We start from the raw sequence: 230,686 nt of genomic DNA on the forward strand, positions 1-230,686 counted from the left end.
AGTGGAGGAATGCAAACAAGCCTTTTCCAAAGGATTTGAAGCGTCTCTCGATATTTCATTGGAACCGCTAGAATTAACACCTGAACAGCTTGCTTTAGTTCATCAGATCGAGAAAGAGAAATATGCGAATAATGACTGGAATTTTAAAAAATAAAATTGGTCCTTTGGTTTTATTTTTTTTGTCGAAATGTCGTTATATCAATGATTGTATGTTTTTGAAGAACAACTGTCGATTGATATAGTATTCAATATGTAGTAGATTATTTAATAAGATAAACACTATATATAGTGTTTATAGCGTTATGAGGAGGATGTTATATGGTTACGATGTCGAAGCAAGGCGAACCGATGCTCGATAAACAACAGCTGAATGAGGATATTGAGCAGTTCCCTCAAGTTCACCCAGTCACAGAAGATATGAAGCTAACGCATAGTGGAGTATCTCGTCTAGTGATGATCGATCGGTATTCATTTAAAGATATGGAAAAGAAGACATTGAAAGAGGGCGACTTTGTCGTTCTAACAGTGAGAGAAGATCCGAAATTTCCTGCTCGTGGGTTAGGGTATATTACGAAACTTGATCTAGCGAATGGAAAAGCGGATATTTGGATCGAACCAGAATATCGTTCATCAATCGATGATATGGACGAGCAGCAAAAAGGAATTATTACACGTCCCCTTGATGTGTTGGAGAAGCCGCTAGAGGTGTTCTACGAGCAGATTGCGAAACGTAATGCGACAGGGCTTGCTTCTGTTGAACAGACGGAAGATAGAAAAACACAGTCGTATAACATGTTCTATGAGCAGTTGAAGGCATTGAACTTCATTCCAGCTGGTCGTGTGCTGTATGGCGCAGGATCAGACACAGATGTCACGTTCTTTAACTGTTATGTAATGCCGTTTGTACCTGATTCCCGTGAAGGGATTTCCGATCACCGCAAGCAAGTGATGGAGATCATGAGTCGTGGTGGCGGTGTCGGAACGAATGGTTCGACATTACGTCCACGCAACACATTGGCTCGCGGGGTTAACGGTAAGTCATCTGGGTCAGTTTCATGGTTAGATGATATTGCGAAGTTGACTCATTTGGTTGAGCAGGGCGGTTCAAGACGTGGGGCACAGATGATTATGTTATCTAACTGGCACCCGGATATTTATGAATTCATCATCTCCAAAATGCAGAATCCGCGAATTTTGCGTTATTTGATCGAAAACACGGAAGATGAATTGATTAAGAAGCTAGCAGATGAGAAATTGAATTTCAAACCTTTGACAGCGCAAGAAGAAGCGATGTATCAAAGCATCACAAACTATAAACAAATTCCAGGCCAAGGTGGCTTTAACGCAGCGATTATCCGTGACGCTGAGCTGAAGCTTCAGGATGGTGGAACATACACTGTTCATAATCCGGAATTCCTGACAGGAGCGAATATTTCCGTAACGTTAACGGACGATTTCATGAAAGCGGTGGAAGAAGACGCGGATTACGACTTACGTTTCCCAGCTGTCGAAAATTATTCACCTGAACAAATGAAGCATTATAACGAACAGTGGCATGAAGTTGGCGACGTACGCGAATGGGAACGTCAAGGTCACGAAGTTCGTGTGTATCGTACGATCAAAGCTCGTGCACTATGGGATTTGATTAATATCTGTGCTACGTATTCGGCGGAACCGGGCATTTTCTTTATTGATAATGCGAATGACGACACGAATGCGAAAGCGTACGGACAGCAAGTTGTAGCAACGAATCCGTGTGGTGAACAACCACTTGCACCATATTCTGTCTGTAATTTAGCTGCTGTCAATCTTGCTGAGATGGCAGACAAAAATACGAAGACGGTTAACTTTGAAAAATTGAGAGAGACGGTACGGACTGGTGTACGTATGCAAGATAACGTCATCGATGCTACACCGTACTTCCTTGAAGAAAATAAAGTACAAGCCCTTGGCGAACGCCGTGTAGGTCTTGGTGTTATGGGACTTGCAGATCTTCACATCTATTGTGAAAAAGAATACGGCTCGCCTGAAGGAAATCAATTAGTGGATGAAGTATTTGAAGCAATTGCGACAACTGCTTACCGCGAATCGATTGAATTAGCGAAAGAAAAAGGAAGTTTCCCGTTCCTAATTGGTAAAACGGATGAAGAAACGAAAGCATTACGTCATGCTTTCATTAATTCTGGCTTTATGAAGCGCATGCCGGAAGATATCCGCGAATCGATTGTGGAATATGGAATACGTAACTCACATCTCCTAACTGTTGCTCCAACGGGTAAATGAATTGCCCCCGATGCAAGTAATTGCTTCGTGAACATCTGGCTATATGCGGGAAACTCTGAGAATCCTTTTGTACCTGTAACTTGCCATTACGCTTAAGGTAAAAATCAAAAGGTGCAGACAATCCGCAGGGAAGTCATGGCTGACCCCTCAACGACTACACGCCGGACAACCGATTTATCCATTACAATCTCTTTGAAAGAAGTGAATTGCTTTGGAGAAAAAATGTTTAAATTGCTCAGTCATTATTAAAGTTAAACCAAGCCATTATGAAATAGCAAACGAATTAAGTAATTTACTAAGTGTTTGTGAACCTTGCCACCGAATAATTCATTCTGGTAATAATCATCCTAGCAAGTTTAAACAAAAATTAAAATCGGTTGATGATATAGTCTGACCCATGTGGCGACATATGGAGCGGGTACTGATAACCCCGCCCTCCTTGAGTAAGGAGAGTAACAAAAGTGAGTACTGGAACAATGGTAGGAGTTTCAACTGGATTAGAACCTTATTTCTCATTCACATACTACCGCAGCGGACGTCTAGGTAAATTCATTGAAGTAAAAGCAGAGATTGTAGAAGAGTATTTGCAGGCTAATCCTGATGCAGATCCGGACAACTTGCCTGAGTGGTTTATATCTTCAATGGAACTAGCGCCAGAAGCACATGCGGATGTACAATGTATCATTCAGCGCTGGATCGACAGCTCTATCTCTAAAACAGTTAACGCACCGCGTGGCTATACAGTGAAGCAAGTTGAAAGTGTCTATGAAAGATTGTATAAAGGCGGAGCAAAAGGCGGTACAGTGTACGTCGACGGTAGCCGTGATGCACAAGTGCTGACTCTGAAAGCGGAAGATAATATTCCCGACACAGAAGAGGTAGTCGACGTGACAGAACAGCCAAAAGTCGTGCTCGTCAATACGATTCAAGCATTGCGTTCTACCAACGTCACGATCGGTTCAGAAGTGGGCGACACGTGCCCGGTTTGCCGACAAGGTACAGTAGAAGAAATTGGTGGATGTAATACGTGTACGAATTGCCAAGCGCAATTGAAGTGTGGACTATAATTAAATAGTAGAAAAACCCCGAATGCTCTTATATGCATTCGGGGTTTTTATGTGCAAAAAATGTAATGTTTGCCAACTCTTTCGCTTAACATATCAAGTAGCATCAATAAGTTGAATTATTTTAAAAATCTATGTTGATATAATTTTCAAATTATTATATACTAATAAAAAATTGTTTGATTTATTAATAATCAATCAGACAAATATATTAAAAGACGAGAAAGAAGGGTTTTTATGCTGACATTTTTATCATCTATCGTCTTGCTAATTATTGGTTACCTAACGTATTCGAAAGTGGTTGAAAAGGTATTCGTAATTGATGATGCAAGGAAAACACCCGCTTACACACAGGCTGATGGGATGGATTATGTGCCGATGAGCTGGTGGAAAGGCTGGTTGATTCAATTACTGAACATTGCAGGTTTAGGTCCGATATTCGGCGCGATTGCAGGTGCGTTATATGGACCTGTTGCATTCATTTGGATTGTGTTCGGCAGTATTTTTGCAGGTGCCGTACATGATTATTTTTCTGGAATGTTATCATTAAAACACGGTGGCGCTCAATTTCCTAAAATTGTAGGGGAGTATTTGGGTGATATCGCAAGACGTTTCATCAATGTGATTTCCGTTGTACTAATGGTTCTGGTGGCGGCTGCCTTTACTGCAGGGCCAGCTCAACTCATTTCATCCATTACACCGCTATCATTTATAGTATCTCTTATCATTATATTTGGATACTTCGTGTTGGCAGCCATCTTGCCGATCAATAAAATTATAGGACATTTGTATCCGTTGTTCGGAGTGGTTTTGATTGTTATGGCTGTTGGAATCGGTGGCGCATTACTATTTGGACCCGAGAAAATTCCGAATTTAACTTTGCAGAACTTACATCCTGGAGAATTACCTATTTGGCCATTGCTGATGGTGACGATCTCTTGTGGAGCAATTTCTGGTTTCCACTGTACGCAAAGTCCAATTGTTTCTAGAACGATGAAAAAAGAATCGGAAGGCCGTAAAGTATTTTACGGTGCAATGATTGCAGAAGGCGTCATTGCAATGGTCTGGGCTGCGGCTGGGATGACATTCTTTGGCGGTACGGCAGGACTACAAAGTGCTCTCGCTGCGGGTGGTCCAGCAGGTGCTGTAAATGAAATCTCGAGCACATTGCTTGGATCGTTTGGCGGGATGTTAGCTATTTTAGGGGTCATTATTTTGCCAATTACGACGGGCGATACGGCTCTTCGTTCAGCGCGTATGATTTTCACTGAAGCGACTTCCAAATGGTTAAACCCGGGTAAAAAATGGGTGATTCTTGCTACGACATTGCTGTTAGGTGTACCTATGTTCTATCTATCAACTATCGATTATTCGTTCTTATGGCGTTATGTTGGCGGAACGAATCAATTAGTAGCTGCCGTCATGCTCTGGACAGCAACGTCTTACTTAATTAGAGAAAAACGAGCGCATTGGATCGCAGGAATTCCTGCAATGTTCATGACCGCAGTTGTCGTGACGTACTGGATGTATGCGCCTGAAGGTCTGCATCTTGACTACGCTGTATCGGTAGGCACAGGAATTGTAGTATCAGGTGCAATTGGGGTATTTTACTTGCTGAAAGTGATTCAAGCGAAACAAGTCCCGGTGATTGTTAGCGAGCAATAAAAAGAAAGGGCCTTTAGCGAATGCGCTAAGGGCCCTTTCTTTGCTCTCGTATAATTTTTGTAGAAAAGTAAAAGCCTCGAACTAAAAATACATTCGAGGCTCTTTGTTTAACTTTATGATAGAAGTGGTTTTGGCTCTTTCGCTTCATCTGTTTCTACCGCAATTTGTGGATTCAACACACCTACTCCGTGTTCTTCCACTTCCAATAATTTTTCGAAAGAAGCAATGGCAACTTCTACTTGCTTGTCGTCTGGCTCTTTTGTTGTCAGTAATTGTAACCAAAGTCCAGGGTAGCCTAGATAACGAAGTACCGGTACGTTGCGCACTGCGTTCGTTAACTGTAATACTTCAAATGACACACCGAGTACTACAGGAATCAATAAAATTCGATTAAGGACGCGCAACCACAGTGGATCAGTTGGCACTAAGAAGTAAATGAACATTCCGACGATCACCGTAAACAAAATGAAACTACTACCGCAACGATAATGTAATCGAGATTGTGACTGTACGTTTTCTACTGTCATTTCCATATTACTTTCGTAGTTATTGATGACTTTATGCTCTGCACCGTGATATTGGAAAACCCGTTTGATTAGCGGTGTCATGGAAATTAATCCAATATACGTTAGCAACAAGAATAGTTTAAAGAAGCTCTCGATCATAATTTGCGCTGTTTTACCGGGTGCAACGGATTGGAACAACTCTGCTAAGAAAACAGGAACGAGTGTAAAGACGAACTTACCGAAAATAAACGATAACACTCCGACAGCCGCCACGCCAAGAATCATCGCGAGTTTCGACGTCTCTTCTTCTTTCGCATGTTCTTCTTCTTCACCAGGCATCACGTCGTAGCGATCACTCGCAAACGTCAGATGCTTCGAACCATTACCAGCCGATTCAATTAACGCGACGATTCCGCGGATTAAAGGAATCTTTTTTAATTTAGTACGTACAGGATGTGATTCTCTCGGTACGTGGTAGTACTCGATCGAATCATCTTTGCGACGAATTGCTGTCACCGTATCTTTCTTTCCGCCAAACATTACACCTTCTATAAGTGCTTGACCTCCGTAAGCTGGAGGAGTTTTCTGTTGACTCATAACATACCCACGCTTTCTGTCGTAAGAAACGATATTCCCATTGTACTAAAAAAAGTGAAATTGCACCATTGAGATGTTTAAAAATGTGTAAATAACCCGACACTGGAATGGGAGGTATTGTTATGAAAATCACTACTACGCATGTCTGGACCGCTATTATGGCTGCGGTACTCTCTATAATTTCACTGAAATTCCTACAGGTTTTTAAATTTATAAAATGGTCGCCAATTGGCTGGACAAAAAAACTTCATATGTTTACGACGTTTCCTGGTTGGCTTAAATGGGTCGTATTAGGAGTGATCTGCTTCTTGCTGTTCTTTATCCTATACTTTATGGCGCGATTGACGTGTAAAGTTCCACCAACTGTTTCTTCACTGATCGTCACAATTATCGCCATTCTCTTCATTGAATGGATGATCCATGTCAAAGGGGATTTGACGATGACACAATTCATTAAAAAAATATCGATACCATTTGCTTGTCTGTTTGCCATGATCTTTCGTTTTGTCATTGGGACGTCTGTCTATATGAAAAAAACGTTCGGCTAAAACAGTTTTAGTATGTCCTGCTCACTCATTGTGCTAAAATAGGAAGGAAAAATGAGTGGGAGGGGATTAAATGGAACTGTTACTCTTAAATGGTCCAAACCTGAACCGGCTAGGCAAAAGAGAGCCGGATATTTACGGGGCGGAGACACTTGCGGATATAGAAGGCCGGATTCAGCGTCTGGCCAATGAATCGGACATTACGCTTTCATGCTTTCAATCCAATATAGAAGGCGAGCTCATCAACCGTATTCACGATGCAGGGGATCAGGAAATCGATGGGATTATCTTTAATCCAGGCGCATTTACACACTACAGCATTGCCCTTCGTGATGCGATCGCTTCTATTTCCGTTCCGGTAATTGAAGTTCATATCTCCAACATACATACTCGCGAAGAGTTCCGGCACACGTCTGTCATTGCGCCTGTAGCGGCAGGACAGCTTTGCGGTTTTGGAACAGCGGGCTACGATCTTGCCTTCCAAGCGTTTTTGTTAAAACGAGAGGAGAGACAATCTTGAAAATAGAGAAATTGAGAAAATTATTGAAAGAACAGCAACTCGATGCATTAGTTATCACAAATCCTTACAACCGTCGCTATATGACGAACTTCACAGGATCTGCAGGGACTGCGATTGTTTCGCAAGATGATGCAGTGTTCATTACTGATTTCCGTTACATGGGGCAAGCCAATGACCAACTGTCTGGCTATCGTATTGTCCAGCATACAGGCACGATGATACAGGAAATTGCGAACCAAGTGAAAGAAATGAAGATCGATACACTAGGCTTTGAAAAAGAAGATCTAAGCTACAGCCAGTTTGAAGTGTATAATGAACATATAAAAGCAAAACTAGTGCCAGTCGCTGGTTTAATAGAGAAGCTGCGTTTAATCAAGACACCAGAAGAAATCACAGTATTAAAGCAAGCGGCGGCAATCGCAGACGCGGCATTCGTCTATATTTGTTCGGTCATCCAAGCAGGTAAAACGGAGCTGGAAATTGCCAATGAATTGGAATTCTTCATGCGGAAACAAGGCGCGACTTCCTCTTCATTTGACATAATTGTTGCTTCTGGCGAAAGAGGGGCTTTACCGCATGGGGTAGCATCTGATAAAGTGATTGAGACTGGTGATTTAGTTACAATGGATTACGGAGCCCTCTATAATGGGTATATCTCTGATATTACGAGAACAGTTGCGATCGGTGAGCCTTCTGCTAAACTTCGTGAAATCTATGAAGTCACGTTACGCGCCCAAGAACTGGGTGTAGAACAGATCAAGCCTGGCATGACAGGTATCGAAGCCGATGCGATTACACGCGACTATATCAAGTCTAAAGGCTATGGTGAAGCATTCGGTCATTCGACGGGTCATGGGATCGGCATGGAAGTTCACGAAGCTCCAGCCTTATCGTTCCGCTCCAAAACAGTGCTTGAACCGAATATGGCGGTAACAGTGGAACCTGGAATCTATCTTCCTGGTATTGGTGGCGTGCGAATTGAAGATGATATACTAATCACAGAAACAGGTAATGAACGTTTGACAAAGTCTACTAAAGAGCTGCTTATTTTATAATCGCTTAAAAATGGAGGAATACGAATGATTTCAGTAAACGAATTTCGTACAGGATTAACAATTGAAGTGGATGGTGACATTTGGCGCGTAATGGACTTCCAACACGTAAAGCCAGGTAAAGGTGCAGCGTTTGTTCGTTCGAAACTACGTAATTTACGCTCAGGAAACGTCAATGAAAAGACATTCCGTGCGGGAGAAAAAGTAGAGAAAGCACAAATTGACAACCGTAAAATGCAGTATTTATATGCTGACGGAGATATGCACGTATTCATGGATAACGAATCATACGAGCAGATTGAACTATCTGAAAAGCAACTTGAATATGAACTGAAATTTTTGAAAGAAAACATGGAAGTGCATGTGATCACGTATAAAGAAGAAGTACTAGGCGTTGATTTGCCAATAACAGTTACGCTTGAAGTAGCCGAAACAGAACCTGGAATTAAAGGTGACACAGCAAGCGGCGGTTCTAAGCCAGCTAAGATGGAAACTGGCGTTGTCGTCCAAGTGCCATTCTTTGTTAACCAAGGTGACATGTTGGTCATCAACACAGAAGAAGGAGAATACGTTTCTCGCGCATAATTAGATATGTAACGAGGGTGTCCCAGAAATGGGGCATCCTTTTTTGCGTGGGACAAAATTCAAGTACAAAATCTCAGTTCAATGTGAGTGGTTCGTGATGGATTCTCCAGCTGTCAGAGTTTTCCCTGGGCACGCGTCCCCTCTAAAGCGCAAATCTCCACCTCCACACAAACTCTTTTCTTACTCTTTCAACCCACAATGACCCCTATACTTTTATACGTTTGCATATCTTAGAAGCATGATTCATAGAGTGGACTATGGAGGAGGCGTAGCGGGATGGAACTGAATGATTTATTGCGCATCGCCGGCGTCGGATTGGTGATAGGGGTACTTCACGTGTTCTTCGAGCAAACAGGCAAGAAGGAGTTCTCATTTTTCCTATTTTTCTTAGCATACCTGTACATCTCGATCGAGTTGCTGATGTTCCTCAGGATATTCTTCACAGAGATCACGGAATTCTTTAGCTGGCTATCCATGGCGATGTAAATGGCAATTCTCTTTCAATTATTTGTCGTGTATCTCTTGCTACTTTTGCTTTCATTTGCTGCACCTGCCCTGCATCCCATTCTCTATACCGCACTATTCTTACTGGTCACAGTGTATGTATTGTTCACGGTTCTTGTACCTTTCGGGTCGACATTGTTAGCGTTGACGGATAAGTTACCGTCGCCTTATGCAACGCTGCTGGTAGTGAGTGCAGGTCTGTATTATGTAGCGGAGGTTCTGTCGCTTCAGATGAAAGACGAAGGGTACGGGGCATATGGGCAGCTGTTTCAGACCAGCATGAAAGTAGTCATCATGACATTGTGGCTGCCGTATATCACGCAATTGATTGAGACGATTCACGCGTTCATTCCCTGGTGAACGAATCCTAACATTAATGAATGGACGAGACTTCTATGCTGAATTTTCTGCAGGAAAGTATCGCGGGCATCATCGGACCATTTTTCTTGTTGCTCATTATGCTGCTCATTGCTTCTCTGGTCGATTTCTTTCTTCCGGCGTTTCAAAAGTGGACGAGGTTTCTGTTGCTCATCCTCATTTTAGTGTTGTTAATTGAACCGGCTAGAGAAAGTTTTGAGCAGATTCAAGTGATCACGCATTCCATTGCTTCTTTATTCCTTGGCATGTACCCGCTAATTGCCGCGATGATTTTGGCATCTGGTGCAACGTTTGGCGTCTTGAATTTCCAACCCGCTATGCTGTTATTTGCGCAAGGGGCTGTCGTGTTTGCAGATAAGTTCCTATTGCCAGTGCTATTGACAGCGCTGTTGTTCGACATCTTTACACGATTGGTGCCGGAAATTGCTTTCACGAGAATGGCGGATTTATTGCGTACGTCATTGCTTGCGCTTGTTTCTGCCATGGTTGCAGCGTATTCCATTTTCATCACAGCAGGTGGTGCGTTGTCCTGGACGATGAATGGAGCTTTGAATGAACCGTTAAAAGAGCTGATTAAGAATAATATTCCGGTTATCGGTTCATTGTTGACTGATACGCTTGGATCGATCGGCCGTTATTCTTCCGGTGCAACGGCTTATATGAGTGTTTGGTTGCTCGTATCCATCTGGACGATTGCGTTATTGCCGGCGGTGAGGATTCTATGTATTGCCTTTTTATTTAGATGGACTGCAGCAATCGTTGAACCGTTTTCGCAAAGGGAAATATGCGGGTTATTGGATGATATCGGTCGTACGTTGTTTGTGTTATGTGCTATTTCGTTTTTGCTGACATTCGCTTTCATCTATACAACAATTTTCATTGTGACGTTCATTAAACTGATGACGTTTGGGAAATGAGGCGAGTGTATGGAAGTGTTTTTATTGGGGCTGGCAAACTTGGTAATCCTTGCACTAATTATTCAATTGCTAGCGAGCCGTGAAATGGAAAGGTTATTTATTCCATTGTGCAAAGTAGCGATTGGCATATGGATTTTGCAATATATTCTACAATTCGCGAGTCATAAGTTACTGTGACGCTACATATTATGCAAATGTAGAATTCGTTTTAGTCAAATCACGTTGAGATGGTGATGGAACTATGGAAAAGCCCACAGGGAAACCCCGATTGATCATGATCGGTTTGATGGTTATGGTGTTTAGCATTTTATACATCACCAGTACGGCGAATGTAGGAGGGGAGAAACAGAAAAAAGAAGAGAAGCGCATGTTGTCAACACTTGAAGAAACACTTGAAGAAATGAAAGGGCTAGGAAAAGTGAAGGTGTATTTTCATTACGATGAAAAGGAAGAAGAGAGCCCGTTAGCCAATTATTTCTCTGCTTCATCCGACGTAAAAAGCCAATCTCCTTTGCAGGGGTTGCTCGTCGTGGCGGAAGGGGCGGAAGATCCGGCCGTACGAAACGGACTATCACAACTCCTAGCCAACGTCCTACAATTGCCTGAACATCGTATCGTTATCGTGGAAATGAAGAAAAGGGGGAATCAACATGAGAGCCAATAAACGAACAGTTTGGTTTTTAACATTACTTAGTCTAGTCGCAGTGATTTCAATCTACTACGTGAAGAAGGAAGCGCCGATGCCGTTTGACGGAATTGCGATCTTCACGAAAGAAACAAAGGACGCAACGAATCTACTCGAAAAGGAAGGCAAGTCGGAGGAAGTGAAGCCAGTCTTTGCTGAATCGTATATTTTCCAAGATATGCGTATGGAAGTACGTAATGAACGCAGTGAGACGGTACAACAGTTGACAGAAAAAATGACTTCTTCTGATTTCTCTGCTGAAGAGAAAAATGAAATTTTTAATGAAATTGCTGCATTACGAAAAGTAAGTTCCACAGAAGCTTTGATGGAGATGCAAATCGCAGCACTTGGTTACCCCGAAGTGTTTGTACGTGGAGATGGTGATCGTGTCAACGTCACTGTGTTATCAAATGAAAGCCACTCACCGAAGATGGCGGATGAAATAACACAGTATGTCATGTCAAGCTGGGATGGCGCGCAAACTGTCAAAGTAGATTTTGCAGAAACAAAAGAATAATGCCAAAAGGAAGTCCATTGGGCTTCCTTTTTTCATGGGAAATTAATTGTTAGGAATAGTTATAGGATTTGATTCATAATTCAGATGTATGAGTCAACTCTATAAAATCATTAGATAACCCAATGACGTTTTTTTGCATAAATTGTCATAAAGTTTGCAGCTGATTGGGATTATTCAAGAATAATAGAATAATTTGCGTCTTTACTATTCCATATTTACTGTAAAACGACTATCATAGAATATGGTAGCTAGAAAAATTAGTTAGGAGAATCAGATATGTTGAAAATTCAAGAAATCAGAGAAATTATTAAGCTTATCGATCAATCATCCATCCAGAAGTTCTCATTGGAATCAGATGGAGGGAAGATTAAACTTGAAAAAAATGACGGACAAGCCGTGACAACGGTTACAGAAACACCACAAACACCACAAGCAGCACCGACTCCAGCTCCGGCAGCACCTGCAGCAGCAGCTCCAGCAACTCCAGCTCCCACAGCAGCACCGGAAGCTCCAGCAGCTGAAGTGGTAACTGACGAAACACTACACAAAATCACTTCCCCTATGGTTGGAACATATTATCAGGCTTCATCACCAGACGCAGAAGCATACGTTAAAAAAGGTGATCAAGTGACAGCTGAATCCATCGTTTGTATTGTAGAAGCAATGAAACTATTCAACGAAATTGAATCAGAAGTGAATGGTGAAATCGTTGAAATCTTAGTACAAGACGGTCAACTTGTGGAATACGGACAGCCTTTATTCCTTGTTAGAGAAAACTAAGGGGGAGTATCTAATGAAAAAAGTATTAATTGCAAATCGTGGAGAAATTGCCGTGCGAATTATTCGCGCGTGTAAAGAAATGGGGATTAAAACGGTAGCTGTCTATTCCGAAGCAGATGCAGAGGCGCTACACGTTCAACTAGCAGACGAAGCAGTTTGCATCGGACCACGTCTATCGACAGACAGTTATCTAAACTTCTCAAACGTCATCAGTGCTGCAAAAGCAACTGACTGTGACGGGATCCATCCTGGTTATGGTTTCCTTGCAGAGAACGCGAGCTTCGCAGAACTTTGTGAAGAAGTAAATATCGAATTCATCGGACCCACTGCAGAGGCCATTTCCAAAATGGGTACAAAAGACGTTGCACGCAATACAATGGCGTCTGCAGGAGTTCCGATCGTTCCTGGTTCTGATGGTATTGTAGATGATGCAGACCATGCACTTAAAATTGCAAAAGAACTTGGATTCCCCGTGATCATCAAAGCAACAGCTGGTGGTGGCGGTAAAGGGATTCGTGTAGCGCGTGATGAAGACGAGCTAGTAAAAGGCGTGAAAATCACACAAAAAGAAGCGGCTGCGGCATTCGGGAACCCAGGTGTCTATATTGAAAAATATATCGAAGTATTCCGTCACGTAGAAGTCCAAGTACTTGCTGACAAGTATGGTAACGCGATTCATTTAGGTGAGCGTGATTGTTCTATCCAGCGCCGTATGCAAAAGCTAGTCGAGGAAGCTCCATCTCCTGCGTTGACTCCTGAATTGCGTGCAGAGATGGGTGAAGCGGCGGTTAAAGCGGCTAAAGCTTGTAACTATCGCGGTGCAGGTACTGTAGAATTCATTTTTGATCATATCAATCAAAAATTCTATTTCATGGAAATGAATACACGAATTCAAGTGGAACATCCTGTAACAGAAATGATCACAGGAATAGACTTGATTCAACAACAGCTAAAAGTAGCAGCAGGTGAAGAATTAGCGTTTACACAAGAAGATATTACATTTAATGGCTGGTCCATTGAATGCCGGATCAACGCAGAAAATCCGGATAAGAATTTCATGCCATCCCCAGGTAAAGTGACTATGTATCTACCTCCAGGCGGCTTTGGTGTACGTGTTGACTCAGCCGTGTACCCAGGTTATACGATTCCACCGTTTTACGACTCTATGGTCGCAAAGCTGATCGTTCATGCGGATACACGTGAGCAAGCGGTCGCTCGGATGAAACGTGCATTGGATGAATTCGTAGTGGAAGGCGTCCATACAACGATTCCATTCCACGCAAACTTAATGGATAATGATATATTCCAGTCTGGTGATTTTGATACAAAGTTCTTAGAAAAGTACGACGTCATGAAATAATTGGAGGAGAAGTGTAATGGCTGATAAAACAAATGCATCGTTTGTCGGAATGACACCGTCTGGAGATGCTGCACTCGGACGAGTCCAACTCGCACCTGAAGTACTCGAAGTCATCATTGGCATCGCCACATCAGAAGTAAATGGAGTGATTGCTACCCAAGGAAATTTCGCGTCAGGTGTTGCGGAGAAGTTGGGTAAAGTGATGTATGGAAAAGGTGTAAAAACCGAATGGGCAGATGAAGGACTAAAAATCGATGTGTATTGCATTATCGAGTACGGCCATTCCATTCCTACGATCGCGACGAAAATTCAGAGCGAAATTCGCCAAGCTATTTTGAATATGACTTCGCTTCAAACACATGAAGTGAATGTACATATAACAGGCATTCATTTCGAAGACTGAAGAGGTCTTATTCAATAAGCGCATAACCGAAGACAAACCTTTTAATGGGTTTGTTTTCGGTTTTTTGTTGTGTGAGTTCAATAAGTAAGTTAAGACCGATAAAGGCGAAGCGGGTAATGAGCGGATATAGGCAGAGATAGAGCGCTTGACGTAAAGTATGAGCGTGCGAGGACTTTGATAGAGCGGTTGAAAGTGAATATAGAGCGGATTTGAATAAATTATGAGCGCTTAGACAAATGAATGAGCGAAACTTACATGGTCCTCACTAGTGATCTACAACGAACACTTTAAATCGCACTAAGGAGGTGATTGGAAGTACATCTGGAATGACGATTTAGTGCTGTTTACATGCTTACTAACTATCACTTGCTCAGCTAATTATGAACATCTTGATCAAAAACGTAAACTGATGACATAAAATCGCTTGATTCCACTAGTTCTTTTCTTACCTTTTGTGCTATCATTAGGTTTTGAAGATGAGCGGTAGAGGAGATAACAATTATGAAACGACGAGAAGCACGTGAAAAAGCAATTCAAACACTGTTTCAGCTGGATAATAGCGAGATGAACGTGGATGAAGCGATAGGTTATATTGTAGAAACCCCGCTTGATTCATTCTACGAACAACTAGTTCGAGGTACAGCGGAACACCTGACAGAAGTTGATAGTGAAATTACAAATAAATTGGAAAACTGGACCATCGATAGATTGCCTAAAATCGAAAGAACTGTATTACGATTGGCTGTCTATGAACTCCTTTATAACGAAGAAGTTCCGAATCGGGTCATCATGAACGAAGCGATTGAGCTATGCAAAACGTTCGGTGACGAAAAGTCAGGCCGTTTTGTAAATGGAGTACTTTCTAAATTCCAATAACCGAAATCGTCACTACTAATTACAAGCTTGAGCTCGATCAACTTTCTGTACAAATAAAAAAAGTTTGGTGGGAAAATCATGTCTAGTAAAAAGATTGATGGAAAAGCAATAGGACAAGAAATCCGGAATGAATTAAAAGAAGAAGTGGCTTCTTTAGTTGCACAAGGTGTTCAACCTGGACTGGCTGTTATTTTAGTTGGGGAAAACTCAGCATCCGAGACATATGTGAAAAACAAGGAGAAATCCAGCAAGGAAGCGGGTATGAAATCCGTGCTGACTAAATTGCCGGAGACTGTGTCAGAAGAGGAGCTTCTAGCTGAAGTAGAGAAGCTTAACGAAGACGATACAATCGATGGTATTTTGGTGCAATTGCCATTACCGAAACATATTGATGAAAACAAAGTCATCCGCGCGATCAGCCCCGAAAAAGATGTCGATGGATTCCATCCGATGAATGTTGGGAAAATGTTGATCGGTCAAGAAACATTCTTGCCTTGTACACCATACGGTATTATGCAGTTGCTTGAGCGCTCCAATGTAGATATCGCAGGCAAGCACGCAGTTATTATTGGTAGAAGTAATATCGTAGGGAAACCGATGGGGCAACTTCTATTACAAAAAGATGCAACGGTGACGTATTGTCATTCCCGTACAGAAGATTTGAAGAAATTTACGCAACAAGCAGATATTTTAATCGTTGCTATTGGTATAGCTAAATTCATTACAGGTGACTACATTAAAGAAGGCGCAGTGGTGATTGATGTCGGTATGAACCGTGATGAAAATGGCAAGCTATGTGGAGACGTTGATTATGAATCAGCTGAGAAGCAAGCTAGTGCTATTACACCTGTACCAGGCGGAGTAGGTCCAATGACAATTACGATGCTATTGAAAAACACCGTCGAAAGTGCGGAGAATAAATTAAAGGCACGTACACAAAATAAGTAATTCTAATCGAGAGACGCTCACCATGGGCGCCTCTCTATACATAAAAGGGCAGGTGATGGAAACATGTCCAATCAAACTTTTTTAACCGTTCAAGCGCTAACGAAATATGTCAAACGCAAATTTGACGCAGATCCACATTTACGGAATGTGTATGTAAAAGGTGAACTGTCGAACGTTAAGCTGCATCCGTCCGGACATATTTATTTTACATTGAAAGACGATAAGACGAGAATTCAGGCGGCCATGTTCCGTTCCCGTTCCAACACACTTCAATTTAAGCCTGAAAACGGTATGAATGTACTAATTACGGGAGATGTGACGGTGTTTGAAACGGCAGGATCGTACCAACTCTATGTACAAACAATGGAGCCAGATGGTATAGGGGCGCTGTATCTAGCTTTTGAACAGTTGAAAAAGAAACTTCAGCAAGAAGGGTTGTTTGAAGAACGATTTAAGCAAGCTATTCCGCCAGTACCGCAACGTGTAGGTCTCATTACAGCTGAATCGGGTGCCGCGCTGCGTGATATGTACTCCACCATTAACCGACGTTTTCCAATGGCGGAGATGCATTTATATCCCGCTCTCGTGCAAGGACGCACAGCAGTTCCTTCGATTGTGAAAGCGATTGAACAAGCGAACAAAATGGCAACTGTCGATGTATTGATTGTTGGCCGAGGCGGGGGGTCCATTGAAGATTTGTGGGCATTCAATGAAGAGGATGTAGCACGTGCGATTTTCTCAAGTCGGATTCCAATCATCAGCGCAGTCGGACATGAAACCGACACGACCATCGCGGATTTTGTGGCAGATTTACGTGCACCGACGCCAACTGCAGCAGCAGAAATGGCTGTACCGGATCAGCTTCAATTATTTCAACACTTGAAAAATCAACAGCGTTCGATTTATTTAGCGGTACAGACCTTAATTAAACAGTTGAACAAGCGTTTAGAGACAGCGCAAGCGGCCTATCCGCTACAATACCCCGAACGATTATATCGTCCTTTCATCGAGAAGCTCGACAATCTCGAAGATCGACTACAACGCGGCAGTGAGGCGGTTGTCCAAGGAAAGCGTATGAGCTTCGATCGTCTACATGCAGGTTTTCAGTACTATACACCCATTCGACGTATTCAGCTGGAACAGCAACAGAGGAAACAACTGAAAATGCGTTTGAATCGTGCTGCAGAACATTCTATTAAACAGCGTCAGCAACATTTCATATCGCTAATGCGTATGATGCAAGCCCTGAATCCATTACAAGTAATGGAAAGAGGTTTTTCAATCGGTTATAAAGATCATGAAGTGATTAAATCTATAAAAGATGTAGCAAGCGGAGATCACGTGACGCTTCAATTAGCAGACGGATCTATTTCCACTATAGTAGAAGGAATCATTCCAAAGGAGGTCGAGTAAGGATGGCAGAAGATAAAAATATGCAATTCGAGCAGGCAATGCACCAGTTAGAAGAAATTGTACAGAAATTGGAGGCTGGAGAGGCACCTTTGGATGATACGATCACGTTGTATAAGCAAGGGATGGAGCTCTCAGCCTATTGTCAGAAGAAATTGCAGAATGCTGAAAAACAACTGATTCGTATGATTGATCAAGAGGGTAACGAATCCTCATTTGATCCGACAGCAGGTGAACCGAATGAATGAAAAACTACAAGCTTTTATTGATGGAATGATTCCTGAAATTGAACGCGAACTGAAGAATCAACTGGCGAAGTCTGATATTCCAGACGCTTTGCACGAATCTATGATGTATTCCGTAGAAGCAGGCGGCAAACGAATTCGTCCATTACTAGTTATGGCTGTTTTATTTGATATGAAAAAAGATTCGGCTGATGCAGTAAAAGTCGCGGCTTCTGCCGAACTGATACATACATATTCATTAATTCATGACGATCTTCCATGCATGGATGACGATGATTTTAGAAGAGGTAAACCTACGAATCATAAAGTATACGGTGAAGATGTCGCGACGCTTTCGGGAGATGCAATGCAGGCAATGGCTTTCCAAGCGCTTGCAGATCTTCGGGAAACACCACCGGAAGCCGCGATTGAACTTGTCGGATTACTGGCAAAAGCGTCGGGCGCACAAGGGATGGTCAAAGGCCAAGTCCTCGATATGAAAGGCGAACAGCAATTATTGCCCTTAGCAGAATTGGAAGAAGTCCATATTCATAAAACAGGCGCATTACTCTCATACTGTATAGAGGCGGGTGCTGTGCTAGCACAGGCTACGGATGAACAGCGTGAGCAACTTCGCCGTTTCTCTCACAACATTGGGTTGGCATTCCAAATCCAAGACGATATTTTGGATGTGACAGCCACTACTGAGCAGCTCGGTAAACCAGCAAACAGTGATACTTCAAGCGAAAAGTCGACGTATCCTTCATTGCTTGGGCTAGACGGGGCTCGCGAGCAATTAAAAGCACGTCATGAAGAAGCATTACGTGCATTACAGTCCATCGGCTTAGGGAAGTCTATGTTGCAATTGTTAGCAGATTACATTATTGAGCGAAATATGTAATTTGGAACCGTTATATTTGTGTCGCACGTTGTTACTGTTATAATGTAGAAAACAAACAGCAACTACTTGGTCTAATAAAGGACAACTAGCGCGATGTACAAATAGAAAGACCTACTTACTTGATGAAGGTGTGTGATCACGATGGATCTAACAAAGATTACCAATCCATCTTTTATAAAAGAGCTCGATAAAGAACAGTTAGAATCTCTGGCGGCAGATATTCGCCATTTTCTAATTGAAAATTTATCGGTTACTGGCGGGCATATCGGACCGAATTTGGGTGTTGTCGAATTGACGATTGCATTGCATAAAATCTTCGACAGTCCAACCGATAAATTTTTATGGGATGTAGGACATCAGTCATATGTCCATAAAATTCTTACAGGCCGAGCGGGTGAATTCGACACTCTTAGAAAATATAAAGGATTGAGCGGATTTCCGAAGATGGCGGAGAGCATACATGACGTATGGGAAACGGGCCATAGTTCAACTTCTTTGTCAGCGGCAATGGGAATGGCTGTTGCACGAGATATTAAAAAGGAAAAAAGTTTTGTCATTCCGATCATTGGCGATGGTGCGTTGACGGGCGGTATGGCGCTTGAAGCTTTGAACCATATCGGACACGAAAAGACGAATCTTACGGTCATTTTAAATGACAATGAAATGTCTATTGCACCGAATGTTGGCGCATTGCATTCAATTCTCGGAAAATTACGGACGGCTGGAAAGTACAACAACGTGAAAGATGAACTGGAATTCCTTTTGCGTAAAATCCCGGCGGTTGGCGGTAGAGTCGCGACAGCTGCGGAACGTGTGAAAGACAGCTTGAAATATTTAGTCGTGAACGGGGTCTTCTTTGAGGAGCTTGGATTCACATATTTAGGACCGATTGATGGCCATGACTTTGTGGAATTAGAGCGTTCCCTTCAATACGCGAAGAAAATGGAAGGGCCGGTATTACTTCATGTAATTACGAAAAAAGGTAAAGGCTATAGTCCTGCCGAGTTAGATAAAATTGGTACATGGCATGGTACAGGTCCATATAAGATTGAAACTGGAGATTTTGTGAAATCCCCTGTGAAAGGTCCTGCTTGGAGTGCTTTAGTTTCTGAAACGGTACGCAAGCTTGCGAGAAATGACCGACGCATTGTTGCCATTACGCCTGCTATGCCGGTAGGATCGAAACTCGAGCCATTCGCAGCGGAATTCCCAGATCGTTTCTTCGATGTTGGGATTGCCGAACAACATGCGGCGACGATGGCTGCAGGACTTGCAGCCACTGGAATGAAGCCATTCCTAGCTATTTATTCGACATTCTTGCAGCGTGCATACGATCAAATGTTACATGATATTACACGCCAAAAGCTTAATGTCTTTATCGGTATTGACCGCTCAGGACTCGTAGGAGCCGATGGAGAAACACATCACGGTGTGTTTGACATAGCATTCTTGCGTCATTTGCCGAACTTAGTTATCATGATGCCAAAAGATGAAAACGAAGGTCAGCACATGGTCAAGGCAGCTATTGATTATGATGAAGGTCCGATTGCACTTCGTTACCCACGTGGCAATGGGTATGGTGTACCAATGGATGAAGAACTTCATACGATTCCAATCGGCACATGGGAAGTATTACAAGAAGGCGAAGACGCAACGATCTTGACGTTCGGCACGACCATTCCTATGGCGTTCTCAGCTGCTGAGCAATTAAAATCACAAGGCAAAAATGTAGCGGTTGTCAATGCGCGTTTCATCAAGCCGATGGATACGAATTTATTGGATGAGCTATTTGCTAAAGGGAAACCGATTATTACAATTGAAGAAGCGGTGCTTGCTGGAGGATTCGGCAGTGGCGTGATGGAATATGCAGAGCAAGTAGGTCATACGGGTACGATTTTCGAGAGAATAGGTATTCCGGATGATTTCATTGAACATGGTAGTGTCGATAAATTACTGGTTGAAATTCATATGACACCCGATCATGTGGCAGAAGTTACCGCAGCGGCTATTCAGCAAGCAGCAGAAAGAGCGAAAGTATGAGTACACCTGTGAAAAAAGAGAGAGTAGATGTGTTGCTGGTAGAGCGTGGGTTAACAGAATCCCGTGAACAAGCAAAGCGATCCATCATGGCGGGTCTCGTTTACTCTGATACAGCAAGAATTGAAAAAGCGGGAGAAAAAATTGCGGTTGATGCTCCATTAACTGTCAAAGGACCTGCGATTAAATATGTAAGTCGTGGTGGCTTGAAACTGGAAAAGGCATTACTGTCTTTTCCTATTTCTGTGAAAGAGAAGATTGTTCTGGATATTGGGGCTTCAACGGGCGGCTTTACGGATTGTGCATTGCAAAACGGCGCGAACCATTGTTACGCACTAGATGTAGGCTATAATCAACTTGCATGGAAAATCCGTCAGCACGAACAAGTGACAGTGATGGAACGGCAAAATTTCCGTCATGCAACCGTGGATTTGTTTACGGAAGGATTACCCGAAGTGGCGACAATCGATGTTTCATTCATTTCGTTATCGTTGATTTTACCGGCACTAAAGAACATCATCGTACCTGGTGGTCAAGTGGTAGCGCTAGTGAAGCCTCAATTTGAAGCAGGAAAAGATAAAGTCGGTAAAAAAGGTATTGTCCGTGATCCAGCGATCCATCTTGAAGTGTTGGAAAAGATTGCTGCAATGGCAGTGGCAGAAGGATTTTCCGTTAAAGGTGCTACGTATTCGCCGGTTACAGGTGGAGAAGGCAATATTGAGTTCTTGTATTATTTAGTAGCCGAGGACGATGCGGTGACCGATTTTACAACGGAAAATTTTAAGCAATTAGTGAAACAGGCACATACGGATTTAACATAACGCGCAATGAGTTGCGCGTTTTTTAGATGATTAGTATAATTTTGTTTATGGACTCAACAGAATCGGAGTGAGTAAAATTGAATAAAGGACAACGACATTTACGTATTCGAGAGATTATTACGAACCATGAAATAGAAACGCAGGATCAGCTTGTCGAAAGTCTGAAAGCTGCAGGTGCCGATGTTACGCAGGCAACAGTTTCGCGTGATATTAAAGAAATGCACTTGATTAAAGTACCTTCACCTTCAGGCAATTATAAATACAGTCTACCTCCTATCCATCGCTATAATACAGAAGAGAAATTAAAGCGTATGCTAGAGGATGCATTTGTCGGCATCGACAGTGCAAGTCATTTTATTATGTTGAAAACGCTTCCCGGTAACGCGCAGGCTGTTGGATCGCTTGTTGATAACTTAGACTGGGATGAAATGCTTGGAACGATTTGCGGTGACGATACCTGTTTGATCATTTGTCGTGCAGAATCTCAGACGGAATATGTAAAAGATAAAATATTATCCATGCTATAAGCGAGGTGAGGATTTCATTGTTAAGCGAACTTTCGATTAAAAACTTTGCTATTATTGAACAACTTGAAATCGCATTTGATGACGGTTTAACGGTGCTAACCGGTGAAACGGGTGCTGGGAAATCAATTATTATTGATGCTGTCCAGCTCCTCGCTGGCGGCCGCGGTTCCCAGGAATTCATTCGCCATGGTGCGAAAAAAGCTGAGCTTCAAGGACTTTTCACAATTGACAAAAATATTGAAAATGTAACAGAGAAGTTGACGGAATTTGGCATTGATACGGAAGAAGGTATTGTGATTTTACGCCGCGATATAAGTGCCAGCGGGAAATCTGTTTGTCGCGTCAATGGTAAACTCGTAACTATTGCTATATTGCGTGAGATTGGTGCCTTGCTCATCGATATCCATGGTCAGCACGAAAATCAGGAGTTAATGAACGAAAAGCGTCATATTCATTTGCTTGATTTCTTCATAGGTGAGCCGATTGAACGTGCGATGTCAACCTATACCGAGTTATATGATAAATATAAGAAACTCCAACAAGTCATTGCAGCTAAAACACAAGATGAACAGCAAATTGCGCAAAAAATTGATTTATACAAATTCCAATTGGAAGAAATCGATGCAGCAGATTTGAAGATCGGTGAAGAGGAAGAGTTAGAGTCTGAACTTGTAAAGCTCCAACATTTTAACCGGTTATTTGATCGCTTGAATACTTCATATGAAGCATTATCTCTAGAATCGCATGGACTCGATTGGGTCGGCAATTCAATGAGTGATTTGGAAGAAGCGGCTTCGATTGATGAAGATCTCAAAATGATGTCTGAAACAGTAAATTCTTCATTTTATGCGCTTCAAGATGTTTCGCATGACTTGAAACGGATGATCGATGGAATGGAATTCCAGCCGGATCGATTGGAATTTGTCGAAGACCGATTAGCGTTGTTTTTGACATTGAAGCGTAAATATGGAAAATCGCTTGAAGATATTTTAATTTATCGTGATAAAATTGCGGATGCACTCGATCAACTTGTCAATCGTGACGAAAGATTGCATCAAAATCAGGAATTATTGGCACAATACGTAGAAGATCTTGAAATAGAAGCGAATGAATTATCGATTATCCGTAAAAAAGCGGCACTGTCTCTTGAAAAAGGGATTGAAGAGCAGTTAAAACAGTTATATATGGAAAAAGCTACTTTTAAAGTACAAATTCATCAAAAACAACCTCGTCAATTCGATGCTAATGGATTTGACGAAGTCGTATTTATGATTTCCACAAACTTAGGTGAACCTCTCAAGCCTTTGGTACGCGTGGCGTCTGGTGGCGAATTATCTCGAATGATGCTGGCGTTGAAAACGATTTTCTCTCAACATCAAGGTGTCACGTCAATTATTTTCGATGAAGTGGATACCGGAGTCAGTGGCCGTGTAGCACAGTCCATTGCGGAAAAAATTTCCATGATCTCCAGTCACTCACAAGTTTTATGTATTTCGCATTTACCGCAAGTGGCTGCAATGGCAGATCATCATTATCTCATCAAAAAAGAAGTGCATGATGGACGAACGACTACGGCGATTCATGATGTGATGAAAACACAACGTACGGAAGAATTATCTCGCATGCTTTCCGGTGCAGAAATCACGACATTGACACTTCAGCATGCGGAAGAACTGCTGCTTTTAGCCGAACAACGTAAACAGGAATTTCGCAAATAAAGTATAAATTCACAATGTTTTCTAGTGGTGTCAGCACTGTTTATTTTACCCTTTCATACTTTCTCTTCGAAAGGACATACCAAAGGTATCTTTCGTTGAGGAGGTGAAACATGGGATGGAATAAATCTTTCAAAACGCTCTTAGCGCTTATCCTGATGCTCTGCCTTGTGCCTGGGATTTCATTAGCAAAAGAAGAAACCCTCATTCCGATGGGTGATTCCATCGGTATTCAAATGGATTTGAGTGGTATTTATGTAACGAGTGACGTCAAGGTGGATTCGCAGGAATGGCTAAAAAAAGGTGATATAATTCGCCAATTAAACGGTACAGATACAAAGCAACTTGTTCATTTCGAACGCGCCCTGCAAAAAGACAGTGCTACGATGAAACTCGACATTTTGCGTAATGGGAAACATGAAACCATTCAGGCAGATCCGTCGCTCATTAAGCACGTCACGCCCTTCTTGAAAGATCGAACGGAAGGTACTGGGACATTGACGTATGTTGACCCGGAAAGCGGCACGTATGGTGCACTGGGACACCAAATCATTGATAGTACATTGCAGTCTGCTCCGTCTTTTGAAAAAGGAGCTATTTATTTATCTGAAATTAGCCAGATCAAGAAAAGTTCTCCAGGGATCCCAGGTTATAAAATATCCTCCATTATTGATCAGAATAAATTTCTTGGGAATATTCAAATCAATAATGTATATGGAATATTTGGTCATTGGAAAAATGCCTATAATAAAGTGTTGGCTGAACCGCTGGAAATTATGCAGCCGTTTGAATTAATGATCGGACCTGCAGAAATTTACACTACGGTAGAAGGTTCTACTGTAGAAAAATTCGCCATCCAAATTACGAAGATAGAAGAAGAACAATTCCAGATCCTATTGACTGACCAGAAACTGCTGAGTAAGACGGGCGGGATCTTACAAGGTATGAGCGGGAGTCCTGTGATCCAAAATGGCAAGTTTGTCGGTGCGATTACGCATATGTTCGTGGACGAGCCCGAAAAAGGGGCCGCGCTTTTTTTGGAAACGATGAGAACGAATGAGAAGTGAAAAAAACAGCCTGTGCACTTTTGAGCACAGGCTGTTTTTTCGTATAGGTGTTCGCTACAGAGAAAAGGGAAAAAAGTCGAAATAGGTAGAAAGCATCGTTCAGAAGTATCATTTTACATAAAAAAATAAGTAAATGTAGAATTTGCCATATAGATGACTTACGATAATAGGAGAGAAACAGCGGGAAAAAGAAATGGATCGCCGATTTTATACCAGGGGGAATGGGTTATGGAAAATGTGAAGGTAGCAATTGCTGACGATAATAAAGAACTTGTGAAAACGATGATGTCTTATTTTGAAAAGCACGACGAAATAGAAGTAATTTGGACAGCGAATAATGGGCAAGTATGCTTGACGATGCTAGAAGAAGAGCGCCCGGATATTTTATTGTTGGATATTATTATGCCGCATCTTGACGGTATTGGAGTATTAGAGACGTTGAATGAAACAAATAAAATGGGTGATATGCAAATCATGATGCTGACGGCTTTTGGACAGGAAAATGTCATGTCACAAGCCGCAAGTCTTGGTGCTTCGTACTTCATGTTAAAACCGTTTGAATTCGACCGCTTGATTGGTCAAATTTTTAAGGCTGCAGGAAAACCAAAAAATACAGCGACTTCGTTTGTCGTACAGGAGTCCCCTCAGCAGACAGGTGTCGTGACTCAGAAAGTACTCGATACGGCAATTACATCGATGATTAAGGAAATCGGTGTGCCTGCTCATATTAAAGGTTATGCGTTTTTACGTGAAGGAATTCAGATGGTCTATAGCGATGCGGAGTTGCTTGGATCCGTCACGAAGATTCTATATCCGGATATCGCGAAAAAGTATAATACGACACCATCCCGAGTGGAACGTGCAATTCGCCATGCGATTGAGGTCGCGTGGAACCGTGGAAATTACGATTTAATTTCAAAGACTTTTGGATATACGGTGCATCATTTAAAAAGTAAGCCGACGAATAGCGAATTTATTGCAATGATTGCGGATAAAATCCGTTTGGAGCATATGGTGAGCTGATTGAAGTGATAAATGGATAGAGAGTTTACGACCAGCCAACTAATCGGGTGTATTAGTTGGTTTTCGTTTGTAAATGAAGTGGATGACATACGAGGTGATCGGTGTTTTTTTTAGTTGGCGGGGTGAATGATTGGTGATTACGAATTCAGTTGCGCTCATTAAATTTTGTAAGTGATCATACTTTCTCAACAACCGCTCGTAACTTCTCATATGCGCTCACACCTCACTGTCAACCGCTCTATACTCAGTGCCAAGCGCTCATACAGATGATCTAACCGCTCTTTGTACATTTATTTCTCATTTGTCGCCGAGCGTACATACGTTCACACAACCATGTAAGACAAAATTTACGTATTAATTAGGCAATAGACGCATGATAGGGATAAAGTCAGTATTTATTCCGATGCTCAAGAAAATCGGAGAACGCTGTGAGGAAATGCTTATTTATGCAGTGTAATCACAAAAAGAGCTATCTCAAGTGCGCTTCAATCTTCTATACTAGTAAATAAAGAAGGAGGGATTTCGTTGTTAGTTGAAAATGAATACTTTGAACTTCTAGAAGAAAATAACAAAGTTATTATGAACACTAAAAAGGTAGGGTATCCGCTTAAGTCGTTTGACGCGCTGGCTTCTGATATTCCTAGATTAAAATTGAATTCATTCAAGGAGCTAATGAACGCTCTTCAGACGGAAGGCCAACATGCTATCGGGGCGTATTCCGCTCCTTGTGAAGTATATATATCACCCAGTAAAATGAAGGTCGAATTGTATATTCATGCAACAAACGAAGAGTTTCTTGCAAATAAAGAGCAGTTCTTGAAACAAGCGGAAGAAATGCTTGACCATAGAGGAGTACACTATGACAAAGAAAGTCTACTTAGCTTAGCGTTTCTACCTAGTAATCCAATCGTTATTGCAGTAGGCAAAGAGCCTGTCAAAGGAGAAAACGCACAGGTGGAGTATATAGCAATGCCGGATCGTAAACCGAGTCTTCGAGAGGATGGTTCTGCTGATCACTATGAGTTGAATTTTGTGACACCGATTGCGAAAGGTGATTGGTTAGGTGAAAAAACGCCTGCTAAAGAAGGATTCGAAGGCCATAACGTCTTTGGTGAACCGATAGCAGCTAAAAAAGGCGAAGACATTAAACTAATTTACGATCGAAAATCTGTTGGGGAGTTTGAAGAAGAGGGGAAAATAGTTTTACGTGCTTTGCATGGCGGCGCACTGGAGGAACTGAACGGTGCAATTAGTGTTGGAAAGCAGTTGAACATTTCGGACGACGTCGGCACGAAAACTGGCTCCATTACATTTGATGGATCGGTACGTGTTATGGGGACGGTTTTAGCAGGTTTCTCAGTCAATGCGACAGGGGATATTTCTATCGAAGGAAGAGAAGGTGTGACAAACGCCAAGGAAATCTATTCCGAAGAAGGTGATGTCTATATTAAAGGTGGCGTGTTTGGTGGTGGAGAAACCATTATCAAGGCGAAGAAGAATGTTTTTGTGAAACATGCGAATAATTGCAAGATTTATGGGGAACGAGTGAATATTGGTCTCTATTCACTTGGGTCTGAATTATATGGCGATCATATTTGTATTGATCAACATAAAGGTCGGATCATCGGTGGTGTTGCGGAAGCGATGTTTTCTATTGAATGTGCAACGGCTGGCAATAGTCATGAACGTTTGACGAAACTGATCGTCAAAGGAGTCAATAAAGAAATGGAGCTTGAGGAAATTCAGCGTCTTGCGGAAAAGCTAAAAGCGGAACATGCGGAACTGAAGAAAGTGGAGTTGACATTTGATAAAATGGCCAGCATCAAAGCAAGTCTTCCGGCAGGACAGTTGGAATTACTAGAAAAGACATTACAAGTAAAACAGCAAGAAGTTGTATCGCTAGATCAGACGATTAAAAATAAGTTGCAACTTGTGCAAGTAGCTGGCACGCCTAAAATTGAAATCACGCGTGAAGCACACCCTGGTGTCCAGATCGTAATAGGTAATAAAACTAGCATGTTGAGTCAGGTAACGAAAGGCGTTTTCGAACTAACAAGCGAAGGAGCATTGAATGTCTGATAGCAAAGTATTTGCCCATCGTGGGGCGTCTGGAACCTATTTTGAAAATACCATGCGTGCGTTTTTAGGGGCTTTACAAAAAGGTGCGGATGGAATCGAGTTGGATGTCCAGCAAACGAGCGACGGACAACTTGTTGTTATTCATGATCATGATTTAGCACGTCTCGCTGGAATTGAGCAGCGCATTGATCAATTGACATCACAGGAACTGCAACAAATTAAAATAGGCAAGAGCAAATATAGGCGAATGTTTGGCCATTCCATACCCGTGTTATTTGATGTAGTTTCTTTTTGCTCTGAACATAATTTGGCGCTGAATATCGAGTTAAAGGAAACCGTGTACGGGCAAACTGCTGCACTTGAGCAAATCTTGCATTACGTAGAGTCGTTATCTGACGTCCATCTCTCTTCGTTTGATTATGAGACGGTGCGTATGATAAAGGAGCTGGACCGGGACATGGAAACTGCATTATTGCTAAGAAAAAAATCGGTCGACTGGCAAAACCTCGATTCCTATGAAGTCGATGCATTTCATTTTCACAAGCGATTGTGGAAAGATCCGTTTAAGACACATCTGCTTGAAAGTGGTAAGATCTTACGGATGTATGGGGTAACCGGTGCAGAATCTATTCTATCCAATACACCCGAAGTGACAGGCTGGATTACGGACTATCCAAAGCGTGTACGCAAAAAAATAAAAGGATCAAGGTAGTGCACCTTGGCCCTTTTATTTCAAATCTTTTTTAAATCTGTCAGCTGCCCGTCCAGTTCTGCGGTCTCTGCGTAATAAAAAGCCTGCAAAGAATCCAAGACCACCAGCGAACAGTATGAAACCGCCTAAAAACTGCATCCAGATGAATGGAAATGGCGGAAAAAGATGTCCGAACAATGAATCGCGCATTAATTTTATTCCCAGAGCCGCTGCAATCCCTGGAATCAACAGTACAATAAACGCAGCAAGACGTACCATATCATTCAACCCCTTACCTATTTAATTTTACCGTGTGGTCATGGATTGTCAAGGACTCTGCCATCATGTACGATATAGGTAGATTGTTTACAAAACTCCTACAGAAATAATGGCCGAAATGTGTCAAATTTGCATTTTGGTCGTGGGAAATTTAGAATCAGTACCATACGCATGAAACTTTATAATCTTTTACTAGCCTGGAGGGATACTTATGGAATTGTTTACGTATATGGAAGATCACGACTATGAGCAACTGGTGCTTTGTTATGACAAGACATCGGGATTGAAAGCAGTTATTGCAATTCACGACACAACACTTGGACCGGCACTTGGTGGCGCACGCATGTGGACGTATGCTAGTGAAGAAGATGCAATTGAAGATGCATTGCGACTGGCTAAAGGTATGACATACAAAAACGCTGCAGCAGGTTTGAACCTTGGCGGTGGAAAAACGGTCATTATCGGTGATCCGAAAACGGATAAGAATGATGAGCTGTTCAGAGCATTAGGTCGTTACATAGAGGGATTAAACGGACGCTATATTACAGCGGAAGACGTAGGGACTACTGAATACGATATGGATTTAATTCATTTAGAAACAAATTTTGTTACGGGTATCTCTTCAGGAGAAGGTACGTCAGGAAATCCTTCCCCCGTTACGGCACTTGGTATCTACAAAGGAATGAAAGCCGCTGCGAAAGAAGCATTTGGTGATGATTCCCTTCAAGATAAAACGATAGCGGTTCAAGGCGTTGGAAATGTTGCGTACACACTTTGCGAGTACTTACACGAAGAAGGCGCAAAATTGATCGTTACGGATATTAATGAAGCAGCCGTCCAGCGTGCAGTAGAGGCATTCGGAGCAACGGCTGTTGCGACAGACGCGATTTATTCACAAGAAGCAGATATCTTCGCTCCATGCGCTCTTGGTGCAGTGATTAACGACGAAACGATTCCACAATTAAAAGTAAAAGTCGTAGCGGGTTCCGCCAATAACCAATTGAAAGAACCAAAACACGGCGATCACTTGCATGAATTAGGTATCGTCTATGCTCCAGACTACGTAATCAACTCTGGCGGAGTAATTAATGTAGCTGACGAATTGATTGGATACAATGAAGCGCGTGCTCTAAAGCGCGTAGAAGGTATTTATGACACGATTCTCAAGATCTTTGCTATCTCAAAGCGTGACGGTATTCCATCCTACCAGGCTGCTGACCGTTTGGCGGAAGAGCGTATTGCACGAGTTGGCGCAACGAGAAATACATTCTTGCGCAACGAAAAAAGTATCATATCGAATAAGTAATCTAGCAAATGAGTCATAGCGGTAGGCAAAGTATACCTGTCCACCGCTACACTCGCCTGTCTACTTTTATTTGAATACTGTAAGCGAAGGGAGTCCTTTACGTTGAGTAAAGAATATGACGTAGTGATTTTAGGTGGCGGTACTGGCGGATATGTAGCAGCCATTCGCGCGGCTCAATTAGGCTTGACGACAGCAATTGTTGAAAAATCCAAACTGGGCGGTACGTGTTTGCATAGCGGGTGTATCCCAAGTAAAGCGATGCTGAAAAGTGCGGAAGTCTATCGCGTAACACGTGAAGAAGCGAATGAATTCGGCGTGAATACGGGTGAAGTATCATTGGATTTCTCACAAGTACAAAAACGTAAAGGTAAAATCGTCGATCAATTGCACTCAGGTATTAAAGGATTGATGAAAAAAGGTAAAATTGATGTCTATCAAGGGACAGGTAGGATACTAGGCGCGTCCATTTTCTCACCAATGCCTGGAACTATTTCCGTGGAAATGGATAGTGGCAATGAAAATGAAATATTGATTCTGAAAAATCTCGTGATTGCTACGGGTTCTAAACCGAGATCATTGCCTGGACTCGATGTGGATGAACAGTCCGTAATGACATCCGACGGAGCTCTACTAATGAATGCGCTTCCATCCTCCATTACGATTATTGGTGGCGGTGTAATCGGCATCGAATGGGCTTCTATGCTAGTAGATTTCGGTGTAGATGTGACCGTCATGGATCGTCTGGAGCAGATATTAGCGACAGAAGATCGAGAAGTAGCTGTCGCGATGCATAAAGCGCTCGCAAAACGCGGTGTGAAATTCATATTAGGTGCGGAAATTCTGACGGAATCGTTGCAGAAAAACGATAGTGAAGTCACGATTTCTTATAAGCTAGGTGAAGAAGAACAGTCCATCACGAGCGAGAAGATGTTGGTGTCTGTTGGACGCGCCCCGGTGATCGATGATATCGGTTTACAAAATACGGATATTCAAGTCGAAAAGGGTTCGATTCAAACGAATGCGCATTATCAAACAAAAGATGATCATATATATGCAATTGGTGATGTGATCGGTGGACTGCAACTAGCACATGTGGCGGAACATGAAGGATTGCATGCGATTGAACATATAGCAGGGAAACAGGTAGATCCAATTGAATACGATTTAGTACCACGTTGTGTCTATTCCTATCCGGAGACTGCGGCAGTCGGTGTGACAGAGCAACAAGCAAAAGATCGAGGGTTTGATGTAAAGATCGGCAAGTTCCCGTTCATGGCGAATGGCAAGGCGTTGGTTAACGGTCATGCAGATGGTTTCGTGAAAATCATTGTAGATCAGCAGACCAACGATATAATCGGCGTCCACATGATGGGTTCGCACGTAACGGATTTAATTTCTGAAGCGGGCTTGGCGATGGTGATGAACGCAATTCCTTGGGAAATATCCTCGGCAATTCATCCGCACCCAACATTATCTGAAGCGTTCAGTGAAGCGGCTCTAGCGGTTGAAGGGCTAGCCATTCACATGTAAAGGAGGAAGTACAATGAGTAATCGGCATATTGAATTGGGTTTAACAGATGAAGATGTATTGCGGATGTATGAGACGATGCTAATGGCGCGTCGTTTAGATGAAAGAATGTGGTTACTGAACCGTGCAGGGAAAATTCCGTTCGTCATCTCTTGTCAAGGACAGGAGGCAGCGCAGGTAGGAGCTTCATTCGCTCTGAATAACGAAAAAGACTGGATCGCACCGTATTACCGCGATATGGGAGTTGTCTTACATTTCGGCATGACGCCAAAAGATTTGATGTTATCGGCTTTTGCCAAGGCGGAAGATCCGAACTCCGGTGGACGGCAGATGCCAGGTCACTTTGGCCAACGCAAGAATCGTATTTTGACAGGTTCTTCACCCGTTACAACGCAATTACCACATGCTGTCGGCGTAGCACTAGCCGCAAAAATGAATAAAGAGGATTTCATTACGTTCGTGACGCTTGGAGAAGGTTCTTCCAATCAAGGAGACTTCCATGAAGGCATGAACTTTGCCGGTGTGCATAAATTACCGACAGTGATTATGGTGGAAAACAATAAATATGCAATCTCCGTACCACTTGATAAACAAATGGCATGTGAGAATGTCTCGGATCGCGCAATCGGTTACGGTATGCCAGGCTATACGGTAGATGGACGAGATCCGCTGACAGTGTATGAAGTAGTAAAAAAAGCGGCAGACCGTGCGAGAAACGGGGACGGTCCGACATTAGTCGAAGCGGTATGTTATCGATTGACGGCACACTCTTCGGATGATGATCAACGTCAATATCGTGATGCAGAAGAGCTGGAAGACGAAAGAAAACAAGATCCGTTATTGTCATTCATTCATTATCTGAAAGAAGTTAACGTTTTGACGGATGAAAAGTATGATGAAATTGAAGAACGAGTAAAACTACAGGTCGATGAAGCGACTGAATATGCAGAACTGGCGGAATACGCGAAGCCGGAACATGCCCTGCGCTATGTCTATGAAGAAAAGGGAGGCGAAGCATAATGGCCGTTCGTTCATTTATAGATGCGATCAACCTGGCAATGAAAGAAGAAATGGAACGTGACGATCAAGTATTCGTACTTGGGGAAGATGTTGGACGTAAAGGCGGCGTGTTTAAAGCAACAACCGGTCTATACGATCAGTTCGGTGAATACCGCTCACTTGATACACCTCTCGCTGAGTCTGCTATTGCAGGTGTGGCGATTGGTGCTGCGATGTATGGTATGCGCCCGATTGCAGAAATGCAGTTTGCTGATTTCATTATGCCGGCGGTCAATCAAATCGTCTCGGAAGCAGCGAAAATCCGTTACCGTTCAAATAATGACTTTACTTGTCCGATCGTCATCCGCGCTCCTTTTGGAGGTGGCGTTCACGGAGCTTTGTATCATTCGCAGTCAGTTGAATCAATGTTCGCTTCAACACCTGGTTTGAAAATTGTCATCCCATCCACCCCTTACGACGCGAAAGGCTTGCTGAAAGCGGCAGTGCGCGATGAAGATCCTGTGTTGTTCTTTGAGCATAAGCGGGCATATCGACTGATCAAAGGGGAAGTTCCCGACGATGATTATGTGTTGCCGATCGGTAAAGCGGATGTGAAGCGTGAAGGTGAAGATCTCACGATTATTACGTATGGATTGTGCGTTCACTTCGCACTGCAAGCTGCAGAACGCTTAGCTGAAGACGATATTTCTATCCATATCTTGGATTTACGTACGGTGTATCCGTTAGATAAAGAAGCGATCATCGAAGCTGCTTCGAAAACAGGAAAAGTTCTATTAGTAACAGAAGACAACCTAGAAGGCAGCATCATGAGTGAAGTTTCGGCTATCATTGCTGAAAATTGTTTATTTGAATTAGATGCGCCAATTAAACGATTAGCAGGACCCGACGTACCTGCGATGCCATATGCCCCTTCTATGGAAAAATTCTTTATGATGAATCCTGAAAAGGTTGAAAAGGCAGCAAGGGATTTAGCAGAATTTTAACTAAGGAGGCGTATGGAAATGGGCATTGAAAAAATTACTATGCCGCAACTGGGTGAAAGTGTAACAGAAGGAACTATCGAAAAATGGCTCGTTGCTCCGGGAGATACGGTAGCGAAATACGATTCACTTGCGGAAGTGACGACTGATAAAGTCACAGCAGAAGTTCCTTCTTCATTCTCAGGGGTAATTCAAGAAATCATCGCAAAAGAAGGCGATACGATTGAAGTAGGTGAAACAGTTTGTTTAATTGAAATTGAAGGCGATGCGGAAGAGCCAGTTCAAGTTTCAGCACCTACAGCCGAAGCGCCAGCTGAAAAACCTGTTGAGAAATCCGTACAGGAAGCACCGAAAGCGAAGGTACAGCCTGCGACGGACGGCAAGGCAGCGGGCCGATTTTCTCCTGCTGTTTTGAAGATGTCCCAGGAAAATGGCATTGATTTGGCACAAGTAAGCGGCACAGGACGCGAAGGACGTATTACACGAAAAGACATTCAAGCATTTATTGAAAGTGGCGGAGCACAGTCGCAAACAACGCCACAAGAAGCTACTGTTCAAGAAGAGTCGCAACCACAAGTGGCATCATCGAATCAACAGTCGGCTCCTGAACAAGCTGTGTCGTCGAATGGGAAACTCGAAAACGGAGATATCGAAGTTCCGGTAACGAGTGTACGTCGTGCAATCGCGAATAACATGGTGCGTTCTGTAACAGAAGCACCGCATGCTTGGATGATGATAGAAGTAGACGTAACGGAACTTGTGTTGTTGCGTGATAGCGTCAAAAAAGAATTCAAGGAAAAAGAAGGATTCAATTTGACGTACTTCGCTTTCTTTATCAAGGCCATTTCACAGGCATTGAAGGAATACCCCGAAATGAATTCGATGTGGGCAGGCGATACGATTGTCATGAAAAAAGACATCAATATCTCGATTGCCGTAGCAACGGACGATGCGTTATACGTTCCAGTCATCAAAGAAACAGATGAAAAGACGATTAAAGGCATTGGTCGCGAAATTCATGAGTTGGCTGGAAAAGTGCGTAACGGCAAGCTGAAATCAACTGAGATGCAAGGCGGTACGTTCACAGTCAACAATACGGGCTCCTTTGGTTCCGTCCAGTCCATGGGGATCATCAATTATCCGCAGGCAGCTATTTTACAAGTGGAGTCGATCGTCAAACGTCCAGTTATTATGGACAATGGCATGATGGCTGCGCGGGATATGGTCAACCTCTGTCTTTCGCTTGATCACCGTGTGCTCGATGGACTCGTGTGTGGACGATTCCTTGCGCGTGTGAAAGAGTTGTTGGAAGGTATGGCTAAAGATAAAACATCTTTATATTAAGAATTGGCAACCTCCCGACTTAGTTCGGGAGGTTGTTTTTTGTTTTGAAGTGAGATAAGTGAGTGTAGAGGCTTGTGGGTGGATGTGGTCTGAGTGTCAGTACTTATTGAAGTTAATTAAGGCGTAATGAGCGGTTAGACGAGTTTTATGAGCACGTAGAGGCGCATATAGAGCGGTTAGCGGTCAAGTATGAGCGTTTACGGGAAGTTAAGAGCGGTTTCAGTAAAAGTATGAGCGTTTACACGAATGAATGAGCGCAAACGAATTGGCATTCACTAATTTTCCACTGTTTTACCTACAAAAGTTCGATGTTGTCTCGTGCTACCTCATACATGAAATGAATTCAATAGTCTAAGCATAAAAAGTCATGAATTCGTATGATTATAACCATACTAGACGGAAACTTCTGATTTTCCCCTTTCTTCATAACGTACTCTGCGGTACACTAGAATTATTAATGGTTTAAAAAAGGGGAAGGAGCACCATTATGCCTATACATAATATGAAAACATTTACATTCACAGCCCCCAACTTTACTGAATGGAAAGAAGCGGCTGTCGTATCACTTAAAGGGAAGTCATTTGATTCGTTGTACACAAAAACGATTGAGGGTATTGAACTCAATCCGCTTTATACTAAAGAAGACTTGGACCAATTGGAAGTTTCACGCGTAACGAAACCTGCGTTCGGCTGGACGATCGCACAACCTGTCAGTGCAACAAACGGGGAACAGTTTGTCGAGCAGATGAAAGAATCGTTAGCACGGGGCAATGAAGCAATCGCTTACAACGGACTGAAGCCTTTAGTTTGGGCAGAACAGGACATCAAGGAAGTAGCTGAACTGATTACACGCTATCCAATTTTGTTCACCGAAGTGCAAAGCGATGATCCGATATTGAGAGCCTTTACTTATATAGAAGAGGCAAAGCGTAAAGACGTGACAGGAATTTGCATCAGTGCGGCTTCAGTCATACCTGAAGGGTTCCCAGGAGTCCGCACAAAAGGTGCCGATTTATGGACAGCGCATCATGAAGGGGCGGACGCGGTAACTGAACTCGCGCTAGCACTTTCACTTGCAGCTGAACTTGCGGAAGAAACCGCTTCATTTGAAGAATTTACAAACAACTTCTATGCACGATTTGCTGCTGACACACATTTCTTTATGGAAATTGCAAAGTTCCGTGCGTTCCGCGTGTTGTGGAAGCTATTCAATGAAGCATATGGCGTAGAGAATGCAAAGCAAGTGCCTTTGCTAGGGATTACCTCATTGCGTTCATATTCGAAACTCGATCCGTATGTAAACTTATTACGTGGCGGCAACGCGGCATTCTCTGCCATTTTAGGTGGAGCGGATTGGCTGACGGTATTACCGCATGATGTATTGACAGGTACGTCGCCAAGTTCGAATCGCTACGCTCGAAATATTCAATTGATTCTGAAGGAAGAAACGCATATCGATCAAGTACTTGATCCTGCAGGTGGTTCATACTTCATTGAATCGTTGACTACTGAATTAATCCATAAATCATGGGCGAAGTTCTTGGAGATTGAAGAGAATGGCGGTTATCAAGCCTTCTTGCAATCTGGTGAATTAAGCAAGCTTTACGCACAGCGCCAGGAAGAAATGGCGACGGGTAAGAAAACGTTGATCGGCACGAATGTGTATGCGGAATTGACGGACGTAAATTATGCAAATGAATCAACCGTGACGGTATCGAAACGATTGTCTGAGCCGTTTGAACATATTCGTTCTAAGCCGAAAGATGAGTTGCCGAAAACTGTATTGCTCAACTTTGGTGCGTTGAAAGATTATAAATCACGTGCAGATTTTGTCAGTGGGTTCTTGGCAGTTGGTGGTATTGAAGCGACGTGGAGCCCTTCATTCGAGTCAAATGATCAAGCGCTCAGTTGGATCGATGAACAACAGCCGGAGTATGCAGTAATTTGTGCATCGCCTGCTGATACAGAAGAAGCTGTAACGAACTTCCTCGCTTCTTATAAAGGGAATTGTCCGATCGATACAGCGGGGAAATATCCGTCAGAAACAGCGGATCAGTGGCTCGCAAGCGGTCTGAATGGATTCATTTTCGCAGGTCAAGATAAAATCGAAAAACTGAATGCTATTATTACGCAAACTAAAGGAGGTCGTTCCGTTGAGTAAACCTGATTTCCGTAAAGTGAATGTAGAGCAATCACTCAATGAACTCTCACAGCAAGCATTGTCAAAAGAGAACTTTTTAACGAATGAAGGAATCAATGTAGCGCCTGTCTATACAGCAAAAGACATTGAAAACACAGAGCATTTGAAAGACTTCCCAGGCATCGCACCGAACACGCGTGGACCGTATCCGACGATGTACGTAGCACGTCCTTGGACGGTTCGTCAGTATGCTGGATTTTCTACAGCGGAAGAAAGTAACGCATTTTACCGACGCAACTTGGCAATGGGGCAAAAAGGACTTTCTGTTGCATTTGACCTTGCGACGCACCGTGGGTATGACTCCGATCATCCTCGTGTAACGGGTGACGTAGGGAAAGCAGGAGTTGCGATCGATTCCATTGAAGATATGAAAATTTTATTCGCAGGTATTCCACTCGATCAAATGTCGGTATCGATGACGATGAACGGTGCAGTATTGCCGATCATGGCATTTTATATCGTAGCGGCTGAAGAGTCTGGCGTAAGTCCTGAAAAACTATCTGGTACGATTCAAAATGATATTTTGAAAGAGTATATGGTACGTAACACGTACATCTTCCCACCAGCTATGTCGATGCGGATCATTGCGGATATTTTCTCGTATACATCTGAAAATATGCCGAAATTCAACTCGATTTCGATCTCGGGCTACCATATGCAAGAAGCAGGAGCGACAGCGGATATCGAGCTTGCGTATACACTTGCTGATGGCTTGGAGTATGTTCGTACTGGTTTGAAAGCGGGAATCGATATCGATTCATTCGCACCTCGCTTGTCATTCTTCTGGGCGATCGGCATGAACTACTATATGGAAGTAGCGAAAATGAGAGCAGCGCGGAAAATCTGGGCGCAGATGATGCAGTCATTTGATCCGAAGAACCCGAAGACACTCGCATTGCGTACGCACTCTCAAACGTCAGGCTGGAGTTTGACGGAGCAAGATCCGTTCAACAACGTCACACGTACATTGGTCGAAGCAAACGCATCTTCCATGGGTCACACGCAGTCACTGCACACGAACGCCTTGGATGAAGCGATTGCGTTACCGACAGATTTCTCGGCTCGTATTGCACGTAACACGCAGTTGTTCTTGCAAGAAGAGACGATGATGACGAAAGTAATTGATCCTTGGGGCGGTTCGTACTATGTAGAGAAATTAACAGAAGAGTTAATGGAGAAAGCATGGGAATTAATTGGTGAAATTGAATCACTTGGTGGCATGGCAGAAGCGATTGAAACCGGCTTGCCGAAAATGAAAATTGAAGAAGCGGCAGCTAAGCGCCAAGCGAAAATTGATTCGAAAGTGGAAACGATTGTCGGTGTTAATAAATATCGTTTGGATACGGAAGATGCGATTGATATTCTAGATATCGACAACACGATGGTACGCCAGAAGCAAATTGACCGAATTAACGATATGAAAGACAAGCGGGATGAGAAAGTAGTTCAAGCGACTCTTACCGCTATTACGGAAGCAGCGAAGAGCGGGGAAGGGAACTTACTTGCATTGGCAGTGGACGCAGCACGAGCGCGTGCGACCATCGGTGAAATTTCAGATGCGATTGAATCTGTATCCGGCAGACATAAGGCGGTGATCCGTTCAGTGAGTGGTGTATATAGCGCGAATTTCTCAAATGAAGAAGAAATTCAGGAAGTAAAAGATATGACAGATGAGTTCTTGGAAAATGAAGGGCGTCGTCCGCGTATTTTGGTTGCGAAAATGGGTCAGGACGGACATGATCGTGGAGCGAAAGTAATCGCGTCGTCATTCGCAGATTTAGGGTTTGACGTGGACATTGGTCCTTTATTCCAGACACCTGAAGAGACAGCTTTGCAAGCAGCGGAAAATGATGTGCACGTGATCGGTGTGAGTTCATTGGCGGCAGGTCATAAAACATTGGTGCCTACATTGCGTGAAGAACTAAAGAAAATCAATCGTGAAGATATTTTAGTCATAGTAGGTGGCGTTATTCCGGCCCAGGATTATGATTTCTTGCGCAAGAATGGGGCAGCGGCAATCTTTGGTCCGGGTACAGTCATCCCAGTGGCAGCTCAAAAAGTCATTGAGGAGATTTACCGACAGCTCGGCTATGAGGAAGTGACGGATTGACAGAAAAACAAAACGGACGAGATGAATCAGCAATGCATGTGATGCGCGGAATAGAATCCACACATGATGGATTTGTTGCCTCTTCACGTAAACGCTTTGTTAAGAAAGATCCATCTCATAAAAATTTAGATGTTTTGCAACAGGAAATAGAAAATGGCTCTCGTTTGTATTTAGCTCGAGGTATTACGTTGCTTGAAAGTACGAAGCCTAGCGATAAGAAGGTCGGTCAGGAAGTGTTGACTAATCTTCTGCCGAAAACAGGAAATTGTATTCGGATTGGGATTACAGGTGTACCGGGTGCTGGGAAAAGTACGTTTATCGAGGCGTTCGGTCTAATGCTTGCCGATATGGGTCATAAAGTGGCGGTGCTTGCGATTGATCCAAGTTCGACATTGACTGGTGGAAGTATTTTAGGTGATAAGACGCGTATGGAGGAGCTGGCACGGCATAAGAACGCTTTTATCCGTCCTTCTCCGTCAGCGGGAACACTGGGGGGCGTGCATAAGAAATCTCGCGAAACGATGTTGCTTTGTGAAGCGGCGGGGTATGACGTCATTTTGATTGAAACCGTAGGAGTCGGCCAAGGTGAAACGATTGTACGCGGAATGGTCGATTATTTCTTATTGCTTGTGTTGACAGGTGCTGGTGATGAACTGCAAGGTATGAAAAAGGGGATCATGGAGCTGACGGACGGTATTGTGGTGCATAAGAATGACGGTGCCAATAAGCCACTCGTTAAAAAAACAGTGCGTGAATATACTCGAATCATGCACATGTTGCAACCTGCTTCTCCTGAATGGACGTCGCGAGTACAACCTGTTTCTTCTATAGAAAAGACCGGCTTAGAAGCGGTATGGGAAACGGTTTTGGAATTCGAAAAAGAAATGAAAGAAAAGAATCATTGGGACACAAGACGTCAGCATCAAACACGCGATTGGTTCCATGCGATGATCCGGGATCACTTGATTGATTCGTTTTTCTCGGAACAAGGACGGAAAATGCAAGTGAAGGCACTCGAAGACGAATTGCTGGACGGGCATGTAACCGTATCTGGAGCAATTGACCGATTGTTTTCTTCTTAATTCCTGTAAGGATATGCTATGATTGAGGAGGATAGTCAATTTATTATCAGGAAAGTGTCAGAGCGGAACTGAAGAGGCTATCACAATTATAGAGTACAAGAGAGGAGATACTGTAAAATGACTATGAACTTTGATTTTTACATGAACGATATGACGAACCAAGCGAGATCCGAAATGGAAGCGAGCGGTTACAAGCAATTGCAAACACCTGAGGATGTAGAGGAAGCATTCAAGCAACCTGGTACAACATTAGTCATGATTAACTCCGTTTGTGGATGTGCTGGCGGAATCGCTCGCCCAGCGGCTGCACACGCAGTACATTACGACAAGCGTCCAGATCACTTGGTAACAGTATTTGCTGGACAAGACAAAGAAGCAACTGCACAAGCACGTATGCACTTCGGTGAAGACCACATCCCATCTTCTCCATCATTCGCTTTGCTAAAAGACGGCAAACTGGTTGGTGAAGTAGGACGTTTTGAAATCGAAGGACATGACCCGATGTCAGTGGTTGTGAATCTTCAAGAACAATTTGAAGAGCATTGTGAAGAACTGTAATTAACTAAAGCGGAATGCGCCGTCTAGTCTCGACAGACGCTGGAGGACCTGAAGCAAAAGGGCGAACTTGCCTTTTGAATCAGGGCCGAAGCGATCCGAGAGACTGGCGCATGCAGCTGGACGAAACTAAAGCGGAATGCGTCGTCTAGTCTCGACAGACGCTGGAGGACCTGAAGCAAAAGGGCGAACTTGCCTTTTGAATCAGGGCCGAAGCGATCCGAGAGACTGGCGCATGCAGCTAGAAGGTAATAAAAAACAGTTCGCATATGAATATATGCGAACTGTCATTAAGAATTAGAAGAACATGCTGAGACCCATGAACATGGTAGATACGATCATGGCGACAATCATTAAGTAAACAATTGTTTTTTGAATTTTTTTATTACTCATGCAGCAAAGCTCCTTACGCGTTGGAATTGGTTTGTTTCTATTTTAACAGAAATAAGGATTTTCACAACTAGAATGGCTGTTATATGTTCAGGTAGTAGAATCGTAGTAAAAGGGGAATGTGTTATGAACAAGGTAGATCATATAGGAATTGCTGTAAAAAGTATAGATGAATCAGTTAATTATTACATAGATACACTCGGTTTGACCGTCATCGCAATTGAAGAAGTGGCTAGCCAAGGGGTAAAAGTGGCGTTCATTGATGCGCATAATGTCAAGATCGAGTTGCTTGAACCGATGACAGAGGCAAGTCCTATTGCGAAGTTTATCGAAAAACGCGGTGAAGGGGTTCACCATATCGCTTTTGGAGTAACGGATATTCGTTCTAGAATGAAGGAATTGGAAGAAAAGGGCGTTCAACTACTTTCAGATGAACCAAAACCAGGTGCTGGTGGGGCAGAGGTAGCGTTCTTGCATCCCAAATCATCATATGGCGTGCTCTATGAATTATGTGAAAAGACTAAGGGGGAATAATAGATGAACATTTACGATAAAATTAATGAACTTTACGACAAGAAACGCGAAATCGAGTTGGGTGGCGGCGATGAGCGAATCATGAAGCAACACGAAAAAGGTAAACTGACTGCACGTGAACGTATTGAAATTCTACTAGATGAAGGTACATTCGTAGAGTTGAATCCTTTCGTTGCTCATCGTACACGTGATTTCGGTATGGACAAGTTGGAAGGACCTGGTGACGGCGTCGTTACAGGTTACGGTAAAATCCACGGTCGTCCGATCTATTTATTCTCCCAAGACTTTACGGTGTTTGGTGGGGCGTTAGGTGAGATGCACGCAATGAAAATTGCCAATGTTATGGATATGGCAGCCAAAAATGGTGCACCATTCATTGGTCTGAACGATTCAGGCGGCGCGCGTATCCAGGAAGGTGTATTGTCTCTTGATGGATATGGTGAAATTTTCTACCGTAACGCGATCTATTCTGGAGTAATTCCACAGATCTCGGTTATCCTAGGGCCATGTGCAGGTGGTGCGGTGTATTCACCTGCGATCACAGATTTCGTCATTATGACGGATAAAACGAGTCAGATGTTCATCACGGGACCAAAAGTGATTGAAACGGTTACAGGCGAGAAAATTACTTCTGAAGATCTGGGCGGAGCAAAAGTTCATAACACGATCAGCGGTAACGCACATCTTCGTGGGGAAAGTGAAGAAGAAGTATTGCAAAAAACGCGTGATCTATTAACCTACCTACCACAGAACAACACAGAAAAGACGCCGATTCAACCGTTCGATGAGCAAGATGATTACCGTGAAGATTTGGCAGATACGGTACCTTACGAAACGATTCGTCCGTATGACGTGCGTAAAGTGTTGGAGCAAGTAGTGGATGAAGGGTCATTTTTCGAAATCCAGCCTGAATTCGCAAAGAACGCAGTAGTTGGCTATGCACGCATGAAAGGTGAAACAGTAGGATTTGTCTGTAACCAGCCGAAAGTAATGGCAGGCGGACTAGATATTAATTCTTCTGATAAAATTGCACGCTTCATCCGTACTTGTGACTCATTCAATATTCCGTTGATCACGTTTGAAGACGTGACAGGTTTCTTCCCTGGAATTAAGCAAGAGCATGGCGGAATTATTCGTCACGGCGCGAAGATTTTGTATGCATATTCAGAAGCAACTGTACCGAAGATTACATTGATTTTGCGTAAAGCTTTCGGTGGCGCATATGTTGCATTGAACTCTAAATCAATTGGTGCCGATTTAGTCCTCGCTTGGCCGAACGCAGAAGTAGCTGTAATGGGTGCTGAAGGAGCAGCGAACATCATTTTCGCACGCGATATTGCAAACAGTGAAAATCCAGAAGCAACTCGCACTGCGAAAATCGAAGAATATCGCGAGAAGTTTGCGAATCCATATGTAGCAGCTTCACACGGCATGATCGATGATGTAATCGATCCGCGCGAAACACGTATTAAATTGCTTCAAGGACTTGAAATGATGCGTAATAAGCATGAAGATCGTCCGAAGAAAAAGCACGGCAACATACCTCTATAACTAAAGGAGTCTTACATCTTGAATAAACAACGATTACTCCAAGAATTTTTGGAGTTAGTAAAAATTGATTCGGAAACGAAGAACGAACGCAATATTGCAGATATTCTAACGAAAAAGCTACAGGAATTGGGCTTTGACGTAATGGAAGACGACACAGCGGAAACGACAGGACACGGTGCGGGCAATTTAATCGCCAACTTGCCGGCTACAGTAGCTGACGCGGATCCGATCTTCTTCACATGTCATATGGATACAGTCGTGCCAGGGCAATCCATTCAGCCAATCGTCAAAGAAGACGGCTATATCTACAGCGACGGTACGACGATTTTAGGTGCCGACGACAAAGCGGGCATTGCTGCTCTACTGGAAATGGCGAAAGTGATCCATGAGTCAGACAAGCCACATGGTCCGATTCAATTCATCATTACAGCAGGTGAAGAAAGCGGTTTAGTAGGCGCGAAAGCGATGAATCGGGACTACTTGCACGCAAAATACGGCTTTGCGATCGATAGCGACGGTGAGGTAGGCGGCATTGTTACAGCTGCACCGTACCAGTCAAAATTATGGACAACAATTTATGGAAAGACAGCGCACGCTGGCGTAGCTCCTGAAAAAGGAATTTCTGCGATTTCACTCGCTGCTAAGTCGATTGCGGGCATGAAGCTTGGTCGTATCGATGAAGAGACGACTGCGAACATCGGTCGCTTTGAAGGTGGAAAAGCTACGAATATCGTGTGTGAAGAAGCTTTCATTTTATCGGAAGTTCGTTCGATCAATCCGGATAAAATGAAGAAACAAATGGACTTAATGGTCGAGAAATTCGCAACGACTTCTGAATCGTTAGGTGGCAAAGCTGAGACTACTACACAACTCATGTATCCTGGTTTCTCAATTGGGGATGACGAAGAAGTCGTGCAAGTGGCGATGAAGTCAATCCGCAACGTAGGACGTGAACCGAAGATCATGACGAGTGGCGGTGGAAGTGACGGCAACGTCTTCAATGGTATGGGAGTTCCTACTGTGACATTATCTGTTGGTTATGAAGAGATTCATACGAAGAATGAACGTATGCCGGTGAAAGAACTGGAAAAGCTGACGGAATTAGTACTTGAGATTGTCGGTCAAGCAATCCACAAGGCGTAACCGTCTAATACAACAGCCTTGAAAGAAGGTGCAACTATGCAAACTGTGATTGTACGAACGGGCAATGAAGAATATGCGCTTCCAGTAGAATCGGTGATATCCATTGAGAAACTGGAGTACGTCACACCGATACCTCATCTTCCTTCGTATTTACTCGGACTGATGAAATCTCGTGGCGAACTGGTGCCTATTCTGGATTTAAGTCAGATCCTTTACCATCAGGCGACACCACGGGATATTGAAACGCATGTAGTGGTTGTGAAAACAAATCAGTTGGAAGTCGGTTTATTAGTGCTAGACGCAAGAGAGATTCTCGAATTGCCAGAAGATCGGTTAACGTCTACTGCATTAAAAGCATATTCCAAGACGCCTTACTTCGTAACGGTAGCGAATCTAGATGACCGGATAGTAACGGTCATTGATCCAAATAGTATGGCGGATTCACTCCATGGCATGGATGAAATCTCCAGCTATATGAAAGAACAGCACCAATCAAATTAGTAGGCAAAAAGAACATACATTTGATAAAATGGAAAGAGTGGCAGACTGAAGTCGGTTTGCCGCTTTTTCCTATTACATAAATATTTCCCAGGAAAGAAAGGTGTTTACATGACGGATCTGACAACCGCTAATCGACGGGTCATTATGCATCTTGATATGAACAGCTTCTTTGCCTCTGTTGAACAGGCTGCGAATCCTTCATTAAAAGGAATACCCCTAGCGGTCGCTGGCAACCCGAAAGAACGCAGAGGAATTCTCGTGACCTGTTCATATGAGGCAAGGGCATTCGGTGTCTACACGACCATGACGGTAGGAGAAGCTAAACGACTTTGCCCCAATTTAACAATCATTCCACCACGGCATGAACTATACCGACAAATGTCCGATTCGGTATTTAATATATTACGAAGTTATACAGAGTGGGTCGAACCTGTTTCCATCGATGAAGCGTATATCGATACGACGGATATTGGCGGATTGACTCGTGCGTACGATCTAGCCAAGGAAATCCAGATGCGTATTTTAGCCGAACTTGATCTACCATGTTCAATAGGAATTGCACCGAATAAATTTCTTGCGAAAACAGCGTCTGATATGAAAAAGCCGATGGGCATTACCATTTTACGTAAACGCGAAGTACCGAAAATGTTATGGCCGTTACCTGTTATTGAAATGCACGGTATCGGCAAGCGGACGGAAGAGAAATTACATAGCGCAGAAATTAAAACGGTGGGTGATTTGGCGACTGCTGAAAAAATTACGTTGGAAGCATTGCTTGGCAAAAATGGTTTGCGCTTAAAACAACGAGCAAACGGGATCGATACCCGTCCAGTTGATCCTGAAAGTGCAGACGAACGTAAAAGTATTGGCAGTTCGACCACCTTGCCTGTTGATCTAACGGAATTTGAAGATTGTGTTCCCATATTTGAACGACTTGCGAAAAAGGTAGCGGCCCGTCTGGAAACAAAACAGCTAGCAGGTATGACAATCAGTATCCAAATTCGCTATGCTGATTGGCAAAACACGACGAGAAGCAGAACACTTCAACAAGCGATTTATCTTGAGGGAGATCTTACGGAAGTAGCACTTCAGCTATTCCAGCAACACTGGAACCATGAGCCAATCCGCTTGCTAGGTATCACAGCGGCTAACGTTATGGAACGATCCGAAATGGTCAAACAATTAACATTTGATAATTTTGAACAACAAGAAAAAGAGTATGAAATGGATCAGTTAATGTCCAGTCTGACACAGCGTTTCGGAGATGGTATTATTAAAAAAGGATGTACGAATAAATAGCAAGGAGGCGATGAATGTGGATATAGAGTTTCTTGGTACAGGTGCAGGAATGCCGTCCAAACAGCGCAATACGTCAGCGCTCGTTCTAGATTTAACAGACGAGAATAAGGAAAACTGGTTATTCGATTGCGGTGAAGCAACACAACATCAATTGCTACACAGCGCCATCAAACCGAAGAAGATTACGAAAATTTTTATTACGCATTTGCATGGCGATCATATTTTCGGATTACCCGGCTTTCTTAGCTCACGTGCATTTTTAGGGGGAGAAGATCCCGTTGATGTGTACGGGCCTGCCGGCTTGAGAGAATGGTTGCAGCACACGTATAAAGTGACGGGAACGTACTTGCCTTACCAGTTGAACGTGCATGAAATCCATGACGGTTTGATTCTTGAAACGGATGAATTTACAGTCTATGCACAAGAGGTCCAACATGTCATTCAAAGTTTCGGCTTCCGCATTGAACAGAAAGAGTTGCCAGGGACATTATTAATCGACAAAGCAATCGAACAAGGCGTTCCGAAAGGGCCTATGTTGCAGCGTTTGAAAGACGGTTTTGACGTGGTACTTGAGAATGGGCAGACCGTATACAGTCGGGACGTGACGACAGATAAGAAAAAAGGATTTGTGATTGCGGTTATCGGGGATACATCCTATTGTCCTGCTTCCGTCGAACTGGCACAAGACGCGGATATTGTAATTCATGAAGCGACGTTCACGGATGAATACGCGGCAGGTGCAAAGGAATTTGGGCATTCGACAATCGTTGAAGCAGCAACCGTTGCCAAGGAAGCCAATGCGAAAAACCTTATTGCCAACCATATTAGCGCACGCTTCATGCCAAGTGAAATGCAAGCTTTCGTAGCAGAAGGTACCGACGTATTCGAAGCCATTTCAATTGCAGATGATTTCGCGCGTTACCAGTGGAAACACGGAGAATTGATCAAGCTACAAAAAAACTAAGCATCCAGATGGGCTCACTTTCGAAGGGGACCATTAGGATGCTTCGTTTTTTATTTTGATGAACCTAATTGACGTGAACGGCTTTCCGCACTGATTAGGCAGTCCGAGATAATCGTTTTGAAGTTGTGGTCTTCTAATGACTGCAAACCTGCTGCTGTTGTTCCGCCTGGGCTCGTAACATTTTCCCGCAATACACTCGGTTCTTCGCCAGTTCTCTTTAGCATAGACGCCGCACCGTAGATCGTTTGGACGATCAATTCACGCGCATCCGTCGCATCTAGACCTTGCGCTACCGCTGCTTCTTCCATCGCTTCTACCAAATAGTAGATATACGCAGGACCGCTTCCTGAAAGGGCGGTTACGGCATGTAGATCATCTTCTTCGACGACTTTAACGATACCGATTGCATTCAGCAAACTCAAAATCGACTGTTGCATTCTTTTTGAAACCGCATCATTAAACGCAATACCGCTTGCTGATTTTCCAATGGTTGCGGACGTATTCGGCATCGAGCGTGCAATCGGACGTTTGCCTAAACCTTGTTCAAATGTAGCGATGGATATGCCTGCAATGACGGAGAGAACCGTCGTATCTTCTCCAAGATACGGAGCAATATCCTCCATCACTTTCCCTACATCTTTCGGCTTTGTTGCGAGCACAACCAAGTCGACTTTTTTAATGAAATTTCGGTCTTCGCATACTTTCGTAATGCCATAACGCGACGCCAATTCATCTAAACGCTCTGTATCTGAACGATTCATCACATAGACATTGTCTTCATATATGACTCGTTTATTGACAATCCCCGCAATAATTGCTTCTGCCATTTGTCCAGCGCCTACAAATAAAATCTTTTCCATGTCTTACATCCTCCCCAAAATAAAAAAGCGCTCCCGTCCTGTGTTTCAGGACGAAAACGCTCGGTTTCCGCGGTGCCACCTAAATTTGCTGTTTGAGACAGCACAACTTCAAGTCTTCTTTATCGCAGAAGGTACGGTCGTGTTTCCACGACAGCTCGAAAGTAGGTTCGAAGGGGAGTGGGATACATGACTTGCAGCCTCGGCCATGCTCTCTTCTATCCGTCACCCGTCTACTGATCTTTCTCAATGCCCGTTCCATACTATTTTCATGATTATGTCATGTACTCAATGAAATGTCAAATTGTCGTTAGCTGTCGATGAACAAATACACAATGAATAAAACGACGACAATCGAGATGACCAACGAAACAATCTTCATCACACTCAATGGATAATTTCCAGACACTTTTCCCGTTTGTCCATTAACTATGAATTGATAAACTTTTTCCTTGAAATGAAACGAAGAAATCCAAATCGGCAATAAAATATGTTTATATGTAATGTCGGTATAATCTGTCGAGACGTTAACTACTTGTACGATATCGCCGGCTACACTGCCTTCGATTCCGTTGACGATACCTCTTGTCATGATGTCCTTAGCTTGCGAAAATCCTTGTTGCAATGAAACGGAATAGCGCTCAGCAAGGAAACCAGACATGTATTCTATTTTATAATCGGTTAAACTCGTTAATTGGAAAGGCTGCACTTTCTGTAGCAGTTTCGGTTCGACTGTGTGTGACGCTTTGATGAGAACATCGTCAAAGAATTCACGATAAGTACCGCTTTCCTGATGCCAGCGGATTTTCTGCACTTGCTCGGTCACTTGTCTAGCCTTCCCGTCCTCATAGACCGTCCGTGTTTCAGTGACGTAGTAGTAATTCCCGACATTTACGACGTATTGTGACTCTGTCTGACTGTCATACGTCCAGTACGGCAAGTAGGCACCAGATATTTTATTCATTCGATACGTTTTCTTCAATGTATTCGGTGCGAAGAAGTGTCCTTTAATCCAGTCTTTAAACTTCGCTTGTGCTTGTTCCTCGGAGACTTGGAATGGAATCAATAACCCAGGTTGGATCCCGGCGTCGTCATTCGTGACGGATATGTGAGAAGATCCGCAAAATGAACAGAAATCCGCGACAATATGTGCGTCCAGTACCGATTCGGCCCCGCAATTATCACAGGAGAAAACCCGTTTTTCTTCATTCCATACATGCTGAAGATTAGTTCCTGCTTCATCAAAATCGAGTTCCACTTGATGATCGAATGTAGCGTCAATCGGCATTTCATGGCTACAAAAAGGACATTTTAAACCGCGTGTTTCTGGATTATATTCCGTGTTACCGCCACAAGAAGGACATTTAATGTTTGCAGTATCTTCTACGACTGTGTGTGATTCGTCAAATGAAGTCAACGTCCATCCCTCACTTTTCGTCTAACGGCTCACCGCATTCTGCGCAAAATTTTGCGCCTGGCAGATTGGCGTGTGAACAGGCAGGACAAATTTTCTCTGTAACTTGAGATGTACCGCAACTGCTACAGAACTTCGCATCTTTTGGAATCAAGGTCTCACACTTGATACAAGGTACTTTATCGGTTTCAACGGATTTTCCGCACTGACCACAGAACTTGGCATCTGCGTTAATCGTAGCCTGACAATGTGGACAGGATTTCGTTGCGGCTTGTGCTGGAGGCTGCGGTGCTTGGTTTTGATTCATCGCATTCGCCATCACTTGGCCCATTCCCATACCCGCTCCCATGCCGACGCCTGCACCCGCCATGCCGCCTTCATTTTGTGCGGCATCACGCATTGCTTCAGCTGCCTGATATTGCTGGTACTGCTGCATATTGCCGAGCACACCCATAGATGTACGCTTGTCCATCGCTTCTTCGACTTCTTTTGGTAAAGACAAGTTCTCGATATAAAGTGACGTAATTTCAAATCCGAAAGCAGCGAAACGAGTCCTCATTTTCTCTTTGCTTTGTTCACTTAATTCGTCGTAATGCATCGACAAATCCAGTGCGGGTATTTGAGACTCTGCGAATAAATCGGATAATCCTGAAATGATCATTTTCTTTAAGTGACCTTCAATGGAATTCGTGTCGTATGAACTGTTCGTTCCAAATAGCTCCCGCAAGAATACGGTAGGCTCCGATACACGATACGAATAAATACCGTACCCACGAAGACGGATCATACCGAAGTCTGGATCGCGCATCATGATAGGGTTCGATGTCCCCCATTTTTGATTGACGAACTGCTTCGTATTAATGAAATATACTTCCGCTTTAAAGGGTGAATCAAAGCCGTACTTCCATGACTTTAACTTCGTTAGAATGGGCATATTCTGCGTGTACAAAATATGACGTCCTGGACCAAAAACGTCTGCGATTTCGCCTTCATTGACGAAAACTGCGACTTGAGATTCGCGGACCGTCAGCTCAGCGCCCATTTTGATTTCATTATTGTGCACGGGAAACTGATAGACTACTGTATGGGCATCTTGTGCTTGCCACTCGATTACTTCGATAAATTGGTTTTTGAACATATTGAAAAACCCCATTGTTTTCCCTCCCACTCGACATCATGTTGTAATTCATGCGATTTCTTGTAGTATACCATACGAAGAATAGACAAAATGGTTTCACTTTGCGTAAAATATCTTTTGGGAAATGAACAATCAAGACGTGACGCACATGTAAATAAGGAGTACAATAGACTGAACAGTCATTCATTTCATAGGGGGAACAGTATATGATCACAAAAATTATTACACCTACGCCATTTGCGGTAGGTGACGTGAACTGCTTTTTACTAAAGGGCGACACATTGACTTTAGTAGATGCAGCAACGAAAACACCAGAAGCGCGTGAAGTGTTGCAGATGAAATTAAAAGAAATGGGCTATACATTCAATGATATTGAGCAAGTATTCGTCACGCATCACCACCCCGATCACTGCGGATGGGTCGAGTTGTTCGACCGTGCGGAAATTCTTGGTCATCCATATTTAAACTATTGGCTAACACGCGATCCCGAGTTTTTGGATCGACATGACCGTTTCTATGAACAATCATTAATAGAAGAAGGCGTACCGGAGCACTTTTTGAAATGGGTGAAACGTTTCCGTCGATCTGTCGACATGATGGGAGGGCGTCCCGTTGATCGCCTAATGAATGAAGGGGACGATCTGCCGGGACATCCAGGCTGGAAAGTCCAAGAGTCTCTTGGCCACGCACAAAGTCATTTATCATTGTTCAATGAAAAGGAAGGCGTGTTAATCGGTGGTGATTTATTGCTTGAGAAAGTGTCCTCCAATCCATTGATTGAGCCACCATTCAAGAAAGAACAAGGACGTCCGAAGTCTTTGCTTCAATATAATGCATCACTGGAACGGTTATTGGATTTGCCGCTGTCACTCGTTTATGGAGGTCATGGTGGCGAGATTACGAATCCGCATGCGCTCATAACAGAACGTTTGGCGAAGCAGCGCGACCGCGCGATGAAAGTTCTCGCGATGTTGGATGAATCGAAAACGGTCTTTGACGTAACGAAGCTATTGTTCCCAGCAGTCTATGAGAAAGAGTTGGGATTGACGTTGTCTGAAACGATCGGGCAGCTGGATTATTTAGTGGCGGCAGAGCTAATCTCCGAAACGGTCGACTCAGCAGGAGTTCATCACTATGTCCGCATCTAAAACCGTGCTGATCACGGGAGCGACGAGTGGAATTGGGTTAGAATTAGCGAAGCGCTTGGCGGTATTGAACGAGTATCGTGTCATCGCAACGGGACGCAATGCTAAAGCGTTGGAAGAGTTACGCACACTTGGCGTAGAAGGATACTGTGCTGACTTGCGGGATGCGAAGCAACTCGATTGGCTTGTTTCTTGCATTGGCACACCGGACCTCATCGTATTTTCTGCTGGCGTAGGGAAGTTCCATCTAGCACATGAAACGACTGATGAAGACACGACCGCAATGCTCGAAACAAATGTACTCGTGCCAATGCAACTAACCGCACGTGTAGTCCCTGCAATGATCGAGCGAAAGTACGGTCATCTAGTCTACATCGGTTCACAAGCAGGAAAAGTAGCGACACCGAAAACATCGGTCTATGCCGCAACAAAACACGCACTGATCGGCTATACAAACGCCGTGCGTATGGAAGTCGCACCTCATAACGTCGACGTATCCGTCATCCACCCAGGACCAATCGACACCCCATTTATCGAGCTGGCAGACGTCACCGGCGGCTACAAACAAGCAATGGGCAGCCAGTTACTATCAGTAGACACAGTCGTGCGCGCTGTCATGGAAACGATCGAGCGACCAAGACGTGAAGTAAACTTGCCAAAAATTACAGGTCTAACAAGCAGACTCTACGCATTGGCACCTAGTGTAGTCGAAACCATCGGGAAACCGTTTTTTTATAAGAAGTAATAAGAGCGCTGTTGCTAGAAGTCGTGACGATACGGCTTGTGGCGTCAGCGTTTTTTAGAATGGATTAGTAAAAATGGGTTATGTTACAGCACTCGCTATCGTGCTGGCGGATGGCCATCGTTTGGTTATGGCCATTTTCTTAACGCGTATTTATCGATAGAACAACTTAGTAGTTGATCGTAAGTGGAAGGTGGCGACTCCCGGAGGATCAGCGTGCGCCTTGAGACCCTGGACGTAGCGAAGCGGAGGAAGCGGCTCAAGCCACGCCCTCGGGAAAGCGTCCACCTGGAACGTCGATCAACGGTGCCATTCCACTCACGTTTCAATAGAATTACTAATAATATTATTATGTAAACTATAATGCACTTCATTACTAAGAAGTTGGAATATTCTATCATAAATGCTATAGTGTGAATGATAGAATTCACACAGTAGACATAAAGGAATAACCTCAGAAACGTTGCAAACCTACTACGATCCAACACCCTGACACAACTCTGAGTGACTACCATTATCGGAAACTTACATTGAATGAAAAAGGGTGGGAATCGTATGCTAGCTAAAGAACACGAACAAAATATTTGGAAATACGCATTCGCAAGCGTCGCCGTCACCGTAAGTTCTCTCGGCTTTGGACGAATGTCTTATGGAATCCTTATGCCTTTCATGAAGGAAAGCCTTGCCATGTCCTATAAACAAGCAGGACTGCTCGCAACGACGGTATCAATCGGCTATTTACTGATGGTAATCTTTGTTGGATTGCTCGTGACTAAATACGGGGCGAAAAAACTCGTGATTTTTGGAACGGGGCTCGTTTCATTTGGACTATTTATGCTTTCATTCGTCGCTAGTTATGGTTGGACTCTTTTCTATATGCTACTGCTCGGAATAGGAACTGCTTTTACCTATACGCCGCTCATCACGATACTCGTCGGTTGGTTCCCAAGAAAGCGCGGTATGCTGATCGGATTTCTCGTTAGTGGATTGGGGCTAGGAACGCTCATTTCGAGTGCGTTAATTCCGTTTTTCACTACATGGTTTGGCGATATGGGGTGGCGCTATCTATGGTTTTTCTATGGGGCTGTGTCGATAGTTTCGATAATAATTGCGATAATCATTTTACGTGATCCGCCCATCCCGTTACTACCAAAAGAAACGCAGAAACGCTCATTTTGGACGAAAGTATACTTAGATAAACGCGTACTTCGTGTCGCCTTCATTTACGGACTCGTTGGCTTTGCTTATTTGGTGCCACAAAGCTTCTTGTTCAGCTATATTCTCGAAGTGGGATTGACGAAATTCCAAGCAGGTCAGATTATGGCAATTAGCGGAATCATGGCGATCTTCAGTGGTCCGTTATGGGGCGGTGTTTCTGACCGCATCGGACGAAAATCTGCGTTGCTAGCTACACTCGGAATTGGTGCAGTGTCACTCATCATTCCTGTGATTATCCCGGTGTATAGTGGATTGATCGTTAGTCAATTCCTATGGGGTGCGACAATTGTCGGGATGCTGTCGCTTTGCCAAGCGTTATCTACAGAACAAGTCCATCCGACATACGCACCGGTTGCACTAGGCTATGTAACGTTTTTCTTTGCGGCAGGACAATTGCTTGGGCCCGGCATCGGTGGTTGGATTATCGACCGCTTCGAGCAAATACCGCTCGCATTAATTATGTGCAGTGTCCTACTCGCCTTGGCGTTCTTGCTGACGATTCGAATGAATGCACATGCAGCGGATGAAGATGTGACGGAATTGGAAGCGAAGCCCGTGTTGGCTACATTTTGTAAGAAAGAAGCTTCTACGAAGGAAGTATAAAAGAGCATTGCTTTCATAATGTGTATTTTTTAATAAAGTACATGAGCCCGACAACAGCAAATTTGTAAAAATAGAAGGTACCAGCATCCCATAATTGGAGGGATCTGGTACCTTTTCAACTCGTTTAATGGTATAATAAGTAAACTTGATTTGAATACTTCGAACCACTACCAAAGAGCAGTAAAGTATAAAATATGGAGGTGAGAGATTATGAAAAATGACGTAGAGAGAGTAGCTAAAAACCCACATCTATATACTAAAGACAATATAATTCATTACGTGAGCAATGGGTTCCTGGAATTGACTGGATATAAAGAGTGTGATGTATTAGGAAAATCCCTTATTGATATAGACGCATTATTACGATCTGAACACCAAATATCTATTCAGGAGATTAAAGCGACAGATTATGTATATATTTTCACTAGTAATAATTTGCCAATGGAAGTTGAAATAAGTATTGAAATCGTAAATAATGCAGACGTTAAAGTCTATTACTTTAAAGAGATGAAAGATTCAGCATTAAAATTTACATTGGATAACTTTGTTTGTACTGATACGTATAAAAATGGATCTGTAGCGATATTTAGCTATCCCGATGGTATTCTACTACAACATGACGAGAACTATATTCATACATTGTCCTTAATGCACATGATTTCGGAAAAACCACTAGGTAAACATCCTTCATTTTCGAATAATATTTTAGATTTATTAAAACAAGGCACTTCTCTCCATGAATTTGAGGTAGAATCCAAAGGTTCTAATGGAGTAGCGACTTATTGGGATATAAATGTAAAAATGATATGTGGAGATCAAAACAACAAGTATGTAATACTTTCTATTTACCATGTGCCAGACATGACCCGTGAAAGAAAATTTACGACTAAACAAAGATGCGAAATGGAACTAATAGTTAGCAATACACCGAATGTTGAAAATACCATAGATACCGTGGACAATATGTCAAATAGTATAAATGACATAGATAAAGACGGACGACATACGCATATAAATCAAGTCGGCAGGCAAAACTTATCCCAACCTATTCCAGAGCAAATTCCGGATATACACTCCGTAACAAGTGAGTTTCTCACTACTTATGTTGGATATGATGGAACGCCTATTTATGATGAGCAAGGAAATATAGACAGTGGTATTCTAATCTATAAAAGTTTAGAAAATATTTATAACACTGAAGAATATAAAGCTTTGCAGGAAAATGTAGAAGATATTTCACTTTACTATGCGTCATTCTCTCACAAAGACTTCAAAATAACCTATATTAATGACTATGCATTTGAAATCTTTAAAAAAGAATTACCAGATGTACATACAGAATTAGATGTAATCGGGAAAAGTTTTTTTGATTTTTATAAGACTGTAGATGTAGATGAATTGATTAAAGACATCTATAAATCTATTGAAAACAAATCCTCGTATACACATAAACTTAGTTTTCGTGTAGATGGGACTACTCACTATACAAAAACCATTTTCCAACCTATGTTCAATCAAGATAATGAAGTAGAAAAGATTATTGCTTTGGGGTTAGATATATCTGATGAAGTATTAGCTAACAAAAGAATGGAAAAACTTCTTACAACCCAAGAAGAATTATTCATCAACACATCTCACGAACTAAAGACACCATTAAGTGTAATATTTAGTGGAGCTCAATTATTGAATTTATATTTGGAAAATGAATCTCTGGAAGATTGTAGAGACGATATTTTTAATATTAATAAAACAATAATAGGGAATTGTTATCGACTAATCAAACTCATCAATAATATATTAGATATTACAAAAATAGAATCGGGACTAAATGAATTATACTTATGCAATTACAATATTGTGGAGATAATAGATAGTATTGTACATTCAGTTTCAGAATACACCAAGTGCAAAGGTATTCAAGTTATATTTGATCCAGCTGTGGAGGAACTATTAATGGCATTGGATGTGTATAAATTTGATAGAATTTTACTCAATCTTATTTCGAATGCAATAAAATTCTCTATTACGGGTAAAGTTATATTTATAAAGCTAGAGGTAACAGATCATCAAACAGTAAGAATTTCTGTAACGGACGAAGGTATAGGTATAGCTCAGGAGAGTATGGAGGCTATATTCGGAAAGTTCATACAATTAAACAGGAGTTTAAATCGTATATCTGAAGGCACTGGGCTTGGTTTACCTTTAGCTAAGTCTATGGCTGAACTTCATGGAGGGAGTTTAACCGTAGAAAGCATTCTCGATAAAGGGAGTACATTTACTATTGAACTTCCTGTTAAGACAATAGATATTACAAATAGTAACCAAGAAGATACGACTGACATTGATCGAGATGAGATAATAAAATATGAATTCTCAGATCTATATTAAAAATGAGTGCCTATGTGAGAAACTTACGTGAATGTACAAACATCCATGAAAGTTTCATGCATAGGTACTTTTTTTATAAATTCAATAAACATGAAACGATTTCCTACCTGATCCGTATACATAGTATAAAACAAAATTTAGTAACCGGAAAAGAGTGTGGGATATGTTGAGTTTACTGCTATTTTCATTACTTGTAGGGGTTGTGGCGAGTGCAATTATCGTGCCCTTCCTCTCTGTCAATGATAAAAAGGAACTGTTGTCTTTTAATCGGTGGGTCGCGTTCGGGACACTAACGGTGATCAGTACGATTGGCGTATTCGTATTTTATTATGTGACGAATTTAGATCGCAACTGGACATCGCTGTGGGCATTGCTCCTCGTCGTCGCTATTTTAGGAGCAGTGGTTTCTCATGGTATGGAGCGCAAAGTCAAAATGGTTGTATCGTTGGCAGCATTACTCGTTGGAGTATATGTTTTAAGCGCACCTCTCTTTAACGCAGATAAAAAGTACGAAACTGTTGCGATGACGCAAAAAGTGGAAATTACTGCGTTTGATGAAACGAAAACGCCGGCTAGTGTGCCACCGAAGTTTGCACGGAATAAAATGAAAAAAGCATTTGGTCAAGTACCGGATACGAGCTATTATGAACTGGGACATTTACAAATTCAAAAAGTGAATGACGAATTTGTTTATATTGCACCTGTAGAGTTTTCAGGGTTTTTCAAGTGGTTTAATGGGAAAACGACGCCTGGTTATTTCACGATGAGTGCAACGGATTCTTCGGATAATCCGAAGTTCATTAAAACGGAAATGGCGTATACGACGTCTTCTTACTTCCATAAAAAAGTGTATCGTAAAATGCGTATGGAAATGCCGAATTTGATTTTCTATGGAGATGTTCAATTAGAAATTGACGATGAAGGCAAGCCGCATTATATTCGCACGTATGGAGAATTCATTTCGGCGCGTAACGGATTTAACGCTAAAGGAATTGTTATGTTGGATCCTGAAACAGGTGCTACGAAGAAATATGCGTTAGAAGATGTTCCGGAGTTTATTAATGGAGCGGTTTCACCAGAAGCGGTTAGTCTTCAAAATAGCTATTTCGGGAATTATATTCATGGTTTTTGGAATTCACTTGTTGGGAAAAAAGATGTGAAGATTCCTTCCGATGAAGGAACAGAAGCGAATGTCAGTCCGATCTTTGATGCGGATGGACATATGTATTACTTCACGGATTTCACTAGTCCAAAAGAAGGTGTCGATTCCATGCTTGGCTATGCATTAACCGATGGTCGAACAGGGGAAGCGACGTATTATACAGGGGATTTGGAAGAGTCGTACATGGATTCACAAGGTGCGCTCCAGATTATTGAAAAGAAGTTTATCGAAAAGAAATGGAATGGTGAAATGCCTGTCTTGTATAACTTCTACGGTGAAGCGAGCTGGTTGACGCCGGTATTGGATTCGAATGGATTCTTGCAAAATTATTTCATTGTTTCCGCAGCGAATCCTGAGATTTCTGTATTTGCCAATTCACCAAATGAGGCGTTGAAATTGTATAAAACAGCACTTCAGCGTGGTGGTAGTACGGTGGATGGAAGTTCAGATGCAGAAGAAGCGAAAGCAACGATTACTGCGATGCGCGTGTTTAAGGAACGCGTCGGTGATTTTACTCTCGTTTCCATTCTCGCAAAAGACGGTCGAAACTTCCTTGTTTCATCGGAAGTCGAACCTCTTTCGATTTATGTGGAAGAAGGCGATCAGCTAACTGTGACGTATTTGGAAACGGGTGAGTTGTTCCTACCTGTGAAAGAATTGGTGAATAACAGTGTGAAATAAATAAGTGTGAAATGGCCTGGCAGCGCATTAGCGTTGTCAGGCTTTTTTATAAAGTAATCTTGTTATTTTACATGAAAAGACATTACATTTCCAAATTATCGAAAAAATACATATATTCATGCGGAATGTATTGAATAGCTAAATGAACTATGGTAAAGTCGGGGTGTTCTGGTGGGATTAATTATATATTGTCAAATGAGGAAGTCCGTTGTTAAATAGGACAATATTGACAATTTATATTCACTATGTTCATTTACTAGATGCTAAATTTACTAACTTCATGTATAGGGGTGATGAAATGGCTGATAACAATAATCCAAAAACAGAAAGCCATGATCCAGGGCGTAGAAATTTTCTGAAAAACACCGGTCTAGTTGTAGGTGGCGTAGCAGGTGGATCTTTACTAGGTGGTTTATTTACGAATCAGATGAAATCAGATGACGGGAAAAAAGGAACAAGCGATGAAACAGCCAAAGTGGATCCGTCCCATGCTCGGGTATTTTTCGGACGCTTTGAAGACTTTATCGTGCTGGCAGCGGCTACAGAACTGATTTTCCCTGAAGACGACAACGGCCCTGGCGCTATCGGTTTAGATGTACCGTATTATATCGATAAACAACTGGCAGGGACGTGGGGCATAAATGGCGACGACTATCGTCAAGCGCCTTTTACCAATTTGGAAGGTTTGAAGAAGATACAAAAAGATGATGAAAAAGTCAATCATGCACGAGCGAACCGAGGAAAAATTTTCTTGGAAGGATTACGCTTGATGAATGCAGAGAGCATGAAGCGCTTTGACGCTTCGTTTGACCAAGCAACTGAAGAGCAACAACATGAGATCATGGGCGATCTGGCAGAGGGAAAACTCGACATGAAATCTACTCCTTCAGACGCGTTTTTTGCGCTTCTTAAGCAAGCAACATTAGAAGGTGCGTTTTCAGATCCTTTATATGGTGGCAATAAAAACATGGACGGTTGGCGTATGAAAGAATTTGCTGGTGCTCGACCATCGTATGCAGACGTCATTGAAAGTGAAGAATTTGTTAAACTAGATCCCATTAGTTTGACGGACTATCATAGAAAGAAATAAATTCAACATTTTCAGGAGGTAGAAGATATGGCTGAAGAACTAAAAAAAGTGGACGTTGTCATTGTAGGTACGGGCTGGGCAGGTGGAATTACGGCTGCTGAACTGACAAAAAAAGGCTACAAAGTAGTGGCGCTTGAGCGAGGGAAAGAACAATCACGTGAAGATTTTATCGGAGCAAAAGATGAATTAAAATATTCCATTCGTTACGAAATGATGCAAGATTTATCCAAAGATACCGTGACGGCAAGAAGTAGTATGGATGAAACAGCGAAGCCGGTACGCAATAATAACTACGCACGTTTTGGGAATGACACAGGCGGGGCCAGTGTTCATTGGAATGGCGTAAGCTTACGTTGGTTACCTTACGACTTCGAGATACATAGTCAAACAGTTGAAAAATACGGTGCTAAAAAAATTCCTGAAAACTGTACAATTCAGGACTGGGGCGTTACGTACGATGACATGGAGCCGTATTATGATAAATTTGAAAAAACGGCTGGCGTTTCAGGAGAGGAAAACCCTGTCGGACCTCCACGTTCGGATAAATATCCAAACCCGCCTTTGAAGACTACTCCGTCGATCGAGTTGTTTAAAAAAGCTTCGACAAATCTTGGATACCACCCGTATCGTTTACCAGCAGCGAATATGTCTGAGACCTATACAAATCCAGACGGTGAGACGATCAATGCGTGTATGTATTGTGCGTTCTGTGAAGAGTATGGATGTGATTTCGGTGCCAAAGGTGATCCAATCGTTACGGTATTGGAAACCGCGAGAAAGACCGGCAACTTTGAAATTCGTAATGAATCTACAGTAACAGAAGTTATTCATGACGGAACGAAAGCAATCGGATTGAAGTATATTGATAACATCACAGGTGCTGAATATATCCAGCCTGCAGATATTGTCGTGTTAGCCGGGTTTGTTTTTACAAATAATAAACTATTATTAAAGTCTAAAATAGGCAAGCCATACAATCCGGAAACACAAGAAGGCGTGATCGGGAAGAACTTTACAGGTCACTTTAGTAATATTAGTACGTACATCGGTGCACGCGGCTTCTTTGATAATGAAAAGTGGAATTTATCGATGGGTACAGGGGCTCTGGGAGCAAAAGTGGATGACTATGCAGGTGATAACGTAGACCATACCGACCTGGACTTCTTGCATGGGTATGAAATTCGTTACTATCATTTAGGGCAACGTCCAATTGATAATAACCACGTTCCAGAAGGCACGCCTGCTTGGGGTAAAGAATACAAAGAGAAAAACTTGTTTTATCATAACCGCAGTTTAATCATTCGAGCGAAAACTGCTTTCCTGCCTAACCGTTATACGTATCTAGATTTAGATCCTACGTATAAAGATGAGCTAGGTGATCCGTTGATTCGTGCTACGGTGCACTATGAAGAGCAAGATATTAAACGCGCGCAGCACGGCGTGGAAACGTGTAAGGAAATTATGACAGAAATGGGCGCGGATATTATTGATCTAGTTGACGTGCCGGATGATGTGAAGTTTGACAGCAAGTTCTATACAAACCACTTCCTCGGTGGTGCGATCATGGGTGAGGATCCCGAAACATCTGCTGTTAATACGTATTCACAAATGTGGGATATGGAGAACTTGTTTGTGCTTGGTGGATCTTCCTTCCCGCATAACAGTAACCATGACCCGACTGAAACAATCGGTGCATTCGCTTATCGTGCTTCAGAAGGTATGATCGAGTACCTTGGCGGTGAAGGTGGCTTATTAGTAGAAGCTAAACAAACAAGCAAAGCGTAAGTTCACAACAGTATGTGTATGAATGTATTGTTATCATAGCCTAGCGTCGCCAATGCGATGCTAGGCTATTTATATACGTTACGATTTCAACTTCGCAATCTCTTCTTCGGTCAAGTAACGCCACTGACCGCGTTCAAGTGTTCCAAGCTCAATATGCTTGATTCGCACCCTTTGCAAATGCGTGACGGTATATTGAAATCGTCTGCACATTCTACGGATTTGACGATTTAAACCTTGCGTCAATAGGATGCGAAACGTACAGTCACTTAAACGCGTTACGGAACAAGGGGTTGTCGTTGTATAGCTTTTTGTTCTGGGATTATAAATATCGACACCGTTTGAGAGATCGTGTATAAACGTATCCGTGATTTTTTTATTGACAGTTACAACATATTCTTTTTCTTGCTGGTTTTCTTCTTTCATTAAATCGTTTACAATACTGCCATCATTGGTTAATAAAATGAGACCTTCCGTTTCTTTATCTAGCCGTCCAACAGGGAATAAACGTTCAGGATAGGAGACGAAGTCGATAATATTCCCCGCAATAGTAGGGGCAGCTGTACATGTGATCCCGCTCGGTTTGTTAAGTATCATATAAATATCTGGTGCTGTGTGCCTGATAGTGTGACCGTCTACTTCAACATGATCACCCTCTTCAATAAAGCAAATAGGGGACGCAATCTCACCGTTTACTAGCACCTTTTTAGCTGTAATATAGCGCTCCGCTTGTCTTCTGGAACAGAAGCCGGCAGAACTAATGAATTGATTCAACCTCAACGTGTTCGCTCCTTGTCTATCTAGACGTTTCTTTTATTATACCATGTTAGCTACTTCGCATAATGACCTCATGTGGATTGCTATGTAGAAGGGAATCCACTTGCAGCTTCATTTTCTTTACAGTATGTAGAAAACACACGGTTATATTATAATAATGATATATCATGCGTAAAGACGAAAAATATAAGTGAATTGCCAAACTTAGAGATCAAGAGGTGCTATCAATGAATATTAAATTCATACTATTAACCGAACCAACCCCCAAGCTTGTGAATACATTTAACCGATGGGGGAACGACGTGAATTTAAAAGCCTTGTCGCAACCTAATCGAAGTAAAGCAGAATTGGAACGGGAAACTTTTTTGACTATAGAAGATGTACGACATCGTTTAGAATACCAACATGTATACCTGAAGTATTTGGACAATCGGCTAATCGGTGAAATGAGTTTTACTGTCGATCCAGGTCATCTAATTAACAAGAATTCAGAAACGGCATGGATCAGTATTGTGATTGGTGAGCCTGCATGTCGTGGAAAAGGAATTGGTGTGATTGCTTTGGAGTATTTGGAAGAGCAAGTGAGAAAGTATGGTCTTAAGCGAATGGAGTTAGGTGTATTTGAATTCAATAAGCCAGCGTTGAAACTTTATCAAAAGTTAGGGTATCAAGAAATGGGACGTATAGAAGAATTCACGTATTATGAAGGAAACATGTGGGCGGATATTCGGATGGAAAAGTGTTTTTAATTTTTGAGCGAAGATCTTCGTGGTCTTTAATTTATATAATAAACAATTGAGTTGCTTTTTTATTTAATCTCTGTTATATTTAAAGAGTATTATCTTTGTTCTTTTTCAGATCGAGAATATATTTCATGGAAATATATTTTGTTTTTCGTCTAAAGTTTTGAGCAAGTATAGTAACTTATTGTGTGGACAACCGCACTAGGAGGCAATTAATTATGGAACAAGGTACAGTAAAATGGTTTAACGCAGAAAAAGGTTTTGGCTTCATCGAACGTGAAGCAGGGGAAGACGTATTCGTACACTTCTCAGCAATCCAAGGCGAAGGTTTCAAATCTTTAGACGAAGGTCAAAGTGTAACATTTGAAATCGAACAAGGACAACGTGGCCTACAAGCTACAAACGTTCAAAAAGCTTAATAACAGCTTGAAAAAGACCCTACTTGTGGGGTCTTTTTTTATTTGGTAAAATTTATGTATAACTAGTGAGTAGATCGATTGTTCACATGAGGGGAGTGTTAAAATGGAAGTAGTATACATTGCAGGTGGCTGTCTATGGGGAGTACAGGCTTTTGTTAAAACCTTACCCGGCGTGACACGTACGGAAGCGGGAAGGGCGAATGGATCCAGTCATACACTAGAAGGTGATTATGACGGCTATGCTGAATGTGTAAAAACAGAATTTGATCCTACAGTGGTCACAATCACGGAACTAATGGAGTATGTATTTGAAATCATTGATCCGTATAGTATGAATAAACAAGGAGCAGATGTGGGTGAGAAATACAGAACCGGCATTTACAGTGAAAATCCCGAACACTTGATAGAAGCGCAAGCGTTTATTAGGAAGAGAAGAGATGCGGACCGTATAGTGGTAGAAGTGCTACCGCTTACAAATTACGTGAAAAGTGCAGACGAACATCAAGACAGACTGGCTACATACCCGACTGATTATTGTCATATACCTGATACATTGTTAAACAAGTATACGAATGAAAGATCCTAACTTGAAGCTAAATTGATTAAACGTTCTGATTAGTGAGTTGATTTGTGATGGACTCAGTTGACAAAACTTTCTTATTTGCGTAACAAAGTTTACAGTAGAGAGATCAAAGGAGAGTGACATACAGTGAAATATTGTAACACGTGGGATTTAGATAGTATTTTTGCGGGCGGAACCAATTCAGAGGAAGTACAAACGAAACTTTTAGCTGTCAAAGAAGATATTGCTCTTTATGCAGATCAGTTACACGCTTGGAATCATGATCCGGCTACCGACGCCTCTACTTTGCAAGATCTATTGAAAAAACAAGAAGTCATCGCTAAAGGTCTCGGCCAAGTAGGAACATTTATCAATATGTGGCGTGATGCCTTTATGGATGATCCTTATGCAAGCGTTGTCAAAGGTCAAGTAATGGAGTTAAGCAGTGAAATTCAGCAATTATCTACGCTCTTTACTAAAAAATTGGTAGCGATCTCGGATGAGAACTGGCAAACACTTCTTGCAGACGAAACTTTACACGAAATCAGTTTTTCATTAAATGAAATACGGGAAGAAGGTAAACGTCTATTATCTGAAGCGGAAGAAAAGTTGATTGCTAAACTAAATAAAGACGGTCTTGCTGCATGGAGTGAATTGTATAATACAGTAGGCTCTACTATGACCGTTCCTTTTACAGATCAAGACGGTAAAACTATCGACTTGTCTATTGGGCAAGCGATGAACAAAATGTACGCGGACTCTGATGCAGAAGTGCGAGCAGCACTTTTTGAGAATTGGGAAAAGACCTGGTCAATGAATGGACCGATCTTTGCAGATATCTTGAATCATTTAGCGGGGTATCGCATAACGTTACAAGAGGTTCACGGAAGAGAAGGCCATTTAGAAGAGCCACTTGAATATAACCGGATGTCTGAAGATACGCTGACTGCGATGTGGTCCGCAGTAGACGCGCAGAAGCAAACATTTATTGAGTATCTAGGAAGAAAAGCGGAGCTATTTGGCATGGATCAGCTCGGTTGGCAAGACGTGGCGGCGCCGGTTGCGGTAGGCGAAACCAAGCCAACCCGTTTCACATACGATGAAGCTTGTGATTTTATTATGGACCACTTCGCTTCGTTTGGTCCAAAATTAACGAAGTTTACGAAACATGCACTGGAAAATCGTTGGGTGGAAGCAGAAGATCGTGCAAACAAACGTCCAGGTGGCTACTGCACCAGCTTGCCTGAATTTGAAGAGTCTCGCATTTTCATGACTTTCACCGGTTCACCAAGTGATACGAGTACATTAGCACATGAATTAGGCCATGCATTTCATAGTCACGTAATGAAAGATTTACCGGCACTAAACCGCAATTATGCGATGAATGTTGCAGAAACAGCGAGTACGTTTGCTGAAACGATTATTGCGGATGCTACGGTGAAAAATGCTGCATCGAATGAAGAAAAAATCTCTCTACTAGCCAATAAATTAGAAGGTGCTACCGCAATGTTTTTAAACATTCGGGCTCGCTTTTTATTTGAAGACCGCTTTTATACTGAACGTGCAAAAGGTATTGTATCAGAAAATCGTCTGAATGAATTAATGGTAGAAGCACAAAAAGAAGCATTTGGTTCCAGTCTATCCTCTTATCATCCACATTTCTGGGCAGCTAAGTTGCACTTCTTTATTGATAGTGTGCCGTTTTATAACTTCCCGTACACATTTGGCTACTTGTTCAGCTTAGGAATCTATGCAGAATACTTGAAACAGCCTGAAGGGTTTGAAGAAAAGTATATTGCGCTGTTGCGAGATACAGGATCGATGAATGTAGAAGATCTAGCGAAGAAACATTTAGATGTAGATATTACGAAAGAGGATTTCTGGGCAGCCGGCATTGCGTTAGTTGCCAAAGACGTAAAAGAGTTTATTGAACTCACGCATACCGTACAGAGGTAACTTTGAATGCAAAACTCCCGCTCCTTTTATAAGAAGCGGGATTTTTTATTTGCTTTACTTATGTTCTTTCTGGCTGAACTGATCCATTATGTAACCAACTACCGCTGCGACGAACGCCGGGATCGCCCACCCAAGTCCTTGTTCGAAAAACGGGATAATGTGTAGCCACTCGGTAACGCGATCCAAACTGTACCCCGTGCTAGTCAATACTTCGTATAACGCAAAAATAGTGGTAATGGATATGGAAAGCCGATACATCATCTTTCCGCCACCTACAATATGTTGGATTAAAGACAGAATGATTAACACGATAGAAATCGGATAAATAAATACTAATAAAGGGATGGCCAATGCTAAGATAGCATTTAATCCCAAATTAGATACTAATAGGGCGAACAATACAAAAATAGCCACATATGCCTGATAACTGATCTTCGGATATATTTCATTGAAGAATCTTGAACAGGCATTGATTAGACCGACACAAGTTGTTAAACAAGCCAGCATGACGATGATTCCGAATAAAAGTCCACCACCGCTTGGGAACAACATGCTAGCTGCTTCTGTTAATACTTCAGCACCGTTTCCAAAAGTTTGTTCTTTTGGAATCACTTTGCCAATCCATCCTAGAGAGAAATAGACAGTGGCCAATCCGATGCTAGCTATGATGCCAGCGCCAAACGTGCCTGTAACCAATTCCGACTTCGACCTTGATCCTTTATCTTTCAAAGCGTTGATCACCACAATTCCAAACGCCAGTGCTGCGACAGCGTCCATTGTGAAATAGCCTTCCAAGAACCCGTTGACAAATGGTGCAGAAGCATAATTTTCTTTTGGAGCAGAAGAAATATTATCAAATTTGATAAATGCTTGGACGACTAGCACTCCTAAAACCAATAATAGTATAGGCGTTAAAAATTGACCGATACGATCTACAATTTTTTTAGGGTTTAAACTGATATAGTATGTCAAAGCGAAAAATAGGATAGAAAATACAAGTAAAGGGAGACTGCCATCCACTTGAACTATTTGTTTAAATCCTAACTCATAGGCAACATTTGAAGCCCTTGGTATACCGTAAAAGGCGCCAATAGACATATAGATGATAATCGCGAAAACTATTCCAAACACTTTATGTACCCGGCTACCCATTGATAATAGACCGTTATCGGACAAGGCGATCGCCATGACTGCCATGAATGGTAGTAGAACGCCTGTAATGAGGAATCCGGTAATAGCAGGGACAAAGTTCGTTCCTGATTCTAACCCAAGAAATGGGGGAAAGATGAGATTTCCTGCTCCGAAAAATAAAGAGAAGAGCATGAATCCTGTGAATAGTATGTGTTTTTTACTCATTAGAGTACCTCCTGATGTTGATCTAGAAAAAATGAACGTATATAAGATTGAAATATAGTGTAATTGTAATATAGAATATTGAGACTTTGCAAAATATAACGTGAATTATGTCGATTATTTTATCGACACCGTTGATGTTGTCCTATATATCACTCCAATAATGATTTCGACCCTCTAGTGCAGTGGGCTTCTTCAATTTACACGTGTGTTTTTTTGCGCATAAAAAACTCGCCCCTTAAATAGGGACGAGTTGTACTCGCGATACCACCTATGTTTCAAAAAGCTCCGTAAAACGATGAAAGATCAGACTCTCAGTCATCGTACGATTAAACGTGTTCCATGTAACGTTGGAAATCCGGCAAAATTTACTATTTTCAACTTTGCATCTAAGAGATGATTTTCGGATAGGATCTGTCCATCGACTTTCACCAAATGCCGACTCTCTGTGGAACAAGCTTCCTATCGTACTTTTTCTCGTCACTGAATATTATATACTACAATACAATTTAACAGACAACTAGTTGAAAGGTCAATGCCTTTTACTATATTCGGAATATTATCACGACATAATTTGCTGGAATAGCGGGAATATTCATCCGTATCTAGAAATTCCTTACTTATTTTGCCTGATTCTGAGAAAACTCATCACTACACACCGACTTCAAGGGCTTTTTCTAGTTAATACGTTTCCTTACAATCAACTAAGTAGTGCCAAGATTAACGTAGAAACACTCAAAATACATGTCATCGTACGTACGTTGTTCAGCATGGTCCAACGGGATTCAAAGCGGATTCTTAATTCATTCCATGTAGTAGCGCTTGTAGGTAACTCTGCAGAAATTATGGCTTTATTTAACGGAAGATTTCCTAAGAAAGTGATCAGTAACGTAGCGATATAAAAGGTTAGCGCAAAAGATCCCAATAGGATTTGATTGAATTGTTGCGATGAAACAGCTACTACGACAAATCCGATTTGTGCTATGAGGGCCCCATTTGAAATGACGAGGAAAAGCGGATTGGCTACGGATGAGGTCAAGTGTCTAATGGCGAGCACGAAAGTACGGTCCTCTGATTTACGTAAACCCGGCATGACAGAGTTGGCATAGGCAAAGACGATTCCAGCCATCATTCCAGTTGTCAAAATAGCAAGACCCGCTAAGACTTTGAAGAGTGGCGATTCATTGTCTCGGTCTTGAACATTCTGAACTGGCAGCGATCCGTCATGTAAGGCAACGGGGTTCAGCTCACTGTGGGGTACGTGATCTGAAGCAAGAGCGATCGATGGAATCAGCAACATGCAAAGAGTGACTAAGACTGCACGAAAACCTGTATATAATCCATTCATAGGTATTCAACTCTCCTTTATTATGTGCAAGTTATGCATGATCGTGATTGGGAAGTAAATGAGGGATGGCTGTTTGAATAAATTCTTCTGGTGTAATTTCGTCACTCTTTCTTTTCCATTCTACAGAAGCTCCGTAAATTCCCCAACTTAAGATGACAGCTGTAATTTTCAATCCTTCATCTTCTTCTGAGTGATGTTGTTTTAACAGCATTCTATAAAAAATGATTTCGAGTTGTTCTCTAATATTCCGAGCAATCGTTTCTTCGTATCCTCTGTGACAACGATTCGATAAAGACTTTTGGAAGTTGGTGATCGCTACAAAAATGCTTGTGATCGCATCTTCATTTAATTCGTCTTGTGGATAATTGCTGCCATCCAAATTGATCCATAATACTTCAGATAAGACTTTTTCCAATAAGTCATATATATCTTCAAAGTGATAATAGAACGTCGCACGATTAATCATCGCTTCGGCTGCAATATCTGTGATGGTAATATCTTTAAATTCTTTTTTACCCGACAGTTCCATAAAAGAATCCATGATTAATTTACGGGTTCGTTGAATTCGTGGGTCAATCTTTGGTTGATTCATGTTGATTTCCCTCCTACTTTTTCAACAATTTCATCCATGTGTTGTATAAGCGACAAAATGGAGTTTCTATTGGTGTTGATCATTTTCATTATGTTATAGAATTATGTTGTAAGCAAATGATTAACTTGTGAACTCCTGAATACTTCCTACACGTAGAATACACAGTAGGAGTAAGCACGTTTAGCAACTTCATTCAAACGGACGAAAGTGGTCAATACGTATTTTACAGAAAAGGGGAATAATACATTGAAAAACAACAATCATATGATGTGTGATATGGAAACAGGTATATGTGGGGAAGCTGGAAGCGAGGAAATGGAAATAATCGATTTTAACCAGCCGGCAAAAGAGATTAATTTGTACTATGTGACAGATCCTATTTGTTCTCATTGTTGGGCGGTTGAACCTGAGCTCCGTCGTTTTGTTGAGCAATATGGCAGTTATTTCAACATGCACACGGTTATGGGCGGATTATTGGAAAAATGGCATGACGGGCCGATCGATCCGGGAAACGGAATTTATAAGCCGGCTGACGTCGCAGGTCACTGGAGAGAAGTTGGAGAACATACAAGAATGCCGATTGATGGTAGTCTAATGATTGATCATCCAATTCAATCTTCGTATCCACCATCTCGTGTGTTTAAAATTATTCAAAAAAACCATGGGGACGCACTAGCATCTGCTTATTTACGTCGTACAAGAGAAGAGCTATTCGTATTCAACCAAAATATTTCGGAACGCTCTGAAATGGTGGAGATCGTCAATACTCTTGGTCTTGACGGAGAAGCGATCGTCAATGAAGCGGAACAACCAATCGGACAGCAATTACTGAATGAAGACTTCGCTCAAGCTAGAAGTTTAGGCGCTAGAGGTTTCCCAAGCATTATTATGATCAATGCGGACAATAAAGGCGTGAAAATTGTAGGGGGTCGTCCACTTGAATCATACGTTGATGGATTAAAGAAAGTGCTAGACGTCGACACACTACAACCGAAGCCACAACCAGCACTTTCTAGCTTACTTGAAAAAGAAAGACTCCTTTTCTCGAAAGAAATTGAAGTGATGTACGATGTGGAAAAATCCGATGTCGCTTCCTATGTAGAGAAGGAACTTTCATCTGACGGTTATGAAGCAAAAGAAATGCTTGGAGAAATCTATTTCACTACTACTGAACCAAAAGGAGAATGATGATGAGCTATATTGTACAAGTCGATTTTAAAATGAATGGACCATTCGGAGAAGAAATGGCAGAAGCGTTTGCTGACTTAGCCAAAAGCATCAATGAAGAAGAGGGATTCATTTGGAAAATATGGACGGAGGATCCTGAAGCGAATGAAGCGGGTGGAATTTATAATTTCGAAACAAAAGAATCAGCTGAAAAATATGTAGAGATGCACACAAAGAGATTAGCTAGCTTTGGCATTATGGATATTAACGCAAAAATATTTGCTGTCAATGCTACACTTACTGCGATCAATAAAGGGCCTGTAAAATAAATAACTAGAAGTCTGTGTGTAAAACACGTTACCATACAATCGACTACCTTTTGGATAGTCGATTGTATTCTATATGATGAAATGGAGGCGTTACTAGTGTTACAAAAACTTGCAGCAAGTAAGCATGCCGTGCCGTTTAGAGGACCCTTCACCATTACACGCGTTCAACCAGGTGATATTTTAGGAGATACTACGACAGATACGGCGTTTGGTCCGTTAGCGATCATTGATCATGCAGTGATGAAAAAGGGGTTAACGATTAACATGCATCAGCATATCAATGATGAAATTTTGAGTTACATTAGCTCGGGCGTCATGCATCATCGAGATTCTGCAGGATTTGAAGCGCCCATTGCTCGCGGAAAATTAATGATGATGAATGCAGGTGCTGGGTTTTGGCATGAAGAAAAAGTAAAAGAAAATGAAGTGGAAATGCTTCAAATATTTGTGCGGCCGAATGAAAAAGATTTACCTCCAGAAATTCAATTTCATGACAAACCGTTAAACAATGAAGACTGGTATGTCATGGCAGGACCTGAAGGAAGCGAAGCCCCACTTTCTGTACGGCAACACGTCTACATACTAGATGCGCATCCTAAAGCGGGTGAATTAGTAGAGGTGCCAGCCTATGCAGGTCTCACTCCTTTTCTATATGTCATGAATGGAGAGATCACGATGCAGCATCTCACAGTTGGCAAACAAGAAGCGGTGACCGATGTAGTCAACCCACTCCCGTCGTTTGTTGCGAATGAAGATACTACTATCGTATTGTTCTTTGTGGAGTTGAATGCGCCTATGTCTATGGATGGAACTATTAGTGGATTAAAGAACGACCCAGCGAATTAATTAATAGAAATTTAAAGTGTTGACAATGAAATGCACCCGTGATATATTTATATCGAATTCGAGATAAGTTAATTCATTGCAAAAGGAATTGAAGCTTGAATGAAGATTTTTCTTTTTTTTACTATTTTATCTCGAATTAATACTATATGAAAATGAGCCAATATATAGGAGGAAATATATGAACCATTTAAAAGGAATTCATCACGTCACAGCGATTACGAGTAGTGCAGAAAAGAATTATGAATTTTTCACCTATGTACTAGGCATGCGTCTCGTAAAGAAAACGGTCAATCAAGATGATGTTCAAACGTATCACTTATTCTTCGCAGACGATCAAGGCTCTGCTGGAACAGATATGACATTTTTCGATTTCCCGGGGATTCCAAAAGGTACGCACGGTACGAATGAGATTTATAAAACTTCATTCCGTGTGCCGACAGATGCTGCACTTGAATACTGGGTGAAACGTTTTGAGAAATATGAAGTACAACATAATGGAATCGAAGAAGTTTTCGGTAAAAAGACGATTTCATTTGTGGACTTTGATGATCAACAATATATGTTAGTTTCTGATGAATTAAACGAAGGTGTTGAGTCAGGCACACCTTGGCAAAATGGTCCCGTACCGTTGGAGTTCGCTATTACAGGTTTAGGACCTATCCATATTCGCATCGCTGAATTTAAACAGTTTAAAGGGGTTTTGGAAAAAGCGATGTTCATGCGTGAAATTGCAAGCGAAGGGTCATTCCACTTATTCGAAGTCGGTGAAGGTGGAAATGGCGCGCAAGTCATTGTGGAACATAATGAGACGTTACCAGCTGGCCGACAAGGATTCGGTACCGTACATCACGCAGCATTCCGTGTGGAAGATACAAACGTATTGCATGAATGGATTGACCATATGCAATCGTCTGGTTTCAGAACTTCAGGATATGTGGATCGCTTCTTCTTTGAATCTTTATACGCAGCAGTCGCACCGGGGATCCTATTTGAATGGGCAACAGATGGTCCTGGCTTTATGGGAGACGAACCGTATGAGACAGTTGGGGAGATTCTTTCATTACCGCCATTCCTTGAAGGAAACCGCGCTGAAATTGAAGCAACTGTAAGGCCGATCGATACAGTACGTAGTACACGTACATTCGACAAAGAGTATTTGTAAGGAGTTGGAATTAAAAATGAGTTTTTTCAATAAATTATTCGGAACCAAACAACAGGAGGAAATAAAAATGACAAAATCAAACATTGGTATTATTTTAGGATCCACACGTGAAGGACGCGTAAGTCCACAAGTAGGCGCATGGGTGAAAGAATTGGCAGACCAACGTGGAGATGCGAATTACACGATCATTGATATATTAGATTATAAATTACCACTTTTAGGTGAAGCAGGCGGAGACGCATCAGGCGCAGCTGCATGGTCAGAAGTGATCGCAAAACAAGACGGTTTCGTATTCATCGTACAAGAATACAATCACTCCATTACGGGTGCACTTAAAAATGCATTAGACTACCTTCGTGTAGAGTGGAACGACAAAGCAGCAGGTATCGTTTCATACGGTGCAGTAGGCGGAGCGCGCGCTGCAGAACATTTACGCGGTATTTTAAGTGAATTATCTGTGGCACACGTTCGTGTTCATCCAGCATTATCACTATTTACAGACTTTGAAAATGGGACAGATCTCAAACCAGCTGATGTTCAAGCCGCTTCAGTCAATCAAATGTTAGACCAAGTGATCCCTTGGACGACAGCATTAAATACCATTCGTAAATAATGTTAGAGTATAAAGTTTTCTATATGGATCATAGTAATGGGACGGTTAAACTTATTTACAACTGATTCATATAGTATCAAATCAGATAAATTGAATTAGAGATAATTATAGTATATAATAATTTTAATATGTAAAAAAGAGGAGATTTTTAACATGACAAAATGGAATGTAGATGCAGCGCACACGAACGTAGGTTTTTCAGTTAGACATATGATGGTGTCCAATGTCAAAGGTAGCTTCACTGGAATAGAAGGTTCAGTTACTGGCGATCTAGACCATTTAACAGATGCGAAAATTCACTTCGAAATTGATGTGAACTCGATCAATACAAATAATGAAGATCGTGATAACCACCTTCGTTCCGCTGATTTCTTTAATGTAGAACAATATCCGACTATCACATTTGATTCGACGGAAATTGTGAAAACTGGAGACGATGAATACGATGTAACAGGTGATCTAACCGTTAAAGACGTTACGAAGAAAACTACGTTTAACGTAACACGTACGGGAGCTGGAAAAAATCCTTGGGGTGTAGATGTAGTCGGTTTTGAAACAGCGATAAAAATTTCTAGAAAAGAATACGGTTTAACGTGGAATCAAGCACTAGAAACAGGCGGCGTATTAGTAGGCGATGATATTAAAATCGAAGTAGAACTTCAAGTGAATCCGGCATAACGACTTGCGATTTCTTATTGTATAGAATTACTTGAACCGTGATCTTCCCCCAAAATTTAACTGGATATCTCGAATTAGCAATAAGTTGATTGGTACTAGTTATATACATTTCACAAGGAGTGAATATACATGAAAAAAACAACTGGAATCCACCATATTACAGCGATTGTCGGTCATCCTCAAGAAAATGTTGATTTTTACGCAGGCGTTTTAGGGTTACGTTTAGTGAAAAAAACGGTGAACTTTGATGACCCAGGTACGTACCATTTATATTTTGGCAATGAAGGTGGCAAGCCGGGTTCAATTATCACATTCTTCCCATGGGCGAATGCCCATCAAGGGAAAATAGGAGATGGCCAAGTAGGCGTAACTTCTTATGTGGTTCCTACTGGTGCGCTACAGTTTTGGGAGCAAAGATTAGATACATTTAACGTAGCTGTCACGAAGACTGAACGTTTTGGTGAGCACTACTTACAGTTCAATGACCCTCATGGTCTTCAACTCGAAATAGTGGAGCGAGCAGAAGGTGAACTAAACGCGTGGACGTTTGGAGGCGTGACACCTGAAGTAGCGATTAAAGGATTCGGTGGCGCCACTTTATATTCTTCACAGCCAACTAAAACAGCTGAATTATTGGAAAAAGTCATGGGACTTGAACTCATTGAAAAAGAGGGAGACTATATCCGTTTCCGTTCATCCGCGGACATTGGAAATATAGTGGATCTCAAAGCCACTTCAGCCGGGACAGGTCAAATGGGCGTCGGAACCGTTCACCATATAGCGTGGAGAGCGATAGATGACCAGGACCAAGTGGAATGGCAAGAGCATGTTGCAGAAAGTGGGTACGGTGTGACGGCTGTTAAAGATAGAAACTACTTCAATGCGATTTACTTTAGAGAGCACGGAGAGATTTTATTCGAAATCGCGACTGATCCTCCTGGCTTTGCTCACGATGAGTCGGCAGAGACGATGGGACAAGAATTGAAATTACCAGCACAATATGAGCAACATCGAGAAGACTTAGAGCGCAGGTTAATTCCTATTACTGTACGTGAATTACAATAAATTACTGTGTCTAAGGCTCGATGTAACCACTAAAAAGAAGCTAGTGAACGGTGTGTAGATGTTCGTCCAGTTTTGTAAAGACGGCATGTCCCACCTGATCTAGCTTCTTTTTGTGAGTATTTTTAAAAAAATTTTTAAAAAGGTGTATCCTTATTCAGAAAGCTCTCTATATAGCTAGTGAAGAGGCAAATAGCTGTCGCTTACAACTAGTTAGTAGGGGGAAACCAATATGCAAATTATCCACGAATCATTTTTAAAAATTCATCCACACACAGCAGCAAAGATCGGACTTAATGAATCGATATTCTTACAACAAATCCACGAGCTGTCTTTTGGGCCACATGATACAGGAGAAGGAACGCAGTGGGTGAGTAGGTCGTATAAAGAGTGGCATGAAGTGATGCGTTTCTGGTCAATGGCTACAGTGATCCGAGCCATACGAAAACTGGAGAAATCCGGCTATATTTATTCGAAGCGACAGAACTTCGGCGAAAAGATGTATCTTATAGATTACGAAGTGTGTAAGTCAAACGCGATCCATTTGCTACAACCAGCGTGCGAAGAAGTATTGAACATCGACTAATGGGTGATATAGGAGAGTGGAAGCCTAGTGCTACCGCTCTTTTTTTGTGTGAATTTTAATTTGAAAAAATAATTTGAAAAAGAGTATCCTTATGCAAAAAGCCTTCTATATAGTAAGTGAAGTGCTATCACTTACATACTTTTTAGGAGGAATTCCATATGAAATTATTAATCAATGAACAACCGTTACAATTACTCCCATCACTTGTACATGTAGTCGGGTTAAATGAAGCGTTGTTTCTGCAACAACTACATTTCCGCTCACTCATTTCCAAAAATAAACGCGACGGTCATCTATGGGTGTATAAAACGGTTGATCAATGGCTAGCGGAGTTTTCATTCTTGTCACGTATGACGATCAAACGCACGATCTATAATTTGGAAAAACAAGGTTATCTCATTTCGACTTCCGAATACAACAAGATGAAAATTGACAAGACGAAATGGTATCGAATCGATTACACTAAACTACCGGTTCAGTCTATTCAAGATGATGCATCCGTGGAAGAGACGATCCCGACAAAAAGCGAACTAGAAACAGATCATGCGACGTCTCAAACAGAAACATCACTGAAACAAAAAGAAGAGAATGCGACGTTTCCATCTGATACAACGGACGTTTCACTTCGAAACGCTGTGTCGTACCAAAGTGAAACGAAGGACTGTACCGATATGGTACGGCCTATAACCAAAGAACGTAAAGAACTTAGAAGAACAAAGAATAAAGACCTTGTCGAGAAGCCTCTCGACGTTACGCATTTCGTCATTGCTTATTTGAATGAGAAAACCGGTAAGCAATTTAAAGCTACATCTGCAGCAACTAAAAAATTTATTCAAGCGAGAGTGAAAGAAGGTTATACACAACAGGATTTTATACAGGTCATTGATCTCAAAGTGTCGAAGTGGAATCACCATCCCGAGTACCGAGCGTACTTACGCCCGTCGACGTTATTCAATCCGACGAACTTTGAAAACTATTTGAATGAACAACCGGCAATCCCTGTACAAACTGTGCAAAGGCCTGTGCCTCACTCACCAGTATTGGATTTTAGTAAAGGAGAAGATTTAGGCTAGGAAGCGTACGTAAAGGCGAAAGTATATCTTTGAAAAAAATACTTGTTTTTGAACTCGAAAGATTGACACGTCGCGTATAAAAAAGCATGATAGGAGTAAATGAACGGTATCCACAGTATCGAATTCACGCGATCAACGAAAGAGGTTTTGAGATGGAAGAACAGAAATACGAATACTTGGCAGATAATCCGAATAGTAACGTATTGCCCATTATGTTGGCTCTCATCATCGGTGCATTTTTTGCCATTTTAAATGAAACATTATTGAACATCGCACTTGTTACACTGATGGATCAATTTTCGATCACATTACCAACGGTGCAATGGATGGCGACAGGCTTCATGCTCGTCATGGCGGTTGTCATTCCCATCTCGGCTTTACTCATCCAATGGTTCACGACGAGGCAGCTATTCCTTGGTACGATGACCGTATTCACGATTGGAACGATTGTCGCGGCGAGCGCACCTACGTTTCCGATTCTATTAACCGGTCGACTCATTCAGGCTGTCGGAACAGGGTTACTGATGCCGATCATCTTCAACGTCTTCCTACTTATTTATCCGCCGCATAGACGCGGTAAGATTATGGGCATCATCGGACTCGTTATTATGTTCGCGCCAGCGATTGGTCCGACATTATCAGGCGTGATCGTGGAATATCTCGGATGGCGCTATTTATTCATCCTCGTCATTCCGTTCGCATTATTTTCGATCGGATTTGGATATAAATACTTGATCAATATTACAGAAGTAACTAAACCGAAAATTGATTACCTATCATTAGTGTTTTCATCAATTGGTTTCGGATCACTCGTTTACGGTTTCAGCTCAGTCGGTGAAAGTGCAGATGGATTTGCGAATCCACGCGTCTTGCTGTTGATAGGTGTCGGCGTAATCGGCATCGTACTTTTCGCTAGTAGACAATTGAAGTTGAAAGAGCCAGTCATGGATATGCGCGTATTTCGTTACCCGATGTTCACACACGCGGTATTCTTGTTCCTGATCATTATTATGGCAATGTTCGCTTCAGAAATCATCTTGCCTATCTATATGCAAGGACCACTTGCACTTAGCGCAGCGACGGCAGGTTTGATCCTTCTACCAGGCAGTATTTTAAATGGTATCATGTCACCATTCATGGGGTCGTTATTCGATAAATTCGGACCGCGAGTGCTGATGATCCCAGCCACGATCGTGCTGAGTGGGACGATGTTCATGATGAGCCGATTGACGCTCGACACACCGGTTTGGGTGGTGGTCGCAAGTTATATCTTGCTGATGCTCAGTGTATCTGCGATTATGATGCCGGCAGAGACCAATGGACTGAATCAATTACCTAAGCGGTTATATCCGCACGGCACGGCCGTTATGTCGACGCTGCAACCTGTGGCTGGAGCTATTGGCGTGTCGGTGTTCATTAGTATTATGAATGCGAGACAACTGCACTTCTTAAAGAAATCTACGACGCCTGAAGACGCATTAACTGCTGATTTGGCTCTCGTTGCAGGAGTGGAACTGGTGTACTTTATCGCGTTTGCTATGTCGCTTGTGGCGGTTGTACTGTCGTTTATTGTGTACCGTGCGACACCGCGAGAAGATGTGGAAGGAAGTAAGTAAATGAAAAATCCACAATCCTTTAAATGGATTGTGGATTTTTTTATGTAATTGTATTAGGAAACTATGTGAGAAACGTAATAAGCTCAACAGGTTGACTTTCAAATCCGATACTATTAATATGAATTAGTAAACCAACTAAATTAATAGGAAAAGGATGTTATATAATGACGACTATAAGAGTACAGCCCGTCAACGACGTAAAAGGTCCTGTTGAACGAGATGATCTTCTATTAAATCCACCGCAAAAACTCCTCATTGCGGGTGGGGTACTTGTGGCAGTCGTAGTATTCGCTTATGTACTAGCTACTCAGCATATTTCACAATCGCTGCTTCTTGGTATTGGGTTGTTACTTGGCTTCACGCTATTCCATGCACGCTTTGGCTTTACGTCCGCATTTCGACGTATGGCGTCAGTCGGAAATGGCCAAGCGATGCGATCACATATGTTAATGCTGGCAATAGCGGTGACGTTATTCGCACCGATTTTAGCGTATGGCACGACATTTTTTGGTGGCCCGGTCGCTGGCTATGTTTCACCTATAGGCGTTAGCCTCATCGTAGGTGCCTTTATTTTTGGAATTGGCATGCAGCTTGGTGGTGGTTGTGCATCCGGTACATTGTACGCTATAGGTGGCGGACGCACGGTGATGTTCGTCACACTGGCGTTCTTTATAGTCGGTGCGACGGTTGGCGCGTACCACTTACCATTCTGGACCGAAGAAATGCCTGCATTCGCTCCGGTATCATTGGCTACGTCTACTGGTTTAGGTTATGGTGGCGCTTGGCTCGTGTCGATTGCGCTATTTGGATTCATTGCCTGGATGACTTTGATAATCGAGAAAAAGAAAAAAGCACCCAAAATGGCGGCACTTCCTACTGAGAGAGGATGGAAACGAATTTTCCGTGGATCTTGGCCTTTATTTGCAGCTGCCATTGCATTAGCGGTTCTGAACGCATTAACTCTCATGACGCGCGGTACGCCGTGGGGCATTACATCTGCCTTTGCGTTATGGGGTTCCAAGATAGCTTCTGTACTCGGTTTTGATGTAGCGAGCTGGGGGTATTGGCAAGGGGCCAACGCATCTGCACTAGAAGCATCCATTTTTGCTGATTCCACAACGGTATTGAACCTTGGGGTTATAATTGGAGCATTCGTCGCTTCAGCAGCTGGCGGTTTATTCAAGTTCACACGCGTTACAGTTGGCAATTTCGCGGCTTCTGTCATTGGGGGATTGATGATGGGCTACGGCGCACGCCTTGCATTCGGCTGTAATATCGGCGCTTACTTCGGCGGCATCGCTTCATTTAGTTTGCACGGATATATTTGGGGGATTTTAGCCATGGCCGGGACATTTTTAGCTCTATATCTCCGACCGTTATTTGGCCTAACGGTTCCGAAATCGAATGATTCTGTATGCTGACGAAATAAGTAGATAAATATGTTAAAAGCACCGGATCCACAAAGCGTTTTTGTGGATTCGGTGCTTTTCATCTGTATGTCTCATAACAACATCCGCAAATACTTCTCAAAGTTCACTCCTGCTTCTACTGGCGTATCATACAAATCGGTATCCTTTATAGCAGCCATCAAAAACTTCTCTGCCAATGTAATCGCTTGTTCTGTTGACATACCACGCATTCTGCCACCCATAAGTACCGATGCGAATAAATCTCCGGTGCCCGAATAGCTTTTGCCGTTGTATGGTACGAAGCTATAATGAGTATCCGTCTGGCTAATAGACATATTTCCGACGACGCCTTGACGTCCAGGTGGATTGATGCCTGTGATGACAATTTCTGCGCTAGTTTTCTGCTGAAGTTGTTGGCCAACTTCTTGCACGGCCTTCAAATAATCCCGTTCGTCAGGAAACCGTAAGAGCTCATCATATGAATAGCCAGTCAATAAGCAACACTCCGTCATGTTCGGCGTAATAACATCTGCCCGCGCGACTAGAATTTTCATTTGTTCTAAAAGCTCTTCGTCAAAATTATCATACGCTCTTCCATTATCACCCAGCACGGGATCCACGAGCAAAACCGTCTGATCACGATAAAAGTTTTCGAGAAACGTGAGGATATGGTGAATTTGCTCTTTGCCAGTGATATAGCCGGTATGAATGCCGTCAAACGACATATCAAGATTCTTCCACTCTTCCGTGTAGAGCGACATAACATTCGTAAGATCATGACAATAATAGCTCGGGTATTCTGTTTGTGCAGATAAAACCGCAGTAGGCAGTGGACACGCCTGCACGCCCATCACCGAAAGCACTGGCATGGCGGCAGTGAGTGAACATTTACCGAATGAAGATAAATCTTGAATAATGGCAACTTTTTTCATATGAAATCCTCCGTCAATCGCTATGTATTATACGTATCATAGCATAAATGATCTAAAAAAAACTGTAATAAAAACCAACTTGCAGAGCCCACTCTAGCCACATGTAACGGCAAGTAGTATTCGAATAGAGGAGCTTAAATCGCCATGATGGGTGTCTTTCTAATGTATGGACCCAGGTATGTTTGCATGTGAAATGGGAATGCTGAAAACCTAGGAAGGTGAATAAGATGAATTCTAGTTGTTCAGAAAGTTGGTCGGAAGATCCGACACCAAAAAGTCAGCAAGCTTGCCAAGCGTGTGGGCTATATAACCAAGGCTCTCGTATGATTTGGGGAGAAGGAAATCCGCAGGCTCCGATTATGATCGTTCTTGATAATCCCGGCGCGCTAGAAGATCGTGAAGGGAATCCGATGGTTTGCGGAACGCGCCAAACTTTGAGACAGACCTTATCGACTGTTGGTTTAGAGGAAGAGTTGCTATACGTAACGTATATTCTGAAAAGACGGCCCCTTCGGAAATATGACAAAGAGAAAGTGCGATCCGTTTGCATTCACCATCTAGAAGCTCAATTGCAACAGCAACAACCTTCTCTTGTTGTCTGTTTAGGCAATGTGGCAGTTCAATCATTTTTTCGAAATCCTGAAGTGGATGTCAAAGGATTGCGTGGGGAATGGCATGAAGTAAGGGGCTTTCAAACTTCAGTTGCGTATCACCCGCTTGCGGTAAGACGTCGTCCGAATCTAGCTACTATGTTTGAGCAAGATTTATCGTTGGTGGCGAAGGCATATCTTGAGTTGAAAAAAGTATAATGTTTTTCTAATCGAGAGCTACTCCATCCATGTAGAAATTGAAAACGTAATTAAAAAATGGTTAGTAGGCTGGTACGAGATCACCACGGTGTGTCACTCGTGCCGGTTAATTTCTGTTTGATCAATTTTTTATACAAATATTAAATATAATACAATATCTTCCACTTTAAAACTTCATTTTACTGTCGAAAATCCAAAGACTATTCTATTAAGTGATTACGTAATTTTATTGTACAACTAGCTAAGACTATATGAATATAAAATTCAGCATTCACTTTTCTATAGATTCATGATTTAATAGAAGATAACTAAAAAATAAGAAAAAGGGGAGTGTTATTAGATTGTCAAAAGACATCCAATTATTATAGTATGTATAAGTTTGAAGTTCAGCTTGTAACGAAAACTACGAAAGGATGAGAGGCTATAATAAAAGAATTAATTGTTTAGTGCTATATTTATTGTAAGCGCTTTCTCTGGAAGTGGCGTGAATTAATTATTTGATATAAATCTATATATTATGAAAATATTAATATTACTGAATTTATTGGTTTTCTCACAGATAAATAGGGTACTATTAATATGCACGAAAAATTGGCTATATAGCTAACTTAAAAAGGGAGATGAAGAGAATGAAGAAATTTAAAATGATGATCTGGTTACTAGCTGCATCTGTACTAGTACTTGCCGCTTGTGGAAATGATGAAGAAAAAACATCTGAAAGCACTGCTGAAGATCAAGGCTATAATTTAGTTAATGAAGGAAAATTCACGTTTGCTGCAAGTGGAGTGTACAAACCGTTTAGTTTTGAAGAAGATGGTAAACTTACAGGCTTTGATGTAGAAATCGGCAATGCGCTTGCTGAGAAAATGGGTCTGGAAGCGAACCCTGTGACGAATCCATTTGAAACGATTTTACAAGGTCTTGTTGGAAATAAATTCGACGCAATTATTGGTTCGATGGCGTATACGAAAGAACGTGCAGAGCAAGCGGATTTCACCGAGCCTTACTATTATTCAGGTGGCATGATTTTTGTTGCAAAGGATAATAACGACATTACATCTCCGGAAGACTTAGATGGAAAGAAAATTGGCGTAGTAGCCCAGTCTACATATGAAGAGCCAGCTAAAGAATTGTCAGATGATATCCAATATTACAGCAGCGACGTAGTAGCCTTAAAAGATTTAACTGTTAAAGGTCGTTTGGACGCCGTCATCACAGCAGACATCGTAGGTTATGAAGCGATCGACAATGGATTTGAAATCAAAGAGATTGATAAGCCAATGTGGGTAGAACAACCTTCAATCGCGGTAAACAAAGAAAATCCAGAATTAACAAAAGCGATTGACGAAGCATTACAAGAAATGATTGAGGATGGGACATATGAGGAAATTTCGGATAAGTGGTTCGGTCGCAATTTACTAGATATTGATTTAGAAGGTGTCGAGTTATTGGAGTAAGTACAATTTCCGCCTATTTCTCAGAAAGTTGGTGTGCCGGTGCCTGAATTCTTATTAACATTTTATGACGTATTCAAAAATACGTACAAAGGATTTTTACAAGCAGGTCTATTAACCATTGAAATTACAGCAATTGCAGTAGTCATTGGAACGGTCTTAGGTGTCATGTTCGCACTGATGAAGATTTCAAACTCCAAAATACTGCAAACGATCGCGAATGTGTATATTACGCTAATTCGAGGAACACCGTTAATTGTTCAAATTATGTTTCTATACTTCGGGATCACATCGATCATTGTATTGGATAACTTTTGGGCGGGGGCTATTGCTTTAGGTGTTCACAACGGTGCGTATATTGCAGAAATTTTCCGTGGATCTATCCAAGGAATTGACAAAGGGCAACGAGAAGCAAGTCTTGCACTGGGGATGAATCGATCATTGACGATGAGACGAATTGTCTTCCCGCAAGCTTTACGACGGGCAATTCCACCGCTCGGAAACCAATTTATCATCACATTAAAAGATTCATCTTTAGTCTATGTAATTGGTGTATCTGAAATGTTTGGTGTGGCAAACCGTGTAGCTGCTTCTAACTTTAAACAATTTGAAACATTTCTCGTAGTAGGTCTTTATTATCTCATTCTCGTTCTGATCTTTAGCGCTCTATTAAAATGGTATGAGAACAAATTGGATGTAGATAAATAATGGGGGCAGATACAATGATTAAGGTAGAAAATGTTCATAAGTCATTTGGTGAGTTGAAGGTGCTCAAAGGTATTGATATGGAAGTACATCGTGGGGAAGTGGTAGTTCTCATAGGGGTTAGTGGTTCGGGAAAGAGTACCTTTTTACGCTGTTTAAACTTTTTGGAATTGACGAATGAAGGCGTTATTACAATTGACGGAAAGCAAGTGAATCAGAAGAAAGACAACTTAGCTAAGATCCGTGCGGAAGTAGGGATGGTGTTTCAACACTTCAATTTGTTTCCGCATAAAACGGTAGTAGAAAATGTCATGGAAGCGCCTCTGATGGTCAAGAAAATGGACAAAGCACAAGTAAAGAAGATGGCACTCGAAATATTAAAAAAGGTCGGTCTATCCGAAAAAGCAGCAGTCTATCCTAATAAGTTATCTGGTGGTCAAAAACAACGTGTTGCGATCGCTCGAGCACTTGCGATGGAACCCAAGGTATTGCTATTCGACGAACCCACTTCTGCTTTAGACCCCGAACTGGTTGGAGAAGTGTTGCAGGTGATGCAAAACTTGGCCGAGGAAGGGATGACGATGGTCGTCGTTACACACGAAATGAAGTTCGCAAAAAACGTTGCAGACCGAGTGATTATGCTAGATGAAGGAGTCATTATCGCAGATTCTGATCCGGAGACGTTCTTCAATCACTCAACAAATGAACGAACACTGCAATTTTTAGAAATGGTGGACGTATAAGATGGGTCAAGGCTCTATTTCGAAATGTACAAAAGGTACTAGATTCCCGAACAGTTTCCTGTTCAGGATTCCGGTACCTTTTTCGTTTTTCGTATAAATAAGGAGTTTTTAAGGAGTTATTCTATATGCGTTTTATTGGATGAGTAAAGGGCAACATAAAAGTAAAGACGTATATATAGATACCTATTTTTAGAGACATAACATGATGAAACGGAAAGGAGACATACACTGTATGAAAAGTTATGGGAGATTTTTAGCTATGATCGCAACGTCTACTGTCGTGATGTTTGGACTCATGTACGTAAACACCTACGCATTCGATCACGTGTTTTTTAGTGAAACCCGCCTATATATGGCCTTGTTGATGGGAGCTGTGATGGCGATCATCATGATGGGGTATATGTGGAAAATGTATGAAAGTAAAAAGATGAATGTCGGGATCATGGGGGCGAGCGTCATGATATTTGCTTTATCCTTATTTTTGATTCGAAGCCAGACAACAGTAGATGACACTTCCTGGATGAAAGCAATGATTCCCCATCATTCCATTGCCATTTTGACTAGCGAACGAGCAAATATTTCTGACCCGCGCGTTAAAGATTTAGCAGATGGAATTATTGAAACGCAAAGAAAAGAAATTAAAGAAATGAAAGAGTTGATTGAGGATTTGAAGAAGAAAGACGAGAAGTAGGAAACAAAGCGCAAGGAGTGTACCGATTTTCTTAAAGTTTTAGAAAATCGGTACTTTTTATTTCGCGAAATTTCTAAAGTATTTACTGAGAGAGTTGGCATCTCCCGAACAAAGTTTGTATTTATGAAATTTCCCAGGAAACGTTGAAGCTTTCGACATATATACAAACGTCATTTTCGGATGACTTAGCGTAGCGGTCAAACAGATTTCCACCCGAAGTATAAGTGATTAACTTCCAATGATTCTGGCCATACTGTCGGTAGAAATGGAAAGCACGTTGTCGAGGAGGAATACAGTGGAAAAGAAACAACATAAACAGCAGGATAGTCAAATGGAAGAACGAGAAATACTTACGACACGCCAAGGGCATCCTGTACAGGACAATCAAAACATTAGGACGATTGGCGACCGTGGCCCTGCTACGCTTGAGAATTATCATTTTATCGAAAAAATCTCTCATTTTGACCGTGAGGAAGTACCTGAACGAATTGCCCATGCAAGAGGCTCGGGTGCGTTTGGTTACTTTGAAACGTATGGGAAAGTTGGGAATGAGCCAGTCGAAAAGTACACCCGTGCCAAAGTGTTTTCCGGTGCTGGAAAAAGAACGCCTCTCGTCGCGCGTTTCTCTACCGTAGCTGGTGCTAAAGATTCGCCTGAAACGGCACGAGATCCACGAGGCTTTGCGGTGAAGATGTATACAGAAGATGGTAACTGGGACTTGGTAGGAAACAATTTGAAAATATTTTTCATTCGGGATGCGATGAAATTTCCTGACATGATTCATGCATTTAAAGCCGATCCAGCTTCCAATATATCGCATCCACAGCGCATGTTTGATTTTGTGTCTCGATCGCCAGAATCTATTCATATGATCACATTTTTGTTTTCACCATGGGGTATTCCTGCAACGTATCGTCATATGCAAGGCTCAGGTGTCAATACGTACAAGTGGGTCAATGACAAAGGTGATGCGGTTCTAATCAAGTATCATTGGGAGCCGAAGCAAGGAATCCGTAACTTAACTCAGCAAGATGCTGACGCGATCCAGGCGAAAAACGTTGCACATGCTACGCAAGATTTATCTGAAGCGATCGAACGTAAAGAATATCCTGAATGGGAACTGTTCGTGCAAATTATGGAAGATGGATACCACCCCGAACTTGATTTTGATCCGCTCGATAATACCAAGCTTTGGCCGGAGGAACAGTATCCATGGCTACCAGTAGGGAAGATGGTATTAGATCGCAACCCCGAAGATTTTCATATGGACATTGAACAAGCCGCTTTCGGGACCGGCGTACTGGTAGACGGAATGGATTTTTCCGACGACAAAATGCTTCAAGGCCGCACATTTTCGTATTCGGATACACAACGTCATCGGATCGGCACGAATTATCTCCAGTTACCTGTAAATGCACCGAAAAAAGCGGTCCGGACCAACCAGCAACGGGGTCAAATGGACCAACGTGATCCTCGCGAGTCAGGAGAAAACCCACATATAAACTATGAACCATCCATGCTCGGTGGATTTAAGGAAGCAACAGGAGAAAGCCGCCCTCCGCACAGACCTACGTACAACGCAGCAACACTGAGTGCACCAATTGACCGACCCAATAATTATGGGCAAGCCGGCGAGACTTTCCGCCAGTTTGAAGAGTGGGAACGAGAAGAATTAATCAAAAACCTCTCTGATGCGTTAGCAGTGTGTGATGTACGTATTCAAGAAGCGATGATCGAACACTTCACGCAAGCGGATTATGAATACGGGCGTCTTGTACAAGAAGGTATTGAACGGAAAATGAAGGAACTAGAAGGAGTGGCAGCAGAAGCTGACATCCCGGGTCGTGAGGCGGGACCATCAAAGTTTGGACAAGGTACACCTGATTCTAAAAAGGCAGTGAAAGAAGCAGTGGACAAAGGTCGTGAAGCAGATCCATATTAAGGAAAAAGTACAGCGCTTTTTATCCAAATCGATAGGTGTTGTGAATAAAGAGTGACTAGCATCTGTATAAGACACTTATGTGATTGTGTAAGCAAACACATAGAGTTCTTATACAGGTGTTTTTTATTTCAAACATGTTGAAGAAGGCTCTAGACTTCCTATTTATGACCTACTCTCACCAGTTTTCCTTTCAGTACCGTTTATATGAATAAAATATAGGGAATGAGAAATGTGGGAGGGGAAGAAATTGCCGAAACTAACGAGTAATCATCAAGAATATGAAGTCAAGCTGGGGAAGCATATCATTTTCTTCAATAAAAATTACCGTTATATTTTCATCATTAACGAATTAGTATTAGGAGTTATATTTATAGTCGGTAGTGTGTTCTTCTTTTTTGAAAGCTTAAAGACTGCTGGGATCATTCTATTTGTTGTAGGGAGTGCGCAGCTCTTTATTCGGCCCATATTGAAAATACTTCATGCGACTACACTGAGGAAAATTAACCAAGCGAATCAGAGGTATGAAATGATGGATTAACAGACTAAGCTGTAATGGGGTGCTGAGGCTTTGAACCATTCAAACCAAAGTCCATGCACTTCGTAGTAGATGACTAACGGGATTCATTTAGGCATAGTATAGAAGATCATTTGTTGTAGAAGACGAATGAGTAGAGTGAAGGAGGAATCTATATGAATAATGGACAAGCTCAACCGAACGAGAAAGCTGGGGGAAAAGAGTATATAGAAACACCTATTAAAACGATTTTCAATAAGTTTGCCAACCAAAAAGACGTATCCCTCATATACGGAGACCCAATTGAACTTGGAGTGCAAAAAGTAGTGCCTGTGGCGAAAGTTAAATATGCAGTAGGTGGGGGTGGTGACGGGAGTGGAGGAGAAGGTGGAGGCGGCGCTTTTACGATTCAACCTATTGGCGTATATGTCATCACACCAGACAAAGTGAAGTTTGAGTCTCCTTTGGACGTGAAGAAACTAACCGCGTTGACTGTCGTGGTGGGTGGAGTTCTAGGATTATGGGCGCTTTACAACGGAAAATGAATCCAATCTGGAAAATCGAATTGCACATGTGCGAAAATCAGCTTTGTAAAAGCGTGTCCTGTAGGTAACTACCTAACCTAGAAGACACGCTTTTTTATATGGATAGAGGGACGGTTTCGATTGGATCTATTTACTTGTCCACGCTCGATTTAATCTAGCGCTTTTTCACTTTTCTTTTTTCAATCGGAACGTCTGGCATTGGGGCGGGGTTGTATGGTTCTACATATAGACCCGAGTAGGATTTATACCATTTGAAAATATGCTCGACAATTACCTTGATGACAGCATAAGCAGGAATTCCTAGTATAACCCCTGGCACACCGAATAATTTCCCAGCCGTCAGCAACACAATAATAATCGTCACGGGGTGTATTTTCAAATTACTACCTAAAATCAATGGTTGGATCAATCTGCCTTCAAGTGCTTGTTCAACGGCAAACACAATAATCACTTTCACCAACATGAAAGGTGAAGAGGCTAACGCAATGATGACGATCGGAATAATGGCTAGGAACGATCCTAAATAAGGAACTAAGTTTAGTACCCCTGCTACTATCGCAAGTAGAACGGCATACTCAAGTCCAACAATCGCGAGACCAATCCAAAACATCAATCCTACGAAAAACGCTACTAATAATTGCCCGCGGATATATTGACTAATTTGCGTATTCATTTCTTTCAATACTCTATACGTATTGGCACGCATCTTGGTCGGCAACAACTTCATCATATGATACGGCAAATCACGCCCATCTTTTAATAAAAAGAATAAAAGAATCGGCATAGTGAGCAATGCGATAATGACATTGGTCACCGTTCCGAGCACACTACCGATTCCAGAGAAAGCAGAATCCATAAAGCCCTTCGTTTGTTCGGTAATCGAGTCTATAATACTTTGGTCGATATCGTCCAACTTTCCTTGCAATTGAGAAAACAGATTACTACTTAATAGGCTATCAAATTGTTCTAGTAATTGAGTCCAATAGTCGGGCCAGTTTTGAATGAGGCTTGAAGCTTGCTCGCGTATAATCGGAATTAGAATGATCACGCCCCACACGACTAATCCACTGATGACTACGAAAACGAATGCGATCCCCAAAACCCGTTTGACCTTCTTTCTTTCCAGTATATCGATCAATGGATTTAGTAGATAAAATAAAATCCCGGCCATAATGATAGGTAATGCGACTACACTGAGAAACTCTTTTATAAAATGGAACATATGCATAACTTTCGAAAAAACTAGGAAGTTCAATAAAATTAATAACGAAATCAATAATATAGCGACTACTTTATTATCCAAAAACCAGTTTCGGAACCAAGTAGTCATTGTTCGTATTTTATCATTTTCCATGTTTCGCACCTCTTCTCGTGAAATAATCTGGACCTACATCCAATTTACGATTCACCAGAAATTCGTTTGCTAGTATCTACATCTTGACCCGCCACACGCTTTTCAAACGTCTTCCGCCAGCTTGGGGACAACTCTTCAACTTCTAGCAGACGACGAACTGCTCCTAAATCTTGCTTGTCATGATGCATTAGCCGATTCGCTTCCGCTACTGAAATAGCAAGTGCTTGGCGTGTTAACGGAATTAACTGATCCGTTGGCGAAACCAACCCTTCTTGCAACACACGGAAATAAAAGCCCGTAAAGCCTGTATCCTGTACAAGAAGCGGCATATCTTTCCGTTCATAGACAAGCGCTAACTTAAAACAAGGCTGGCGAGGCTGACTCACTTGAACAATCGCTTCACCCAGCTGAAAGGAGTCTCCAATACAAACATCTTCTTCAGTCATCCCTGTTAGAGTAAGGTTCTCACCGAACGCACTGTACGGAAGCGTTCTTTCCAATACGCGTTCCCAATGAGAATAATGTTCATACGGATACACACAAACCGCTTTATGAACACCGCCGTGATGAACGAGATCTCCTTGACCATCCCCAGTAAAGTTGACAGAGGATAAAAAAATCGCTTGCTGCACCCGCTCTTTGAAAAAGCCCGTCGTCACAGATTTCTTTCCGAAATCCCTATCTTTAGGTTTCCCTACATTTAATGAAAGAATTTCAACCTTGTTCATGGAATCAACCTCCAGTAGAATCAATATATTACTTGGGTATAAGTGTATCACTATCATGAGAACTTGGTAAATTCCAACCTTTTAGGAAAACATCAAGAATTCAATTTTACCTAAAAAAAACCTATCAAAATCGAATTTCTGTAATTCCATTCCTCATACTTACGACATTACTTTCTTTACACGTTTCTTTTTTCATATCGACGATTACCATTATGTATCTAAATACCATTCTCAAACGAACCGGCCGGAATGCAATTAAAGAAGTAACCTTTGTAAAACCAGAAATTGGTGCAGAATAGGAAGGCGACAAGCTATCGTGTCTGGATATCAATATGATATGGTCAATCGCAGTGTGTATTATTGGGCTAGATTATACAGTGAGCAAAACAAAAAAGGAATGGCATTTCATTGAAATCTTCCGGCTTTTCCTACTTGGTATTCTTCACTCAACTTCTAGCTACCAACGCACACTTTCAATGTCGTACTTGTCATGATGCATCAGCTGATTCACTTCTACTACTAAGGTAGCCGGTACTTGGCGTGTTAAGGGAACTAGTGTATCTGTCGGAGAAACCATACTTTCTTTCAGCAACCAAAAGTAAGAACTTGTAAAATCTGTATTCCGTACAAGAAGCGATATATATTTTATTCATAAAAAACCCAGGCTAACGAGATTTATTATTGCTCCCGTAGTCTATTTGGTGTTTTAGTAGACAAGACTTGCGGATGTACTTCATTTTAATGCTTCGAAATCATTGGAAGCTAGGCTTAAAAGTTATGGAATTTATTCAGTGAAATAGATATTTATTGTCCATAGGTGAAGTATGACGATTATAAATTCACTTGGATAGGCTTATTTTTTCTGTGATTTAGTATGAATCAATTCAATAGTCAGATTCTTGTGATAATTCTTTGATTTGATAATGAAAGAAAGCTATACTTTGTTTTGTATAAAATTTTTGGAGGTGTTGGGATTTGAAATTATTTAAGATTTTGATATTCGGAGTTTTATTAGTTTCGTTGTTGTTTCCACAAAACATCGGGTTTGCAAACGAGAAAGAGAGGGCAGGTGAGGTGGAAATTATTCGTGATGAATATGGTGTACCCCATATTTATGCACAGAATAAACTCGATTTATATGAAGCTTATGGTTATGTGATGGCAAAAGATCGACTTTTTCAGTTAGAGATGTTTAGACGGGCAAATGAGGGAACAGCTTCAGAAATATTAGGAGAAAAATTTATAACGCGAGATGAACAATCTAGAAGAGATGCATCAAATGATGAGGAAATTGGAGACATGTTAGATCGCCTCAGCAAAAACGATAAAGAGCTAATTAATAAATTTGCGGAAGGTATGAGTCTTTATGTAGAAGAAGCATTAAAAGATCCTGATAACAAAATCACAAAGGAATTTCATGACTACGGCTTCTTGCCACAAAAATGGGATGCGACAGATATTATTCGAGTTTATATGGCGACGCTTTCATTCTTTATGGATAGTCATCAAGAATTGACAAACGCTGAAATATTAAAAAGTCTTGAAAGTGAATATGGAAAGGAACAAGCTGCAAAAATGTTTGACGACCTAGTTTGGTTGGATGATCCAGAAGCGCCTATTACGGTCGAAAGTAATGATGGTAAGGACGGAAAGACATCTTCGAACGCTGAACAGCATCTTTCCCTTGCAGTAGTTGATTCAGCAAAACAAGTTAGAGAAGATCGAGAAAATTTTATATCTCTAACTGAAGAACTTGGTTTACCATTGAAAATTGGAAGCAATACAGTTGTCGTAGGTCCGGACAAGTCGAAAACAGGAAATGCGTTACTGTTTAGTGGTCCACAAGTTGGATTTATCGCTCCAGGATATTTATACGAAGTTGGTTTACATTCACCCGAGATTAATATAGAAGGATCAGGATTCATTGGCTTTCCCTTTATTATGTTTGGTTCCACCGATAAGTTTTCATTTAGTTCAACTGCTGGATACGGAAATATAGTTGATATCTTTGAAGAAAAATTACATCCAGACGATCCTACAAAATACTTCCATAACAACGAGTGGAAAAACATGGATAAGAGAACCGAGACGATTAAGGTTCGACAAGAGAACGGTGAAATGAGAGAAATTAAGAAAGATTTTTATAAAACTGTACATGGACCTGTGATTAGTTTGGATATAGAAAATAATATAGCTTACAGTAAAGCGTGGGCATTCCGCAATACAGAGGTAGAAAGCATGGCGGCATACATGAAAATGAACTGGGCTAAAAATATTGAAGATTTTAAACAAGCAGCAAGTGGTTTTTCGATGTCCATAAACTGGTATTACGCTGATACCGCTGGCGATATTGGATACATTCATCTAGGTAGAATTCCTGAAAGAAATAAAAAAATTGATCAAAGGTTACCTACGCCTGGAACTGGTGAATATGACTGGACTGGTTTCCAACCATTTGAAAAGAATCCTCAAATGATTAATCCATCAAGTGGTTATATCGCTAACTGGAATAATAAGCCGACAGCAGGCTGGTCTAATGGTGAAAATAACTTTGTATGGGGTAAGGATAATAGAGTCCAGCAATATATAAATGGTTTGGAGTCGAAGGACAAACTTACGCTTGAAGATATCAATGATATTAACTACGCCGCAAGTTTCGCACAACTTCGGAGTCATTATTTCAAGCCATTATTAATCAAGACATTGGAATCACATTCAAGAAATAATAAAGATTACACGTATTTAATTGAGGAATTGAAAAAATGGAATAATCTAGAGGAAGATAAAGATAAAGATGGATACTACGACGCGGGCATTGCAACATTCTTTACAGAGTGGTGGAAGATTACGCACGAAAATTTGTTTGATGAAAAGCTTGGGGAAATGTGGGATCTTACAAAGCCGATTACCGATCAAAAAATGGGTGCAACTCTTGCCTATAAAGTTTTAAATAAGGAAGAGACAAATTATAACTGGATAACTGATGATGTTGAGCAACTAATGTTAGACGGTGTTGAAGAAGTATTACTGAAACTACAAAGTGAGAAAGGTATGGAAGTGGAGAAGTGGCGTTCTCCAATTAGAACCATGACTTTTGGTTCCACATCATTAATTGGTGTGCCGCATAGTTATGGATCGGATAGACCCATTATAGAAATGAACCGTGGTAGTGAGAATCACTATCTTGAAATGAAACCAGAAGGTCCAGAAGGTTTTAATGTAACTCCGCCTGGACAAATCGGCTATATTCAAAAGGACGGTACGATAGATCAACATTATGAAGATCAGATTAGTTTATATGAAAACTGGGAGTTTAAGAAATTCTTATTTAATAAGAATGATATAGAGCAAGCTGCTGTGTCTTCTAAAACCTTAAAACTGAATACTAAGGAGAAAACGGTATCGTTCACTGATGTTTCGAAAGAACACTCCAATTATTCAGCGATTGAATATTTGTCAAATAAAAATATTTTTAAAGGATATAATAATAATGAATTCCGGCCTGAGAAACTAGTAACACGTTCACAGGCAGCTATTATCATTACACGTGCTTTAAACTTAAATCTTGAGGATGGTATTTCATTTGAAGATGTAGCCTCGACACAAAGTCCATACATTGAAGCCGTTAGAAAAGCGGGAATAATGAACGGCTACTCTGCTACTAGATTTGGTCCGAATGATCAATTGACTAGAGGTCAAATGGCGCTTATACTATCACGGGCGTTTAAATTAGAGAAGACTGCTAAGGTGGTCTTTTCGGATATAACAAAGGATAAGGATGAAGAGAAGTATGATGCGATCCAATCACTTGGTTCTCTAAATATCTCTTTAGGATATTTGGATGGAACATTTAGATCATCAAAACCTCTTACTCGTGGACAAGCCTCTGAACTACTGTTCAGGACCATGAAACTAAAGGGGAGTAACTAACCTCGCTATGTTCAAAAGACTTAATGGATGATTAGAGATTATTATTTCTGAAAATAATTAAATCAACTCAGTATTCTTCAAACTTAGATAAAGAACAGATTGTAGAAAAGACATATGTAGTGATTTGTTAGGTATATTCCTGGCAAATCACTATCTTTTTGACTGTATTGTTAATTCCATTAAATCAATTTGGATAATGAGCGTTTGTGTAAATAAAATCATCACTATTTCATTTACGATCAAGAACTTCTCTGGATCACAAGTCTAAAACGTTTTACAAATCCTCATATGAACATCATCTTCATAAAACCTCGCAAATCAAGAATTTAGACGCGCATCCATCCTAGCCGAAGAAGAAGGAGAAAACCGAACTGGATACACCTCACCTAATTCCTTCCGAACTTCAATCGTCAACAGTACACTCATTTCCCTTCATTAAATGTAGTCACACCCGTCACATAACCAACTAGCTTTTCCTGCCCTAAACACCTCCCCACTCGCACCCCTCATACAATCAATGCTATAATAAAATCATTCTATATAATCACTATCTGTGCAAAGATTGATGGAGGGAACCTTACATGAAAACCGAAGCAAAACTACAAAAAGAAGCGATGAAAGTCTTAAAAGAGACAAGCCGTACATTTTACATACCAATTAAATTACTTGAACCAAACGTTCGCGAAGCCGTTGCGTCTGCGTACTTGTGCATGCGGGCAATCGATGAAATCGAAGACCACGAACAACTGGACGTGACGATCGTTACCGACTTGCTGAACAAAGTAAGCGACATTCTCGACCATACGATCGCAACTGGCGAATCGATGGCGTCTGCACTAGACGAGTTATTCGCACCATACCGCGACCAGTTGCCTGAAGTGACGTTGCGTCTCGCTGACTGGGTAGAGTTCTGTCCGGAAACGGCACGTAATAAAGTACTCGAATCGACTGCGATCATGGGGCGTGGCATGGCGGAGTGGGCAGGTAAGGACTGGGTGATCGAGACGCGTGAAGATCTCGATGATTATACGTACTATGTCGCTGGACTAGTGGGCGTTATGCTTGCGGATATTTGGCGCTGGTATGATGGTACGGAGACGGATCGTGACCTAGCGATTGGTTTTGGTCGCGGGTTGCAGTCTGTGAATATTTTGCGTAACTACAAAGAAGACGCAGTGCGTGACGTGAACTTCTTCCCGAATGACTGGAAATTGCCGGAGATGTTCGCGTATGCGGAAGAGAATTTGGCACTCGCGGATGCATATATTGAAGACATCCATACGAAGACCATTCTAAACTTCTGCAACATTCCGTTGGCGCTTGCGCATAGTACACTTGATGCACTGAAAGAAGGACGCGAGAAAATGTCGCGGGTCGAAGTAGTATCGGTCGTGAACAAAGCGATTCTAAAATGATGTAGGGTTAATCGAGTGAATGGAGGATGGCGATGCTAGATTTACTGATCATTATGTTCGAACGGGTCGGAATGATTGTGGCAGTCGCTTTCCTTCTGACTCGTTTTCGATTTTTCCAAAATATGATCCATCAAGACGTATTGGATCGTCGGCAAGAGCTGACGGCGATACTCTTTTTTGGATTATTCGGGGTTTTTGGAACGTATTTCGGTGTGGCACTGGATATGCAGACGCTTCAATTTGAAAATATGTCGTGGCAACTCGCTAACGATGAGGCGATTGCAAACTCCCGTGTGATCGGAGTGGTCGTCGCAGGGTTGCTTGGTGGCTATCGACTCGGAATCGGTGCTGGACTCATCGCCGGGATTCACCGGATGTCTTTAGGTGGATTCACGGCTATTTCGTGTGGAATTGCTACGATTATTTCAGGTGTTCTGGCAGGTTACTTCTATAAGAAGGGCAAGCATATTAGCCCGCTTTTGGCCTTCACGATTGGAGCGGCTGCAGAAGCGTTACAGATGTTGCTCATTCTTCTCATTGCGAATCCATTTGAGAAAGCGTTTGCATTGGTTCAAACGATTGGCATGCCGATGATTTTAGCAAACGGTATGGGGACTGCATTATTTATGCTGATTGCGTATAACGTCATCAGTGATCAAGATAAAATGACGGCAATGCAAGCGCAGAAAACATTGCGCATCGCGGATCAAACGCTTGGCTATTTACGGACAGGTATGCGAAAAGATACCGCTTCGGCCGTGTGCGGTATTCTGATGAACGAGTTGCAGCCAGGTGCTGTCGCAATGACAGATAAAACGGATATACTGGCGTTTGTTAGCTCTAAAGGCACGATTATGCAAGGCCCGATTCAGACGGATTTAACGCGTCAAGTGATTCAGGAAGGTCGACTTATTGTGACGGATTCCTTCACGCATGAGCAGCCGGGTGTATCGTCTTCCGGAGCGACGGTCATAGCACCGCTTAAAACACGTGGCGAAACAATCGGGACATTGAAATTATTTTATCCTTCGCGTAAAGCGATTACCGATGTCACAATTGAATTAATTGCAGGACTGGCTGAATTACTCAGCAACCAACTGGAAATTGCCGAAGCGGATCATGCGCATCAACTGGCGAAGGAAGCGGAAATTCAGGCGTTGCAAGCGCAGATCAGTCCGCATTTTCTGTTCAATTCAATGAATATTATCATTTCATTGATACGGACAAATCCGGATGAAGCACGGAAATTGCTGTCGTCGTTGTCGTTCTTTTTACGTCAGAATCTTGAAGGTACGACGGCGAAAATGGTGACGTTACAGCAAGAGTTGGCGCACGTCGAAGCGTATTTGATGATTGAAGAAGCACGTTTCATTGATAAACTGAAGATTTGTATTGACGTCGATCCGAGCGTCCTGCAGGAGAAGATTCCGCCACTGACGTTGCAACCGATTGTTGAAAATGCGATTACGCACGGTATTAAAGAATTGGACGCAAATGCGATGGTCCATGTGTCAATACATGAAAGTAAAGACGCCATTCATATTGTAGTGGAAGACAACGGTGTCGGAATTGCTCCTGAGCGTCTCGCTACGCTTGGAAAAGATCAAGTCGAATCGGGAAAAGGTACAGGGCTCGGTTTGTATAATGTCAATCGACGTTTACTGATGACGTTTGATGAGAATTCAGGACTCGCAATAGAAAGTACACCGGGTAAAGGAACGAAGATTTCATTCTACATTCCGAAGTCGGAGGTGAACGGATATGACGGAAATGATTCGCGCATTGGTCGTGGATGATGAAAGGTATGCGCGCGAAGAAATGATTTATTTACTGGAGCAATTTGAACGAGTGAAGATTGTCGGAGAAGCGGATTCCGGGGAGTTAGCGATTGTCAAGGCGATGCAACTGCAGCCAGACGTAGTGTTTCTTGACATTGAAATGCCAAAAGTGGACGGCATGGAAGTAGCCAGGACACTTGGCTCGCTAAAGAAAGTGCCGCTGATCGTATTTGCGACTGCCTATCCGCAATTCGCGGTCGAAGCGTTTCGTGTTCATGCGATAGATTATTTACTGAAGCCGTACGATGAAGAACAATTGCAGCAGACAATTGCGCGTGTGGAACAATTGTTGTTACAGCCAAAAACCGATGCGTCACCGAAACGAATCGATCGATTGCCGGTCGAAATGGATGGTGAAATTTACTATATCCCGATTGGCGACATTCTCTATGTACACCGAGAAGAAAATTGGACGAAGATTGTTACGCCCACGCGCGATTATGAAACGCGCATGACATTGAAAGAACTCGAGAATAAATTGACCCATTCATCGTTCTTTCGCATCCATAAAAGTATACTCGTGAACCTCGTGCATGTCAGTAGTTTGACGCCTTGGTTCAATGGAGCGTATCAGTTAGAAGTCGATCAACGACCGGAGAAATTGTCAGTTAGCCGAAATTATGTAAAAGAATTACGCCAACGCCTCGAAGGATAAAAAATCTCGTAACATGTTAATCTCTCGGAGTGCATCTCACTTCGCGATTCTGACATGTTGCGAGATTTTGTCATGATTTGGACACCTTTCTATTATAGTTAATGTAAGCGTTATCACTTTGAGGGAGGTTTACAAGCAATGATTACATTTTTATTTTCTATCGTATTATTAATTGTTGGCTATTTTACGTATGGTAAGTACATTGTCAAAATGTTCGGCGTCAAGGAAGAACGTGCGACACCTGCGTATACGAGCGCAGATGGAGTTGACTATGTGCCGATGAGCACTAGCAAGAACTCGTTGATTCAATTACTAAATATCGCAGGTGTAGGCCCGATTTTCGGACCGATTATGGGTGCGTTATACGGACCCGTCGCATTTATCTGGATCGTTGTTGGCGCGATTTTCGCAGGCGCTGTACATGATTATTTGACTGGTATGATTTCCATCCGAAATCGCGGAGCACACTTGCCTGAACTGGCAGGAAAATTCCTCGGGAAATTTATGAAACATGTCGTCAACGCTTTTGCCCTTTTATTACTCGTTCTAGTCGGTACGGTATTCGTTTCGGCACCAGCAGGATTGCTGTACAACCTAATGAATGGTTGGATGGCTCTAGGAATCATTTTAGCACTTATTTTCCTTTATTATATTTTGGCCACACTATTACCGATCGATAAGATCATCGGTCGTTTCTACCCAATCTTCGGCGCATTACTTGTAATCAGTGCGGTCGGGATCGGTGGCATGATGGTCATCAAAGGTGTGCCAATTCCGGAATTGACATTTGCGAACTTACATCCAGATAATATTCCGATCTTCCCGTTATTATTCTTGACGATCTCGTGTGGCGCGCTATCTGGTTTCCATGCGACGCAGTCTCCGATTATTTCCCGGACAACGAAGAATGAAAGCCAAGGTCGCAAAATCTTCTACGGCATGATGATCGCAGAAGCCGTTATTGCGATGATTTGGGCAGCAGCTGGTATGGCGTTGTTCAACGGTGTGACGTTAAGTGAATTGCTTGCAGCTGGCGGACCGGCAGTGATTGTCAGCGAAGTATCCATCACGATGCTTGGTGCTGTCGGCGGAACACTTGCCGTGATTGGTGTCATTATCTTACCGATCACTTCAGGCGACACAGCATTCCGTAGTGCACGCATGATTATCGCGGACTACATCAAATACCCGCAAGCTAAAGTCATGAGCCGTCTAGTGATCGCGCTTCCGATGTTCGCTATCTCGATTGTATTGACACAAATAGATTTTAATATTCTGTGGCGCTACTTCTCTTGGGCGAATCAGTCCACAGCCGCCATCGCATTATTTGTCGGTGCGATGTATCTCTTCATTGCCGGTAAGAACTACTGGGTCGCACTTATACCCGGAACGTTCATGCTGATGGCGACGACGACGTATATATTAAACGCAGCCATTGGATTTGGCTTACCGATGAATGTCGCCTTAATTGGAGCGACTGTCATCTCGATCTTCCTAGTCGCCCTATTCTTCAACGCGGCAGTAAAAGCTCGAGCTGCACAGCTTCCATTAGAGGAAGATATTACGAACTGGGATTCTACAACAACGATTTAATACGATATAATGACCACCTGTTGAGCTTCGGTTCAGCAGGTTTTTTTATGTAGATTTATATAGGGATTCTAGTTGTGATACACTATTTCTATAGAGGAAATCCAGTTTACACGAATGAAGAAAAATTACATGATAAGCATCTATATTACAAGTTAAATAACTTTAGTAACTAATAGTGTAAATATACACTATTGATGTAAAGGAGGAATAAAACGTTGAATAAGCAGACGGTTATGAACTTAGTGTCACCTCGCTTGAAGTTAATTCGAACAGAAATGGACTATACGCAAGATCAAATGGCGGAGATCATAGGCATCTCAAAAAAGACGTTAGTGCAGGTAGAGAAAGGTCGACAGGAAATTAGTTGGGCTACGACAGTAGTGGTTTGCGCATTATTTCGCGAGAGCGCTCTATTGCGATCGGTCATGGGAGAAGATCCAATTGAGTTGGCTGAAATCGCAGTACATGCAGAGATTCACTCGCGAGAAACCGCTGCGAGTGCGTCGATTAACTGGTGGACGGAGATCGGACAATGGCAGCAATATAAATTGCAGCAACATACCGCAGGTGGACATTATCGCATAATCGGAGCGGATCATAAGCGTTTATTTAGTACGGGAAATCGTGAAAAAGCTTTAGCTGAATTTAAAAAATATATGGACATACTCTAACCATTATATGAAAATAACGTATGAAAAACAGATAAAAACCGGCTGTACTCTTTTAAGAGTGAGCCGGTTTTTCCATGTGAAATGAAAATTTTTGAGTGGTTGTCCATATGCCTTTTTCGTATGTTCGCTCTTCGAATTTTACGTGATCTTCGCTATCTATTGTCAGCACCGTCGTGCAGCGTGTGCCATAGTCTTTTGACGCGATAAATATCGAGGATAGTAAACTTTCGAGATCTTCACCGACGCCAGTATCAGGCAGTTGGTCGGTCGGAAATCGTTCCGCTCGTTGCATCATACCGAATAATACATCCGGATCGACCGTCTCCGTTTGCTCCAAATATTTCGCCAACAAAGCTTTCGTTTTATCCACTTTAGGCCACGAAGTATTCAGAAAGGCATTACTAAGTCCGTGTGTGCCATGGGTTAGCTGTTGGATCGATTGCTCGATGTTCGAGTAATAGAACATCTCTTTAGCTGACCCAGCCAGTACGTTGCAGCCAGCGTAATCCTCTCGGTTTGTATGCAGTTGCTCCATGAACGCACGTGCCGATAGCTCCGATTGTAGATAGGAAGAGACGATGTGACCGCGTGAGAGTTTACCTGTTTCCGGTCGTGTGAAGTCACGATAATTTGTCAGTGCAGCGACTTTCCCTTGTTTCGTAATACCGAGCCACGTGCCCATTTGTTCGAGGTCGCGTCCTGCTAAAATGTCTGGATGATCGCTCCAGAAGTTGGCGGGTGCTGTCGGACGTCCGTACGCTTCATCTCGGTTCGCCATCATGACGAGTTGATACTTTGGATGGCTTTGCAATTGAAATGCCAGTAAACACATAATGTCACCCCGTTTGTGTATGTATAAAATCAGTGTATCACGTGCGAATTTGTTTGGCGACTGTATGATAGTGCTGTAAACAAGAGGAGCAAACAAAATGATGTATTGTTTGCTGAACTATTGAAGTCAAGAAGTATACGGGGTATCATAGATCGTATTGGATAAACAAATGACGGCTTTGTTTGTTAAGGCTGAAAATATAATAGGAGTGTGGACTGCATGGAGTTTACGGAAACGTTCTGGGATGCTTCATTAACGGAATTGAAGCAAGGATATATAGAAAATTCTACATCGTACGATTGTTTATTATGTGGTAAACAAATCGAAAAAGGCGTGATATACCCGTACGAGAATGCGTTGTATGAGGCGGAGCGATTTATGCACGTGCATATCGAACATTCGCATCAGTCGGTATTTGCATATTTGCTTGAACTGGATAAGAAGTGGTCAGGGATTACCGATCATCAAGGTGATTTATTGCGTTTATTCTATCAAGGGAAAAGCGATAAAGATATACAAGAAGAACTGGAGATTGGCAGTGCGACGACTGTGCGACATCATCGCTTTGCATTAAAAGAAAAAGAACGACAGGCGAAAGTGTTCCTGGCGATGATGGAGTTATTGAAAGAACGTGATTCGTACGAGCAGGCGTTTATTCCGCCACATAAAGCGTCTCAACTATTCCACGATGATTACTTGGTGGCCGAGGATGAGCAACAAGCGATACTGCGGACATTTTTCCCTGAAGGAACCGATGGCCAGTTAAAAGAGATGCCATCGACGGAAAAACAGCGGCGGATTATTGTTCAGGAAATTAGTAAGCGCTTTGACGGAGATATTTCGTACAGTAAGCATGAGATGAATGATCGACTTTCCGAAATCCATGAAGAGTTCATTACGTTACGGAACTATTTAACGGAATATGGTTATTTCGGTCAGACCCGCAATGGCAGTCAATATTGGCTGAAGTGAGTGGCTCGCGCGAAACGTTTCGGGTTTAGAAATAGCGGAGGTGGGAAGACTAGGAGTAATCGCGAAAGGAGCGGAAATAAATGACTGCAAAAGACACAGTACAGAAGATCTTAGATGAAAGCATGATCGGAACGATGGCGACGGTGGATCATAATAAACCGTACAGCCGGTATATGACATTCATGAGTGATGGTTTGACTTTGTATACACCTACTAATAAACAAACCGAAAAGGTAGATGAGCTACAAGATAATCCGTATACGCATATTCTTCTTGGCTATGAAGGTGAAGGATTTGGCGATGCATTTGTCGAGTACTCGGGTCGTGTCACCATTTCCGATGACGACAGCTTGAGAGAGAAAATCTGGAACGATCATATGAAGCCATGGTTTGACGGTCCTGAAGATCCGAATCTAGTTATTTTAAAAATTGAACCCGAATCGATTCGTTTGATGAATAAATCGGGCCAACCCCCTGAAGATATTTCCCTGTAAATAATTACTATACCAAAAAAGTATACATGAATAGTATATCCCGAAAGTGAGAGGTCGCACTCTGATTTTCGGGATATTTTTGTCTAGTTGGAGAATTCACCACAAGTATGCGCAAATCCCGTGAATTACCATTGCTTGAACGCAATAAATGGGGTTATACTACTCATAAGAACACTTGTTCCTTTGAGAGGTGAATGCTAGATGAAGCCATTACCGAATAGAAAAATTGCATGCCTCGATATGCGCAGCTTCTACGCGAGCTGTGCTGCGGCAATGGAAGGACTCGATGTAATGGAAGTGCCGATTGCGATTGTCGGCAATATCGAAAGAAAAGGCGGTGTCGTACTGGCTGCTTCACCGCCATTGAAAAAACGATTTGGCGTGAAGACCGGTATGCGACTATATGAGATTCCAGACGATCCAAGTATTCATTTAATTGAACCGAAAATGCAGTTTTACATCGATGTGTCGATGGAATTAACAAAATTGTTGAACCGCTATGTGCCAAAAGAAGCGATTCATGTGTACAGTATCGATGAAAGTTTCGTCGACTTTACGGGTACGGAAAAGCTGTGGGGACCTCTTGAGACGTTGATTTTCCGAATTCAGGATGAGTTGTACCGACAATTCGAGTTGCGTTCAGCGTGCGGAGTCGGGCCGAATATGTTGCTGTCGAAGCTTGCGTTAGATCTAGAAGCGAAGAAAACGGGGATTGCGCATTGGACGTATGAAGATGTGCCAAAGAAGCTATGGCCTATTGCTCCGCTTCATAAAATGTGGGGCATCGGTAAGCGAGTGGAGCGAACACTGGAAGATATGGGCATTTATTCAGTCGGTGATCTCGCACACACACCGCTTGAGAATTTGGAGAAGAAGTTCGGTGTGATGGGCAATCAACTGTATTATCATGCGCACGGTATCGATTATTCCGACCTCGGTTCCGTGTTGATCGAGGGGCAAGTGAGTTACGGCAAAGGCCAGACATTGTTGCGCGATTACACGAAGACTGACGAAGTGTTGGCTGTTTTGCTTGAGATGTGTGAAGATACGGCGATGCGCGCGCGGCTTGCGAAAAAGAAAGGGCGCACGATTACATTGTCGTTCGGTTATTCAAAGCACGCACTCGGTGGCGGCTTTACGCGTCAAAAAACGTTAGCGGACGCGACGAATGAAACGATGGCAATTTATCGTGTCTGCCGAGAACTGTTTGAGACATTCCATGACGGGCGTCCCGTGCGCCATATTTCCGTCAACTTGTCGAATCTCGAAGAACATGACAGTTTTCAGCTCAGTTTATTCGAACCGATGAACTGGAAGCAACAGAAACTTGGTCAGGTGATGGATGAAATTCGCGTGAAGTATGGATCTGCCGCGATTCTTCGTGCAGTGTCCGTTACGCCAGGCGGTACAGCGTATAGAAGGAATCAATTAATCGGTGGTCACTATAAATAAAAACTAGTCGAATGAAGTCGTATCATCTCGCTATTATAGAAAGGATTTAGTTCAAATGCTGAAATATCCCAGTCCCGGAACTTTCGATATGCTAGAAGTTTTGCTAAACTCAAATAGCGAGCATGGTAAAAAATACTGCAAGAGAAGTGGTGCAGAACGAAGGAGGAAAGCCAGTGAAAGTATTACTGGATTTACGCTGGTTTTTTTCTGAGAGAAAAAAACAATACAGCATAGGGATCACAGCCCTGATGATTGTTGCGTTACTGCAACTGGCACCGCCGAAAATTATCGGCTTTATTGTCGACGCGGTGGCGAAAGATGAATTGACCGCGGAGATGCTGACGCGCTGGATGATTATTCTGGCAGTAGCGGGAATCTTGATGTATGTCTTGCGCTATATTTGGCGCGTGATGATATTTGGCTCATCGGTATACCTCGCACGCGTCATGAGAGAGCGTCTATTTACACACTTCACGCGCATGTCGCCTTCATTTTATCAACGACGACGTGTGGGAGATTTAATGGCGCACGCAACGAATGATATCAATGCGGTGCAACAAACGGCGGGGTCAGGAATTCTGACACTTTTCGATTCCATTTCGACAGGCGGTTTCGTCATCTTGATGATGGCGTTTTCGATTAGTTGGAAGTTAACACTGATCGCTCTTTTACCGATTCCAGTGATGATCATCCTGACAAGTTATTATGGACGATTATTACGTAATCGATTCCGCGTGGCGCAGGAAGCATTCTCTGATTTGAACGACAAAGCACAAGAGAGTATTTCAGGCATTAAAGTGCTGAAGACGTTCGGTCAACAAAAAGAAGATGTCGAATCGTTTACGAAACGTTCGGAACAAGTCGTCAAGGAAAATATGCGCGTGGCGAAAGTGGATGCGTTGTTTGACCCGACGATTGCAGGGATTTTTGCGATCTCATATGTGCTATCCTTTTATTTCGGCACACGCTTCATTTTATCAGGTGAGTTGTCGATCGGGGATTTGGTTGCGTTCACTTCTTATTTGGGCCTGTTAACATGGCCGATGCTAGCAATTGGTTTCTTGTTCAATATTGTTGAACGAGGAAATGCATCGTACAGCCGAATCCAGGATTTACTTTCGGTTGAGCCAGGCATCCAAGATCGTCCGAATGCGGTGAGTCAATTGCCGCAAGGAGATATCGTCTTTGATATCGATACGTTCAAGTTCCCAGACGATAAGCGAGCATCACTGCGTAATTTACACTTTACGATCAAGCAAGGAGAGACACTTGGCGTGATCGGAAAGACCGGTTCAGGGAAAACCGCGATTCTCAAGTTATTAATGCGAGAATTCGAAGGGTATACAGGAAAAATTACGTATGGAGGCATTCCGATTACGCGGTATAAGACGGAATGTTTGCGCCAAGCAATCGGTTATGTGCCGCAAGACCATTTCTTGTTCTCGACAACACTTGGTGAAAATATTGCCTTTACAAACCCAAAGATTGATCCAGAGAAAATTGTGGCGGCTGCGAAATCTGCCCATATTCACGAGGATATTCTGACGTTTGAAGAAGGCTACGGGACGATGGTTGGAGAACGTGGTGTATCGTTATCCGGTGGACAGCGCCAGCGCGTGTCGATTGCACGTGCGTTGCTCATGGATCCGGAGCTATTGTTGCTGGATGATTCATTATCCGCAGTGGATGCCCGGACGGAAGAAGCGATTCTTCGTTCATTGAAAGAAGAAAGAACGGGGAAGACGACCATTATTACGTCGCACCGATTAAGTGCTATTCAGCACGCTCATCAGATTATTGTTCTCGATGAAGGAGAAGTCGTTGAAATTGGCGACCATGACAGCTTACTCGCACAAAACGGGATGTATAAAGAAATGTACGATCTGCAACAGCTAGAGTCGATCGTAGAGCAAGGGGGCGGCGCAGATGAATAACAAACAGAAGATGTCCGCCAGAGATCAGTTCAAAACGTTCATGCGGCTAGCGAAATACGTCTTGCCGATGAAGAAAAGTGCGCTGATTGCGATTCTATTATTGCTGTTGACGGTGACATCGACGATTCTTGGGCCCTTAGTGATCCAGCGATTCCTCGATGACTATGTCGTACCACTAGACTTCCCAGTGAAAGAAGTATGGATCATTGCACTCATTTACATCGGGCTACAACTCGTCAACATTGTCGGGTCATATTTCCAAACATTGCGATTCCAGGAGCTCGCACTCTCCATTATCCAGCAAATCCGGATCGATGCATTCTCGAAAGTCCAGAAGCTTGGACTACGGTATTTCGATCAGACACCTGCTGGCGGAATCGTTTCACGTGTAACGAATGATACAGAATCGATTAAGGAAATGTTCGTCAGTGTGGCGGTTACGTTCATGCAGGCGATCTTTGGAATTGTCGGCGTCTATATTGCGCTCTTCACGCTGGACGGGAAACTCGCGCTTTATACGCTGATCCTATTGCCGCTATTCGTAATTCTTGTATCGGTCTATCGCTATTACAGTGCGGACTTCTATCAAGATATCCGCGAACGGCTCAGTCAGCTGAATGCGAAAATCTCCGAGTCATTGTCTGGCATGGATATGATTCAGGCCTTTCGCCAGGAGAAGCGCTTATCTGACGAATTCATTGAAGTCAATGAAGGGCATTACCGCGTCGGATTGCGAAATATTCGTTTTGACAGCTTGATGCTTGGGCCATTCATCGACTTGATGTATGCAGGTTCGATCGTTGCAGTACTCAGTTATTTCGGAACGGCATCGCTTACGTCGGTCGTCGACGTCGGGATTATTTATGCGTTCACTACATTGCTAAGACGTTTATTCCAGCCGATTAATCAAGTGATGCAACGTTTGTCGATGTTCCAGCAAGCAATCGTATCCGCGTCACGAGTTTTCGACCTGATCGACAACTCAGAAATTGAGCCAAAGCAAAAAGCACTATCTGATCAGAAGATCCAAGAAGGTACGATCGAATTCCGTAATGTGACGTTTAGTTACGATGGCAAAAATGATGTATTGAAAGATATTTCCTTTACCGCGAATGCAGGCGAAACAGTCGCACTTGTCGGTCATACAGGAAGCGGAAAAAGTTCGATCATCAATTTATTCATGCGTTTCTATGAATACGAGCGTGGCGACATCTTCATTGATGGGGTATCGCTAAAAGAGTATCCGATAGAGGAATTGCGGAAGAAAGTAGGTCTCGTCCTGCAAGATCCGTTCATGTTTTACGGTGATGTCGCAAGCAACATCCGATTGCATAACGAAGAGTTAACAGATCAAGATGTGCGAGAAGCTGCAGAGTTCGTCCAAGCCGATCACTTTATTGAAGAGTTGCCGAACGGCTATGAACAGAAAGTGACAGAACGTGGTTCGACGTTATCGAGTGGACAGCGTCAGTTGATTGCTTTCGCCCGGACGATTGCCATGAATCCAAAAGTTCTTGTGCTCGACGAAGCGACAGCGAATATTGACACAGAAACGGAAGTAGCCATCCAGAAAAGTTTAGAGAAGATGCGCGAAGGTCGTACAACGATTGCGATTGCTCACCGTCTAAGTACGATTGCGGATGCAGAATTAATTCTCGTACTCCACCACGGCGAAATCGTCGAACGTGGGACACACGCGGAATTACTTGCGCAAAAAGGCTTGTACTACACGATGTATGAATTGCAAAACGGCGCGCAAGTGTAAGTTTCCGTGATTGTCAAAAAGATTTCACAATCAAATGGAGCGTAATCTAGCCTCTTGTTTGGTACGATAGAGTGGGAATGTTGGCGTCCGCCGACATTCTACTTGTCCTACTGTTAAAGGAGGAATTTTGTTGGGGACGGATGTTAATATTTTCTTTGCGTTTGGAGCAGGTTTCCTGAGTTTTATTTCTCCATGCGTACTGCCACTATACCCGGCCTTTATATCGTATATCACCGGCATGTCACTAGATGAACTCGGAGATAAGAAAAAAGGAATGAACCGTGCGGGCATGTTGCACACGTTGTTCTTCTTACTTGGATTCTCAATTGTATTCATTATATTAGGATTCAGTACGTCCTTTATCGGGTCCATCTTCTTGCAATATCAAGATTTAATTCGTCAGGTAGGCGCGATTTTCATCATCATCTTCGGACTGATGACGATTGGATTATTTAAACCAGAATTTCTCATGCAAGAGAAAAAGCTACAATTTAAGAATCGTCCCGCGGGTTACTTCGGTACGGCGCTGATCGGTCTAGCATTTTCTGCTGGATGGCAGCCGTGTATGGGGCCAATCATCGGTGCCATCATCTATCTGGCTGCGACGAATCCGGCATCTAGTATGTTGTATATGATGCTCTACGTACTGGGTTTCGCGATTCCATTCTTCTTCTTGTCATTCTTCATCACAAGAATTGGCTGGATCCGCAAACACAGTATGAAGATTACGAAAGTAGGCGGCTACTTGATGATCGTCTTCGGTATCATACTGTTCTTTAACGGAATGGTCTATTTCACAAGTTGGCTCAGCCCCATTTTTGGCGACTTCCAAGGCTTTTAATGTAAGCTGGTAAGCAGAAAAGAGGTGTATGATGAAAGAAATTACTTCTTTTGACGAATGGCAGCATGTATTGAATGAGACGCCACAGTTTCTGTTGTTCGTGAAGACGAATAATTGCTCCGTCTGTGAAGGGCTTTATCCGCAAGTGGCGGCACTCGAAAGTGAGTATCCATTTGACTTCTATCGGGTGAACGCAGCAGAAGTTCCAGAAATGGCAGGACAATTATCACTCTTCACGGCACCGGTCGTCTTGTTATTTAACGAACAGAAAGAGTTGACGCGTTTCGCACGGATTGTTCCGATGAATGATTTGAAGAAACGTCTCGATGAGCTGGTGCAGTGGGGGAACGTAGATGCATAAGATACAAGAACTGATAGATTATGTCTTCACAAGTATTCCTTCGATTTACTTAATCATCGGTTCGACGGTAATTTTCGTCGTCATGACGACAATTGTCTACACGATGCGAGCGAAGGCGTCGAACAAGCCGATTGTGGCGAAGAAAATCATCTTACCGCCACTGTTCATGTCGACGGGAATGTTCATGTTCTTATTCGACGAATTCCGTGTGCCATGGACACAAGTGCTCGAGGCGAGTCTCGTAGGGCTACTATTTTCTGCGTTTTTGATTTACACGACAACGTTCGAGATTAAGAACAACAGGATCTATATGAAGAAGTCGAAAGCATTCCTGATCATCTTGCTCGGCCTGCTAGTCATTCGCATGGTCGGCAAGATCGTCCTCAGTAACACGATCGATATCGGTGAGCTCGGCGGCATGTTCTTCATCCTCGCATTCTCGATGATTCTGCCGTGGCGAATCGGTATGTTGGCGAAGTTTAAGAAGCTTGAGAAGAGTATAGTATGAAAGAAGTCGTCCTTGTGGCGGCTTCTTTTTTATGTTTGGAAATGAAAATAGAAGGCTGGTATTCGTTTTAAGTAGGGGATTTCGATACCTTGCAACGTAAGGCGTATATACATAGTGTGGGTCGTAGAAGTTAAGAAAGTAAATAGCTCTGAGGCCCGTGCACTGAAAGTAAGTTTACAGGCTATAATCATCAATGTAAGGATGGCAATGGAAGATGGGGGCGACTCCCGGAGGATTAGTCCGATCAGGTGAGACAATCAAAGGGAGCTTGCGACCTGATTGGCTCACCGCGGGCCGTCCCTCATCTGTAGTTGCCATCCCATGATGTATCTTTCTCTGACACAGCTAGTAAACCTAATCTTACAACCACGCAAAAAAACAGGATGCCTCCTTCACTAGGGGGCATCCTGTTTCTATGTTCACGTAAATAAATGTTCATACGGCTGAATATCAATTTCCATCTGGTTCAGCTTCTTGCGCAAGAAATTATGGTCGCGCTTTGGTGTAGCTAAAATATAACCTTTGATAATATGATCAAACTCAATAGTTTTAGCGCGGTCTTCTAACGCAATCTCACCGATCTTGGCACCGATCTTCTGCTTCGCCACGTCGCGGAACAACTCCGGCACAGGCGTAACCAGTTCGTTGAGCATACTTTTCGCTTCGTCATTCCATAAATGCAACGACTCATTGACATAATGCTCTTCCCAATCCAGCGTCGATTTTCCGTCTTCTTTCGGCAATACTTTTAGGAATTTCCGGAACATAAAGAACCCACCGATAGCGAATAAGCCGATCATCACAATACCCCAAAATATAATAAACCACATAAATAGGTCTGGCACGGTTTTTTCACCTCTTCCATTCTACCTTCCATTATAAAAGCAATTGAGAAATATTTCACTAACAAAGTATCCTTTTCGAGATTTCTGTCTATATAGGGGATGAAAGGAGGTGATACACATGGCAGCAGCACTAGAATTCAGCCAGGCTACGGCAAAGATCCACTTTAATGCAGGCGCTAACGAGAAAGGCCACTTCATTCGCAAAATTAAAACGTACAAATTCATCAATGATGATGCAACACCAGCAAATATGTACACCGCTTTGACACAACTTGCTTCCCTATCAAGCTACCCATTAATTCAGCTCGAGAAAGTTGTAACAGAAGATCTTCATAACTAAAACCGTACAGGAGGAGAGCGCACATGGCAAAAGTATTGGAATTAACCTTTTTAACCGCGGCGAATAAGCCAGTGAAATTAACGGTAGATGAACCGCATGAAGACCTTACGGAAGGGCAAGTCGAAGCGGTGATGCAGCAAGTGATCGCAAGCAATATCTTCCTCATCGAAGAATCTCCACTTGCTACGATCAAAAGCGCACGAATTGTCGCGCGTGATACACAAAATATCGTCAGTCGATAAGGGGTGGCCGGTTTTCAGTTACGTACTGGAAGCCGGCCTTTTCATTGAATGAAAACAGAAGAGGAGGAGTGAACAATGGAGGACTGGCTACAGCTTATACAAGATGTCGGATTTCCGATATTCGTATCGTTTTATCTACTACATCGTTTGGAAATAAAGTTAGAGGCGATTCATGGCGTTCTCTCGGACATCAAAAACAGATGACTTCATAGGAACTTCATGATTCTGACATGAATTAGCCAAAATGCGGGACGCCTTCACCTTGTATGCGTTGTCAACTTTCGTTATGATAAAGTGACTATAACAAGGTGGAGGAATCGAAAATGTATAAAAAGCTTTTGGTACCGTTGACACTTATATTCGTGCTGATGTTGAGTGCGTGTGGTGGAGGTTTTAAACCGGACCATAAATATAAAGTAGATTCATTTGAATTTACTAACCAACACAATGAAACGATAACCGATGAAGATTTGAAAGGCTCCGTATGGCTGGCACAGTTCGTATTCACAAACTGTACAACCGTTTGTCCGCCAATGATGAGCAATATGGTGACGTTGCAAGAAAAATTGATAGACAATAAGATCGAGGATTACAATATCGTGTCATTCAGTGTAGACCCGGATGTGGATACACCGGAAGAACTAGCGAAGTATCTCGACATGTTTAGCGCGCCAGATGAAAGTAAGTGGCAGATGTTGACAGGATACGAAATGAAGACCATTGAAAAAATGGCTGCTTCATCGTTTAAACAACTAGTGAAACAAATTCCTAACGACGATCAAGTCATCCACGGCGTCTCTTTCGGCTTGGTGAATCAAAACAATGAAGTAGTAAAATTATACGGTGGGAACGAAGATGTAGACTATGATACAATCGTAAAAGACATAAAAGCCCTCATCAAAGAAGGCAAGTAATCACTAAAAGGGGTGAGGCAATGAAGAAATTAAAGAAAAAGAGACTCAGTCGATCGGGACGCGTTATGGTCGCTTTTTTAGTTTTATTAGTACCTGTTGCTGTCACACTCTTTACGATTTCCGCCATTCTTTGGGTGAATTTCGGAAAACACGACACCATTACAGAAACTGCTACAGCGTTATTTCATATTCAAGACCGTAAAACGGGAGAAGCCGTACCACAAGAATTTATTCCAATCTATATCGAAGCAGCAAAAGAATACAATATTCCTTGGACATTACTCGCAGCACACCACCGCATTGAGACTAGGTTCTCTACAATGAAAACCGACGTCTCGCCTGTTGGAGCGGAAGGACCGATGCAGTTCATGCCGTGTACGTTCGTTGGCTGGGATTATCCTGGTTGTAAGGAGTTAGGCAAAGGAGAAATTCCTGAACGCGACAAAATTGATCCAGCTGTCATCGATCAATACGGTGGCTATGGTATCGATGCGAACGGTGACGGAATAGCAGATCCATTTGATATAGAAGATGCCATTTTCAGCGCGGCCCATTATCTATCAGATAGCGGGGCAGCGGACGGGAATATAGAAAAGGCAGTTTTTACCTATAATCATAGCGAACAATACGTAGAAGATGTATTGTGGTATTACCGTGAGTTCGAAGAGCAACGCATAGCATCAGAGAAGCGAGTGAAGAAATAAACGTAGAGCCCACCGAATTTGGTGGCTCTGCGTTTTTTTATTTTGTATGTATTTATTAGATACAATTTAAAAAGCGGGGCGATAGAGCGGTTCCAGGTCGTGATAGAGCGCATAACGTAAAGTATGAGCGGTGACGGGCTGTCATAGAGCGGTTGCCAACTACTATAGAGCGCTTCGCGGCGACCATAGAGCGGTTACGCATGAATATTGAGCGTTTAGCTGAATGAATAAGCGAAAAAGCGAACTCGTAGGATATTCATTTCCAACACGAAAAAAACGTGGAGATCACCAAATGGCATCTCCACGTTTTGATGTTTAGTTTTATGAAGCTTTGCGCATACTCTTCATAATCAAGCTAACAATGAATACAAGTACGATCGCACCGATTAATGCAGGTAGGAAGTAGAAACTAGAGATCTGTGGACCCCATTCTCCTAATAGTGCACCACCAATCCATGCACCTACAATACCTGCAATGATGTTACCGATAATACCGCCGGGAATATCTTTACCTACAATAAGTCCAGCTAGCCAACCAATGATACCTCCGATAATTAAGAACCATAAAAAGCTCATGTTGCTCATCTCCTTTTCAATATGTTATGTAGCTCTCGCTTAGTATTGGTATTGCCATTTATTTAATACCTCAAACATTTTTCGATAAAAAAAGTTCAGCCGGGGAAAAAACTCGCTGAACTTTTAGATGGTTTTATTTAGCTATGACGGTTGCGCCCAATGTGTGTTGGAAGTGGGAGAGAGCCCAGTCGTGGCCTATCGCATTGAAACTTGCGACGCCGCCTTCGTGGATGACCATCGTGTAACCAAGGTTGTACGCATCAACTGCAGTATGTAAAATGCAAATATCCGTACAGACACCCATAAGATGGATTTCCGTAATACCGCGGGCACGCAATTGAATATCGAGGTCTGTTCCAGCGAATGCACTGTAGCGTGTTTTATCCATCCAGATGATCTCTTGGTTGTGTTCGGTATACAGATCATGCAGTTTTCCATAAAGATTTCTGCCTTTCGTGCCTCGAATGTTGTGAGGAGGGAATAGCTTGCTTTCAGGATGATACGGATCATGTATTTCATGCAAGTCGTTGATGACGAATACCGGCAATTGCTGTTTCAAATAATCTGCTGCTTGATCGACAATATAGTCCTCAAGAGCGATTCCTGGCTCACCGCAAGTCAATGCACCGTCCTTCGCAACAAAATCTACTGTATAATCTACAATGAGTAACGCTTTCTCCATATAAAACATCTCCTTTCCTTTAGTTTCTCATAGTGGCGGCTCGGTGTCTAAACATATGTAAAGACATCTTTGCCTTCATTAATTTAGATCAAACATAAAATAATTATTTATCGTTTTCTAGAATAACGATATACAGTAAATGACATAAACGACATTTCTATACGTAAAAGATGCGCTATTTGAGAATGATAATGACTAATTGAGAATACTTAACGATATTTCGATTAGTCATAAGCTTTTCTTATGTATACCTATAATTTATATGTATTTTACTATTGTTCTTTGATATACTAAGATGGAATAGAGGAAAGATGTAAACTTTTCGTCTTTCAGTACATAAAGGGAGGAAACATAAAAATGGCAAAAAGCAATTTGCATAATAGCCGTCAGTCTTTCACAGTAAACGACAAGACGTATAACTACTACCGTTTGAAAGCTTTAGAAGAAGCAGGACTAACAAAAGTATCGAAACTTCCTTATTCCGTAAGAGTATTACTAGAATCCGTACTTCGTCAACACGACGGATACGTAATCAAGGATGATCATGTTGAAGATTTAGCAAAATGGGGCACTGTACAAAACGCAGACGCTGAAGTTCCATTCAAACCTTCACGTGTAATCCTACAAGACTTCACAGGAGTTCCTGTTGTAGTAGACTTAGCTTCATTGCGTTCTGCAATGAACGAACTAGGTGGAGATCCAAACGAGATCAACCCGGAAATCCCAGTGGATCTAGTAATTGACCACTCGGTACAAGTAGATAGCTATGGTACGCAACAAGCTCTACAAATGAATATGGAACTTGAATTCGAACGTAATGCTGAGCGTTACCAGTTCTTGAGCTGGGCACAAAAAGCATACGATAACTACCGTGCAGTACCACCTGCAACAGGTATCGTTCACCAAGTAAACCTTGAATATCTTGCAAACGTTGTTCACGCTGTGGAAAACGAAGATGGATCATTCGAAACATACCCAGATACATTAGTTGGAACGGACTCCCACACAACTATGATCAACGGGATCGGCGTACTTGGATGGGGTGTTGGTGGTATCGAAGCGGAAGCAGGCATGCTTGGACAACCTTCATACTTCCCAATTCCAGAAGTTATCGGTGTAAAATTGGTTGGAGATCTTCCAGACGGAACAACTGCAACTGACTTAGCGCTTAAAGTAACTCAAACCCTTCGTGCACAAGGCGTTGTAGGTAAATTTGTTGAGTTCTTCGGCCCAGGTGTTTCTAAATTACCACTTGCTGACCGTGCGACAATCGCAAACATGGCGCCTGAATACGGTGCTACTTGTGGATTCTTCCCGGTTGACGAAGAGTCACTTAATTACATGCGCTTAACAGGCCGTGACGAAGAGCACATTGCAGTAGTCAAGCAATACTTGATCGAAAACGATATGTTCTTTACTCCTGAAAAGGAAGAGCCGTCATTCACTAAAGTTGTAGAAATCGACCTTGGCGATATCGCTGCAAACCTTTCAGGACCAAAACGTCCACAAGACTTGATTCCATTGACTGAAATGCAACAGTCTTTCAAAGACGCAGTTGTAGCGCCAGAAGGAACACAAGGCTTTGGCTTAACTCCAAAAGAGCTTGAGAAAAAAGGTACAATCAAGTTCGAAGACGGACGTAAAGTAGAGCTTAAAACAGGTGACGTTGCGATCGCAGCTATCACTTCTTGTACAAACACATCTAACCCTTACGTCATGTTAGCGGCTGGATTGGTTGCGAAGAAGGCTGTTGAAAAAGGACTTACGCCTCCTGCATACGTGAAAACTTCATTGGCACCAGGTTCAAAAGTTGTTACAGGCTACTTGAATGAATCAGGCCTATCTGATTACATGGATCAAATTGGATTCAACACAGTAGGTTACGGATGTACTACATGTATCGGTAACTCAGGTCCATTACTTCCAGAAATCGAAAAAACAATTGGTGACGAAGATCTTCTAGTTACATCTGTCCTTTCAGGTAACCGTAACTTTGAAGGCCGCGTACACCCATTCGTAAAAGCGAACTACTTGGCTTCACCTCCACTAGTTGTAGCATATGCACTAGCTGGAACAGTGAACATTGACTTCGCTAAAGATCCAATCGGCACGGACAAAGACGGCAATGACGTATTCTTCAAGGACATCTGGCCTTCTACACAAGAAGTCAACGATGTATTGAACGCGACAGTTACACCTGAGTTGTTCCGTAAAGAATATGCTCGTGTATTCACTGAAAACGAAGCGTGGAATGCAATTGAGACGACTGACGATTCTCTATACAATTTCGATGAGTCTTCAACATATATCCAAAACCCACCGTTCTTCGAAAACCTTTCGAAAGAACCTGAGGATATCCAGCAGCTTAAAGGCTTGCGTGTAATCGGTAAGTTCGGTGATTCTATCACGACTGACCACATTTCACCTGCTGGCGCAATCGGTTTGAACACACCGGCTGGAATTTACTTGCGTGAAAACGGCGTAGAGCCACGTAACTTCAACTCGTACGGTTCACGTCGTGGTAACCACGAAGTCATGATGCGCGGAACGTTTGCGAACATTCGTATTCGTAACCAAATCGCAGCTGGCACTGAAGGTGGATTCACTACGTACTGGCCAAACAAAGAAGTTATGCCGATCTATGATGCAGCAATGAAGTATCAACAAGACGGTACGGGTCTAGCTATTCTTGGTGGTAAAGACTACGGAATGGGCTCTTCACGTGACTGGGCAGCAAAAGGTACGAACTTGCTTGGCATTAAAACAGTTATCGTAGAAAGCTTCGAGCGTATTCACCGTTCGAACCTAGTGATGATGGGTGTACTTCCACTTCAATTCATCAATGGTGAAAACGTTGAGTCTCTAGGCTTAACTGGTGAAGAAGAAATCAGTGTCAATATCGCTGAAGGCGTAAAACCACGTTCAATCCTTAAAGTTACAGCGAAAGCTCCAGACGGCAAGGAAACTGAATTTGAAGTACTAGCTCGTTTCGACTCTGAAGTTGAAGTGGACTACTACCGTCACGGCGGAATCCTTCAAATGGTTCTACGTAACAAATTAGCAGCAAAGTAATATGGAATAAATAAGGATGCCCGGCATTGCCGGGCATCTTTTTTGCGTGTTTTACAAGTAGAAGAATGGAGCAATAGTGAAAACCGTCACGCAGGCGCTCTTTAATTCACGTAAAGCGCTCATTGTTCATACGTAACTGCTCTTATCCAACTCGTAAGCGCTCTATCAGAATCCGCAACCGCTCAAACCCAACTCGTAAGCGCTCTATCAGAGACCGCACTCGCTCATACTCAACCCGCAACCGCTCTATCAGAATCCGTACCCGCTCATACTCAGCCCGTAAGCGCTCTATCAGAATCCGTGCCCGCTCATACTCAACCCGCAACCGCTCTATCACAGTCCGCATCCGCTCATACCCAACCCGTAAGCGATCTATCACAGTCCGTATCCGCTCACAACCTCACATCTCTTACCGTAAAAAACTCAAATGCACACCCCCCAACCGCGTCTCTCACCATATTTTCCACCCCATCCTAATGTCTATCACAAGCAATCCACTTTCCCATTCGCTATACTAGACCATGAGGTGATTATATGTTTACCAGTGAAAAAGAAATCGAAGTACGATACGCAGAAACCGATCAGATGGGCGTCGTGTATCATGCCAACTATTTAGTTTGGATGGAGATCGGCCGTACTGCGCTGATCAAAGACCTCGGATACGAATACGCACAGCTCGAGCGCGACGGTTACTTAGCGCCTGTAACCGAGCTGTCAGTAAAGTATAAGGCGGCAAGTACATATGGTGAGACCGTTACAGTCAAAACATGGGTGGAGTCTCACGGCAAGCTACGTACGGTCTATGGCTACGAGATCCTACATGCGGATGGATCGATTGCGGCAACGGCTGTTACCGAACACGTAATAGTCAAAAAAGAAAATTTCCGTCCCGTGTCACTACGCAAAATTCATCCAGAATGGGACGCGGTGTACACGAAAATTCAGCGAGGCGAAAGCTAGTGGCATTCGGAATTAATCGAAAGCAATTAACGGAGTGGAAAAACGCGGTGCAACGTGAGGAAATTGCCTTTTTGACACATTATTGGCTAGACGACCGGTTCCCGACAGTAAACACAGTCACGAAAGCGGGTTGCAGTAATGTGGAAAAGCTCATACAGTGGGGAAAACAGTATGGTTTGCAACCGGAATGGATCCACGCACGCGAAGAATACCCACATTTTGATCTGCTCGGTGAACGTCAAGTGGAGATTTTAAAGCAAGAAGGGCAATTACATCAATTAACCCAATTAAAAAATGGTAAGCATAACTCTTTATAGGAGTTGTGCTTACCATTTTATTTGTCATTTACGCTACATGATAGTCAAAGGATAACTCTTCCGTTGACGTATCCACATCAATATGCAGGTCATGTCCATCGAAGAACCATACATCGCGTTCTTCTACGTAATAATGCACACCGTTAACGATAGTTTCGACTACGAGTTCGTCTGGTTCTTCTTTCGTAACCCCTATAGAAAAGCCTTCATGCAACGGGCTCGACCCGCCGTAACGCGCGAAAAATTTAACATAATCACCCGTAGCGACTTCCATCTCTTCTTCAAACCATTGAATTGCTTGTTCGGATAGGTGAATATTCATGCTTTATACGTCCTTTCCAGTGGAACAACCTATAGCCATTTCACTTTCGGCTCGGTCCCATTTTTAATTCGACTAATATTGTCTCGATGGCGATAAAAAATGAAGAAACCCATCAATGCGACGACTAAAAATAAATAAAAGTCGCCACCCATAAAGAAATAAATCAGACAGTATAGTGGTCCCATGACCGATACGATGATGGATGTTAACGATACCATTTTCGTTAGTTTTAACGCAATTAAAAACGTAATGATGACCAATAAGAATATAGGCCAATTATAGCCAAGTAATACACCGCCAGAAGTTGCCACGGCTTTGCCACCTCGTAAACCTGCGAAAATAGGGAAGATGTGCCCAAGTACGGCGACGATTCCGAGAATCAACGGATGAATCGCTGTATCGTGAAAAAATGGCAATAACGGCAATAGTACAGCCGCTGTTCCTTTAAAGATGTCCAGCAGTGTGACGACGATGCCAGCTTTTTTTCCAAGTACCCGAAATGTATTCGTCGCGCCCATGTTTCCACTGCCGTGCTGCCTGACATCTGTTCCGTAAAAAAGCTTGCCGATCCAGAGTGCGGAAGGGATGGAGCCAAGCAAATAAGCTGCCAGAATGATAACGTAATTTTCCATAGTGAACCCCTTTATGCATGATAAACGATTTTATTATTAGTGTAGCAGATGCATAAGTTCTGGACAATAATAGAATTCTAGAGGAAGATAAAGAACAGCCGAAAAACGGAATTTCCGCATAAAACGTTCGGCACGTTGTCATCGTTTGCTCGTTGCATTCCGTACATTTCTTCTATACAATAGGTTGAGCTGAAACAAAACGTTGATTTGACAAGGTTTATCAGAAGATGTATGATTAAAATAACAGAACATTTGTTTGACGGGGGTTTCATTTTGGCGAAACAGAAAATACAAAATACGTATGATGATAGTTCCATTCAAATTTTAGAAGGCTTAGAAGCGGTACGAAAAAGACCGGGAATGTACATCGGTTCGACCGATACGAGAGGTCTGCACCACTTAGTTTACGAAATCGTCGATAACTCGGTGGATGAGGCGCTAGCAGGCTTCGGTAACGAGATTGATGTTACACTCCATAAAGACGGCAGCATTAGCGTACGAGACTATGGACGTGGTATGCCGACAGGAAAGCACGAGTCAGGGAAACCGACTGCTGAAGTTATTATGACTGTATTGCACGCAGGCGGAAAGTTCGGACAGGGTGGCTATAAAACGAGTGGCGGCTTGCATGGTGTTGGGGCATCCGTTGTCAATGCATTGTCCGAATGGCTGGAAGTGACGATCTATCGTGACGGCAAAAAATTTCTTCAGCGCTTTGAGCAGGGTGGCAAACCGGTAACAACACTTGAAGAAATCGGTAAAACTAGAGAAACCGGAACGATGATCCATTTCAAACCGGATACGACGATCTTCTCTACGATCAAATATCAATATGACACACTGGCAGAAAGATTGCGTGAGTCCGCTTTTCTATTGAAAGGCTTAAAGATTACACTAAAAGAAGAAGGTACGGACAAGCAAGACATCTTCCATTACGAATCCGGTATCGAAGCATTTGTTGCTTATTTGAACGAAGAAAAAGAAGTACTGCATGACGTAGCGTATCTTGAAGGCGAAGTGGACGGCATTGAAGTCGAATTTGCATTCCAGTTCAGTGATGGCTATGCCGAAACGATTCTTTCATTCGTCAATAACGTTCGAACGAAAGACGGTGGAACGCATGAAACCGGTGCAAAAGCCGCGATGACACGTGTGGTCAATGAATACGCACGTAAAGCGGGCTTGTTGAAAGAAAAAGATAAGAATCTCGATGGCTCAGATATTCGGGAAGGGATTGCCGCGATCGTTTCGGTTCGCATACCGGAAGAAATCCTGCAGTTTGAAGGGCAAACGAAAGGAAAACTCGGTACGAGTGAAGCGCGAACGGTGACAGATGCCGTCATATCGCAAAAAATGCTGTATTTCCTTGAAGAAAATGCGGAACTGAGTGCAAATCTTGTCCGTAAAGCAATTCGTGCCCACCAAGCACGTGAAGCTGCACGAAAAGCGCGCGAAGATGCGCGTTCAGGTAAGAAGCGCAAGAAATCCGATACCTTGTTATCCGGTAAATTATCCCCGGCACAATCCCGTAACGCGGCGAAGAATGAATTATATCTCGTAGAGGGTGACTCAGCCGGCGGTTCAGCAAAACAAGGCCGCGATCGTACGTTTCAAGCCATTTTGCCGCTCCGTGGTAAAGTCATCAATACAGAAAAAGCGAAACTAGAAGACATTATGAAAAATGAAGAAATCAACACGATTATCCATGCAGTAGGTGGTGGAGTGGGTGCCGATTTCCAAATTGAAGATGCCGCGTACGATAAAATCGTGATTATGACGGATGCCGATACCGATGGCGCGCACATTCAAGTGTTGCTCTTGACGTTCTTTTATCGCTATATGAAGCCGTTAATTGAAGCAGGCAAAGTATATATCGCACTGCCGCCTTTATTCAAAGTATTTAAAGGAAGCGGTAAAAGTGAAAAGCTTGCCTATGCGTGGACGGATGACGATCTAGAAGAAGCGATCGAAAAAGTCGGGAAAGGCTATATGCTTCAACGCTATAAAGGTCTAGGTGAGATGAACGCGGATCAATTATGGGAAACGACGATGGATCCATCGACACGGACGTTGATTCGTGTGACGATTGAAGATGGGGCGAAATCCGAGCGCCGGGTGACCACATTGATGGGAGATAAAGTCGAGCCACGTCGTAAATGGATTGAAGAAAACGTCGATTTCGGCTTGATTGAAGAACATAATATTTTAGACAATGCATATATACATGTTGAGGGGGATACGGAATGACACAGTCAGAAACGTTTCAAGATCTGCCCTTGGAAGAAGTAATTGGTGACCGTTTTGGGCGTTATAGTAAATACATTATTCAGGACCGTGCGATTCCCGATGCACGGGACGGGTTAAAGCCGGTGCAACGTCGTATTTTGTATGCGATGTTCCATGAAGGCAATACACATGATAAAGCATTCCGTAAATCCGCCAAAACGGTCGGTAACGTAATCGGTAACTATCATCCGCACGGTGATACGTCCGTTTACGATGCGATGGTTCGGATGAGTCAGTCATGGAAACTGCGTCATGAAATGGTAGATATGCAAGGAAATAACGGTTCGGTCGATGGAGACTCCGCGGCCGCCATGCGTTATACCGAAGCTCGACTTTCTGCTATTGCGAGTGAAATGTTGCGTGATATTCGTAAAGAAACTGTCGATTTTGCCTTTAACTTTGATGATACGGAACTGGAACCTACTGTTTTACCGGGACGTTTTCCGAATTTGCTAGTCAATGGTTCTACAGGGATCTCTGCTGGTTATGCAACTGATATTCCGCCTCACGCACTGCATGAAGTCATCGATGCGGCCTTAATGCGCTTAAAGAAGCCGGACGTCAGCGTAGATGAGCTCATGACAGTCATTCCTGGACCTGATTTCCCAACAGGTGCGATCATCCAAGGAACAGATGGAATCCGCACTGCCTATCAAACTGGCAAAGGGCGTTTCATTATTCGTGCGTTGTGGGAAATCGAGCAGTTAAAAGCAGGTAAATCTCAGATTGTCATTACGGAAATCCCGTACGACGTCAATAAAGCGAATTTAGTGAAGAAAATGGATGAACTGCGCCATGACCGTCGATTGGAAGGTATTGCGGAAATTCGTGATGAATCCGACCGTACCGGCATGCGAATTGTCGTCGAGTTGAAGAAAGAAATTGACGGCACAGCGATCATGCAGTATTTATTGAAGCATACAGATCTACAGATCACATACAACTTCAATATGATCGCCATTGCGGGCAGACGTCCGATGTTGATGTCACTACCTATGCTTCTGGATGCGTATATTGATCACCAAAAAGACATTATTACACGACGTTCCAACTTCGATATCCGCAAAGCGAAAGAACGACTACATATCGTAGATGGCTTAATGAAAGCTTTATCGATCCTGGATGAAGTCATTAAGACAATTCGCGCGTCAAAAGATAAAAAGGACGCGAAATTAAACTTAATCAATGCATATGAATTCACTGAAGTACAAGCGGAAGCCATTGTTTCCTTGCAATTATACCGATTGACGAACACGGATATTACGGAATTAAAACGCGAAGAACAAGAGCTTCGTGACTTGATTAAAGAATTAGAAGCGATCCTAGCAAGTGAGGCTAAATTGATATCCGTTTTGGTAAAGGAACTTAAAGGGATTCGCAAGCAATTTTCTGAGCCACGTCGTTCGGTCATTGAAGAAAAAATCGAAGAGCTGAAAGTGGATCTCGATATTCTCATTCCGAGCGAAGAAGTCATGGTATCTGTCACAAAAGGCGGCTATGTCAAACGTACAAGCATGCGTTCTTACTCTGCGTCAGGTGGAAAAGGTCAAGAAATGAAGGAATACGATTATAACCTAATCGAATCTGCCATGAATACACAGCATCACTTGCTGTTGTTCACATCACTCGGCAATTACATCTACCAACCGGTCCACGAGCTGCCAGAGATACGCTGGCGCGATTTAGGGCAGCATTTATCTAGCATTTGCGGACTCGAGCCAGGCGAAGAGCTAGTAGACGTGATTGCCCTTGAGAAATTCGATGAAAACAGCAGCGTGTTAACTGCTTCATCCAACGGAAATGTGAAAATATCGAAACTAACTGACTTCCAAGTGCAACGATTTAACCGTTCATTCAAAGCGATGAATATCAAAAAAGACGATCGACTCGTAGGTGCACGGGTGATAACGGGTGAAGAAGACGTATTATTAGTTAGTAAACAAGCATATTCTCTACGATTTTCGTTGTCAGAACTTGCCATTACTGGGATCCGGACAGGCGGCGTAAAAGGAATTAATCTGAAGGCTGAAGACGAGCTGGTGGCGTTTGAAGTCATTACCCCACAAACACGCAATATCTTTATTGCCACACAGCGCGGCTCTGTGAAGCGTATGAATATTTCCGAATTTGAAGTGAGTTCTAGAGCGCTTAGAGGCGTAACGATAGTGAAGGAATTGAAGTCTAATCCGCATCGAGTGATTGCAATGAAGACAGTGAAAGACGATGAAGAAATGGTTTTGCTGACAACACGGAATCATAATGTGGAGATTGATCCGATGTCGTTGAAGAATACGACTCGTCAATCCACGGGAAGTGCTGTCGTAGATGAAGCGAAGGACGGCAAAGTTGTCCAAGTGTCTACGGTTAAAAAAGAAAGTAAATAAGTGCATATTCATGGAGCTGTCCGGCTAGTCGAACTATAACGACTTGCTGGGGCAGCTCTTTTTTTGCGTTTGACGATGAATTTTTCCTACCATACAGCAAAAAAGCGGTGATCGTTCTTCCAAGTCGTGGTGATCTTGCATATTAGTCGGGTGTATGTATGCTAGTCAGAAAATAGCAAAAACGTAAAACGCTGTATTCTTCATGCTTTGTCAGGAGGTATTTTAGCTTTTCCACTACTAATAACATTAATTACTTACTCTATAAAAGTAAAAATAGTAAAAATAGTGCTTTGTTATGATTTTATACAAGTTAGGCAAACAACTAGCACATATGAGAGTGGAGAGGTGAAGAGTAGATGAAATTGGCAAACGAAGAGGTTGTATCGAATTTAGAATTGGATCCATTATTTCATCCACGTACGATTGCGGTTCTGGGAACTTCGGAGAATCCGAATAAAATTGGCTACTTGCAGCTGAAAGCATTACTTGACGGTGGATTTGCAGGAGAAATTTATCCGATCCATCGCAGTGCGCAACAAATTGCGGACTTAACGTGTTACCCAAGCGTCAAAGATGTACCGAATGAAATCGATCTAGCTATTCTCTGCGTTGGGATTGACCAAGTGGAAAAATGTTTGGTGGAGTGTGGTGAAAGCGGTGTCAAAGCGGCAATCGTCTTTGCTTCAGGTTATTCCGAAATTGGCGAAGCAGGTATCGTAGCGCAACAACGCCTGAAAGACATTTCCGACACGTACAATATCCGCATTATCGGTCCGAACTGTGTCGGCTTACTCAATACAACGAATGGCTTGATGGGAACCTTCTCGCCAGGGTTGACGAATATGCCGTTAAACAAAAAACGGGAAGCGGGCTTTGTTACACAAAGTGGCGCGTTTGGCGTGTTAACGTATATCGCCGCGGCTCAGCAAGGTTTAACGTTCAACTATTTTGTCAGTGTCGGCAATGAAGCCGATGTAGGCTTTGCGGACGTCATGGAATACATGCTGCATGACCCGAACACAACGATCGCAACCGGCTATCTTGAAGGAGAAAAAAACCCCGAGAAGTTACGCGAGTTGGCGAAATTCGCACTTGAGATCAACAAACCGATGGTCATCATGAAATCAGGACGAAGCAGTGCAGGCAGTCGTGCTGCAGCGTCACACACAGGTTCACTTGCAGGTGCCGACCAAGTATATGACGGATTTTTCAAACAAACCGGTATTGTCCGAGTGGAAGATTATGTAGACATTATTTCATTCTCCAAACTGTTCATGTCGAAGAAGATGCCAACAGGAAGAAATGCGGTCATCGTCACAAGCTCCGGTGGAAGAGGAATTAACGAAGCAGATCGCTGTGAATCATACGGTATAAACATACACCCGCTAAGCGATCAAGTGAAAAAAGAAATAGAGAAAAACATTCCGAGTTATGCAAGCGCTTCCAACCCGATTGATTTGACAGCAGCGGCTTCCATTACACACCCAGAATTATTTATCGAGCCATTGAAAGTGCTCGTCAACGATCCGGATACGGACATCATCATCTTCTCCGAATTTCCAATGAACTGGGATGAAAACACGCCCGAGCTACAAGAATTTGTGCAGCTTTGCGAGAACTCCGATAAGTTCGTTCTCGTGACGACGTTCCCGCTTGAAGGCATGTCCGTTCCGAAAGGCGTCGGATATCTAGAAGATCACGGTGTCGCGTTCGTGCGAGGCGACATGAACCCAATCCGCTCACTAGCTAAGCTTGTCGAGTATAGGGAAGCTTACGAGAAAGCAAAGAAACAGCGAATGCAAGCTGAACCTAAGAAAATCAATAAAACGAACATCCGTCATCTATTACTGGAAAACCAGACGTTAAGTGAGTCGCAGTCGAGCGAAATTTTGAATGAATACGGAATTCGCACAGCAAAACGCGCCATTGCACAGACTGCAGAAGAAGCTGTAGAATTTGCGGCTACGATCGGCTATCCCGTCGTGTTGAAAATCGATTCGCCTGATATCCCACACAAAACAGAAGTAGACGGCATCCGCTTGAATGTGAACAATGCAGAAGAAGTCAGAAAAGCGTTTGATGAAGTCTATCAAAATGCCACTCGAAACTGTCCAAACGCGACAATTCACGGTGTGTCCGTGCAAGAAATGTTAGCTGAAGGCGTGGAGGTCATTGTAGGCGTCACGAATGATCCGACGTTCGGTCCGGTCATTATGTTCGGTCTCGGAGGGGTATTCGTCGAAGTGTTCAAAGATGTATCGTTCCGCATAGCACCGATCACAAGACAAGACGCGATCGATAAGATGGAAAGTCTAAAAGGCTATGAACTATTAAAAGGTGTCCGAAATAAAAAGCCGGTCGACAAGGAAGCCATTATCGACGTGTTGCTAAAAGTATCCGATTTGATTCAAGACTATTCGAATGAAATCAAGGAAATTGATATTAACCCGCTCATCGTCTATGAAAACGGCATTGTAGCGGCAGATGCATTGATCATCACAAAGTAACGGGAGGATGGAAAATGGACTTAGATAAAAGCGTCATTGGTTTAACGAGTACAGAATACGTCTTTGAAGTAGAAAGTCGGCATGTCGGCCAATTTGCTGCGGCAATCGGAGACGACCATCCACTCTATTCGGATGAAAATTACGCCAAGCAATCGGCTTACGCAGGGTTAATCGTGCCGCCTACATTCCCTATTGCGATGAACGACGGCAAGACTAAAATGCCACTGGATCTCGACCAGCGTAGAATGTTGCACGGCGAGCAGGAATTCATCTACTACAAACCAATCCGCATAGGCGATCGACTGCGTTGTCAGATCAAAGTACACGATCTGTATGACAAAGAAGGTAAAAGCGGCAAGATGCAGTTTTTAAAGCTTGATACCGAAATGAAAAATGAAACAGGCGAATTGGTCTGTATTAGCCGAATGAATATCGTCTATCGCTCATTAGCGAACTAATGGAGGGACCTCATATGATCAAAGATTGGGTGTTGGAAGAACTAACCGTTGACCAAAAACTTGAACCGATGGTGAAGCCGCCGATTACGAAAGTGCAGCTCGCTCAATATGCAGGTGCATCCGGAGATTTTAACCCGTTGCACCTCGACGATGACTTCGCCCAAAAAATCGGCATGGACGGTGTCATCGCACACGGCATGCTGGTGATGGGTTTCCTTGGTGAGTACGTCATGAAAATTGCCGGTCAAGAAGCACGGATCGCAAATATAAACATGCGTTTTGGCAAAATGACTGTCCCAGGTGACGAAATTCGTTGCTCAGGTGTAGTAGAACGAACATATGAAGAAGAAGGCAAGCGGTGCATTGCACTGGAACTGACAGCCGAGAAAGTATCGGGCGAAGTGGTTGGATCAGGCAGCGCCATCTTACAACTAACATAATCGCCATCGTGAAATAGGAGGAATAGAACTATGGGAATTATTAAAGATCGCTATGCCATTGTAGGCGTAGGTGAAAGCGAACGCTCAAGAAAATCGGGGACAACGCCTCTTCATTTAGCACTCGATGCTGCCAAAGCAGCGATTAAAGATGCCGGTTTGAAAGCGACGGACATCGATGGATTTATGAACTATAACGAAGGAGATTCCTGTACGTCTCACCAGCTAGCAACGTATCTTGGTGTACGACCGAAATACGTCAAAGATATCCAAGGTGGCGGAGCGAGTACCGAGATGCTGATCGCCGATGCGGTGGCGCTCATTGAAGCAGGCCAACTGAACACAGTATTGATCTATCGTTCCATGAACGGAAGCTCCGGAACACGTGTAGGCCGAGGGTATGACCCGGATATGCTGCAAGGGGCACTAGCTGGCGGAAGTTTCGTTATTCCATACGGATCAGCGAGCCCATCACAATGGTTCGGCATGTACGCGACGCGTCACATGCATGAAACAGGTATTACGAAAGAACATCTCGGACATGTCTGCTTGAGTTTCTATGAGCATGCACAACGTAATCCGAAAGCGTTTCTGCACGGTAAACCGTTAACGATGGAAAACTATCTCGCTACACCGGATATTAGTTCTCCATTCAATATCCATGATTCATGCCTCGAGCTCGATGAAGGCAATGCGATCATCGTCACTTCTGCTGAAAAAGCACAAGACTGTACGTCAAAACCCGTCTATATCATGGGTATGTCTGCACGCCAATGTCACCCACACGCGCACTACTGGAATGATATTGATCAAGTCGCCTCCGATTATGTAGCGGAAGAGCTCTACGAAAACGCGGGTGTCACACCAGACGATATCGACGTGGCTTCCATCTATGACTGTTTCAGCTGGGTTGTAATGCGACAGCTTGAAGCCTATGGATTTGCGAAACGCGGAGAAGTAGGAGATTTCGTTGCAGAGGGCAACTTAAAGATGGGCGGGAAATTGCCAACTAACACAGCGGGCGGCATGTTGTCAGAAGGATACACGCATGGAATGAATAATGCGATTGAAATCGTCAGACAGCTACGCTATGACTATGAAGGAACCGACCGCCAAGTAGAAGACTGCAAGATCGGTATTTGTACCGGTTGGGCGGGACCCGATATTGCAGGCGCCATGATCTTACGAAACTAGGAGGAATAACTATGACACAAGCAACGACGGCTTACCAAAAACCGATTCCATTAAAGGATCTAGATAATGCTCCGTACTGGGACGCGGCAGACCAACATCAACTGGCTCTGCAAAAATGTGATGACTGTCAAGCCTATTCACAACCACCAGGCCCTACGTGCGCCAAGTGCGGAAGTGCAAATGTCCGCTTTGAACAGTTGGGCGACGACATTACAGCTACTGTCTACTCGTATGTAGTGTCCTACCGTCCATTCCTACCGGGCTTCCAAGATGAGTTGCCAACCATTATCGCACTCGGACAACTCGATCAAGTGCCGGAAGTAAAAATTATGGGCAACATCTTGAAGTGCGAGGAAAAAGATTTGGAGATCGGCATGCCCATTCGCATGACATGGGTCGATATTACAGAAGACCGTGCATTGCCACAGTGGATTCCGGCTACCAACTGATCGATGGATGAGATAGAAAGGATGAACGAGTATGGATTTCTCTTTTACGAAAAAAGAAGAAAAATTTAGAACCGAACTTCGAACATGGCTTGAAGCGAACCTACCTGAAGGGTGGCTTGAAGGCAAGCGCGACTTACCAGAGGACTTGGATGAATATTCCCGTGTGTTACGCGCATGGCAACATACATTGTACGAAGGCGGATGGGCTGCCATCGCTTGGCCGAAAGAATACGGTGGACGCGACGCTAGCCTCATGGAAGAAATCATCTACCATCAGGAAATGGTACGTGTCAAAGCACCGCCACTTATCAACTATATCGGGATCCATATGGTAGGCCCTACGTTGATCGACATTGGAACAGATGAACAAAAAGAGAGATATTTGAAGAAAATCCTAACGGGTGAAGAAATATGGTGTCAAGGCTATTCAGAGCCGGGCGCAGGATCGGATTTAACAGGCCTGAAAACACGTGCGGTAAAAGACGGCGATCGCTGGCTCATCAATGGCCAGAAAGTCTGGACAAGTTTTGGTCACGTGGCGGATAAATGTTTCCTACTGACACGAACGAGTACGCACCCAGAAAAGAAACACCGCGGTATTACGGTGTTCATGATGGATATGCACCAGCCGGGCGTCGAAACACTGCCGATTGTTCAGATGGATGGACATTCAGAATTTAATGAAGTGTATATGACAGACGCTGTAGCGACGAATGCGGATATCGTCGGACAAGTGGATTCAGGCTGGCATGTATTGATCGCTTTGATGCTTCATGAGCGTACAGGGATCGGGGCAGAACTCTTCACACTCGAAAAACAATTCAACGATACGGTGGAACTGGCACAGCAGTATAAAGTGAATGGCAAACCATTGATCGAAAATCCTGCCATCCGACAAAAATTGGCGAGTTTCTACGCTCGCGTACGTGGATCACTCTTGAATTACTATAAAAACTTGACGACTACGATTAAGAACGGCCAGCCTGGTGCGGAAACATCCATCGATAAGTTGGTCGTAACCGAGCTTAACCAAGCACTTTCGGCATTCGCAGTGGAAATTCAAGGACATCAGGGCGTGTTAGTTGATAAAGACGCTGTAGCCGATCCGAAATGGCAACATTTATTCCTAGCCTCATTCGGACAGACCATCGGTGGCGGTACGAGTGAAGTACAACGCAATACGATTGGCGAGCGGGTCCTGGGATTGCCAAAAGACATGGGACGTTAATAGAGTAGGAGGGATGAAATATGGACTTTTCATTAACAGAAGAGCAAGAAATGTTTCGGGGACATATTCGCAAAATGCTAGATAAATTCGGTGGCACACAAATAGCTCGGGAAATGATCGATGACAACCCGCAAAGCTTGAAGAAAGTGTACACGACATTGGCTGAACTCGGATGCAGCGGCATCAATATTCCTGAAGAATATGGCGGTATGGACCTCGAGGCACTTGATCTCGTGCCGACGTTTGAAGAGATGGGACGTTCATTAGTACCTGGCTTGTTCATGGAAACTTCCGCGCTAGCAGTACCGATCCTCAAGAAATATGCAACAGAGGAGCAAAAGCAACACGATTTGCCAGCGATCGCTTCGGGAGAAAAATGGATTTCATTCGCGGCATTGGAACCTTTCAATGACTTCTCACCAGCTGGTATCCACTGTACATTGGTGCAACAAGACGGACAGTACGTGCTCAACGGTACGAAGACGCTTGTACCCGAAGCGGAACTTGCGGATGCGTTCCTCGTACTCGTACGCACAAACGAGGAAGATCAAGAAGACGGACTATCACTTGTGCTCATCGATAAGACAGAAGGAATGAAGATCGAAAAACAATCATCCTTTGATGAATCCAAACATGTGTCGAAAGTTGAATTCCACAACTTCGTCATTGAAGAAAATCAAATTATAGGGGAACTGGACAAAGGCTGGACGCAGCTTCAAGAAGGTTTATTATACTTTAATGCTGCACTTAGTTCCTACATCGTCGGGGCAATGGAGCAGGTCGTCCAGATGGCGAACGAATATGCGAAGATTCGCGAGCAGTTTGGCCAAGCGATCGGCCGCTTCCAAGCGATCAAACACAGTATTGTCAACATGAAAGTGAATTTGGAAATTGCTCGTTCACTGAGCCATTATGCCAACTGGGTAGTGGATACGGACGAATCCGACCGAGAAGCAGCAGTATATAGCGCCCGTACATATGCGACGGAGAAATTCATCGAAGTCTCGGCACATAATATTCAAATCCACGGCGGAATCGGATTCACTGAAGAAATCGATTGCCATTTATACGTGAAGCGCGCGCGCTATTATGATCAGTATGTAGGCTCCACCCCTTTCTATCAAGAAAAAGTAGTCGCTTCACTAGGCTGGTAAATTGAAGGAGGAAACTATATGACAAACGTATCTGAGAAATCCAAATTGACGACATACGGTAACATCATCAACGGCAAGACCGTACAAGCGCAAGACGGGGCTGTATCGGACAGTATCGACCCGTCAACAGGCGAAGTGTGGGCAAAGATTCCGTCCAGTAAGAAAGAAGACGCGGAACTCGTCATCCAGGCGGCGCGCGGAGCATTTGAAGACTGGTCGAATCTACCGGCACGTACACGCGGCGATTATATGCGCAAGATCGGGGATATGATTTCCGATCATGCATCGGAGCTACTGGCACTCGAGACGCGCAACAACGGCTGGGTGCTCGACGAATATGGTTATCTCGCAGAAGTACTCAAGCAAGTTTGGTACGACGCGGCAGGTGCAGCCACATTAGTAGGTGCGCAAGGCCGTACCGTACAAATGGGAACGGGAGATTTTGGATACACTGTACGAAAGCCATACGGAGTAGTCGTTGGCATCTTACCTTGGAATGCACCGTTGTTCACATTCACGATCAAAGCGGCCTATGCACTTGCAGCAGGAAATACGGTCGTGATCAAGCCAGCAGAAAGTGGAGCGGTTGGGTCTCTACGCTATGGGGAATTAATTTCACACATCTTACCTCCAGGTGTGCTCAATGTTATTTCGGGGGCGGGTCGCGAAATCGGGGATTATCTCGTCAGCCACGAAGAAGTGAATAAAGTGAGTTTGACTGGCTCTAAGGCCACAGCGGAACGAATCACAAAAGCTACTGCTCATTCACCGAAGTCACTGATCTTTGAACTGGGTGGGAAGTCACCGAATATCGTCTTTGAAGATGCGAATATCGAGGAAGCGGTTTACGGTTTGATCAACGGAATCTTCACGCCAAACTCCGGTCAAATTTGTGTAGGTGGGTCACGTATGTTAATCCAGCGTTCCATTTATGATGAAGTGATCAACCGCTTGAAAGAGTTGATGACAGACAAAGAATTCGTCAAGCACGGCAATACGCTAGATACGACGAATACAATGGGACCGATCGCTAATGAAGCACAATTCAAGTCAGTCTGCGGCTATATCGACGAGGCATCAAAAGACGACTACGAGATCGTCTTTGGCGGACAGTATGGCGGGGAAGCCGTTCTACCTGGTCAGCCGGAATATGCGAACGGCTACTGGGTGCAACCTACGCTCGTGAAGGTAGTGGATAACAGCACGAAACTTGCCCGTGAAGAAATTTTCGGTCCGGTGGCGGTTGCGATTCCGTTCGATACAGAAGAAGAAGCGATTCACATTGCCAATGACACGAACTTCGGTTTAGCGGCGGGGGTTTGGACACAGAACTTGGGTCTCGCTCACCGAATGGTCGATCAACTCCAAGCGGGCAACGTATGGGTGAATACGTACGCTAGAGTCGGAGCAGATCTGCCGTTTAGCGGTGTAAAGGAAAGTGGGTACGGTACGGACTCGATTCTCGATTATTCACAGGAAAAAGCGTGTGTTATCAATATCAGGTAGTCCACTAGGAACGATAAGATCTGTGGCGGGAGAGCTTCGGTTTTGCGCCAAGCATGCTGAAAACTCCTTCTGCAGATTTTTCACATCACAGCTAGATTTGACATAATAAAGCGTAAAAACTAGTACAACATCGATAAAGGGAGGCCACTATATGAATGAAGCGGCATTGAAGGATCAATCGATTAATAGAGGTTTTTTGTTCATAAGTTTCGGAGCGTTCTTTATTATGTTAAGTTTAGCGACCCATCTTCCAGCCTATCCACATATGATAGCGGAATTTAATCTGACGCCGGGCTACGCAGTGTGGATGCAACTTGGTTTGGCTATCGGATTGACAGGTTTCCAGCCATTGCTCGGATGGATCGGTGATTCATTCGGATTAAAGATCGTGATCCTAATCGGTGGGATCTTTATGGTGATCGGTTCACTGCTTGTCGCGTTTTCCTTTTCATTTTGGGTGCTCGTTCTTGGATTGTTCTTCAAGGGAATCTCTGGAGCAGCGATTGCGCCATCGGGAATTGCCTACGCTGGAAAGTTCATGGTCGGTACCCAGCGCGCGAAAGCGATTGGAACATTTGCGGCATTCATTACGATCGGTTCAGTGTTCGGGCCAATTATCAGTGGCATGATCGTCGATACAGCCAACTGGCAAGCGAGCTTTATGTTCACTGCTGTTCTTGGCGGAGTAGGAATTGCGCTCTTCGCTTTTGTCCCACATGTCAAAGTACAGGCACGAAAGAAGTTGGATGTTCTAGGATTGGCTTTCGTTATCACACTGTTACTAGGACTACTAACGATTCCAACATTCATCAACAGCTTTGGTATTGAATCGGGTATGTGGATTCCTTCATTGCTAGTGTTCGTGGCAGCGTTGATTATTTTAATTTTTGTTGAGAAGAAACAAAAGGCACCATTGCTTGATTTGAAGTATGCGGTGAACCGTAATTTCTGGGTTCCGACGACAATTGCCGTATTCATTTTCCTCGGGTACACAGGCATCATGTACTTATTGACCTTCTTCGTCCAGAACGTCCAAGGTAAAGCGGCCACGACGGTCGGGTTTTTACAGATGGCGGTATTCCTTGGTACATCGGTCGCGGCGTATTTCAGCGGAAGAATTTTGAAGAAACTTTCAGCTCGAACGATTATAGGCTCAGGAATTCTCGTATTTGCTTCGGGAATTATCATGTTGAACTTCGTTACCCTGACGACACCGTTCATCTATTTGTTCATCTCCATGAGCCTGATCGGAATAGGGGTCGGTTTCCAAACGCCTGCAGTGAAAGGCTTGATCGTTTCAGAAGCGTCAATAGAACGCATGAACGTCGTGACGTTTACGAATACAGTGATTGAAAGCATAGCACAAAGATTGGGCGCCTCTTTTGCTTTAGTCGCTTTCTCGATCTTCAGTGCAAGTGGTAACAACGTCGGTGCAGTAGTCAGTACTTCCTGGGTCATCATGGGCTTCGTCGTCATCGCCTTGTTGTTCTTGCCGTTGATTCCGCGGACTATTCCTGGAATCCATACGAATGAAAACGATTTACTCGGGACGAAAATCATTCCGAAGCCTTTAAATATTGAAGAAATCAAATAAATTTGCTGTTGTGTACAGAGAGGAGTCTTTACTATGAATATTTATGTCTTACTGAAAAAAACATTCGACACGGAAGAAGCCATTTCCGTGTCAGGTGGCCAAATCGATGAAAGCGGTGCAGAGTTCATTATTAATCCATACGATGAATACGCCGTAGAAGAAGCCATCCAACAGCGTGACGCGCACGGTGGTACGGTAACCGTCGTAACCATTGGCGATCAGGACTCGGAGAAACAGCTACGCACAGCGCTAGCCATGGGAGCCGATCATGCGGTACTGATCAACACGGATGACGACCTGGACGAAGGTGATCAGTTTACGACAGCGAAAATTCTCGAGAAATTCTTCGAAGAACGCGAGGCAGATCTAATTCTCGCTGGCAATGTCGCGATCGACGAGGCAAGCGGTCAAGTCGGTCCTCGTCTTGCTGAGCGTCTGGATATGCCATTCATCACAACAATTGTCAAACTAGAAATCGTTGACGGACTAGCGACAGTCGAAAAAGACGTAGAAGGCGATCTAGAGAGAATTGAAGTATCACTTCCCGTGCTAGTTACATGCCAGCAAGGATTGAATGAGCCGAGATATACCTCACTACCAGGTATTATGAAAGCGAAAAAGAAGCCTCTTGAGCAACTAGAGCTAGATGATCTAGATCTCGATGAGGACGACGTAGCAGCTAAGACGGCAACCATTGCAGTGTTTTTGCCACCTACAAAACAAGCGGGACGTATTCTGGCAGGAGAAACAGAAGGCCAAGTGAAAGAGTTGGTCGATTTATTGAGAAATGAAGCGAAAGTAATGTAAGTGAGCTTTGAAATGGAAAGGGGTTTTATTATGAGTGAAAAAATACTAGTAATTGGTGAATTGCAACAAGGAAATCTACGAAAAGTAAGTTATGAGACCATCGCAGCCGCGAAACAACTGGATGGCGATGCGGAAATTATAGCATTGGTCATGGGTGACAGTGATTTACAAACACCAGCTAATGAAATGATTCAGCATGGTGCCGATCGAGCGATTACGGTAGCTCATACGAATTTAAGCAACTATACTTCGGAAGGTTATGGGCAAGTCATGATGGAAGTGATGCAAGAAGAAAATCCATCCGCGATCATCATGGGGCATACATCTATCGGTAAAGATGTAACGCCTAAAATCGCAAGTCGCTTAGAGCTCGGGTTGATATCGGATGCCGTGGCAATCGGAAAAGAAGATGGCCAAGTCGTTTTCACTAGACCGATTTACTCCGGTAAGGCATTCGAGAAGAAAATCATTAAAGACGAAGGGGTTCTTTTCGCAACGATTCGTCCGAATAATATATCAGCCATCGAGCGTGACACGAGCCGTACAGGCGATATCATGGCAAAAGAAGTGGATGTTAAAGACTTACGTACGATTGTCAAAGAAGTTATTCGCAAGAAAACGGAAGGCGTCGACTTATCCGAAGCAAAGATCGTCATCGCTGGCGGACGTGGCGTTAAAAGCGCGGAAGGCTTCAAGGCTTTGTATGAGCTAGCAGAACTGCTCGGCGGCGCTGTAGGGGCATCACGTGGCGCGTGTGACGCAGATTATTGTGATTACTCCTTGCAAATCGGCCAAACGGGTAAAGTCGTGACGCCAGACCTTTATATTGCAGTAGGCATCTCGGGTGCTATTCAGCACATGGCCGGCATGTCGAACTCTAAAGTAATTGTTGCCATTAACAGTGATGCGGAAGCGAATATTTTCAACATGGCAGATTACGGAATCGTCGGGGACTTGTTCGAAGTTCTTCCGTTACTAATAAAAGAAATCAAGTTAGAAGGTTCACTTGTATCCTAAATGTAAACAGCCCGTACAGTTCAATTCGTGAACTGTACGGGCTGTTTTGCCTAATTCGCTTACTCTATTATCGCAAAGGTGTATAGATAATTCTGTAAACTCATGATATACTACTTGAAACTTACGGTTTATCGGGGGGATAATTTTTGATCAATTACGATTTACTGTTGAACGATACGAACTACGAACTACTCCACCATCAAACGATTGCAAATAAAATCGACCGCTTCCAAGTGATCATCATTCATGACCGTCAACCAAACTTTTTCGATTATAATTACTTACTGAACTTCCCATCTGAAAACGTACGAAAAAAAGTGGACGCCAACCGCATTTTCCCGAGAGTGAAAAATGAGACATTCGTCGTCCGTCAGCAACACTACGATGAAAATGTGGACTTGTTTTTCAAGATGCGCGTAGATGCGAGGCGTGAACTACTCGCAAAGGCGACAGAATTCATGATCGCCAAATTTTTTAGAACCTATGAGAGTCATCTTTCACCATTGCTTGCGAATAAGCCAACACTCAAATGGGAAATTATTAATAAATTATATGATAAATACGATAAAATGCTGCGTGCACACGTCGGACTCAATGATGAGAATTCCTGGAATGTATTCAGCACATGGTATAGAACTTATTTGAAGAATTATACCGTCAACGAGTTAATCGTAAAGCATGGTTATGATATGCTGAACACTCTTGACAAAGAAGAGCTAAATGCATTATTCCTCGAAAAAATGAGCGCAAGTTTCACTTCTAACGATAGCTTTTTAAATACATTTACTTCTGATGTCAATATCTATATTGAAAAAATGGTGTCCGAAATACTCGCGAAGTTTGAATCGGAAAGAAACTCAATGGAGCAGATTAATGAATTACTCGGAGTTAGCGCACAATTTTCCATACATCAACCTATCGAAGCCACAGCAAAAACGAATAATCTGATCGTCATGAGTAATGTGGTGTATCAATTTATTACCGAAGCAATTTCTAACCAGAAATTCGTTTGTGAGTCTAATCAATGGCCGCGAGCCACCATTCAAGGCACTAGATTAACGGGTTCTCTGCAATTACTTCCGAACGAAGAAGATCAGACAGCCAGCCACATGACTCTGCTGCATAACTATGCCTGCGCCTTATCCGAAGTCGATGTCGATGTACTAGATTCGCTATGTCATTTGTATTTGGCACAATCCCCGCAGTCGGAAGTCCGAGTAGAAATTCGGTTTGATGATCTACTGACAATCCGTGGACTCAAACATAAACTTGGAGGAACCGGGCGAAGAGGTGGTTACGAAAAAGAACAACGCATCCAAGTGATGAAAGCGCTTTCCGTTATACAATCACTATGGCTCGAACTAGATAGCGTAGTAGTCTATGAACAAGGTAAACCCGTCAACAAGAAGATACAAGGGCGCGCGTTTCATTTCACAAATGAAGATGGAAGTTTGTTCCGATTTACTGAAGAACCACTGCCTGAGCGTTTATATGTCATGATCGGAGAAGTATTTGATCATTTTTTACTGGGATCTGCTAGACAGATAAAACTATTACCAAATCAAGCAATCGAATTCAATCCATACCAACGTAAATGGGAGAAAAAGCTCATTCGGTATATTAGTTGGCGTTGGCGTACACAAGCACGCAAAGCAAGTTACTTGCAGCCTCATAAAATCCGTACATTGCTCGAGAAAATAGGACTACAAGCCGACTCACAAGCTCCATCACGCATTCGCGATCGTCTGGAGAAAGCTCTTGATCTACTTGAAGAAGAAGGCATCATTACATTTTGGCAATACAATCAATGGGATGAAGACCATATGTCGAAAAAAGGATGGTTGCGTATTTGGTTAGATGCTACAATCATCATCGCGCCGCCTGACGAGATTGTGAGCTATTATGAGCCAATCGAGAGAAAGAAATCCACCAAGGTGCCAAACAAATTTACTTTAATCCAAACGAAAGAAGAAATCTGCCAAAACATCGGTAGTGATTTTAAAGAATGTCGAATCACTCGTGGCCTGACACTGAAACAAGTGTCCGATGAATTGAATATTTCAACCTCCTATATAAGCAATATTGAACGAGGCGGAGCGTTGCCGTCACAAACCGTCTATAAAAAGATGAAAAATTGGTTAAACTAAGGCGGCATAATAGTAAACATGTAAGTTGAAATCTGTTAACACAAAAACAAAAAAATATATTTCGTTAAAAAGCGAACATACAGACGCTATATAAGGTATACTAAGCAAAGCTCAGATTTTGTCGAGCTTTGCTTTTGTTGTGAATAAAAAGCAAATAATTACGCATTATATAATCTTACGAAACCTGGTTCCAAATAATCCTTGTTACATTACTTGCTTCGCATCATATACATCAACAAACTATAAATATTCCACGAACAGTAATCAAGGACAGGGGATAGGGAACAACAAGAATACTTTACGCAAAAATAACGGTTTCAGATGATTTATTAACTCACTGAAGAAAAGAAAGCAAAGTTTTTCTCGATAACTCATCTAAGATCTGTCTAATAAAGAACGTAAACATTAAGGTCCTGTATAAAGCATATAGAGCAAGATGTTCGTTAAGCTACGCATTATTTATAATGATTAACTGATTTGTTAGGCAGCAAGGTTGCTGAAGTTTCAATAAGCCAGGCTTCCTATAACAAAAAATGAACATACAAACACTATAAAAGTAATGGTAATCAGGATCATATTGAAGGAAAGAACTAAACATATTTAATATTCCCAAGAAACCTGGTTCCAAATAATCCTTGTCCAAGACATATCTACTCGCACCACATAACAGAATACGCCATATTTATCGCACGAACAGCAATCAAGGAAGGCGATTAGGGACCACATAAAGGACATCTACGATATACCCATTAAATCAATATGAGAAGGGATCAGTTAATTTTGGAAAAAGGATAACTAGCATGAAGAACGATGGATCAGCATGTTAAAAGCCAAACAAACGACACAATGAAAAAGCTGGTTCAGTTCATCTGGTAAGATTGATTGTCGACATAGTAAAACCGCATACAAAACTCAGTGAAGGAATGAAACATAACATAGTATATACACATGAAAAAGAACAGCAAACGCGTACATATCCAAAACATTGAAATGAACTGGTTAAGTCATTATAATAAGATGAGCGTGAAATTCAGCAAAAAAACCGCTGATATCTCACTATCGCAAGTATACTTACAAGTGAAACATTACTTCCTATAATTTATATTATGTTCGGGGCGTTCTACGTTCTATACATATTCTACTCACCATGTATCCTTCTCGCACTAGCTTTCTAAGCGATTCTTATGATCTTTAGTTTTGATGTCTGTAAAATCAATATGTCCTACACTGTACTCAATGACATCGTTAATGAATAATTTATGATCTTTTGCCAACTGCTTAACGGATTCCAATAATTCTTGGTCATACGTTGTTTTATATTGAATTCGATCTTTTGGACGCAAATTTTTGTCGTACTCAATAACTCCTGCAGCTAATACGTTCCGCAATCCATTTTCTAATAAATAATTGCTGTATGTATCATGCACTTCAGATAATTCTTCTAACTGCAATAAAATCTCTTGACTGATATTCGTGCGGAATTTAATCCGTGTTTCATCTGTAGTTTGAATCATTTTACCATTTACTAATTTCCACATAATTATTTCCTCCTTAGATATGAAAAACTCGTAAATGCTATATTCACGAGTTAATCTTTAGTAATCGATCCGTTTGTTGTAACGCCTGGATATTCGCAGAACCTGTTGCAAACATCGCCATACGTAATTCTAGCTCACGGACTTCCATTGTCTGGAAAACACTTTCAGCTGATTTAGTAGCTTCTTCTAAAATCGCTCGACCAAAACCGACAAAATCTGCACCTAATGCGAGACATTTTGCAGCGTCGACACCTGTATGAAGTCCACCACTTGCGATTAATAATTTATCGCTCATATGAGGTGTAACTAGCTGTAGTGAGTCTGCCGTTCGAATTCCCCATTCACTGAACGCTTCAGCTGCTTGCTGTTTGATCGACGTCGTACGATGTTTTTCTACTTGACTCCAAGACGTCCCTCCTGCTCCAGCAACGTCAATGAACGACACACCGATGTCTAGAAGTTTCTTAGCAGTTTGACCATCTATTCCCCATCCAACTTCTTTAATACCGACAGGGACCGTTAATTCATTGCACAGCTTCTCAATTTTACATAATAAATTACCGAAATTCGTATTTCCTTCAGGCTGAATAACTTCTTGTAAAATATTAATGTGTAAAACTAACGCATCTGCATCGGTATACTCGATAATTTGGCGACATTCCTCTGCGGAGAATCCATAATTTAACTGTACAGCGCCTAAATTCGCAATAATGGGTACTGTTGGAGCGTATTTTCGTAATGCAAAAGAAGGTCGGAATGCTTTGCTCTCGATTAAAGCACGTGTCGAACCTAATGCCAGAGCCCAGCCTCTTTGTTCCGCAGCAAGTGCCAGATTCCGATTAATCGTTTCCGCAAAATCTGCACCACCCGTCATCGAACTGACTAAAAAAGGTGTTTTGCATGATTTTTTAAAAAAACTTTGCTCTATATTGATGTCGTCAAATGATAATTCAGGTAAAGCATTATGCAGAAATTCATACTGCTCCAAACCTGTCGTAATCGCATTTCCAGTCACGTGTTCATCCAACACGATTTGAATATGCTGTGCTTTCCGGTCATTCAGTTGCTTGCCCATGATTTTAACTCCTATCTACTAGTAAACCCATTTTTATATTAGTCGGTTACTATGAATTATAGCGGTTCTACATCGATTACACAAAACATAAAAAAGCTCTGAAATGAAACCAGAGCTTTGTACGTTTTACTACATGGAAACTACATGTTTTCGCCACTTTTCATCCATTATTTGCCCTTGATGAAGGTATATTATGCGATCACCGAGGCGTTCTGCTTCCTCAAGATCATGTGTCACAACAATGAATGGAATGTTCCACATGGCATGTAAACGTAAGAGCTCATCTTGGCACTGTTTCCGCGTTTCTTTATCGAGTGCGGACAACGGTTCATCTAGCAGTAACACAGAAGGCTGTGTAGCCAGTGCCCTGGCTAGTGCTACACGTTGTTTTTCTCCGCCTGAAATTTGATGTGGATACTTCTGCAATAAATGTTCAATACCTAGTACTTGAAGCAACTGGTAAATCATTTCATTGCTTTCTTTTCGTTCATTCTTGCTCACACCAAACCAAATATTTTTCTCCACTGTCATATGCGGAAATAATGCGTAGTCTTGAAATAAATAGCCGATTTGCCGTTCGCGAGCGGGCAACGGCTTTTCACCCGTTTCAAAAAACGTGCATTCATTTGAACGAATCAGTCCGTGATCCGGCTGTGCAAGCCCTGCAATAAAGTTCAAAATCGTTGTTTTACCAGAGCCAGATGGACCGACTAACACTAGGATTTCATTGCGCATTGTAAAATGAATGTTCATCTCAAAATGCGCGAGTGGTTTATTGATTTCCACATGCAGCATGTCATTTCCCCCTTAGACTCAAGATTTTGTAAAACGTCTAATATTTCGCTTGCTCCACCAATTCACCCACAAAATCAAACTAAATCCGAATGTAATGATGATAACGACCCAAAATGTCGCTTTTTCCATTTGTCCCGACTCTACGGCAAAATAAATCGCCATCGGAATGGTGTCGGTTTTACCCGGTATATACCCTGCCAACATCAATGTTGCACCGAATTCCCCGAGGCCTCTAGCAAAGGACAGAACCAATCCTGCCAGTAACCCTGGCCAAGCGAGTGGAAATACGACTGACCAGAACACGCGCCATTCTGAAGCGCCCATCGTACGTGCAGCATTCGATAATCGTTCATCGAGACTTTCAAACGCGGCCGCTGCGCTTTGATACATTAAAGGAAAGGATACGACAATTGAAGCGATCACAGCACCGATCCACGTAAAAACGATTTGGAAATCGAACCATTCGAGCAACCAACTGCCAATCCAGCCCTTTTTCCCGAATAAAATGAGTAAACCGAAGCCAACAACGGTCGGTGGTAATACGAGTGGCAATAAAAACAAAGCTTCCAATATACTTTTTCCGAAAAAATCACGCTTTGCAAGTAAATACGCAATGAACACACCTGCTACAAAAACGAAGAAAGTGGAGATAGCAGCTACTTTCAGAGATAATAGTAAAGGTGAATAATCCATATCCAGCGCGCCTCCTCCCCCTTTACTTTACTTGAATCCAAACTTCTGTAGCGTTTCTTTCCCTTCGTCACTAGTCAAATAATTAAGAAATAGTTGCGCTGCATCTTGGTGCTTGGATTCGGCTACGACAGCGCCTGGATACACGATTTGCTCATGCCAGTCAGCATCTGCTTCTGCCAAGACTTTTACATCATCCGAAACGAATGCATCACTGGAATACACGACACCATAATCTGCGTTACCCATTTCCACATGTGTCAGTACTTGACGTACGTCTGAGCCAAGAACTAATTTATCTTGCAAAGAATTCCAGAGATCCAAGCTCTCAAATGTCTCTTTCGTATAGCGGCCAACTGGCACTGATTCAGGCTCACCCATCGCCAAATGATCCATCGCTGCTGGATCTATTTCTTTAAATGAAGAAATTGTCCGATCAGAATCTTGATGTGTAATTAATACGAGTGCATTTTCAGTGAAATCTATTCTTGATTCATTGATGAGTAACCCTTTATCTTCCATGTCATTCATGTCTTTTGAACTCGCAGACAAGAACACGTCAGACGGTGCTCCGTTTTCAATAGTCTTTGCCAATTTTCCTGAACTTCCAAAGTTGTATGTAACCGTAATGCCTTCATGCGCTTTTTCAAAAGGCTCTTTTAATTCTTCTAATGCATCTGTCAAACTAGCCGCAGCAGAAATTAATAGTTCAACTGTAGGAGTCTTCTGATTAACCGACTCTCTATGTTCAGTTTCATTCGTATCTGAACATCCTGCCAGAAAAACGGCTAATACAATGAATAAAATGGAATTCGTCATCCGTTTCAGTATGTATCCCTCCAGCCTTTTTGCTACTTATAACTAGATATAAATAAACATAACTAGTTATATCTAAAGTCATCATATTATGCTTTATAAAGCTTGTCAATTTTGCAATTGTGGATGATCTGTTAGAAGATAGATGTATTATTCATGGAGGGTTGAGACATGACAAATCTAGAAAATACTATTTCCTATACAACCGATGAAATCGCTCAATTATTGAAAGTATCCAAATTAACGGTGTATGACATCATTAAAAAGGGAGAAATCCGTGCTTATCGCGTAGGACGTCAAATGCGTGTCGATGCCGTAGATTTAACAGCGTATAAAGAACGACTAAAAAGCGGTGGCGAACCGGCTACAGTGTCCTCGAATTTAGAGACTCCACACACTACTACGGCAGAATCTACACATGACAACCCTATCATCATCAGTGGACAAGATTTGAGTTTGGATATCATAGCCAGCCATATAGAAGAATCAGGACTCTATCGACCGTTGCGATCATTTTCCGGTAGCTTGAACAGCTTGATCAAAATGTATCAAGGACAAGCCGACATCGTCAGCACACATTTATTCGACGGAGAAACTGGTGAGTATAATTTGCCATATATTAAACGACTGCTGACTGGACGCTCTTATATGGTCGTCAATTTACTCGGCAGAAAGGCTGGGTTGTATGTACAAAAAGGTAATCCAAAGCATTTGCAAAACTGGTCAGACCTTAGACAGTCAGGCATTCGCCTTGTGAACCGCGAGAAAGGCTCAGGAGCCCGTGTTTTGCTGGATGAACAACTACAACTCGCAGGGATTACAGCCCCTTCTATTACAGGCTATGACGACGAGGAGTTAAATCACCTGGCTGTAGCGTCACGTATCGCATCTGGTCAGGCAGATGTAGGTGTGGGAATCGAGAAAACCGCTCGATTGATCGACGTGGACTTCATCCCATTGATTCAGGAACAGTATGACTTGGTGCTGATCAAAACGGCTGAAAACGAAAAGTTGCGTGAACTTCTAGTCGAAACACTGAACTCCGCTTCGTTCAAAGAGAAATTAGCTACGATGGGTGGCTATGACTTAACGAAGACTGGGACTATTTTGTATGAGACGGTATAGGTGTTGGCACAATGAATTGTGATTTGACACAGGTTTCGCTCAATAATTCGTCTAATCGCTCATAGTTCGTACATAACCGCTCTATGGCCAAAGCCAACTGCTCTATCACGTTCCGTAACCGCTCATACTTTTCTTACAACGCTCTATCAAGACCTGTATCCGCTCATTAGCCTCAGCACACATAATTAAAAAATCGTAACTACCTCAGTCCATCACTCGAATGAAGTCTTAAAATCCCCAAGAAGCATATCTACGAAAAAAGTAACCCACCTAGTAGACGGCGGGTTACTCTCTATCCTTCTCATAATATTCTTCAAGCGAATCTGCCTCATAATACATCTCTTCCTGCGTCTCAAAACGGTTATATCGTAACGTGAACAAATAAAATACATGAGCCGCAACCACTTTTAGCAACGCATAGGCAGGAATCCCGAGAATGACCCCAGCTACGCCAAACAGCGAGCCGGCCGTCAATAAAACAAAGATAATGGTAATTGGGTGGATATGCAGTGATTTCCCCATGATCTGAGGCGAAATAAATTTCCCTTCGATCACTTGTACAATCGTCCACACAATCGCCAACTTCACGAGCATGAATGGTGACGTCACCATCGCAATTATAGCTGCAGGTGTGATCGCAATCACGGGTCCAAGATAGGGCACAATACTCGTGAACATCGCAAGAACCCCAAGCAACAATGCATACTTCATTTTAATAATTAAGAAGCCAATCGATACCATGATCCCAATCGCAATTGCCACTAAAATCTGACCTTGTATATACGCACTGATTTGTCTATCCGCATCGCGGAAAATGATTGCTGCATCGTCACGTAAACGTGGTGGCAACATACGCAAAATCGTTTGCGGTAACTTTTCACCGTCCTTCAGTAAATAAAACAGAATGAGCGGCACGGTGACAATGCTTAAGATAATTCCAGTAAGTGCGGAAACGAATGATGTTACGCCTGAAGCGATCCCGCCTATCGTTTCCGTGAAGAATTTGCCGATGCTTTCAAAGCCGGAGTCAAGGAACCTATTGACGTTAAAGTTGAATCCTTGATAGATCGGAGCGAAAATAGAGTTCTTGAAAAAATTATCCATGTCCAAAATCAACTGTTTGAAATACTGAGGAAATTCATCGAATAAATTAATCGTCTGCAAACGCAGGAACGGTAACACTAAGAAAATCACTAATGTTAGTAAACCAGCAGTTGCCAATAAGAGGATCAAAATCCCATAAACGCGTGGTATGCGTAAACGTTCTTCTAAAAAACGAAGAATCGGCCGCATTAAGTAGTATAAAATGGTCGCGAGCACTACTGGCAAAACGACAGTTGAGAAAAATACTTTAATTGGATAGAAAATAAATGAAACTTGAGTGAAGACCAAGATGATCAATCCAATGAACAATAAACAAAGCAGTACAAACAATGTAGATTGACCACCGAGAAATCCGACAATAGGTGATGTCGATGGAATAGACCAGAAATCTCGTAAAGAAGACTTTTTTGGTGGCTGCCTCAACGTTTCACTCCCCCTTTATTCGATCCGTTACGGTGTGGCTAAAAATGAACGGATCGCTTCTCTGTTTTTATCTAAATCAATATCGATTACAGATCCTGCATGGCTGTATGAAGTAAAGGAGTAACTACCCTCAACTGGAATACGTAATGTCTGCAGATCCAATTTGCGTTTTGCGATAACTGTCAGCACTTTGGTTAGCTCGTCTTTCGTCGTGAGATCCGTTTCAATGAAGTTATCAAGTGCACCGGCTACTTTTGGTGCTTGCAAAACAGTCGACACGCTAAATAGCTCGTCCTTTACGGCTTGAATCACTTCCTGCTGGCGGTTGACTCGACCGAAATCGCCTTCATCATCTGCGCGGAATCGTGCATAACCGAGTAACTCCTTACCGTTCAACCGTTGGACGCCAGGTTTTAGCGTCACACCGATTTTCTCAGACATTTCATTTTGTACATTCATTTCGAGACCTTTTGGAAACGCAATATCCATTATGGATTCGAAGTTATCAAAATCTACGACTGCATAGTGATGGATTGGGAGGTTGAACATCCCTGAAATCGTTTCTTTTGCTGTTTGGACTCCGCCTAAGTAGTACGCGGTATTAAGCTTGTACGACTGGTATCCTGGAATTTGTGCGTAAATATCTCGCATGAATGAAATCAAATGCGCAGTGCCAGCAGTTTGATCCCAAGACAGGACCATCATGGTGTCTGTGCGATACTTTCCAGAACCATCATTGTCTATGCCGAGCAATAAATAATTTTCCGTCGTCGGATCTTGTGGATTCAGCAAATCGCCTTGAAACTCTCCTGGATCAATTTTACTACCTGCCGTCATAGCTTTACCTTGTTTATATTGAAAGTAACTATACGCTGAAATCGTTACCGTGAAAAGCAATAGTAGGGTGATAAAAACTCTGCCAACGCGTAATTTACGCTTCTTTTTTCTACGTTGTGGCTGTTGTTCGTCGAAGTGTTCGTCCATGTGGCATTCATTCCTCCATTATCCGTGTGTATCCTGTTAATCAGGACGTTTCTGTTCACAAGGGGTTGCGTCCAGTTACGAGCTTTGCTTGGCGGACCGACCGATTTGCAACGCTAGCACTAGCATAGCCACAAATAAAACAAGAAATACGAACAATGTCACGTAATGATTTTCTGTATAGTCGTATAAGGAAGCGATCAGTAACGGCAGAATCCCCCCGATAATGAAACCACCTGTCTGCATCATCGCAGTCCAGGAATTTGTTTCTTCGGCAGTATCTGTCGCGTCCATCGGCATCAACAAGCAGATCGGGAATAATCCACCAAGCGGGACTCCCATGACGAGAACGCCAATGGCAAACCACAGCGGATCAGCTGTCCACATTAATCCAATCGAAACAATACCGAGAGCCAGGATTCCAACAAGTGCCGGTGTTCTACTCGCAAACTTCTGCAAAACAATAGGAAATCCAATATTCATGAAGATTTGCACGATTGTCATCCCGCTTAGCAATGTCCCTGCTTGAAGAAGCGTCATGCCGTTCGATACCGCAATAGGAACGAGATAGGTCAATACGGAGAAGAATAATGCGGTCTGTAACCCAAAAAAGAGTAGGAAGCTCCATGCCTGTTTACTGCGCCAAGGATTCCTGCCCTTTCGCACAGTTTGCTCTGTCACTTGCTTCACTTCAATTGGATGCGTAGCAGTGATAGCCCACACTATGATACCGAGAATCGCAATGACCGCCCAAACAGCAAGTGCTAAAGAATAGGACTGATTTTTTTCATAAAAGACACCTGTCAACCCCGTACTCAGCGTCGCTCCCATTCCCATGCCAAATGAATAAATTCCAACGACTACAGCGACATGCAGCGGGAAATATTGTTTGATCAATGCGGATAATAACGGCCCAATGACAGCAATCGCCACACCTGCAATGAAAGCTGTCAATAATAAAACACTAAACGAAGTGACAGAAAACCGCATGCCCGTTGAAACGGCAAGTAACACTAACATCAAGTACATCGTTTTATTCAAGCCGATTGCTTTATTCAGTATCGGTGCCAGCATCGCGAAGACGCCCATGCAAATAACCGGAATAACGGTCAGGAGACTGACTTGAATGTTCGATAACAACAAATCATCACGGATAATGTCGAGCATCGGACCGATGGACGTAATTGCCGGACGTAAGTTGAGCGCGACTATAAAAATCGCAAGTAATAATAGAACTTGGGTCGTTTTAGAGCGCAATACAAAGACTCCTTTAATATATGATACTTATATAACATCTACCCTCATTATATCGTAAAACGAAATTGTAAACAGTACTAGTTCAAACATTCCATTTCACGTAATTTTCATGTATACTAGGAACATTGTGAAATTAGGAGGATATTATCTATGTTAGCAGTTAGTAATTTAAGTCTTCGCTTCGGCGACCGCAAGCTATTCGAAGACGTCAATATACAGTTCAATCCAGGCAATTGCTATGGATTAATTGGAGCGAACGGCGCTGGTAAATCAACATTTGTAAAAATTGTGTCAGGTGAACTTGAACCCCAAACAGGTAATGTGATTCTCGGGAAAGATGAGCGTTTGGCTGTCCTGAAGCAGAACCACTTCGAGTATGAAGAATTCGTAGTAATGGATCTAGTCATCATGGGTCATAAAGAGCTATATGAAGTCATGAAAGAAAAAGACGCGATTTATATGAAGGAAGACTTCTCTGACGAAGACGGCATGCGTGCAGCTGAACTTGAAGGCGAATTCGCAGAGATGAACGGATGGGAAGCAGAATCTGAAGCTTCTGTACTCCTCCAAGGTCTTGGCGTTCCTGAAAGTATGCATCACGCTACAATGGCAGAGCTTGACGGATCAAGCAAAGTTAAAGTATTGCTTGCACAAGCGTTGTTCGGCAAACCAGACGTACTACTACTAGATGAGCCAACAAACAACTTGGATCTCAAAGCAATCCAGTGGCTTGAAGAATTCTTGATCAACTTTGAAAACACTGTCGTAGTCGTTTCTCACGACCGTCATTTCTTGAATAAGGTATGTACACATATCGCCGATCTCGACTTTGGTAAAATCCAGATCTACGCGGGTAACTATGACTTCTGGTACGAATCAAGTCAATTGGCTTTGAAACTATCCCAAGAATCAAATAAGAAAAAAGAAGAAAAAGTAAAAGAATTACAAGCATTTATCGCACGTTTCAGTGCCAACGCATCAAAATCCAAACAAGCAACGTCTCGTAAAAAGACATTGGATAAAATCGAGTTGGATGATATCAAGCCTTCTTCACGCCGTTATCCATTCGTGAACTTTACAATTGGCCGCGAAATCGGTAACGATGTCTTGACGATCAAAGACGTCACAAAAACAGTCGACGGCAAAACATTTATCAAAGATGCAACCTTTACACTCAATAAAGAGGACAAAGTTGTATTAATCGGTAATCCACTTGCAAAATCTGCTTTACTAGATATGTTAGCTGAAGAAACTGAACCCGATACAGGAGTAATTAAATGGGGCGTGACAACAACTCGTGCCTACTTCCCTATGGATAACTCGAAGTATTTCGAAGGGTCTGAGCCGACGTTAGTCGATTGGCTTCGTCAATACTCTCCTGAAGATGAAACGGAAACATTCTTGCGTGGCTTCCTTGGGCGTATGTTGTTCTCAGGTGAAGAAGTCAAGAAAAAGCCGAACGTCTTATCAGGTGGAGAAAAAGTTCGCTGTATGTTATCAAAAATGATGCTAACAAGCGCAAACGTTCTGTTGCTTGACGAGCCAACAAACCACTTGGACTTGGAATCTATCCAAGCACTTAACAATGGATTGATCGCGTTCAAGGGCGCTATGATCTTCACATCTCATGACCATCAGTTCATCCAAACCATTGCTAATCGTGTAATCGAAATCAATGATGATGGAACAATCTTTGATAAGATGATGACGTACGATGAGTATTTGGAATGGAAAGGTCAAAAAGCTTAATTGGTAGTTGATATAGCAACTCCCTTAGAAGGAAAAACTTCTAAGGGAGTTTTTGCGTTTGATACGAAGAAGTGATAAATTTACATGACGTATAGAAGCCATTGTGTTGTGTTCACTATCATGTTAAACCACTAAAACAATAGTCCCTCCTACTTCACATATTATTGTCTCTTTCGCGAATAATTATCTTGTAGTGCTCTGTTCAGTAAGGAAATGGATCGATCAATCTCGAATTTTATAGTATCTTTATAGGCCTTCACTTTCTCCTGATCTCCTATACGGTAAATATAAAGTGTCTGCATCTCCGTCCCCTGCTTGTGGATTGGATGTCTGACAATCAGTCCATCGTTGAGTAAATCATGGAGAGACTTGTACACTTCAGACTTAGTTGGACGGTAACCGAGGTCCCTAAAATGATCTTGAAGGTCATCTAACATCTGTAAACCATACAAATTCCCTTCCTCTGCCTTGTTGAGCATATAGAGCTTCAAAAAAGCTCTCTGTCGAATTACAAAAGTACTCTTCACAGATCTTCCCCTCCTTGATTGCTGTACGTGCGATATATATAGTATACCAAATTATGAGATGCGAGTATTATTATAGCATATAGGGATTAATTGGAACCAGGTTTCGTTAGAACTATATAATATGTTTATAGATGGATTTATTTGTAGATTTGTAAATTAATCATATATTTTGAGATTTGATTGTTTTATTCGTGTTTTTTTGCCAAAATGGTTTTTAGGTTAAAAATCATGTAGTGTAAAGGTTTTTTAAGTGTTCCACTACACCATTAAAGTGTTTGCTGAGCCGTTTACCCTGCCCTATTTTTTATTTTTCTGCGAATAGATTTCATTATTGAGGGAATAACACAAAGTAAAGGAGGTTTTCGTTTTGAAACGCAATCTATCGTTTCTACTGTTTGCACTGCTTCTCGTGCTCGCTGGATGCTCAAACAAGCCTACTACGTCGATTGACGGTAAGACTGACTCATCGGAGACGAATCAAAATGGAACGGACGTTGACAAGTCACAACAGCAAAATGGGAACGAGGATGCCAATTTAACCGACGTATCTCTCTTGGATTACTTTCTTCCGGACGGTTCCACCGCACATTATAAAGGTGTCGGTAATGAATTTGCTGAGCTAGACATCACGGTTGCAAGACCTACGCAAGATTATGTCGTAATACACGAAAACAACGGTGGTGCTTTCGTTCAAAAAGTGTATAAAGTCAATGGAGATGAAATTCAAGTATTGCAAGAGGAACATATCGAATTGGATGCTGGAATTCCGACGACAGCTGAGCTAGAGTCGATGAGTCCGATCCGGACGTATTTGAAAGGTCCTATAGAAGTAGGAACAACATTTGATGACTGGAAGATTGTCGAGATGAATGCCTCAGTGGAAACACCTTATCAACAATTTGAAGATGCTGTCGTAATTGAACAGGCTGGAAAAGACTTTGTGAACAGGATCTATCTCGTGAAGGATTTCGGAGAAGTTAAACGTGAATCGGTAATGTCAATGGAAGGCGAAGAAGATTTCGTCGTCACATCTAGCTTAGAAACGGTGACTCAACCCTAATTTTTTGCAAACAAAAAGGCGCCACGATGGGCGCCTTTTAAAGTGGTTTAGATTTTAACAACGTTAGCTGCTTGTAGACCACGGTTACCTTCGACTACTTCAAATTCAACCTGCTGACCTTCGTCAAGAGATTTGAATCCTTCGCCTTGGATTGCAGAGAAGTGTACAAAGATGTCTTCTTCTCCATCAACTTCGATAAAACCGAAGCCCTTTTCTGAGTTAAACCATTTCACTGTACCTTGTTTCATTCGATTACCTCCAAAAAAATATAAATACTTTAATACACGAACCTTAGCATACAAAAAAATTCACGTATTACAAAAGTTGCCGACGTCGCCGATCCCTTTTGTAATAGGTGAATCACTTAGCATACGGTCGTTCGATTGATTTACTTACGTCTAGTATAACATATTGGGCTTCTTTGTCAATTGAATACACACATTTTTACAGAATGTTCTTACGATATGTTTGGTTCTCCGTCTAACAACACAATGATGCCGTGATACAACTGCAAATCTCCCTCACAGCCTTCGCAATAGTGTTTTTCTGAAGTGGACCAAAATGCATGGAAACAACCTTTACGAACTTCATAGTGTTCGAAATACGGTTCCATCTTCCCGATTACTTCTTTAATATATGATTCTGCGTCGATTTTTTTCGTAAATGTTTTGGATGAGACACTGTAGTCTCTCCACTCTTCAAACATCCACCACGGCTCAAAGTCCGCCTTCATGTATACTACTTCATACATTCAGTAAGCACCCCTTTATCTTTCGCTATGTAGGAATGATATCCATTCTAGCAAATTCATCTCGCTTATCAAAGTAAATGGATTCACGTGACGTAATATATGAGTTTTCGGCTAATTTCAGCTATAATTAGTATAGGCTCCATTAACCTTACTATCTACACGATAAATGAAACCTTTTCGCTGTTAATCCGTAAGTATTATATAGAGTCAGAATGGAAGGCGGCCTGAACGATCATGAATAATATAAAAAACTTCTTCACACGACATGTAATTATGGCTCCGACTAGTTTCCTGACATGGGTTCTCCTAATAGGCGGTACAAGCATGAACTTCTTCATAAGCTCCGCGATCGGGATCGCACTGTATGCAGGAGGCAACGTAGCCATTAAAGAACTCCAGTTACGCTCGACACTGAAACAATTTGGAATGGCGCGCTCTGAATATAAGCATATAGAACAACAACTGAATGAATCTAAACGGAAGCTAAAACAACTCGGAAGTATGTACGGGCAAGTTCGTTCAATACAGGCATTCAGACAAGTATATGATATGTCTTCGATGGCTCGACGCATCATTAAGATCGTCCAGTCCAATCCAAGAAAGTTCTATCAAGTCGAAAGCTTTTTCTATGCACATCTTGATTCTGCCGTTGAGTTAACTTCAAAGTATAGCCTGCTCGTTAATCAACCATTAAAAGACCAAGAGATTAAAGTCGCGTTACAACATACACGCGAAACATTATCCGATTTGAGCCTCGAAATGGAACGAGATTTACGAAACGCCGTATCAACTGATTTGGAAAAGCTTCGCATGGAAATTGATTACGTCGATATTACACTCAAAAGAGACAAACCGATGCTTGAATCGAAAGGAGAACATTCTAATGACAGATAAACATGTACTACAAGAAAAATCAATGGACGACCTGCTCGACAACCCATTCGATATGGATGCAAGCTTGCTTCCGAAAGAGATGGAGAATTCGCTGTCAGACACAGCAGCACCCGCTAAACTGATTGACCGATTGACGCCTGAAGAACAAGACAAAGCAAGACAACTGGCTTCACAAATTCCTGTTGGTAATTACGAAGCCGTCATTTCTTACGGTGCTAATGCACAAAATGAACTATCCAACTTCTCTCACAAAATGCTCGATCATGTACAAAGCAAAGACATTGGTCCTGTCGGTGAGGTACTGAACGAATTAATGGCTAAACTATCCGAAATTGATACAGATGATCTCTCGGATAAAAAGAAATCAGGTCTTAGTCGTTTATTTAACAAAGCTACTCGTCCAATTAAAGAGATTATGACTAAATACGAAAAACTCGGCACACAAGTTGACAAAATAAGTGTTCAACTAGAGCACTCCAAGCGCGGTTTAATGGATGATGTCCGCATGTTAGATAACTTATATGAACAAAATAAAACCTATTTCCAAGCACTGAACGTCTATATTGCAGCTGCGGAATTAAAGATTGAGGAAATCAACAATACCATCATTCCTGAATTGCATAAAAAAGCACAGCAATCGGACGATCAGATGATGATCCAAGAAGTCAACGACATGGCCCAATTCGTTGACCGTTTAGAAAAACGTCTATACGACTTGCAACTGTCACGTCAAATCACGATTCAGAGTGCGCCACAAATCCGTATGATCCAGCAAACGAACCAAACGTTAGCGGAGAAAATCCAGGCATCCATCATGACAGCGATTCCCCTTTGGAAGAACCAGATTGCGATTGCTCTGACGTTAAACCGTCAACAAAAAGCTGTGGAATCACAAAAGCTTGTCACGAAGACTACAAACGACTTGCTGCTGCGTAACTCTGAGATGTTGAAAGTAAATAGTATTGAAACCGCTAAAGAGAACGAAAAAGGTATTATTGAAATCGATACACTGAAAACGACACAAGAAAACTTGATCCAGACGATCGAAGAAACCTTGCTGATCCAAGCAGATGGCCGCGAGAAACGCAAAGCTGCCGAGACTGAGATCGCCAGAATGGAACAAGACCTCAAAACACGTTTACTCGCTGTGTATGAAGAATCACAAAACCGTCCCTCATGAGAGAGACGGTTTTTTTGTTGTGTAAATTTAGGATGTAGGCTAGATCGATCGAAATGCAGATCCCGGGCATTGAGCGGTTACTGTCTGTGATAGAGCGGTTAGCGTTATCATATGAGCGGATACGGCATCTGATAGAGCAGCTACTAGTTGCTATAGAGCACGTAGAACGTCATTATGAGCGGATATGAGTTGCTTTTGAGCGGATACAGACTTTGATAGAGCGGTTGCCCCGTATCATAGAGCGCTTCACGGTGAGTATAGAGCGGATACAGAAAAACTATGAGCAATTTAGCCGAATGAATGAGCGAAACCTCATAGCCCTCATCAGTTGATTCACATACAAAGTAAAAAAGACGATTCAATTAAGAATCGTCTCAAAAATCCCTACTATCTATTCACCAATCAATCACTCAAAATACGTCTTATAATACCCGCCGACCTTGCCGGAATTGTCTACCACAAAAATAAACTCTTCCGTCTCATTCTTCACTTCATACGACTTCCCCACTGTCAGCATATTGCTAACAAAAAACTTCGCTGCATCGGTATGCGTGCACGTTACCGTCTTCAACGAAGGTTCGTTCAACCATTGTAAATACGACATATAATCTCTCCTTCCGTAAATAAAAACGACCCGCTGATTAGCGGGTCGCTTGGTTTGTGTTAATTAAGAACCTAGTAGAAGGTCTTCAGGGTTTTCAAGCAACTCTTTAACCATCTTCAAGAATCCAACTGAATCTTTACCATCAATTACACGGTGATCGTAAGAAAGTGCAACATACATCATCGGACGAATTTCGATGTTGTCACCAACAGCTACTGGACGCTTCTGAATTGTATGCATACCCAAGATTCCTACTTGTGTACCGTTAAGGATTGGAGTAGACAATAGTGAACCGAATACTCCACCGTTTGTAATGGTGAATGAACCGCCTGTCATATCAGCCATTGTCAACTTGTTGTCGCGAGCTTTTTTCGCTAGTTCTCCGATAGATGCTTCGATTTCAGCAAAACTCTTACGGTCTGCGTCTACTACGTTTGGTACAACTAGTCCACCTTCAGTAGATACTGCGATACCGATATCGAAGTAGTTCTTCAATAGAATTTCATCGCCATCGATTTCAGCGTTAACATATGGATATTTTTTCAATGCAGCAACGACTGCTTTCGTGAAGAATGACATGAAACCTAGACGTACATCGTTTTGCTCGAAGAACTGATCTTTTTTGCGTGAACGAAGTTCCATCATTTTTGACATATCAATTTCATTGAATGTAGTCAACATTGCTGTAGATTGTCTTACTTCAAGCAAACGCTTAGCGATTGTTTGACGACGACGAGTCATTTTCTGACGTGTAATACGGCCGTCATCTTTTGCTTCTGCTTTAGCAGCTGGTGCTGCAGGAGCTTTAGGTGCTGGCGCGTTGTTGTGAGCAGATACGTCTTGTGCGCGTACGCGACCCATTGGATCGACAGGTGATACATCTGCAAGATTGATACCTTTTTCACGAGCAAGCTTGCGTGCTGCAGGGCTTGCAATCGTGCGGTCTGAAGAAGATGTTTCCTCTGCTACAGCTGCTGCTGGAGCCGGAGTTTCTTCTTTTTGTGTTGGTGCCGGTGCTGCAGCTTCAGTTGCTTGTGGAGCTTGCTGTGCCGGTGCACCTGAACCTTCGCCTACAATCGCGATGACTTGACCAACTTCAACTGTGTCGCCTTCTGCAGCCAATAGTTCAGACACAACGCCTGCTTCTTCTGAAATAACTTCGACGTTTACTTTATCTGTTTCCAATTCAACGATGAATTCACCTTTATCCACGTTTTCACCGGGTTGTTTTAACCATTTTGCAATTGTACCTTCTGTAATTGATTCTGCTAGTTCAGGTACTCTGATCTCTGCCACAATAAATTCCTCCTCGTAGGTATACCGTTATTTAACGGATAAGCTACTCTGTATAAGTAGTTTTTAAATTTAATTGTAAAGCTTCCTTACTGTTATATCACTTTTTCAAAGCTTCTTCAATGATGCGATTTTGTTCTTTTTTATGAGAAGCACCGTCACCTTCAGAAGGACTTGAACGCTTAATACGTCCCACATATGAAATATTCTTACCGTCAGCTAGTTTTTCTAGGAATGGATAAGCGAATGACCATGTACCCATGTTCTTCGGCTCTTCCTGAACCCATACTAAATCTTTTGCTTTCGGATAACGTGCAATAATTTCTTTGATTTTGTCGGATGGGAATGGATATAGCTGCTCTACACGGATTACGTGCAAGTAGTCGAATCCTTCACCGTCTTTAATCTTCTCTGCTAGGTCGATTGCCATCTTCCCGCTTGCAAACAAGATCTTTTTCACTTTTTCAGGTTTTTTCCCTGTGCCAGGTTGCTCAAGAACTGTCTTGAAGTGACCTTCTGTTAAATCTTCAACGTCTGCTCCAACTAGTGGATGACGAAGTAAAGACTTAGGCGTAGCAATAACTAACGGACGTTCTGCTTCGCTACCGAGAATTTTCGACTGACGACGCAATACGTGGAAGTAGTTTGCTGCACTGGAGATATTCGCGACTGTCCAGTTGTTTTCCCCGCAAAGTTGTAGGTAACGTTCAATACGTGAACTAGAGTGTTCTGGTCCTTGTCCTTCAAATGCATGTGGCAACAATAGCACGAGACCGGATTGCTGACCCCACTTCGAGTAACTTGAAGATACGAACTGGTCGAACATCACTTGTGCCATGTTCGAGAAGTCGCCGTATTGTGCTTCCCAGATTGACATCGTTTTGTCTTCTTCTAAGTTATAACCGAATTCATAACCTACGATTCCTGCTTCAGACAATGGGCTGTTATACGCCACGAATGAAGCATTGGATCCGCTAATATGATGCAATGGAACAAGTTCTTCACCTGTTTTTTCATCATGTAATACTAAGTGACGCTGCGCAAATGTACCACGTTGGATATCTTGTCCAGACATGCGGATTGGCTTACCGTCTTGAATGATGGAACCGAATGCTAATTGCTCAGCATGTGCCCAGTCAATCTTCCCTTTACCTTTAAATGGCTCCAGGCGGCGCTTCAATATTTTATCCAATTTGTTGAAAACAGTGAATTCTTCTGGGTATGTCAATAGCTCTTCATTCATTAGGCGAAGGCGATCTTCTGCTACCCCTGTTTCAAGATCACGTGGAAGTCCAGCTTGTACCGCTTCCGGTGTCGCGTTTGAAATTTCCGGTGCGTCTGCTGATTCTTCTTTAACGTGATCGTACGCTTCTTGCATAGTCGCGATAACCGACTTGTCCATTTCTTTCACTTCTTCGTCTGTTAGGAGTTTTTGCTCAACTAGACGCTGTCCGTAAAGTTCACGAACTGTTGGGTGTTTATGGATTTCGTGGTACATCACTGGATTCGTCACAAGTGGCTCATCCATTTCATTGTGTCCGTAACGACGGTACCCTATCAAGTCGATGAGAACGTCTTTACCGAACGCCTGACGATATTCAAATGCCAGTTTAGCAACAGCTAGTACTTCCTCTGGGTGATCTGCATTCACGTGGAATACAGGCACTTCATAGCCTTTTGCTGGATCGGATGCGTAATGTGTAGAACGGGAATCGTAATATTCCGTCGTGAAGCCAATTGTGTTGTTGGCAATGACGTGAACCGAGCCGCCTGTTCGGAAACCACGAACGCGGGAATAGTTGAATGATTCCGGCACGATACCTTGTCCAGGGAACGCAGCATCGCCGTGCACTAAGATCGCATATGCTTTATTGGTATCTTGTTTTGGAATACCTGGGTTGTCCGTATTTTCTTGTGCAGCACGAGTCTGACCCGTAATTACAGGGTTGACCACTTCTAGGTGAGACGGGTTGTACGCAAGGAAGCGATTCATCCCAGATTTACCTTTATGAAGAGCACCCATATGGTATTTCACGTCGCCGAACCAGCCGCGAGTTACTTCAAGAGATCCGTCTTTTGGCAAGAACGGTGAAGCAGGTACGCCGGCGAATTCTGCAAACATCATTTCGTATGGTTTGTATAAGTTGTGCGTCAATACATTCAGACGTCCGCGGTGAGCCATGCCGATTAGCACTTTTTCCATTTTCGCATCTTCGGAAAGACGCATTAATTCATCAATTAAGACAACTAATGTATCTACACCTTCGATAGAGAAACGTTTCGCACCGACGAATGTACGGTGAATGAATTTTTCAAAACCTTCAATTTTTGTCAAACGCTCAAGAAGTTGTTTTTTCTCGTCTCCTTGCATTTTTGACTGTACGTCGCCGTTTTCAATTTTTGATTGAATCCAGTTACGTTCTGTTTCATCGATCAAGTGAGAGAATTCGTATGCAATGGAGCCTGTGTAAAGAGACTTCAAATAATTCATTGCATCTAATCCGTTTTCCACTGTCGCTGGAACATTTTTCAAGAACAAAGTCGCTGGCAATCCGACCAGATCGCTTTCTGTCAATCCATGATATGACAGTTCAAGACGGGATGTATCTTTAGGTCGATCGTTTAATGGATAAATGTCTGCTGCTAGATGTCCATAAGAACGAATGGCTTCAAGTAAAGAATAAACGGCAAGAACTTTACGCAAATCCGTTTGGGAACCTTGCGCTACGACTGCCTCTTGACCTGACTCATCCATCTGAGGCGCACCAAAATTCCTGAATAGCTCTGCTAAGTCAGGATCTACTGCATCTTGATCTGTTTTGAACAGATCGTACATTTCCATTACATACCCAAGGTTTGGACCCGAAAAATTAGCATACGGGGAACGATGGGAATCCACATTGTTCGACATGTAATATGACCTCCACATTTGCCTATTGGCTTGTTGTGTTTATTTTCACTACTTCTACATAATAATAGCACGCAAATCTTAGAACTGAAAGGGATTAATCCTAATATGCGTAGTTTTCTGCGAAGTTCTTGGTAATCCATTGAAATTCACGGAAAACTACGTCGCTAAGGCACTCTGCGTATATTGTTATTTTTGGAACGATAAAATCAATTCCGCCATCTTTTCAGGCGTTTTTGGTTCTGTCGTCTTTTCTATATTCGACAACAATCGAGTTTTCTCCTTCACGAGTCTATCAAATTGTTCGGTAACAGACTGTACTTCAAATTGTTCTTCTTCAATTTGCAATGCTAACCCTTTGGAAGCGAAGTAGTTCGCATTCAATAGTTGATCACCGCGGCTCTTTGACGCTGCAAGTGGAACGAGCAACATCGGTTTATGGATCGCCAGTAATTCAAATATCGCATTCGACCCGGCACGCGAAACCGCATAGTCAGCTGCCGCCAGCAAATCAGGTAATGCATCCGTGACATATTCATACTGTACATATCCCGCCACCGAGAGTCCTTCCACCACATTCCCCTTACCGCATAAATGAATGATTTGATACTTCTTAAGCAAGTCGGTCAATTCATTATGCACCGCGTCATTCAATACGGCGGAGCCTTGACTCCCCCCCATAATAATGAAAACGGGTTTCTCTGAATTCAGACCCGCCCTGCGTAAACCTTCTTCCCGATCTCCTGTAAACAACTCCGGACGAATGATCGGACCTGTACACATAGATTTCGCTGCCGGCACATACTGCAAAGTCTGTTCGAAGACCGTAAAAATTTGCGAGGAGAACGGCAATGCCAATTTATTCGCAAGACCAGGTGTAACATCCGACTCGTGAACGACGACGGGCACGTTCGCAAGTCTAGCCGCCATCACAACAGGTACGGAAACGAACCCACCTTTAGAAAAAATAATTTCCGGCTTGACTTTGCGAAGAATAGCCAGCGCCTGTAATGTCCCCGCACCGACACGAAATGGATCCGTAAAATTCTTCATTGAGAAATAACGCCGTAACTTTCCACTTTGAATCGCATGATACTCCACTTCCGGATGACCTTCTGCGATCAGTTCCTTTTCGATCCCTTCATGGGAACCAATATAATGCACACTATATCCTTTATCCAAAAACACAGGAATTAACGCTTGATTGACGGATACGTGTCCCGCTGTACCGCCACCTGTTAACACCACTACCGGTTGCTTCATTCTTTCCATCCTTCCCTATGCGTTACCTACTGTATTTCATGCTACACTAGTTAAAACGAAAAAATTAGTAGAGGAAATCAAAACTATGACTACAACAACGAAAACATTGCAACACAAAACGTCCATTTTCATTAAAATCATGATTCCTATTGTCATTACGCAAGTCGCGCTTTATCTGATGTCGTTTTTCGATATTCTCATGACGGGACGCTATGACACGTTCCACTTAGCAGGCGTGACCATCGGCAGTTCCTTCTGGATACCAGTCTATACTGGCCTTTCTGGAATTTTGATGGGCCTGACTCCTATTATCGCACAGCAAATTGGTGCGAAGAATCGAAATGATGTCCGCCCTACTGTCCAGCAAGCATTATACGTATCTCTCGCTCTTTCGGCAATCATTTTCGTGCTGATCCATTGGGTTGTGCTACCTGCCATTACTAGAATGCCTCTCGATGCGCCGGTTATAGAAGTAGCATCCGCCTATTTGACTGGCATGAGTATCGGATTAGTTCCACTCATGGCCTATACCGTACTGCGCTCATTTTTTGACGCACTCGGTGCAACCCGAGTCTCGATGTTCATCATTCTGTTGTCCGCACCGATCAATATTGCATTGAACTATCTATTGATTTTCGGCAACTTCGGTTTCCCAGAACTAGGGGGTGCGGGTGCAGGGTATGCGTCTGGCTTTACGTATTGGCTCGTATTCTTCATAGCGGTACTGATTGCTTGGTCGTCCCGCCACTTCAAGGAGTATACGCTGTTTAGGGGTTGGCAAGGAATCTCCTTTAGCAAATGGAAAGAAATTTTATTCATTGGCGTGCCGATCGGTTTATCTATTTTCGTGGAGACGAGTATCTTCTCTGTCGTAACGTTATTGATGAGTAGTTATACCGCACAAGTCATCTCGGCTCACCAGATTGCCCTTAATTTCACGTCGCTTCTCTATATGGTACCGTTAAGCGTGTCGATGGGGACGACAATACTAGTCGGTCAGTCCATTGGCGCGAATAAAGCCAAAGACGCACGGGAATATACGTATCTTGGCATAGCGTTTGCGGTTATTTTCAGTTTCTTATCCATATTCATATTACTGACGTTCCGTGAGTCGATTGCTTCTATGTATACGACAGACACAGCGATTATTACATTGGCTGTGCACTTCTTCGTCTACGCCGCACTATTCCAGCTGTCAGATGCTGTGCAAGCCCCGATCCAAGGTGCACTGCGTGGCTATAAAGACGTGACGATGACGTTCTTAGTTGGCGTCGTGTCGTTCTGGCTTATTGGACTGCCAACTGGATTTGTTCTCGCCCGCTATACCGAACTAGACGCATACGGCTACTGGGTTGGCCTCATTGTGGGTCTATCGGTAGGCGCGGTCATTCTATCGTTTAGATTACGCTATATACAGAATAAGTATCGTGAAGTTCAATAATATGTTGTGTACAGGCCGATGGTGTTTTGATTCCATCGGCCTTTTTTTGCGAATGAAGTAAGTGAGAGCCGTGCGAGTTCCGCTCATTTTTTCGTCTAGGCGCTCATAGTCCATCTGTATCCGCTCTATGGTCATTGTTAAGCGCTCTATGAAACGGGGTAACCGCTCTATGACAGTCCGTATCCGCTCATACTCAACTCGTATCCGCTCATAACGACGTTCTACGTGCTCTATTACAACTACTAACCGCTCGATCAGAGTCCGAGACCGCTCATACATTTCACCAAGCGCTCTATAATGACCTGTATCCGCTCATCACCTTATATCTCCCTCACAATTCAGACCCCAAACGCACGCAACGTAAATAGGATAACTATCCCAGTCTATTACACCAATGAAATCTCAAACTCTCGCCATTAAAAAAAGACTAACGGAAATCCATCCGTTAGCCTCACTTGCCTTACTTCTGAATAAATTGTTGTGTCCAATAATGGCCATTCGCGTCATACCCAATACCGATATGCGTAAAGCCAGGCGTCAGGATATTTTGACGATGTCCAGCTGAATTCATCCAAGCTTTCACGACATCTTGTGCACTGCGCTGACCCATCGCAATATTCTCGGCTGCAGAACGGTATGTAACACCATTTTGCTTCATTTGATCAAACGGGGAACCGTATGTCGGGCTCGTATGAGAGAAATAATTATTTGCTGCCATATCTGCCGATTTCTGTTTTGCAGATTTCTGCAAAGCTGCATCGATCTGTAACGGCTTGAGTCCTGCCTTCGTACGTTCCGCATTTGTCAAAGTGAGTACGGCTTGCTCTGTAGCGGACACATTCGCTGTCTGCTGTGCAGGTTTGTTTGTTTGTGGTTTCTCCACTGGTTGATTTGGTTGAGTTGGTCGTTGTACAGACGGTGTCGGTTTCGCTACCGGACGTTGTTGCGGTTTCTGGTAGTGGTAGTTGCCCCAGTAATACGAGTACGCCTGCTGGCTCGGTACATTCCACTTATACGTGTGATTTTGTACCTGATTTGTCGTGCTTGCCTCTGCTGCATGAGTAGGCAATAAAATAGCTGAACTTAATAAGATGAGTGCTAACGGTTTTTTCATCTTGGTCCCTCCTTTTCCACGCAACCTAGCATAACGTCAAAGAAAAGGAGAGTTACTGGTTATTCTAACCAATTTGTCCAACAAACTCTTCGAAGCTATGAAATGAGAGTTTGAGAACGATATAATTAGCAACTTTACCCAGTGGAGAAGACACTTACCAATAAAAAGCTATTGACAACTAGTTTTTTGGCGAATATTCGATGTCCGTGAGTTGCTCCCCGATGATCACCAATTTAGACGGAATTTGCATATATTCCGGTATCCAGTTAACCATGCCATATGCATATTGGAATAAATGCGAGTACCGAGAACCTTCTAGTTGGATATAGCCTTTCATTCGGTAGACGTTGTCGGGTAATGTGCGCACCCAGTCTTCAAAATGTTGTTGGTTGATCGGTGTGTCAAACGACAAGACTTTCGAAGCGAGCGGCAACCCACTACCTGTTGCGACCGGCTGTTTTGGCGCCGCCACATTGACCATCTTTTCGACATAGCTAAAATCGACTTTCGCGTTCACTGTCTGGACGAGCGGTGCGTGGCTATTAAATTGTGTCACCTGCATCGTCACGAACGCCAATTGATTAGCCGTCAGCAAATCCGTTTTATTGAGCACCATAAAGTGTGCGTGTCGAACTTGTTCGAGGAATAAAGCTTGTATACGTGGTGAGAGCTTGTCACGGTCGATCCAGCGCTTGGCATCGACGACGGTAACAATTCCCTTGACGTCCAATTTCTCCGCGAATAACGGCGAGTATACGGCGTCTAACGCTTCGACGGGGTGAGCTGCACCGGTCGTTTCTATGAACAATACGTCAATCTCCGGGTAATCTGCTAGTAAGCCTTGTAATTGCGCTTCTGTGGATTCCGCACCCGTACAGCAAATACAGCCGTTTAGCAGCTCTTTTAACGGTACTTCTCCTGCGTCCTCGACGATTTGACTGTCGATGTTCAGTTCGCCGAATTCATTCATCAATACCGCTGGCTGTCTACCGGATTCCTTTACTTGGTCTACTAGATTTACGAGTAACGACGTCTTGCCGCTTCCGAGAAAGCCGCTGAGTAAATATACATCTATCATGTGTGGATCATCCTTTTCCATAGAGAACACGCGCCCAACGATTGCTGGACGCGTGGTTCTGTGATTATGAGTTGATTTCTTTTAACACGACTTCTTTCGCTTTCAGCAATTGCGGGTCATCTTCTTTCATCTTATCCCGTAATTTCTGCATTAAGCCGACTGTTGTATCGCCAGTCAAGATGCCTGTGGGTTCTTGTGATAAATCTTTTTGCAATGTTTTAACGGCTTCTGCTGTATTCGTGTCATAGAGACCGTCTACTTCTCCCGGATCATACCCTACTGCTTCTAACATCTCCTCAGCTGCTTGTACAGACGGAGAGACGAGACCTTCGTTCATCTCTTCAGATGAATCCAGGAACGGCAGTGACGCATACGGAGGGTATGGCACTTTGACGTCAGGCTCGATCCCTTTTTTATGGATCCAGTTGCCGTCTGGGGTTAGCCATTTCGCTGTCGTCAATTTCAAGTTGGAGCCGTCTGGTAATTGAGTCGGTGTTTGAACGGTACCTTTACCAAATGTCTTCACACCGACAATCGGAATACCCGCAGACTCTTTTAATGCACCCGCTAAGATCTCAGACGCAGACGCACTGCCTTCATCTACGATCAACGCGACTGGAACCGTTACTTTCTGTCCGTCAGACGAAGGATACGCTTCGGGTGTTTTGCCTTTTTCTTCTGTTTGGAACAGAATCTTGCCGTCTGGAACGAACAAGTCGGAAATATCAATTGCCCCGCTTAAGATGCCGCCTGGATTTTGACGCACGTCAATGAGTACGCCTTCCATGCCTTGATCGGTCATTTCATTCAGTGCTTCGAGTAATTCTTCGTACGTATGTTCAGAGAACGATGTGATATTGATATGTGCGATGTGGTCGTCGAGCATTTCTGCGTAGACTGTATTGATCGGAATGACGTCACGGACGATCTTTACGTCAAACGGATCCGATTTCTCTCCACGGCGTACAGACAAGGTCACCGTTGATCCTTTTTCTCCACGGATCAGCAATACCGCTTCCGATGAAGACATGCCTTGTATGCTTTCACCATCTACGGATAGTATGGTATCGTTCGGTAGTAACCCCGCTTTTTCAGCAGGTGAATTTTTAATCGGTGATACGATGCTAATATAGCCATTCGATTCTTGAATTTCCGCACCGATTCCTTCAAAACTAGAAGAAATGCTTTCATTCAATTGCTTGGCTTCTTTTTCATTTAAATAATCGGAGTATGGATCGCCTAATGAATCGACCATTCCGTTGATCGCGCCGTCGATGACGACTTGATCGTCTACATCGTCAAAATACGTTTCTTTCAGTTGATCGTATGCCTCATACAGTTTCTTGAACTCTTTTCGTTCCGTACCTACTTGGTTGGGTTTGACGACTTCAACTACTTTTTCGTCTCCGACTGTCAGTGCAACAAAGGTAACGGTGGCTGTCGCCAGCACAAGGAAAAAAATGAGCATGATCAGAGAAAACGGTTTAATCCGAATAAAGCGAGTAGGTTTTGGCGCTTCCGGTTGTGGTTTCCCGTTCTCGTGCGAATCGTTTTCGTTCATTGTCTTCCCTACTTTCCATATCCCTGCAAAAGACCGCTACCCAGAGCGGTCTATTACAAGTTTCTATCTATTCAATTAGTCAGCGATGGCTGCATCTAACGCGACTTCGATCATTTCGTTGAATGTCGTTTGACGTTCTTCTGACGTAGTAATTTCACCTGTAAGGATGTGGTCACTTACCGTCAGGACAGCGAGTGCTTGACGACCATAGCGAGCGGCCAGTGTATACAGTGCTGCCGCTTCCATTTCCACTGCCAATACGCCGTGTCGCGCTAGTTTTTCGTGCTGTGCGTCTTCATTGTAGAAGAAGTCTTCTGTGTAGACGTTGCCAACTTGTAAGTGCAAGCCTTTTTCTTTCCCTGCATGATACGCTTTCATCAATAAGTCAAAGTTCGCAATCGGCGCAAAGCGAATGGGACCGAATGTTACGTCGTTTAGTGAAGAGTTGGTGGTCGCACCTTGTGCAAGAATGACGTCACGTACTTTCACGTCCTTTTGAATTGCACCACATGTTCCTACACGGATCAATTTCTGAACGCCAAACTCTTGCATTAACTCGGTTACGTAAATAGAAATAGACGGAACGCCCATTCCAGTACCTTGTACGGAAATACGTTTGCCTTTGTATGTTCCGGTAAACCCAAACATGTTACGTACTTCGTTATACTGTACGACGTCCTCTAAAAATGTGTCTGCGATATACTTCGCGCGCAATGGATCTCCTGGTAGAAGAACCGTTTCTGCGATATCGCCTGCTTTTGCATCAATATGTATGCTCATCTTATTTTCAGCCTCATTTCACTAATTTGTTATTATCATACAGTGAATAATGGCGAGATGCAATGAAACCCTCGCCATTCACCTACTGCAAAGCTCTTGATAGATTGCGTATATTTCATCAAAGGTAGTGGAACGTAAATGATCGTCCGCCATGTCCTCGACGTAACGTGACAATGAATCGAAATCCTCTTCGTCCTTCGGGAAACCGGCATCCAGGTACATCCTATCTGCAAACAACGCCTTTACATCATCTTTTCCACCACCACGATAACGTAGCGCAAAATGGTAAAAGGATCGATCCATCGTCGTCACCTTCCTTCACTCAAATAACCCTTTGTATTCTTCATAGCCTTCTTTTTCTAGGTCACTTACCGGAACGAAGCGCAATGCCGCGGAGTTGATGCAATAACGCAATCCGCCTTGTTCTTGTGGTCCGTCTGGGAAGACATGTCCTAAATGAGAATCTGCTGTCTTACTGCGTACTTCCGTGCGGCGCATACCGTGAGTCGTATCGAAATGCTCGGTTACTTCCACCGCTTCAATTGGCTTCGTGAAACTTGGCCATCCGCAACCCGCGTCGTATTTATCATTGGAGCTAAATAACGGTTTGCCTGACACGATGTCTACATAGATTCCGTCTTCGTAGTGCGCATCATATTCATTACGAAACGGTGGCTCTGTTCCACTTTCTTGCGTCACATGATACTGCATCTCAGTTAATTCAGTACGTAAGTCTTTTTTCATGAATGATTCCCCCAATTTTTTTCGATAAATCCTGCGCGTCCTGATCCAACCGTGTAACGAGCGTAGTGGTCTGGGTTCTTTTCATAATACTGTTGGTGATATTCTTCAGCTGGATAGAACTCTGTTGCCGGGAATATATCTGTCACAATCGGTGCGCTAAACTTGCCGCTATCTTGTAAAGCTTGCTTTGATCGTTCTGCTGCTTGCTGTTGCTCGTCCGAGTGAGTGTAGATCGCGGACTTATATGATTCGCCACGGTCATGGAACTGGCCGCCTGCGTCAGTCGGATCGATTACTTGCCAGAAAATAGTCAATAGCTCTTCGTAACTGATGACGCGATCGTCGAATTCAATTTCCACGGCTTCTCGGTGGCCCGTCGTATTGGTACAAACTTCTTTATACGTTGGATTGACGGTATGTCCGCCAGTATAGCCACTCGTGACGGAATGTACTCCATCGTATTGGTCGAACGGCTTGACCATACACCAGAAGCATCCGCCTGCGAAAGTTGCGCGTTGTGTTGCCATAGTAATTGCCCCCTTAGTTTTTCGGTATCAATACTTCCAATATAATCTCATCTTTTGCTAAATTCACTTCTTTTGCCTTCACTTGAACGTCACCTGAGATCGGCAAATCTTTTAAATCGATAAAAATTTCCTCTTCTTTCGGTCGGACGATCATCCATGACGGAAGCTCTACTGAACTCTTGAGTAATTTCAGTACCGTAGAAGGTGGAATATTCAACTGTCCTAATTCCATGGACGATTGTTTAAGAATTAAGTTTCCGTCTTCCCGTACGACTGGGTCAAAATGCATCGCAAGCGGTAACGTATGCGAGAATACCGTAAGTTCAGATGTCAACAATACGTCGTCACGCATTTCTAGCTCTACTGGTAACGTGCCTTTTACGGCCTTTCGTATATACGTATTCGCAATTCCTTCAAAATTCTCTTTGGTTGTATTCAGTGCCAACGTGTAACCTGTCTCGTTTACCGCTGTATCTTCCGGGAGAGGTGGAGAAGCGGTCGCGCCACTGATGAGAATCATGAGTCCTACAAGCGCTGCCGCCACTATGCCCGCCAGGCTGAAAAACGCTACTTTCCAAATATTCATATTGTACTTCACTCCACTTCCAAGTCAACCGCTGAACAGCCTTTAATTTCGCTTACAAAACGCTTCTCCATCAAATCATACCCTTTACTGTTCGGATGGAAGAAGTCTGTGTGATAAACCAAGTTTTCATTCGAATTAAATAAATCTTTCACAGGAACAAAACAAGCCATGCCGTCTTGTTCTACTTGTTCTTCTATCGAGCGGTTCCAGTCCGCGATAATGTCTTCGAACTCTTGTACTTCGTCCGTTACGACGGAGAACGGATTATAAAGACCCGCCACAATAATTGGTGCATCCGGGTTATACAGACGCAAGATTTCAAACAACTCTTCAATTCTCGTTTCGAATTTACCAAGCGCCTTATAGAAATCAGACATTTTCATCTGCATTAAATTCCCTTTGACGACTTTCATAATGTCATTGCCGCCAATCGTAAAGACGATATAATCTGCCTGAATGATTGCTTCTTGCACTTCTTCATCTTGCAATTGTTTTAAAAACTGGTCGCTGCGCCGTCCGCGTTTCGCTAAGTTCACAGCGTCTACTTCCATAACGCCTTTCCATTGTTCCATATCCGACGTCAATCGGCCGAAATATCCGCCTTCTTTGCGTTCATCTCCGACTCCTTGTGTCAATGAATCACCTAGCCCTAAGACGTTTACACGTTTTGGGATAAATGTTTCCGGCACAACGAACGGTTCGAACGCAACATTTTCACGTTCTGCAAGCGTCGTCTCTTTTTTGCTGAATGGGGTTTGGCACCCTGCTAAGAACAATGAAAAGACGAGACCTAGCACTAGCATTCTTCTCATAATGTCATATCCTTTGTAGTTAGTATCACTCGGTGTAATACATGAATCCGATTGCGCCTTCTCCAGTGTGGGTACTCACGATCGGTGTCGTAAATGTCAGCATCACGTGGATGCCCATCTCTTCAATCTTATTTTTAAGTGGTTCTGCCATCGCCAGACCATTCGCATGCGCGATCCCGACACTACGAATTACTTTCCCTGCTGTTTCCTTCTTAAACTCATCAAACAAATACGAGACTACTTGTTTATGGCTACGCACTTTCGCGACCGGTGTATAGACTCCATCCTTCAGTGACGCAATAGGCTTGATGTTCATCAAGGAACCTAACATCGCTTTCCCTTTGCCGATACGTCCGCCTTTGACCATATTATCTAGAACATCCAGTACGACGAATAAAGAGGAGCTTTTACGTACATGTTCAATTGCTTCTACAATCTCTTCTACCGTCTTGCCTTCTTCGGCCAGTCGACATGCTTCAAGCACTTGGAAAGACAGGGCGTGTGAAATGTACATCGAGTCGATGACCGTGACGTCAGCGCTTGACGCATGAGCTGCTGTTTCCGCCGATTTTACTGTACCGCTCATGCCGCCGGTCATATGGATCGAGATAATTTGCGACCCATCCGCACCCAGTTCGTCATAGAGGTTTTGGAATACACCGACTGCCGGCTGTGAACTTTTTGGTAATTCTTTTGCGTCGCGCATCAAGTCGAGAAATTCAGCCGGCTGAAGTTCTACACCGTCAATATACGACTTGTCATTGACGATCAGTGTTAAAGGCACAACATGGATAGTATGTTGAGCAATCATTTCATCCGTTAAATCTGCAGTGGAATCCGTGACGATATGAATTTTTTTCATGATTTCTATCTCCTTCGCGTGTGGCTTTTGCGATTTTTTTCGCTGTATTTGGTATAGTGTGTTGCAGGAGGTGCGATCAGAATGGAAGAATCATTCGATTATAAGAATCTGCACGAAGAACGTTGGAATGCGATCACGCATGCCATCGGATTCTTACTCAGCATACCTGCACTGGTCTTGCTGATTGTAAAAGGCGTGAAACAAGGCACCGGAATCGCCATAACGAGCTACACGATCTTTGGCGTGTCCATGTTGTTGCTATTCCTTGCAAGTACACTACTACATAGTATGCCGGTTAAACTGAAATCGTTTTTTGCTATTCTCGACCATTCCGCCATTTATGTATTGATTGCCGGAACGTATACGCCATTTTTATTGGTGACCTTACAAGGGGCACTCGGCTGGACGTTATTCGGTATCATCTGGGGATTGACCGTGTTTGGCATCTTGTTCAAGATCTTTTATATTCATCGCTTTGCCAAACTATCGCTTGCCCTTTATCTCATGATGGGCTGGCTCATCGTGTTGGCGATTAAACCATTATATAACGCACTACCTACTCAAGGCGTTTCGTTGCTCGTAATCGGTGGCTTGTTCTATACAGCGGGGGCGTACTTCTTCATGTCGCGCCGTGTACCGTATAACCACGCAATTTGGCACCTGTTCGTGATGGCAGGCAGCGCATCGATGTACTTTAGCGTTCTTCTCTATGTCTAGAGAAGAACGTTATTTTTTATCCCAAACTTGGTATGTGTAGGCGGTGCCGTCTTGCGCGTAATGCGGTTCAGACTTGCTGGTTAACACGTAGTCTTCTTCATATTCTGGGAAGAACGTGTCACCCGGATAATTTTTCTCAATGACCGTCACATACAGTCTGTCTGCATCATCTGCCATCGACATCTTGAAAATCTCCGCGCCACCAATGACCATTACTTCATCCGCATAGTCTTTCGCGAGCTTCACAGCGCTGTCCATATCGTGGACGACTGTTACGCCTTCCGCTTCGTAGTCTTCGTTACGCGTAATGACGATGTTCAATCGACCTTTTAACGGACGACCAATCGATTCAAACGTCTTACGTCCCATGATCATCGCCTTGCCCATCGTTTTCTCTTTGAAATATTGGAGTTCTTCCGGAATATACCACGGCATTTCATTGTCCTTGCCGATCACTCGACCTAGGTCATGTGCCACTAATAATGAAATCATTGTATGTCCTCCTTATACTGCGATCGGTGCTTTAATTCGTGGATGTGGATCATAGCCTTCAATCGAAATATCCTCTGTCGTCAACTCAAAGATCGACCGACCGTCGTAATTCACGTGCAACGTCGGCAATTCTTTTGGTTCTCTCGACAATTGCTCATGTACTTGATCGATATGGTTCTGATACAAGTGTGCGTCCCCTAATGTATGGACGAATTCGCCTACTTCTAAACCACATTCATGCGCAATTAAATGAATAATTAGCGCGTACGACGCGATATTAAACGGTACACCTAGGAAGACGTCCGCACTGCGTTGGTAGAGCTGGCATGATAACTTGCCGTCCGCTACGTAAAACTGAAACAGTAAGTGGCATGGCGGCAAGGCCATGTCATCGACTTCAGCCGGATTCCACGCGGTAACGATGTGGCGTCGTGAGTCAGGATTATGTTTGATGCTGTCGATCACTTGTGCGAGTTGATCGATGACACCGTTTGCACTATCCCACGCTCTCCATTGCTTGCCGTAAACGGGACCTAGATCTCCGTGTTGTTTCGCAAATTCCTCGTCGGCTAAAATTTTCTCTTTAAATGAAGCGAGCTCTGCTTTATACACTGTCGCAAATTCTTCATCTTTTAGTACACGGCGACCAAAATCCGTCATATCCGGTCCAGTATACGCCGCGCTGTTGACGTACCGCTCAAATGCCCATTCATCCCAAATTCCATTACGCTCTTGAATCAACGTACGGATATTCGTATCTCCTTTAATAAACCATAATAATTCCGAGACAATCAAACGAAACGCCGTCTTTTTTGTCGTTAACAAAGGAAACCCTTGCGCTAAATCAAAACGCATCTGATAACCGAAGACACTGTATGTCCCCGTACCCGTCCGATCTCCTTTTTTTGTTCCTGTTTCCAGAATATGTTGACATAGATCTAAATATTGCTTCATGCTTCAAGCTCCCTCTTCTGAAATTACACCTATTATAACATTGTTTGTCTTAGTACAAAGAGAAAGACATTGGAAAGCGGCACAAAAAAACATCCTGTAAAACTTGTACCACATACCATGATTTCTAAAGCGTCTAGTGAAGAACTAAAAGTTTGTCATGAGAATCATGTAACCAAACAAGATGAATAAAATTTAAGATTGGCAACTATTGAAAAAGAAAAGAAAGTTTATCAAGAAAAACTTTCTTCAACAAATCTTCTTTCCATCTTGATTAATAGAAAGAAGTGGGAGTAACATTGTCGATGTATGTGCCAATTAACGTTTAAGTTACACTTCACCCCTCACATTCTTAAACAAATAAAAAACCGCATAAAACCAAATTCTTACACAAACTTGGTTTCACACGGTTTACATTCAATTCAGTTTTCTCTCCATAAAACTTCAACGTCTTACGAAAGCCATTTAGGCGGTGTGTTCTTTGACCAGTAAATATCACCAACAGAATGATGCGCGACAAATCCATCATCTGCAGTATGGTAATGGAAGTTATAGAAGTAACCATCTACAGGTCGCTTTTCCGTACGAACGTGGAACTTGATAAGATCTTGGTTCGCTGTCTTGTCATAGACATGGAAAATCTTTTCCGCATAATCGCCTGAAGGTTGTTCGGTGATAGCGAGACGACGATCTGCTGCGTTATGTACGGTCGTTTGGATCACTGCTTCGATTCGTGGAAAAATTTCATTATCAAATTCGTTCTGAATTACGGGGCCGATCCGTTGTCCAAACTTTTCATAGGTTAACAGACGTGCGTGTGCGACCAATTGTTGTTCTTCGGTGTACTTGTCGAGTGTTGGTAAGTCATTTTTTGTATCATGCAGTTCAAGGGAATACTCCATTCCTTCTGCGCGGGTACCGGATTCATTCGGTTCATGCTTGTCTTGAAAGTTTGTCCAAATTTCATGATTGGGTGTAATGACGCCCAGTGTCAACACGGCGACAGATGCGATCATCAGCCGCTGTAACCATTGCTTCATTTCCATCACTCCTTCAACATTCCGTCATACATCTACATAACTCATACGAAAAGCGTCACAAAAGGTTTCATCTTTTACTATTTCATTGTACAATAAAGTCAAACTTCAATCATCAATTTTCACAAAACGTTCTTTGATTGCAAGTTAAGCGAATTTCAATCAACGCGCTACATATAAAGGAGGTCGCAACAATGGATGTTAACTTACTATTAGGTATTGGTATGCTGGTATTGACTTTGTACTTGAGCTCCCTTAATTTCACGCACTGATTCAAAAGCGAAGAACGCTGGTTGGCCTTAAGTAGGTACTGGCGTTATGTAAAAACAGAAAAAAAGACTGTATGGCTTATAAAAAGCTATACAGTCTTTTTTCTATAGTAATCGTTCAATACACCGTGTTAAAGCCCGTCTCATTTCTCCAGCACACCATAATGAACTTTCGTATACGGCCGAATTTGCTGAATAAAGCCGAAACGTTCAAACATCGGTGACTGGTAGTGGTCTTTCAGTACGACACGGCGTCGGCATACACGCAAAGATTCCGTAACCCATTCTTTCGTTACGGAATCAGTCACGCCAATTTCCCGTAGCACTTCAAAATTGGATGACTCTTCGATCGGCGTTGTGAACAACGGATCGAGGAATACGACGTCGCGTGAGTTCGTTTCGCAAGTTTTCAGGAAATCTACGGCTTCTGCATGAATGACTTGGACCCGCTTCATTGCTTCTTGCAGTTGTGGAAAGTCGATTGGGAAGTTATGCAATCCGACCTTGGTTAGAAATGCGATGATCGGGTCTGCTTCGACTCCTTCCACTGTTCCTAGCTCACCCACGGCGCTTGACGCAATAATCGCATCGGAGCCGAGGCCAAGTGTGCAGTCGAGAAAAGAGTCTCCTAGCTTGAGATCAGCCGCCGCCACGAGTGGATCTGTTTCGCCTTTTAGTATACGTTTCAAACGATAGGTCGCAGAGTTCGGATGAAAGAAGAACGGTTCGTGACTGTTCTTTTTGTAAAACGAATAGCGGTCCTTCCCCGCCACCAAAACATCTGCTTGATAGATGTCTTGGAGTGTAGAGATAGACCGCTTTTTCCGTTCGACGACAGATGCTTGTAACGCGTCTGCTGCTTGATGCATCAAGGCAGTAGACTGTTCATCAGGGCGTCCTGCTGTCGTAATAATCACATTCACTGAGCAACAACTTTAGTTAAGACGTCAACCAAGTGATCTTTAATTTGATCTTTTTGGAAGTTCTCGATTTGTTCACGAGGAATAAAGTATACCACTTTACCTTCATTCCAAATCGCAATGGATGGTGAACTTGGTGGGATCTCTGGGAAGTATGAACGGAATGTTTCTGTCGCTTCTTTATCCTGCCCAGCAAACACCGTAAATAGATGATCCGGCTTCACTTCTTCAATTGCTTCGCGTACTGCCGGGCGTGCTAGACCAGCTGCACATCCACAAACAGAGTTGATCACTATAATAGCTGAACCTTCCAAGTCTTTTAGCGTATCGTTGACTTCATCAGCCGTTGTTAGTTCTGTAAATCCTGCAGTTGTTAGTTCTTCGCGCATCGGTGTAACGATTCCGCGCATGTACTCATCATATGCGTTCATTTGAATCTCTCCGCCTTTCGTTAAATAAAGTGTTTTATGTCGTACTGATTTCAATAGTAAAGGATAGAAGGAATTATTTCACGTGATTGAGTTGGCGAATGATAGAATATTGTTTTTTTGATATTCTTCAAGCGAACAATTCACTATATGAATACTCATTCATTTATGATAAAGTTGTCTTACAATTCTATAAAAAATGATAAGGGGTGTGAAATATGGGGAATTTAGTGGGCAAAATTGCAGTCGTAACAGGTGCAGCACAGGGAATCGGTGAGAAGATAGCCGCACGTTTACTTGACGACGGGGCAACAGTAGTCATTCTAGATGTCAATTTCGAGAAGTTGGAACGAACAGCATCCGTACTGGGTGATTCAGGTGAGAACGTCTACCCTATGAAGTGCAACGTAGCTGATTCAGAAGATGTATCGAAAACGTTCTCTGCAATTTACGGGAAGTTCGGCAAAGTCGATATATTGATTAATAATGCGGGTATAACGAGGGATTCATTTTTCCATAAAATGACCCCAGAGCAATGGCATTCTGTACTGGACGTTAATCTTAATAGCATGTTCTATACATGCCAAGCCGTCATTCCACATATGCGCACCCAGCAATACGGCAAAATCGTCAATGTTTCTTCCTCTTCCAGTTGGGGCAATTTGGGACAAGGAAATTACAGTGCATCGAAAGCAGGTGTACTTGGATTGACTCGAACGCTCGCTAAGGAGAACGGGAGTAAGCAGATCACGGTTAATGCGGTAGCGCCGGGTCAGATTAATACCGATATGACGAAGGATTTACCGGACGATGTGAAGAAAATGGCGACGATGTTAACGCCTGCTGGTCGTATGGGTGACCCCGCAGAAGTAGCTTCGGTTGTTGCATTTTTAGCTTCAGATGACTCGAGTTTTGTTAACGGTGAGTGCATTAGTGTCAGTGGGGGATTTTTGATAGTGTAATATAAAAATATACCTGCGTGAGAACTTCTCGATTGTCCTCACACAGGTATATTTTTTTACGTTAAACGCTTGCTTAGGGGCTTGAATCTACTAGCTTTTTGCAGTCTAGGAATTAATATAATAGACAGAATCGTAACTCCAATATCCAGCGGTAAATAAGCAACCATCCAGGACCAAGCAAGTACATAACTGAAGCTAGCAGGCGCTTCTACCCAATATACATACGCAAAATACATATAATTCGTACCGATTATGTAGTTCACTGCTATTGCGAGAAAACCTGCAGCCGCATAACTAAACCACGACTGATTACGCTCGAAGAACTTTCCTACGATATAGGCTACGAAGATGAAGGAGATAATGTAACCAAACGTCGGGCTGATGAAACTACCGAGTCCCCCTTTAAATTGCGCGAAAATTGGAGCACCTGCTAACCCAATAAATAAATATGCAAACATAGACAAGGCCCCTAAACGGCTACCTAGTAATCCTCCAGCTAATATAGCGAAGAGTAACTGAAGCGTGACTGGCACACCGCCGATCGTCAACAGTGGTGCTATGTTCGCTCCCACTCCCATCAATGCCGCAAATAGTGCGCAAAGTACAATTTCTTTTGCTTTCATTTTCTGATCCTCCCACTTTCTATTGTTGTCTCACAAATTATATGTTAACATAATTTAATATTTAGTTAACACATATTTTGAAAAAGGAGATTACAACGTGTCGATACTATTCATTACCGGAACAGATACTGATGCCGGAAAAACTGTAGCCACTGTGTTACTCAGTGACTTTTTATCTGATAACGGTCGGAATTTCGTCCCTTTTAAACCTATTCAAACGGGAGCGGTTATCCACAATGACAGCTTTGCAGCGCCCGATGTGATGACGTATCAACTGGCGTCGGGACAAGAACAACTTTCTCCCGACTATTTATTCACTACGCCATGCTCGCCTCATTTGGCTGCCAGTCTGGAAGACGTACACATCGATATTAATAAATTGACACAAACGGTGAAGAAACGTAGTGAAAGTTATGACGGCATCGTAGTAGAAGGAGCAGGAGGACTATATGTTCCACTTACTTCTGAAGGATATTGCATGATTGACTGGATGGCAGAATTGAAAGCACCAGTGGTATTAGTCGCACGAGCGGGAGTTGGGACAATTAACCATACACTCCTTTCAATCGAATCAATGAAAGTGAGAGGTATTCGAATCGCAGGACTTTTATTCAATGATTTGGCGCAAGACTCCCCCACTATTATTAGAGACAATGTAGAAATGATCTATAAGCTGAGTGGTATTCCAGTAATTGGGGTCATTCCCTATCAAAAAGACATTCAAGAAATGTTAACGGATTCGGAAATGAAAAAGGAATGCTATAAAGAATGGGATTACACAATTTTAGAGGAGGCGTTACAGAGTGGAAGAAAATCAATTACTCAAGAAAAGTAAGCAATATATGTGGTTGCCATTTACACAAATGTCGGATTACGAGAAAGATCCCCTTATCATTGCGAGTGGAGAAGGCGTGACAGTTACAGATATACATGGCAAAACGTATTTGGATGGCTATTCCTCTTTGTGGCTAAATGTACATGGTCACCGAAAGAAGGAATTAGATGAAGCAATCCAAACACAGCTACAGTCCATTGCTCATTCGACGTTACTCGGCGCTGCAAATATACCCTCGATATTGCTGGCAGAGAAATTAGTAAAATTAGTGCCCGAAAGATTGACTCGTGTGTTTTACTCGGACAGTGGCGCGACGTCTGTTGAGATCGCGGTGAAGATGGCCTATCAGTATTGGCAGAATAAAGGCCTCGAGAAAAAAACGCGTTTTGTGACAGTTAGCAATGGATATCATGGTGATACGGTCGGTACGATGAGTGTCGGTTCTATTGAACTGTATCATAAAGTCTATACTTCCCTATTATTTAATGCGCTCGTCATTCCATTCCCGTCAGTTTACCGCCACCCTTCAGGTAATGAGGATATTGTGCGCGATGAAAGTTTGCATGAACTACGCTTGCTATTTGAAGAGCGCCATGAAGAAATTGCCGGCATGGTGCTTGAGCCAATGATTCAAGGAGCCGGCGGGATGAATACAATGCCACCAGGTTATTTAAAGGGCGTCGAAAAATTGTGCAATGAATTTAATATTTTACTGATTGTCGATGAAGTAGCTACCGGTTTCGGACGTACCGGGAAAATGTTCGCTGTCGAGCATGAGGGAATCCAGCCCGATCTCATGACGGTAGCAAAAGGACTTACAGGGGGCTATTTGCCAGTCGCCGCTACATTCTCGACTGAAGAAATATACGATGCATTTTACGGAAAGTATGAAGAAATGAAAACATTCTTCCATGGACACTCGTATACGGGGAACCAGCTTGGATGTGCAGTAGCACTCGCTAACTTGGAAATTTTCGAGAAAGAGCAACTGGTGAAACAATCAGAGGAAAAAGCTGAGTTTCTTAAAGAATTACTAGTGGATGTCAAGCAACTTCCGCATGTAGGAGACGTACGGCAATGCGGCTTGATGTGCGGAATTGAAATGGTGAAAGATAAGCACACTAAAGAATCTTTCCCACTAGAAAGCCGAATCGCTTACCGGGCTACACTGGAAATGAGAAAGCTCGGTTTACTGACAAGGCCACTAGGGGATGTTATTGTGCTGATGCCGCCTCTGGCAACTTCCAATGAACAGTTAGCGAAAATGGTTGCTCTAATGGTAGAAGGAATTAAGGCGGTGACAGAAGAAGCGGTTGCTATGGATAGTATTCAGCTATAACTACAAACTTTGAAAAAAGGCCGTGCTCGAAACAATGATTGTTTCAAGCACGGCCTTTTTTGAATCACCTTTTATGTTGTTAACACTTTAGTCAAATCAGAGGTTTTGATAATCTTTGCCACTACAGACAGTTATAAGTTAACCATCACTTGACAAATCGCTCCATCATTTCCCGTGTCACATGAAAACGCGGATCAGAGCTATTCCCCTCTACTTCCTCTACTCCAATTAATACAGAAATTACCCGTTCCCCATTGAATACCCCGCTACCCGTAAAACACGAACCCGCCGCATCGGTATAACCGGTCTTTAATCCATCGATACCGTCCATCTGCATGCGCATACCCGGTAACAGTAGATTTGTGTTCCACATCTTCATGCCGTCGTTAGACAGGAAGTGCGTCATGCTAGTGAACTCCAATACTTCAGGGTGCGTTGCGATGAGTCGATCTGCAATCATTGCCATGTCATGAGCGGACGCTAAGTTGTTCTGATTGTCCCCTCGACCCAGATAATCGCCATCTAAGCCGTGTGGATTATAGAAAACAGTTTTCTTTAGCTTAAACGCGCGTGCTTGTTCATTCATGATTGCTACGAAGTCTTCTTCCGTTCCCGCCACGATCTCGGCTAACGCAAGGGCTGCATCATTTGCTGAAATGACTGTCATTGCCGTAAATAGTTCGCGTACTGTATAGCTCCCATTCGCTTGCATGCCTAGCTTTGCAGCACTCGCGAATTGTGCCATATCTAGCACGGTGGGACTTGGCTGGTAGGTAGTTTCCCAGGAAATTGTGCCATTTTTTATCGTGTTCAAAACGATATATTGTGTCATTAACTTTGTCATACTAGCAATCGGTAATGGCTTTTTGCTGTCTTTTTCATATAACACCTTACCTGTGTCCGCATGTAATAGAATCATGGCTTTCGACGAGGCACTCCAATTCTCATCTACCACTTGTACATCTTGCCATTGTGTTACCACTGCATAGATCCCTAAGCAGATGAGTACTATCAATAATAATTTCTTCATGTATACACCTGCCTATAGTATTCATTATGAAGTAGAAGTCTGAAGAATGGTAGCGGATATTTCTTAAGAATGTATGAAGACTTTTTACAACACTTGCACGGAAGACTTACACTTTGCCTCCCGCAAGTGTTTTTTATTGTGAAGAAGTATGAACTGTTAATAATAAAATAATCCTACCTTCACACAAGACCCATTACTATTCTGTATAACTACACGGAAACCTGACCATCAACGGGTACAATGTATTAGATGTCGAGTTGATTTTAAGGAAGATCTATTTCTAATAAGTAATCAGTTAAATTCCAGCGTTGTGGGCATAATGGCTAATAAAAAGCATGTCTGGAAAAGAGGTACGATGTGAAAACAAGTTGGAATATATTCAAATTGGATTTGAAACATATTAGTAAAAACTGGGTAGCTGCCCTATTGATTGGCGGATTAACTTTTTTACCTTCCCTGTATGCCTGGCTGAATATCTACGCAACGTGGGACCCTTATGCCCATACCGACCGATTGCCTGTGGCGATTGTCAATGAAGATGAAGGCGCGACAGTGCGTGACCAGCACATTGATGTTGGGAAAGAGTTGACCAAAACATTACAAGAAAATAAAGATATGGATTGGTCGTTTACCACCAGCCATGAAGCGATGGACGGAGTAGAATATGGAGACTACTTTGCGGCAATTTTTATTCCGAAAGATTTCTCCAGTAAACTTGCGACGGTCATTTCAGGAAAGCCTGAAAAAGCGGAAATTGATTACTATGTAAATGAAAAGCTGAATTCCATTGCACCTAAAATTACAGAAAAAGGTGCTTCTGTCATTGTCGACAATGTAAGCCGCCGTTTTATATCTACTGTTAACGGTGTAGTCCTCGATTTGTTTAATGAACTGGGAATAGAAATCGAGAAAGATTTACCGGATATTAAGAAGTTTGAACAATATATTTTTGACATTCAAAAGCAATTACCAACGATTCATCAGACGTTGGAAGGAATCGTAACTGATGCCAACTCTGCGAAGCGCATCATCGACAAAGCGCAACAGCTACTGCCTGAAGCGAAACGTACGACAAACGCTGGATTAAAAACGATCAATGATACACTAGATCAGCTTACAACAGCACAAAATCGACTAGAAGCGGCTGCACCGCGTATTAAAGCGGATTTGGAGAAAATAGCTACTATTACGAATGAAACGAATGACTTCCTAAAAAATCTTCAACAACTGTCGCCTGACTTCACTGAATGGAATCGTGCAAAACAAGCTGTGGACGAACGTGTAACTACTAGTATCGAAAAACTAAACGGACTTGAGCAAGACCTTCTGAATATAAAGAATGTCGCTGAACAGTTAAACGGTGAACAAGCAACCGCAGCAAACCCGACGCTGTCCAAGCCACTAGACGCCGCGTTACTAAAAGTCGGTAATCTCAAAAATCTACTAGATGAAATGCAAGAAAATGCACGTACGATGGATTCGTCGGTGCAAGGTGAAGAAGAACGGTTGCGCAACAGCATACATGATTTGCAAAAGATTGCTGAGAACACGTCCATCAAAGCTGATTCTTTCCTGACAGAATATACCGACACAATACAACCTTACATCCGTAAAGAAATTGCTCAAGCACTGAAGACCCTTACTAGTGCCAAAACGTTGCTGACAGAAGTGCAAAACAGCATGCCCGAAGTACAACAAACATTACGTAGTGCTGACAAACATTTGACGCAAGGTACACAACAAGTCGAGAATGCGTTAAATCAATACCCATACGTCTATGAGAAAGTGAACCAGCTCGCGAAACGCATCCAGGACATTCAAGGCAAGACAGATATTAATGAAATCATTGATTTATTGCAAAATGACCCAATGGCAGAGCGAAGCTTCTTTGAAGAGCCGATTATCTTGAATGAAACGAAACTATTCCCGATACAAAATTATGGTACCGGCATGACGCCTTTTTATACGGTACTGTCGATCTGGGTCGGTTGCTTGTTGTTAATTTCCCTACTCTCTACAGACATTAGCCGCGAAGGCACATTTACATCCAGACAAATTTATGTAGGTCGGCTACTTACATTCGGTTTGATCGGATGCATACAGACGTTAATCGTGACGATCGGTGATATCGTCCTGCTTGGTGTAACCGTCAAAGAGCCGATACTATTCATCTTATTTGGCTTATTGATCAGCATAGTATTCATGTCGACGGTCTATACATTCGTTTCGGTGTTCGGTGATGTAGGCAAGGCGATGGCTATCGTCTTACTTGTGCTACAGATTGCAGGATCCGGTGGTACGTATCCAATCATGCTGCTACCTTCATTTTTCCAATGGATTAATCCTTTCTTACCTTTCACGTACGCTATTGACTTGATGAGAGAGGCCGTTGGTGGAATCGTTTGGGCACGTGCTCTAAAGGACATGCTGTTTTTAACAATCGTTGGGATTGTCTTTATTATTTTCGGTGTAGTATTTAAGAAAAAAATAAATATCGCAACGAATCATCTATTAGCGAAATCACGTGAGACTGATTTATTCCATTAAACTTGTGCAGACAAAACCTCCTCACGTTGGCAAGGAGGTTTCATGTTATATTGGCTTGTGTACTGTATAACGTTTCAACGCGTCCCCAGAATTCTGAAAAGGTGAAAAATGTATTGTGGCACATTTTGAATTTCAAAACAAAATGTTTCATTATGATACCTCGTATAGTTTTCTTAAGGAACTATTATGTTACACTATAAATGACAGAATAGTTCCACTTATTAAAATTAAGGGAGGTAGTACCATGACAACATGGCTTACAAGTTTACAAACGGAAACACCTCAAGAAGGTTTTGAGCTAGCGATCACACTCGCTAGAAAAGGCGTCGCCTATACACAGACTTCTCCTGAAATTAGAAAGAAGTTGCGACCTCATTACGCGGAAAATGCAGATAGTCTTACGATGGCATCGCATGTAATTGCCGTTCACTTTCAGACAGTGTCCGCAGCAAATAATTATTGGAAGTAAGTCTACAGGTGATTCCGATAAAAAATCTTCAACAAAAAAGACGACAATTCATTCGCAATTGAATGAATCATCGTCTTTTTATTTTTGAGAAATCAACGCGTATAGTGACATTGATTTTTCACATGCTAATTTGGCTGGTTAGAACCGATTACTCCGAGTAATTATTCATTTGTGATTGAGCCTGACGCACTAGTCGCTTTGTAATTTCTCCGCCGACGGATCCGTTGGCACGCGATGTGGAGTCTGGTCCAAGGTTTACACCGAATTCGTTTGCGATCTCTTCCTTCATTTGGTTGATCGCTTGTTGTACGCCTGGAACTAAAAGTTGGTTTGAGTTGTTGTTGCTGCTGTTGTTTGGCATGTTGTCCACCTCCTTCTGACAATAGAATGAGCATTTTTTAAAAAAACATACTAAAAACTTTTTGAAATGATGATTATTTATTTGCTTCACATAAACAGCACCCGTACAAAGAAAATTAAAACCTCTACCGTTCGTGCTTCGGTAGAGGTTGCAGACTTACTAGCGTATATCTTCTATTCATGTCCCGTGCATAATTGTTTACTACGCTCTAACTCTTCTGTCATTTGTTTCTTCACGTCACTTGACCAGCCATGTTGAACAGCTAGAAAATCAATGACAGGTTCTTTCCATTGATCGACCCAGTCTACGTCAAATAGCAATGCACCTGTCCGTCTCCAGAAAAAATCTACGGGGGTGTGAACGAATTCTTTTGCAACGGAATACCACACTTGTGCGTAGATTTCGATTGGCAAATTAGCTCTCTGTGCGTCCGCCTTTCCATTTTGGATGACGCCAAATAATTCATCGATGTTCGATCCGTAATGAGTCACGAGCGCATAAGCCGTTTTCTCCGATAATCCAAGACCCATTCCTTCTTGTACTTTTCTGACGACGAAGGCTTCAAATCCTTTAGAACCACCTACATGACCACCCGAAATAGGAAGATGCATAGTGCGGCTAGACGGAATCTTTTTGCCATATTGTCTTTTGAAATCTGTAGCGATTAGATCGACAATGGTTTCAGCCATTTTTCGATAGCCTGTCAATTTTCCGCCAGCAATTGTGATTAAGCCGGAGTCCGATATCCAAATTTCATCTTTTCGCGAAATCTCTGAAGCACTCTTGCCTTCTTCTTGAATGAGGGGTCTAAGGCCTGCCCAACCCGATTCGATTTGCTGTTCGCTAATCTGGAGTTTCGGAAAAACAAAACGAATGGCATTTAGCAAGTACTCTTTGTCTGCTTGTGTGATTTGCGGCTCCGTCAAACTTCCTTGATAATCCGTATCGGTCGTTCCTATGTATGTTTTGCCGTCGCGCGGTATCGCTAGCACCATCCGGCCATCCGGTGTATCGAAATAAATCGTGTGGTCTAAAGGAAATACACGTTGGTCAAAGACTAAATGAACACCTTTAGTCAAATGAAGTTGCTTATGATCAGGCAAAGCATCCTTTTCGCGGACTTCATTGACCCAAGGACCAGCCGCGTTCAGTACGTTCTTTGCGCAAATTACACGGGACTTTCCCGTGAGCTGATCAACTACTTCGACGCCCGCCACTATGCCATCTTGATAAACAAAGTCTGTCACTTTTGTATAATTTAATACGGATGCACCGTGTTGCACAGCTTCTTTTATCACTTCAATTGTCAAGCGTGCATCGTCTGAACGATATTCAACGAATTTCCCTGCACCGAGGAGACCTTCCCGATTCAACTTCGGTTCAGCCTGTAATGTTTGCTTTTTTGACAGCATACGTTTTCGTTCTGATTTTTTCACTTTGGCTAACGTATCATAGACACGTAAGCCGATCGAACTGCCGAATCTACCGAACGTTCCACCTTTGTAGATAGGCAACAACAGCCATGTCGGAGTAGTCACATGCGGACCATTTTCATATACTATCGCACGTTCTTGTCCAGTTTGTGAAACAATTTTAAATTCAAGATTCTTTAAATAACGTAATCCGCCGTGAATCATCTTCGTGGAGCGACTCGAAGTCCCTGCTGCGAAGTCCTGCATTTCTACTAACACCGTTTTTAGGCCCCGGCTCGCTGCATCGAGCGCTATACCTGCTCCTGTCACGCCACCTCCTATTATCAGTACATCAAATTCTTCTGTTCGTATATTTTCTAGTATGTCCTCTCTTCTAAAGCGAGGTGGTTGATTGATCATATGTAGTAAACTCCTATCTTCACATCTTTATTAGCATAATAATACATCTAATCCGAATATTTTTAAAGTTAATTGACAAACTATTTGATTCGTGTGATAATTTCTACATGTTTAGTAGGAATAGTTATCCTATACATACGACCATTAGAAGGGCGCAAAGATAAAATGTAACCAAGCACGAGATAGACATTTGTTTGTAACAGACCTGTCCCTCTGTGGATCGGTCTTTTTTATACTACAGGAGGTTATGTGGATGGACGTATTTGTCAATGAACCAAAATATACTACCTATCGCTTTTTAGAAATCGAGGATATTAAACAGTACGTAAGAAATCTAGGTCTCTTTCCTGAGTCTGAAGACATTCATGTTATAGAAGTGAGTGATGGTAAGATCAATCATGTCTATAGAGTACATAATGAATTCAGGTCAATCATTTTTAAACAAGCAGTCCCTTACGCACGGGTCGTCGGCGAATCGATGCCATTGCCAATTGACCGAGTACGTATTGAAGCGGAAGTGATGGAGCTATACGAAAAAATCATGCCGAAAAGCGTCCCTTCCGTTTTGCACCTAGACGAAGTGATGGCCGTTGTCGTAATGGAAGACATGCTACCGCTCGAAGTGGGCCGTACTGCATTAATAAATGGAAGTGAATCAGCTCGTTTTGCATCAGATATTGGCAAAATAACGGCTGAAATCTTATTTAAGACCTCTGATTTTCACATGCCTTCTTCAGTCAAAAAAGAGCTGCAAGCACGATTGGCGAATCCCGGAATGCGACAGTTAACTGAGCAATTGGTTTTTGATTGGCCATATAGTGACCACGAGAGCAATGAATGTGAGGACGGTATGCGTAATGAAGTGAAATTCCTCAGTCAAGATCAGCGTTTATTGCTCGAAGTCGCGCAACTTAAACATAAATTCATGACTAAATCAGACGGTCTGATTCATGGGGATTTGCATAGCGGAGCCATTTTCACAGGAGAAAACCGTACAGTCATTTTCGATACGGAATTTGCACTTTTCGGACCATTCGGTTTCGACCTTGGCCAATTCATCGCAAATCTATTTTTAAACGGCATCGCCTTCCCCGAGTATAAGGAAAAGCGTTTTGAACAAGCAAAAGAAACATGGTATGCATTTACAGAAACGTTTTCAAACCTTTGGCAGAGCACTACTTATGAACGCTATACGAAAGTCGATGGATTTTACACTATTACCATGGAAGAGATCTTTACCGATCTCATCGGCTATGCGGGATGTGAATTAGTACGACGAGCAATCAGCATCGCACAAATTCCCGATATGAATACGGAAGAAGATGAAGACTTGCGCATGGCCGCTAGAAGGAAAGTTTTAGAACTAGGTAAATATATGATTATGGAACGTAAACAAATCCATTCGCTAGAACAATTGAGTCATTGGTTTCAAGCACCTAGATAAACACTAAAGGAGGCAGTTCGATGGGCGTTACAGCAACCTATTTATTCCCTACTCATCCAAATCAGGAAAAAATTGCAGAACAACACGCACTAGGGTTGACGATCGGTTCATGGACCGACATTCCCCATATTGAGCAACAACAACTAAAGCATCATAAAGGTGAAGTGGTGTCCGTTGTGAAAGGCGAACAGAAAGACACGGTGACCATATTTTATCCGTCGGCGAATTTTTCTGCCGACCTACCAGCTATCTTCACTACTGTCTACGGGAAGTTGTCCTTTTTCGAAGGTTATGAACTAATTGATTTACAATTCGACCATTCCCTACTCGCACAATTCCCCGGTCCTCGATTTGGTGTCAACGGTATTCGCGAACAACTCGGCGTCTATGATCGTCCACTAGTAAAGGCGATTTTTAAAGGTGTAATGGGACGCGATTTATCCTTTTTCTCTAGTCAACTTCAAGATTTATTAGCTGGTGGTATTGACTTGATCAAGGATGATGAAATTCTTTTCGAAAATCAATTAACTCCTTTTCATAAACGGGTCACTACTGCGAAAGACATTATCGATCATCATTACGAGAAAACAGGCGCACGTGCTTTATACGCCGTCAATTTATCGGGTAGATCCCATGAACTACATGAAAAAGCAGAGCGCGCCACCGAACTCGGAGCGAGCGCGTTATTGTTCAATGTGCACGCCTATGGTCTCGATACGCTGCAATCACTACGGGAAAATAACAATATCGGCTTACCTATCCTCGCCCATTCCGCATTATCGGGTGTGCTTGCTGGTCAAGCTGGTGGTGGATTTTCCTATCGTTTGCTCGTTGGAAAGTTGACGCGTCTCGTTGGTGGAGACCTTTCACTATTCCCGAGTCCTTACGGCAATGTCGCCATTTCACGCGAAGACGCGCTAGGAATTAACGAAGAGTTAAAACAAGACAATGGATTTGAACGAACGTTTGCTGTACCGTCTGCTGGTATTCATCCAGGAATGGTTCCGCAGTTGCTTGAAGATTTTGGTGACAATTTGGTAATCAATGCAGGTGGCGGGATTTTTGGACATCCAGACGGTCCAACACCTGGCGCACAAGCTTTCCGCGCAGCAATTGAAGCAAGTGTCGATCAGATTCCGTTGCAAGAAGCTGCAAAAACATCCAGCCCTTTGCGGCATGCATTGGAACAATGGGGCGCTCTTGAGGTTACGTATAGTGGAGGTTGAACAATGAGTAAAGTAGTGGTTTTTTGTGATTTTGATGGGACGATTACGAAAAAAGATAATATCATTAGTATTATGAATGAATTCGCATTGCCTGGCTGGAAAGAGATCACAGATGATATTTTACATCAAAACATCTCGATCCAAGATGGTGTGCGTCAGCTATTTTCGTTAATTCCGAGTACGTTACAAGAAGATATCATTTCTTTTGTCATGCAAGACGCGGAAATTAGAGAAGGATTCAGCGATTTTGTACAGTTTACGAAGGAGCGGAACATTCCGCTTTATATCGTCAGTGGCGGAATCGATTTCTTCGTTCATCCTGTGCTAGACCCTTTTGGTCCTTTCAATCATATTTATTGTAACGAAGCGACATTTGATGAAGAACGAATTGTGATTCATTATCCGCATGCTTGTGACGCGGACTGTATGAAGCAAGATTGTGGTTGCTGTAAACCGACCATCATGCGCAAGCTATCTGACGAGCAACAGACGCGTATCGTCATTGGCGATTCGGTAACTGACTTTGAAGCAGCGAAATTGGCTGACGTAGTCATCGCAAGAGACTTTTTAGCGGAAACTTGCGAGAAACTAGACATTCCTTATACGCGCTTTGACACATTTACTGATTGTATAGACATCGTGCAAGCGCAAATTTAATTTTATTTGATAGGAGCGAACGATTAATATGGCGACAATTACGATTCAAGGAACGAACGAAGTGATTGAAGGACAGCAAGAGGTCACGCAATTCTTAACACAACAGGAAGTGATTTATGAACACTGGTCCATTGATCAATTACCTGCTCATCTCCAAGAAAAGTTCGATTTGTCGGATTCGGAAAAAGAAGATATTCTCCAAGCTTTTAAATCAGATATTGATGCAATTTCTGAACGACGTGGCTATAAAGCAGCAGATATTATCTCGTTATCTAAAGATACACCGAATATTGAAGAAATGCTGAAGAACTTCGAACGGGAACATCATCATACCGACGATGAAGTCCGTTTTATCGTCAGTGGTCATGGTGTGTTCGTGATTCAAGGAAAAGATGAGCGCTTTTTTGAAGTGCATCTCGAACCAGGTGATTTGATTTCTGTACCTGAGAATATCCGTCATTACTTTACATTGGCTGCTGATCGTCAAGTAGTGGCCATTCGAATTTTCGTGACACCTGAAGGCTGGGTTGCAGTGTATTGATTGGAAGATGACTGCACCATAATTCCCTATAATTGAACTGAACCCTAACTGGTAGACACTTTATAAAAAAGTGGATCCGGTTAGGGTTGATTTCGTTTAAACGTACGCAAGACTCCCCTACCCTCTTTGGCTTATTACTTTCTATATTATATAACTATTTATCTGAATATTGAGTGCATTCTCTGCATTACGGGTATAAACAGAGTAGAGATACAAAATGAGTGAGGTGAGTTTAAGTGGAAAATTTCAATGAAGAAACCATTAAACAAAAGATGGAGTTACAACCAGAAGAGTTAAAAAAAACGGTAGACTACTCGATGTTTTCATTCAAATCTACGGAGCAAGTAGAAAAACTGACAACTATTGTTGGGCAACAACGGGCGCGGTCCGTGATGAATTTTGGGTTACATGTGAATAAACCCGGATATAATCTATACGTCGCTGGGATGGAAGGTGTCGGTAAAACATCCTTTGTCACTACCGTCGTAAATGACTTTGCCGAGAAAGAAGCTACACTTTTTGACTGGTGTTATGTAAATAACTTTGAAGATGCGTACAAACCTAAAGTGCTAAAACTTCCCGTCGGTTTGGGCAAGCAACTTCGAAAGTCCATGGAAGACCTATTAAAGGATTTGAAAACAGATATTCCCACTGCCTTTAACGAAGAAAACCGATTAAAGAATCGGTCATCGATCATTCGGAAATATAAAGATCAAGTTGACCAAGTATATAAACAAATCAATGAAATCGCTACTGAAAAAGGATTTCTACTTAAGCAAACAGATTCGACGATCGCCACCATTCCTATGGGCGAAGATGGAAACCCTATAAGTGAGGAAGCCTACAATCTATTAAATGATGAACAACGGACAGCCATTGAAAGTAACTCGGCCACATTGCAAGAAATTATATTGGAAGCGACGAAATCTATACCGCATTTCGAGCAAGAATTGAAAAAATCGTTGGCTGGCTTTGATCATCAAACTGCCATTACGACAATCGATTTTCATATTGATGAATTAAAGAAGATCTACAAAGACTGTCCCGAAGTGATGCACTATATAAAGGCAGTCCGAAAAGATCTCCAAAATAATTTTCATGCTTTTTTACCCATGCCATCAAAAAAAGAAGAAAAGCAGCTAGGTAATCTGTTCAACGATGAAAATCAAGCACTGAAAAAATATACGATTAATGTGCTAGTTGATAATAGCGAAACGACAGGCATGCCAGTGATCTCTGCAGACAACCCTACTTTTTATAATTTAATGGGCAAGGTCGAATATGAAAACCGAATGGGTGTCATGAGTACTGACTTTACCAAAATCAAACCTGGCTATTTACATGAAGCTAACGGAGGGTATTTGCTTATTCAGGCAAAGGATATTTTTTCGAAAAGACAGTCTTGGGAAGGATTAAAAAGAGCATTATTGATCCACAAATTACAAATTGAGAATATTGGCGAACACGCAAGTATCATTGCTACCGCATCAGTAAATCCAGACCCGATTCATCTTGACGTAAAAGTGATTATCATCGGAAATATGGACATTTATCAAGCCCTCTATCATCATGATGAAGATTTCCGTAAGCTCTTTAAAATTCGTGTAGACTTTGATGTAGAAATGAAATACAACCAAGATAATATTACAGGATTAGTTAGTTTTATTCATACTCATTGTAAAAAACATGGACTTCGGCATTTTGATCCGACGGCTGTCGCAAAAATTATTGAATTCAGCTCACGCATAGCGGGTGATCAAAACAAATTATCTACTCGCTTTAATTTACAAGTAGAATTACTTTACGAAGCAGATGCATGGGCAAGCATCATGGGAGACGATCTCGTTTCGGCTCAACATATCGAAAAAGCCATTCAGGAAAAGAAATATCGCTCCAACTTGTATGAGGAAAAAATCCAAGCGAGTATTGAAGAAGGACATATTTTAATTGATACAACAGGAGAAAAAATCGGACAAGTAAATGGCCTAGCGGTCTATGATTTAGGACAATATCATTTCGGTAAGCCGTCACGAATTACGGCTACCACATTTATGGGGAAGAAAGGTTTTGTCAATATTGAAAGAGAAAGCCAAATGAGCGGTAACACGCATAATAAAGGTGTCTATATATTAGGTGGATATTTGGGGCAAATGTTCGCTCAAAAATATCCGTTAGTATTGACCGCACACATCGCGTTCGAACAATCTTATGGGGGTGTAGATGGCGATAGTGCGTCAAGTACAGAATTGTATGCGATTCTCTCAAGCTTGGCGGAAATTCCAATCGATCAAGGATTGGCAGTAACTGGATCCGTCAATCAAAACGGGGAAATTCAGCCAATTGGTGGCGTAAATGAAAAAATAGAAGGCTTCTATAACGTATGTAAAAGTAGAGGGCTGACGGGAAAACAAGGCGTACTCATCCCTCATCAAAATGTGAAAAACTTGATGTTACATGATGAAGTCATTGAATCTGTTCGTGCTGGCGAGTTCCATATTTATAAAGTGCGGACGATTGAAGAAGGAATAGAAATATTAACTGGTGTGCCAGCTGGACTTCCGAATGAATACGGAGACTATGACAAAGAAACCGTTTATGGAAAAGCAGCAATGAAATTACGGATGTTCATGGAATTTGCAAGAGAACAAGAGAAATGAAAAAGGACTTGCGTATGAAGTCGTCGTGCAGAGTAAACTTTACGTCGCTTCTAACGCAAGTCCTTTCTTTAGTTGCGAGAGTAAATGTACAATCCATCTTGCAAACTATCCCCCTGGTTTTTAGTTTAATAATTCAGTCATCCGTAACAAATCACCAAAATCCCCCTATGTATTTCCAATTAGCTTACATTTTCAAGTCAATTCTATTACATTCCCTTTAAGGCGATCATGAAGTTGTACAATGACTATACGATAGTTTTCTTGAGGAGCCTGATTATGAATAAGAAACGTTTAACTTGGGTAGATGTTACCAAAGGTTTTTTAATGATTCTTGTCGTCATTGGACATTACCCTGGACAATTGGATTTCCCACTCGTTAAGTATATTTACTGGTTTCACATGCCAGCCTTTTTCATTTTAAGTGGATTATTTTTTAAGCCGGTAGTTGAAAAAGGTTTAATGAAACTTTCGATTCAAAAACGGTTTATGCAACTGATCGTTCCGTATTTATTTTTCCTCGTCAGCATTACGCTCATCCGGTACGGGATAGAAATTGGTTCGGGGAATTCGGACTTATCGTGGTATGTAAACGACTTGTGGACACTTGTTGTCGGTGGACGTTTTATACGCGGAGCCTATGGTGTATTCTGGTTTGTTACGACGCTATTCTTTACGTATTTATTTTTCTTATGGATGACTAAAAACTTTAACCGTACAAAACAATTCATTATTTTAGCTGTTTTTTATAGTATTGCTCACTTGGAAAGCTTGTTCGCGATGCACGTCATTGGCGGTAGCCCATCTACGGCAGCGCAAACGATTCCAATGATTTGGAACATCGATGTCGCATTGATGGCAGTCGTCTATTTTTCACTCGGCTATTATTTGAAGAGTTTCTGGATGAACATTCCGAAAAAATGGTTAATCGCAGGATTGCTCGTTAGTATCACGACCATATCACTCGATCATTACCACGTCATTGACTATCATTTGAGTATGAAATTTTTACGCTATGACCATTTCATCTTAGATTTGATCATCCCGCTATCTTTCACACTTGTGTTAGTTGGCACATTCCAACTCATAGCAGCTAAATTATCGTTACATTGGCTACAAAGAATCGAAAAGCATTCTCTGACCATTATGTATTTGCATATCTTTACGGATATTTTATTAAATGATTATTTTACGTATGGGATCATTGGGTTTACTGCATTTGGTTTGTTCATTCCCATCGTAGTTTCAATCATCATACAAAAATTTCTCCCACATGGAAAGCTATTCCTTGGTGGATTTACACAGAAGAAGACTACTGCCAAGCGTACAATAACGAAAAAAGTACCTGTGCACGAAACTTTCATGAATCGTTAAACATTCATGATCGTTTTGTAGCACAGGTATTTTTTTACGTATCTCACTACAGGTTACTCTGTTTTTTGTATTTTCAATCCTTCCATAGCATCCGATATTTCAAGGTAGTAATCGGAACGAATGGAAAACCAGGCAAAGTTGCTTTTCATGAGATTGCTTAGATAAGCATAATCCATCCATAATAAACAGCGGTATATTTGTTACTATTAAACATGTCGTACCTGTACACCGAGTAATTAGTCACTATCTATTTTTTAAATCTGTTTTCTGCATTCATATACATAATCGCAAATACAACGATCGCAATAAATAAAACAAAACCAACGTAGAACAACGAATTGTTATTGTATATATCACTAAGTAACCAAAAACCATGCTAAAAGACAATGCAAACATCATCTTCCCCATGAATTTACAAAGTGCAACCTCATCATACTTTTCTTTTTCTACTGGAGACATTGTATTGTAGCCCGCAATTATCATCGCGCCTTTGCCGTTCATAAACATAATTCCCAAACCAATAAACCCCACCATAATTAGTAGCATGATCAGCATATCGATCCCTCGCTTTGGTGTTCTTTCTTACTTTACATACGGATATATAGTTTAAAGGTTTCATTCCATTATCAAGTAGTTCAATTAATGAATCAGTTTCACGTGTAGAACTACTTGTCTAGTCAAGTCAATCTAAAAAGCACCCGTATCAGAACGTTCATGATTGTTTACACAAACATGCCCGTTTCTCATACAGGTGCTCATTTTCATTTCATTATAAAGCGACTTCTTTCAGTGCTTCTAACTGCTCGGTATCAAAGTGGTAGGTTTCGTTACAAAAATGACAATTCGCTTCAGCTTGTCCATCTGTTTGGATCATATCTTGAATCTCTTCGCTGCCTAAGCTAATAATCGCATTGGTGATGCGGTCCAGAGAGCATTGACATTGAAATTGAACAGGCATACTTTCTAACATGGTGACGTTTTCCGATCCTAACACGTGCTCAAGTAGTTGTTCGGGTGTACAATCTTCTGCAATTACGGAAGAGAGTGGCGCAATGCCTTTCATTCGCTCCTCAATCTTACGCATGACGTCTTCATCTGCACCAGGCAGGAGTTGAATAATAAAACCACCTGCTGCTTTCACGCTGTAATCAGGATTCATTACTACATCTACTCCGACGGCAGACGCTGTTTGTTCAGATTTAGAAAGATACGATGTATAGTCTTCTCCAATTTCCCCGGAAATGAGAGGGATTTGTCCCACGAAAGGATGCATCAGCCCCACGTCTTTTGAGACTGTTAACAAACCATTCGTCCCGACTGCCTTTCCGACTTCGTTCATTTCTAAGTTGGTTTGAGGATTCGAGACATATCCTCGAACTTCACCTTTAGCGTTCGAATCCACAAGAATAGTACCAAGTGGGCCGCCACCATTAATTTTCACCGATACTTTTTCTTCGCCCTTTAACATAGCGCCAAGAATAACTCCAGCAGTCATGGAACGTCCGAGGGCATCTATAGCTGTTGGAAGGGCTGCATGCCGTCGTTGTGCTTCCGCTACTGTTTTAGTTGTATTCACAGCGTATGCGCGCACTTGATTTTGATACGCCACTGCTTTGACTAAATAATCTTTCATGCTGCTATACATCCTTTCTATATCTTTGAATGTTAGTTGCGCTTTGTTTCACGCAATTTTTCGGGTGTGACATCATTTCCTAGAGGATCGATGACTGTCAGACCTGAAAATGTATCCATAACTTGTCCGCGGATTTCACGTAAGTAATCTTGACGTAATACGGTCTGCTCGACTACTTCGGCATTGGTTAAGCCTTCCTCACGCTGTTTTTTAGCTAATTCATTAATACGACCTAATTGATTGATCATGTCATTCCCTCATTTTCATTTATTATTTACGAATAAGCGGCATACTATGTGCACTGAAGTGCGGAACGATAAATTCTTGCATCTCCTGTATCACTTCTGTTGTCGGTCGGTCTTCATTTCGGATCGCGAGTACCACATGATTTACTCCGATATCTTGCAGTGCATATAAATAATCGATTAAAAACTTGTGACCTGATGTGAAGCCTACTTTTATTGGAATAGGTCTAGGCGACGTATTCGGTTTCTCGGATAAATGAATAGTTAAAGGCTGTATAAACGGTTTAAATGAAATTGTCGCTTGCCGCCAAAGCTTGATCAAATCTTGCTGGCGATTTGCTTCTTGGGCGTAAAACATCCAACCGTCTGTATTCTCAGCTAACCACTCGATCGTTTGTCCGGAATATCCGGTACCTAAAATTGGGATGGTAGACAATGGTGGCTTAGGAATCACATCGCCTGCTTCTAGTCCAACACGTTCGGACTGAATCGTAGGGAAAGATTCTTTCCACACCGTTTTCATTACGTCTATAGACTCCCTAAACAGTTCATCACGTTCGTCTCGATTCACTTTGAAGGCTGGGAACTCGATCGGGCGATCACCTGTTGCCACACCAAGCAATAGACGCTGATTGGATAAATCATCTAATGAAGCGGCTGACTTCGCCAAATGGAGCGGATGCCGCAACGTCGTGACGACACTTGCCGTACCTAGCGCGATTTTACTTGTATGCGCACTTACATATGCCAGAAGTTGAAAAGGGTCATGCTTCACGCCACTATCCCCGAAGTTCGGATCGTAAAGAGGTGAATCTCTTACATATAATGCCGCAAAGCCTGCCTCTTCCGCTTGTTTGGCAAGCATTAGTTGTTTCGCTATAGCATTCGGCATACGGTGCTCATCAGCTTGATCCATAGGAAATGTCAGGCCGAGTGTTAACTTATTTTCTTTGAACGTTCGAGCAAATCCTTGATGCATTTGAAATGTATTCATCATCACTCCACCTAGCTTGCCATCCTACTGGCACTTAGACCATTTTATCTTTCAGCCATTCTTGCAGTGCTTGTACTTTCGGATTATATTCTGTATTTATTTCTTCGTAAATTGATGCAACCGTTTCGCGTTTAAGAATGGACTTCCACGAATTCTCGGCCTCTGCCATTAAAGCTGTTAATGCGCAGTCGTGATCTTCTTCTAAATTAAGCATGTCATGAAAAACACCACTTGGAGAATAGAGTGACTGTTTTCCTTCGATCGCTAAATATATATCGTACACGCGAATTTCTTCAGGCTTTCTTGTTAACTTAAACCCGCCTTTCACTCCAGGAACAGAAGTGATCAAATCCGCTCTGACTAATTTCCGTAAGATCTTTTGGGTGTATGTTGGCGATGCATGAAGTTGTTGACTGATGGCTTCTCCTGGCAATACCGCTCGATCCGGCAACATATTCAAGATCAGAATGGCGTATAAAGACTGTTCCACTCCTGTTTTCATCTGCATTACATCATCACCTTTTTCATTCTCATTCATTTGACGAACCCACTCATATCTATCGTGGATAATCATTGTCTTCTTTAGAATAACATACTCTTTTTACTATGTATAGTTTTCGACTTCGCTCACCATTTACAGTATCGTTGCATATATTTTCATAAAAAAACTAGCCTAAAGACGGAATTTCACCCTCTTCAAGCTAGCTGTTTAGTTCGTATTCTATTCCTTCATTCGCTTCCCTAGTACAGAGTCAAATAGTTGCTTCGCGTACGAATGTGAAAAGTGGAATGCTCCATCTGTTTTCACACTTTCGTCCACTATTTGTCCATCCTTCATGACATAAATTCGATCACATGCATACATGACCGCTGGTAAATCATGCGCGATGAATAAAATCGACATACCCATTTCTTGATTCAACTCTAGAAGTAGGTCAATGATTTCCCTTTGAATCAACCGATCCAAATTGGATATGATTTCATCACAAATGAGCAATTCAGGTTCCATTAACAAGGAGCGAAGCAAGTTGACACGTTGTTGCTCACCGCCACTCAATTCGGAAGGATATTTATGTAAATGCATTTCCGATAATTTTACTTTGCTAAGCATTCGCCGAATATGCGCTTCACGATTTCCTTTCATTGTGCGAAGAGGTTCAAGCAATATGTCCCGTACCGTCCATGAAGGACTTAGCGCTGCTGATGCGTTTTGAAAAATCAATTGACTCGCTTGATAAAACCATTTTCGATTTTTCCGCGTAACTAGTTGACCATTGAACGCAATAGAACCAGTATCTGCTGATTCAAGTTGCATGACGACACGCGCAAGTGTACTTTTTCCACTACCACTCTCTCCAACTACCCCCACAATTTCCCCGTTGCGAACAGTTAAATTAATTTCATTCAATATTTTTTGCTTATGGTTGCCACTGAAATAACTTTTCGATACATTTGAAACATCTAACATCTACCGTCCACTCCTAAAATCTACTATCCAATAATTGCTTCGTATAGATATGATGAGGATGCAAGAAAACCGTTTCTACTGCACCAGTTTCCACTACGGTACCTTGCTGCATAACGGCCATTTCATGAGCGGCTTCTGCAACGATGTCCAGGTCATGGGTGATGAGGAGAATCGTCGTCCCCCGTTCTTTATTGAGCCGAATTAGCAATTGAATGAATTCTTTTTGAAGCACCATATCAAGTGCGGATGTAGGCTCGTCCGCAATGAGTAAAGGAGGTTCCACGTAAAATGCACACGCAATCATACATCTTTGCAACATGCCGCCCGATAATTGAAAAGGATATTGCTCGACAACTTCCCAAGCAAGACCTAACTGATCTAAAATCCATTGCATTTTCTTGCTAAATACTTCTATCGTATCTCCTACACGTTCACCTGAAAATGCATACAGTTGACGCCCTATCTTCACAGAAGGATTAAAACTGTTCGATGCGTCTTGGAATATTGTGAATACATCTTGTTTCCTCAGTCTTTCCAATTCCAGAACAGACGCATCCAATACGTTTCGCCCTTCGTACATTACGGATCCACTTACTTTCGCGTCTACCGGCAACAGGCCGAGTAAGGCGGAAACAGTCATGCTTTTTCCACTGCCACTTTCACCAATCAATGATGTGATTTTTCCGCGTGGTATTGTGAAATTGACATGTTGCGTAATGTGCTGATCTTGTATTGCAATCGATAGATCTCTTACTTTAATCATTGACACGCCTCCGCTCCGGATTTTTCCACGCCTCTCCGATAAAATTAATGGCGAGAATAGTCAAGAAAATCATAATGCCTGGAAATAACGCGATCCACCACGCGCCAATTAAAATATCGTTTTGCGCGTAGTACAGCATATTCCCCCAAGAAGGAATTGCTGGAGGTATACCGATGCCAAGAAAACTCAAGGATACTTCCATAAATATCGCGCCTGCAAAATTAAATAAGGTCACAACAAAAATCGCAGGGATACTATTGCGCAACAAATGACCCCATAGTATTTTCCAAACAGGCGTCCCGAACATGTTAGCCATTTTAACAAATTCTTCTTCTTTAAGGCGAATGAATTCTGATCGTACAATTCTTGCGGTGACAAGCCATCCCGTCAATCCAATGAGCAGTGCCATCCCCCACATCCCACCTTGAATGATGGCTTGAAACACTAAAATAATAATGAGAGAAGGAATGGTAATGAGAGCTTCTAGCAATCGCATCATGACCGTATCTATCACACCACCAAAATATCCACTGATACCGCCATAGACAATTCCTATGACTAGCGACAAAATCACGGAACTGCTTGCTACTGCTAGCGTCACCTTTCCACCTTCAAGTAAACGCGATAGAACGTCTCTGCCTAAATGATCCGTTCCTAACCAATGCTCACTACTCGGTGCACTATATACCTCATCCATGTTCATGTCATTCGGACCAAACGGGGCGAGCCAGTTTGAAACCATTGTCAAAAAGATAATGAATCCGAGAAGGCTATACCAAAACAAAAGTGCTTTTCGTGACATCATTTACCGGACGCCTCCTTTACGCAACTTTGGATCTATGGCATACATAATAAGATCCACTATAAATAATGACATGACCACAATGATGCCCGTCACCATAATGCTGCCCATTAATAAAGGGTAATCCTTTGTCACAACTGCCTTTACCGTCAATTGACCGAGTCCAGACCAAGCAAATAATGATTCCACAATAATGGAACCACCAAAGAACGATGGAATGGTCATTGCCATGTAATTTAAATAAGGAATGGAGGCGTTACGTACAATTCCCCTCCGAATGGTTCGATCCAATACACCATTTGCGCGTGCCACCTTCACATAATATTGACTGTTTTCTATCTTAATACTTTCTTGTAGAAAGCGAGCGTAGATCCCCACATGCGTTACAATCAACACGCTGGCGGGCATAACGAGATGACGGATTTTATCAATCACACCGCCATGACCATCCACATCACCAGAACCAGAAGAAGGAAGGACCCCAAGACTCACGGCAAAGAAATAAATGAACAAAATACCAAGCCAAAAAGCAGGTATGGAAGACGTTGCGATACTAAATGTGGAAAGTCCTTTATCCCAAATAGAACCTGCCTTCATACCCGCCACCGTGCCGATCCAGATGGAGCCTAGTACGATAGAAAACATCGTCACGCTGAATAATAGTAACGTATTTGGTAGTCGTTCCCGAATAATTTCAGACACAGGTCTACCTTCTTTATAGGAGATCCCTAAATTCCCTTTGACCGTCTCACTTAGCCATGCAATATATTGCTCGGCAACAGGACGATCTAATGCATATGCACGGGTTATGCGTTCTTTTTCGGCTGCAGTTAACGTTTGCGCATTGCCTCCATAGAAAGCAGCAGCAGGATCTCCAGGCGCCGCTTGCATAATGAAAAAAGAGAGGAAGCTCACGATGAAGAGGACCAAGATCCCCATCACCATTCGCTTCCCTACCCATTTACTGATCATTCCACTTCCACTCCTCGACGTTCCAAAGGAAACCCGATCCGTGATGACCTAGCGTTCGTTCTTTCACACCGCTCACATTTTTATTTATACCATACACTGCATTTTCGTAGGCAATAAAGACAAATGCGGGATCATTCGCAAGTTCTTCTTGGAACTGCATATAAATCGCTTTGCGTTTTTCCGGATCTGTTTCTGTACGTCCTTTTGCAAGTAGTTCATCTATTTTTTCATTCGAATATTCACCATAGTTATAACCGGTTCCTTTTACACTCGATTCATCCGAATGAAACAAGATGTGCGTATGATGATCTGCGTCATACGGACTTCCCCATCCAACCATAAACGCATCTGCGTCTTCAATTGTAATTGCGCTCCAGTCCAGTGCAGCTACTTTTACATCCGCACCAACGTCTTTAAAACCTTCAGCAACATAATTTGCCATGTTCACACGAACGGCATCACTTGCAGGGGCGGTAATCGTAAATGATAGTTTTTCTCCGTCTTTCGAACGAATACCATCGTCATTTTCTATCCAACCCGCTTGATCCAATAGCGCGTTCGCTTTCTCTAGATCATACGTATATTTTTCTATTTGCTCATTATGGAATTCATGGTTTTGCAATGGTGAATAGGCAACAGAACCATGTCCTTTTAAAATACCTTTTACGATTTGCTGTCGATCAGTTGCGTAACTAAACGCACGACGCACGTTGACGTCTTTCCAAAGATCCAAATTCATATTGAATAAAATACCTCGGTAATCGGCCGATTCAATATCGTAAATCGTCAAGTTCTCTTCTCTTTCCAAGTTTTCAACTTGTACAGGATCTAGCAGGGCCACATCCACCTCGCCCGACTTCAACTGTAGTGCACGGACGTTACTGTCTGGAATAAATTTAAATATGACTTTTTCAATCGACGGCTTCGTTCCGAAAAAGTCACCATAGGCCTGTAGTGTCAACGAATTGCCACGGTCCCATTTATCAAACATATAGGGCCCTGCACCAATTGGGTGACTGTTAAAGTCTGCTGTTCGCATATCGACTCCTTCAAAGGCATGTTTTGGAAGGATCGGTACCGTTAACTTGTCCAGTAAAGGTGTAAATGGCTGTTTTAATGTAATTTCAACGGTATAGTCATCCAGCGCGTTAGTAGATGCTACTTCTTCAAAATCAGATCTCAAAAACGAAGCATTTTGATCATCCATAACACTTTCTATCGTAAACACTACATCATCTGCTGTAAGTTCATTCCCATCGTGGAATGTAATATCTTCTTTTAACTTAAACGTATACGTAAGTTTATCCTCTGAAACATCGAAGGAGTCTGCGATATCGGTAACTACATTATTGTTTTCATCAAATCGCATGAGTCCACGAAACAACAATGCATCTAGATTCGTTTCTTCGAGAATCGGGTTAAGCCCTTCGAACTCTTCTTCAGAAGCATAAATTAGGCGATTCTCGTTAGATGGAGTTGATTCTTTTGTATCTTCTTTTTTACTACAACCTGCCACAATAACTACAAGTACCATGAATAGTACAAGTACCTTCTTATTTAATCTAAACATTTCAATCCCCTTTATATTTCTATAGATTTTCCACATTTTATCATTATTTCATGTTCATCTACGTTTGTCCTGTCTAACGGTTTGATTTTCATAATAGAGCGATTATATATTCGGCAGAATTTTTCTAGCGCCCAGTATTAACCAAGTGCTCAGTACAAATGGCATCGTTAATGCAGGAAGTCCTAACGGCAGTAGCCAAATGCTGACACTCGCCATAAGAGGGACTGTAATACACGCTGCGACTATCCCCGTAATAGGTGCATAGCGATTTTCTTTCGTATTATACACGACTGATACCGCTAAAATAGTCAAAATAGCGTTGTAGCCATATAACCCTAACAGGATCAACGCATGTTCTCCAGCTAAAGCAAGAGCTGCAACACATGCAACGACGTTTCCGATGACCGCGTAGATGCCCATTTTCGTACTGGCCCAAAATACCGCAATGAATAATAAGAGACCGGGTATGGCTTCAGTAAGGAAAAAGATTTGACCGATTCCGTTGAAAGTGGATTGAAGTAGATTGATTTTACCTTCTATATGCAATTCCCAATTAGCTAAACTTTGAGGAGATAATGAATCGCTTAACTTGATGCCTTCAAGTTTATACGATGCAAGCAGTGTAAACCAAGTGAGTAGAATAAATGGTAATGTTAAGATGGGGATGCCGACGTTCCCAAAGAAATACATGAGTGTAGCTGTAAATATCGCCGTGATCGCTGCTCCTACCAATGCGACAATCCAAGCAGTAGGTCCGGTCAAAAATGTTTGCAATACTAACCCAGTAAGCACAGAATTATAGCTCATCAAACCCTGGCGGATCAATGTTCGATCTGCACCACCTATTTTTGCGACAAGCGTCCCAATCATGGCGGATAGTAAGGCAATAATCCCTAATGAAAACGAAGAAACCGTAATAGCTAATAAAATTAGAAGACCTGTTATGGTATTTTCGATATAAATGATTTGGGATATCCCTTTTAAAGATTCTTTAAGAAAAGCAGTAAAGCTTCCTTCTTTCATCACTAGCATCGATTGATTTGCTCTGTTTTTGTCTTCCAAGTTCCTCACCTACTTCATTTACTTTAGTGACCTATCGATTCAAATGAAATCGCAATATCCTAAAGTGTGTTAGTTGTCCTATTCTCAAATTTTCTGCTAATGGCTTCGCTCTTATACAGTATATGTACCTTAATCGAACCCAATAGCGGAAATGTCTTTGGCATACGTCGATCTACCAAGCGGACGCGTTCTGCGGAATGGGCAGTGATCCCACCCGTGTCGCTAGTTTCCACTTCGATCAACGAAATGTCTAAAGCTTTTATATAACCATCGTCCACGATTGCAGGATCATGACTTACGAGCAATTGCTTCGAATGTGATGATCTGGGTTGAATTGGTGGGATATTCACCGTGTTTGTAATCTGCTGAGATAACAATATCTGCAAAACCAGCCTGTTCTAGAATCGTTTTAAACTCTGCAACCCCATACCAACGAAGCGGGAACCTTTCTAACTCTGACTGTGTTAATTGCCCATGATTCCATTTTTCATATCGGTTATGAGTAATGATATACTGATTAATAAAGTCTATCTCCACTATTTTGCTTTCTAACGTGATCACTTCCTCGTTCTGGACATCCCAAGCCCTTGTCGATACCTTACCAACCGCAAGATCAGTTTGCAAAAATATATCTACAATCAGCTTACCTCCATCGGAAAGATGCTTATAAAAGTTGTTCAGAGCACTAAGAGAATCCTCTCTTTTATGTAGCAACAAAAACGTTCCAGTCGGCACGATAATTGCCTCATATTCTGTATCCAAAGAAAAAGACTCCATCTTCCCTTCAAATAACTTCGGCTGTAACCCTCTACTTTCACAGTTAGTACGGCAGATGGTTAACATTTCACTGGATCCATCAAAACCATCCACATTCAAACCTTTTTCTAGTAGCGGAATAAGAATCCGGCCTGTACCCACCCCGGGCTCAAGAATGTTCCCCTCACAAGAAGCCAACCTTTCGCTGTAAAATTCAACGTCTCCAAATGACAGACCAATATATTTGTCTATATCATATACTTCTGAAGAAAGCTTATTATAATAACCCAACATATACCCTTCCCCTTTCTCTATCCTCACTATACATAGCTTTAGCGTAACAATAATTTATAAATCTCTCGCATTCCTCTATTTTTCTCGTATAGATCAGGAATACTTTGACTGGTGAGTTTGTCTATTCAACTTTCAGTTCAAGCATTTTAGTCAGGATTTTTGCAACTTCAAACAGTCGTGAGCTTTAATTCATCAATAAAACATAAAGCCGCGATTTTGGCAAGGTTTGTTGTGACACAAATACCATACTTTTTCACAATACGATCTTTTTTTAAAAAGGTGAATTTTCCCTAGACTTCTTTTATACTACTAGTACATCAACGGAAAGGAATTACTTCATGATTACACAATTTTTCTCATACTACAAGCCACATCGGCGCTTGTTTTTAATCGATTTTTTCAGTGCCATTTTCGTAGCGCTCCTCGAACTAGCTTTCCCTCTCGCTGTTCAGTGGTTTATCGACGGACTTCTGCCGTCAGGAGATTGGAATCGAATTGTCACAGTCAGCTTTTTATTATTGCTCGTCTATTTAGTGAGTACGTTTCTTCATTATATTGTGAGTTATTTAGGGCACAAACTCGGAATTAACATCGAAACGGATATGCGCCGTGAATTGTTCGAACATGTGCAGAAGCAATCTTTCCGGTATTTTGACAATACAAAAACAGGCCATATTATGACCCGGATCACGACCGATTTATTTGATATCGGTGAACTGGCTCACCATGGACCTGAAGATGCTTTCATTGCGATCATGACAATTCTCGGTGCGTTCGGATTAATGTATACGATCAACCCCGAACTCGCTTTAATCGCCATCGTAATGGTGCCGCTACTTGCAGTGGTCGTCTCCTTCTCGAATAAGAAGATGAATGCTGCGTGGCATAAAATGTACCAAAATATCGCCGAAGTGAATGGAAGAGTTGAAGATTCAGTATCCGGCTCACGCGTGGTGAAGTCATTTACGAATGAAGACTTTGAATTACGCCGTTTCCAAAAAGACAATGATCAGTTCCGCTTAGCTAAACTAAAAGCGTATAAAGTCATGGCTTGGGCTACGTCTTCGATGTATATGCTCACTCGCCTCGTCACACTCGTTATTTTAATTGTCGGTGCTTGGTTCACAGTGAATGATAAGTTAACGTATGGTGAACTAGTCAGTTTTATTTTATTTAGCAATATTTTAATTAAACCTATCGATAAGATCAGTGCATTGCTAGAATTGTATCCTAAAGGTATGGCGGGTTTCAGTCGGTTCCGTACGTTAATTAACCACGAGCCGGAGATAAAAGATGTGAAAGGTGCAAAAGTCGTCGAACAGTTACGCGGAGATATTACACTGAGCGACGTGACATTTGGTTACGACGCAGAGCGACCCGTTCTTCGTAATATTAACTTAACGATTCACGCTGGACAAACTGTTGCATTTGTCGGTCCTTCAGGCGCTGGAAAGACGACTATTTGTTCATTGATCCCTCGTTTCTATGAAGTCAATGAAGGTTCTATTTCGATTGATGGAATGGATATTCGAGAAATGACACAGAAATCGTTGCGCAGTCAAATTGGAATCGTGCAGCAAGATGTTTTCTTATTCACAGGAACCATCCGTGATAATATTGCGTACGGTAAATTAGACGCGTCAGACGAAGAAGTGATTGAAGCTGCAGAAAAAGCACATCTTGCGGACTTGATCCACAGCATGCCGAATGGCTATGACACGCAAATTGGTGAACGGGGATTAAAACTTTCAGGTGGTCAAAAGCAACGCCTAGCCATCGCTAGGATGTTTTTGAAAAATCCACCCATTCTCATTCTAGATGAAGCGACTTCCGCACTCGATACAGAAACGGAACGCATCATTCAACAAGCACTAGAAGAATTAGCCGTTAATCGAACCACACTCATCATCGCGCATCGCCTTACAACAATTCGTAATGCTGACCAAGTCATCGTGATGACGGAAGATGGTATCGAAGAGCAAGGAACGTATGAACATTTATTACGACAAAACGGTACATTTGCTCAACTGCATCAGGCTAACCAAGTATAATAGAACATCAAAATACCTGTGTCGCAAACTACTACGTTTGTGACACAGGTATTTTTTACGTGGAATTTGATACAGTGTGTTTTGGACATCACTCCAAACGCATAGTCGTGATGCACGTGTTATCTCCTTCGAACGTAGTAATCTCGGACACAGTTTCTTTCGTGCCTTGTGTAATCGTTACAGTGAATGTGCCGTCACGCGGAAGCCACAAGTCGATAAATCCATTAGCTTCAGTTGTTTTGACTTCATCGAGTATTATATTACCTTCTGAATCTTCTATATGCACATTGAAATCTTCCTCAACCAGTTCACCTTGACAGCCTGTTAGACTATGGATATCACATGGGTGAGTAGTGTTAACGAATGGAGCGATCGATACAAAAAATTCATCTTCGGGAAGATCGTACGTTGTCACGTTTTCATCATCATCCGTGACAATTAGTTCAGACGATGTAATAGAAGCGGACGCAGCTACCTCATTTCTCACTGTGTAGTCGTTCACTAATTCTTTAATATCTACCGATTCCTGTGTTTCTTGAGTTTCCTGTGTTTTTTGCACTGTATTATCCGCATTTTCATTACTACAACCGACGGATAAAGCGGTAGTTAGTAGCAACATGGCCATCATTTTCCCTTTCATCTTTACACAACCTATTCTCTATATTTTGGTGCCTGTTTAAAAGAGCATACATTTCGAAAGAGCTGCGCGAAGCAACTCTCTCATTGGAATATTACTTTTCTGATAGCTCGTCTTCCACAACCCACTTATGGTTCTGTACTTCTTCTCCATCAGTTGTAGACGCGTAATCGATCATATAGACAATCGTTTGCTCTACAGATTCAATTTCTGCTGTCGCGCCTTCCATCCCTTCCATATGATCGGTGAGTACAGTCACTTCAGTTTCCTTCTCTAGTGGAGCAGGTGCTGGATCTTCTAATTCTTCATGAACAACCCATTTATGATCTAACACTTTTTCACCACCATCTGTCGGTGTATAGTTGATAGAATAAGCAACTGTATCAAATGCGCCAACAATCGTGGCAGTGGCTCCTTTCATGCCCTCCATATGGTCCGTTTCAATAATGGCTTCAGAGCCAACAGGGTACGTCGGGCTTTCGGCTTCTGCTAAGCCTTCAGGGATACTGCCATCGCTCGAATGGTCCATTCCTTCCATATCATTGTGTGAAGTTTCTTCACTTTTAACAGGCTCTTCTTCATTCGGCGTTGCCGCTCCGCATCCTGCAAGGACTAGAGCAAACGCTGCACTTATGGAAAGTACTTGTTTTTTCATCAGACTTCACTCCTTCATTATATTAATACTAGTATAACAATTCCTCATCGTTCTTTACGTTAAACCTTTAAACTCCTTAGAAACTCCTTAATTGTCCTTCTGAATTGAAAGTTGAGAAGGACAGTGAGCATAAAACACTATGAATCTTGTCTTTATGATTAGAGATATCTGTTTCCTTTGAAATTATAAAACAATAATCCCTAATAATGAGATGATCAATCAATTCTTGTTACATTACCACCCTTAGCCAATCTCTTCGTAACCTCAATGCCTTGAGATAAACGATCCGGCCTGCCGCTAGGATGGTTATGGAAATACATTATAAAGGCTGTACTAGCAAAGGATTTAATAGTTCATTAAAAACGATCTTCTTATGAAGCACCTCAATTTTTCGTTTAAATAAATTAAAACAAAACGCTACATCTACTTACCATCCATTACTACAGCTATAACGGACATCAAATTTTCCTGCTGAGAACATTAACCTTACAAACAACATGCCTTTTGGGGCTTACTTATAGGCCGTACCTTCTGCACTCTATTCAGGAACAGGTATATCGACTAATGCTCTAATCCGACAAGCATCCAATTATCCCTTGACTTCCTGTGTTGCCGAAGGTCCAATACATTATAAATATAAACCGAGAAACTGTAATATTTTTTCGCCGTCATTTTAGTAGCCGTTTCTCACACAAAGCTAGTTTCGAGTGGAACTAGCTTTTATATTCACTCTTTCCGCACCTGGTGGAATGAATTCCGTGGTAAAATAAACAAACGGTTTATAGCGGATTACCTTTTACGAGATGCGAACCGAGGCGTCACCTTTTCGGTCATTTTTGCGATTACTGCATCATTCTAGTCCATCTTTTTCAAATCGAACGCTGTGATATTAAACATTCCTCATGGATTTATACCTTCTTGCACCATGTATAGCGCTAACTCTTTCATCCTTTTTTCATCAAATTGCCACGAAGCAGATATAGCATAATCTCAAATAACATCACCTGTATCAACAGAGCTATTAACATCAACAACAAACTTTAATTCAGCCTTCATAAATTTTAGAGCCGATTCAACACACTCAATTGCCTTTCCTAACTTAATTGCCTGATCTAAGTTCTGTATGACTTCTGCCTCTATCAGCACCATTTAAAATGCTTCCGATATATTCCAATACTTTTGCTACCAATGACCTTCATCTCACTGTTTTCAGTGGATAAGAATAATGCTTTTGATATCGGTTAACGCATCAACTTATCTGTTGCCATTCAACAGATAAACACCGCAAAATTTAAAGGTGTGAAACTTCCTTCCTTTTTTTAGTCAAATAGTGGATGAATGACTTGTTAGTACTCCTCTTTTCTTGATTAGATACCGCTCATTCAAATAATTTACTAATCTTTTGATAGATCCATTTCATATTATTTTTAAGTTAGAAAAAGCCGACCGCACCCCGAAGGAATCAATCGACTTTTAAAATATATTCCGCATTTAAGCGGAAATACCCTGTATGAAACTCTCTCGCTCTGTTTACAGCAACTCATTACTATTTAGATTCGAAGAAGTTTCTTCCCCGTCTTAAATTACGTAATCAACGACTTGGTTTGTCAACATCCATCGTTCTATTTTTTCAGCGTCTTTAATAATAGCGTAAGCAATCTTTTTATCTAATAAACTAATTTCAGTATTTGCTTTCGTGGCTGCTTTTCCCCAGTAAGCGGAAAGTTCTCTGCAGCAAGCACTTTATTATACTGTAATATACATTCTATGAAATGTTTTCACATCTAAATAACTACTTTTGACTCGATATCCTATTTAATAGTCTCTCCCTTTCTACTAACAAAATATAAGTAAGTCATTCCAGGGCTTTTACCACTCGAAATAATACTTTGCCTGCATTTTCATTTTTTTGGATGTACCGCACTCTCCTGAACAATAATTTTTACCTCCACCGCTTTTCATGAAAAACACAAACATTTTTTATGGCTAGTGGCATATGAATCCTATTATGTACCGGCATGCTTTGTAAGGATAGGGAGAAGAAGTAACCTTCAAAATCCATACAACTTGTCCGTTTAACTCAACGAGCTCATGTGTGGTTTTCGTCAGCAAGTACAGTTCGTATTTCATGTAAGCTTTCCGTCATACTAATTTGAATAGAGTATCTACAGTACAAAAATGAACTATACATTCATGAGACGAGTTTAGTTGGACTACCCAAATTATACATAGTAATTCTACTAAGAACCTCAATGTCCATAAATTAAAGAATATATTAAAATATATTACTTTTATTTAATAATTGCTTCTTGATCTTTAGCCATAGACTTTCTAAGCACTTCTAGCTCAATTCCAAAAGGATAGTTGGATAAATTAGGCTTTATTGTACCTAGCATTACTAACAAAAGAACTTCATCCTCCCCCATTTCTAACGTCCCTATATATACCAGAAGGACTACTACTAATACAATCCCGAATATTTAATTTAATTTCATATATTTCAAATTCACTATCTCCTTGAATTAATGCAGCAACATTACCTTTTAGACATCGAATACCTCTTCTTCATCATGTATATGTAAAGGACCAATGCAGCCCGCGGGTATAATCATAGTATTGAGAGTGAAATTCTCTCCAGTAATAATATGAGAACCATTATTTGCCGTTGCCTCACGACCTATATACCTCATTTGTGCTCTATTCTATTTCGGTTAATCTACTATTAAAACTTCTACAAATTCAAATCCAATGTCCTGTCTTCCAATTTAGCTACATACATTTTTTACTTTTTCCTAATTTAGTATTATACAAAATCAGGTTTTATTTATAATTTAATATTAACGCTGCTTTTCTTTGTTAATAAAGATCTCAGACTCGTTTTATTATATGAAATTACGTAAGTAGAAAATATATATAGAAATTAGAGCTACTTTACAGATTAAACTTGAGAGAGTCTTGAATACATAAATTTGTTTTAATTTTCTTCAGAACTATTTATTAATCAAAATTAGTTATTTCCAGTGAGTTCATATCATTAAAAACACACCATACAAACACCGTTCTTAGTTTATAATTAGAGTTTATCGTGGTGTTTCAAAATTTTAGTTATATTATAAATTAAAATACTGTAAATAAAAAAACTACTCGCGAGAGTAGCAATTTGTTATATTTTTAAAAACTAAGAAAGTCTATTGTTTTAATACAATCGCTATTCAATGTATAGTAGTAGCAATTAATATTCTCGCAAACTACCATTACGTTCTTAACTTGACCACCAAATTCAAAGCCACTTCATTAAAGTCAAATCATGAGACTAAATGATAGCCAAGCAAAGATCATATCGCCTGCATTTCTGATTGATTCTGAACCTTTTTCTTAGCATCCTGAACTTCTTTATTTTCTGTTTTAAGCGTAAATAAGTAAGCGATGAACCCCAGAGCTGTGATAGCAATCAACATAATTAGCGACGGACCAAAGTCTCCTCCGTTAATGTCACGCATCCACCCCATCACATAACTGGAAAACCCTCCGAATATGTTCGTGAAACCCATGAGGCCCGCTGCACGACCAGCCGTTTCCGGTGTAGAAAATTGCACGATAAATAAGTTACTTAAATGAAAGATTCCTCCCAATGTCCCCATCGCAAGTCCTAATGCCAAAGCGGATATGATGGCGACCGAAACTTGAGTGGAAACCGTTAACAAGATTGCACAGGAAGCAAACAAGATTGTTGCTATTAAACTAGGGCGCTTCGTTTTATCTGCTAAATAACCACAGATTAGAACGAAACCAAGCGCAAACAACCAAGACAAGGATGTGATTCCCGTCATAGCATCTACATCAAAATTCCTGGCTTGCATTAAGTACGTTGGTAGCCAAATACTAATACCGAAAAATAAAAAAGAAGTGATCACCATACCAAACCAAACAATCCAGTAACGGGAATCTTGAACGTAACTTTTCTTCTTTTCTCCAGTAACCGGAGCATCATCCTGTCTTATGTACGACAATTCTTCTTTGCTGACGCCAGGATGGCTTTCTGGGTCATTTCTTGTTAAGAAGATCAACATCGGCATTACAAGAAGTAAGTTCAACCCAGCCAGTATAAAGAAAGTCGCATGCCAACTGAGCGTGGCAATGATCAATGAAATGAATACTGCACCAATGGCAGGTCCTGCATAGTTACCAGAAATCCAGGAAGACTGTGCGCGGCCCAATTCATTTTTATTGAACCAAGTAGCGATGAATTTTCCACAGACCGGGATCATCATCCCTTCCCCGATTCCTAAGAAAATCCGTGTCATCATGAACATGCCGTAGGTGGTGGCAAGTCCGCCTATCAGCATCGTCACTGTCCAAATCGAAACCCCAATGATTGCTGTTTTACGGGCTCCAAACTTGTCAATGAAGAATCCCCAAAAAAAGTTGGAGATTGCGTATGCTACCATAAAGATAAAGGTTAAGAAGCCAATCTTCGCATTCGCATTGGCCCCTGTCATTCCAAGATCACTCAGAAATTGTGGATCAGTCTGGACAATGGAAATTCCCAATTTGTCTATTTGTCCGAAAAACCATAGAAAGAAAATAGGTGTCGCTATATAAAACCAACGTTTATTATTTTTAATTTTCATTTTGGTTCCTCCCATACTATTCTATTAAGGAACTTCGCAATTGGAGATCCTAAGCCCGTATACGATTCTCTTCGTTGAATTTAATTTTTGTTTACTAATCTACAATACCTGTCTATTACCAATAAACATATCGATTTCTTACATACAGTAGTAAGCGATCTAACCCATAACCAAAGAGTGAAATAAAAATTACGACTGCCAATACCTTGCTTTGGGATAAGGTCGCCGATAAATAAACGAGAAAATAACCGATACCATTATTCGAACTGATCATTTCTGTCAGTACGGCAATAACCACCCCTATTGGGAGCGCAATTCGAAAACCGGTAAAAATTGACGGTGCTGTCCCTGGCAGAAACACTTTCCAAAATAGCTTGCGATCGGTCGCCCCCATATTCTGACCAGACCAAACGTACAAATGATTTACACTTTTCGCACCGTAGTATGTACTTACTACTATAGGGAAAATGCATTCTAGAAAAATGGTGAATATTTTAGAGCCAGATCCTAACCCGAAAAGAAGTACAAATATAGGATATAAAGCCACTCTAGGTATAGGATAACCAGCTGTAAAAATTGGTTGCATCAGGTCATCAATAAATGATGACCGGCTCATTTGAATCCCGATTGGAATACCAACAATTGCTGCGAGGAAGAAACCCGCCAAGATTCGATAAATTGTAACTCCCATATTTGTCCATAGATCGCTTGTGGCAAGTAGCTCAACAAATACTAATAGAATTTCTCCAAGACCAGGAAATAACTGTCTTGGAAAAAGCTCTGCCAACACGAACCCCTGCCACAATAGAGCTATTAGTATTAACGCTAAATATTTCACAATAAAATCTTTTATCGCTTTCATATGCGTCCTCCCTCAATATCCTGGCGTCTATAGCGCTATAAAATTTCGCAACAATATTCAATCTACTATCGATTTTGCCACCATAAGACCCGCTGCCTCAAACCGATTAACAATCGATCGAAAAGAAAACCTAACGCTGCGATAACTATGACTGCAGCGAGGACAATATCCGTACGGCCATATGCGTCCGCATTCAAAATCATAAATCCTAAACCTTTACCAGTTGATGAACCAATCATTTCTGATGAAAACATCATGACAAAAGTTAACGCTAGAGCAACACGCCAACCGTCAAATATTTTGGGGAGTGCCGCTGGAAGGACAATCCGCGACAACATTTTGAACTTAGAAGCTCCCATATTTTCTGCTGACCACAGATAAAGTTTATTAATCCCTCGAACACCATCCAATGTCGCAATAAAACAAGGGAAAAAAGCACTTGTAAAAATAATCAGAATCCTTGTAATGTCTGTCACACCGAACCAAACTAAAAATACAGGAAGTAAAGCAATTTTAGGAATCGGATTAAAGAAAGATATGACGGGATCAAAAAATCGGCCAATCGGCTGGAAAAACCCTGCTAAGATCCCCAGGCCTGTTCCGAATAAAACAACTAGCAAAAATCCGACAATTGATCGATATAAACTGATTCCTATATGAGGAAATACTTCACCTGTCATAAAGAATTCACTAATAATTCCTAGAACAACTGCTGGGCTGGAGACATAGGTAGGAAACCAATCAGTCATTGACAATAGTTGCCATAAAGAGAAGAAAAAGATAAGTTCCACTAAAGAAACAACTATAAAGCGACTTTTCTTTAAGCTACTCTGCATTGAATTGGCCTCCTATACTTTTCACATTTTCCTCCTCATGCAAAAGATCCCAAATATGATTCCTGTAATCAATAAACTCATAAGACTTACGTATCGATACATCACGGGGTCTTGGTAATTCAATTTTCAAGATTTCTTTAACTATTGAGGGACGCTTCGTCAAAACAACAACGTAATCACTTAAATAGACCGCTTCTTCAATATCATGTGTAACGAATATTACGCTTTTCTTTGATTCCGACCAAATCCTCTGAAGTTCCACTTGCATCGTCTCTCTAGTTTGAGAATCAAGTGCACCGAATGGTTCGTCCATAAGCAGCACTTTAGGGTCAAAAGCAAGCACTCTAGCAAGAGACACTCTCTGCCTCATGCCTCCCGATAACTCGGAAGGCAGATTGTCTTTGAATTCCCAAAGTCCAACAAGCTTTAAAAAATATTCAACTCGCTCCTTGATTTCACCCTTAGGAAACTTTTGCGCTTCCAAACCCCATGCCACATTGTCGTAGACCTTGCGCCAGGGGAACAGAGTCGACTCTTGAAACATCATTCCCCGGTCTGGAGCAGGTTTCCCAACCTCTTCTCCTCGGACACTCACTACTCCGGAAGTCCTTTCAATAAAACCACCGACAATATGAAGGAATGTGCTTTTTCCACAACCACTTGGACCGACGACACTGACAAATTGCCCTTCTTTTATATCCAAATCAATTCCTTTGATCGCTTCGATTTCTTCTCCTTTACGTTCAAAGACTTTACGCAAATTGGATATTTTAATTGCGCTTTCTCTTGTACTCACTTCATCCACTGGGCTTTCTTTCGCTTTTGTGACGACTACACTAAGATTCATTTCCAGCACCCCCATCCGAATTTTACCTATCATTCTTTCGAAAGATAAACACTGCATTTAATTTCCTATAAAAGAAGTGTCTATTAATGCATCCAGATCAACTTCTTTTTCGATCCAACCTTCTTTCAATAGAATTTCCTGTACAAAATCCCAACCTTCCCGGTCGAACGAAACATCTGTTACACGGTGGTAATCTGTCAAGTTGAGATATGTTTTTGGTTCCGCTAACACAAACTCTGCATCTAATAATGTTTGACGAGCTTCAACTGTATTTTCAAGATAATATTGTGTCATGAACTGTAAATCTTCTACAAGTGCTTGTACAGCCTCTTGGTTCTCATCTATAAATGTAGGGTTTAAAAATAGATTAAGAAAATCTTCTTCTACCGGGACACCGTCCTTAGAGTTGAAGACCGAATCCAAATCACCTGAATTTACCGCCATGTCATAAAAAGGTTGAGGGAACATACCTACGTCAATTTTCCCACTTCTTACAGCTTCCTCCATTGCAGGGATCGGGAGTACTGCATAATTTATATCTTTATCTGGATTTAAACCCGCTGCCCTGACACTTGACCGGACCCACATATCACTCGGAGATTTAAAATCTGGAATACCAACTGTTTTTCCTTTTAAATCTGCTGCCGATTTATAGCCCGCTTCTTTTAATCCCATGAAAGTTGAATTAAATCCTTCATCCATGCTCTCTTTTGCTATATTAGCAACAACTTTCAGATCAACACCTTGCGCGACCGACATTATTGAAGCTCCCTGCCCCAAAGTTCCGCCGTCTATTTGATTGGCACGATACGCGTTCAATCGATCCGTATTCGCCCGGAACTGTTGAAGATCCAATGTGTATTTCTCCCCATAATTGGGTGCCATATCAGACGCCACTTTGATCAGCCATAAGTTTTCTTCTGTCGCATAGCCCACGCCTAATTTAATTTCAACCGGTTTATCCACTTTTTTCCCCTCGGCAGACGCTTTTCCATCTTTTTGGTTATCAGAACCACATGCACCCAATAATCCGACCAGTAAGATCAAAACAAATCCAGTAATAAGTCTCTTCATTTTCATTCCCCCTATTTTCTATGTGATACCAGTAGAACCCCTAAATGTATTGTAATAACCTTTCATTCTTCCTTAGGAACCAATCCTTCGAGCCTTCCTTTATTCCTTTAACAAGAGTTGTAATTAGTAAAACAGGTTGAGGACGCGAATGCACAGTTCACCGTAAAGTGATTATTCAGATATCCATCCCTGCAGTAAGTTCAGCAATTCGCTAAATAGTTATCGAACCAGGATGATTTTAAAAAAATCTAGAATAACACAACATTAGTAAAAAGCCTTTAACTTATCGTAGAATGAAGTACGGTTTCCTTTAGTTTGGTTTTAAGCTATATTTATTAGTTAAGGACAAAGTGTGGATCTTTTACCCTTATGTTATCACCTATTTCAAAAGACATAAGATCTTCACCAATGACAATTTGACCATCATATACCTTACTCGTTCTAACAGCCAAATTAGCCTCTGTATCAGTCAGACCATCAAGTAACACAATATGCGAATAGACGGCAAGTTTTGGACTTACTTTATTAAATACTTTTCCAGCTTCTTCAGGGGTCGTATGGAGGTCTAGGATTTTTTGAATAGACGGTGATTTATTATCCGGTCTAGCTGCTGCAACTTCATGAATAAGTAGGTCTGTCCCTCTAGCAAAGTCGATTAGATTTTCGTTATATCGAGTATCGCCAGAAATTACTACGGAATGACCTTGATAATTTACTCTGTAACCGTAACTCGGTTTAACCGGACCATGATCGACTAGAAAAGCTACAACTTCTATCCCTTTCTTCTCGTAAACTATTCCTTGTTCAATATCATGTCCAACTGCATTCAGCCCACTTAAGGTTTCGTTCTGATTCTTTTTACGTACTTCCACATCGGCAATATAGGCTTCTTCCATTTTTTTCATCATACTTTTAGTTCCTTTAGGTCCCCACACCTCAAATGATGTTTCTCTCTTTCCAGCAGTAGGCAATGAACCCGTCAGCCAAACATCGGGAATTCCAATTGTATGATCGGAATGCAAGTGGGTTACAAACAACTTATTAACCCTTCCAGGTAACACACCAGTTTGACTTAGGCGCAAAGACGCTCCTCTTCCAGCATCAAAAAGTAGCTTTTCCTCGCCAACTTCAACTAGCGTTGACGGTCCAAATCGTTCCATACTCAAAAGAGGTGAGCCAGTTCCAAGGAGAGTTACTTTAAAATTACTTTTCTTTTTTTCTCCTGTCTGTTTCATCTGTCTCTCTAACGTTGCATAATTTTCACTAGGTTTCATTTCAACAGGTTCATTGCTATTAATTCCCTCAGCCGATACACCTCTCTCTTGTTCAAGGGAGGAGCCACATGCCCCTAGCATCCCTATTACCAATCCTAAGAAGAGGCCCCTAAAAAGTCGCATTATTTATTCTGCCCCCTAATATTCTTTTACTGGTTAAATATCTGAAATGCATTTCGTTTTGTGTCTTGATCGATAATTCATTTCCCTTATTTTAATCAACATTCCTTTCTTCAAAATCAAACACCTCCCTTTGTAACCGTTTTCATACGAGTCTTGTTAATATACCATGAACCAGTCACTTTATATGTTTTGTATACAAAACATATTTTCTTTATTTCTATTATATAAATTTTACACTTTTCTGAATTTATTGTCAACAAGAAAAATATAGAATAGTAATATAGTTTTCCAGTGAAATTCTACGTAAAGTATCACCTATTAGTAGATCGGTTTATGTAGTAACTCTTTCTTTAAAAAAGAAGTTGGATCGTTGATTCATCATATCGATTTCAACTCTAGGTGGACAACTATTACTATAACTAATACATTTTTCACGCAGTAAGTCGATATTGAGAATAAAATATTATTTCAAATTGAATAGGAAATATATATTATAATAAGCCCTATACACAATCCCAAATTTAAGTGCATAGATAGGGATAATACCTAATACAAAAGACGATATTTCGCTCGTTTCAGACCGAAATGTCGTCTTTTAAAATTGAGTGCACATGGGCGTACCATGACACTAAGACCATTTAACTTTGATTTTAATAAGATTAACGTTCAAGTAATTTAATCAGCATCATAAACCCTTTTTTGGTGTCCAAATAGGCATATTGCCCTTTCAGATCCTTGCCTTGTTGAATGACATCCTAATCCTATTTCGAAAGCCGGGTAACCATTCCTTTAGATTGTCCAATTCCAAAGAAATATGGTGGATTCCTTCTACGTCCTTCCTTATATGCCCCTTCCAAATACTCGGTTTTTTTCCTGATTGAATGAGCTCCACCTCAATTGTAGGTGTTTTAAAAAATATGAATACCACGTCAGCCTCTGTCGCTTCTCTTTTACATGCTACTTGGGGTATTTTCGCAGCCCTGACTCAATATTCTGGAAAACTTCAAAATTTAGTAAATCCCTTAAGCGACCAGCAGACGCATTGATGTCTTCTACTACGAATGTAATTTGGGTGAAAGTCCGAGAGCCAAGCAGTGGCTCTGTAATAAGATCTTCCACTTATTTTAGGCTGTGGAATCTCTATTTCAAGCAATTTAAATACAGTTTTCAACAAGGTTTCTGAATCTAATAGACATAACATCCTTTGTTCACAGATTTGAATTCGCCTGACTGCAGCAACTGATAAACTCTTTTAGCCATAGATTCAAGACAAGTAGCAATTTTATCTACAACGAAAACAAAGTTTTGGAACCCTTCCCAATTCCACTCCAAATAATCCCACATCGTGCTTGGCTCATCGTTGACTTCCATTAGTTCGATTTGGATTGACAGTGTGTCAATGAAAATAAGCCTGCTCTGCGTATCTGAGTGATGTGCACCCCAAAAGTTAGAGTTCAAAATCTAACTTTTGGGGTGTTTTATTATGGCTAATTATAGTAATGAATTTAAGATGATGATTATTCAAGAGTATCTCGATGGCATTACTCGATATAAGACATTAGCCAGAGAATATGGAGTAAAGGCTGATACACAAATTAGAAATTGGGTGAAATCATACGAGATGTATGGTGTCAAAGGAGTGTTTAGAAAGAAAAGTAAGGAAGTTTATTCTGTTCAATTCAAGCTCGATGTACTAAGCTTTAATAAAAGGACAGGTACTTCTTTAAATGAAACAGCACTTCATTTTGGATTAATAAATCCTCCAATGATCTCTTCATGGAACAAGAGATTCCTCGAAGGCGGTGCAGAAGCCCTGGACCAACCGAAAGGACGGCCACCCATGACTGATAAAGCAAAGAACATTAAAAGCACAAGGACTACTTCAGAGAATGAAATGACACGTGAACAGACATTAGAAAGAGAGAATGAACTCCTGCGTCTAGAGGTGGCGTACCTAAAAAAGTTAAAAGCTTTCCAGATGGATCCGGACGGCTATCTCGAAAAGCACAAGCAGCGTTATCATTCGAACTCAAAGAAGAATTCCGACTGATTGATGTACTTCAAATTGTAGGAATTCCGGAATCTTCATATCACTACCATGTCAAACGGTGGAAGTTAGAAAATCCCAATCGGCAGATGGAGGAAACCATCCAATCTATTCTTGATGAGCACAACGGCAATTACGGGTATCGCAGAATCCACTTAGAGTTAAACAATCGTTGAATCCGGGTGAACCACAAAAAGGTGCAGCGAATTATGCGCAAGCTCGGATTGAAAGGTGTGAAATTCATTCGAAAATCACGCCGCTACAGTTCTTACAAAGGTACCATCGGTACGGTGCAAAGAACCAAGTTAACCGACGCTTTCACACGTCTATGCCGTACCAAAAATTCACCACAGACATCACGGAGTTTAAATGTTCAGATGGACGTAAACTCTATCTTAGTCCGATGATGGATATGTATAACGGGGAAATTCTTTCCCACGGTATCAGCATGCATCCTACTCTGGATTTTGTGATGAAGCCGTTAGAAGAAGCACTTGATATCGTGAAAGACGCAAAATATCGTACAACTATCCATTCGGACCAAGGATGGCATTACCAAATTCACATTGGACCACTACACTGGAAGAACACAATGTGTTCCAAAGCATGTCCCGAAAAGGAAACTGTATAGACAATTCTCCCATGGAAAATTTCTTTGGCTTAATGAAGCAAGAAATGTATTATGGTGAACCGCTTCGTACGTACGAAGAACTGGAACAAGCGATCAAGACGTACATTCATTATTACAACCACAAACGAATCAAACAAAAATTGGCTGGCATGAGTCCGGTACAATACCGTCTTCACACCAGCCAACTAGCTGCGTAACATAAAACTCTAACTTTTAGGGGTCACCACAGAGGGGACTTATTTATAATACACTTGCGATTGGTCATGGCCTCCTCTCAAAAACCATTCAGGTTCCATTACGCCTAGCAACTTGCTGAATGATGATATGGCTTGATTTATATCCTTTACGATAAAAGCGATTTGTGCTATTGAATTGGCTCCAGGAGTTCCTTTATTCGATACTGTAGTACCTTTCAGTAATCAATTTCGCCCTTGGACAATATATTATTAGAAAGCCGTACCAGGCATCCCTCTCACGCCAAGGCCTCCATCACTCTCAATGACAGTTCCTGTAATCGCCTTAGCGTTATCAGATGCCAATAGGACATAGGCGCCGTTGTGATCACTTGCTTCCTGAGCAATTTGCAGTGGATTTCTACTTGCGATACTTTTCTTTCTCGCTTCCCTATCTATTTGTTTCACGCTATCTTGCAGGCATGGGATTGCAGTAATTTCCGTGACCGTACCACCAGGTGAAACGCCATTTACTCTAATTTCAGGAGCCAACTCATAAGCCAACTCTCGGATAAGTCCTACAATTGCATGCTTACTTGCCGTGTAAATAGGGCCTCCGCCATTCGGATAAAACCCCGAATTGGAAACAGTGAAGATGATATTCCCTTTCGTTTTCCTCAGCTCTTCAGCAGTAGCTTTTGCCGCCAATAAGCCCCCCTTTACATTTATATCGAAAATGGTTGTAAATGCTTCATCCAGATGCTCCTCTGGCAGTCGCTCCAACGCGACAAAGCCATCGAATACGCCTGCATTGGAAACTAATATATTCAGTTTTCCGAACTTCTCTACCGTTTTTCGGACAGCTTCCTGATGGCTGGAATATTTCGTTACGTCGCCTTTCACTGTTAAAATATCATCTTTAAATTCTTCTTGTAACGCATTCAGCTTCTTTTCTGACCTTCCCAAAATACAAACTTTAGCGCCTTGATTTATATACTCCCTAGCCACTGCTTCTCCAATACCGTTCGTTCCACCTGTCACGATTGCAACTTTTCCATCCAATGATTTCATCACATTACACTTCCCTGCTATTTAAGTTAATCTATCATATAACAATTGTAGCTACCCTAATTTTAACGGGTAGCTACATAATTGAATGTCCATTTAATAACGCCTCAGCGTAATTGAGTCGGGATTTTGAATTGTGCATGAGGCCTACTGGAGGTAGGTCATGCAGTTGTTGCGAAAGGACATCACGAACTTAGACTACCTTCCCTAATTCTTTACATCCACCCGAAACTAAACTTGATTTAGCCGGGGGTTGCCCCCTACTGAAATGGATACATTTTCAGCATTCATCCCGACACCTATAGAAGTAGGGGGACTTCTACTGAATCAAATTAAACAAAAATCGCCAAGTTTCTTGTCCCTAAAGATGTCTGATCTGCTAAGAACCAGCGTGATACTAACTTCCAATCACCATTTTCTTTACGGAGCACGTCTTTACGCTCACCTGAGATTAAGTCAGCAGTCGTATCTGTACTTCTACTTCTATACAACAGCAAATTACTATGGACAGTCACTTCATTTTCCGACATTTCTTTGATCTTCACATTCGAAACATTCCTTCTTGTACGTGATGGTGGCAATTCAGCCCACGCCATATCTGTTTTCAAACGATCAATTCGAAGTTTCAAAGTTGTCGAATCATCGTCAAATAGTAAAGTTGCTTCTGAGTAATCAGGTTTTGACTCTTCCATTTGGTTAATTCTTAAAGGCATTGTATAACTAATTTCTTCTGACAACAATTCATACCAACCATCAAAATTCAATTCATCCAAAAGCTCCGATTCTTTATAAAGCCATTGCTCAATTTCATAATGCAGTATAATATTCTTATGCATCCCATTCACCTCTTATTCAGCCGTTATTTGATCAAGCCAGTTTCTGAAAAATGCTCTGGAATTTGCTTCATTAAACTTATCTTTATAAACAATACCAGGTCCAACGAAGTCTTCTACTCGATCTTGATGCATACCCATCGTGTAGTTAAAGACAATGTTCTCTTGCAAATGATACGGACTTTTACTATTTTGCGTGATATCTGTAAAATTTTCTGTATCGTCTTGCTCGAAAATTCCAGATGCTCCGAACGTTAGTGTAAAAGCTTGTTCTGATAATCTCTTCCATTCTTCTGCTGCATTTTTTTCAACAAGCATCCATGATGATATCTCCATGGAGTCTGGGCCTGTCGGCTTCCAGATACGAAGGGATGTTTGAGAGATTTTCTGCCCTTTTAAATCCATCGAAGATATGAGAATCATAATATTCGGAGAGACACAAACAATCATATTTTTCATCTGCTTCAAAATGTCGTATTGGTCTTTATTGAGTCGTTCTTTATATTCATCGATTAAGCTTTCAGGGAAAGCAAAACCGTCAGGGTTCGGCATACCTAGGTTCAATCCATGCCCATTCCCTGTATAAATCTGGTAACCATATTTTGAATAGTCCCCTGTCGGAACAAGACCTAATTTTGCAATTGAACCGTGAGACACTAATGTATGGTAAGAGTCTGAAATTGTATTGTCTGACCCTAGTTTCCAAGTGCCATCTACATTCCATTTTTGTGGAAGTCCTACAACCTCCATTTCTGCACGGTTAAATGCCAAGTCGAGATACCATTTAATATCTCCCAAAAATTCATCAAGGGAAACAGCATCAGCGTCAAGCGTCGCAAAGATCAAGTCTGCATAGACATCATGACGAATTTCTTTTAAGCCCATTTTACTTTTATCCATCGTATCACCGTAAACGACTTTCTGGAACGGAATTCCGATCAAGTCACCAGTGTTTTTAAAGTTGAACCCATGGTAAGGGCACGTAAAGTTTTTTTGATTTCCGTTGTCCATCCGACAAAGTTTCATACCGCGGTGTGTACAAACATTTAGCAATACATGAATTTCACCATCTGCACCATGTGTTACGATGACGCTCTGTCCGCCCATTTCACGTGTCACAAAATCTCCTTTGTTCGGGATTTCCGACTTATGGGCGACAAATAGCCAGTCCCTTAAGAAGATTTTCTCCATTTCAAGCTCATAAACTTTTGGGTGTGAGAAAATATAAGATGGAATCAAGCCTTCTTCAGGCTTAACTGTATCTTTTAAATATTGAATTAATTCACTTCTCGTCATTTCGTCCAGCCGAGGAACTTGTTTAGTGCTCGTAGTAGTCATACAAACGACCTCCTTATTTTTATAAGCCAATCTTTATAGTGGATTGCAACTTTTTCAATGTACCTAGCACACTTAAAGCGGCTAACATACTCGTATTAGGGTTCGTACGCATCGGTTCATTTTCAATTTGAAACGTCATAGAACCAAAGGTACCTTCCGCTTGAATTTGATGATGATTTTTTGTCACTTTCGAATCAGCAATAATTTCAACCTTCGTATTTTTCACTCCGATCCCAGCGAGTGATAATACAATCGAAACATTGATATTTTTGGGGAATTTTTCAATCGCTTCTGCAGCTGATCCTTGGAAAATCACTTTTTCTCCTACGACGTCCTCTCCAAATGAATGGGCCGGTTTCCTCGTTGTTAATAAAACCTTTTTCAATTCTCCTAATCCATTTGCATTTTGGATTGCGTCTATTCCTCCAATTGCACCAGACGGTAAATATATTGAGCGTTTGTGTTTTTTTCCCAAAAGTTGAACTTCTTCTAAAAACGCCTCATTAGCTAGTGCTCCGATACTAATAATGATCACTTCTTTTTTCTCAAGAACCTTTGGAACGTGCTGATGAGCCGTTGCTATATTGGCTGCTTCCACCACGATATCTATATCGGATTCGAGGAATTGATCAATATCATCGAACAACTGGACTCCGTAGTCAGTAGCGAGCTGTTCATATTTTTTAAAGTTGCGGACAAATAAGCTTTTCACTTTCAATCCGCCCAACTGCATTTGTTGTACTTCTTTCATGATGAATGTCGCAATAGAACCGGCTCCGATAATACCTATGTTCATTTAGACAACTCCTTATTCTGCAAATCCATATGAATCAGTAAAATGTTCAAAGCCGCCAAATTCTGTTACGCTCGATAGACCGCTTTCTTTGATACCAGGAAAATCGAGGCGTAAATCTTTGAAAATCGTATGATTGTTAAAGAATATGGCGCCAGCTTCGATACGATCAGCCAACCGTTTTGCTACCTCGATATCAGTTGTCCAAATGGAAGCTCTTAAGCCATATTCCGAATCATTCGCATAATTGATTACTTGCTCGGTATCATTGAATGGCATCACCGGGATGACAGGACCAAACTGCTCCGCTCTCATGATCTCACTATCCTGATGCACATTTGTAACTATGGCTGGAAGCATAAAATATCCGTCTTCCCATGTATGCTCGTTAAGTTTTCTACCAAAGTAATGCACTTTGGCACCTTCTTTTTCTGCACGGTCAATCAAATTTTTCACGAAACGAAATTGTGATTCATTATTCAGTGGGCCCATTTTGACATCCGGTTGGATCCCGTTTCCGACAATTGTTTTGTTGAATTCTTCGCTTAGTTTATCTAACAACTCTTCGTATCGTGATTCGTGGACATAAATGCGCTTAATGGCAGAACATACTTGCCCAGCGCCTTTCAAAACACCATTTCTTAACTTTTGGATTGTTTCCCTGTTTAAATCAGCATCGGCCAATATAATGGCAGGGTCATTACCGCCCAGTTCCATATTCAATTTCTTCAAAGTGCATGAGGACTTTTCCATCAATATTTTCCCTGTACTTGTGCCACCTACAAACGCGATTGTCCGGACTCGTTCGTCCTTCGCGATTCGATCGCCAATAAGACCACCCGAACCTGTCACAACGTTCAATACCCCTGACGGTAGACAGTTAGCTAGCTCTTTCATGAAGACCATAATCGTCAATGGACAATCTGTCGCAGGTTTGAAAACGACTGTGTTTCCTGTCAAAATAGCCGGTATGACGCGCTTAAACGTTAAGATCATTGGAGAATTCCATGGGGTGATAATTGCCGTCACACCTCTTGGACGTCTCCGGACTTCGACTTGTTGGGCCTGTCCGGACAGATCTCTAGGCTCGTACCAGTTTTTCAAGTTTTCTGGCATCTCATTTAAAATCTGTACACATCTTTGAATATCTAATTTGCCTTCTTGTAAAGTTTTACCATTTTCTCTGACAAATAAAGTCGTATATTCATCAACACGATCTTTCACACGCTCCCATACTTGGCGAACACGCTCAATCCGTTCATCCAATGATGTTTGCGACCATGTTGGATACGCATCTGCCGCTGCCGTAATCGCCCGATCTACATCCTGTTCGGATGCCAGTCCGATAAAACCGACGACTTCACTTGTGACGGCAGGATTGATGACGTCTTTGTGCTTATCTAATGATATCCATTCACCGTTCACTAAAATCTTTCCTGAAATTTGCAAAGTTGCTTCCGTTTTATAGACCAAATTATCTCCCTCATTTCCATTGAACAATTTTATTTTATTTTCTTCGGTTGAAATGACGAAGCTACACCCGGGGGCCCGCCGAATGGTTTAGCCATTGGTCCGACTGCCTCCATATCGACAACAATCAAAGTCATCTTATTCGACTCTGTTGCATTTTCCAACGCTTGGTCAAATGCATCGGTAGATTCCACTCTCATTGACTCTATCCCCATCGAATGTGCCAGCTGTACAAAATCTGGACTGACTAAATCGACACCGACTTGACGGCCGTATGCTGCGTCTTGAATATTACGAAGTACACCGTAACCGCTATCATCAAACACAAGGATGATCATCGGAAGGTTCTCTTGGACTGCTGTTGCAAGTTCACCAATGTTGACCATGAAGCCGCCATCTCCTGCTAATACGACAACCCGCTTATCAGGATTCGCTTTTTGTGCGCCGATACCTGTCGGTAAAGCTTGGCCAATTCCGCCTCCCGAGGCATGAATCGAATGGCGTGGTTTATAAATTTCGAACAGTCGGCTTCCCCAAACGTTCGCTGGAATAGTGACATCTCTTACAAAAATCGTTTCTTCATCCAGTCTGTTTCTCATACTGTCCAAAATATTTTCATAAGGTCCTAATGTTTTGCGAAGTTGAGCCCTGAGTGTTTCACGCAACTGTCTGACTTCTTCTCCGTAATCGTTACCACGTTTCGTGTAATCGCTTGCATCCATTTGTGAGGCGAGACTTTCCAAGACTATTTTAATATCCCCGACCAACCCATACTTTGCCTCATAATTTCGACTGACCGCCAAATAATCGGCATCGATCGTAATATGGTTTTCCGGCACTTCAACTGACCAGCCAGAAGTTTCATTACTCCGGAAACGTACACCAACACTAATGAGTAAATCGGCATTCGCCAAAAACTGTTTCGTTTCCGGAGACGCACCAAAATGTCCAATACATTGCGGATGATCTTCCCGAATGATCCCTTTAGCTGATTGGCTCGTAATGACAGGCGCGCCCGTCATTTCCGCCAACCGTCTGATTTGTTCGGAAGCACCTGATAAAATTGCCCCGTTACCAACCCATAATACTGGCCGCCTTGCTTCTTTAATCGTCTGCACGACGGCTTCAGGTACAATGAATGCTTCTTGTATTAAATGACCAGATACCAATTCATCGTAAATCGGAGTATCCGGAATAATGGCTGATTGATAATCAATCGGAATTTCGACACTTATTGGACCTGACGGTGCTTGGAATGCTTCCTTGATTGCTTTACGGATAAATCCTGTCGCCTGCTCGGGAACCTTTAATTGATAAGCCTTTTTACAAGCCCCCTCCATCATTTGGAGCTGATTTTTGCACTCATGGATATAACCTCTACCTGTCCCAATCTGTTCAGAAGAAACTTCACCGGTTATATGTAATAGTGGGACGCCAGCACTCCATGCTTCCACCAAAGAACCCGCCGCATTTCCTGCTCCTGTACCAGTGCTCGTAATCGCCACGCCTAGCTTGCCAGTTGATCTTGCATGTCCATCAGCCATATTCACTGCGCCACTCTCTCCACGTGCACAAACCAATTCAATACTTCCTTCACGTAAAATCGCATCATAAATAGGCATGTTGTGAATACTCACAATACCGTAAGCGGTTTCAACTCCCGCATTGACTAATTCTTTTACGATTGCATCTGCGACCGTAAACTGCTCTTGTATACTTTCCACCCCAAGTCCCCCTTGTCCTATAAAACTTTACTTAACCCACCCGATACTTCTATATTTGCGCCTGTAACATAGCTGGCACGTTCCGAAGCTAAAAACAAAATAACATTTCCGACTTCTTCAGGTAAACCGACCCGAGCGAGTGGGATTTTTCTGTTTTCCGCCAACTCTTTGTAATACACTTCCGGGTCTACATCTGGTGCACGTTCCAATCTTCTACGTTCCCATTGATCCGTTTTGATTAATCCGAGGCTAATTGTATTGATAAGTATATTATCTTTCGCCAACTCATGTGATAAGCTTTTCGTTAAATTCAACAATCCTGCTCTCGTTGCGGCTGTTGCAACCATATGTGGCTCCGGCTCTTTTGAAAGTGTTGCGTTCATATTGATAATCCGGCCTTCTCCTTGTGCTTTCATGAACGGAACAACTGCTTGGATCGCATAAATGATTGCAAAATATTTCAGATTGATTTGTTCTTGCCATTGCTCATCGGTAATGTCGAAGAAGTGTGACATAATACTCCGTCCCGCATTATTGATGAGCACGTCTATTCTTTGAAAATGTTCACCTATCGCATTGATGAAAACTTCTACGTCTTCACGTTTCGAAACATCGCATGTCATGCCGAATAGATTATCCCGGTTCGAATCGTCCGTCAATTTTTCGATTGCTTGATTTAAGCGATCTAGGTTCCGGCCACAAATAGCGACTTTCGCCCCTTCTTCCAGCAGCATCCTCGTTGTTTCAAAACCGATGCCCGCTGTGCCGCCCATGACGACAACGACTTTACCTTTTAAATTTAACTCCATCTTTCCCAGCCACCCCTTTTATCCATCACTTCGTATTTACTAAAGCCCAACCGGGATCTCGCTCTCCCGCCATTTTCGCTCTAGTCTCCGGCGAAGGAGGTCCTGCAATTCCCCATCTGTCGGATAAATGCGGTACACGCTTCCACACTTGCGCACGCCATGTTTTTTTATCTTCAATCACATCTACATAACATGTATACTCCATGACAAATCCGCCTGGATCTTGGAAATAACAGAAGATATTATTGCCTGGCCCATGTCTTCCCGGCCCCCAGATTTCTTTGTACCCTTTCTTCCGGACATTGCTGATGCCGCGCATTACTTCATCCACACCTTCCACTTCATAGGCGATATGGTTGACCGATGCATGCCCCGCCTGGTTGAACGAAATTTCATGGTGATTTTTATCGCATCGGAGGAACACCATTTGATCTTCACTCCAATCTGAAACCATAAAGCCGAGCACTTCAGTGAAAAAATCCGTCGACCGCTGGATATCAGTTGTGTTCAGGACGATGTGGTTCAAGTAAAGCGGATTTGATTCGACTTTTCTTTGCCATGGCTCTGTATGGATGTCTACCCATGTGGAAAGTTCAAAGCAACGATTTTCATAGTCTACGAAGCGGAGGCCATAACCGCCACCCACTTCATCCAGAAAGCCCGGCTGTTGAATGATTTCAACGCCTTTCTTCTTCAAAAAGACCGCTGCTTTGTCTACTGCTATTTTGTCTACCATTCCAAATGCAATATGATGGAGACCTCTTCTTTCACCTCTTTGTAAATGAAGAATATGATGTTCAGGACTTGAACCGCGGAAATATACATGATTGTCATCTTGCGAGACAACGTCCAATCCCCACACATCTCTATAAAATTCGATTTGTTCTTCTAGGTTAGGTGTTATTAAACTTATGTGACGTAAATGTGTTATTTCAAGCATTGAGTTTCCCACCTCTCCAATCTTACTTAATTAAACGACATAGATTCATAAATTTTAACTCAAGCAGGTTTTACAATTCTTCATGTTTTACATGTAAAACATTGTTTCACCTCATAGTATTTATCCTATCGTAGTCTTGTATTTTTGTCAATTGAATTTTCTGACTTATCTATAATTAATATAAACTCAGTAACTAGGCACAGCTATAATTTGCTGAAAAACGCACATGGTGTCTATGCCTAGAAGAGTACGAATCGTTTTAGCACACATATTAAATAGTCAGGACCATAAATGAAGATATTTCTTTAGCTGTTTGACAAACTGTAGGGATAATCTTTTCTTCCATCAGCTCCTCGTTGGCAGTATGTTGTGTTGTTGCTATATTTATGGCGGCAATCACTTCATTGTTTTTTCCGAAAATCGGACAAGCGATAGACCAAATCCCTGTTTCAAACTCTCCTTTATGGAAGACGTAACCTTTCTCTTTAATGGACTGTAATTCATCTCGCAATTCTTGGATCTCGACTTTCGATGCATCAGGAATCTGCAATACCTTCAGCTCCGACAACAACTTCTCTTTGCTCTCTTCGGGTAAATGTGCCAAGAGACATTTCCCCATCGCTGTAGCATGGAGAGGCAGATGTGATCCAACGTTAATTGTAACCGTAGCAACACTTCTGGCCGGAAATCTGGAGATATATACAATTTCATTTCCATCCAATATCCCCATATGTGATGACATTCCCGTTTCATCTCTTAATCTCTTCAAGTAAGGCGCCGCCAGTTCTGGTAGTTGGAGACTGTTCAAATAAGTGAAGCCTAGTTCAAGCACTTTCGGTCTAAGTCCATAGCGCTTGGTATGACTATCTTGATAAATATAGCCACACTCTTCCAATGTATATAAGATGCGATAAGGAGTCGTTCGGCTGACACCTAAATTACTAGCAATTTCCGCCAAGGAGAAGGTCGGATTCTCCACACTAAACATCTTTAAAACTTCAAGTCCACGTAAAATGGAATTTGAAAGATATTTATCATTATCACTTTTTTGCTTTTCGTCATTCTTTTTCGTATTCACCACTATCTTTTCCTCCACTCTAAAAAATCAAGTATATATTTATTAAATACCTCCGGCTTTTCCAGGTAACTGAGATGGCCTGCATCCGCTATTGTCTTCAAACGTCCATCTTTCAGTCTTTCGACTATAATTTCCGACTCGCAGATAGGTGTCACGCGATCCTCTTCTCCACAAATGACTAGTGTAGGAGCCGAAACCTTTGAATACTCATCCATCTGATTCAAGTGATATAAACTGTTGGCAACTGATTTATAACCTGCCGGTCTGACTTCAGCCATAATGTTTTGCGCATATTCTAAAATTGCAGCATCAGCATTTGGAGCGAGCAATGCCGACGTTCTTTGTCTAGCCAATTCTTCGGGTGAAGAATTTTCCACGAGATGATGCCGAGCTTGTCTTTTCTTTATATTTTCTTCTTCGTGGAGCCCAGCCGCTCCCCGGGTCGGTGCAGCAATTATCAATTTGGTAACCATTTCAGGAAATCTTATCGCAAAATCGATTGCTATGGCTGACCCCATTGAATGCCCTAACAAATTGACTTCCTCTAATTGAAGTCTATCAAGAAACTTCTTTAAATGATCCGCAAACTGGGAAAAATGTTGTAATTCTGGAATAGGATCTGCACTTTGACCGTAACCGGGAGCATCCCAAGCAATTACAGTGTAATCTTTCTTCAACCCTTCCAATTGACAGATCCATGACTTCGAGTTATTTCCTAAGCCATGTAATAAGACAAGCGGGGGTCCACTTCCTTCAATAAGATAATGAATAGACAGATCTGCCAACTCCACTTTCGACATAAAACTCCTCCTCATGTATTTTTATCGTTTCTTTCCGTGTTTTAACAATAAAACAAAGTTCCTCACATTTATATCGATTGTACGTACTAATTCAACGCAAAGTCAAACGGCTTCTGAATGTTTCGACTGACTATTCCTAATATGTCTTCAATTCTAATAGTATTCCAAAATAAGCAAAAAAGGAAATAAGAAATGATCTCTTATTCCCCTGTCTATAATTGAAATAAAGAAGCCACATCGTCTTTACGCCAGATTGACTTTGAAGCGCGAAAAACAATTTAGAAGTCAATCTTAAGATATTATTTTTCAACTACACATAGAAACGGTTCATCTGCTACTTGAATCGAGTCTGTTGGACATCCCTCATAAGCATCCATAAGGTCATCTACTAGATCTTCTCCTACTGGAGTAATACCCGTATTATTATCGAGAATACTATAAGATAGACCATCATCATCATAATCAAATACATCGGGAGCTGTAGCCCCACACGCATTGCATGCGATACAAGTCTCTTGATCCACTAATGTATACTTCTTCATATCAGAATTCCCCTTTCGGCCTTTATTCTCAATTGCGCCTCCGCACAATTAAAGTTGAATATATCAGTCCATTATAAAGAACTAGACGAACTCGTTTACAAGTTCATCGAAAAGTTTAGGCTGTAACTCGAGGTTCATATGGGCCAAGGGTTGTTTTGCATACCCTTTTACTAACTCTTGATAAGAAGGTTTCATTTCCTGGTAAACAATCCCGGT

220 protein-coding genes, 3 pseudogenes and 1 other annotated feature (2 of these 224 only partly in view) are annotated in these 230,686 nt (G+C 42.2%); of the genes and pseudogenes, 134 read left to right on the forward strand and 89 right to left on the reverse strand.

Annotated elements, in window-relative coordinates:
- The 4 genes and pseudogenes from CSV61_RS00630 to CSV61_RS00645 all read left to right on the forward strand — a co-directional run.
- Positions 1-154 carry the end of a lipoate--protein ligase family protein gene (locus tag CSV61_RS00630; protein ID WP_083030690.1) on the forward strand. The gene continues 680 nt to the left of window position 1, outside the view, so 154 of the gene's 834 nt are visible here — the last part of the coding sequence; its start codon lies off the left edge, out of view; it ends in the stop codon at positions 152-154.
- A gap of 164 nt (positions 155-318) precedes the next feature.
- Positions 319-2,277: pseudogene (locus CSV61_RS00635) on the forward strand (vitamin B12-dependent ribonucleotide reductase); the annotation flags it as partial.
- Between the two features lie 470 nt (positions 2,278-2,747).
- Positions 2,748-3,350: pseudogene (locus tag CSV61_RS00640) on the forward strand (vitamin B12-dependent ribonucleotide reductase); the annotation flags it as partial.
- Between the two features lie 234 nt (positions 3,351-3,584).
- A complete protein-coding gene (locus CSV61_RS00645) occupies positions 3,585-5,012 on the forward strand; it encodes a carbon starvation CstA family protein (RefSeq protein WP_099637698.1) in 1,428 nt (475 codons plus the stop codon).
- Between the two features lie 113 nt (positions 5,013-5,125).
- On the opposite strand, the gene CSV61_RS00650 is transcribed toward CSV61_RS00645, so the two are convergent.
- The gene (locus CSV61_RS00650) at positions 5,126-6,115 is read right to left on the reverse strand and encodes a DUF1385 domain-containing protein (RefSeq protein ID WP_099637699.1); all 990 of its coding nucleotides are present in this window, start codon (positions 6,113-6,115) and stop codon (positions 5,126-5,128) included.
- Between the two features lie 122 nt (positions 6,116-6,237).
- Here CSV61_RS00650 and CSV61_RS00655 point away from each other — a divergent pair, with 122 nt between their 5' ends.
- The 26 genes from CSV61_RS00655 to CSV61_RS00775 all read left to right on the forward strand — a co-directional run bounded on the left by CSV61_RS00655 (position 6,238) and on the right by CSV61_RS00775 (position 28,701).
- Positions 6,238-6,663, forward strand: a complete 426-nt coding sequence (locus CSV61_RS00655) for a hypothetical protein (RefSeq protein WP_099637700.1) — start codon at positions 6,238-6,240, stop codon at positions 6,661-6,663.
- Positions 6,664-6,733: 70 nt separating this feature from the next.
- Positions 6,734-7,180, forward strand: coding sequence for a type II 3-dehydroquinate dehydratase (aroQ, locus tag CSV61_RS00660; RefSeq protein WP_083030705.1), 447 nt, complete (start codon positions 6,734-6,736; stop codon positions 7,178-7,180).
- Positions 7,174-8,235 carry a M24 family metallopeptidase gene (locus tag CSV61_RS00665; protein WP_199173568.1) on the forward strand — a complete coding sequence of 354 codons (1,062 nt, stop codon included), beginning with the start codon at positions 7,174-7,176 and terminating at the stop codon, positions 8,233-8,235. The genes aroQ and CSV61_RS00665 overlap by 7 nt, the downstream gene beginning before the upstream one ends.
- Positions 8,236-8,259: 24 nt before the next feature.
- Complete coding sequence (gene efp, locus CSV61_RS00670; protein ID WP_083030711.1) at positions 8,260-8,817, forward strand: elongation factor P; 558 nt, start codon at positions 8,260-8,262, stop codon at positions 8,815-8,817.
- Between the two features lie 276 nt (positions 8,818-9,093).
- Positions 9,094-9,303: a hypothetical protein gene (locus CSV61_RS00675; RefSeq protein ID WP_029054553.1), complete on the forward strand. Its 210-nt coding sequence runs from the start codon at positions 9,094-9,096 to the stop codon at positions 9,301-9,303.
- Positions 9,304-9,681: a stage III sporulation AC/AD family protein gene (locus CSV61_RS00680; RefSeq protein WP_083030713.1), complete on the forward strand. Its 378-nt coding sequence runs from the start codon at positions 9,304-9,306 to the stop codon at positions 9,679-9,681. It begins immediately after the preceding gene.
- 35 nt (positions 9,682-9,716) lie between these two features.
- A complete protein-coding gene (locus CSV61_RS00685) occupies positions 9,717-10,616 on the forward strand; it encodes a stage III sporulation protein AE (protein WP_158233742.1) in 900 nt (299 codons plus the stop codon).
- Between the two features lie 9 nt (positions 10,617-10,625).
- Positions 10,626-10,793, forward strand: coding sequence for a hypothetical protein (locus tag CSV61_RS16650; RefSeq protein ID WP_156890497.1), 168 nt, complete (start codon positions 10,626-10,628; stop codon positions 10,791-10,793).
- A 64-nt stretch (positions 10,794-10,857) separates the two neighbouring features.
- Positions 10,858-11,280, forward strand: a complete 423-nt coding sequence (locus tag CSV61_RS00690; RefSeq protein ID WP_083030718.1) for a hypothetical protein — start codon at positions 10,858-10,860, stop codon at positions 11,278-11,280.
- The gene (locus CSV61_RS00695; protein WP_083030721.1) at positions 11,267-11,818 is read left to right on the forward strand and encodes a SpoIIIAH-like family protein; all 552 of its coding nucleotides are present in this window, start codon (positions 11,267-11,269) and stop codon (positions 11,816-11,818) included. The genes CSV61_RS00690 and CSV61_RS00695 overlap by 14 nt, the downstream gene beginning before the upstream one ends.
- A 276-nt stretch (positions 11,819-12,094) precedes the next feature.
- Complete coding sequence (accB, locus tag CSV61_RS00700) at positions 12,095-12,598, forward strand: acetyl-CoA carboxylase biotin carboxyl carrier protein (protein ID WP_099637703.1); 504 nt, start codon at positions 12,095-12,097, stop codon at positions 12,596-12,598.
- Positions 12,599-12,611: 13 nt separating this feature from the next.
- On the forward strand, positions 12,612-13,958 hold the full coding sequence (accC, locus tag CSV61_RS00705; RefSeq protein WP_099637704.1) for an acetyl-CoA carboxylase biotin carboxylase subunit: 1,347 nt from the start codon (positions 12,612-12,614) through the stop codon (positions 13,956-13,958).
- A gap of 16 nt (positions 13,959-13,974) precedes the next feature.
- Positions 13,975-14,361, forward strand: a complete 387-nt coding sequence (locus tag CSV61_RS00710; RefSeq protein WP_083030728.1) for an Asp23/Gls24 family envelope stress response protein — start codon at positions 13,975-13,977, stop codon at positions 14,359-14,361.
- Positions 14,362-14,862: 501 nt separating this feature from the next.
- Positions 14,863-15,237 carry a transcription antitermination factor NusB gene (gene nusB, locus CSV61_RS00715; protein ID WP_029054561.1) on the forward strand — a complete coding sequence of 125 codons (375 nt, stop codon included), beginning with the start codon at positions 14,863-14,865 and terminating at the stop codon, positions 15,235-15,237.
- 78 nt (positions 15,238-15,315) lie between these two features.
- The gene (gene folD / locus CSV61_RS00720) at positions 15,316-16,185 is read left to right on the forward strand and encodes a bifunctional methylenetetrahydrofolate dehydrogenase/methenyltetrahydrofolate cyclohydrolase FolD (protein ID WP_099637705.1); all 870 of its coding nucleotides are present in this window, start codon (positions 15,316-15,318) and stop codon (positions 16,183-16,185) included.
- 63 nt (positions 16,186-16,248) lie between these two features.
- Positions 16,249-17,598 (forward strand): exodeoxyribonuclease VII large subunit, encoded by a 1,350-nt coding sequence (xseA, locus tag CSV61_RS00725; protein ID WP_099637706.1) that lies wholly within the window; start codon positions 16,249-16,251, stop codon positions 17,596-17,598.
- Between the two features lie 2 nt (positions 17,599-17,600).
- A complete protein-coding gene (locus CSV61_RS00730; RefSeq protein ID WP_029054564.1) occupies positions 17,601-17,843 on the forward strand; it encodes an exodeoxyribonuclease VII small subunit in 243 nt (80 codons plus the stop codon).
- Positions 17,836-18,720 (forward strand): polyprenyl synthetase family protein, encoded by an 885-nt coding sequence (locus CSV61_RS00735; protein WP_099637707.1) that lies wholly within the window; start codon positions 17,836-17,838, stop codon positions 18,718-18,720. The genes CSV61_RS00730 and CSV61_RS00735 overlap by 8 nt, the downstream gene beginning before the upstream one ends.
- A gap of 141 nt (positions 18,721-18,861) precedes the next feature.
- On the forward strand, positions 18,862-20,760 hold the full coding sequence (gene dxs / locus CSV61_RS00740; protein WP_099637708.1) for a 1-deoxy-D-xylulose-5-phosphate synthase: 1,899 nt from the start codon (positions 18,862-18,864) through the stop codon (positions 20,758-20,760).
- Positions 20,757-21,578 carry a TlyA family RNA methyltransferase gene (locus tag CSV61_RS00745; RefSeq protein ID WP_083030743.1) on the forward strand — a complete coding sequence of 274 codons (822 nt, stop codon included), beginning with the start codon at positions 20,757-20,759 and terminating at the stop codon, positions 21,576-21,578. The genes dxs and CSV61_RS00745 overlap by 4 nt, the downstream gene beginning before the upstream one ends.
- 77 nt (positions 21,579-21,655) lie before the next feature.
- Positions 21,656-22,105, forward strand: a complete 450-nt coding sequence (ahrC, locus tag CSV61_RS00750; RefSeq protein ID WP_083030746.1) for a transcriptional regulator AhrC/ArgR — start codon at positions 21,656-21,658, stop codon at positions 22,103-22,105.
- A 17-nt stretch (positions 22,106-22,122) separates the two neighbouring features.
- Complete coding sequence (gene recN, locus CSV61_RS00755) at positions 22,123-23,823, forward strand: DNA repair protein RecN (RefSeq protein WP_099637709.1); 1,701 nt, start codon at positions 22,123-22,125, stop codon at positions 23,821-23,823.
- Between the two features lie 110 nt (positions 23,824-23,933).
- A complete protein-coding gene (locus tag CSV61_RS00760; RefSeq protein WP_099637710.1) occupies positions 23,934-24,887 on the forward strand; it encodes a SpoIVB peptidase S55 domain-containing protein in 954 nt (317 codons plus the stop codon).
- A gap of 228 nt (positions 24,888-25,115) precedes the next feature.
- Complete coding sequence (spo0A, locus tag CSV61_RS00765) at positions 25,116-25,910, forward strand: sporulation transcription factor Spo0A (RefSeq protein WP_083030754.1); 795 nt, start codon at positions 25,116-25,118, stop codon at positions 25,908-25,910.
- Positions 25,911-26,435: 525 nt separating this feature from the next.
- Positions 26,436-27,989 carry a flagellar assembly protein A gene (locus tag CSV61_RS00770; RefSeq protein WP_099637711.1) on the forward strand — a complete coding sequence of 518 codons (1,554 nt, stop codon included), beginning with the start codon at positions 26,436-26,438 and terminating at the stop codon, positions 27,987-27,989.
- On the forward strand, positions 27,982-28,701 hold the full coding sequence (locus CSV61_RS00775; RefSeq protein ID WP_099637712.1) for a glycerophosphodiester phosphodiesterase: 720 nt from the start codon (positions 27,982-27,984) through the stop codon (positions 28,699-28,701). The genes CSV61_RS00770 and CSV61_RS00775 overlap by 8 nt, the downstream gene beginning before the upstream one ends.
- Positions 28,702-28,716: 15 nt before the next feature.
- Here the strand turns inward: CSV61_RS00775 and CSV61_RS00780 are convergent, their stop codons facing one another.
- Positions 28,717-28,959 (reverse strand): DUF2627 domain-containing protein, encoded by a 243-nt coding sequence (locus CSV61_RS00780; RefSeq protein ID WP_083030762.1) that lies wholly within the window; start codon positions 28,957-28,959, stop codon positions 28,717-28,719.
- A gap of 211 nt (positions 28,960-29,170) precedes the next feature.
- Between CSV61_RS00780 and CSV61_RS00785 the strand changes: the two genes are divergently transcribed.
- The 9 genes from CSV61_RS00785 (at position 29,171) to CSV61_RS00825 (ending at position 41,087) form a co-directional block, all read left to right on the forward strand.
- A complete protein-coding gene (locus CSV61_RS00785; RefSeq protein WP_099637713.1) occupies positions 29,171-30,265 on the forward strand; it encodes a Leu/Phe/Val dehydrogenase in 1,095 nt (364 codons plus the stop codon).
- A 102-nt stretch (positions 30,266-30,367) separates the two neighbouring features.
- The gene (lpdA, locus tag CSV61_RS00790) at positions 30,368-31,795 is read left to right on the forward strand and encodes a dihydrolipoyl dehydrogenase (protein WP_099637714.1); all 1,428 of its coding nucleotides are present in this window, start codon (positions 30,368-30,370) and stop codon (positions 31,793-31,795) included.
- Positions 31,796-31,808: 13 nt separating this feature from the next.
- A complete protein-coding gene (locus CSV61_RS00795) occupies positions 31,809-32,813 on the forward strand; it encodes a thiamine pyrophosphate-dependent dehydrogenase E1 component subunit alpha (protein WP_099637715.1) in 1,005 nt (334 codons plus the stop codon).
- Positions 32,813-33,796, forward strand: coding sequence for an alpha-ketoacid dehydrogenase subunit beta (locus CSV61_RS00800; RefSeq protein ID WP_099637716.1), 984 nt, complete (start codon positions 32,813-32,815; stop codon positions 33,794-33,796). Before CSV61_RS00795 ends, CSV61_RS00800 begins: the two co-directional genes overlap by 1 nt.
- Before the next feature lie 18 nt (positions 33,797-33,814).
- The gene (locus CSV61_RS00805) at positions 33,815-35,137 is read left to right on the forward strand and encodes a dihydrolipoamide acetyltransferase family protein (protein ID WP_099637717.1); all 1,323 of its coding nucleotides are present in this window, start codon (positions 33,815-33,817) and stop codon (positions 35,135-35,137) included.
- A 487-nt stretch (positions 35,138-35,624) separates the two neighbouring features.
- Positions 35,625-37,298 (forward strand): methylmalonyl-CoA mutase family protein, encoded by a 1,674-nt coding sequence (locus CSV61_RS00810; RefSeq protein WP_099637718.1) that lies wholly within the window; start codon positions 35,625-35,627, stop codon positions 37,296-37,298.
- Positions 37,291-39,447, forward strand: a complete 2,157-nt coding sequence (gene scpA / locus CSV61_RS00815) for a methylmalonyl-CoA mutase (RefSeq protein WP_099637719.1) — start codon at positions 37,291-37,293, stop codon at positions 39,445-39,447. The genes CSV61_RS00810 and scpA overlap by 8 nt, the downstream gene beginning before the upstream one ends.
- Before the next feature lie 32 nt (positions 39,448-39,479).
- Positions 39,480-40,529, forward strand: coding sequence for a methylmalonyl Co-A mutase-associated GTPase MeaB (meaB, locus tag CSV61_RS00820; RefSeq protein WP_099637923.1), 1,050 nt, complete (start codon positions 39,480-39,482; stop codon positions 40,527-40,529).
- Between the two features lie 117 nt (positions 40,530-40,646).
- Complete coding sequence (locus CSV61_RS00825) at positions 40,647-41,087, forward strand: BrxA/BrxB family bacilliredoxin (RefSeq protein ID WP_083030793.1); 441 nt, start codon at positions 40,647-40,649, stop codon at positions 41,085-41,087.
- A gap of 294 nt (positions 41,088-41,381) precedes the next feature.
- Here CSV61_RS00825 and prli42 read toward each other — a convergent pair whose 3' ends face one another.
- Positions 41,382-41,477: a stressosome-associated protein Prli42 gene (prli42, locus tag CSV61_RS16655; protein ID WP_158233743.1), complete on the reverse strand. Its 96-nt coding sequence runs from the start codon at positions 41,475-41,477 to the stop codon at positions 41,382-41,384.
- A 123-nt stretch (positions 41,478-41,600) separates the two neighbouring features.
- Between prli42 and mce the strand changes: the two genes are divergently transcribed.
- The 6 genes from mce to rnz all read left to right on the forward strand — a co-directional run bounded on the left by mce (position 41,601) and on the right by rnz (position 47,466).
- Entirely contained in the window at positions 41,601-42,008 is a 408-nt protein-coding gene (gene mce / locus CSV61_RS00830) for a methylmalonyl-CoA epimerase (RefSeq protein ID WP_083030795.1), read from the forward strand.
- Between the two features lie 3 nt (positions 42,009-42,011).
- Positions 42,012-43,559: an acyl-CoA carboxylase subunit beta gene (locus CSV61_RS00835; RefSeq protein ID WP_099637720.1), complete on the forward strand. Its 1,548-nt coding sequence runs from the start codon at positions 42,012-42,014 to the stop codon at positions 43,557-43,559.
- Positions 43,560-43,577: 18 nt separating this feature from the next.
- Complete coding sequence (locus CSV61_RS00840; RefSeq protein ID WP_099637721.1) at positions 43,578-44,702, forward strand: M20/M25/M40 family metallo-hydrolase; 1,125 nt, start codon at positions 43,578-43,580, stop codon at positions 44,700-44,702.
- A gap of 36 nt (positions 44,703-44,738) precedes the next feature.
- Positions 44,739-45,203, forward strand: a complete 465-nt coding sequence (locus CSV61_RS00845) for a chemotaxis protein CheW (RefSeq protein WP_099637722.1) — start codon at positions 44,739-44,741, stop codon at positions 45,201-45,203.
- 108 nt (positions 45,204-45,311) lie between these two features.
- Positions 45,312-46,502: a DNA polymerase IV gene (locus CSV61_RS00850; protein ID WP_099637723.1), complete on the forward strand. Its 1,191-nt coding sequence runs from the start codon at positions 45,312-45,314 to the stop codon at positions 46,500-46,502.
- A gap of 16 nt (positions 46,503-46,518) precedes the next feature.
- A complete protein-coding gene (rnz, locus tag CSV61_RS00855; RefSeq protein ID WP_099637724.1) occupies positions 46,519-47,466 on the forward strand; it encodes a ribonuclease Z in 948 nt (315 codons plus the stop codon).
- 50 nt (positions 47,467-47,516) lie between these two features.
- Here the strand turns inward: rnz and proC are convergent, their stop codons facing one another.
- From proC to CSV61_RS00870, 3 genes are all read right to left on the reverse strand, one after another.
- A complete protein-coding gene (gene proC, locus CSV61_RS00860; RefSeq protein ID WP_099637725.1) occupies positions 47,517-48,326 on the reverse strand; it encodes a pyrroline-5-carboxylate reductase in 810 nt (269 codons plus the stop codon).
- A gap of 307 nt (positions 48,327-48,633) precedes the next feature.
- Positions 48,634-49,740 carry a TFIIB-type zinc ribbon-containing protein gene (locus tag CSV61_RS00865; RefSeq protein WP_099637726.1) on the reverse strand — a complete coding sequence of 369 codons (1,107 nt, stop codon included), beginning with the start codon at positions 49,738-49,740 and terminating at the stop codon, positions 48,634-48,636.
- Positions 49,741-49,750: 10 nt separating this feature from the next.
- Complete coding sequence (locus CSV61_RS00870) at positions 49,751-50,890, reverse strand: SPFH domain-containing protein (protein ID WP_099637727.1); 1,140 nt, start codon at positions 50,888-50,890, stop codon at positions 49,751-49,753.
- A gap of 191 nt (positions 50,891-51,081) precedes the next feature.
- Between CSV61_RS00870 and CSV61_RS00875 the strand changes: the two genes are divergently transcribed.
- From CSV61_RS00875 to CSV61_RS00905, 7 genes are all read left to right on the forward strand, one after another.
- Positions 51,082-52,023 carry an MBL fold metallo-hydrolase gene (locus CSV61_RS00875; protein ID WP_083030830.1) on the forward strand — a complete coding sequence of 314 codons (942 nt, stop codon included), beginning with the start codon at positions 51,082-51,084 and terminating at the stop codon, positions 52,021-52,023.
- Positions 52,010-52,765 carry an SDR family NAD(P)-dependent oxidoreductase gene (locus CSV61_RS00880; RefSeq protein WP_099637728.1) on the forward strand — a complete coding sequence of 252 codons (756 nt, stop codon included), beginning with the start codon at positions 52,010-52,012 and terminating at the stop codon, positions 52,763-52,765. Before CSV61_RS00875 ends, CSV61_RS00880 begins: the two co-directional genes overlap by 14 nt.
- A gap of 552 nt (positions 52,766-53,317) precedes the next feature.
- The gene (locus CSV61_RS00885) at positions 53,318-54,583 is read left to right on the forward strand and encodes a YbfB/YjiJ family MFS transporter (protein ID WP_158233744.1); all 1,266 of its coding nucleotides are present in this window, start codon (positions 53,318-53,320) and stop codon (positions 54,581-54,583) included.
- Between the two features lie 210 nt (positions 54,584-54,793).
- Positions 54,794-56,971 carry a PAS domain-containing sensor histidine kinase gene (locus tag CSV61_RS00890; RefSeq protein ID WP_099637730.1) on the forward strand — a complete coding sequence of 726 codons (2,178 nt, stop codon included), beginning with the start codon at positions 54,794-54,796 and terminating at the stop codon, positions 56,969-56,971.
- Positions 56,972-57,134: 163 nt separating this feature from the next.
- Complete coding sequence (locus CSV61_RS00895; RefSeq protein ID WP_099637731.1) at positions 57,135-58,814, forward strand: sulfite exporter TauE/SafE family protein; 1,680 nt, start codon at positions 57,135-57,137, stop codon at positions 58,812-58,814.
- A 298-nt stretch (positions 58,815-59,112) separates the two neighbouring features.
- A complete protein-coding gene (locus CSV61_RS00900) occupies positions 59,113-59,904 on the forward strand; it encodes a gluconate 2-dehydrogenase subunit 3 family protein (protein WP_158233745.1) in 792 nt (263 codons plus the stop codon).
- Positions 59,905-59,931: 27 nt separating this feature from the next.
- A complete protein-coding gene (locus CSV61_RS00905) occupies positions 59,932-61,689 on the forward strand; it encodes a GMC family oxidoreductase (RefSeq protein ID WP_083030845.1) in 1,758 nt (585 codons plus the stop codon).
- 78 nt (positions 61,690-61,767) lie between these two features.
- Here CSV61_RS00905 and CSV61_RS00910 read toward each other — a convergent pair whose 3' ends face one another.
- A complete protein-coding gene (locus tag CSV61_RS00910; protein WP_099637733.1) occupies positions 61,768-62,466 on the reverse strand; it encodes a pseudouridine synthase in 699 nt (232 codons plus the stop codon).
- 224 nt (positions 62,467-62,690) lie between these two features.
- Here CSV61_RS00910 and CSV61_RS00915 point away from each other — a divergent pair, with 224 nt between their 5' ends.
- The 4 genes from CSV61_RS00915 to CSV61_RS00930 all read left to right on the forward strand — a co-directional run bounded on the left by CSV61_RS00915 (position 62,691) and on the right by CSV61_RS00930 (position 66,143).
- A complete protein-coding gene (locus CSV61_RS00915) occupies positions 62,691-63,212 on the forward strand; it encodes a GNAT family N-acetyltransferase (protein ID WP_099637734.1) in 522 nt (173 codons plus the stop codon).
- 212 nt (positions 63,213-63,424) lie between these two features.
- Complete coding sequence (locus CSV61_RS00920) at positions 63,425-63,625, forward strand: cold-shock protein (RefSeq protein WP_029054604.1); 201 nt, start codon at positions 63,425-63,427, stop codon at positions 63,623-63,625.
- Between the two features lie 103 nt (positions 63,626-63,728).
- Positions 63,729-64,211: a peptide-methionine (S)-S-oxide reductase gene (locus CSV61_RS00925; protein ID WP_099637735.1), complete on the forward strand. Its 483-nt coding sequence runs from the start codon at positions 63,729-63,731 to the stop codon at positions 64,209-64,211.
- A gap of 123 nt (positions 64,212-64,334) precedes the next feature.
- Positions 64,335-66,143, forward strand: a complete 1,809-nt coding sequence (locus CSV61_RS00930; protein WP_099637736.1) for a M3 family oligoendopeptidase — start codon at positions 64,335-64,337, stop codon at positions 66,141-66,143.
- Between the two features lie 54 nt (positions 66,144-66,197).
- Here CSV61_RS00930 and brnQ read toward each other — a convergent pair whose 3' ends face one another.
- The 3 genes from brnQ to CSV61_RS00945 all read right to left on the reverse strand — a co-directional run bounded on the left by brnQ (position 66,198) and on the right by CSV61_RS00945 (position 69,436).
- Complete coding sequence (gene brnQ, locus CSV61_RS00935) at positions 66,198-67,499, reverse strand: branched-chain amino acid transport system II carrier protein (protein WP_099637737.1); 1,302 nt, start codon at positions 67,497-67,499, stop codon at positions 66,198-66,200.
- Positions 67,500-67,737: 238 nt separating this feature from the next.
- Positions 67,738-67,989 (reverse strand) — a binding site (T-box leader).
- Between the two features lie 207 nt (positions 67,990-68,196).
- Entirely contained in the window at positions 68,197-68,844 is a 648-nt protein-coding gene (locus CSV61_RS00940) for an anthrone oxygenase family protein (RefSeq protein ID WP_233193467.1), read from the reverse strand.
- A 31-nt stretch (positions 68,845-68,875) separates the two neighbouring features.
- Positions 68,876-69,436 carry a TetR/AcrR family transcriptional regulator gene (locus CSV61_RS00945; RefSeq protein WP_099637738.1) on the reverse strand — a complete coding sequence of 187 codons (561 nt, stop codon included), beginning with the start codon at positions 69,434-69,436 and terminating at the stop codon, positions 68,876-68,878.
- 264 nt (positions 69,437-69,700) lie between these two features.
- Between CSV61_RS00945 and CSV61_RS00950 the strand changes: the two genes are divergently transcribed.
- The 11 genes from CSV61_RS00950 to CSV61_RS01000 all read left to right on the forward strand — a co-directional run bounded on the left by CSV61_RS00950 (position 69,701) and on the right by CSV61_RS01000 (position 79,989).
- On the forward strand, positions 69,701-70,624 hold the full coding sequence (locus CSV61_RS00950; RefSeq protein WP_199173570.1) for a DsbA family protein: 924 nt from the start codon (positions 69,701-69,703) through the stop codon (positions 70,622-70,624).
- A 2-nt stretch (positions 70,625-70,626) separates the two neighbouring features.
- Positions 70,627-70,932 (forward strand): monooxygenase, encoded by a 306-nt coding sequence (locus CSV61_RS00955; protein ID WP_099637740.1) that lies wholly within the window; start codon positions 70,627-70,629, stop codon positions 70,930-70,932.
- Between the two features lie 96 nt (positions 70,933-71,028).
- Complete coding sequence (locus tag CSV61_RS00960) at positions 71,029-71,778, forward strand: pirin family protein (protein WP_083030867.1); 750 nt, start codon at positions 71,029-71,031, stop codon at positions 71,776-71,778.
- A 178-nt stretch (positions 71,779-71,956) separates the two neighbouring features.
- Positions 71,957-72,940 (forward strand): ring-cleaving dioxygenase, encoded by a 984-nt coding sequence (locus CSV61_RS00965; protein ID WP_099637742.1) that lies wholly within the window; start codon positions 71,957-71,959, stop codon positions 72,938-72,940.
- A 16-nt stretch (positions 72,941-72,956) separates the two neighbouring features.
- The gene (locus tag CSV61_RS00970; RefSeq protein ID WP_099637743.1) at positions 72,957-73,553 is read left to right on the forward strand and encodes an NADPH-dependent FMN reductase; all 597 of its coding nucleotides are present in this window, start codon (positions 72,957-72,959) and stop codon (positions 73,551-73,553) included.
- Between the two features lie 153 nt (positions 73,554-73,706).
- Positions 73,707-74,231 (forward strand): YceI family protein, encoded by a 525-nt coding sequence (locus CSV61_RS00975; RefSeq protein ID WP_099637744.1) that lies wholly within the window; start codon positions 73,707-73,709, stop codon positions 74,229-74,231.
- 129 nt (positions 74,232-74,360) lie between these two features.
- On the forward strand, positions 74,361-75,296 hold the full coding sequence (locus CSV61_RS00980; protein WP_099637745.1) for a ring-cleaving dioxygenase: 936 nt from the start codon (positions 74,361-74,363) through the stop codon (positions 75,294-75,296).
- A 229-nt stretch (positions 75,297-75,525) separates the two neighbouring features.
- Positions 75,526-75,879 (forward strand): hypothetical protein, encoded by a 354-nt coding sequence (locus CSV61_RS00985; RefSeq protein ID WP_099637746.1) that lies wholly within the window; start codon positions 75,526-75,528, stop codon positions 75,877-75,879.
- A gap of 158 nt (positions 75,880-76,037) precedes the next feature.
- On the forward strand, positions 76,038-76,952 hold the full coding sequence (locus tag CSV61_RS00990) for a conserved phage C-terminal domain-containing protein (RefSeq protein ID WP_099637747.1): 915 nt from the start codon (positions 76,038-76,040) through the stop codon (positions 76,950-76,952).
- A 152-nt stretch (positions 76,953-77,104) separates the two neighbouring features.
- The gene (locus CSV61_RS00995; RefSeq protein WP_099637748.1) at positions 77,105-78,568 is read left to right on the forward strand and encodes an MDR family MFS transporter; all 1,464 of its coding nucleotides are present in this window, start codon (positions 77,105-77,107) and stop codon (positions 78,566-78,568) included.
- Positions 78,569-78,732: 164 nt separating this feature from the next.
- Complete coding sequence (locus tag CSV61_RS01000; RefSeq protein ID WP_099637749.1) at positions 78,733-79,989, forward strand: YeeE/YedE family protein; 1,257 nt, start codon at positions 78,733-78,735, stop codon at positions 79,987-79,989.
- A gap of 80 nt (positions 79,990-80,069) precedes the next feature.
- Here CSV61_RS01000 and CSV61_RS01005 read toward each other — a convergent pair whose 3' ends face one another.
- Complete coding sequence (locus CSV61_RS01005; RefSeq protein WP_099637750.1) at positions 80,070-80,909, reverse strand: pyridoxamine kinase; 840 nt, start codon at positions 80,907-80,909, stop codon at positions 80,070-80,072.
- A gap of 227 nt (positions 80,910-81,136) precedes the next feature.
- On the opposite strand from CSV61_RS01005, the gene CSV61_RS01010 reads away from it, so the two are divergent.
- The 8 genes from CSV61_RS01010 to CSV61_RS01045 all read left to right on the forward strand — a co-directional run bounded on the left by CSV61_RS01010 (position 81,137) and on the right by CSV61_RS01045 (position 88,312).
- On the forward strand, positions 81,137-81,718 hold the full coding sequence (locus CSV61_RS01010; protein WP_099637751.1) for a uracil-DNA glycosylase: 582 nt from the start codon (positions 81,137-81,139) through the stop codon (positions 81,716-81,718).
- 620 nt (positions 81,719-82,338) lie between these two features.
- Positions 82,339-83,175, forward strand: coding sequence for a transporter substrate-binding domain-containing protein (locus CSV61_RS01015; protein WP_369824258.1), 837 nt, complete (start codon positions 82,339-82,341; stop codon positions 83,173-83,175).
- Between the two features lie 39 nt (positions 83,176-83,214).
- Positions 83,215-83,880 carry an amino acid ABC transporter permease gene (locus CSV61_RS01020; RefSeq protein ID WP_083030902.1) on the forward strand — a complete coding sequence of 222 codons (666 nt, stop codon included), beginning with the start codon at positions 83,215-83,217 and terminating at the stop codon, positions 83,878-83,880.
- 14 nt (positions 83,881-83,894) lie between these two features.
- Positions 83,895-84,620 carry an amino acid ABC transporter ATP-binding protein gene (locus CSV61_RS01025; protein ID WP_099637925.1) on the forward strand — a complete coding sequence of 242 codons (726 nt, stop codon included), beginning with the start codon at positions 83,895-83,897 and terminating at the stop codon, positions 84,618-84,620.
- Between the two features lie 232 nt (positions 84,621-84,852).
- A complete protein-coding gene (locus CSV61_RS01030) occupies positions 84,853-85,311 on the forward strand; it encodes a DUF305 domain-containing protein (RefSeq protein ID WP_099637753.1) in 459 nt (152 codons plus the stop codon).
- 331 nt (positions 85,312-85,642) lie between these two features.
- Complete coding sequence (locus CSV61_RS01035) at positions 85,643-87,253, forward strand: catalase (protein WP_099637926.1); 1,611 nt, start codon at positions 85,643-85,645, stop codon at positions 87,251-87,253.
- Positions 87,254-87,500: 247 nt separating this feature from the next.
- Entirely contained in the window at positions 87,501-87,791 is a 291-nt protein-coding gene (locus CSV61_RS01040) for a YrhK family protein (RefSeq protein WP_158233746.1), read from the forward strand.
- Positions 87,792-87,943: 152 nt separating this feature from the next.
- Positions 87,944-88,312 carry a hypothetical protein gene (locus CSV61_RS01045; protein WP_083030917.1) on the forward strand — a complete coding sequence of 123 codons (369 nt, stop codon included), beginning with the start codon at positions 87,944-87,946 and terminating at the stop codon, positions 88,310-88,312.
- Between the two features lie 154 nt (positions 88,313-88,466).
- On the opposite strand, the gene CSV61_RS01050 is transcribed toward CSV61_RS01045, so the two are convergent.
- Together CSV61_RS01050 and CSV61_RS01055 are read right to left on the reverse strand one after the other, a co-directional pair.
- The gene (locus CSV61_RS01050; protein ID WP_099637755.1) at positions 88,467-89,666 is read right to left on the reverse strand and encodes an AI-2E family transporter; all 1,200 of its coding nucleotides are present in this window, start codon (positions 89,664-89,666) and stop codon (positions 88,467-88,469) included.
- A 44-nt stretch (positions 89,667-89,710) separates the two neighbouring features.
- On the reverse strand, positions 89,711-90,394 hold the full coding sequence (locus CSV61_RS01055) for an MOSC domain-containing protein (protein WP_099637756.1): 684 nt from the start codon (positions 90,392-90,394) through the stop codon (positions 89,711-89,713).
- A gap of 975 nt (positions 90,395-91,369) precedes the next feature.
- Between CSV61_RS01055 and CSV61_RS01060 the strand changes: the two genes are divergently transcribed.
- The 6 genes from CSV61_RS01060 (at position 91,370) to CSV61_RS01085 (ending at position 100,496) form a co-directional block, all read left to right on the forward strand.
- The gene (locus CSV61_RS01060; RefSeq protein WP_099637757.1) at positions 91,370-94,324 is read left to right on the forward strand and encodes a penicillin acylase family protein; all 2,955 of its coding nucleotides are present in this window, start codon (positions 91,370-91,372) and stop codon (positions 94,322-94,324) included.
- Positions 94,325-94,905: 581 nt separating this feature from the next.
- The gene (locus CSV61_RS01065; RefSeq protein ID WP_083030941.1) at positions 94,906-95,739 is read left to right on the forward strand and encodes a squalene/phytoene synthase family protein; all 834 of its coding nucleotides are present in this window, start codon (positions 94,906-94,908) and stop codon (positions 95,737-95,739) included.
- A gap of 32 nt (positions 95,740-95,771) precedes the next feature.
- Entirely contained in the window at positions 95,772-97,535 is a 1,764-nt protein-coding gene (locus CSV61_RS01070) for a sensor histidine kinase (protein ID WP_099637758.1), read from the forward strand.
- A complete protein-coding gene (locus CSV61_RS01075; protein ID WP_099637759.1) occupies positions 97,501-98,232 on the forward strand; it encodes a LytR/AlgR family response regulator transcription factor in 732 nt (243 codons plus the stop codon). Before CSV61_RS01070 ends, CSV61_RS01075 begins: the two co-directional genes overlap by 35 nt.
- A gap of 138 nt (positions 98,233-98,370) precedes the next feature.
- Positions 98,371-99,825, forward strand: a complete 1,455-nt coding sequence (locus tag CSV61_RS01080) for a carbon starvation CstA family protein (protein WP_099637760.1) — start codon at positions 98,371-98,373, stop codon at positions 99,823-99,825.
- Between the two features lie 215 nt (positions 99,826-100,040).
- Complete coding sequence (locus tag CSV61_RS01085) at positions 100,041-100,496, forward strand: helix-turn-helix transcriptional regulator (protein WP_099637761.1); 456 nt, start codon at positions 100,041-100,043, stop codon at positions 100,494-100,496.
- Positions 100,497-100,548: 52 nt separating this feature from the next.
- On the opposite strand, the gene CSV61_RS01090 is transcribed toward CSV61_RS01085, so the two are convergent.
- On the reverse strand, positions 100,549-101,328 hold the full coding sequence (locus tag CSV61_RS01090; protein WP_099637762.1) for an NRDE family protein: 780 nt from the start codon (positions 101,326-101,328) through the stop codon (positions 100,549-100,551).
- 219 nt (positions 101,329-101,547) lie between these two features.
- On the opposite strand from CSV61_RS01090, the gene CSV61_RS01095 reads away from it, so the two are divergent.
- The 8 genes from CSV61_RS01095 to CSV61_RS01130 all read left to right on the forward strand — a co-directional run bounded on the left by CSV61_RS01095 (position 101,548) and on the right by CSV61_RS01130 (position 109,655).
- Positions 101,548-102,300 carry a DUF2087 domain-containing protein gene (locus CSV61_RS01095; protein WP_099637763.1) on the forward strand — a complete coding sequence of 251 codons (753 nt, stop codon included), beginning with the start codon at positions 101,548-101,550 and terminating at the stop codon, positions 102,298-102,300.
- Positions 102,301-102,380: 80 nt separating this feature from the next.
- Positions 102,381-102,794, forward strand: a complete 414-nt coding sequence (locus tag CSV61_RS01100; RefSeq protein ID WP_099637764.1) for a pyridoxamine 5'-phosphate oxidase family protein — start codon at positions 102,381-102,383, stop codon at positions 102,792-102,794.
- A gap of 201 nt (positions 102,795-102,995) precedes the next feature.
- Positions 102,996-104,246 carry a Y-family DNA polymerase gene (locus tag CSV61_RS01105; protein WP_099637765.1) on the forward strand — a complete coding sequence of 417 codons (1,251 nt, stop codon included), beginning with the start codon at positions 102,996-102,998 and terminating at the stop codon, positions 104,244-104,246.
- Positions 104,247-104,419: 173 nt separating this feature from the next.
- Positions 104,420-106,180, forward strand: coding sequence for an ABC transporter ATP-binding protein (locus CSV61_RS01110; RefSeq protein WP_099637766.1), 1,761 nt, complete (start codon positions 104,420-104,422; stop codon positions 106,178-106,180).
- Positions 106,173-107,945 (forward strand): ABC transporter ATP-binding protein, encoded by a 1,773-nt coding sequence (locus CSV61_RS01115; protein ID WP_099637767.1) that lies wholly within the window; start codon positions 106,173-106,175, stop codon positions 107,943-107,945. Before CSV61_RS01110 ends, CSV61_RS01115 begins: the two co-directional genes overlap by 8 nt.
- Positions 107,946-108,075: 130 nt before the next feature.
- A complete protein-coding gene (locus CSV61_RS01120; protein ID WP_083030982.1) occupies positions 108,076-108,786 on the forward strand; it encodes a cytochrome c biogenesis CcdA family protein in 711 nt (236 codons plus the stop codon).
- Positions 108,787-108,817: 31 nt separating this feature from the next.
- Positions 108,818-109,147 carry a thioredoxin family protein gene (locus CSV61_RS01125; RefSeq protein ID WP_099637768.1) on the forward strand — a complete coding sequence of 110 codons (330 nt, stop codon included), beginning with the start codon at positions 108,818-108,820 and terminating at the stop codon, positions 109,145-109,147.
- The gene (locus tag CSV61_RS01130; protein ID WP_099637769.1) at positions 109,140-109,655 is read left to right on the forward strand and encodes a CcdC family protein; all 516 of its coding nucleotides are present in this window, start codon (positions 109,140-109,142) and stop codon (positions 109,653-109,655) included. The genes CSV61_RS01125 and CSV61_RS01130 overlap by 8 nt, the downstream gene beginning before the upstream one ends.
- A gap of 419 nt (positions 109,656-110,074) precedes the next feature.
- On the opposite strand, the gene CSV61_RS01135 is transcribed toward CSV61_RS01130, so the two are convergent.
- Positions 110,075-110,485, reverse strand: coding sequence for a DUF2621 domain-containing protein (locus tag CSV61_RS01135; protein ID WP_037561795.1), 411 nt, complete (start codon positions 110,483-110,485; stop codon positions 110,075-110,077).
- Between the two features lie 133 nt (positions 110,486-110,618).
- On the opposite strand from CSV61_RS01135, the gene CSV61_RS01140 reads away from it, so the two are divergent.
- The 5 genes from CSV61_RS01140 (at position 110,619) to CSV61_RS01160 (ending at position 112,700) form a co-directional block, all read left to right on the forward strand.
- Complete coding sequence (locus CSV61_RS01140; RefSeq protein WP_083030991.1) at positions 110,619-110,840, forward strand: DUF1659 domain-containing protein; 222 nt, start codon at positions 110,619-110,621, stop codon at positions 110,838-110,840.
- Between the two features lie 23 nt (positions 110,841-110,863).
- Positions 110,864-111,082 carry a DUF2922 domain-containing protein gene (locus tag CSV61_RS01145; RefSeq protein ID WP_083030993.1) on the forward strand — a complete coding sequence of 73 codons (219 nt, stop codon included), beginning with the start codon at positions 110,864-110,866 and terminating at the stop codon, positions 111,080-111,082.
- 75 nt (positions 111,083-111,157) lie between these two features.
- Entirely contained in the window at positions 111,158-111,286 is a 129-nt protein-coding gene (locus CSV61_RS01150; RefSeq protein WP_083030996.1) for a YvrJ family protein, read from the forward strand.
- A 119-nt stretch (positions 111,287-111,405) separates the two neighbouring features.
- Complete coding sequence (locus CSV61_RS01155; RefSeq protein WP_099637770.1) at positions 111,406-111,996, forward strand: SCO family protein; 591 nt, start codon at positions 111,406-111,408, stop codon at positions 111,994-111,996.
- Positions 111,997-112,016: 20 nt separating this feature from the next.
- On the forward strand, positions 112,017-112,700 hold the full coding sequence (locus tag CSV61_RS01160; protein ID WP_099637771.1) for a lytic transglycosylase domain-containing protein: 684 nt from the start codon (positions 112,017-112,019) through the stop codon (positions 112,698-112,700).
- Positions 112,701-113,021: 321 nt separating this feature from the next.
- Here the strand turns inward: CSV61_RS01160 and CSV61_RS01165 are convergent, their stop codons facing one another.
- Both CSV61_RS01165 and CSV61_RS01170 read right to left on the reverse strand, forming a co-directional pair.
- The gene (locus tag CSV61_RS01165; RefSeq protein WP_083031005.1) at positions 113,022-113,276 is read right to left on the reverse strand and encodes a GlsB/YeaQ/YmgE family stress response membrane protein; all 255 of its coding nucleotides are present in this window, start codon (positions 113,274-113,276) and stop codon (positions 113,022-113,024) included.
- A gap of 133 nt (positions 113,277-113,409) precedes the next feature.
- Positions 113,410-113,958: a cysteine hydrolase family protein gene (locus CSV61_RS01170; RefSeq protein WP_099637772.1), complete on the reverse strand. Its 549-nt coding sequence runs from the start codon at positions 113,956-113,958 to the stop codon at positions 113,410-113,412.
- A 357-nt stretch (positions 113,959-114,315) separates the two neighbouring features.
- Between CSV61_RS01170 and acnA the strand changes: the two genes are divergently transcribed.
- The 3 genes from acnA to CSV61_RS01185 all read left to right on the forward strand — a co-directional run bounded on the left by acnA (position 114,316) and on the right by CSV61_RS01185 (position 118,307).
- Positions 114,316-117,030, forward strand: a complete 2,715-nt coding sequence (acnA, locus tag CSV61_RS01175) for an aconitate hydratase AcnA (RefSeq protein ID WP_099637773.1) — start codon at positions 114,316-114,318, stop codon at positions 117,028-117,030.
- A gap of 534 nt (positions 117,031-117,564) precedes the next feature.
- Positions 117,565-117,990, forward strand: coding sequence for an acyl-CoA thioesterase (locus tag CSV61_RS01180; protein ID WP_099637774.1), 426 nt, complete (start codon positions 117,565-117,567; stop codon positions 117,988-117,990).
- Positions 117,990-118,307 (forward strand): hypothetical protein, encoded by a 318-nt coding sequence (locus CSV61_RS01185; RefSeq protein WP_083031015.1) that lies wholly within the window; start codon positions 117,990-117,992, stop codon positions 118,305-118,307. The genes CSV61_RS01180 and CSV61_RS01185 overlap by 1 nt, the downstream gene beginning before the upstream one ends.
- Positions 118,308-118,335: 28 nt before the next feature.
- Here the strand turns inward: CSV61_RS01185 and CSV61_RS01190 are convergent, their stop codons facing one another.
- Both CSV61_RS01190 and plsY read right to left on the reverse strand, forming a co-directional pair.
- Positions 118,336-118,629 carry a HesB/YadR/YfhF family protein gene (locus CSV61_RS01190; protein WP_099637775.1) on the reverse strand — a complete coding sequence of 98 codons (294 nt, stop codon included), beginning with the start codon at positions 118,627-118,629 and terminating at the stop codon, positions 118,336-118,338.
- A gap of 29 nt (positions 118,630-118,658) precedes the next feature.
- On the reverse strand, positions 118,659-119,261 hold the full coding sequence (gene plsY / locus CSV61_RS01195) for a glycerol-3-phosphate 1-O-acyltransferase PlsY (RefSeq protein ID WP_099637776.1): 603 nt from the start codon (positions 119,259-119,261) through the stop codon (positions 118,659-118,661).
- Between the two features lie 231 nt (positions 119,262-119,492).
- Between plsY and parE the strand changes: the two genes are divergently transcribed.
- From parE to CSV61_RS01265, 14 genes are all read left to right on the forward strand, one after another.
- On the forward strand, positions 119,493-121,508 hold the full coding sequence (gene parE, locus CSV61_RS01200; RefSeq protein WP_233193468.1) for a DNA topoisomerase IV subunit B: 2,016 nt from the start codon (positions 119,493-119,495) through the stop codon (positions 121,506-121,508).
- Entirely contained in the window at positions 121,505-123,931 is a 2,427-nt protein-coding gene (gene parC, locus CSV61_RS01205; RefSeq protein WP_099637778.1) for a DNA topoisomerase IV subunit A, read from the forward strand. Before parE ends, parC begins: the two co-directional genes overlap by 4 nt.
- A 356-nt stretch (positions 123,932-124,287) precedes the next feature.
- The gene (locus tag CSV61_RS01210) at positions 124,288-126,438 is read left to right on the forward strand and encodes an acetate--CoA ligase family protein (RefSeq protein WP_099637779.1); all 2,151 of its coding nucleotides are present in this window, start codon (positions 124,288-124,290) and stop codon (positions 126,436-126,438) included.
- 14 nt (positions 126,439-126,452) lie between these two features.
- Complete coding sequence (locus tag CSV61_RS01215) at positions 126,453-126,896, forward strand: FAS1-like dehydratase domain-containing protein (RefSeq protein ID WP_099637780.1); 444 nt, start codon at positions 126,453-126,455, stop codon at positions 126,894-126,896.
- Positions 126,897-126,910: 14 nt separating this feature from the next.
- The gene (locus CSV61_RS01220; RefSeq protein ID WP_099637781.1) at positions 126,911-127,336 is read left to right on the forward strand and encodes a MaoC/PaaZ C-terminal domain-containing protein; all 426 of its coding nucleotides are present in this window, start codon (positions 126,911-126,913) and stop codon (positions 127,334-127,336) included.
- 30 nt (positions 127,337-127,366) lie between these two features.
- Complete coding sequence (locus CSV61_RS01225; protein WP_099637782.1) at positions 127,367-128,527, forward strand: thiolase C-terminal domain-containing protein; 1,161 nt, start codon at positions 127,367-127,369, stop codon at positions 128,525-128,527.
- Between the two features lie 11 nt (positions 128,528-128,538).
- Positions 128,539-128,976: a Zn-ribbon domain-containing OB-fold protein gene (locus CSV61_RS01230; protein WP_099637783.1), complete on the forward strand. Its 438-nt coding sequence runs from the start codon at positions 128,539-128,541 to the stop codon at positions 128,974-128,976.
- A 31-nt stretch (positions 128,977-129,007) separates the two neighbouring features.
- Positions 129,008-130,204: an acyl-CoA dehydrogenase family protein gene (locus CSV61_RS01235; RefSeq protein WP_099637784.1), complete on the forward strand. Its 1,197-nt coding sequence runs from the start codon at positions 129,008-129,010 to the stop codon at positions 130,202-130,204.
- A 20-nt stretch (positions 130,205-130,224) separates the two neighbouring features.
- Positions 130,225-131,358, forward strand: a complete 1,134-nt coding sequence (locus CSV61_RS01240) for an acyl-CoA dehydrogenase family protein (protein ID WP_099637785.1) — start codon at positions 130,225-130,227, stop codon at positions 131,356-131,358.
- 18 nt (positions 131,359-131,376) lie between these two features.
- On the forward strand, positions 131,377-132,864 hold the full coding sequence (locus tag CSV61_RS01245; protein WP_099637786.1) for an aldehyde dehydrogenase family protein: 1,488 nt from the start codon (positions 131,377-131,379) through the stop codon (positions 132,862-132,864).
- Positions 132,865-133,015: 151 nt separating this feature from the next.
- Positions 133,016-134,458, forward strand: coding sequence for an MFS transporter (locus tag CSV61_RS01250; RefSeq protein WP_099637787.1), 1,443 nt, complete (start codon positions 133,016-133,018; stop codon positions 134,456-134,458).
- 33 nt (positions 134,459-134,491) lie between these two features.
- The gene (locus CSV61_RS01255; RefSeq protein WP_099637788.1) at positions 134,492-135,265 is read left to right on the forward strand and encodes an electron transfer flavoprotein subunit beta/FixA family protein; all 774 of its coding nucleotides are present in this window, start codon (positions 134,492-134,494) and stop codon (positions 135,263-135,265) included.
- Positions 135,266-135,295: 30 nt separating this feature from the next.
- Entirely contained in the window at positions 135,296-136,282 is a 987-nt protein-coding gene (locus tag CSV61_RS01260) for an electron transfer flavoprotein subunit alpha/FixB family protein (RefSeq protein ID WP_099637789.1), read from the forward strand.
- 146 nt (positions 136,283-136,428) lie between these two features.
- Entirely contained in the window at positions 136,429-138,429 is a 2,001-nt protein-coding gene (locus tag CSV61_RS01265; RefSeq protein ID WP_099637790.1) for a helix-turn-helix domain-containing protein, read from the forward strand.
- Between the two features lie 1,163 nt (positions 138,430-139,592).
- Here the strand turns inward: CSV61_RS01265 and CSV61_RS01270 are convergent.
- From CSV61_RS01270 to modA, 5 genes are all read right to left on the reverse strand, one after another.
- Complete coding sequence (locus tag CSV61_RS01270; RefSeq protein WP_083031073.1) at positions 139,593-139,967, reverse strand: rRNA methyltransferase; 375 nt, start codon at positions 139,965-139,967, stop codon at positions 139,593-139,595.
- A 43-nt stretch (positions 139,968-140,010) separates the two neighbouring features.
- Entirely contained in the window at positions 140,011-141,042 is a 1,032-nt protein-coding gene (fni, locus tag CSV61_RS01275) for a type 2 isopentenyl-diphosphate Delta-isomerase (RefSeq protein ID WP_099637791.1), read from the reverse strand.
- Between the two features lie 129 nt (positions 141,043-141,171).
- Positions 141,172-141,837 (reverse strand): ABC transporter ATP-binding protein, encoded by a 666-nt coding sequence (locus CSV61_RS01280; protein WP_099637792.1) that lies wholly within the window; start codon positions 141,835-141,837, stop codon positions 141,172-141,174.
- An 18-nt stretch (positions 141,838-141,855) separates the two neighbouring features.
- Positions 141,856-142,530 (reverse strand): molybdate ABC transporter permease subunit, encoded by a 675-nt coding sequence (gene modB, locus CSV61_RS01285; protein WP_099637793.1) that lies wholly within the window; start codon positions 142,528-142,530, stop codon positions 141,856-141,858.
- Positions 142,531-142,557: 27 nt separating this feature from the next.
- On the reverse strand, positions 142,558-143,346 hold the full coding sequence (gene modA / locus CSV61_RS01290) for a molybdate ABC transporter substrate-binding protein (RefSeq protein ID WP_099637794.1): 789 nt from the start codon (positions 143,344-143,346) through the stop codon (positions 142,558-142,560).
- A 168-nt stretch (positions 143,347-143,514) separates the two neighbouring features.
- On the opposite strand from modA, the gene CSV61_RS01295 reads away from it, so the two are divergent.
- A complete protein-coding gene (locus CSV61_RS01295) occupies positions 143,515-144,468 on the forward strand; it encodes a substrate-binding domain-containing protein (protein ID WP_099637795.1) in 954 nt (317 codons plus the stop codon).
- Between the two features lie 285 nt (positions 144,469-144,753).
- On the opposite strand, the gene CSV61_RS01300 is transcribed toward CSV61_RS01295, so the two are convergent.
- The 3 genes from CSV61_RS01300 to CSV61_RS01310 form a co-directional block, all read right to left on the reverse strand.
- Entirely contained in the window at positions 144,754-145,995 is a 1,242-nt protein-coding gene (locus CSV61_RS01300) for an AI-2E family transporter (RefSeq protein ID WP_099637796.1), read from the reverse strand.
- A 27-nt stretch (positions 145,996-146,022) separates the two neighbouring features.
- Positions 146,023-146,979, reverse strand: a complete 957-nt coding sequence (locus CSV61_RS01305) for an LCP family protein (RefSeq protein ID WP_099637797.1) — start codon at positions 146,977-146,979, stop codon at positions 146,023-146,025.
- 75 nt (positions 146,980-147,054) lie between these two features.
- The gene (locus tag CSV61_RS01310; RefSeq protein WP_233193470.1) at positions 147,055-148,233 is read right to left on the reverse strand and encodes an MFS transporter; all 1,179 of its coding nucleotides are present in this window, start codon (positions 148,231-148,233) and stop codon (positions 147,055-147,057) included.
- 150 nt (positions 148,234-148,383) lie between these two features.
- Between CSV61_RS01310 and CSV61_RS01315 the strand changes: the two genes are divergently transcribed.
- Positions 148,384-149,982, forward strand: a complete 1,599-nt coding sequence (locus CSV61_RS01315) for an ABC-F family ATP-binding cassette domain-containing protein (RefSeq protein ID WP_083031097.1) — start codon at positions 148,384-148,386, stop codon at positions 149,980-149,982.
- A gap of 161 nt (positions 149,983-150,143) precedes the next feature.
- On the opposite strand, the gene CSV61_RS01320 is transcribed toward CSV61_RS01315, so the two are convergent.
- The gene (locus CSV61_RS01320) at positions 150,144-150,509 is read right to left on the reverse strand and encodes a helix-turn-helix domain-containing protein (RefSeq protein ID WP_233193472.1); all 366 of its coding nucleotides are present in this window, start codon (positions 150,507-150,509) and stop codon (positions 150,144-150,146) included.
- A gap of 367 nt (positions 150,510-150,876) precedes the next feature.
- On the opposite strand from CSV61_RS01320, the gene CSV61_RS01325 reads away from it, so the two are divergent.
- On the forward strand, positions 150,877-151,569 hold the full coding sequence (locus CSV61_RS01325; RefSeq protein ID WP_099637798.1) for a hypothetical protein: 693 nt from the start codon (positions 150,877-150,879) through the stop codon (positions 151,567-151,569).
- 47 nt (positions 151,570-151,616) lie between these two features.
- On the opposite strand, the gene CSV61_RS01330 is transcribed toward CSV61_RS01325, so the two are convergent.
- Positions 151,617-151,817 (reverse strand): cold-shock protein, encoded by a 201-nt coding sequence (locus tag CSV61_RS01330; protein ID WP_029053827.1) that lies wholly within the window; start codon positions 151,815-151,817, stop codon positions 151,617-151,619.
- A 209-nt stretch (positions 151,818-152,026) separates the two neighbouring features.
- Entirely contained in the window at positions 152,027-152,320 is a 294-nt protein-coding gene (locus CSV61_RS01335) for a DUF1033 family protein (RefSeq protein WP_099637799.1), read from the reverse strand.
- A 234-nt stretch (positions 152,321-152,554) separates the two neighbouring features.
- On the opposite strand from CSV61_RS01335, the gene CSV61_RS01340 reads away from it, so the two are divergent.
- Together CSV61_RS01340 and CSV61_RS01345 are read left to right on the forward strand one after the other, a co-directional pair.
- The gene (locus CSV61_RS01340) at positions 152,555-153,214 is read left to right on the forward strand and encodes a 5-bromo-4-chloroindolyl phosphate hydrolysis family protein (RefSeq protein ID WP_099637800.1); all 660 of its coding nucleotides are present in this window, start codon (positions 152,555-152,557) and stop codon (positions 153,212-153,214) included.
- The gene (locus CSV61_RS01345) at positions 153,141-154,394 is read left to right on the forward strand and encodes a toxic anion resistance protein (RefSeq protein WP_369824263.1); all 1,254 of its coding nucleotides are present in this window, start codon (positions 153,141-153,143) and stop codon (positions 154,392-154,394) included. The genes CSV61_RS01340 and CSV61_RS01345 overlap by 74 nt, the downstream gene beginning before the upstream one ends.
- A gap of 406 nt (positions 154,395-154,800) precedes the next feature.
- Here the strand turns inward: CSV61_RS01345 and CSV61_RS01350 are convergent, their stop codons facing one another.
- The 4 genes from CSV61_RS01350 to CSV61_RS01365 all read right to left on the reverse strand — a co-directional run bounded on the left by CSV61_RS01350 (position 154,801) and on the right by CSV61_RS01365 (position 160,462).
- Complete coding sequence (locus CSV61_RS01350; protein ID WP_099637801.1) at positions 154,801-154,998, reverse strand: DUF6501 family protein; 198 nt, start codon at positions 154,996-154,998, stop codon at positions 154,801-154,803.
- Between the two features lie 63 nt (positions 154,999-155,061).
- Positions 155,062-156,294: a 2-oxoglutarate dehydrogenase complex dihydrolipoyllysine-residue succinyltransferase gene (odhB, locus tag CSV61_RS01355; RefSeq protein ID WP_099637802.1), complete on the reverse strand. Its 1,233-nt coding sequence runs from the start codon at positions 156,292-156,294 to the stop codon at positions 155,062-155,064.
- Positions 156,295-156,391: 97 nt separating this feature from the next.
- On the reverse strand, positions 156,392-159,202 hold the full coding sequence (locus CSV61_RS01360; protein ID WP_099637803.1) for a 2-oxoglutarate dehydrogenase E1 component: 2,811 nt from the start codon (positions 159,200-159,202) through the stop codon (positions 156,392-156,394).
- 186 nt (positions 159,203-159,388) lie between these two features.
- Entirely contained in the window at positions 159,389-160,462 is a 1,074-nt protein-coding gene (locus tag CSV61_RS01365; RefSeq protein WP_083031118.1) for an undecaprenyldiphospho-muramoylpentapeptide beta-N-acetylglucosaminyltransferase, read from the reverse strand.
- An 85-nt stretch (positions 160,463-160,547) separates the two neighbouring features.
- Here CSV61_RS01365 and CSV61_RS01370 point away from each other — a divergent pair, with 85 nt between their 5' ends.
- Entirely contained in the window at positions 160,548-161,903 is a 1,356-nt protein-coding gene (locus tag CSV61_RS01370) for an MATE family efflux transporter (protein ID WP_083031121.1), read from the forward strand.
- 460 nt (positions 161,904-162,363) lie between these two features.
- Here CSV61_RS01370 and CSV61_RS01375 read toward each other — a convergent pair whose 3' ends face one another.
- The 10 genes from CSV61_RS01375 to CSV61_RS01420 form a co-directional block, all read right to left on the reverse strand.
- Entirely contained in the window at positions 162,364-163,017 is a 654-nt protein-coding gene (locus CSV61_RS01375; RefSeq protein WP_099637804.1) for a CAP domain-containing protein, read from the reverse strand.
- 178 nt (positions 163,018-163,195) lie between these two features.
- A complete protein-coding gene (locus CSV61_RS01380; RefSeq protein ID WP_083031126.1) occupies positions 163,196-164,095 on the reverse strand; it encodes a CobW family GTP-binding protein in 900 nt (299 codons plus the stop codon).
- Between the two features lie 64 nt (positions 164,096-164,159).
- The gene (locus CSV61_RS01385) at positions 164,160-165,656 is read right to left on the reverse strand and encodes a lmo1851 family serine protease (RefSeq protein ID WP_099637805.1); all 1,497 of its coding nucleotides are present in this window, start codon (positions 165,654-165,656) and stop codon (positions 164,160-164,162) included.
- Positions 165,657-165,731: 75 nt separating this feature from the next.
- Positions 165,732-166,436: a purine-nucleoside phosphorylase gene (gene deoD, locus CSV61_RS01390; protein WP_083031131.1), complete on the reverse strand. Its 705-nt coding sequence runs from the start codon at positions 166,434-166,436 to the stop codon at positions 165,732-165,734.
- Positions 166,437-166,514: 78 nt separating this feature from the next.
- Positions 166,515-166,739 carry a YozE family protein gene (locus tag CSV61_RS01395; protein WP_083031134.1) on the reverse strand — a complete coding sequence of 75 codons (225 nt, stop codon included), beginning with the start codon at positions 166,737-166,739 and terminating at the stop codon, positions 166,515-166,517.
- A gap of 15 nt (positions 166,740-166,754) precedes the next feature.
- A complete protein-coding gene (gene msrB, locus CSV61_RS01400; RefSeq protein WP_083031136.1) occupies positions 166,755-167,180 on the reverse strand; it encodes a peptide-methionine (R)-S-oxide reductase MsrB in 426 nt (141 codons plus the stop codon).
- Positions 167,177-167,707, reverse strand: coding sequence for a peptide-methionine (S)-S-oxide reductase MsrA (gene msrA, locus CSV61_RS01405; protein ID WP_083031139.1), 531 nt, complete (start codon positions 167,705-167,707; stop codon positions 167,177-167,179). Before msrA ends, msrB begins: the two co-directional genes overlap by 4 nt.
- 13 nt (positions 167,708-167,720) lie before the next feature.
- Positions 167,721-168,293 carry a YpmS family protein gene (locus tag CSV61_RS01410; RefSeq protein ID WP_083031142.1) on the reverse strand — a complete coding sequence of 191 codons (573 nt, stop codon included), beginning with the start codon at positions 168,291-168,293 and terminating at the stop codon, positions 167,721-167,723.
- 8 nt (positions 168,294-168,301) lie between these two features.
- The gene (locus tag CSV61_RS01415) at positions 168,302-169,105 is read right to left on the reverse strand and encodes a GDSL-type esterase/lipase family protein (RefSeq protein WP_099637806.1); all 804 of its coding nucleotides are present in this window, start codon (positions 169,103-169,105) and stop codon (positions 168,302-168,304) included.
- Between the two features lie 25 nt (positions 169,106-169,130).
- The gene (locus CSV61_RS01420) at positions 169,131-169,967 is read right to left on the reverse strand and encodes a DegV family protein (protein ID WP_099637807.1); all 837 of its coding nucleotides are present in this window, start codon (positions 169,965-169,967) and stop codon (positions 169,131-169,133) included.
- 81 nt (positions 169,968-170,048) lie between these two features.
- Between CSV61_RS01420 and trhA the strand changes: the two genes are divergently transcribed.
- The gene (gene trhA, locus CSV61_RS01425; protein ID WP_083031149.1) at positions 170,049-170,684 is read left to right on the forward strand and encodes a PAQR family membrane homeostasis protein TrhA; all 636 of its coding nucleotides are present in this window, start codon (positions 170,049-170,051) and stop codon (positions 170,682-170,684) included.
- A gap of 9 nt (positions 170,685-170,693) precedes the next feature.
- Here trhA and CSV61_RS01430 read toward each other — a convergent pair whose 3' ends face one another.
- From CSV61_RS01430 to CSV61_RS01450, 5 genes are all read right to left on the reverse strand, one after another.
- Entirely contained in the window at positions 170,694-171,176 is a 483-nt protein-coding gene (locus CSV61_RS01430; RefSeq protein ID WP_099637808.1) for a dihydrofolate reductase, read from the reverse strand.
- Between the two features lie 12 nt (positions 171,177-171,188).
- On the reverse strand, positions 171,189-172,130 hold the full coding sequence (locus CSV61_RS01435; RefSeq protein ID WP_099637809.1) for a thymidylate synthase: 942 nt from the start codon (positions 172,128-172,130) through the stop codon (positions 171,189-171,191).
- 449 nt (positions 172,131-172,579) lie between these two features.
- On the reverse strand, positions 172,580-173,167 hold the full coding sequence (locus CSV61_RS01440) for a YpjP family protein (protein ID WP_099637810.1): 588 nt from the start codon (positions 173,165-173,167) through the stop codon (positions 172,580-172,582).
- 409 nt (positions 173,168-173,576) lie between these two features.
- Complete coding sequence (locus CSV61_RS01445; RefSeq protein ID WP_199173564.1) at positions 173,577-174,356, reverse strand: class I SAM-dependent methyltransferase; 780 nt, start codon at positions 174,354-174,356, stop codon at positions 173,577-173,579.
- The gene (locus tag CSV61_RS01450; protein WP_083031172.1) at positions 174,353-174,784 is read right to left on the reverse strand and encodes a BrxA/BrxB family bacilliredoxin; all 432 of its coding nucleotides are present in this window, start codon (positions 174,782-174,784) and stop codon (positions 174,353-174,355) included. The genes CSV61_RS01445 and CSV61_RS01450 overlap by 4 nt, the downstream gene beginning before the upstream one ends.
- Before the next feature lie 215 nt (positions 174,785-174,999).
- On the opposite strand from CSV61_RS01450, the gene fabG reads away from it, so the two are divergent.
- Complete coding sequence (gene fabG / locus CSV61_RS01455; protein WP_099637811.1) at positions 175,000-175,743, forward strand: 3-oxoacyl-ACP reductase FabG; 744 nt, start codon at positions 175,000-175,002, stop codon at positions 175,741-175,743.
- 56 nt (positions 175,744-175,799) lie between these two features.
- On the opposite strand, the gene CSV61_RS01460 is transcribed toward fabG, so the two are convergent.
- Positions 175,800-176,366: a biotin transporter BioY gene (locus tag CSV61_RS01460; protein ID WP_099637812.1), complete on the reverse strand. Its 567-nt coding sequence runs from the start codon at positions 176,364-176,366 to the stop codon at positions 175,800-175,802.
- Positions 176,367-176,463: 97 nt separating this feature from the next.
- Between CSV61_RS01460 and bioD the strand changes: the two genes are divergently transcribed.
- Both bioD and bioA read left to right on the forward strand, forming a co-directional pair.
- Entirely contained in the window at positions 176,464-177,201 is a 738-nt protein-coding gene (bioD, locus tag CSV61_RS01465; protein ID WP_099637813.1) for a dethiobiotin synthase, read from the forward strand.
- A 7-nt stretch (positions 177,202-177,208) separates the two neighbouring features.
- The gene (gene bioA, locus CSV61_RS01470; RefSeq protein WP_233193490.1) at positions 177,209-178,540 is read left to right on the forward strand and encodes an adenosylmethionine--8-amino-7-oxononanoate transaminase; all 1,332 of its coding nucleotides are present in this window, start codon (positions 177,209-177,211) and stop codon (positions 178,538-178,540) included.
- A 145-nt stretch (positions 178,541-178,685) separates the two neighbouring features.
- Here bioA and CSV61_RS01475 read toward each other — a convergent pair whose 3' ends face one another.
- Positions 178,686-179,570 carry a D-alanyl-D-alanine carboxypeptidase family protein gene (locus tag CSV61_RS01475; RefSeq protein ID WP_099637815.1) on the reverse strand — a complete coding sequence of 295 codons (885 nt, stop codon included), beginning with the start codon at positions 179,568-179,570 and terminating at the stop codon, positions 178,686-178,688.
- A gap of 357 nt (positions 179,571-179,927) precedes the next feature.
- Between CSV61_RS01475 and CSV61_RS01480 the strand changes: the two genes are divergently transcribed.
- Both CSV61_RS01480 and CSV61_RS01485 read left to right on the forward strand, forming a co-directional pair.
- Positions 179,928-182,117 carry a YhgE/Pip domain-containing protein gene (locus tag CSV61_RS01480; protein WP_099637816.1) on the forward strand — a complete coding sequence of 730 codons (2,190 nt, stop codon included), beginning with the start codon at positions 179,928-179,930 and terminating at the stop codon, positions 182,115-182,117.
- A 244-nt stretch (positions 182,118-182,361) separates the two neighbouring features.
- A complete protein-coding gene (locus CSV61_RS01485) occupies positions 182,362-182,586 on the forward strand; it encodes a hexameric tyrosine-coordinated heme protein (RefSeq protein WP_099637817.1) in 225 nt (74 codons plus the stop codon).
- A gap of 148 nt (positions 182,587-182,734) precedes the next feature.
- Here the strand turns inward: CSV61_RS01485 and CSV61_RS01490 are convergent, their stop codons facing one another.
- Both CSV61_RS01490 and CSV61_RS01495 read right to left on the reverse strand, forming a co-directional pair.
- Positions 182,735-182,947: an alpha/beta-type small acid-soluble spore protein gene (locus CSV61_RS01490; protein ID WP_099637818.1), complete on the reverse strand. Its 213-nt coding sequence runs from the start codon at positions 182,945-182,947 to the stop codon at positions 182,735-182,737.
- Positions 182,948-183,120: 173 nt separating this feature from the next.
- The gene (locus CSV61_RS01495) at positions 183,121-184,779 is read right to left on the reverse strand and encodes a glycerol-3-phosphate dehydrogenase/oxidase (protein WP_099637819.1); all 1,659 of its coding nucleotides are present in this window, start codon (positions 184,777-184,779) and stop codon (positions 183,121-183,123) included.
- Between the two features lie 253 nt (positions 184,780-185,032).
- On the opposite strand from CSV61_RS01495, the gene mtnK reads away from it, so the two are divergent.
- From mtnK to CSV61_RS01525, 6 genes are all read left to right on the forward strand, one after another.
- The gene (gene mtnK, locus CSV61_RS01500) at positions 185,033-186,223 is read left to right on the forward strand and encodes an S-methyl-5-thioribose kinase (protein ID WP_158233747.1); all 1,191 of its coding nucleotides are present in this window, start codon (positions 185,033-185,035) and stop codon (positions 186,221-186,223) included.
- 20 nt (positions 186,224-186,243) lie between these two features.
- Complete coding sequence (locus CSV61_RS01505) at positions 186,244-187,449, forward strand: 2,3-diketo-5-methylthiopentyl-1-phosphate enolase (RefSeq protein WP_099637821.1); 1,206 nt, start codon at positions 186,244-186,246, stop codon at positions 187,447-187,449.
- Positions 187,450-187,452: 3 nt separating this feature from the next.
- Positions 187,453-188,106, forward strand: a complete 654-nt coding sequence (locus CSV61_RS01510) for a 2-hydroxy-3-keto-5-methylthiopentenyl-1-phosphate phosphatase (RefSeq protein WP_099637822.1) — start codon at positions 187,453-187,455, stop codon at positions 188,104-188,106.
- 28 nt (positions 188,107-188,134) lie between these two features.
- Positions 188,135-188,647, forward strand: coding sequence for a 1,2-dihydroxy-3-keto-5-methylthiopentene dioxygenase (locus CSV61_RS01515; RefSeq protein WP_099637823.1), 513 nt, complete (start codon positions 188,135-188,137; stop codon positions 188,645-188,647).
- Positions 188,648-188,883: 236 nt separating this feature from the next.
- Complete coding sequence (locus CSV61_RS01520; protein ID WP_099637824.1) at positions 188,884-191,304, forward strand: Lon protease family protein; 2,421 nt, start codon at positions 188,884-188,886, stop codon at positions 191,302-191,304.
- A gap of 276 nt (positions 191,305-191,580) precedes the next feature.
- The gene (locus CSV61_RS01525; RefSeq protein ID WP_099637825.1) at positions 191,581-192,675 is read left to right on the forward strand and encodes an acyltransferase family protein; all 1,095 of its coding nucleotides are present in this window, start codon (positions 191,581-191,583) and stop codon (positions 192,673-192,675) included.
- Between the two features lie 273 nt (positions 192,676-192,948).
- Here CSV61_RS01525 and CSV61_RS17310 read toward each other — a convergent pair whose 3' ends face one another.
- The 12 genes from CSV61_RS17310 to CSV61_RS01585 all read right to left on the reverse strand — a co-directional run bounded on the left by CSV61_RS17310 (position 192,949) and on the right by CSV61_RS01585 (position 203,234).
- Positions 192,949-193,230 carry a DUF3784 domain-containing protein gene (locus CSV61_RS17310; protein ID WP_099637826.1) on the reverse strand — a complete coding sequence of 94 codons (282 nt, stop codon included), beginning with the start codon at positions 193,228-193,230 and terminating at the stop codon, positions 192,949-192,951.
- Positions 193,231-193,444: 214 nt separating this feature from the next.
- Positions 193,445-194,308 carry an Hsp33 family molecular chaperone HslO gene (gene hslO, locus CSV61_RS01535; protein WP_099637827.1) on the reverse strand — a complete coding sequence of 288 codons (864 nt, stop codon included), beginning with the start codon at positions 194,306-194,308 and terminating at the stop codon, positions 193,445-193,447.
- Between the two features lie 32 nt (positions 194,309-194,340).
- Positions 194,341-194,556, reverse strand: a complete 216-nt coding sequence (locus CSV61_RS01540; RefSeq protein ID WP_083031244.1) for a DUF896 domain-containing protein — start codon at positions 194,554-194,556, stop codon at positions 194,341-194,343.
- A 22-nt stretch (positions 194,557-194,578) separates the two neighbouring features.
- The gene (locus tag CSV61_RS01545) at positions 194,579-195,547 is read right to left on the reverse strand and encodes an LLM class oxidoreductase (protein WP_099637828.1); all 969 of its coding nucleotides are present in this window, start codon (positions 195,545-195,547) and stop codon (positions 194,579-194,581) included.
- 34 nt (positions 195,548-195,581) lie between these two features.
- Complete coding sequence (locus CSV61_RS01550; protein WP_099637929.1) at positions 195,582-196,055, reverse strand: RrF2 family transcriptional regulator; 474 nt, start codon at positions 196,053-196,055, stop codon at positions 195,582-195,584.
- A gap of 213 nt (positions 196,056-196,268) precedes the next feature.
- The gene (locus CSV61_RS01555) at positions 196,269-197,015 is read right to left on the reverse strand and encodes an ABC transporter ATP-binding protein (protein WP_099637829.1); all 747 of its coding nucleotides are present in this window, start codon (positions 197,013-197,015) and stop codon (positions 196,269-196,271) included.
- Positions 197,016-197,028: 13 nt separating this feature from the next.
- Positions 197,029-197,778 carry an ATP-binding cassette domain-containing protein gene (locus CSV61_RS01560; RefSeq protein ID WP_099637830.1) on the reverse strand — a complete coding sequence of 250 codons (750 nt, stop codon included), beginning with the start codon at positions 197,776-197,778 and terminating at the stop codon, positions 197,029-197,031.
- Positions 197,771-198,583 (reverse strand): ABC transporter permease, encoded by an 813-nt coding sequence (locus CSV61_RS01565; RefSeq protein WP_099637831.1) that lies wholly within the window; start codon positions 198,581-198,583, stop codon positions 197,771-197,773. Before CSV61_RS01565 ends, CSV61_RS01560 begins: the two co-directional genes overlap by 8 nt.
- Positions 198,584-199,552 (reverse strand): ABC transporter permease, encoded by a 969-nt coding sequence (locus tag CSV61_RS01570; RefSeq protein WP_099637832.1) that lies wholly within the window; start codon positions 199,550-199,552, stop codon positions 198,584-198,586.
- The gene (locus tag CSV61_RS01575; RefSeq protein WP_233193474.1) at positions 199,542-201,122 is read right to left on the reverse strand and encodes an ABC transporter substrate-binding protein; all 1,581 of its coding nucleotides are present in this window, start codon (positions 201,120-201,122) and stop codon (positions 199,542-199,544) included. Before CSV61_RS01575 ends, CSV61_RS01570 begins: the two co-directional genes overlap by 11 nt.
- 102 nt (positions 201,123-201,224) lie before the next feature.
- On the reverse strand, positions 201,225-202,184 hold the full coding sequence (locus CSV61_RS01580) for an urea transporter (RefSeq protein ID WP_233193476.1): 960 nt from the start codon (positions 202,182-202,184) through the stop codon (positions 201,225-201,227).
- Between the two features lie 288 nt (positions 202,185-202,472).
- Positions 202,473-203,234, reverse strand: a complete 762-nt coding sequence (locus CSV61_RS01585) for a class I SAM-dependent methyltransferase (protein WP_099637833.1) — start codon at positions 203,232-203,234, stop codon at positions 202,473-202,475.
- 338 nt (positions 203,235-203,572) lie between these two features.
- Here CSV61_RS01585 and CSV61_RS01590 point away from each other — a divergent pair, with 338 nt between their 5' ends.
- Positions 203,573-205,285, forward strand: a complete 1,713-nt coding sequence (locus CSV61_RS01590; RefSeq protein WP_099637834.1) for an ABC transporter ATP-binding protein — start codon at positions 203,573-203,575, stop codon at positions 205,283-205,285.
- Positions 205,286-205,373: 88 nt separating this feature from the next.
- On the opposite strand, the gene CSV61_RS01595 is transcribed toward CSV61_RS01590, so the two are convergent.
- The 12 genes from CSV61_RS01595 to CSV61_RS16665 form a co-directional block, all read right to left on the reverse strand.
- Complete coding sequence (locus CSV61_RS01595; RefSeq protein ID WP_099637835.1) at positions 205,374-205,925, reverse strand: CueP family metal-binding protein; 552 nt, start codon at positions 205,923-205,925, stop codon at positions 205,374-205,376.
- A 91-nt stretch (positions 205,926-206,016) separates the two neighbouring features.
- Positions 206,017-206,577 (reverse strand): YdhK family protein, encoded by a 561-nt coding sequence (locus tag CSV61_RS01600; RefSeq protein WP_099637836.1) that lies wholly within the window; start codon positions 206,575-206,577, stop codon positions 206,017-206,019.
- 215 nt (positions 206,578-206,792) lie between these two features.
- Positions 206,793-206,897, reverse strand: coding sequence for a JAB domain-containing protein (locus CSV61_RS17315; RefSeq protein ID WP_099637837.1), 105 nt, complete (start codon positions 206,895-206,897; stop codon positions 206,793-206,795).
- 670 nt (positions 206,898-207,567) lie between these two features.
- Entirely contained in the window at positions 207,568-207,726 is a 159-nt protein-coding gene (locus tag CSV61_RS16660) for a hypothetical protein (protein WP_158233748.1), read from the reverse strand.
- Positions 207,727-208,868: 1,142 nt separating this feature from the next.
- Complete coding sequence (locus CSV61_RS17160; RefSeq protein WP_255408153.1) at positions 208,869-209,003, reverse strand: cupin domain-containing protein; 135 nt, start codon at positions 209,001-209,003, stop codon at positions 208,869-208,871.
- Between the two features lie 909 nt (positions 209,004-209,912).
- Positions 209,913-211,208 (reverse strand): MFS transporter, encoded by a 1,296-nt coding sequence (locus CSV61_RS01615; protein ID WP_083031274.1) that lies wholly within the window; start codon positions 211,206-211,208, stop codon positions 209,913-209,915.
- 115 nt (positions 211,209-211,323) lie between these two features.
- Positions 211,324-212,070 (reverse strand): ABC transporter permease, encoded by a 747-nt coding sequence (locus CSV61_RS01620; RefSeq protein WP_083031288.1) that lies wholly within the window; start codon positions 212,068-212,070, stop codon positions 211,324-211,326.
- Between the two features lie 65 nt (positions 212,071-212,135).
- Positions 212,136-212,906: an ABC transporter permease gene (locus tag CSV61_RS01625; RefSeq protein WP_099637838.1), complete on the reverse strand. Its 771-nt coding sequence runs from the start codon at positions 212,904-212,906 to the stop codon at positions 212,136-212,138.
- Complete coding sequence (locus tag CSV61_RS01630) at positions 212,896-213,753, reverse strand: ABC transporter ATP-binding protein (protein ID WP_099637932.1); 858 nt, start codon at positions 213,751-213,753, stop codon at positions 212,896-212,898. Before CSV61_RS01630 ends, CSV61_RS01625 begins: the two co-directional genes overlap by 11 nt.
- Positions 213,754-213,810: 57 nt before the next feature.
- Positions 213,811-214,827: an ABC transporter substrate-binding protein gene (locus tag CSV61_RS01635; RefSeq protein WP_158233749.1), complete on the reverse strand. Its 1,017-nt coding sequence runs from the start codon at positions 214,825-214,827 to the stop codon at positions 213,811-213,813.
- Between the two features lie 335 nt (positions 214,828-215,162).
- Complete coding sequence (locus CSV61_RS01640; protein WP_158233750.1) at positions 215,163-216,224, reverse strand: MBL fold metallo-hydrolase; 1,062 nt, start codon at positions 216,222-216,224, stop codon at positions 215,163-215,165.
- 1,185 nt (positions 216,225-217,409) lie between these two features.
- Positions 217,410-217,682 (reverse strand): VOC family protein, encoded by a 273-nt coding sequence (locus CSV61_RS16665; RefSeq protein WP_099637841.1) that lies wholly within the window; start codon positions 217,680-217,682, stop codon positions 217,410-217,412.
- Positions 217,683-217,707: 25 nt separating this feature from the next.
- Here CSV61_RS16665 and CSV61_RS01655 point away from each other — a divergent pair, with 25 nt between their 5' ends.
- The 4 genes and pseudogenes from CSV61_RS01655 to CSV61_RS01665 all read left to right on the forward strand — a co-directional run.
- Positions 217,708-218,274 carry a helix-turn-helix domain-containing protein gene (locus CSV61_RS01655; protein ID WP_099637842.1) on the forward strand — a complete coding sequence of 189 codons (567 nt, stop codon included), beginning with the start codon at positions 217,708-217,710 and terminating at the stop codon, positions 218,272-218,274.
- Between the two features lie 86 nt (positions 218,275-218,360).
- Positions 218,361-218,447 (forward strand): IS3 family transposase, encoded by an 87-nt coding sequence (locus tag CSV61_RS17320; protein ID WP_369824264.1) that lies wholly within the window; start codon positions 218,361-218,363, stop codon positions 218,445-218,447.
- A 152-nt stretch (positions 218,448-218,599) separates the two neighbouring features.
- A complete protein-coding gene (locus tag CSV61_RS01660) occupies positions 218,600-218,902 on the forward strand; it encodes a DDE-type integrase/transposase/recombinase (protein ID WP_483315639.1) in 303 nt (100 codons plus the stop codon).
- Positions 218,839-219,099 (forward strand): annotated as a pseudogene (locus CSV61_RS01665) (transposase); the annotation flags it as partial. The gene CSV61_RS01660 and the pseudogene CSV61_RS01665, both read left to right, overlap by 64 nt.
- Before the next feature lie 249 nt (positions 219,100-219,348).
- On the opposite strand, the gene hcaB reads toward CSV61_RS01665, so the two are convergent.
- The 12 genes from hcaB to CSV61_RS01725 form a co-directional block, all read right to left on the reverse strand.
- Positions 219,349-220,146 (reverse strand): 3-(cis-5,6-dihydroxycyclohexa-1,3-dien-1-yl)propanoate dehydrogenase, encoded by a 798-nt coding sequence (gene hcaB / locus CSV61_RS01670; protein WP_099637845.1) that lies wholly within the window; start codon positions 220,144-220,146, stop codon positions 219,349-219,351.
- A 329-nt stretch (positions 220,147-220,475) separates the two neighbouring features.
- Positions 220,476-220,979, reverse strand: coding sequence for an aromatic-ring-hydroxylating dioxygenase subunit beta (locus CSV61_RS01675; RefSeq protein ID WP_099637846.1), 504 nt, complete (start codon positions 220,977-220,979; stop codon positions 220,476-220,478).
- 12 nt (positions 220,980-220,991) lie between these two features.
- Positions 220,992-222,314, reverse strand: coding sequence for an aromatic ring-hydroxylating oxygenase subunit alpha (locus CSV61_RS01680; protein ID WP_099637847.1), 1,323 nt, complete (start codon positions 222,312-222,314; stop codon positions 220,992-220,994).
- A 19-nt stretch (positions 222,315-222,333) separates the two neighbouring features.
- Positions 222,334-223,110, reverse strand: a complete 777-nt coding sequence (nadX, locus tag CSV61_RS01685) for an aspartate dehydrogenase (protein WP_099637848.1) — start codon at positions 223,108-223,110, stop codon at positions 222,334-222,336.
- 12 nt (positions 223,111-223,122) lie between these two features.
- A complete protein-coding gene (locus tag CSV61_RS01690) occupies positions 223,123-224,580 on the reverse strand; it encodes an aldehyde dehydrogenase family protein (protein ID WP_233193480.1) in 1,458 nt (485 codons plus the stop codon).
- A 29-nt stretch (positions 224,581-224,609) separates the two neighbouring features.
- Positions 224,610-226,301, reverse strand: coding sequence for a thiamine pyrophosphate-binding protein (locus CSV61_RS01695; RefSeq protein ID WP_233193481.1), 1,692 nt, complete (start codon positions 226,299-226,301; stop codon positions 224,610-224,612).
- Positions 226,302-226,318: 17 nt separating this feature from the next.
- Complete coding sequence (locus CSV61_RS01700) at positions 226,319-227,110, reverse strand: SDR family oxidoreductase (RefSeq protein WP_099637850.1); 792 nt, start codon at positions 227,108-227,110, stop codon at positions 226,319-226,321.
- Positions 227,111-227,135: 25 nt separating this feature from the next.
- Positions 227,136-228,050, reverse strand: coding sequence for a VOC family protein (locus CSV61_RS01705; RefSeq protein ID WP_099637851.1), 915 nt, complete (start codon positions 228,048-228,050; stop codon positions 227,136-227,138).
- Between the two features lie 271 nt (positions 228,051-228,321).
- Complete coding sequence (locus tag CSV61_RS01710) at positions 228,322-229,128, reverse strand: IclR family transcriptional regulator (RefSeq protein WP_233193482.1); 807 nt, start codon at positions 229,126-229,128, stop codon at positions 228,322-228,324.
- Between the two features lie 2 nt (positions 229,129-229,130).
- A complete protein-coding gene (locus CSV61_RS01715) occupies positions 229,131-229,928 on the reverse strand; it encodes an alpha/beta fold hydrolase (protein ID WP_099637852.1) in 798 nt (265 codons plus the stop codon).
- Positions 229,929-230,227: 299 nt separating this feature from the next.
- A complete protein-coding gene (locus tag CSV61_RS01720) occupies positions 230,228-230,470 on the reverse strand; it encodes a ferredoxin (protein WP_099637853.1) in 243 nt (80 codons plus the stop codon).
- An 81-nt stretch (positions 230,471-230,551) separates the two neighbouring features.
- Positions 230,552-230,686: the end of a 2-oxoacid:ferredoxin oxidoreductase subunit beta gene (locus CSV61_RS01725; protein WP_099637854.1), read on the reverse strand. It continues 735 nt past the right edge of the window; 135 of the gene's 870 nt are visible here — the last part of the coding sequence; the start codon falls outside the window, past its right edge — the gene reads right to left on this strand; it ends in the stop codon at positions 230,552-230,554.

The sequence above is a fragment of the Sporosarcina sp. P3 genome, from assembly GCF_002743415.1.
Taxonomy (GTDB): Bacteria; Bacillota; Bacilli; order Bacillales_A; family Planococcaceae; genus Sporosarcina; species Sporosarcina ureae_A.

What these genes read in the sequence shown, in the direction of transcription:
- CSV61_RS00645 (WP_099637698.1), top strand. Translation starts at nt 3,585, where the DNA reads ATGCTGACATTTTTATCATCTATCGTCTTGCTAATTATTGGTTACCTA.
- CSV61_RS00650 (WP_099637699.1), bottom strand. Translation starts at nt 6,115, where the DNA reads ATGAGTCAACAGAAAACTCCTCCAGCTTACGGAGGTCAAGCACTTATA.
- CSV61_RS00655 (WP_099637700.1), top strand. Translation starts at nt 6,238, where the DNA reads ATGAAAATCACTACTACGCATGTCTGGACCGCTATTATGGCTGCGGTA.
- aroQ (WP_083030705.1), top strand. Translation starts at nt 6,734, where the DNA reads ATGGAACTGTTACTCTTAAATGGTCCAAACCTGAACCGGCTAGGCAAA.
- efp (WP_083030711.1), top strand. Translation starts at nt 8,260, where the DNA reads ATGATTTCAGTAAACGAATTTCGTACAGGATTAACAATTGAAGTGGAT.
- CSV61_RS00675 (WP_029054553.1), top strand. Translation starts at nt 9,094, where the DNA reads ATGGAACTGAATGATTTATTGCGCATCGCCGGCGTCGGATTGGTGATA.
- CSV61_RS00680 (WP_083030713.1), top strand. Translation starts at nt 9,304, where the DNA reads ATGGCAATTCTCTTTCAATTATTTGTCGTGTATCTCTTGCTACTTTTG.
- CSV61_RS00685 (WP_158233742.1), top strand. Translation starts at nt 9,717, where the DNA reads ATGCTGAATTTTCTGCAGGAAAGTATCGCGGGCATCATCGGACCATTT.
- CSV61_RS16650 (WP_156890497.1), top strand. Translation starts at nt 10,626, where the DNA reads ATGGAAGTGTTTTTATTGGGGCTGGCAAACTTGGTAATCCTTGCACTA.
- CSV61_RS00690 (WP_083030718.1), top strand. Translation starts at nt 10,858, where the DNA reads ATGGAAAAGCCCACAGGGAAACCCCGATTGATCATGATCGGTTTGATG.
- CSV61_RS00695 (WP_083030721.1), top strand. Translation starts at nt 11,267, where the DNA reads ATGAGAGCCAATAAACGAACAGTTTGGTTTTTAACATTACTTAGTCTA.
- accB (WP_099637703.1), top strand. Translation starts at nt 12,095, where the DNA reads ATGTTGAAAATTCAAGAAATCAGAGAAATTATTAAGCTTATCGATCAA.
- accC (WP_099637704.1), top strand. Translation starts at nt 12,612, where the DNA reads ATGAAAAAAGTATTAATTGCAAATCGTGGAGAAATTGCCGTGCGAATT.
- CSV61_RS00710 (WP_083030728.1), top strand. Translation starts at nt 13,975, where the DNA reads ATGGCTGATAAAACAAATGCATCGTTTGTCGGAATGACACCGTCTGGA.
- nusB (WP_029054561.1), top strand. Translation starts at nt 14,863, where the DNA reads ATGAAACGACGAGAAGCACGTGAAAAAGCAATTCAAACACTGTTTCAG.
- folD (WP_099637705.1), top strand. Translation starts at nt 15,316, where the DNA reads ATGTCTAGTAAAAAGATTGATGGAAAAGCAATAGGACAAGAAATCCGG.
- xseA (WP_099637706.1), top strand. Translation starts at nt 16,249, where the DNA reads ATGTCCAATCAAACTTTTTTAACCGTTCAAGCGCTAACGAAATATGTC.
- CSV61_RS00730 (WP_029054564.1), top strand. Translation starts at nt 17,601, where the DNA reads ATGGCAGAAGATAAAAATATGCAATTCGAGCAGGCAATGCACCAGTTA.
- CSV61_RS00735 (WP_099637707.1), top strand. Translation starts at nt 17,836, where the DNA reads ATGAATGAAAAACTACAAGCTTTTATTGATGGAATGATTCCTGAAATT.
- dxs (WP_099637708.1), top strand. Translation starts at nt 18,862, where the DNA reads ATGGATCTAACAAAGATTACCAATCCATCTTTTATAAAAGAGCTCGAT.
- CSV61_RS00745 (WP_083030743.1), top strand. Translation starts at nt 20,757, where the DNA reads ATGAGTACACCTGTGAAAAAAGAGAGAGTAGATGTGTTGCTGGTAGAG.
- CSV61_RS00760 (WP_099637710.1), top strand. Translation starts at nt 23,934, where the DNA reads ATGGGATGGAATAAATCTTTCAAAACGCTCTTAGCGCTTATCCTGATG.
- spo0A (WP_083030754.1), top strand. Translation starts at nt 25,116, where the DNA reads ATGGAAAATGTGAAGGTAGCAATTGCTGACGATAATAAAGAACTTGTG.
- CSV61_RS00775 (WP_099637712.1), top strand. Translation starts at nt 27,982, where the DNA reads ATGTCTGATAGCAAAGTATTTGCCCATCGTGGGGCGTCTGGAACCTAT.
- CSV61_RS00780 (WP_083030762.1), bottom strand. Translation starts at nt 28,959, where the DNA reads ATGGTACGTCTTGCTGCGTTTATTGTACTGTTGATTCCAGGGATTGCA.
- CSV61_RS00785 (WP_099637713.1), top strand. Translation starts at nt 29,171, where the DNA reads ATGGAATTGTTTACGTATATGGAAGATCACGACTATGAGCAACTGGTG.
- CSV61_RS00795 (WP_099637715.1), top strand. Translation starts at nt 31,809, where the DNA reads ATGAGTAATCGGCATATTGAATTGGGTTTAACAGATGAAGATGTATTG.
- CSV61_RS00800 (WP_099637716.1), top strand. Translation starts at nt 32,813, where the DNA reads ATGGCCGTTCGTTCATTTATAGATGCGATCAACCTGGCAATGAAAGAA.
- CSV61_RS00805 (WP_099637717.1), top strand. Translation starts at nt 33,815, where the DNA reads ATGGGCATTGAAAAAATTACTATGCCGCAACTGGGTGAAAGTGTAACA.
- CSV61_RS00810 (WP_099637718.1), top strand. Translation starts at nt 35,625, where the DNA reads ATGCCTATACATAATATGAAAACATTTACATTCACAGCCCCCAACTTT.
- meaB (WP_099637923.1), top strand. Translation starts at nt 39,480, where the DNA reads ATGCATGTGATGCGCGGAATAGAATCCACACATGATGGATTTGTTGCC.
- CSV61_RS00825 (WP_083030793.1), top strand. Translation starts at nt 40,647, where the DNA reads ATGACTATGAACTTTGATTTTTACATGAACGATATGACGAACCAAGCG.
- prli42 (WP_158233743.1), bottom strand. Translation starts at nt 41,477, where the DNA reads ATGAGTAATAAAAAAATTCAAAAAACAATTGTTTACTTAATGATTGTC.
- mce (WP_083030795.1), top strand. Translation starts at nt 41,601, where the DNA reads ATGAACAAGGTAGATCATATAGGAATTGCTGTAAAAAGTATAGATGAA.
- CSV61_RS00835 (WP_099637720.1), top strand. Translation starts at nt 42,012, where the DNA reads ATGAACATTTACGATAAAATTAATGAACTTTACGACAAGAAACGCGAA.
- CSV61_RS00845 (WP_099637722.1), top strand. Translation starts at nt 44,739, where the DNA reads ATGCAAACTGTGATTGTACGAACGGGCAATGAAGAATATGCGCTTCCA.
- CSV61_RS00850 (WP_099637723.1), top strand. Translation starts at nt 45,312, where the DNA reads ATGACGGATCTGACAACCGCTAATCGACGGGTCATTATGCATCTTGAT.
- proC (WP_099637725.1), bottom strand. Translation starts at nt 48,326, where the DNA reads ATGGAAAAGATTTTATTTGTAGGCGCTGGACAAATGGCAGAAGCAATT.
- CSV61_RS00870 (WP_099637727.1), bottom strand. Translation starts at nt 50,890, where the DNA reads ATGGGGTTTTTCAATATGTTCAAAAACCAATTTATCGAAGTAATCGAG.
- CSV61_RS00875 (WP_083030830.1), top strand. Translation starts at nt 51,082, where the DNA reads ATGATCACAAAAATTATTACACCTACGCCATTTGCGGTAGGTGACGTG.
- CSV61_RS00880 (WP_099637728.1), top strand. Translation starts at nt 52,010, where the DNA reads ATGTCCGCATCTAAAACCGTGCTGATCACGGGAGCGACGAGTGGAATT.
- CSV61_RS00885 (WP_158233744.1), top strand. Translation starts at nt 53,318, where the DNA reads ATGCTAGCTAAAGAACACGAACAAAATATTTGGAAATACGCATTCGCA.
- CSV61_RS00890 (WP_099637730.1), top strand. Translation starts at nt 54,794, where the DNA reads ATGAAAAATGACGTAGAGAGAGTAGCTAAAAACCCACATCTATATACT.
- CSV61_RS00895 (WP_099637731.1), top strand. Translation starts at nt 57,135, where the DNA reads ATGTTGAGTTTACTGCTATTTTCATTACTTGTAGGGGTTGTGGCGAGT.
- CSV61_RS00900 (WP_158233745.1), top strand. Translation starts at nt 59,113, where the DNA reads ATGGCTGATAACAATAATCCAAAAACAGAAAGCCATGATCCAGGGCGT.
- CSV61_RS00905 (WP_083030845.1), top strand. Translation starts at nt 59,932, where the DNA reads ATGGCTGAAGAACTAAAAAAAGTGGACGTTGTCATTGTAGGTACGGGC.
- CSV61_RS00915 (WP_099637734.1), top strand. Translation starts at nt 62,691, where the DNA reads ATGAATATTAAATTCATACTATTAACCGAACCAACCCCCAAGCTTGTG.
- CSV61_RS00920 (WP_029054604.1), top strand. Translation starts at nt 63,425, where the DNA reads ATGGAACAAGGTACAGTAAAATGGTTTAACGCAGAAAAAGGTTTTGGC.
- CSV61_RS00925 (WP_099637735.1), top strand. Translation starts at nt 63,729, where the DNA reads ATGGAAGTAGTATACATTGCAGGTGGCTGTCTATGGGGAGTACAGGCT.
- brnQ (WP_099637737.1), bottom strand. Translation starts at nt 67,499, where the DNA reads ATGAGTAAAAAACACATACTATTCACAGGATTCATGCTCTTCTCTTTA.
- CSV61_RS00940 (WP_233193467.1), bottom strand. Translation starts at nt 68,844, where the DNA reads ATGAATGGATTATATACAGGTTTTCGTGCAGTCTTAGTCACTCTTTGC.
- CSV61_RS00945 (WP_099637738.1), bottom strand. Translation starts at nt 69,436, where the DNA reads ATGAATCAACCAAAGATTGACCCACGAATTCAACGAACCCGTAAATTA.
- CSV61_RS00950 (WP_199173570.1), top strand. Translation starts at nt 69,701, where the DNA reads ATGATGTGTGATATGGAAACAGGTATATGTGGGGAAGCTGGAAGCGAG.
- CSV61_RS00955 (WP_099637740.1), top strand. Translation starts at nt 70,627, where the DNA reads ATGAGCTATATTGTACAAGTCGATTTTAAAATGAATGGACCATTCGGA.
- CSV61_RS00965 (WP_099637742.1), top strand. Translation starts at nt 71,957, where the DNA reads ATGAACCATTTAAAAGGAATTCATCACGTCACAGCGATTACGAGTAGT.
- CSV61_RS00970 (WP_099637743.1), top strand. Translation starts at nt 72,957, where the DNA reads ATGAGTTTTTTCAATAAATTATTCGGAACCAAACAACAGGAGGAAATA.
- CSV61_RS00975 (WP_099637744.1), top strand. Translation starts at nt 73,707, where the DNA reads ATGACAAAATGGAATGTAGATGCAGCGCACACGAACGTAGGTTTTTCA.
- CSV61_RS00980 (WP_099637745.1), top strand. Translation starts at nt 74,361, where the DNA reads ATGAAAAAAACAACTGGAATCCACCATATTACAGCGATTGTCGGTCAT.
- CSV61_RS00985 (WP_099637746.1), top strand. Translation starts at nt 75,526, where the DNA reads ATGCAAATTATCCACGAATCATTTTTAAAAATTCATCCACACACAGCA.
- CSV61_RS00990 (WP_099637747.1), top strand. Translation starts at nt 76,038, where the DNA reads ATGAAATTATTAATCAATGAACAACCGTTACAATTACTCCCATCACTT.
- CSV61_RS00995 (WP_099637748.1), top strand. Translation starts at nt 77,105, where the DNA reads ATGGAAGAACAGAAATACGAATACTTGGCAGATAATCCGAATAGTAAC.
- CSV61_RS01000 (WP_099637749.1), top strand. Translation starts at nt 78,733, where the DNA reads ATGACGACTATAAGAGTACAGCCCGTCAACGACGTAAAAGGTCCTGTT.
- CSV61_RS01005 (WP_099637750.1), bottom strand. Translation starts at nt 80,909, where the DNA reads ATGAAAAAAGTTGCCATTATTCAAGATTTATCTTCATTCGGTAAATGT.
- CSV61_RS01010 (WP_099637751.1), top strand. Translation starts at nt 81,137, where the DNA reads ATGAATTCTAGTTGTTCAGAAAGTTGGTCGGAAGATCCGACACCAAAA.
- CSV61_RS01015 (WP_369824258.1), top strand. Translation starts at nt 82,339, where the DNA reads ATGAAGAGAATGAAGAAATTTAAAATGATGATCTGGTTACTAGCTGCA.
- CSV61_RS01025 (WP_099637925.1), top strand. Translation starts at nt 83,895, where the DNA reads ATGATTAAGGTAGAAAATGTTCATAAGTCATTTGGTGAGTTGAAGGTG.
- CSV61_RS01030 (WP_099637753.1), top strand. Translation starts at nt 84,853, where the DNA reads ATGAAAAGTTATGGGAGATTTTTAGCTATGATCGCAACGTCTACTGTC.
- CSV61_RS01035 (WP_099637926.1), top strand. Translation starts at nt 85,643, where the DNA reads ATGGAAGAACGAGAAATACTTACGACACGCCAAGGGCATCCTGTACAG.
- CSV61_RS01045 (WP_083030917.1), top strand. Translation starts at nt 87,944, where the DNA reads ATGAATAATGGACAAGCTCAACCGAACGAGAAAGCTGGGGGAAAAGAG.
- CSV61_RS01050 (WP_099637755.1), bottom strand. Translation starts at nt 89,666, where the DNA reads ATGGAAAATGATAAAATACGAACAATGACTACTTGGTTCCGAAACTGG.
- CSV61_RS01055 (WP_099637756.1), bottom strand. Translation starts at nt 90,394, where the DNA reads ATGAACAAGGTTGAAATTCTTTCATTAAATGTAGGGAAACCTAAAGAT.
- CSV61_RS01065 (WP_083030941.1), top strand. Translation starts at nt 94,906, where the DNA reads ATGAAAACCGAAGCAAAACTACAAAAAGAAGCGATGAAAGTCTTAAAA.
- CSV61_RS01070 (WP_099637758.1), top strand. Translation starts at nt 95,772, where the DNA reads ATGCTAGATTTACTGATCATTATGTTCGAACGGGTCGGAATGATTGTG.
- CSV61_RS01075 (WP_099637759.1), top strand. Translation starts at nt 97,501, where the DNA reads ATGACGGAAATGATTCGCGCATTGGTCGTGGATGATGAAAGGTATGCG.
- CSV61_RS01080 (WP_099637760.1), top strand. Translation starts at nt 98,371, where the DNA reads ATGATTACATTTTTATTTTCTATCGTATTATTAATTGTTGGCTATTTT.
- CSV61_RS01090 (WP_099637762.1), bottom strand. Translation starts at nt 101,328, where the DNA reads ATGTGTTTACTGGCATTTCAATTGCAAAGCCATCCAAAGTATCAACTC.
- CSV61_RS01095 (WP_099637763.1), top strand. Translation starts at nt 101,548, where the DNA reads ATGGAGTTTACGGAAACGTTCTGGGATGCTTCATTAACGGAATTGAAG.
- CSV61_RS01100 (WP_099637764.1), top strand. Translation starts at nt 102,381, where the DNA reads ATGACTGCAAAAGACACAGTACAGAAGATCTTAGATGAAAGCATGATC.
- CSV61_RS01105 (WP_099637765.1), top strand. Translation starts at nt 102,996, where the DNA reads ATGAAGCCATTACCGAATAGAAAAATTGCATGCCTCGATATGCGCAGC.
- CSV61_RS01115 (WP_099637767.1), top strand. Translation starts at nt 106,173, where the DNA reads ATGAATAACAAACAGAAGATGTCCGCCAGAGATCAGTTCAAAACGTTC.
- CSV61_RS01125 (WP_099637768.1), top strand. Translation starts at nt 108,818, where the DNA reads ATGAAAGAAATTACTTCTTTTGACGAATGGCAGCATGTATTGAATGAG.
- CSV61_RS01130 (WP_099637769.1), top strand. Translation starts at nt 109,140, where the DNA reads ATGCATAAGATACAAGAACTGATAGATTATGTCTTCACAAGTATTCCT.
- CSV61_RS01135 (WP_037561795.1), bottom strand. Translation starts at nt 110,485, where the DNA reads ATGTGGTTTATTATATTTTGGGGTATTGTGATGATCGGCTTATTCGCT.
- CSV61_RS01140 (WP_083030991.1), top strand. Translation starts at nt 110,619, where the DNA reads ATGGCAGCAGCACTAGAATTCAGCCAGGCTACGGCAAAGATCCACTTT.
- CSV61_RS01145 (WP_083030993.1), top strand. Translation starts at nt 110,864, where the DNA reads ATGGCAAAAGTATTGGAATTAACCTTTTTAACCGCGGCGAATAAGCCA.
- CSV61_RS01150 (WP_083030996.1), top strand. Translation starts at nt 111,158, where the DNA reads ATGGAGGACTGGCTACAGCTTATACAAGATGTCGGATTTCCGATATTC.
- CSV61_RS01155 (WP_099637770.1), top strand. Translation starts at nt 111,406, where the DNA reads ATGTATAAAAAGCTTTTGGTACCGTTGACACTTATATTCGTGCTGATG.
- CSV61_RS01160 (WP_099637771.1), top strand. Translation starts at nt 112,017, where the DNA reads ATGAAGAAATTAAAGAAAAAGAGACTCAGTCGATCGGGACGCGTTATG.
- CSV61_RS01165 (WP_083031005.1), bottom strand. Translation starts at nt 113,276, where the DNA reads ATGAGCTTTTTATGGTTCTTAATTATCGGAGGTATCATTGGTTGGCTA.
- CSV61_RS01170 (WP_099637772.1), bottom strand. Translation starts at nt 113,958, where the DNA reads ATGGAGAAAGCGTTACTCATTGTAGATTATACAGTAGATTTTGTTGCG.
- acnA (WP_099637773.1), top strand. Translation starts at nt 114,316, where the DNA reads ATGGCAAAAAGCAATTTGCATAATAGCCGTCAGTCTTTCACAGTAAAC.
- CSV61_RS01180 (WP_099637774.1), top strand. Translation starts at nt 117,565, where the DNA reads ATGTTTACCAGTGAAAAAGAAATCGAAGTACGATACGCAGAAACCGAT.
- CSV61_RS01190 (WP_099637775.1), bottom strand. Translation starts at nt 118,629, where the DNA reads ATGAATATTCACCTATCCGAACAAGCAATTCAATGGTTTGAAGAAGAG.
- plsY (WP_099637776.1), bottom strand. Translation starts at nt 119,261, where the DNA reads ATGGAAAATTACGTTATCATTCTGGCAGCTTATTTGCTTGGCTCCATC.
- parE (WP_233193468.1), top strand. Translation starts at nt 119,493, where the DNA reads ATGATTAAAATAACAGAACATTTGTTTGACGGGGGTTTCATTTTGGCG.
- parC (WP_099637778.1), top strand. Translation starts at nt 121,505, where the DNA reads ATGACACAGTCAGAAACGTTTCAAGATCTGCCCTTGGAAGAAGTAATT.
- CSV61_RS01210 (WP_099637779.1), top strand. Translation starts at nt 124,288, where the DNA reads ATGAAATTGGCAAACGAAGAGGTTGTATCGAATTTAGAATTGGATCCA.
- CSV61_RS01215 (WP_099637780.1), top strand. Translation starts at nt 126,453, where the DNA reads ATGGACTTAGATAAAAGCGTCATTGGTTTAACGAGTACAGAATACGTC.
- CSV61_RS01220 (WP_099637781.1), top strand. Translation starts at nt 126,911, where the DNA reads ATGATCAAAGATTGGGTGTTGGAAGAACTAACCGTTGACCAAAAACTT.
- CSV61_RS01225 (WP_099637782.1), top strand. Translation starts at nt 127,367, where the DNA reads ATGGGAATTATTAAAGATCGCTATGCCATTGTAGGCGTAGGTGAAAGC.
- CSV61_RS01230 (WP_099637783.1), top strand. Translation starts at nt 128,539, where the DNA reads ATGACACAAGCAACGACGGCTTACCAAAAACCGATTCCATTAAAGGAT.
- CSV61_RS01235 (WP_099637784.1), top strand. Translation starts at nt 129,008, where the DNA reads ATGGATTTCTCTTTTACGAAAAAAGAAGAAAAATTTAGAACCGAACTT.
- CSV61_RS01240 (WP_099637785.1), top strand. Translation starts at nt 130,225, where the DNA reads ATGGACTTTTCATTAACAGAAGAGCAAGAAATGTTTCGGGGACATATT.
- CSV61_RS01245 (WP_099637786.1), top strand. Translation starts at nt 131,377, where the DNA reads ATGACAAACGTATCTGAGAAATCCAAATTGACGACATACGGTAACATC.
- CSV61_RS01250 (WP_099637787.1), top strand. Translation starts at nt 133,016, where the DNA reads ATGAATGAAGCGGCATTGAAGGATCAATCGATTAATAGAGGTTTTTTG.
- CSV61_RS01255 (WP_099637788.1), top strand. Translation starts at nt 134,492, where the DNA reads ATGAATATTTATGTCTTACTGAAAAAAACATTCGACACGGAAGAAGCC.
- CSV61_RS01260 (WP_099637789.1), top strand. Translation starts at nt 135,296, where the DNA reads ATGAGTGAAAAAATACTAGTAATTGGTGAATTGCAACAAGGAAATCTA.
- CSV61_RS01270 (WP_083031073.1), bottom strand. Translation starts at nt 139,967, where the DNA reads ATGTGGAAATTAGTAAATGGTAAAATGATTCAAACTACAGATGAAACA.
- fni (WP_099637791.1), bottom strand. Translation starts at nt 141,042, where the DNA reads ATGGGCAAGCAACTGAATGACCGGAAAGCACAGCATATTCAAATCGTG.
- CSV61_RS01280 (WP_099637792.1), bottom strand. Translation starts at nt 141,837, where the DNA reads ATGCTGCATGTGGAAATCAATAAACCACTCGCGCATTTTGAGATGAAC.
- modB (WP_099637793.1), bottom strand. Translation starts at nt 142,530, where the DNA reads ATGGATTATTCACCTTTACTATTATCTCTGAAAGTAGCTGCTATCTCC.
- modA (WP_099637794.1), bottom strand. Translation starts at nt 143,346, where the DNA reads ATGACGAATTCCATTTTATTCATTGTATTAGCCGTTTTTCTGGCAGGA.
- CSV61_RS01295 (WP_099637795.1), top strand. Translation starts at nt 143,515, where the DNA reads ATGACAAATCTAGAAAATACTATTTCCTATACAACCGATGAAATCGCT.
- CSV61_RS01305 (WP_099637797.1), bottom strand. Translation starts at nt 146,979, where the DNA reads ATGGACGAACACTTCGACGAACAACAGCCACAACGTAGAAAAAAGAAG.
- CSV61_RS01315 (WP_083031097.1), top strand. Translation starts at nt 148,384, where the DNA reads ATGTTAGCAGTTAGTAATTTAAGTCTTCGCTTCGGCGACCGCAAGCTA.
- CSV61_RS01330 (WP_029053827.1), bottom strand. Translation starts at nt 151,817, where the DNA reads ATGAAACAAGGTACAGTGAAATGGTTTAACTCAGAAAAGGGCTTCGGT.
- CSV61_RS01335 (WP_099637799.1), bottom strand. Translation starts at nt 152,320, where the DNA reads ATGTATGAAGTAGTATACATGAAGGCGGACTTTGAGCCGTGGTGGATG.
- CSV61_RS01340 (WP_099637800.1), top strand. Translation starts at nt 152,555, where the DNA reads ATGAATAATATAAAAAACTTCTTCACACGACATGTAATTATGGCTCCG.
- CSV61_RS01350 (WP_099637801.1), bottom strand. Translation starts at nt 154,998, where the DNA reads ATGTCGTATTTACAATGGTTGAACGAACCTTCGTTGAAGACGGTAACG.
- CSV61_RS01360 (WP_099637803.1), bottom strand. Translation starts at nt 159,202, where the DNA reads ATGTCGAACAATGTGGATTCCCATCGTTCCCCGTATGCTAATTTTTCG.
- CSV61_RS01365 (WP_083031118.1), bottom strand. Translation starts at nt 160,462, where the DNA reads ATGAAGCAACCGGTAGTGGTGTTAACAGGTGGCGGTACAGCGGGACAC.
- CSV61_RS01370 (WP_083031121.1), top strand. Translation starts at nt 160,548, where the DNA reads ATGACTACAACAACGAAAACATTGCAACACAAAACGTCCATTTTCATT.
- CSV61_RS01375 (WP_099637804.1), bottom strand. Translation starts at nt 163,017, where the DNA reads ATGAAAAAACCGTTAGCACTCATCTTATTAAGTTCAGCTATTTTATTG.
- CSV61_RS01380 (WP_083031126.1), bottom strand. Translation starts at nt 164,095, where the DNA reads ATGATAGATGTATATTTACTCAGCGGCTTTCTCGGAAGCGGCAAGACG.
- CSV61_RS01385 (WP_099637805.1), bottom strand. Translation starts at nt 165,656, where the DNA reads ATGAACGAAAACGATTCGCACGAGAACGGGAAACCACAACCGGAAGCG.
- deoD (WP_083031131.1), bottom strand. Translation starts at nt 166,436, where the DNA reads ATGAGCATACATATTGATGCAAAAGCAGGCGATATCGCAGAAACGGTT.
- CSV61_RS01395 (WP_083031134.1), bottom strand. Translation starts at nt 166,739, where the DNA reads ATGGATCGATCCTTTTACCATTTTGCGCTACGTTATCGTGGTGGTGGA.
- msrB (WP_083031136.1), bottom strand. Translation starts at nt 167,180, where the DNA reads ATGAAAAAAGACTTACGTACTGAATTAACTGAGATGCAGTATCATGTG.
- msrA (WP_083031139.1), bottom strand. Translation starts at nt 167,707, where the DNA reads ATGGCAACACAACGCGCAACTTTCGCAGGCGGATGCTTCTGGTGTATG.
- CSV61_RS01410 (WP_083031142.1), bottom strand. Translation starts at nt 168,293, where the DNA reads ATGAATATTTGGAAAGTAGCGTTTTTCAGCCTGGCGGGCATAGTGGCG.
- CSV61_RS01415 (WP_099637806.1), bottom strand. Translation starts at nt 169,105, where the DNA reads ATGAGAAGAATGCTAGTGCTAGGTCTCGTCTTTTCATTGTTCTTAGCA.
- CSV61_RS01420 (WP_099637807.1), bottom strand. Translation starts at nt 169,967, where the DNA reads ATGAAAAAAATTCATATCGTCACGGATTCCACTGCAGATTTAACGGAT.
- trhA (WP_083031149.1), top strand. Translation starts at nt 170,049, where the DNA reads ATGGAAGAATCATTCGATTATAAGAATCTGCACGAAGAACGTTGGAAT.
- CSV61_RS01430 (WP_099637808.1), bottom strand. Translation starts at nt 171,176, where the DNA reads ATGATTTCATTATTAGTGGCACATGACCTAGGTCGAGTGATCGGCAAG.
- CSV61_RS01435 (WP_099637809.1), bottom strand. Translation starts at nt 172,130, where the DNA reads ATGAAGCAATATTTAGATCTATGTCAACATATTCTGGAAACAGGAACA.
- CSV61_RS01440 (WP_099637810.1), bottom strand. Translation starts at nt 173,167, where the DNA reads ATGAAGCAATGGTTACAGCGGCTGATGATCGCATCTGTCGCCGTGTTG.
- CSV61_RS01450 (WP_083031172.1), bottom strand. Translation starts at nt 174,784, where the DNA reads ATGAACGCATATGATGAGTACATGCGCGGAATCGTTACACCGATGCGC.
- fabG (WP_099637811.1), top strand. Translation starts at nt 175,000, where the DNA reads ATGGGGAATTTAGTGGGCAAAATTGCAGTCGTAACAGGTGCAGCACAG.
- CSV61_RS01460 (WP_099637812.1), bottom strand. Translation starts at nt 176,366, where the DNA reads ATGAAAGCAAAAGAAATTGTACTTTGCGCACTATTTGCGGCATTGATG.
- bioA (WP_233193490.1), top strand. Translation starts at nt 177,209, where the DNA reads ATGTGGTTGCCATTTACACAAATGTCGGATTACGAGAAAGATCCCCTT.
- CSV61_RS01475 (WP_099637815.1), bottom strand. Translation starts at nt 179,570, where the DNA reads ATGAAGAAATTATTATTGATAGTACTCATCTGCTTAGGGATCTATGCA.
- CSV61_RS01485 (WP_099637817.1), top strand. Translation starts at nt 182,362, where the DNA reads ATGACAACATGGCTTACAAGTTTACAAACGGAAACACCTCAAGAAGGT.
- CSV61_RS01490 (WP_099637818.1), bottom strand. Translation starts at nt 182,947, where the DNA reads ATGCCAAACAACAGCAGCAACAACAACTCAAACCAACTTTTAGTTCCA.
- CSV61_RS01495 (WP_099637819.1), bottom strand. Translation starts at nt 184,779, where the DNA reads ATGATCAATCAACCACCTCGCTTTAGAAGAGAGGACATACTAGAAAAT.
- mtnK (WP_158233747.1), top strand. Translation starts at nt 185,033, where the DNA reads ATGGACGTATTTGTCAATGAACCAAAATATACTACCTATCGCTTTTTA.
- CSV61_RS01505 (WP_099637821.1), top strand. Translation starts at nt 186,244, where the DNA reads ATGGGCGTTACAGCAACCTATTTATTCCCTACTCATCCAAATCAGGAA.
- CSV61_RS01510 (WP_099637822.1), top strand. Translation starts at nt 187,453, where the DNA reads ATGAGTAAAGTAGTGGTTTTTTGTGATTTTGATGGGACGATTACGAAA.
- CSV61_RS01515 (WP_099637823.1), top strand. Translation starts at nt 188,135, where the DNA reads ATGGCGACAATTACGATTCAAGGAACGAACGAAGTGATTGAAGGACAG.
- CSV61_RS01525 (WP_099637825.1), top strand. Translation starts at nt 191,581, where the DNA reads ATGAATAAGAAACGTTTAACTTGGGTAGATGTTACCAAAGGTTTTTTA.
- CSV61_RS17310 (WP_099637826.1), bottom strand. Translation starts at nt 193,230, where the DNA reads ATGCTGATCATGCTACTAATTATGGTGGGGTTTATTGGTTTGGGAATT.
- hslO (WP_099637827.1), bottom strand. Translation starts at nt 194,308, where the DNA reads ATGAAAGATTATTTAGTCAAAGCAGTGGCGTATCAAAATCAAGTGCGC.
- CSV61_RS01540 (WP_083031244.1), bottom strand. Translation starts at nt 194,556, where the DNA reads ATGATCAATCAATTAGGTCGTATTAATGAATTAGCTAAAAAACAGCGT.
- CSV61_RS01545 (WP_099637828.1), bottom strand. Translation starts at nt 195,547, where the DNA reads ATGAATACATTTCAAATGCATCAAGGATTTGCTCGAACGTTCAAAGAA.
- CSV61_RS01550 (WP_099637929.1), bottom strand. Translation starts at nt 196,055, where the DNA reads ATGCAGATGAAAACAGGAGTGGAACAGTCTTTATACGCCATTCTGATC.
- CSV61_RS01555 (WP_099637829.1), bottom strand. Translation starts at nt 197,015, where the DNA reads ATGTTAGATGTTTCAAATGTATCGAAAAGTTATTTCAGTGGCAACCAT.
- CSV61_RS01560 (WP_099637830.1), bottom strand. Translation starts at nt 197,778, where the DNA reads ATGATTAAAGTAAGAGATCTATCGATTGCAATACAAGATCAGCACATT.
- CSV61_RS01565 (WP_099637831.1), bottom strand. Translation starts at nt 198,583, where the DNA reads ATGATGTCACGAAAAGCACTTTTGTTTTGGTATAGCCTTCTCGGATTC.
- CSV61_RS01570 (WP_099637832.1), bottom strand. Translation starts at nt 199,552, where the DNA reads ATGATCAGTAAATGGGTAGGGAAGCGAATGGTGATGGGGATCTTGGTC.
- CSV61_RS01575 (WP_233193474.1), bottom strand. Translation starts at nt 201,122, where the DNA reads ATGTTTAGATTAAATAAGAAGGTACTTGTACTATTCATGGTACTTGTA.
- CSV61_RS01585 (WP_099637833.1), bottom strand. Translation starts at nt 203,234, where the DNA reads ATGTTGGGTTATTATAATAAGCTTTCTTCAGAAGTATATGATATAGAC.
- CSV61_RS01590 (WP_099637834.1), top strand. Translation starts at nt 203,573, where the DNA reads ATGATTACACAATTTTTCTCATACTACAAGCCACATCGGCGCTTGTTT.
- CSV61_RS01595 (WP_099637835.1), bottom strand. Translation starts at nt 205,925, where the DNA reads ATGAAAGGGAAAATGATGGCCATGTTGCTACTAACTACCGCTTTATCC.
- CSV61_RS01600 (WP_099637836.1), bottom strand. Translation starts at nt 206,577, where the DNA reads ATGAAAAAACAAGTACTTTCCATAAGTGCAGCGTTTGCTCTAGTCCTT.
- CSV61_RS17315 (WP_099637837.1), bottom strand. Translation starts at nt 206,897, where the DNA reads ATGTATTTCCATAACCATCCTAGCGGCAGGCCGGATCGTTTATCTCAA.
- CSV61_RS16660 (WP_158233748.1), bottom strand. Translation starts at nt 207,726, where the DNA reads ATGGTGCTGATAGAGGCAGAAGTCATACAGAACTTAGATCAGGCAATT.
- CSV61_RS17160 (WP_255408153.1), bottom strand. Translation starts at nt 209,003, where the DNA reads ATGGGGGAGGATGAAGTTCTTTTGTTAGTAATGCTAGGTACAATAAAG.
- CSV61_RS01615 (WP_083031274.1), bottom strand. Translation starts at nt 211,208, where the DNA reads ATGAAAATTAAAAATAATAAACGTTGGTTTTATATAGCGACACCTATT.
- CSV61_RS01620 (WP_083031288.1), bottom strand. Translation starts at nt 212,070, where the DNA reads ATGAAAGCGATAAAAGATTTTATTGTGAAATATTTAGCGTTAATACTA.
- CSV61_RS01625 (WP_099637838.1), bottom strand. Translation starts at nt 212,906, where the DNA reads ATGCAGAGTAGCTTAAAGAAAAGTCGCTTTATAGTTGTTTCTTTAGTG.
- CSV61_RS01630 (WP_099637932.1), bottom strand. Translation starts at nt 213,753, where the DNA reads ATGAATCTTAGTGTAGTCGTCACAAAAGCGAAAGAAAGCCCAGTGGAT.
- CSV61_RS01635 (WP_158233749.1), bottom strand. Translation starts at nt 214,827, where the DNA reads ATGAAGAGACTTATTACTGGATTTGTTTTGATCTTACTGGTCGGATTA.
- CSV61_RS01640 (WP_158233750.1), bottom strand. Translation starts at nt 216,224, where the DNA reads ATGCGACTTTTTAGGGGCCTCTTCTTAGGATTGGTAATAGGGATGCTA.
- CSV61_RS01655 (WP_099637842.1), top strand. Translation starts at nt 217,708, where the DNA reads ATGGCTAATTATAGTAATGAATTTAAGATGATGATTATTCAAGAGTAT.
- CSV61_RS17320 (WP_369824264.1), top strand. Translation starts at nt 218,361, where the DNA reads ATGGAGGAAACCATCCAATCTATTCTTGATGAGCACAACGGCAATTAC.
- CSV61_RS01660 (WP_483315639.1), top strand. Translation starts at nt 218,600, where the DNA reads ATGCCGTACCAAAAATTCACCACAGACATCACGGAGTTTAAATGTTCA.
- hcaB (WP_099637845.1), bottom strand. Translation starts at nt 220,146, where the DNA reads ATGAAATCATTGGATGGAAAAGTTGCAATCGTGACAGGTGGAACGAAC.
- CSV61_RS01675 (WP_099637846.1), bottom strand. Translation starts at nt 220,979, where the DNA reads ATGCATAAGAATATTATACTGCATTATGAAATTGAGCAATGGCTTTAT.
- CSV61_RS01680 (WP_099637847.1), bottom strand. Translation starts at nt 222,314, where the DNA reads ATGACTACTACGAGCACTAAACAAGTTCCTCGGCTGGACGAAATGACG.
- nadX (WP_099637848.1), bottom strand. Translation starts at nt 223,110, where the DNA reads ATGAACATAGGTATTATCGGAGCCGGTTCTATTGCGACATTCATCATG.
- CSV61_RS01700 (WP_099637850.1), bottom strand. Translation starts at nt 227,110, where the DNA reads ATGGAGTTAAATTTAAAAGGTAAAGTCGTTGTCGTCATGGGCGGCACA.
- CSV61_RS01705 (WP_099637851.1), bottom strand. Translation starts at nt 228,050, where the DNA reads ATGCTTGAAATAACACATTTACGTCACATAAGTTTAATAACACCTAAC.
- CSV61_RS01715 (WP_099637852.1), bottom strand. Translation starts at nt 229,928, where the DNA reads ATGTCGAAAGTGGAGTTGGCAGATCTGTCTATTCATTATCTTATTGAA.
- CSV61_RS01720 (WP_099637853.1), bottom strand. Translation starts at nt 230,470, where the DNA reads ATGAAGAAGTATACATTAGTGGATCAAGAGACTTGTATCGCATGCAAT.